The organism is Levilactobacillus hammesii DSM 16381 (assembly GCF_001434395.1).
GTDB classification, from domain to species: domain Bacteria; phylum Bacillota; class Bacilli; order Lactobacillales; family Lactobacillaceae; genus Levilactobacillus; species Levilactobacillus hammesii.
The window spans coordinates 1-176,903 of sequence record NZ_AZFS01000046.1; the positions used below are offsets into that span (position 1 = coordinate 1).

Here is a 176,903-nt window from a genome sequence, read left to right on the forward strand (position 1 = left end):
GGTAGAGCACCTGACTGTTAATCAGGTTGTCGACGGTTCGAGCCCGCCTGCCGGAGTCGGGTTAACCTGGTTAACCAGTTGATATGCCGGCTTAGCTCAGCTGGTAGAGCATCGGTATCGTAAACCGAGGGTCGGGGATTCGAATTCCTCAGCCGGCATCAGATAAGTTGTTAGTCTTCGGACTAGCAGCTTTTTTTGTGTCTCTGAAATGGTTTCCGTGTAGACGGCACGGGTGGTGGCTGAGAGCCAGAAATGGCGCATCATTCGCTCGGCGCCGGATAGTGGGGCAAGATTGTGAGGATGCAAATGATCAAGTCCAATTGGGGAAAAGAATTGACAAGATAGCAATGAAAGCGGTTACTAAAAGAGATACGATTGGTATAGCCTGGCCTAAAGAATTGGTATATATCATTGAGATGGCGTCGCACGGGCGTTTCAACGTTCAAAAAAATAAATGATTTTTTTGAAATTCTATTGTGGTATACCTAACATAGTGCTATTCTATAAGTATCAATTAAGCACAGGAGATGCCATCATGAAAAACGTATTGTTAGTATGTGGTCAGGGAGTTTCAAGTCACTTATTCTTAGGAGAAGCCAAGCGCGCTGCGGAAACACAACGGGTGCCACTACACTTCACCGCAACGAGTTTAATGGAAGTTACCCCTGAATTGTTAGCCGAACAGGATTTGGTTTTACTGGCCCCACAAGTGGCCTACCAAGCGAAGATGCGTGCCAAGATCGGTGATCAGGTTCGGACTGCCCCAATTCCTAACGATATCTATGGTTGGTTGAACAGTCAGGCATTGGTGAAGTATGCTTGTCACCAATTAGACTTTGCACCAGCCGCTGTCGCCGTCGCTTACTAGGATGACGCCAACAATTGAACAATTAGCGATGCAGGTCTTAGTGACCGCGGGAACCGCTAAGAATAGCCTGTATCGTGCCATCGCCGTCGCTCGTGAACAGCATCAATCACTAGACTTAACGGCATGTCATGACCAACTCTTGGCCGCCCATAAAGTTCAAACGCAAATGATGGCAAAAATGGCTGCTGAGGACCTTCCCGTAACGATCCTCATTAACCATGCAATGGATACTTTAATGGCCGTACAAGGGAATTACGAGCTGATTATGGCTCTGGGTCCCGATTGGCACTAATATTATAGAAGAACTTCTAAAGGGGTGGTCGCTGATCACGCCTTTTTTAATGCGCCGGTTAAGGACTCACTGCGGAAAAAAAGACTAAAGGAAGAATAGCCAGCGTAAGTTTATTCATTAAAGTAATAATATTGGCAGGCTATTGGAAATGAATAAAAAATAAGAGGATTGCATGAGACAGCTAATAATTTCATCATTGTTTTTTGCCCGTGGGGGCGGGAATGGAGACGCTTTTATTAGGAAAACCGTTGCGTAACGGGACTTCATGAAGTATAATTACAACTATGTTTTATTAGAGGTCTATGAGACCCTGCCACAATCGCATTTATTGATTCGGATTGTGAAATAAAAAAATATTCATTTTAACCAAGCAATGGAGGTATTATCGTTTTGAATAACAAACCAGATTCGACCACCCAAGATCGAACATTCTTCGGTCAACCGCGGGGGTTATCAACGCTGTTCTTCACAGAAATGTGGGAACGGTTCAGTTACTACGGGATGCGTGCCATCCTTATCTACTACATGTACTACTCAGTTACACAGGGTGGTCTGGGGTTCGATCAAGCAACTGCTGCCTCAGTGATGTCCATCTATGGTTCCATGGTTTACCTGTCATCCGTCCTCGGGGGTTACCTGAGTGACCGTGTCTGGGGGAGCCGGCGGACTGTCTTTATTGGTGGGGTTCTCATCATGTTTGGGCATATCGCCTTATCCGTGCCAGCTGGTCGGATTGCGTTGTTCATCTCGATCCTGCTGATTGTTTTAGGGACTGGGCTGTTGAAGCCAAACGTTTCCGAAATGGTTGGGGGCCTCTATGATGCCGGGGATACCCGTCGTGATTCTGGGTTCACCATCTTCGTCTTCGGGATTAACCTGGGTTCTTTGGTCGCACCGCTCTTAGTTGGGTGGTTAGGTCTGAACTACAACTTCCATTTAGGATTCTCCTTAGCCGCTATTGGGATGTTCTTAGGTTTAGTTCAATACTGGTACGGTGGGAAGAAGTACTTGAGTAAAGACAGTCTTTACCCAACCGATCCACTGGAACCTGGTGACATGAAGAAGCTGACCGTTCGTTCAACGGTTGGTTTGGTCGCCTTTGCACTGGTTATCCTGTTAATGTTCCTCCTGGGTTCATTAAACTTAAACAACTTCGTGCTGTTATTATCAGTTATCGCGATTGCCACACCAGTCGTTTACTTCGTGATCTTCTTAACCAGTAAGAAGGTTACGGCAACTGAACGGAAGCACGTTTGGGCTTACTTAGGTCTGTTCATCGCCGCTGCTATTTTCTGGGCAATTGAAGAACAGGGTTCCTCTGTGTTGGCACTGTTCGCTGCTAACCAGACGAACAACCACTTCTTGGGCATGCACATCTTACCTTCTTGGTACCAGATGTTAAACCCACTGTTCATCCTGATCTACACGCCATTCTTCGCTGCATTGTGGAACCGTTTGGGCAAGAACCAACCCAGTTCACCAGCTAAGTTTGCCACTGGGATGTTGTTTGCCGGAGCTTCTTACCTGATTATCGTGATCCCCGTGGTCATGTTCGGTTCAGGCGCTAAGGTCAGCCCACTCTGGTTGGTCGGAAGCTGGGCCGTGGTTGAAATTGCCGAATTGCTGATTTCGCCAATCGGATTGTCCGTGACGACGAAGCTGGCACCTAAGGCGTTCCAGTCTCAGATGATGAGTATGTGGTTCTTAGCCGATGCGGCTGGGCAAGCTGTGAACTCACAAATCGTTAAGTTATACACGCCAGAAAACGAAGTCGGTTACTTCATGGGGGTTGCCATCGTGGCGATCGTCGCTGGGTTAATCATGTTCGTTCTGGTCAAACCAATTAAGAATTTAATGGCCGGTATTAAATAGTCAATATTTGCTGGCAAAAGTGCTACTCTAAATGGAGTGGCACTTTTTATTTGCGATCAAAACAGCCGGTTTTGCTTATAAGGGCTACCGCTGCTAATAGTGGCCGGTGTCGCGTAGATTTGACAGACAAAAAAGGGGGACAACCACGTGGTAAAAGCAGCCTTAATCAGCGATCTTCATTTCGACGTCAATCATCAAGACGTGGACCAACTGCTTCCACAACAGGCGGGTTACCTCATGCAACAGGGTGTGGGCCTCTATTTAATTGCTGGTGACATCACCAATCACTTTGACCAGTCGCTGGCTTACGTCGAACGGTTGCAACGGTTAATTGCCCCCGCTCAGGTGCGTTTCATCGCCGGCAATCATGACATGTTACACGATGTGACGTATGCGGCCCTTGAGAGCCCCTTAGCGCCAACTTACCTCCATCGGGGACAATTAGACGTTGCCGGCACTAACTGGCGGATAATCGGTAATAACGGCTGGTACGACTATCAATTTGCAGATAACTTGGTTGGTCGGGACTTTTTAACCTGGAAACGGGCCTTTTGGGTCGATGGGACGATTGAACAACCCCAGTCCGATTTACAACGCATGAATCAGGTATTGGCGACCGTGACCGATCAGTTGGAACAGGCCCAGGCGGCGAATAAGCGGGTCTTGTTTATGACCCATTTTGTTCCCCGCCGGAATTATATTCGTTATACGGACGACAATCGATTTTGGAATATGGCTAATGCGATGTTGGGCAGTCCGCGGATGGGGGACTTGTTGGAACGCTATCACGTCGATGTGGTTCAGTTTGGCCACGTCCATCGGCATTTCGCGCCCCAACAGTTTGGCACCACGATGTATTACGATCAAGCGGTGGGCTATCATACGAAGCGCATCAATGAGTGGTCACAGACGGATTACTTCACGGAGTGGCGACAGCGTTTGCGGCTACTCGAATTAAAATAGAAATATTTTACGGAAAAGGCTTGACGATTTATGCAGAATTCTGTATGATAATAAACGTTGATTCGTTACGGCGATTCACATTTTGGTGGGGTAGCGAAGTCTGGCTAAACGCGGCGGACTGTAAATCCGCTCCTTCGGGTTCGGTGGTTCGAATCCACTCCCCACCATTTTATTATTGGGCTATAGCCAAGTGGTAAGGCAACGGGTTTTGATCCCGTGATGCGCTGGTTCGAACCCAGCTAGCCCAACTTAGACCAGTCACTGTGTGTGGCTGGTTTTTTTGTGTCCCAAATTCTCACAGACACGGGCTTGTCGGGCGATAACTGTCCGAAAACGATTGGCCCGGGTAGACCTAACTGATGTGGCGGCGGTTCACTCAATACATCACTATAGAAATCGTGATGCCCATATGCCATTAACTGCGACTGACTGTTGGGAAAAAGAGTGCTAGGATAAATTGTAAGGGGGACTGTACCGGACTCTACGGCCCCAACGAGTTGAGATAAGGGTGGCGAAAATGATGCGTAGAAGTGACTGGCAACATAAACATGAGTTTGATCGGGGAAGCAAATGGCTGTACGCCGGGGTAACGATGGTTAGTTTAGGTGCCGGCATGATTTTAGGCAATCAAACGGCCAATGCTGCGACCACTGCGGCGGACACCCCCGACACGACGACACAAACGGGCGAAAGTAGCGGTGAATCCTCGCTATCGACGACTCCCGGATATGTCGCCCCTACGACAACACCATCCTCAGCAACGTCGGGCCAGTCTGAGGGTGGCTCGACTACATCCGGTGGCGCTACCGGCAACGATTCTGAGCAAAACGATAACAAGACTGAGAAAACCGACAAGACCGGGGCTGTTGGTGAAACCGCGGGTGAACATCAAGATCGTGCCGGTGAGCCAGTGAACAAGGAAACGTCTGCAACGTCCCACCCTGAGCAGACTGGCCATGAGGCGCCTGCCAGTGAAGATCAGCACCAGTCTGATTACATACAGAACAAGCGACTCAGAATGCCACGGGTTGAAATGGACACGGTTACATCAACCACGCCCACGACGGTACCGACGCCCCCGAGTACGCCCGCTTCTGCTGCGGTGGCGACTGATCCGACTGATTTTAGCTATACGCTGAATGCTGGCGGCGACGGTTACCTGGTGACCGGTTATCCGGCTGCCCAGTCCCATAAGGACGGCTACGCCACTGATATTGTGATTCCCGATGATTACCAAGGGAAAATGGTCGTTGCCGTTGCGGCAAATGCCTTCAATGGGGATGGTTTGACCACGGTGACTTTGGGGAATAACCTTCAGTGGATCGAAGCCAATGCCTTTGCGAATAATAAGCTTAAGACGATTAAATTCACGAATGGTATCTGGTCTGTCGGTGACGGGGCCTTTGCCAACAACGCGTTAACCAGCGTTGACCTGAACAATCTCACCACGATTAATACCGGGGCTTTCAGTCACAATGCCCTGACGCACGTCACTATTTCCGATAAGGTGACGGCGATTGCGGCCAACGCCTTTGAAGACAACCAAATCAGCAGTTTGACCCTGGGCAAACAGGTGGGATCGATTGGAACGGCTGCTTTTGCAGACAATCACATTGCCGGAAACTTAGTCTTACCCGATACGCTAACGGCATTGGGAGACCATGCCTTTGCTAACAATCAGCTGACTGGCGTGACGTTGAACCCTGGGTTAACGGATATTAACACGGGAACTTTCGAGAATAATTTATTGACCGGCACCTTAACGCTCCCAACGACGATCACGAGTGTGGGAGATTCGGCCTTTACCCATAACCATTTAACGGGATTAACACTGAGTCCCAACCTGACGTCGATTGGAACGGCCGCCTTTGCCCATAATTGGATAAAAAGTTCACTTAGTTTACCAAATTTCCTGCAAAATTTGGGGGATGAGGCCTTTTATGATAACCAGCTAACCGGCGTTCAGCTCAATACGCAGATCACTGGGGTGGGGACGCGAACCTTTGCGGATAACCCGACCTTGACCGGCACCCTCAATCTGCCAGACAATATTAAATATATTGGGACGCAGGCTTTTTCCGGGGATGACTTAACCGGACTCACGGGTGGCAATCAGCTGAAGACCATTGAGCAGGAAGCCTTCTTAAATAATCAGTTAAGTGGCGCCTTTAACCTGTCCGATCGGTTAACGACGATCGGGGAGTCGGCCTTTAGCGGCAATCACCTCCGTCAGCTGACGGGGGGCAACAATCTGAGCACGATTGGTCAGTACGCCTTTTATCACAATAATCTGACGGGCAAGCTTAACCTTTCTGATCAGTTGACCACGATTGGCAGTTATGCCTTTTCCGGGGACCATTTGACGGGACTGACGGGTGGTACGGCATTGACCACGATTGGTGATGGTGCCTTTACCAGCAACGATCTCACGGGGCCACTGGTACTGTCGGATGTGCTGACGGATATTGGCCGTTACGCCTTTGCCAATAACTTTCTGTCGTCATTGACGGGTGGTCGTCAGCTGCAAACGATCAACGATGGGGCCTTTCAGAACAATGAGTTAACGGGAACCTTAACCCTCGCCGACACGTTACACGATGTTGGTCAATATGCCTTTGATCACAACCAACTCACCCGTCTACAATTGGGGGATGCTGTGAATAGCCTGGAGAATTATTCGTTCTCCTCTAATGATTTGCAGAAGATTAACGCAACGAAAGCCATTAAGACGATTGGGGATTATGCCTTTGCCAACCAATCAACTTTGGACAATGTGACGGTTAACGCGACCGTATCGAATGTTAATGGCATTGTGACGACCACGATCTACAATATTAAAGCTGCCATCAAGAAGCAGTTAGGGCTGACGAACCTCGACTTGGCGGGCCTGACCTTCGTGTTTACGAACACCCAGGAGAACCTAACCTATCGTGCGACTGCCGATGGCGATACGCTGACCTTACCAACGGGCTTTATTGGGGGACAGACCACACTAAGTCTGACGTCAATCAGCACGGATACGGGAACCTACGGCGTGCGCCTGATGACGCTGAACCTAACGCGGTGGGTGAAGACGACGATTACCGTTCCGGCGATTGAGACCACGACCAATACCTTTCTGTTCAACGTTTCGGTGCCAGCAGCGGGTCAAGTGGGACAGGTGATTCAGCTCCCCGTGACGTCGCCCAGCGCTTATCGTTATGGCTGGGGAGATTTGCCCAATGATTCCACCGTTACCATTATGGCGAACGTCAATGCTGATGGGACCATCACGACTTTGAATAATATTGGGTACCATCAGGACTTTATGAAATGGCCAGTGGATCCTGGTAAAACGCCAACTGAACCCGTGACCCCCAATGATCCTTCGGGTGGCCACAGTGATCCCGGAACACCCAGCGATCCTGTGACGCCAAGCGACCCTAGTACACCAGGTGATCCCGGAACACCCAGCGATCCTGCGACGCCAAGCGACCCTAGTACACCAGGTGATCCTAGTACACCCAGCGATCCAGTGACACCAAGTGATCCTACGACACCCAGTGATCCTGCAACGCCAAGTGACCCTGCGACACCAAGTACTCCCGTGACGCCCAGCGATCCAAGTACGCCGGCGACGGGGCAGACGGGGGATAACCCAACGGTACCGGCTGATATTGGCAACCAGCCTACGAAAGGCACGACGGTGGTCGACCCCCACCACGTTGTTCAAACGGTACCGGATGTGATCAGAGTTACCTGGCCACAATGGCAGTATCAACATGTGACGACGCCTGAACGGACTGTAGTGAAGCAGCGTGATGAAATGAGGGCGGTACCACGACAAACAGGACGTTCGACCCCCACCATGAGCGCTAAGTTGGCCAGTGGTTCCACTGATGCAGTGGCGGGACATCCTGCGACCAAACGACTGGTCGAGGCACCAAGCTCACGGAAACAGGGTATGATGACCCTACCACAAACGCGTGAGCAGTCACCGACCATTTGGCAAGGCGTAGGCGCAGCCTTACTGGCAGGCTTAAGCTGGTTAGGATTGGCTAACCGGCAACGGCGAGATAGGGACTAAAGTCAACGGACTGCGTAATGACTAGACAGTTAAACGGACAAGGACGACCCGATAAAAAGGGGAGCCCTTGTTTTTGTGTCATCCGGATGAACCGTAATTTTCCCCCTTACTTAGTACTAACGAAAAAAAGCCGAAAGTGGTCTCACTTTTTTTGAGGAGGGACTTGGCATCATGATGTGCCAGTCCGTTTAGGATAGGTGCGGTCGTTTTAGGGAAATGGCCCCTTAATTGACAATTCCGGTGAACTTCGCTAAAGTCAAATTAATAATTGCACCAGACCATTTGGAATTTTGATGGAGAAAGTGGGGTCTTGTGATGCCAGCAATTGTGCAACCGGAAGACCTGTTTGCCTTGCGACCACTGGCACAACCGGTGAGTGATGGCCAGCGGGTGTACTACTTGGAAAGTCAGCTAGACCGGCAACAAAATGCTAGCTTAGCCACTATTTATAGTGTCAATCTGGCGGATGGCCGTGATAAACGTCAGTGGAGTCCTGATGGGGTTGTGGTGAGCCAATTGGCAATGAGTCCCGATCGGCGGTACCTGGCGTTCAGTGGACGTGTTAAGACGCACAGTCAGCTGTTCCTGGTTGCTCTGAGCGGCGGTGCCCCCGAACAGATCACCCACGGCGACCGCGATGTCAGTAACCCCGTGTGGTCCACGCGGGGGGATGTCCTTTATTTCCAAACGACGGTTGGTGCCGATCAACCCGAAAAGTTTCCCCAAGTCAAGGTTGTGACGCGACTACTGTACAAGGCCAATGGGGCGGGCATCTTACCAGAACAGTTGACCTATCAGTGTCTTCGCTACGAGTGTGCCACCCGCGATCAGTCCGTGGTTCTGGAACAGACAACCGACTTCACAGTCACGGCGGCTAACGCCCAAGGCCTCGTGTATACGCGCGATCGCTTGCCGGCGGATGAACACGACTTCAGCACCGGTGTCTTTTGGCACGGCTTCGACGGGGGCGACGATGTTCTGTTAAATCAGGACGTGGCACAGGGCGACTTTGGCAAGGGCGTGTTGAGTCCCGATGGGCGCTACGTGGCGCTGTGGGGGCAGGACAATCACATCATGAACGTGTCTCAGTCCCACGCCTGGGTGGTCGATCGGGACACCACCCGGCTAACGGACGTGACCGCACCTCGCGACGTGGAGGTGGGGGACATGCTGGCGGTCGACAGTCAACAGGGCCAATCGGGTCACTGGCTAGCGTGGTTGGATGAGACCACCTTACTGACCGTGGAAAATGAACACGGCCGGTTGAACCTCGTGAGTCAATCCTTGACGACGGGGCAAGTGACGCCACTCTTGGCGGGTAACCGGGCTATCACGGACTTCTCGGTTGTTGACGCGCAGACCATCGTATTTACCGAATCAACGATGACCAGTGTGAGTCGGCTCAAGTCCCTAGATGTCACCACGGGGTTGGAAGTCGACCTAGTCAATCCCAATGCCACCTATGAGGCGAAGCACGCTTTGGTGGTCGGGCAACGGTTTACCTTTAAGGGTGCTCAGGGCTGGCCCATCGAGGGTTGGTACTTTCCACCCGTGGTCGCTAAATCGCAGCATCCCGCGGTACTCTACGTTCACGGGGGCCCGCAGGTGGATTTCGGTTACGGTTTCTATCACGAGTTGCAGTATCTGGCGGGTGCCGGCTACGGGGTGATTACGATTAATCCGCGAGGCGGCAATAGCTACGGTCAAGACTTTGAGGCCGCTGTGATTGCGCACTATGGCGAGGGTGACTTTGAGGACCTGATGTTAGGAACCGATGCGGCTGTGAAATTAGATCCGACGATTGACCCGAAGCAACTCTGCGTCACGGGTGGGTCTTACGGTGGGTTTATGACCAACTGGATTGAAACCCATACCGACCGATTTGCGGCGGCCGTGACCCAGCGATCGATTGCCAATTGGATTAGTTTTTATGGCACCAGTGATATTGGCTACTTCTTTACCCCGTGGGAGCTTCAGCAGGATATGCGGGATGTAGCGGCCCTGTGGCGGTTCTCGCCACTGGCATATGTCGCAAACGCCACAACACCGATTCTGGTGATGCATGGCGAGGACGATTTGCGCTGCCCGACGACCCAGGGTGAGGAGTTTTACGTTGGGCTAAAAGAAGCGGGTGTGGACACGCAACTGGTCTTGTTCCCAGAATCAACCCATGAGTTATCGCGCTCGGGATTGCCTAATTTAAGAATTGAACGGTTAAAACGGATTAATCAGTGGTTCCAGGATCATCTACCACATGAGGAGGAAGTTTAAATGAAGATTGGATTTATTGGTGTTGGCGGCATGGCACAAGCCATTATTGGCGGGTTGTTAAACGCCAAGACGTTTGCACCAGCTGAAATTACGGTACACAGTCACCGTGAGGAAAGTTATCTCCCTTACGCGCAAGCACACGATTTGGTTGCAGCGAATAGCAATCAAGCGGTCGCTCGGGATAGTGAGCTGGTTGTCCTAGCGGTAACGCCCAACGTTGCGCCAGCCGTCTTAGCGGAGATCAAGGACCAACTGACTCCGGATAAGACGCTGTTGTCCATCGTTGCAGGGCTCTCACTGGCCGACATGGCCGGTATTGTGAGCGAAGAGATTCCCACGTTACGGACGCTCCCCAACGTGAATGTTGAAGTCGGGGCCGGCATGACGGCAGTTGCAGCCAATGCAGCGTTGACGGGTGACCGGCTGACGGCGGCGTTACGGGTGTTCGACACGATTGGGTCGACGACAACGCTGGCAGAAGACCAATTTGGTGTATTCAGTGCCTTGGCTGGTAGTTCACCAGCCTACATCGATTTCTTCATCGACAGCCTGAGTCGTGCGGGGGTCAAACACGGTTTGACCAAGCAACAGGCGACGGCAATCGCCGCGCAGGCCACGCTGGGTTCGGCCAAGATGGTCCTGCAGAGTCACAAGATTCCGTTTGAACTGATTGACCAGGTTTCGTCACCGGGTGGTAGCACCGTTGCGGGATTATTGGCGATGGAAGAAGCCGGCCTCATGACGGCGGTAGTCAAGGGCATCGATGCCACCATCAAACGCGACGCCGGCGAGTCGGACTAGGCGCCGATAACCTGCCATACTGGCCGCCTTCCGTTCGCCTCCGGCTGCCAGGGATTCCACCTGCTGTGGGGACCGGAGAAAGCCTCAAAGCGGTCTTTCTCCTCGCCTTGAAGCCACGAAAATCACGTGTCTTCAAGCGCGTCCAGTGAAGTAACCTGGCCAAGGACGCCAGCTAACTTCACACTCACGGCTGGCTCCATCCCTGGCCTCCTGCGGCTACAGATAGTCACATGACGACTCATTTGTTTGGACTAAGTGGCAATGAGGGTGAACTCGCTTTAAGCGTATGCGATAGTTGATGCACCCTCGTAGCCGAGAGTGAAGCCAAATATGGGCTCAGCCGTGGGATGTGCTGAGCGGCGTGAGCCGGTGAGCACATGGCGCATTTGAAACGTGGGCTGGCGGTTCAAATGCGAGGCAGAAGACCGCACTGTGGCTTCTGCCGTCCGGCCCACAGCGTTCCAGTCCATATTTGGCGAACGGAAGGCGGCCAGTACATTACTGTATGAACCTAATCGGAATACACGACAATAAAATAACGCGTGCCAGTTGATTTTTTGGTCTATACCGATTACAATGAAAATGTATGAAATAGTTGTTGTCAGGTGATGAGGAGGAGACTCATGAGTATTGTCTTAAAGCACGCTAAGATTTATACCGGGGATGACGTAATCCCCGATGGTTACATCCGTTTTGACCAACAGATTGAAGCAGTCGGTCCAGTTGCTGATTTCCGGCCACTGCCCGCCGATGAGATTCACGTGGTCACTGGCCGGACAATTGTGCCCGGTTTTATCGATGTTCATAGCCATGGTGGTTATGGATATGATAGTATGGATGGGGACCCTGATCAGATTGATAAAATGGTCAATTTGATGGTCCACGAAGGAATTACGTCAATTTTTCCCACCACGATGACGCAGTCAAATGACGCCATCGATCACGCCATGCAGGGAATTGCGGAAGCTGCTAAGCGCAATCCGGTGATTCAAGGTGTACACTTAGAAGGACCCTTTATTGCGGCCATCTTTAAGGGTGCTCAGCCGGAGAAGTACATTAAGGACCCCGATGTTTCACTGCTAGACCGGTGGAACAAGTTGTCCGGTGGTCGGGTCAAACTGATCACGTACGCACCCGAAGATCCGGGCTCTAAGGCATTTGAAGCCTACTGTTTGGCGAATAAGATCGTCCCATCCGTGGGCCACTCCAATGCCACGCGGGAACAATTACTGGAGAGCCGGGCCACCCACGTCACGCATTTATACAATGCGCAACGCGGTTTGCGGCACCGTGAACCGGGTGTTACCGGGCACGCCATGCTGGAAGATAACCTGTACTGTGAATTGATCTGTGATGGGTTCCACATTGTGCCGGACATGATCAAGTTGGCTTACGAACAAAAAGGGCCACATCGCCTAGAATTAGTGACCGACTCCATGCGTGCCAAGGGGATGCCCGAGGGTGTCAGTGAACTTGGTGGGCAAAAAGTGATTGTGAAGGATCGGCAAGCGCGGTTGGAAAGTGGCAATTTAGCCGGTTCCGTTCTGCGTTTTGACGAGGCCTTCAGAAACATCATGGACTTTACCGGTTGTGATATGAATGACGCGGTGCAGATGAGTTCGGTTAACCAAGCCGAGGAATTTAAGCTGACCCAAAAGGGCAAGTTGGTTCCGGGGCGTGATGCTGACCTGAACCTGTTTACGCGTGACTTACAGCTGGAAACGACCTACAGTTTGGGTCGGAAGTTCAGTCAGGATTCCAAGTAAAAATTTAGTTGTATTTTCAGAAGGGACGTAGGTGCTGTGAGTTCACCGATTTATATTCAAATTCATAATGACATTAAGCGGGCTATTGAGGCTGGTAAATGGGCGGTTGGCGATCGGATTCCCTCCGAACGGGAGCTGTCTCGAGATTTTGATGTGAGTCGGATGACGCTCCGTCAGGCGATTCAGACCCTGGTTGATGAGGGGATTCTGGAACGACAGGTCGGGTCAGGAACCTATGTCGCCAATCAAAAAGTTCAAGAAAAGATGTCCGGGGTCACGAGTTTTACGGACCTCATGTTGGCACAGGGCAAGCAACCCGCCAGCAAGACGATTTCGTACCACGTGATGAGTCCATCCCTCAGTGAGGCTGAAAAGCTGAAATTACGTGAGGATGAACAGGTCTTACGAATGGAACGGATTCGGTTTGGGGATGATGTGCCCATCTGTTTTGAGGTGGCCACGGTGCCAGAACACCTGGTGGATGGTCTCAGCAAGCAGGAAGTGACCAGTTCGTTGTACCGGGCATTGGAAGATAAGAAGAACCTTAACCCGGGAAAAGCCCAACAGACGGTTTCGGCCATGTCGGCTTCCGAACGCATCTCCGAGTTCTTAAATATTAAGCGGGGGGATGCCATCTTACGGTTACGGCAGGTCACCTATCTACAGGATGGGACGCCGTTTGAATACGTGCGGACGCAGTATGTCGGCGAACGGTTTGAATTTTATCTTGAAAAATAAACATTGGGGAGCTGAACGGTGGTTCGGCTCCTTTTTGCAAAGTCTAGAAGGGAGGTTCTGGGAATGAAAATTCGTCCCGCACGGCGTGATGATGATTTTCAGGCGGTGGCCCAGCTCTATGACGACGTGTGGCAGGTTACCTATGCGGGGCTTTTACCCGCGACGTTCCTGTCGCAGTTGTCGCCCGCCACTTGGCACCCCGAACGGCGTTGGCAGTTGATGTGGCTGGCCTTTAGTGACACCAATCACTTGGTCGGGACATGTGCGGCAGGGCCGGCGCGTGCCCCGGACCACGCCGGGTGGGGTGAGATCTACTCGATTTACGTGCGTCCTAGCGCGCAGCACCAAGGCGTCGGTCGTCAGCTCATGGCGACGGCCCTGGCTAAGCTAGCCCCGTTGCACGCGCCAATCTACTTGGAGGTGCTGGCTACGAATCAGGCGGCTCAGACCTTCTATCGGCAATTGGGATTCCAGCAAAAAGGCACCGTCCAGACGCGGACGGTGCCTCAGGGGCAACTTTCAGTTGTGGAGATGGTGTGGCATCAGGACTAGCTAGCGTTGCTGCTTAGCCTGTTGGCGAACCAGGTGCAGGTAGTGGGGAATCACCGCGATGCGTTTGAGTCGCTTGGGTTCCTTCAAGGTTCGGTAGAGCCACTCGAGATGGTGCTTTTGCCACCACTGGGGGGCCCGAACGACCGCGCCGGCGAGAACGTCGAAGCTTCCACCGACGCCCATCCACAGACCCTTGGTGGTCTGGCGATGCTCGGCGATGAAGTTTTCCTGTTTGGGGAATCCCAGCGCGGCAAAGACCATATCGGGTTGTGTCCGCTGGATATCGGCTACGATGGCGCTGTCGTCCTTAAAGTAACCGTCGTGCAGGCCGGCAATCACGAGGCCGGGATAGTCCTGGGGCAGTTTGTGCTTCAACGCCGCAATGACCTCCGGCTTGGCACCCACGAAGTAGGCCGAGCGGTGGTGGTCGCTGGCCCATTGTAGAAGGTCAATCAGCGTATCGAAGCCCGTGATGCGTTCGGGCAGGGGCTGCTTGAGAATCTTGGCACCGTCTAAGATCCCAATGCCATCCGGCGTGACAAAGTCGGCGGCTTGCAGGAGTTGTTGGTAGTCGGGATGGTGGTGCGCGTACATCACGATTTCGGGATTGGCGGTCACCACGAAGGTATTTTGTTGCGTGAGAATGCGTTGCTGCAAGGTTTCTTGGAATTTAGCGGCGGTCGTCTTGATGAAGGGAATATCGAGGACCGTCACGGTTGAAAATGAAGGTTGCATGGGGTCTCCTTTCGAGATGGTCATGCCAACGAATAAAGCCGGAATGACCGTACCAAATAGTATGACGCTCTGGGCGTTTCATGCTAAAATAAGTCTATTAGATTAAAATATGTAACAGTCCAGCTTGAAAACTAGCTAAGGGAGTAGCTCATTATGACGAATTTGTATCCTGACGACAGTTTAACCCTGCACACGGATGCCTACCAGATTAATATGATTCAGACGTATTATCAACAAGGGATTGCCGACAGACACGCTGTTTTTGAAGTGTTTTTCCGTGACATGCCGTTCCATAACGGTTATGCCGTGTTTGCTGGTTTGGAGCACATCGTTAATTATATCCAAAATCTGCACTTTTCCCAAGCGGACATTGAATACTTACGAGAAGCTGAAGAATATCCAGAGGATTTCTTAGATTACCTCGCCAATTTTAAATTCAGAGGCTCGATCCGTTCCGCCGTTGAAGGGGAACTGGTCTACGCCCATGAACCGATCTTACAGGTGGAGGGTCCGCTGGCAGACTGCCAATTAGTGGAAACCGCCATTCTTAATATTGTGAATTATCAAACTTTAATTGCGACCAAGGCCGCTCGGATTCGTTCCGTGGCCGGGGATGACGCGCTCATGGAATTTGGGACGCGCCGGGCGCAGGAGTTTGACGCTGCTATCTGGGGGACCCGGGCCGCTTATATCGGGGGCTTTGATGCCACCTCTAACGTGCGGGCTGGTAAGATTTTTGGGATTCCTATCAGTGGGACCCACGCCCACGCGTTGGTTCAGACGTATGGCAACGACTACGATGCCTTTAAGGCCTATGCCCAAACGCACCACGACTGTGTTTTCTTAGTAGATACTTACGACACACTACGTAGCGGTGTGCCGAATGCCATCAAGGTGGCTAAGGAGCTGGGGGATCAGATCAACTTCCAAGGGGTCCGCATTGATTCCGGTGATATGGCGTACCTGTCCAAACGGGTGCGGCAAAAGTTGGACGAGGCGGGCTTCCCGAACGCTAAGATTTACGCCTCCAACGACCTCGATGAAAAAACCATCCAGAGTCTGAAGATGCAGGACGCTAAGATTGACGTCTGGGGAATTGGGACTAAACTAATCACGGCCTTTGATCAGCCAGCACTGGGGGCCGTCTACAAGATGGTCGCCATTGCCGATAACGCCGGCAAGATGAAGGGCACGATTAAGTTGTCCAACAACGCCGAAAAGGTGACGACGCCCGGTAAGAAGCAGGTTTGGCGGATTACCAAGCGCGCCGACGGTAAGACCGAGGGGGATTATGTCACCCTGGCCGATGAGGACCCTCGCCGTGAAGAGACAATTTTCATGTTCCACCCGAGCTTCACGTACATTAACAAGACGGTCAATGATTTTAACGCCCGGCCAATCTTACAATCGATCTTCGAATCTGGCGAGTTGGTCTACAAGTTGCCAACACTCTCGGCCATTCGGGATCGGTGTCGCGGGGCCTTGGCTAATCTCTGGCCGGAATACAAGCGGGACTTGAATCCGCAGAAGTATCCGGTTGACCTTTCCCAAGATTGCTGGGATCACAAGATGGCCATTATCAAGAAGATTCATACTTACGTTCAAAAAATGCCCGAATAACGACGAGCACGTCACGCGTGGCACGGGCTGGCATCGGCACTTCCATTCAAAATGGCGGGCGATGTACAGTCAAACGGTGCGACCGCGACTTAAATCTATTAGGGGGCAAGCAACATGCGCGCAATGCAAAAAGAAATTATCGCGGCCTTGAAGGTCCAACCTACAATCGATCCGGCCAAAGAAATTCGCCGGAGTGTCGACTTTTTAAAGGCTTATCTGAAACACTATGATTTTTTGAAGACGTTGGTTCTGGGCATCTCTGGGGGACAGGACTCCACTTTAGCCGGAATTCTGTGCGAACAGGCGGTCACGGAGTTGCGTCAGGAGACCAATGACAGTGCCTACCGGTTTATCGCGGTCCGGTTGCCCTATGGCGAACAGGCCGACGAGGATGACGCCATGATGGCGATTGACGTTATGGGTGCCGATGAAACCCAACAGGTGAACATCAAGGCTGCCGCTGATGCGATGGAAGCCGCCGTTAGTGCTAATGACGACACGGTCAGTGATTTCAATAAGGGCAATATCAAGGCCCGGCAACGGATGATCGCCCAGTATGCGATTGCTGGCGCACGGTCCGGGGCTGTTGTGGGAACTGACCACGCCGCGGAGGCCGTCACTGGATTCTACACGAAATTCGGGGATGGTGCCGCCGATATTTGCCCACTATGGCGGTTAGACAAGCGTCAGGGGGCCGCCATGCTGGCCTACCTGGGGGCACCTGAGCATCTGTACAAGAAGGTTCCCACGGCCGATCTGGAAGATGATCGCCCAGCGTTGCCTGATGAGGCGGCGTTAGGGGTCCGTTATGAAGATATTGATGACTACCTCGAGGGTCGCGAAGTCAGTGACCAGGCCGCAGAAAAGATTGAAAACTGGTACCGTAAGACCGCGCACAAGCGGCATTTACCGGTAAATATTTACGATACATTTTGGAAAGACTAGGTGAATGACGATGCGTAAAAGCAATATGAGTGGTTACGTTAATGTTTTAAGCAAAGTGCTACAAGGCACGGAAGATGAAGCTGGCGAAATGAACAGCGACTTTGAAAAAATGCGAACCGCAATCGACAACGATACGGTTGGGGAATTATCCCAAGCAGACTTACAAGCCATTGTGGACAATTTCCAACGGGGCACGGATGGCTATACGGATAAGCTGAACCAATTGGAACAAGCCAGTGCACCGGTCCGAATTCTAGGCAAGCACAAGTCGTTGGTTTCGGCATTTCGGATCTACACGGAAGCCTGCCAAGCCATGACGGACAGCATTGACGTTGAGCACCAAGCGGTTGACGTTGACGCGTTCAACCAATCTGAAAAGACTCAAGAAAATGCCATGGAAAAGGTTACCGCCGCAACGCAACGGATTATGACCAGTCCCATGTAAGGTTAAAGGATGTCACGCTCTTTTGAGCGGCATCCTTTTTGCTTACCCCCACCTATGATTTTGGCAACTTGGTGGAGGGCTGGCCGCCTACCGTTCGCCAAATATGGACTGGAACGCGGTGGGCCGGACGGCAGAAGCCACAGTGCGGTCTTCTGCCTCGCATTTGAACCGCCAACCCACGTTTCAAATGCGCCATGTGCTCACCGGCTCGCGCCGCTCAGCGCATCCCACGGCTGAGCCCATATTTGGCTTCACTCTCGGCTACGTGAGTTGCAGCCAATCACGGCGGCTCAGCCACGCCATGACAATGGTCACAATCAATTCTGTGGCGAGCATCAAACTTAGCCGGAGGAGGTCAGAGATGGAGGCAGCCGTGACGACGGTGTTAGCCGATGCATTTCGGCTTACAGCGTGGGACGTGTTTGGAGACCGGTGAACTTTGCCGGGCTTCAAACCGAGCCGGAGGACCGCTTCTCAGGCCGCAGGCGGTCCCCACAGCAGCCGGAATTTCTGACAGCCGCAGGCGGAACGGTAGGCGGACCAGTTCGCACAAAGGTTGCCGCTATGTAGAAAATCTGATTCTGTCACGAGGCAGAGGGGAATATTTGTAAACGCAGTGGGGTGGCCGGCGTGGCAACCATGGTATAATGCAGGTAGTGATAATGACAACGGAGGGTTTGCATGGCAAGAGAGAATGAAGAACAGCTTAGCGCCTTGGCACAACCGGTTCATCAACAACTGAGCCAGTATCGCGTCCAACAGATTCAGGCGGTCTTATCGTTGATGGATGAGGGCAATACGGTGCCGTTTATTTCCCGTTACCGAAAGGAACGCACGGGATCACTGGACGAAGTCGCTATTCGCGAGATTGAAGATGAAGCGACCCGGCTAGCGAAGCTCAATAAGCGCCGGCAGGACGTCTTGAAGGCCATTGCTGAACAGCAGGCCCTAACGCCCCAACTCAAGCAGAACTTGGAACGGGCCAGCACCTTGCAACAGGTCGAGGACCTTTACTTACCGTATAAAAAGAAGCGCCAAACTAAGGCGACTATTGCGGCTCAGCATGGTCTAAAACCCTTGGCACAGTGGCTGTTAACGTTTCCCAAGGATGGTTTGGATGCCCGAGCACGGCAGTATGTGAAGCCGGACCAGGATTTACCTGATGTGGCGGCTGTTTGGGCAGGGGTCCATGAAATCTTAGCGGAAACCTTTAGCGAGCAGGCCGCCTTTCGGGAGTGGATTCGCCACTACACCTGGCAGCACGGTGAGTTGACGAGCAAGCTGAAGCGGGGCGCCAAGGATAAGGATGAACAACAGGTCTACGCGACCTATTATGAATTTAATCAACGGCTCAACCAACTGCCGCCGTACCGGGTGTTGGCGATTAACCGGGGTGAACGTGAGAAAATCCTGTCCGTCGGCATCGCCATTGATCCGGCCTCGATCCTGCAGTACGGGCATTTTCGATTGGTGGGCCAACATCAAGGGCCGGCGGTAGCGAAGATTAAGGATGCCTTTGCCGATGCCTACAAGCGGTTCTTAGGCCCCGCCATTGAGCGGGAGTTGCGGCGTCAATTGACGGATAAGGCGGATGAACACGCCATTCAGGTCTTCGGCAATAACCTGTATCACCTGTTGATGCAGGCGCCGCTGAAGGGGAAAGTCGTCATGGGCTTTGACCCCGCGTATAGAACGGGGTGTAAATTGGCCATTATGGACGCTAACGGGCGTTTCTTGACGAAACAGGTCATCTACCCGCACAAGCCGGCAAGTGGCAAACAACGCGCCGCAGCGGGCCCAGAATTCAAGAAGCTTTTAGACCAGTATCACGTTGAAATGATTGCGATTGGAAATGGGACGGCGAGCCGGGAATCCGAGGAGTTTGTCAGTGACATTCTGAAAACGTTGGATCACCCCGTCTACTACGTGTTGGTCAACGAGGCCGGTGCATCCGTGTACTCGGCGAGTGCAAACGCGCGGGCCGAATTTGCGGATCTACACGTGGAGGAACGTTCGGCGATCAGTATCGGTCGGCGGTTACAGGACCCCTTGGCCGAACTGGTTAAGATCGATCCCAAGGCCGTGGGTGTCGGCCAGTATCAACACGACGTTCCCGAAAAGGCGCTGGATGAACAGCTGGATCGGGTGGTAGAAAGGGCGGTTAACCAAGTCGGGGTCAACGTCAACACGGCGAGTCCCGAGCTGTTGACCCACATCTCAGGGTTGACCGCAACCACGGCACAGAATATTGTGACCTATCGGAATACCAATGGGGCGTTTGCCAGTCGCAAGGAGCTCCAACAGGTGCCACGATTGGGCCCCAAGGCGTATCAGCAAGCGGTCGGGTTCTTACGGATTATTGGGGGCCAGGACGCCCTCGATAACACGGACATTCACCCGGAGAGTTATGGGGCTACTCGCCAGCTTCTGAAAGGCCTCGCAGCCGATCAAGCAGCGATTGGCACGCCCAAGTTGCAGCAAGAATTAGCCACGTTGAATCAAGACAAATGGGCCGACAAACTGGCGATTGGTCACGAGACCTTAGCGGATATCGTTTCCGGTTTGAGCAAACCGGGACGGGACTTGCGAGACACCATGCCGGCCCCACTGCTGCGTCAGGACGTCCTGACCATGGCGGATCTAAAACCCGGCATGGAATTGCAGGGAACCGTGCGGAACGTCGTCGACTTTGGTGCCTTTGTGGATATTGGTGTTAAGCAGGATGGCTTGGTACACATTTCCCAGTTGGCGGATCACTACGTCAGTGATCCCAGCGCGGAGGTGACCATCGGTGACGTGGTGACCGTGTGGGTTCTCAGTGTCGATGAAAATCGCCAGCGGATTCAACTCACGATGCGGACTGATGGTCATGACTGATCAGGAGCTACAGCGGTTGGTGGAGCAGATTTCGTTAGCGAGTTTTGGTAAACCTTTCCGGCATCGGGCGTGGTTCAACGCGCGACTACGGACGACGGGCGGTCGTTATCAGCTCAAGGATCACAGCATTGAGATTAATCCCAAGATGCTAACGGAACACGACGAGGCCACGTTAGAAGGCATCATTAAACATGAACTGTGTCATTACCATCTTCATCTGGCGGGACAATCCGGGCAGCACCGGACGCGGGCGTTTCGCGATTTACTCCAACAGGTCGGGGGGTTACGGTTTGCGCCGGCTCCGCCACGTCCGCAACCCAGGCCGCGTCGATGGCAACTGTATGTGTGTCAAAATTGTGGGCAGAAATACTACCGGGCGCGGCGCATTGATGTGACGAAGATGGTGTGTGGTCGGTGTCACGGCCATTTGGTCTGGCAGAAGACAGTGGTGGCTGTGCAGCGGCCACGTTAAACTTAGGAGGTCAGTGAATTATGGGAAAAACAATTATTCGGGTACCAGCAACTTCGGCTAATTTAGGTCCCGGTATTGATTCAATCGGTGCAGCCTTGCACTTGTATCTGACGGTGATTATTGAAGAAAAGACGGAAAAGTGGCGGGTTAATCACGCCTTGGGCACCAGTATTCCTCGCGATGAAAATAACTTGATGGTGCAGACGGCCCTGAAGGTTAATCCGAAGATTCAGGCGCATCAACTGACCGTCATGTCCGACATTCCCGTGTCACGGGGGTTGGGCAGTTCGACCAGTGCCGTGATTGCCGGCATTAAGATTGCCAATGAATTGGGTGAAATGGACCTCACGATTCCAGAACAATTGAACTGGGCGGTTAAGCTCGGTGGCGAATTGGATAATGTCGCCCCGGCCCTCATGGGACAAGCGGCCGTCGCCACGGTCAATGATGGGGTAGCCGATGCCATTAAATTGCCACTGCCTGATTTACAGGCGTTGGTCTTTATTCCAGGGCAAAAGTTATTGGCCCAGAAGAGTCGTAAGGCGTTGCCGAAACAAGTTTCCTTCGATACGGCGGTTCATGCCAGCAGTGTGGCGAATGTCCTAGTGGCAGCGCTACTGAAAGAAGACTGGGAGCTGGCGACTAAGCTGATTGAACGGGATGAATTCCACGAACAGGCTCGGTCACAGCTGGTACCGGAGCTGAATCAGATTCGCGATGCCGCCCATGAATTGGGGATTGTCGGGACGTATCTGAGTGGCGCCGGTCCGACCGTCGTGACCTTTGGGACTTCTTCGCAGTTGACGCTCTTGCGAACCAAGCTGGCGGATGCTGATTTACCGGGGAGTTTGCGGATTCTAGAACTCGATAAAGATGGGGCGACCGTCCTCACAGATGCATAATTTTGAATTTTTTTGAATTAACTTGCAAAAAAATATTGTCACTGCCCGAATCATTTGGTATACTATTTCTTGTGAGTTAATGCGGCCATGGCGGAATTGGCAGACGCGCAAGATTAAGGATCTTGTCCGGGTAATCCGGGTGGAAGTTCGAATCTTCTTGGCCGCATAACGAATCATCGAGGGTGATGCCTTGAGAGTTTTCTCAAAGCATCATCTTTTTTTGTGTCTCAAATCGGTACGCTTTTGAAACCTTCATAAAAATAGCTGGTTTTACGGAAATAATGAAAACTACCAAATCTCAAAGTCACCAGATTTAGCGGAACCTTTATTTTTTGCTAAATGCCTTCAGTTTTCAGTAAAGATTCTGTAAAGGGGCTTGCACACACGGGAAACCCGATTAAAATAGCCCAATGAAGCCGAAACCTTACCGAAATGAGACGGTTAAATGACAAACAGATAACATTTTCACTACGCAATCGTTTTCACCCGAAATGGGTCTTCAAAAATCCTTAAGAAGGGCGTAATATTGAAAATTAAATCGAGGATTATGAAAGTTTTCAAGCTAAAGAGCTGACAAAGTAACTTTCACGCGTTATAGTAGTAATCCTGTGTCAATGATTGACAAAATTTTAAAAGGAGGTCGGCGCATGAACGACTTAACTAAGGGTAACTCCCTCAAACTCATTTTCTTTTTCACGATTCCACTTTTAATTGGTAACTTATTCCAGCAATTATATAATGTTTCTGATACTGTGGTTGTGGGGCAAACCTTAGGGGTCAAAGCGCTGGCTGCAGTTGGTGCCACGGGTTCCATTAACTTCTTGATTATTGGATTTGCGCAAGGCTTGACGGCTGGCTTGGCCATCATTACGGCCACCCGGTACGGTGCCCGGGATTACAAGGGTGTGCGGAAGTCGTTTGCTGCGAGCATTGTCATTTCAATTCTGATGACGATTGTCCTCACGGTACTGGCTTTGACGTTCGTTGACCCCATCCTGCACTTGATGCAGACGCCGGCTTCCATTTTTGACAATGCCCGGATCTTCATCAGTACCATCTTTGCCGGGATCTTTGCATCCATGGCGTTTAACTTACTCTCTAACATTATTCGGGCCTTGGGAGACTCACGGACACCCCTCATCTTTTTGATGATTGGGACCGTGGTCAACGTGGTCTTGGAATTACTCTTTATCCTAGTCTTCCACATGGGTGTGGCCGGTGCCGGTTGGGCAACGGTCATCTCCCAAGTGATCGCCTCACTGCTTTGCGTGGTGTACATCGTGCGGTCCATTCCGCTTCTTCACATCTCTAAGGAAGACTTCAAAATTGATTTTCACGAATTATGGGATCACTTCTCCACGGGGATGCCAATGGGCTTTCAGTTGTCCATCATTGCCATCGGAACGATGGTTATGCAGGCAGCCTTGAACTCATTGGGAACCGACTCCGTTGCGGCATCTACGGCGGCTTCTAAGGTAGATCAGTTGTGCTCACTGCCAATGTCTTCCTTTGGGGTAACCATGGCCACCTTCGCAGCGCAAAACTTTGGTGCGTCCAAGTATGGTCGGATCATGGAAGGGGTGAAGAAGACCCTCTGGTTATCCGGGAGTTTTGCTGTATTTGCCGGGGGCTTGGTCATCTTCTTTGGCAAGCCAATCGTGACGTTGATTATCGGAACGGCCGATGAAAATGTCATTCACCTGTCTCAGACTTACTTCAACATTATCGGGAGTAGCTACCTGTTACTCAGCGTGCTCTTCATTATTCGGAATACCCTCCAAGGCCTAGGTCGGCGGGTATTGCCAACGTTGGCCGGAGTCGGTGAACTGACGATGCGGGTCTTTGCTGCTGTATTCATGGTCGGTGCCTTTGGCTACGCCGGTGCCGTTTCGGCGGAGCCACTGGCTTGGTTGGGTTCCTGCGCCATCCTCGTGCCTTCATGGATTCGGGCGGTTAAGCAATTACGGAACCTGCAACGGTCTGTGGATGTCGTTGAGGGGAAGACGGAAGCACAGTCTCATGAACAAAATGTGGTGAATGCGAATGCAACAAAATTAGCCACAACACAACCTAAATTAGAGTCCTAAACGGATGCGTGATACACTAGAGATGATCGTGAGTAGCGATCATCTTTTTTTTTGACTAAAATGCGCATTAATCACTAATCAAGGAGTGCATAAATCACGATGAAAAGCTTTATTTTTGATATTGATGGGACGCTACTGGATACCGAGGCCATGTATATCAAGTCGCTTCAGGCCATCCTGCATGAACGCGGCATGGATCGCCCCTACGCCGAATTGGCGACGACCTTTGGCATTCCTAGCCGAGACGCACTGATTCGCCTGAAGGTTCCTGATGTTGCCGAGGTATTAGCTCTGTGGGGACCCCGGACCCAGGAATATCGGGAGACGGTCGCCGTGTATCCCGGGGTAAAAGATGCCCTGCAACAGTTAAAGGATGCGGGTGCTAACCTAGCTGTGATGACGTCTAAGCAGCGCTTTGAGTATGAGCGAGATGTCGTTGGATTTGGACTTGCTGATTACTTTACGCAGCATGTCATTGCTGAGGATGTTGCGCAGGGCAAGCCGGCACCAGATGGCATCCTACTTGCCATGGAACGCCTGCATGCCGATCCAGCGACAACGGTTTACGTTGGGGATACGGATTATGACGTGCGGGCCTCACGGGCGGCACAGGTCACCTTTGGCTTTGCGGGATGGAATGGTAAGCACCCCAACGGTTTTACACCAGATGTGACGTTTAATCAGCCACAGGAGATGCTGCAGTTGCTGTAAAGTGGTTGGATGGCGTGTTTTGTGCTATATTTGAGTTGAGCGGTAACACCGCTAATAAGGTTACAACAAAAAGGGGTGGCAAAATGTTTGCCATAATCGTCACAGGTCACGGCGCGTTTGCCCGTGGCATTCTACAAAGTGCCGAGATGATCTTCGGTAAGGCGCAAAAGGTCGTGGCTGTCACATTGGCAGCAGACGAAGGCGTCGAAGATTTGGTCAATCATTATCGAGCTACGATACAAGAAATGCAGCCGGTGTCCGAGGTCCTATTTCTGGTGGATCTGTGGGGAGGCGCACCATTTAATGCGGCACAACAAGTGGTGGCCCAGGCACCTGGAAAGTACGGTCTGATTGCCGGGGTGAACTTGCCAATGCTGATTGAGGCCTTGGCCGTTCAAAAGCAGCCCTTAGCGACCGCAATTTCACACTTGGAACAGGCCGCCCAGGGCGGGATTCGTCATCTGGACTTAAATAGCACCGAATAATGAGCGCGTATAGTGAAAGGCTGGGACGACTGTCCTAGCCTTTTTTGATCATCAAGTGGGGATTACGATTGGATTTTGATGAAGGCCTCGGGCGGGTGTTTGCTGGGGAGATACCGGTTGTCACGTTCCTGGTGTTGGTGGCGGAGAAACTGACGAAGTCGTGTGATTACGGTCAGTGGCAACGCTTGAAGTTGGGAAACGGTATACATACGGATCACCCACCATTCACTTGATTTGGTAGCTTAACTCTAGCATACTGAGCACGATTGTTCACGCCATGAACCTTATAAATAATATTATGAACCGTCAGGGGAAATCTCGTTGCGTTGCAGGCATTTTAGTGGCTTAATCGTTATCTTGTTTGCTATAATCACCCTTTAAAAAGTTAAAGGGGATGATTTGAATGCTCACAGCGCTAAACACTAAAATGCGGTTAAACCTCTGGGGCCTCGCCGCGACGCCCATCCTACTCAGCTTGGGGGTCTTCGGCCGCATCCATGGCTGGGCGGTCAATTGGCTGTGGATGGCGGTTACCAGTGCCATCGCCTTAAGCTGGCAATTCGGTCTACCGGCTTTTCGTCAATTCTTTGGTAAACTCGCACGTCGTAGTTGGCTAACGATTCCGGGTGTGATGGTGATGAGTTTAGTCCTGACCTTTAGTGCGGCGGTTATTGGGAAGAGCTTTCACCTGCTACACCTCAATGCCAATCCAACCGGGGCCGTTTTACAGAACCACAGCCTATGGTCAAACCTAGGCGACCTGTTGCAAATAGCGGGGCAAATTTTGGGAGAAGAAATTTTTACCGCCGCCATTGCTTTGCCGATCTTTTACCTCGTTGTGCGGCGATTCTCAGAGCGCACGGGCTGGTGGATTAGTTGCCTGGTCAGTGCGGTGGTCTTTGGCGGCATTCACCTGACAACCTACAATTGGGACCTCTACCAATGTTTTATCGTCATCGGACTGACCCGTCTGCCGTTTAATGAGGCCTGGCGCAGAACGAACAGTTTGTGGGGTGGGGTAATCGCCCACGTTTTGTACGACTACTTATTATTAGCCAAGAATCTGTTTTAGCACGGTTTGCCAAAGGTTGCAGCGGATCTGAACACATCAGAAAAACCCAGGAATACAATTCTCCGATCGAGAATTGTATTCCTGGGTTTTAACAAGGTTGTCCGCTGATCGCTAGTTGATCGTAATTTGATCACGGCCATGACGCTTAGAATAGTAAAGATTTTGATCCGCACGACGGTAAAGATCGAGTTGATTTTCATCGGTCGTTGGAAACTGTGTGACACCGGCGGAAATACTAATATCAATGTCATTGCCGGCGTGATGGAACTGGGCGTCGTGAATGGCTTGGGCAATCGCGGCAACGTGAGCACTCGCTTGGGCAGTCGTGTAATTGTTGAAGATGATGGTGAATTCTTCACCACCCGTTCGATAGAGTTTTAAGTCCGGGTCAATCGTCTTCAACTGTTGTGTGATGAGGCGGGCAACGTTGGCGAGCACGTAATCACCCGCCAAATGGCCGTAGGTATCGTTGACGTGCTTGAAGTGATCAATATCAAAGAGCATTAAGGTTAACGGTTTTTGGTGAAGGCCTGCAGACTCAAAGTCTTGGCCAAACTCATTTTTAAAAGCATAGTAATTGCGAACGTGGGTCAATTCGTCAAAGTTGGTGGTGTAGGTGAGTTGGGCAATGGTATTCGCACCGGCCAAGACAGAGTTAATGTAGACGAACGTGATGGTCATGAAGAAGAAGCTAAAGAGAATTTCCCAGGCAACCGTGGCGAAGCTCAGTTCAAATCGGAATTTAAGGACTGACCACATCGCAGTTGCGAAGACGAGGTTGACCAGCGTATAATCGCTAAAATTGCGCCACTCGTTGGCATGCCGATGCTTTTTAATGAAGGTCATCGCGAAGTAAAGGCCAAAGTAAATCGGGGCAAAAACCCAAGCCAGGCCGATGTCTAAGGTTCCGTTGAACCCCATGTAGATCAGGATTAGCAGCCCCAATTGCCACGGTCGTATATTTAACTCTAAAAAATAACTCACGAAGATCACAGCGAAGACTTGGAAATTCACGAAGACCCACCCGTTTGATGTGCCTTCAACGGTGAGTTGCGTGCTGATAATGAGTAGCATCATGTAGATGACACCCAGGATGGTTTGAATCCGAGTGGTATTAACATGATCGTGCCGTTTTTCGAGGTATTTAATGAGTTTACTGGTCATGAACCAGTAAAGGGTGAGGACACCTAGTAGGAAGAACACACTGGTTAAGGCGGGTGTCACAAACCATTTAGACCAAGTCATTCATCGTCATCCATTCTTTTTAGATTTTTCCCGGGGAACCGGTGAGTTGGGGGGAAATAAAAGAGTCTGGGAATGATCCCAAACTCCGGGTGCAAGTTAAGCAATTGTGACGCGATCGCGCCCGTTTCGTTTCGAAAAATACAAGTTCTGATCCGCACGGCGGTATAGATCTAGTTGATTCTCATCGCCGGTCTGAAGTTGCGTGACACCAACAGAAATGCTAATGGCAATTTCCTGATTAGCGTGTTGAAAGTCACCGTTCTTCACGGCTTGTGCAATGGCATCAATGTGCGTGCGGGCCTGGTCGGTCGTGTAGTGGTTGAAGATGATGGTGAACTCTTCCCCACCGGTCCGATACAGTCGCAAGTCAGGATCAATCGTGGCCAGTTGTTTGGTAATCAGCTGGGCTACTGTATTGAGCACGTAATCGCCAGCCAGATGACCGTACGTATCATTGACGTGCTTGAAGTGATCGATATCAAAGAGCATCAGTGTCAGTGGCCCGTGTTCCTTTTGGGCGCCTGAGAAGCTACAGCTGAAGTCATTTTTAAAGGCGAAGTAGTTGCGAACGTGGGTGAGGTCATCGAAGTTGGTCGTGTAGGTCAATTTCGCCAGGGTTGACGCGCTATCAAATAAGGAATCCACGTAGAAATACATAATCGTTAACAGAACAAAACTAAACAGAATTTCCCAGCCCATCGTGGCCCAATGCAAATCAAAGCGGACCTTCGTGATGCCCCAAAGTATCACTGAAAAGATGAGGGTTGCGGAAGCGTAGTCAGCAAAATCGCGCCACGAGCCGTGCCGATGCAGCCTGATCTGTTTTAACGTGAAGTAGAAGCCAATGTAAACAACGGCAAAGGCCCAAGGCAACCACGACCCTAAGTTACCATTGACCAGCATAAAGAGCAAGGTTGCGGCGGCCAGTTGCCACAGTCGAATCTGCAACATCAAAAAGTAGCTGACAAAGACAATCGCGAAGATTTCAAAGTTGGTGAAGACCCAGCTGTTGACGGTGCCATTGACCGCTGCCTGTGTCAAAATCAACAGAAGGAGCATGTAAATGATCCCAACGGCCGTTCGAACTTTAGGCACATCAACGTGCTTACCGCGTCGTCCGAGATATTGAATTAATTTATTGGTCATAAACCAATAGAGGGTCAGGACGCCCAATAGAAAGAAAATACTAGTGAATGCGGGCGCCACGAACCATTTGGACCAAGTCATGTTAGTCATCCGTTCTTATAATGTATGTGTGCTAAAAATATACGCTGCTTATATATTAACTCACGAAACTTAACTACACTATATATATTGATGAGAATTTACTGAAAATAAGGAGCTGGTCCCAAACAATGCGTTCGAGCCAACTCCTTAAGCTAAACGAGACTGGGTTTGCCGTAAAGATAACCTTGGTGTAAAGAAATACCAAATTGTTTAGCCAAAGCCTGATCCTTAGCGTCTTCGACCCCTTCCAATACCATTTGTAACCGGTAGTGTTTGGCAATCTTAGACCAAAAGGCCAATGATTCTGGAATATCAGCTGCCCGATTTTCCATCCGTAAATTTTGCATAGCAAATTTAATCTCATCCACGTATGGCAGTAGGTGCTGGATATTATCGTAGGTATTCGAGCCAGTGCCAACATCATCTAACACTAATTTGATGTCATGTTGATGCAAGGCCAGACTAAAGAGCTGAACCTCGGGCAGCGTAGGCGCCTCGGTAAGTTCGATGGTCAGGGCCGCGGGGCTAATCCGTTTCTTTAGGGCAATCACGGTGCCCAAGGTAAAGGGATCACGCAATTGCTGGTTATTGAGATTAAACGCCAGGACTTGCTGATTAGTTGCGGTATGCAGAGCCGTTACCGTTTGCTCTAGCAAGGCCGCTTGATCGGAAACGGAAATATCCGTAAAGTGTTGTGGCAGCACCCAGGATTGATCTTGCTGCTTGCGCAGGAGGACTTCATAGCCAAATACTTTGTGATCATCCTGATTGATTTGTGGCTGGACAAAAAAACGATACATTTGAGTCGACTCCTTTAAATGGACGATTTAGTAGGTACCCTTATTTTAGTCCTTTTTAGTGAAAGTACAACGCCATATATGTTTTAGTGTTGCTAGTGATTTACATTTAGACTAAAAAAGGGCGTAGACCAGCGACCCGCTTGACGAGTTACCCGGCTTACTTTTAAATTTGGGCCGGATATTGGAGCCTGCGGAGATACCCAACAGGTTAAATTAAGCGTTGTAAAACTAAAAGATGCGGGCTAAGCCGACCGTACAGTGAAGCATGTATGCGCTTGGTCATACTGCTTAGCTAAGGGAAAGTACTGGTCATACCTATTCTAGCAACAACAATCAGCCAGAAACTGGACAACATGGTGGTCTTTTCGCCTTACCGGTCAGCAGATATGGTCTGGAACGGGGCGAACACAACTTGAAGCCTCGAAAGAGCCGAGTCTACAAGCTTGGTTTTCTACTAAGCCAGTAAGAAAATCACTTACTGACTAAGTAGAACGACGCGCCTGAGACCATATCTGCCGACCTCTCGGCTTACACAGTATTCTTAGTTGACTGTGATGATGATTGTAGCAGTCGTGATTAGTTGAACTCCGAAGTGTTAGGTAGTCGACACTTACAGCTATTTTCGTGATAAAACACAATCAGCGCCGGAGGAGGACAGGGATGGAGCCAGCCGTGAAGGTGTTGTTAACTGGCGTTTTTTTAGCCAGTTTACAACACGGGCGACTTGGGAGATACGTGATTTTCGTAGCTTCAAAGCGAGCGAGAAGACTGGTGGCCTTCCAGGCTGAAGCGTCCTCACAGCAGGCGGAATCCCTGGCAGCCGCAGTGCGCCCAATTTAGACTTAATTTAATGGTGCAAATACTTATCAATACTGGACGACGATAGATATTTCATCTTCCAATCCCTTACTGGTTAAAAATGAACCAAAAAAGACGCCATCGCAAGGATGACGTCATCTGTGAATCTGTGATTAATAACCGTAGTTGCCATTGTTGGCAGAAGAACCGTAGCCAGAATTAGTGGTGTCATAGCTGGTGTCCGTCCCGTAGGCCGTGGTATCAGCATCAGACGTGAAGTTCTTGGTCTCCGCTAACTCCAGTGTCTTACGGATGTGGTTGGAAACCTTCTTTAACTCAGCGTTAGTGGGGACTTGGTAAGAAAGACCATCAATCATGGCATCCTGTCCCTGTAACGTTTCGGACTTGATATGGTGAGAGGCGTCGCCGTACTTGGCCCGGATCTGCATGAGGTCATCGAAGGTCAAGTCGGTCTTCAAGTTCCCGTTAAGCGAGGTCAAAATTTGTTGGTAACGCGTCAACGAGGTTAACCCTGCAGCCTTAACGACCAGCTTTTGGAGAACCTGTCGTTGCCGCTTTTGCCGACCGTAGTCACCCAAGGGATCTTCATGTCGCATCCGGGAGTAAGCCAAGGCTTGTTTCCCATTCAGATGGACTTTCTTTCCCTTGGTGACGTTGGCTGACCCGTAGTGGAAGGTCAATGGCGGCGTCACATCAACACCGTTAACGGCATCGACCATCTTTTCCAAGCCACCCATGTTAACGATGGCATAGAAGTCAATGGGGATGTCGAGGAGGTTCTCAACCGTCTTAACAGCCGTCTTAGGGCCGCCAATCGTGTAGGCAGCGTTGATCTTCTGTACGGAAGCGTTGACGCCCGAGCCAACCGTTACCCGCGTGTCCCGTGGAATACTCGTCAGGTACGCGGTTTCCTTAGTTGGGTTAATGGTCGCGACCATCATGGTATCGGTCCGGCCCATGTCGGAACGGCCCAGTGCCCCGGTATCCGTTCCCATTAAGAGAATGGAGAAGGGCTTGTTTTTCTTTAAGACGGCCGAGACATTACGACTCTTAGCGGCCTTGGATGACTCATAGGTCTGACTGAAGGTCTTCTTGGCGGAGTTCCAGGCTTGATAGCCGTAAGCCAGACCACCAGTCAGCATGACCAGCAGGGCAATGACGATCGTCCACATGACGGGACGATGGGGGTGAACTTGCGGCGTTTTAAAGTGTGAATTGCGATCGGCGCGCCGGTCATAGACCTGTTCGAAATCCTCAGGTGACCGTTGCCGTCTACTTCCATTGTTATCGTTTGGCATAGTTATTTCCTCATCCTCATTAAGATCTTTGTATACACGCTACTGGCGCTCACGACAGCTGAACATCGGCGCTAGCCAGTTCAATCAGATTTTAGCAGTTCCCCTGGAAATCTGATTTGCGGACTCAATTAATTTATTAGACCACAAAAAAGGCCATTCGTAAACGCTTGGTCACCTTAAAACGGGGTGGAATTCCGGTCAATATAGAAGATAAATGCGGATTCCTGAAGCTTGTCAAGGTGAGCTTAGACTTGGTATACAGCCATTTGTAACCGGTTACGAATTCGAGGGAAGCGAGACCCGTGCTATAATGGGCCAAGTTAGTTAAGAAACGTTAATATTTTATGATGATTGGCGGGAGGAAGTCTCATGGCCGTCTTTGTGCGTAGCGTCTCAGGTGTCTTAATTATCCTGGTGATGATTGGTTTAGGTTATATTCTTTCCCGTCGTGGCTGGTTCGATGAACAGTCTCGACGGCTAATTGCCCGCCTGGTGACGCAGATTGCGTTGCCGGCTTATATGATCAGTACAATTACGACCCAGTTTTCGGCGGCGACGTTAAAGTCAACACTGCCGGATCTGCGGTTTCCAATTGTGTCTATGCTGATCATGTTTGGCCTGTCGGTGATTGCCTTTCATGGCTTTAAAGTTCATCCCGCACGACGGGGGCTCTTTGAGGCGATGTTTGCCAATTCCAACACGGTCTTTGTGGGCTTGCCCGTCAATGAGGCGTTGTTTGGACCCAAGAGTATGCCGTTCGTCCTGGTCTATTACATGGCGAATACGACGTTCTTTTGGACGCTAGGGGCCTACCTGATTCAACGTGATGGTCAGGGCTCGGCAAAGTTTAATCTGGTGACGACGTTAAAGAAGATTTTCTCGCCACCGCTGCTGGGCTTTATGCTCGGTGTGGTACTGGTGCTGCTGGACATTCAGCTGCCGACTTGGATCATGAAGGACTTTAGTTACGTCGGGGGATTAACCGTGCCGTTGTCGATGATTTTCATTGGAACGGCGATTGCCGGGGCGGGGGTACAAAATATCCGCCTCAACCGTGACAGTCTCGGGATTCTTTTCGGCCGATTTTTAGTCGCGCCCACGTTAATGGCCTGTTTAGTCATTCCAACGCCAATGCCATTATTAATGAAGCAAGTCTTTATTTTACAAGCGGCGATGCCCGTCATGACCAACGCCCCGGTAGTGGCTAAGCTCTACCACGCGGATACGGATTATGCGGCCATCATGGTAACCGAAACGACCCTCCTAAGTTTAGTGGTGATTCCGATTCTGATGGTTATCGTCCAACAGATTCACTAGTCGATGCAGGTTTTACATAGGGAGGAACTAGGTTCGTTTTGAGAAAAACGTTGTTGTATATCGCATTTTCAACTTTGATGTTTAGTTCGATGGAAATCGCTTTGAAGGCGGCTGGTGGAGCATTTAATCCCATCCAGCTTAACCTGATTCGTTTCTTCATCGGGGGTGTTGTTCTGTTGCCTATCGCGCTACGGGCGCTGAGCAAGCAGCAACACCATCTGACGCGCTCCGATTGGGGACTCTTCTTCCTGACCGGATTCGTCTGCGTGATTGTGTCCATGACGCTGTATCAACTGGCTATTTCAGTCGATGAGGCATCAACGGTCGCTGTTCTGTTTAGCTGCAACCCCGTCTTTGCTTTGATCTTCTCCTACCTCATTTTGCATGAGCGGATGGGGCGAGCTAACTTAATTGCCGTTGTGATTTCGATTATTGGCTTAATCGTGATCGTGAACCCCGCACATTTGACCAATGCGGTTGGGCTTAGCCTGGCTATTGGGTCTGCGTTGACCTTTGGGTTATACAGCATTGTGTCCCGGTGGGGCTCTGTTCGGCACCACTTTAATGGGATTATCATGACGTGCTTTACGTTCTTTGCCGGTTCATTTGAACTCTTATTACTGATGTTGGCGAGTCACATTCCCGCAGTTGCTGGGGGAATGCGGCAGGTGTCATGGCTCAGTCAGTTCGCTGCGATGCCAATTCTGAAGAACGTTAGCTTAAATTACTTCTGGCTCCTGTTCTTCATTGGTGTTTGTGTCACCGGTGGTGGTTTTGCCTTTTACTTCTTAGCCATGGAACGTTCCGATGTCTCCACGGCTTCCCTGGTCTTCTTCATCAAGCCAGGATTGGCACCTATCTTGGCCGCATTGCTGATTCACGAACGGATTTTGACCAATACCATTGTTGGGATTGTCATTATCTTATTGGGGTCCGTCGTCACCTTTATGGGGAACCGGGTCAAGTCTCGGGAATCTCAATTGGCGGATCAGGAAGCCACCGTTCCAGCCAGCGATTTCCAAGAAGCGACGCCACAAACAGCCGCAGCCAAATTGCGTGAACGTGCTGAGGCTCACGTGAAGTCTTCTTCAACGGAATCTACGGATTAAATTTAAATTGAATGTTAAACGAAGAACTGCGCTGAGGCGTGGTTCTTTTTGGTTAGCAGGGGTTTTATCGCCAACGGCGGACGGGTCAAACCGGCCTTCCGTGATTTCTTGCACAAATTAAGCGAAACCGTGCGCCGCCTATGTTATGATTGTCGTGGTAATTCACAGAGAGAAAGGGAGCGTGACGAATGGCAACGCTGGTTATTTTACGGCATGGGGAGAGTGTCGCTAACCGTGATAACATTTTTACGGGGTGGAATGATGTCCCGTTGACGGCCAAGGGACGCCAACAGGCGCAGGCGGCCGGTAAATTAGTAGCACAGACTGGGCTGCAATTTGGGGCACTCCACACCTCCATGCTCCAACGGGCAATTGTCACGTCCAATCTCGTGCTTGAGGCCATCGACCAGCTTTATATTCCAGAGTATAAGTCCTGGCGGTTGAATGAACGTCATTATGGGGCCTTGCGAGGAAAAAATAAGGACAAAGTGCGTGAAGAGGTTGGCGAGAAGCAGATCAAGATTTGGCGGCGGAGTTTCAAGACGGTACCGCCACTGCTGGATCACATCACGCAGGACCGCCGTTACGATCGCTTTGGTCCCCACATTGAGCCGCTGGGTGAAAGCCTCGAGATGGCCTATCACCGGTTGATGCCTTATTGGGTGGATCAGATTGCCCCCCGCCTGTTGGACGGGCACAATCAGCTTGTCGTGGCCCACGGGAGCACGTTACGCGCCCTGATTAAGTACTTAGATGGCGTGGCCGATGCCGACATCAGTCAGGTGGAAGTCGCGAATGGAGAACCCATTCAATACGACTTTGACGATCGGCTGAACGTCCTTCGTAAATTAATATTGTAATATTTAGTTAACAAATTACTAAGATATTTAGGTTGGCCGACACAATTGGCAGAATTGATTGTGTTTGGTCAGCCTTTTCGTATAATCAGAAGCAGGGGACTTTTCCTTGAATCTCATTTGGAAGGTGGCTGGGGGTTAGTCATCCCAATTCAGAGGGCTAGGGCGTTGTTTGGTGGAGACGACGTGCTGGCTGGTGGCTAATCAACAGCCGATATTTCAAAGTTAAAGGTGTAAGGAAGTCTGACTTTAAGGGGGATTGAGGATTTTGAATAAGCGCAATTTGGGGCATTGGGGCATCTTATTTGTCGTGGTCTTGGGGATCAGCGGCGTGGTCTTTGGGATGCACGTCTTAGATACCAATGATCAGCAGACCATGCGGACCACGAATAAGTTACACGCTAAGCAGACGCGGCAGGAGATTGCCTACGATGCCTTGCGTAGTGCCCAACAACGGACTAATAAGAAGAAAAGCGCACTGGATAAAAAGAACCTGGGCAAGAAGACACCCAAGTTTTCGGCTAAGTTCACCAAGGATTTGAAGGCCAAAAAGTTTGTAGGCACGGCTTTAGTGGTGAAGAATAATAAGGTCGTTTATCAACGGTCCTTCGGCAAGGCCAACGCTAAAAAGCACAAGGCCAACCAAGCCACCTCACAATTCCTGATTAATTCCATTCAGAAATCGATGACGGGGATTTTGGTGATGCGGGCTGCTCAAGCGGGGCAATTACATTTAACCGACAAACTCAGTAAGTATTACCCGCAGATTAAGGGCAGTAACAAAGTAACGCTACGGCAAATGTTGGACATGGAAGCGGGGATTACGGGCGAATTGAAACCCGAAACAACGCTGACCGAACCGGCCGTCTATAAATACGCGAGTCAGCAGGCCAAGATCAATCCGGCCAAGATTAATCAATTTAACTACCAACCCATTAGCTACACGTTGTTAGCTGGCATCTTGCGGAAAGTGACGCATGAATCCTACTATCAACTGTTCTACGAACATGTGGTCACGCCGTTGAGCTTGAACCATACCAGCTTTGCTCAGTTAAAGCATACGGGCACCACGATTGGCTATAGTGGCACGGTTCCTGGCAACTACTCACAACCGCACGTGCCGTCCGCAAAGGACATGGCCGTGCAGATTGCCACCGGAAATGCCACGATGTCGGCCGGTGATGTCTTCCGAACCGAACGGGCGATTATTCAAGGGACGCTGCTAAAGAAGGCCGGTGGGGCGAATACGCTGCATCGCAGTGCGAGCATGACGGCCCACTATGCTGGTGGCCTCTATCACCTCGACCGCATTGGCTACTATGGTCATGGTGTGGGTGATGACTATGAAGGCACCTTCGTCCTGAGTCGCAATGGTAAGACGGGGGTCATCCTGCTGTCGAATAACTACTATAAGCGGGGGATGTATCCAACCTGGTCGACGGAAGACTTGGCCATGAATACGTTCCGCAATGTGGTTGCCGTTAATAAGTTGTCTTAATTCTAGTTGAAACAACGTTTAATGAAAGAGATTAGTTTAGCCTGAGAGAAGTTCTCGGGCTATTTTTGTGCAGGTCGTGCGGCATTGATCGTTAATAATTGAGCAATGTCGAAAACGATTTCATTTCACCACGATCATCATGAACGGCCACCAGAAATAGTCCATTAATCAGTGTCCTGACGGCGTTTTTGACTGGAATGAGGATTAACCAGTCGTTGTTAAATTCAGTAACTCTTCCTATCTTATTAACCAGGTAAAATACATTTAACGCTTTCATTGTGAAATAGGTTGTTGTATAATTCTACGAGTTCGAAAAGTTAGTTACACAATTCACTTATTGGCATAAGGAGAGTGGGAGAAATGACCGTTTCTGTAAGTTGGATCGGGGCTTTAATTGGGTTAGCCCTAGCCATTATTCTAATTTTAAAGAAGTTAAACCCCGTGTATTCACTGTTATTGGGGACAATTGTCGGTGCCTTGATTGGTGGCGCCAATTTAACACAAACAGTGAACATCGTTGTGACAGGTTCACAAAGTGTGATGGGGACCGTGGTTCGGGTGCTCGCTGCCGGCGTATTTGCCGGGGTGATGATGGAATCCGGCGCGGCCAATGCCATTGCCCGCGGCATTGTGAACAAATTTGGAGAGAGCCTGGCGATCCTGTCGTTAGCGCTGGCCACCATGATTATTACGGCGGTGGGGGTCTTTATCCCAGTGGCCGTCCTGATTGTGGCCCCAATTGCCCTAGAAGTGGGGAGTCGGATGAAGATTTCTAAGCTAGCATTGCTGGTCGCACTGTCCGGTGGGGGAAAGGCGGGGAATATCATCTCGCCCAATCCCAACACCATTGCGGCGGCCCACGGATTCCATTTGGAACTCAGTCAGCTGATGGTGGCCGACTTTATTCCCGCCGTGTTTGGGTTAGTGGCGACGGTCTTGATTGCCACGTTACTACGGCATCACGGAACCCTCGCGACTATGGCCGATGTACAGGCCAATCAAGCGCAGGGGGACGCTCAGGAAGCCACCGCGTTGCCTTCCTTGGGCACGGCGATCGTGGCGCCCCTGTTGGCCGTGATTTTATTGTTACTGAATCCAGTTGGCAACGTGCTTCACATTGGTTTACTGGAAAAGTTCAATGTGGATGCGATGTACATTTTGCCACTGGCTGGATTGATCGGCATGTTGGCGATGCACCAGGGCAAACAGGTGCTGGCCTACACCAAGGCTGGTATGGCGCGTATGACGGACGTGGTCTTGATCTTGATTGGTGCCGGGGCCATTGGCGGTCTTATCACGACCTCGACATTGCCAGCGGTCATCGTTCATCTGATTAAGGTTTCCGGCATCTCGGGCACCTTCCTGGCCCCGATTGCCGGGATCTTGATGGCGGCTGCGACGGCCTCGACCTCGACCGGGGTTATCCTGGCCACTGGGTCGTTTGGCAAAGCCATCCTGGCCTTTGGTACGGCACCGCTAGCTGCGGCTGTCATGGTGCATACGGGGGCCACGGTGATCGATCACCTGCCACAAGGAAACTACTTCCACGTGACGGCGAACGCCATGAACATGACGCTGAAGGAACGGATGCAGTCAGTACCTTACGAAACGGCCGTTGGGTTAACCATGACGGTCGTGGGTGTCGTGATGTTTACGCTGTTCTAGCGAACGAGAGGAAAGGATGAGCGGACGATGAAATTTGTAATTGCACCAGATTCTTTTAAGGGCAGTCTCACGGCGAAGCAGGCCGCGGATGCCATCTATACGGGGTTAAAACGAGTCTTTCCCACCGCCGATTATGAGATTGTCCCCATGGCGGATGGGGGCGAAGGCACGGTTCAGTCGCTGGTGGATGCAACGCAAGGCAGCTTCCGGCATGCCGAGGTGTTGAATCCCTTAGGGCAGACCGTTTCTGCCGAGTATGGACTCCTGGGGGATCACCAGACCGCCGTCATCGAAATGGCGGCGGCCAGTGGGATTCAGTTCGTGGATGAGACCACTAAGAATCCGCTCGTGACCACCACTTACGGCACGGGGCAATTAATGTTAGATGCCATGCACCACGGGGCCAAGGAGATCATCATTGGTATTGGCGGCAGTGCCACAACCGATGGAGGTCAGGGGATGGCCGAAGCGTTAGGAGTCAAATTCTGTGATGCCGCTGGTCAGCCAATTTCACGTGGCGGGGGTGGCCTGGCCGACCTGGCTACGATTGACCTGAGTGGCATTGATCCGTTGGTTGCGCAAACGAAGATCCGGATTGCCTCCGACGTGACCAATCCGCTCGTGGGACCCAAGGGCTCGGCCGCGGTATTTGGGCCACAGAAGGGCGCGACACCGGCAATGGTTAAGACGCTAGATGCCAATCTTGCCCACTACGCAGCTGTGATTAAGACGACGCTGGGCCGGGACTTGGCGGACTTTCCAGGTGCCGGGGCCGCTGGTGGCCTGGGTGCGGGACTGCTTGCGTTTACCGATTCCAGTATGGAAAAGGGCGTTGAAATTGTGGTTCGTGAAACCCATCTCAAGGATCGGGCCGTGGGCGCTGACTACGTCTTCACGGGTGAAGGCGCCATTGATTTTCAGACGCAGTACGGCAAGACCCCGATGGGAACGGCTCAGGCGGTGAAGGCCGTGAGTCCCCACGCTAAGGTAATCGGCGTGGCCGGCAACGTTGGAGAAGGCATCGACCAGCTCTATGATTTAGGAATTGATGCGATCTTTGGCATCTTACCGGGTATCGTCGATTTACCGACCGCCATCAAAACCGGTCAGGAAAACCTGGCCCGGACGGCGGAGAATATTGCCCGGGTTATTAAATAAACGAAAAACATGTCCGATGCGTCATGCTTCGGCACCCTCATAGTCAAAACAAAATCGGCTTTTTCAGGTTATTTCTGAAAAAACCGATTTTTGAGTGGCGTCGCGATTCCATTTGTACCAGATAGGCCAGCCTTGGAGCTTAACTTTTTTAATTTAAAGACCAAATTAATCGTCTATGGGGGAGATTTATGACGTTACCGTATGAAAAATGGTAACATTTTAAATGGAGAAGCTATTTAAAGATTGATACCGAGTCAAAGCTGATTAGCCAGGGGAAGACTGACCAGATGATTTGAGGGGGGGAGTCTTATGATTAAGTTACGCGTGTCCGTTATGGGGCGTATCGTCCTATTAAGTGTGGCGTTGTGTCTGGGGGCCATTGCGGGGACTGGACAGTCTGCGCAGGCGGACAGTCAGGTTCGAACCAAGTTTGCCTTGGCCGATTATCAGGAAAGCAAGGTCAAAGTTGTTCGGAATCGGAATCAGTATTTACGGCGACCAGATAACTATGCTCTGTCCAGCACTTACGAGCAACAGGGGACGTTTCAGACACGGCCCGAGACTTACACGACGGCTAGGGGCAATGCGCCAGCTACGTTAACGACGGCCCTGTATCTGCCGGTGACCGTGCATCGTTCTGGGGATTGGGCCAACCCACAGAGCCTTGTGGTCACGAAGAATGGAAAGACCGCCTATGTGGCTTACTTGGAGACGGGAACGGTCGGCACGGGGTGGCTAGTGAGATATGATTTAGCTAAGTTGCGGCAGAAATTTGGGGCAACAACCACGAACATGGCCCTGATTCGCCGGGCAACGAATGCTGCCTCTAAGGGGAAGTCGTCGCCACGTCAACGGGCCGTTCTTAAAGCCATGACACAGGGACCTAAGTTCGATATCGGTCACGGACAATCGCTGGCTCTGAATCCTAAGAATGGCCAGCTGTGGTTGACACGTTCTGATGGTATTGCAGGCAACTACGGCAGTGCCGTTCGTGTCTCACCGAAAACACTGCGACCAGTGCGGATCGTTGATTATCGCTTGGCAAATAGGAACGGCGTTAGACTAGCCGTGAATAGCACGTTAACGTTTGATAAGCGGGGTTACGCTTATTTTAGCAGTTATAGTGGCCGGCACGGGTTACGCGTCTATCGGGGGATTATGAATGGTCGGGGCGTTCACTTCCGCCTCATCATGCAGAGCTTGGCTTATCGTCCCGGTCAGACACACCAATCAATTGCTTACAATGCCAAGAGTGATCGCCTGTATTTTGTCAGTGACGACGCGATCTCGTCAGTTCCTTTAGCCAAGCTGATTAAGCGCCAGGTTAAGCCACGAGACGTGCAGGCAACGGTCTTTAACAGTCAACGGGAGTTTGAGGCATTGGCCTTCACGGGGAGTGGCCAGAGCTATGTGTTGCTCAACCGGGGACCGGAATTGCTCCAGCTTAAATTTTGAGGTTTAGTCAGCCATCGATGATGCTCTAAATGAGAATAAAAAAATTCCGAGACCTAGGCCTCGGAATTTTTTGGTTCATCATTTTAAAGTTAAGCCAAAGCACCCATTGGATCCCAAGGTGCTAAGACCGTTGGTTCTTCAGTTTCCTGAGTCTTCTTTAAGTCGTCAGGCAGGAATTGTTTGTTCACAACGACTTGGTAGCAGTATTCGTCCATCCAAGCGTCACTCATGACGAAGTAACCCTTAGTACCGACCTTTTCACCCCAAGAGTTTTCAACCTTCCACTTGGTTGGTTGGCCATCGACTAAGTCGACACCAGTCAAGACCATGGCGTGGGTCATCATGCTTTCGCCGTAATCGAGGCGTTCTGCCTTGGTTGTGGAGAAGTCGATGTTGAAGAGGGCATCCTTGTCGTAGAACTTGGTGTCCATGATCCCCTTTTGCCGTTCTGAGGATTGACCAACATCACAACCGAACCAAACGGATTGACCCGCTTGCAGTTGCTTGATGGCTAAGGCCTTGAAGTCCTTCATCGTCACGTTTAAGTGTTTAACTTGACGGCCATTGACCACGTTACCCAGCATTTCAACCGTGTAGGTGTGGTTGTAAGGCTTGTCAGCGGTTGGTGCGTTGATGATGGAGACGTAATCGGACAGGTCCCAGTTGACGTACTTGTCAAAGAAGGACTTCGGCGTTAAGCCCTTGTCGATGTGGTAGTTCTTGTCATCGTCGCGGTATTCAAAATCAAATTCGCTGACGGGTTCGCCCAGTGAGAAGCTCAGTAAACGGTAAACTTCGCCGAGCATCTTGTCCTTGGCTGCGGCGATGTCATCGTCACTAGCCTTGTCGGCAACCAATTTCCGTAAGGTCACAGCGTCCTTACGCAACTTTAAGTTCAGAGTGCTGTTAAGTTCGCTAGACTTGGAACTGTTGTAGGTTTCGGGCATAACGGACTTAGGCACGATCCCGTACTTTTCAATGATGGCACACAACATGTCCCATTGACCCCCGTCTTGTTGTGGGGTCGCCATTAAGAAGGCGACCTTCCGGCTAGACGTTGGTTGGTCAGCAGTGGCCAAGACGTTTTCGTAGAAGTAGTTGGCTTTTTCAAATTTGTCCCAGAAGTTGGTGTAGTTTTGAGATAATTCAAAGTCACTTAAGTTAAATAGGTCGGCTAAATGATGACGCATGGTGTTCAATGCGGCAAACATCCAGCAACGGCCACTTTGCTTTTGGTTGGCAACTTTCCCGGTGTCCAAATCAATGGAGAAGACGGGAGTCATGTCGGTTTCGGAAGCATAATCGGCAGACGTTGCTAAGATCCCTTGGTGGCTGACGGCGCGTTCCAAGACCTTTGCGGTGGGGTCGGCAGCTAAAGTTTGTTGATAACGGGCGGTTTGATCCGCCGTGATTTCTTTACTCAATGACGTCACTCTCCTAACTTATTTCTCTCATTGTACTCCAATATTCTCATTTTTTGTATAGATACCCAAAAAGTTGCTTAAAAAATGAAGGGTATGAATTTACTTCATGGCCTTGATATTTAGGCGGCAAACTAAAGGAGCGCCGCGATACGAAAGGTATCGTGGCGTCCTCATTTAGAAGTTAATGAGCTTTAGCCAGCCAATCCAGCTGACCAAAAGTTAACCCGTTTAGTCGTAATTAAGGTGCTTGTCCTGATCGAGGGCGTTGATTTCAGCAATTTCTTCGGTCGTCAAATGGAAGCCGGAGATTTCGAAGTTTTCCCGAACTCGAGCTGGCTTTGAGGACTTAGGAAAGACCACGAAGCCCGTATCAACTTGCCACCGTAAGACAATTTGGGCGGGTGACTTGCCGTATTTGTCGGCTAATTTTGCAATGACCGGGTCTTCGAGAATCAAGTGGCCGTGACCGATTGGGGAGTAACCTTCATTGACCAGACCGTTGTCCGTGTCGAATTTGCCTAAATCGGCTTGTACCTTGTAAGGGTGCCGTTCGATTTGGTTGACCATGGGCTTAACCTTAGCCATGGCAAAGACTTTTTCGAGTTGTTCCTTAGAGAAGTTGGAGACACCAATGGCCCGAACCTTCTTTTGTTGGTAGAGGGTTTCTAAGGCGCGCCAAGTATCCAAGGTCAGGTCGAAGTCTTCTTCATTAGGCCAGTGGATCAGGTAAAGATCCAAGTAATCTAACTGTAAGTCAGCCAACGTCTTGTCAAAAGCAGCCAGGGTCTTGTCGTACCCCTGATCAGCGTTCCACACCTTGGACGTAATGAATAGGTCGGACCGGTCGATACCGGAAGCCTTAATCGCTGCACCCACGGCTGGTTCGTTGCCGTAAATGTGTGCGCAGTCGAGATGCCGGTAACCAGCATCCAAGGCCGTCTTGATTGATGCGGGGACGTCCTTACTATCAATTAAGTAAGTTCCAAATCCTAACATTGGGATGGTAACGCCGTTGCTTAATTGTGTCGTTTCCATGTAATTACCTCGCTCTTCAAATATTTAGAATCTTAACGCATATAACCATGATACACTACTGGGCAGTCAGTTTCATGGATGGAAACTTGCGAGCTGTGAATGAATTGACTGGGAGGTGTCGTGAAACGGTGAAGCCTTGCTCGGTCTCGCTATTTTAGCCCGGGTAGGCTAGTTTTTCTAATATAAAGTCACAAGCCGGGAGAAATTAGCATGCTGAATCTGAGAGATTCCATCGTCCACTTGATTGATTTTGCCATCTTGATTGCCATTGGGGTAGGGATTATTTGGCGGTTGTTGACGCCTAAATAAGCAAATGAAAAGGGTCACCCGTGATTTCCATGTGGAAGTCGCGGGTGACCCCTTAAACTTTAATGATATCTAGAATTAGTCGCGTGCGTTCAAGACTTCTGGTCCGTCTTGGCGACCCACGATTACCGTGTTGACCGTGTCTAAGAACAGACCGTGTTCAACGACACCCACGATGCCGTTCAACGTGTTGGCAAGTTCGTGGGGATGGTCAATCCGACCTAAGTGAAGGTCGATGATGTAGTTTTTGGAGTCAGTTAGGACGTGGGTCCCGTCTTCCTTCATCCGGAAGGTTGGGTGCAAGTCCATCTTGTCTAATTTTTCCAAGACGTGGCTGGAGCCAAATGGAATCACTTCTAGTGGCAATGGGAACTTGCCCAAGTGGTGAACCATCTTGCTTTCATCTACGATCCACATGTTTTTCGTGGAGTTGATGGCTACAATCTTTTCCCAGAGGTGAGCGGCACCGCCACCCTTGATACCTTGGAAGTTGTCATCGATTTCATCGGCACCGTCGATGGTTAAATCAAGGTGGTCGACTTCGTCAAGTTGCTTGATGGTGATCCCCAGAGATTCGGCTTGTTCAGCGGAACGGTCTGACGTGGCTACCCCAACAATGCTGAGGCCTTCTTCTTTGACGCGCTTCCCTAAGGCGTCAATCATGTAACGAACGGTTGAGCCGGTCCCGATTCCTAAAATCATGCCATCTTCAACGTACTTAACGGCTTCTTGGCCAACAAGGGCTTTTAATGCGTTTTGATCCATCTTAACTACTCCTCTTCTGTATGTTCTAAGTGTAAGGCAACTGGTCGAATGGCATCCGCACCGTCAACTGGAAGCTGATGGGCTGCCAATTGGTCGGTGGGATGGGTGGCAAAGTAACGTTTGGCGTATGGATCCAATAACTTAATGCGGACGTCGGCGGCAGTTGCCAATTGGGTAAAACGTTTTATCAACTGCTCAGCTAACGTGGCCGCGGGCTGTGCGGGGCGTACAAAGATCTGTTCGAGAACCCAGGTGGATTCATCTAGGGACAGGTAGTGTAGACTCGCTAGTAACCGGTCATCTTCGCTGATGGCAAGTTCGCCCGGATGTTCCGTCATCGTCATGGTTATTTGCTCCCTTCATGACCAATTTTACTCCTTAATTTTGGTCTATCCGCAGGGTCTTGTCAACTAATTTTCGCTGACAGATATTTTTGCTGGCTTTCTGGAGGAAAGGTCGGTACGCTAATAGCAGGTTGATGCAAAAATAGCACCTATTGTAATCTGCCCGTTGGATGTTAAAATTAGCTTTTGCGGGAAAAAAGCAGAAGATGCAGGTACGCCCACAACCGACTATTTTGAAAGTGTGAAGGTTGTGATGGCGCAGATCAAAGAAGTTCGAGACGGCTCTCTAATGGCCGCACAATAATGATAATAAAAGGAGTGTCACGATGCATCGCGGATTTGAGATTGTTAGTAAATATGAGGACCAGAATATTAAAGTTCCTTACCGGACCACACAACAGGCAGCCGGTTATGATTTTGAGTGTGCCGAAGATTTTACCTTGCCTTCTATCTGGCGGCATGACCTGCTTCACGCGTTCAAACGGTTGTGGCAACGGAATCCTTTAACTACCGAAGAGTTGGTTGCGGGTCAACACAATCTGAAACCCTGGTTGGTGCCCACGGGGGTGAAGGCTTACATGGAACCGGGCGAAGTCTTACTACTGGCGAACCGGTCCAGTAACCCGCTGAAACACAATCTGATTTTGCCTAACGGGGTCGGCGTGATTGACGCGGACTACTACAACAATGCCAAGAACGAGGGGGAAATCTTCGTTCAGCTGGTCAATGTGGGGCTGAAAGACGTTGTGATCAAGAAGGGGCAACGGATCGCTCAGGGGATCTTTATGCCGTTCTTACTGGCTGATGGTGAGCGGATTCCCAGTCAACAACGAACCGGTGGATTTGGGTCGTCGGATCGCAACTAAATCTTTACGTTTCAACTGATAGACTAGTGGGGAATTACCCCCTAACTATGCTAAAATAAAAGTGCTGAAAACAAACGGATCAGGGGGATGAACGTGGCTAAAACGAAAACGAAATTTGTCTGTCAAAATTGTGATTATAGTTCTCCCCGTTACCTGGGTCGCTGCCCCAATTGTGGGGAGTGGAACACGATGGTGGAAGAAGTGGTGACGCCGGCCGCCGCCAAGCCGCAGTCAACGCGGACCACCATGACGGGGGAACACTCTAAGCCCCAGCTAATGAATGAAATCAAGCACACCACCGAGATGCGGGTTAAGACGCAGATGAACGAACTCAACCGCGTGTTGGGTGGTGGGATCGTGCCAGGGTCATTGATCCTGATTGGTGGGGATCCCGGCATCGGGAAATCCACGCTACTCTTGCAGGTGTCTGGTCAGCTCAGTGCGACCGGTGGCAAGGTGCTTTACGTGTCCGGGGAAGAAAGTGCTTCGCAGATCAAGATGCGAGCGGATCGTTTGGTGGTCAATAGCGATCACCTGTACCTCTATCCGGAGACGGATATGGCCAGCATTCGGGCGAATATCGAAGAGATGCAGCCAGATTACGTCGTGATTGATTCCGTTCAAACGATGCAAGCACCCGGGATTGAGTCCGCGATTGGTTCCGTTTCTCAGATTCGGGCGGTCACGGGTGAACTCATGCAGATTGCCAAGACCAATGGCATTACCATCTTCGTGGTGGGGCATGTCACCAAAGGCGGCGCAATCGCTGGGCCTAAGATTCTGGAACATATGGTGGATACGGTGCTCTACTTCGAAGGGGATCTCCACCATACGTACCGGATCTTGCGTGCAGTTAAAAACCGGTTTGGCTCAACCAACGAATTGGGAATCTTCGAAATGCGGGAGGGCGGCCTCTATGAGGTGGCCAATCCGTCGGAGATCTTCCTGGAAGAACGGCTGAAGGACGCAACGGGTTCCGCTATCGTGGTGTCAATGGAAGGGACGCGGCCGATCCTGGTTGAAGTTCAAGCCTTGATTTCGCCGTCCGTCTTTGGGAATGCCCAGCGGACGTCCAGTGGCCTGGATCGCAACCGGGTGGCCTTACTCATGGCCGTACTGGAGAAACGGGCGAACCTGATGTTACAAAACCAGGATGCCTTCCTCAAGGCGGCCGGTGGGGTTAAGCTAGACGAACCCGCCATTGATTTGGCCATTGCCATGAGCATTGCGTCCAGCTACCGGGACACGGCAACCAATCCCAGCGACTGTTTTGTCGGTGAAGTTGGGTTGACCGGTGAGATTCGGCGCGTGAGTCGGATTGAATCACGGGTTGCTGAGGCCAAGAAGCTCGGCTTTAAGCGAATCTTTGTGCCGAAGAACAACATGCAAGGCTGGACAGCACCGGCTGGCATCGAGGTGGTCGGGGTCTCGACACTCCGCCAGGCACTCAAATTGGCTCTAGATATTTAAGCAGTTAACGATTTAAGTGGTGAGCGTTAGACTTAGCTAGGAGACTTAAAATCAAGGCAACAACGCGAAGGGAGGTGAACGTATGCGTAAGAAAACAGTTATTCTCGTGATCTTTGCCATCTTGGGTGGCGTCATGGGGGTCGCTTATCTTTCCCGCTTCTGGCACGTGATCGGTGTCACCAGTCCGCTGGTCAACAATGCCTTAGTCAACATTTTAATTGGTGCAATTATTTTCCTTATTCTGGGTGTGCTGTTCGCGGGACTGATTATGCGCGTGGTGGGTAAGTTAGAAGCTTACTTGAACCGGCAAAACCCGATGACGATTCTTTTCGGTAGCTTGGGCGCTATTATCAGTTTAGCCCTCGCCTTGCTGATTTCATCGTTTCTATTCCGGGTGCCATCGTTCTTTATTGGGACGGTGATTCCTTGGATTTTGATGCTACTTTTTGGTTATTTAGGCTTCCGGATTGGGACCCGACTCAGTAAGATTCGGGTCGAAGAATGGCGCAAGTTGTTCCAGTCGCGGAGCAAGAAGGCCAGTGAAGAAGAATCTAAGAAGGTCATTGACAAGCCGGCAGAGCCGAACTTCCATCATTACAAGATCTTGGATACCAACATCCTTATTGACGGTCGGATCTACGACTTAGCGAAGACGGGCTTCCTTGAAGGAACGCTGTTAGTGCCCAACTTTGTGTTGTATGAATTGCAGTATATCGCGGATTCCAGCGATTCCATCAAGCGAGTTCGGGGTCGCCGGGGTTTGGATATTTTAAACAAGTTACAAAATGAAAACATCATGCCCATCGAAATGTACGAGGGCGACTTCGAGGATATTCCGGAGGTTGATAGCAAATTAATCCGATTGGCCAAGGAAAACGGTGGGGTCATTGTCACCAATGACTACAACCTGAATAAGGTGATTCAGTTCCAAAATGTTCAGGTCTTGAACATCAATTCCTTAGCGAATGCTTTAAAGCCACGCGTGATTCCGGGTGAAAACCTCCACGTGATGGTGGTGAAGAACGGGACGGAACGGCAACAAGGGGTGGCTTACCTCGACGATGGCACGATGGTGGTTGTTGAAGATGGAAAATACTTTATCAACAAACAACTGGATGTCGTGGTAACGAGTGCCATTCAGACTGACGCAGGTCGGATGATCTTCGCCAAGCCCGTCCACTCGAGTCGTAACATTGAAGAAGATGCTAAAAAATCGACGAATAAGTCGAAACGGTCACGTTAACCGTGGGTGATTTCGCGAATTTCAGAAAGATTAAGGGACATACCTTTATTTTTCCGGATGAGCATTGTACACTTAGAGCAATGTGTCATGTAACAGTTAACACCTAAAATACGTAAATAATGGAGAAAGAGGCGCAAACGTTTTGGCGAAAAATTCAATTCGGGTTCGGTACGCACCGAGTCCTACCGGTCATTTGCACATTGGTAATGCCCGGACAGCGATCTTTAATTACTTATTTGCCCGGCACAACAAGGGTAAGTTCATCATCAGAATCGAAGATACCGATACGAAACGGAACATCGCGGATGGTGAAAGAAGCCAATTAGAAAACTTGAAGTGGTTGGGTTTGGACTGGGATGAAGGTCCCGATGTTGGTGGTGACTACGGTCCTTACCGGCAATCCGAACGGCGTGACATTTACACGCCACTCATCCAACAATTGTTAGATGAAGGCAAGGCTTACGAATCTTACCGGACGGAAGAAGAATTACAAGCCGACCGGGAAGCCCAAAAAGCACGCAAGGAAATGCCACACTACGAATATGAATACGCTGGGATGGACGAAGACGAAAAGCAAGCCGCTATCGACGCCGCTAAGGCTAAGGGCTTGAAGCCAGTTATTCGTTTCCGCGTGCCTAAGGATGAAATCTTTGCTTGGGACGACATGGTTAAGGGCAACGTTTCCTTTAACTCCGATACCATCGGTGGTGACTTCGTCATTGCTAAGCGTGATGGAATGCCAACGTACAACTTTGCCGTTGTCGTTGACGACCACAAGATGGCCATCAGCCACGTTTTCCGTGGCGACGACCACGTGGCCAACACGCCTAAGCAATTGATGATCTACCAAGCCTTTGGTTGGGAAGCCCCTAAGTTTGGGCACATGAGCCTGATCATCAGCAAGGATACCGGTAAGAAGTTATCCAAGCGTGACGAATCCGTGCTTCAATTCATCGAACAATACCGTGACCTGGGTTACTTACCAGAAGCCATGTTCAACTTCATTCTGTTGTTGGGCTGGTCACCAGTGGGTGAAGATGAAATCTTTAACCGGAAGCAATTCATCAAGATGTATGATGAAACCCGCTTGAGTTCATCACCTGCCACGTTTGACAGTGACAAGCTGGAATGGTTGAACAACCGTTACGTCAAGGATGCTGATGACAGCACCGTCATGGACTTGGCCTTGAAGCAATTAATCAAGGCGGGGAACATCCCAGCTAACCCAGATACCAACACGATCGAATGGTCGCGTCAGTTGATCAACCTGTACAAGCGTCAAATGAGTTACATGGCACAGATCAACGATATGGCCTCCGTCTTCTTCGAAGAACCAGAACAAGTGACTGGCGACGCCTTAGAAGAAATCAGCAATGACACGGCCCCTGTTGTTTTGAAGGCCTTTGCTGCAGAGATCGAAAAGCTGGACCTGTTCGATTCCGTTGAAATCTTCCACGTAATCAAGCGTGTTCAAGCACAGACTGGGATCAAGGGTCGTCAATTATGGATGCCAATCCGAATTGCCGTTACCCACGAAATGCACGGTCCAGAATTACCTGAATCAATTGAATTAGTCGGTCGCGAGACTGCATTACAACACATTCACCAAACTTTAGCACAGCTCGAAGGCTAATGTTTTGGTAAAGAAGCCGGATGAGGGGCCATTAGCCGCTCATTCGGCTTTTTGCTAACCGCTCGGATATGCTACAATGGAGCTAACTCATTCGATGGGTGGGGTGACGCTCGGCCGTGCTGGTTTAGGTGTTGGCATTTAGCATTGTGGCCCCAGATGATTGCCTAGGGGCACCCCCGTCGAAACAAAGCAAAATATAAATAAGTTACGCGAAAGGAGCCTCGCGATGCTCAAAGTCTTTAATACCATGACCCGCCAGAAAGAAACGTTCGAACCAATCACTCCCGGAGTGGTTAACATGTACGTCTGTGGCCCAACCGTTTATAACTATATTCATATTGGCAACGCGCGGAGTGCCATTGCCTTTGATACAATCCGGCGGTATTTCGAATACCGCGGCTATCAGGTGAAGTATATTTCTAACTTTACCGATGTCGATGACAAGATGATTAAGCAAGCCAAAAAGTTAGGGATCACCGTTCCTGAATTGGGTGATCGCTTTATCAAAGCCTTCAAGGAGGACACGGCAGCCTTAAACATTGAACCCGCGACCGCTAATCCCCGGGCCACGGAGCATATTCCAGAAATTATTACGTTTGTGCAGGACCTGATTGATAAGGGCTACGCCTATCCAGTTGATGGGGATGTCTATTACCGGGCACACAAGTTTGCCCACTACGGTGAACTGTCCCACCAGAACCTGAACGAGTTGGAAGAAGGGGCTTCCCAGCACACGAATGATGAGGAAACGGCCCGCAAGGAAGATCCCGTTGACTTCGCGCTCTGGAAGGGTGCCAAGCCGGGAGAAATCTCCTGGCCGTCGCCGTGGGGCGCTGGTCGTCCGGGCTGGCACATCGAATGCTCGGTTATGTCGACGCATTATTTGGGCGATACCTTTGATATTCACGGTGGCGGCGAGGATTTGACCTTCCCCCATCATGAAAATGAAATTGCCCAAAGTGAAGCCAAGACCGGCAAAACCTTCGTGCATTACTGGTTACACAACGGTTTCGTCACGGTTGGCGATGAGAACGAAAAGATGAGCAAGTCACTCGGCAACTTTGTCACGGTGCACGACATCTTGAAGACCGTCGACCCACAGACGTTGCGGTTCTTTATGGCCACGACCCAGTATCGTCGGCCAATCCAGTACAGTCAGCGGAATCTGGACACGGCTGAACGGAACTTGGAGCGCCTGCAAACGGCCTACAACAACATGGGGTACCGCTTAAAAGATGCTGAAGCGGGGAATGATCCCAAGGTTGAGCAGGAGACCCGGCAGATCATCGCCGATTATAATGACGCCATGGACGATGATTTTAACGTGCAAAACGGGGTGGCTAAGGTTCATGACTTGGCACGACTCGGCAACGTTTACGCAGAACGGCCGGTGGTCTTCAGTGGGACGCTGGACTTCATTCGGCAAACCTTGGCCGATCTACTGAGCGTCTTCGGCGTAAAGTTAGCCGAGGCCGCAACGTTAGATGATGATCGCATCCAGGCCCTCATCGATGAACGCCTAGCCGCACGGCAGAACCGCAACTTTGAACGCAGTGACGAGATTCGCGAACAATTGAAGAACCAAGGGATTATCTTGGAAGATACGCCCCAAGGGACGCGTTGGAGAAAGGGAAATTAATGACTGAACACACAGAACAAGTCGATTTTCGACAATTAAACGGGGTCGCATTGGCCTACATGGGCGATGCCGCCTACGAAGTAATTATTCGGCAACACTTGATTGCGGAGGGCCTGGCTAAGCCTAACCATCTGCAGAAGAAGGCGACCCATTACGTCTCAGCCAAGGCCCAGGCCGCACTGATTGACTTGATGGAAACCGATGGTATTTTGAGCGACGAGGAATGGACGATGTTTAAGCGCGGACGTAATGCCAAAAGCTATACGCACGCCAAGAACACGGACGTGGTGACCTACCGGATTTCGACCGGATTTGAAGCGCTGATGGGTTACTTAGCCCTCAGTGGCCGTCAAGACCGGGTCAACGCGTTGGGTAAATGGTGCATTGAACAAGTAGAAGCGGGGCGGACTGAAAAATGAGACCAGAACAAGACAATGACGCAGCAAATGACTTTGTGATTGGCCGGCATCCAGCCGTTGCGGCCTTACGGAGTCAGCAAACCATCAACAAGGTATTTCTGCAGAGTGGCCTCAAGGCCGAAGCCATTGATGAAATTCGGCAATTGGCGCAAAAGCGGCACTTGGTGATTTCAGAGGTACCTAAGCAAAAATTAGATCAATTGACGGATCATCAGAATCATCAAGGGGTTGTCCTGGGCGTAGCCGCCTTTGAATATGCCAGTGTCGATGACTTATTTGCCAAGGCCGAGGCTGCCGGCGAAGCCCCATTCTTCCTGATTCTGGATGGCGTTGAAGATCCCCACAACCTGGGGTCGATTCTGCGGACGGCTGATGCAAGTGGCGTTCACGGGATTATCATTCCCAAGCGCCGAGCAGTGGGCTTGACCTCCACGGTTGCCAAAACGTCAACGGGGGCCATTGAAACGGTACCCGTCGCGCGAGTGACAAACCTGGTGAACACGGTTCGTGATTTGAAGGAACGCGGCATGTGGATCTTTGGTACCGACATGGAAGGCACCGACTACCGTGACTGGAACGCGAAGGGCGCCGTTGGTCTGATCATCGGGAATGAAGGCAAGGGTATTTCACGCTTGCTGAAGGAGACCGTTGACGAAATGCTGACGATTCCGATGGTGGGTTCCGTTCAAAGCCTGAACGCCAGTGTGGCCGCCGGACTCTTGATGTACCAAGGCTTCAGCTCACGGCACCCGGTCCAACACTGAACGAAGGGATGAGCGCGGGAAAATGAAAGAAGACATTCTGATTGTCGACGCCTATAACATGATCGGCAACTGGCCCAAGCTCAACCGGCTAAAGCTTAACGATCGGTTACCAGAGGCCAGGGACTTGCTCTTGACCATGTTGGCAAATTATAAAAAGTTGCGTGATGCGTCCATTACGGTGGTCTTTGATGCGATGTACGTGCCCGGTATCTCTAAGAGTTACAAGCAATTTGATCTAGAAGTTGTTTGGACGAACCGTGATGAGACGGCCGACAGTTACATTGAACGGATTGCCAAGGAACGCCAAACACGCTTCACACAGGTGACCGTTGCCACCAGCGACCAAGCGGAACAGTGGACGATCTTTTCCGAAGGAGCGTTGCGGATTCCGGCGGGCGAGTTACTCCGTGATATTGAACGGGCCCAAAACGAGGTCAAACAAACGGCTCGCGAGTTTGCGGACAAGGGCTTAGTGCGCAAATCACCGTGGAATGACCAGCAGTTATTTAAGCTAGAAAAGTTGCGGGACCAAATGATGGCACAACCTAACCGTCAGAAGAAACCGAAACGGTAGGTCACCAAGGTCTTACTATTACTAACGAAAAAATAAGCGGATGAGTCTCACTTTTTTGAAAGATGTGGGCTTAATCAGCGATGAATACCTGAGAGTCAGCTGTCGGTCTGAACGTGGACTGGGAGCTGGCTTTTTTGAGCTATCTCCAAGATCGTTGTCATGCCTAGTGGTTGCAACGATTGGGTTAGCTGGCCGCCTCCCGTTCGCCGAATTTGGTCCGGAACGGAAAATAGTGTGGAAGACGGCGATTAGCTACCTGATGGAACACGTTTCGACTATGTTGTCTGAAGTCGTCCAAGATAGACCGCTTGGAAAATCCCACGGCTGAGCCCAAATTCAGCTTCACTCATGGCTGCGATGATCGTCAGACATCAATGAGCAAGTGTGAAGGTTCGATTAGGGTGATGCCAATATTGCAGTAAGTCCACACCGTTAACCGGAGGCGGCCAGAGATGGAGGCAGCCGTGACGACGGTGTTAGCCGATGATTTTCGGCTTACAGCGTGGGACGTGTTTGGAGACCGGTGAACTTTGCCGGGCTTCAAATCGAGCCGGAGGACCGCTTCTCAGTCCGCAGGCGGTCCCCACAGCAGCCGGAATCTCTGGCAGTCGCAGGTGGCATCGCATCGGTAAGCCACGTAGGACCAACGCCGTAAAGGGGAGCAAACCGTCCAGCTTGCAGATATTTAAAAATAAATCAAATTTAAACGTTCGTTCGCTCGGTTAGCCAGGCAACCTTCCGTAGACTAGAGGTATGCTAAAGGAGGGATTCTCATTGACTAACCTGACAGATGAACAACTGCTCGCCCTGATCCGTGAGTCGCTGGATTCACCGGCGCTACTGGTCTTGTTTGAACGCTACCGTCCTGTTTTATGTAAGATTCAGAGCCGTTACTTCATTCCAGACTTTGATTTGGATGATTGGCGCCAGGAAGCACTACTGGTGTTTTGTCGGGTGGCCCAGCGGTTTGAGGTCGAACGGTCGAAGAGCTTTGGGTCCTTTTACCGCCAAGCCTTGCGTTTTCGGGTGTATGATCTGATTCGACAGGGGCAAACGAAGAAGCGGCTGGCCGGTCAGCAGGCGGTTTCACTGGAAGCTAACCGGACGTTTGTGAGTGAAACGGTTCAAGATATGCGATGGGTCTTACGGGAGAACTTGGAAGTCCAAGACGCAGTCTCCCAGTTGCCCACGCGCCTGTCCAAGATTGAGCATACCGTCTTTGGTGACCTATTGCGTGGCCAGTCATTACAGATGATTAGTCGGGGACGGCGATTGTCCCTGCCGCAAGTGACCAGCGCGGCGTATCGTAGCCAAACAAAGCTACGAGATCTCCTAGCCGAGTGATTGACTGACAGGGAAGACAATGGTAAACTACATCAGTATGAGTTGAACTTGGTTTGATTAAAGGTGGTGGCAAGATGGCTCAAAGGAAAATTGCTCTGGCCTGTTCAGTATGCGGGTCGCGGAACTACACCATCACAGCGAGTGCGACCCGCACCAAGCGACTAGAGGTTATGAAGTTTTGTAAGTTCTGCGGCAAGCACACGTTACATCGTGAGACCCGTTAATTTAAAATGACAAACACACTACAATTTAGGAGGCAACACCATGCGTTTATTCCGTTTCTTTAAGGCGGTCGGACAGGAAATGAAGCAAGTTTCTTGGCCTGGTCCTAAGCAAACGCGGCACGATACTGGTACCGTTATTGGCATTTCCGTTCTCTTCGCAATCTTCTTTGCTGTCGTTGACTGGGTCGTCCAGTACGGCTTAAAGTTCATTGCCTAGGTGAATTGTCAGTGGTCAAACACGGCTAAATATGGTATATTGTTAAGCAACAGGAACTTCGTGTATTGCGAAGTTTTTTTATTTTGGACGAAAAAGACAATTAACTAAAGGAGTGCAACACATGGTTGAGTCAGCTGAAAAGCAATGGTACGTGCTTCATACGTACGCCGGTTACGAAAACAAGGTTATGGCAAACTTGGAATCCCGTGCCGAATCAATGGGGATGCAGGATAACATTTTTAGAGTCGTTGTTCCTGAAGAAGAGGAACACGAAGTCAAGAATGGTAAAGACAAGGTCACGATGGAAAAGACCTTCCCTGGTTACGTTCTGGTTGAAATGGTCATGAGTGACCAAGCTTGGTACATTGTCCGGAACACACCTGGGGTTACCGGGTTCTTGGGTTCCCATGGGCAAGGTAGTAAGCCAACGCCACTGTTGCCTGATGAAGTGGAACGGATCTTGCGTCGTGTTGGGATTTCTGCGCGTCACGCTGATCTGGACGTTGCGGTTGGTGATTCTGTAACCATCGTAGACGGCGCCTTCAGCGGCTTAGTTGGTAAGATTACGGAAGTTGACAATGAAAAGATGAAGTTGAAGGTTAATATCGACATGTTCGGTCGTGAAACCAGTACTGAACTTAACTTCGACCAAGTCGACCCGATCTTAGGCTAAGCACTTCTGGGTGATTTCCAGAAAAGAACTTGTTGCAGTTAGTAAAGTGTGGTATGATTCTCTGGTATGCGTGATGCATATTTTTCAAAGTGGGAGGGGCAAACTAACAGCCCCACTTACCACACACGGACTCAAGGAGGTATTGTCTCGTGGCTAAAAAAGTAGCTAATGTCGTTAAATTACAAATTCCTGCGGGTAAAGCAACCCCAGCTCCCCCAGTTGGACCAGCTTTAGGTCAAGCAGGTATCAACATCATGGGCTTCACTAAGGAATTCAACGCTCGTACCGCTGACCAAGCTGGTATGATCATTCCTGTTGTGATCAGTGTCTATGAAGATCGTTCCTTTGATTTCATCACCAAGACCCCTCCAGCAGCTGTACTGTTGAAGAAGGCTGCTGGTGTTGAAAGTGGTTCCGGCGAACCTAACACGAAGAAGGTTGCTACTGTAACCAAAGATCAAGTTAAGCAAATCGCTGAAACTAAAATGCAAGATCTAAACGCAGCTGATGTTGAAGCAGCTATGCGCATGATTGAAGGTACTGCCCGGAGCATGGGCTTCACGGTCGAAGGTTAAGCTCAGTTTTCGGATAGTCGGACACTTCACGAAAATGAAATGTGTCAAGTGGGAGGTTTATCCGTTACAACCACATTTGCAAGGAGGAATACACAAAATGGCTCACAAACGAGGTAAAAAGTATCAAGACGCTGCCAAAATGGTCGAGGCTGACAAGGTCTACACTATGGGTGACGCTGTTGATTTAGTTAAGAAGATGGATTTCGCTAAGTTCGATGCAACTGTTGAAGTTGCCTTCAAGCTTAACGTTGATACGAAGCAAGCGGACCAACAACTCCGTGGTGCATTAGTATTACCAAATGGTACCGGTAAGGAAACCACGGTAATCGTATTCGCCAAGGGTGACCAAGCTAAGGCTGCTGAAGCAGCTGGTGCTGACGTTGTTGGGGAACAAGACTTAGTAGAACGTATCCAAGACGGCTGGTTAGACTTTGACGTTGCAATCGCAACGCCAGACATGATGGCCCAAGTTGGTCGTTTAGGTCGGGTCTTAGGTCCTAAGGGCTTAATGCCTAACCCTAAGACGGGTACGGTTACGATGAACGTCGAAAAAGCCGTTTCCGATGCTAAGAACGGGCAAGTTACTTACCGGACTGACCGGGATGGTAACGTTGCTGTTCCATTTGGTAAGGTTTCCTTTGATGCTGACAAGCTTGCCGGCAACTTGAAGACCATTGCTGAAACGATTGTTCGCATTCGTCCAGCTGCTGTACGTGGTACTTACGTACAACACGTTTCAATTTCTTCAACGTTCGGCCCTAGCGTCGACGTTGACTTGGCTTCATTATTAGCCTAAGTTAAAACGTGAATTAAAAAAATCCCTAGCAGTGCATTGACAGTGATGTCAAAGTATTGTATGCTATTGAAGTTGTATTTAATAGATCTACCTAAGACTCAGGTGGCCTAATGGTCTTAATTTCCTGCCGAGGCAGAAGTTTACTTAAACTTTTGACTCCTTATGTCTTGGTGGCATAGGGATTTTTTTATCCCACCAAACTTTTCCGGGAGGTGAATTAATTTGAGTGAACAAGCTATTGCTGTTAAAGCAAAAAAGGTTGATGAGGTTGTTGAAAAATTCAACAACGCCGTCAGTGCAATCGTCGTTGACTACCGTGGTTTAACTGTTGAAGAAGCAACTGAATTACGGAAGCAATTGCGTGAAGCCGGCGTTCAAATGAGCGTTATCAAAAACAAGATCTTGGTTCGGGCTGCTGAAAAAGCTGGCTATTCAGATTTAAACGATCTGTTTGCTGGTCCTACTGCCGTTGCTTTCTCTAACGAGGATGCAATTGCCCCAGCTAAGGTTTTGAAGAAATTTGCTGACAGTGTTGACGACCTTGAAATCAAGGGTGGCTTCATCGAAGACAAGATTGTCTCCGTTGACGAAATCAACACTTACGCAACCTTACCTAGTCGTGAAGATCTTCTTTCTATGCTGGCTAATGTCTTACAGGCACCAGTACGGAACGTGGCTTACGCTGTTAAGGCTATTGCTGAAAAGGGTGACGAAGGCGACGCAGCCTAAGTTCCTGATTCAATTTGAAACATAAAAAAATTAAACCCAATTATTGGAGGAAAATAACATGGCTTTTGATAAAGATGCTATCATCGCTTCTCTTAAAGAAGCATCAATTACTGACCTTAACGACTTAGTTAAGGGTATCGAAGACGAATTCGGCGTTTCTGCTGCTGCCCCAGTTGCTGCAGCCGGTGCTGCTGGTGGCGACGCTGCTGCCAAGGATTCATTCGACGTTGAATTAACTGAATCTGGTGACGCTAAGGTTAAGGCTATCAAGGCTGTCCGTGAAATCACTGGTTTAGGTTTGAAGGACGCTAAGGGTCTTGTTGACAACGTACCATCTGTCATCAAGGAAGGCCTTTCTGAAGACGAAGCCAACGAAATCAAGGAAAAGCTTGAAGCCGTTGGTGGTGTGGTTACTCTTAAGTAGTCATCTTCACTTACAAAATGAGAATCGCTGCCTTCGGGTGGCGATTTTTTGTTTACCTGCATACGGGGTTATCGGGAAACTTTTAGGATGGCATTAACCTTCAATGGTATAATGATGCTTAGACTCTCAGCTATGTGGGCTGACAACTTTTCGGGGAGAAGGGGAAATGTTTATGCATAAGGGGATTGTACGCCAGATCTGGTTCTGGGGTGGCTTCATCTTAGGCCTATACATGTTATTGGTGATTTCAAGTATTCCCATGTTGGGCTTGGTTCAGTGGTCGGGGGTCCACGGACTAGCCAATAACGTTGGGATTCGAGTATTGGGCACGCTGGTCATGATTGTACTGAGTGCGCTAGTCGTGTGGTGGATTTATCGGTACCGGACGGATCTGTGGTTGCGGCAGATTGTCACGAAGCAACACGTTGTGTGGTCCGTCGGTGCTGCGGCACTTGGGGCTGTCGGCCTGGTGATCGTGACCGCAACGCTAGGGTTGTCAGATGCCCAGGATCTGCCACCGTTGATTCCGGGAACGTTGGTTAAATTCACGGTTGGTGCATTCACGGTCTTTGTTTTCTCCCTGCTATCCGTGTGGGTCTTGCAGGGGATGCTTCAGGAACGACTCAACCGCTTGCCGGATTTTCCCAAATGGGCGGCGGTGTTGTTACCCATCATCTGCTACATTCTGGTCGCTTGGGGTTCGCTCAGTGATAATCTCTCTTCATTGATTATCGGAGTAGTTGTGGCAGGGATTTACCAGTTAACGCGTGATTGGCAATGCTCCTGGATTGCGATGGCGATCTTAACAGCCGTCAGTTTGGGGCTGCCAGTGATGGGATTAAGTTAATATGTTATCGAGAGGGCGCAAGACGTTACCCTCAAAACGGCTGTTTCAGAATCTTAAAAATTCTGAAACAACCGTTTTTTGCTAGCAGGGTCCACACTTTTTCTGGCATTCCTTAAGGTTTCGGGTTAACTTTGGTAAAAATTGTAGCTTTTACCGCCTAAATTGCGTAAGCTAGGGAAGAATGAACGTGAACGGAGGGAAAACATGGCGGGAACGGTATTGATTGTCGAGGATGACGAGGCCTTGCTGGCGTCATTGACCACGGAATTACAGTTTGAAGATTATACGGTACTGAACGCGACGGATGGTAAGCTGGCTTTGGCGACTTATGAGAGTAACCGGGGGCATTTGGATCTAATCATTTTGGATTGGATGTTGCCGGAGCTGGATGGGCTGGGGGTCCTGCGGCGTATTCGGAAACATGATGATATTCCAGTTATTATGATGACTGCCCGCGACTATGTGGGGGATAAAGTTGCCGGACTGGATACCGGGGCCGATGACTATATCACCAAGCCGTTTGAGATTGAGGAATTACTGGCCCGAATCCGCGTGATTTTGCGGCATCAACATCGGCAGTCGACGGCTGATAGCCAGTTGCATGTGGGCGATATTACCCTGAATACGCGCTCGCGACAGGTCCAGCGGAATGGGAATCTGGTCCAGCTGACGCAGCGGGAATATGAGCTGCTGCTCGTCTTGATGAAAAATGCCGGCCAGACCATGACGCGAGATGAACTGCTGGATGCCGTTTGGGGTGTCGATTTCGAGGGACAACCGAACGTGGTCGACGTTTACGTGCGCTATCTGCGGCATAAATTAGACGAGGACCACGCAGCGGTGCCTTTGATTCACACTGTTCGTAGCGTGGGTTACGTGTTATCCGCAGATTATCGGGGGTAGACCGATGACGAAACGTAAAAAAGTCATGACGACCGCCCAAGACATTCGGCAACGCTTTGTCCGGATGCTGCTGGTGTTAACGGTGGTCATGGGCATCGCGATCGTCGGCACGGTGGGGTACCAACTGGTTAAGCAAAGCGAGCAGTCTTCCGTGGAGCTCTTGGCCAGCCTGAATCGGTCAATTATTGATGACCGTCCCGACTGGAATAGTTGGCGAAAGCACAGTTCAATTAATACTAAAAATACTTACGTCCGGGTGTACAACCGAAAGATTGGTGAAGCGCCGGCCACCTTTTATTCGCCGAACACGCGCCAGTTTTTAAAAGCCAAGCACTATCAAATGCCCATTTTTCAGGCCTTAATGTATACACCGGGCTATGGTTTTACGTATTATCGAAGTGGGACTCGACTGGGTATCGACTCTGAAATTTGGCTTAACCTGTCACCCATTACCACCATTCTGTTGTCGGTGATTGGGGTGGTGGTCGCGATCATGCTCCTGACCATTGCCTTTGGGTGGACCTACATTCGCTTGACGGCTAAACGGATCACGCAGCCCCTGGCCAGCCTGAACGTGGCGGCTCAGGAGCAGGCACAGACCCGTACCATTAAGGCAACTTTGCCGGTGCCAACGCAACCCAGTGAAGTTCATCAATTGGCACGGAGTTTCAATGACCTGTTGACGGCAATTAACGACCATGCCCAGCAGGAACGCGAGTTTATTTCAAATGCGGCTCACGAGTTACGAACGCCGATTGCGGCCATTCGAGGTCACGTTCGGTTGATTCAGCGGCGGGGGCGGGAACATCCTGAGATTATTCCCCGGTCGATTAACTTCATTGACGATGAGTCCACGCGAATGCAAAAGTTGGTTAATAGCCTGCTGACATTGTCGCGTGCCGACCGTGGAGTGCTGGCGCTGGACTACTTTGACGTGGTGGCGGTGGCCAATGAAACCATTGAGGAAGAGCGTGCCGTGCTTAAACAGCCACTGACGCTAGTGGGCGATACGGCCGCGGTGATTCACGGCAATTCCGAAAGTGTGCAGCAGATCTTGACCGCGCTGTTGGACAATGCCGGCAAGTATTCACCTGCCGATCAGCCGATTACCATTCGGATTCAACAGACGACCACGGCCGTCCACATCAGCGTGGCGGATCACGGTTTGGGCATTGCGGATGTCGATAAGGCCCATATCTTCGAGCGTTTTTATCGCGTGGACACGGCCCGGACCCGCCAGATTGGGGGGACTGGTCTGGGGCTGGCCATCGTGGCGCAACTAGTCGCGCTGAACCAGGCCACCATTCACGTCGCGGATAATCAACCGCAGGGCAGTCGGTTTATTTTAACCTTCCCGCAGCCGACTACGGATTCTGATAAACTCTCAGATTAATCACTTTTAGGCACCATTTTAAGAAAAACAACACTTAACTATCATGGGGTTATGCCATTGCCATGATCGTTAAGTGTTTTTTTGTGGTTGTAAGGAGGAAGTCCCATGCAAATCATTTCAATTGTTGTGCCCTGCTATAACGAGCAGGAGAGTATCCCGTTATTTTTTAAACGCGTCGATCAGATCATGACAGACTTTGATCGCCATCGCGAACAGTACCAGTGGGAGTACTGGTTCGTCAATGATGGGTCGACTGATGATTCTTTAAAGCAAATACAGATTCTGCACGCCCAGCATCCCGATAAGGTCCACTACGTGAATTTTTCCCGTAACTTTGGGAAGGAAGCCGCGTTATTGGCGGGGTTAAAGTCGGCGAAGGGGGATGACGTGGCGGTAATGGACGTTGATCTTCAGGATCCACCGGAACTGTTGCCGACGATGATCGAGACCTTGGCGGAGACGGATTATGACGTCATCGGGACGCAACGGTCCGATCGGCAGGGGGAACCGTGGTTACGGTCAAAGCTCTCCTCGGCGTTTTACCACGTGATTAATCACATCTCGCAGGTGCAGATTGTCCCGGGAGCCAGAGACTACCGCTTGATGCGGCGGTCCGTGGTCGATGCGGTGATCGCGATGCCGGAATACAACCGGTTTTCCAAGGGAATCTTCAGCTGGGTGGGCTTTAAAACCAAGTACCTCACCTTTCGTCATCAAGACCGGGTTGCCGGTCACACCCATTGGTCCTTAAAACAGCTACTTTCCTATTCCTTAGAAGGCATCATGGACTACTCGGAGGTGCCACTGTCGATCGCGTCTTGGTTGGGTGGTACGGCGTTTGTCGCAGCAATCATCGGGATGATTTGGATTGTGATTCGGGCATTACTCTTTGGCAATCCAACGGCCGGGTGGCCCTCATTGGTGGCCATTATTCTGATGCTGGGTGGCTTACAGCTACTCTGCCTGGGAATCTTGGGGAAATACATTGGCCGGATCTACCTGGAGACCAAGCATCGGCCGCAATATTTAATTAAAGATAAGAGATAAGGGGATTTTGAGAATGGACACTAGCCAACGGCATCAACAGTTAGCGTTAGGATTTTTAGGACTTTTTGTGGTTTTAGCGATTTTAGTCAAAATACGATTCAGCTCCTTAATGAGCTTAGACCAGCAGTGGTTGGCTGGCTTTCATGCCAGCTCACTGGGGCAGCACGTTCGCGTTTGGGAATGGTTGACCTTATTGGGCAGTCCGCTGGTTACCGGTGGCTTTGCGGTGGTCTTGGCGCTGTTTCTCTGGCGGATTCGACAGCTGGGGTGGGCGGCAACGGTATTCGCCGCGTTGATCAGTGGGGATGGCCTTCTTTTGGTCATCAAAGCCATCGTTGCACGGACACGGCCAGCACAAATGGTCGTGGCCGATACGGGATACAGCTTTCCCAGTGGACACGTCTTTAGCACCGTGTTAGTGGCCTGCATGGTCGCCACACTGCTGCTACGGTTCCTGAAGGCCAACTGGCTTAGCTGGACCTTATTGGCAGTGATCGGTTTGGTGGTCCTGGGCGTAGTTCTGGCGCGGTTAGGGCTGCGCAACCACTATCCCAGCGACGTTGCCGGGAGTCTCTTACTGGCGAGCGGCTGGTGGTTCCAGGTTCTCAGTATCGGCGAACGTTTCCGTGCGCGGCGGACGCTTAGCCTCTCGAAGTGAGGGGGACAGTTATGGAAAAAATTTCACGGCAACGACTGTGGCAAAATACGGGGCTTGCGTGGGGGATCGGCTTGATGGTGGTCTCGGCGGTCTTCATGTATTGGCACGTGACGCCATTTGGGAACCACAGCTTGATGATGAGTGACATGGGGACCCAGTATATTCCGTTATTAACCGCACTACGTCACGCGCTGCGGTATCAGGTCTTTCATTTCTATACGTTCTCTGCGTCCTTAGGGAGCGGTCTGGTGCCCATGGTGGCCTATTATCTGTTGAGTCCCTTTAATCTACTCGTTGTGTTCTTTGGTGCCTCACAGATTCCAATCGCGGCGAGCGTGATTATCATGGTAAAGATTGCGACGATTGCGGCGACCATGACCTGGTACCTGCAAAAGCATTTTCACACCACGCGGCGCATGACCGTGGTCTTCGCTCTGGCGTTTAGCTTCTGTGGTTTCGTGGCGGTGAACGACTTTGACTTGATGTGGCTGGATTCGCTCGTGTTATTGCCCTTGGTAGCGGCTGGCCTAGATAGCCTAGTGACTGATGGCCGACCGGTGCTCTTTTTCGGTAGCTTATTAGCCAGTATTTTGACAAATTATTATTTGGGCTACATGACCTGCCTGTTCAGCGTCCTGTATTTTGCCTATGTCTTATACAATTGGTCGGGGCGCACCGGTGGCATTCGGCACTGGGGGAATCGCGTCGTGCGGTTTGGCATAACCGGGGTTCTCAGTGGTCTGAGCGCGGCCGTTATTTTGATTCCGACGGGGTTAGGGATGTTACTGACCGCCAAGAGCACCACGGACAGCTTGAACTTTCGCTTGGTTCCCGAGTTTGGTGCCGAATTTTTCACGCAGTTTGGGGTAGGCGCCACGAACTATTCGCAGCGCTTAATGCACGCGCCCACGGTCTTCGTTACCAGTGCGGTGGCGCTCCTGACCTTGGCTTACTTCGTGCATCCCCAATTTACCCGTCGACAAAAGTGGTCGGCCTTCGCTTTAATGCTCGCGCTCTTCTTGAGCATGTGGCTACGGCTGTTCAATACGATCTGGCACCTGATGCAGGCACCGGCCGGATTCCCATTCAGAAATGTTTTCTTCTTTAGTTTCGTCATGGTCATGCTGGGTTTTGCCACCTGGCAGGCCGAACCCCGCAGGCTTGCGCGGCGCTGGCAACTGATACTGCCGAGCTTCCAGGTCATCACGCTGGTGGGGGGCGCGGCTTCCGTTCATGTCATGCTGAAATTGGTGACGGGGCGGTCCGCTAAATTAACGCGCTATTTCGCCGGAATTCAGCAGGTTCACTGGCAGAGCGTGTGGCTCTCGGTCGTCTATCTGCTGTTGACCGCCGCCGTGATTTTTGGAACGCAACGGTTGTGGCGGCGCTGGGGCCTCAGCCTACTGGTGGTCACGGAGGTGGCGGGGAACTTTATTCTCGCCATGGGGACCAGTCAGTTTGGTGATCAGCGGGCCTATGCGCAGGCTTATCAGGCCGAGAATCGACAAATGGCGACCGTGAATGATCCCGATGGTCAACTCTACCGGGTGCAAAACGACAATACGCTGATCAATCGTGCCTTTCAGGGAAAGTACAATAACTATAATGATAGCCTGGCCTTCAACTTTCACGGTGTGGCGGGTTACAGCTCAACCCTCAATGAGAACACGCGGGCGACGTTGGAACAGCTGGGGTTGTTTAGCGATAATGTGCGGCGGATTGGCGATGTTGGTCTGACACCACTGACGGAATTACTGTTGGGGGTTAAGGATACGGTCCACTTGACGGCCGGCAGCGGTCGTACGACGCCATCACCGAGCTATAGCGGGATGGGGTTTGCGGTCTCGTCGGCTCTGAGCACGGTGCAACTGACCAGCGATGCGCTGGAGAACCAAGAGAGTATCATGCAGGCGCTTCGACCACAGCGCCAGGCCTACTTTGCCCAGACTAAGCAGTTACGGGATCAGGTCAAAGTCGTGCAGACGGTCAAAGGGGTTAAGACCAAGTATCATGATCACCACGTCCTGAAGCTGCGGATCACGGCGAATGGCCCCACCTATCTTTGGGCGCCAACCGGGAAGACCAAGTATTCAACGATGGCGGTTAACGGAACGAGCGTTAAGCCGCTGACAAATGCCAATGGTAAGACGGCTTTGCTGAGGCTGGGTGATTTTCACGCCGGTCAGATCATCACGGTGACCTTCGCGGCGAAGTACCCGCTGGCCCTGTACCATACGGAAGTGAAGACCTTGCGGCAGACTCAATTTGATCAGCTGCTCCAAACGGTTCGGCAGCAACAATTTAAGGTGCATACGGTGGCGAGCCACTTCAAGACACAATTGCAGGGGCAGGTCACCGGAACGCCGAGTCACCATGAGCTTTACCTGAGTATTCCGTACGATACGGGCTGGCAGGCAACGGTTAATGGCAATCGCGTTCAACCGCGAAAATTGTTGAACGGTTTGATGGGGGTTCCTTTACAAAATGGTAAGAACCACGTGACCTTAATCTATCACGTTCCCGGTGGTCGGCTAGGTGCCGTGGTGTCCCTGGTGAGTCTGGTTAGCTTTGGGGGACTGGCTTACTGGTGGCGTGCGGGCGAGGCCGGAAAACGGCGGCGGTCCCATGCACCGAAGGAGAAGGCTTGATCACAGCCGGCGTCAACAATGCTCTGCGGCTGCCGGAGATTTCGGCTGCTATGGTCCCTTTGCCTTACCGGTCGACAGATATGGACTGAAAACGTTGCGAGCACAACTTGAAGCCTCGAAAACCACGAGTCTACAAGCTTGGTTTTCTACTAAGCCAGCAAGCAGTTCGTTTACTGACTAAGTAGACCGATGTGCCTGAGCCCGTACCTGCTGACCTCTCGGCTTACACGGTGTTCTTTTAACTGACTGGAGATAATGATTGTCACAGTCGTTATCAATCGGAAGGGAATGCTAATTAAACATGATTGCCAAGTGTTTTTGTGGTAAAACACAATCAGAGCCGGAGGAGGCCGGGGATGGCCCCATCCGTGATTGTGGTGTTAATGGCGATTTTTTCCAGCCAGCTTACAGCACGGGCGACTTTGGAGACACGTGTTCTTCGTGGCTCCAAATCGAGCGAGAAGACTGGTGTTCTTCCAGTCTGAAGCGTCCCCACAGCAGGTGGAATCCCCGGCAGCCGTAGTGCGTCCAAGTTAGACTAATTTGCCTACAATTTAAAAGCACTGAACAGAGAAGTCGCTCGAACTGAGCGGCTTTTTTGCGCGCAATTATTTTGCGGAAAGCTGAAGATTTGCTCAGGGGGATAGGCAATGGGGATGCACTTGCGGTAAGCTGAAGATAAAGCCAGTTGCAGTCGAGGGAGGTTTCATGATGAGTGGGATGATTTTAGTCGTGGAAGACGATGCCGCGTTGTTGGCGTCGGTCACCATGGAGTTGCAATTTGAAGGGTACACGGTGCTCAACGCCAAGGATGGGCGCGCCGCGTTAGAAATTTACGAAAATAATCGGGGGCAGTTGGACCTGATTATTTTGGATTGGATGTTACCAGAGCTGGATGGCTTGGGGGTTCTACGGCGGATTCGCCGGAGCGACGATCTGCCCGTTATCATGATGACGGCCCGTGATTATGTGAGTGATAAAGTGACCGGACTGGATACGGGAGCCGATGACTACATCACCAAGCCATTCGATCTGGAGGAGTTGTTGGCACGGATTCGCGTGGTCCTCCGCCACCGGCAACAGCGGAAACCAGCGACCGAGCAGTTGCAGGTCGGCCACTTGATGGTCGATACGCACAGCCGCCAGGTTAGAAATGACGGTGACCTAATCCAGTTGACCCAGCGGGAATATGAGCTCCTACTGTGCCTCATGAAGAATGCGGGGCAGACCTTGTCACGAGACGAGTTGCTGGATCAGGTCTGGGGCGTGGACTTTGAGGGACAACCCAATATTGTCGACGTTTATATTCGCTATTTGCGCCATAAGCTTGAGGCAGCTCACGTGGCCGATCTCATTCACACGGTGCGTGGGGTGGGCTACGTACTCTCCGCGGAATATGTGGGGTGAGACCATGACTAAGCCACAGACCACCGCACATGAGATTCGCAAACGATTCATCGGCATGCTGGTTCTGGCCACGCTGATAATGGGCACGGCCATCATTACTGTGGTCGGGTATCGGCAGGTCCGTCAGACGCAGCAAACAGCGACGCGGCTGATGCGAGGACTGAAGCATTCGGTAATTGACGATCAGCCGGATTGGCATTGGTGGCGGCGTTATAGCGCCATTAACACCATTGATACCTATGTGCGGGTGACCAATCAGGAAAAGCAGCCGGTCAAACGCTACTATTCACCGTTTACCCGGTACTTTTTGACGTTAGACCATCATCGTATCCCCGGGACGCAGGCGGTCACCTATACGCCAGAATTTGGGTTTACCTATTATCGCCAGAGTAATTATCACGGCAATCGATTGGAAATTTGGCTCAACCTAACGCCCATTCTCGACACCCTGGCCTCGGTGATTGTGGTGGTGCTACTGGTGATGACGGCCACCATTGTCTTGGGGAGTGCCTACGTGCGGGTCATGGCGCGCAAGATTACCCAGCCACTGGCCAGCCTAAATGTGGCGGCACAGGTGCAGACCCGGCAGCATGAGAAAAAGATGGCGCTGCCGGTGCCGGCACAACCCGTGGAGGTCCAGGAGCTCGCGACCAGCTTTAATGAGCTTCTACAAACCGTGAACGACCACGCCGTTCAGGAGCGACAGTTCACGTCCAATGCGGCTCACGAGCTGCGGACCCCAATTGCGGCCATTCTGACCCACGTGCAGTTGCTGAAACGGCGTGCGGCAGAGCACCCAGAGATTGTGTCACAGTCAATCGACTACATTGGCGAGGAATCGGTACGGATGAAGAAGTTGGTTGATAGCCTGCTAACCCTGTCGCGGGCCGATCGGGCCGTCTTAAAGTTGGAGCCGACCGACCTGGTGGCTGCGGCCCAAGCGGTGGTTACTAGAGAGGCGGCGCTGATTAAACAGCCTCTGACACTTCACGGTGATCCCACGGTTCTGGCGCTCGGTGATATCGAAAGTATTGAACAGATTTTGACGGCCTTAATCGACAACGCCGCCAAGTATTCGTCGGCGACGGCCCCCATCACCGTTGACGTTCGGTCGACTCCCGCGGGGCAACGGATTACCGTTCGGGACCAAGGGCTGGGGATTAGTGACGACCAGAAAGCTCATGTCTTTGAGCGGTTTTACCGGGTGGATACTGCCCGGACGCCCGAAATCGCCGGAACGGGATTGGGCCTGGCCATCGTTGCCCAACTCGTGAACTTGAATCGCGGCACCATCAGCATCAAGGACAATCAGCCACGCGGGAGTCAGTTCGTCCTGACCCTGCCACGAGTGCCACAGTCTGAGAAAATCTCAGAATAAACTCTTTTTAGTGCTGTTTTTCTGAGAATAACGTTCGACTATGATTAAGACATTCAGTTGCCAGTAGTCGAACGTTTTTTGAGGAGGCGTCACGATGACGGAACGGCAGTACCAGCAGCAAATTGTCTGGGGGAGTTGGGGATTGTTTGCCATTCTCACGATTCTCGTCAAATATCACTTTGCGGCGTTGACCCGCTTGGATCGGTTGATGCGGGATTGGTTGACGGCTCACATGGTGGGCAGTCAGTGGGAATGGGATACCCTGAACCAAGGCTTGTATGGGCTATTACCAGTTGCAATGGGGGGACTGGTGATCTATTGGTGGCAGCAAGACCACCAATGGGCCATGTACGGGTTGATCGGTTTGGTACTCGCGACCCCGTTGCAATTGGGCGTGAAGTTCCTGGTTGCGCAGGTTCCGCCGACAGCTGAAAGTGTGATTTGGGGAAATGAGAATCCGGTGGTTAGTACGCTTTTCTTCTACTGGACCTGGCTGGCCTGCTTGATGGTCGCCGATGTCTGGCGGAGAAAGACGAAACATCAACAAGGAATAGTTATTGGCATCATCAGTCTGACGAGTTTACTAATCGTGATTGCGCAAGTTTTGGGGAACACGGCATCACTCAGTGCTATCGCGAGAAGCTTCTTTTTAAGTGGTGGCTGTTGGTTAGAATCATTGGTGATTTTTGAGACGTTTTGCGGGGGCAAGACGGCCGAATTAAAGGGGTAGATGAGCACCGTCAAAGATGGTGATGAACACCATCTAGGAACAATGGTCAACGGAGTAAGAGAATCCAGTAGAATAGAGCGTGAGTGTTCTAGGGGAACACTCACGCGTCAGGCCGTGCGTGGGGACGCCGGCCTTTTTTGGTAAGTCAGTTGACCTAACGACCGACTGGCCCTTTGCCTTGATTGTGTTTCAGCCTGGCCATTGCGATAATAGAGAACTACGGGGGGATTGCTTATGGGGAAAAGACTATGGGTGCGCATTCAAAAACACATGACCTTGATCAAAGGGCTCTTCATGTTTTCCGTGCTACTCTTTATCATTCGTGAGGTCGGTCGTGTGGCACACGAGGTTAGTGGCCAGCAGGTGCGGACCGTGCTCGCTTCTCTTAGCTGGGGCACACTGGGAATGCTGTTGGTGGGCGGTTTTGTGGCCGTTTTGCCGATGATGATCTATGACTTTACCATCGTTGAATTTTTGCCGGGCAAATTTTCACGGGGCTATATCATGCGTAGTGGCTGGGTCACCAACACCTTTACCAACCTGATGGGGATGGGTGGTTTACTGGGGGCCAGTCTACGGGCTAACTTTTACGCCCGGTCGGCCACGAAAAAACAGGTGGTTTACGCCATCTCTAAGATTGCGCTCTTTCTCCTAGCCGGATTGTCGTTATCCTGTTGGGTCGCTTTGCTTTTGCTCTTTGGCTTTGACATTGGCCAACCCTATCAGGGCTACTGGGTGTGGCTATTGGGTGGGGGCCTGTACTTTCCCGGGCTTTTCCTCTTTACGCGATTGAACGACAGCGCCTTCTTTAAGGATCTCACCTGGAAACGTGAAGCTCGGTTGATTGTGGGTTCCAGCCTGGAGTGGGGTGGGTGTGCCCTGTTCTTCCTACTGATTGGCTGGGCCCTGCGGCTTCCACTCAATTTAGCCGCAGTCTTTCCAATGTTTGTCGTCGCCTCTGTGGCGGGAGTGGTCTCCATGATCCCCGGTGGCCTGGGCAGTTTTGATGTCTTCATGATTTTGGGCCTGGGCATGTTGGGGGTCAGCCGCGCGGATGCGGCCGGTTGGTTGTTGCTGTACCGGTTGTTTTACTATCTGTTTCCCTTCGGCGTGGGCGTGGGGTTGTTCTGCCACGATGCCGGTCGGCGACTCAATCATTTCTTAAATGGCCTACCAGTGGCGGCCCTGCGCCGGGGTGCCCACCTCTTCGTCACGACCTTTATGTACTTTTCTGGTGTGATGATGCTCCTGTACGCCACGATTCCCGACGTGGTCTTAACCAATCATCTCTATATTCGCTTGGTGCCTTACATGTTTTACTTTCTCGATCAAGTCTCTAACATCATTGTGGCTTTCTTACTGATCGGTCTGGCACGGGGAATTGGGGCGCGGGTCAAACGGGCCTTTTGGCCGACACTGGTGGTCTTGGCCATTGCCATTGGCAATACGCTCTGGCGCGAGAACTTTCCGGGAGGCTTGGCGGTGTTATTAGGCGTGGTCTTGGCCTGTCTGCTCTTCGCTCGTCCCGAACTTTATCGGGAAGGCTTCCATTACTCCTGGGGTGGTCTGTTGATTGACGGCAGCATTTATGTGGGGACCTTCCTACTTTACACGGTTTTAGGGTTATCGACGTTTGGCGGTCACCATCGCCCGTGGCTGCCGCAAAGCTGGTTGTTGCCATCGACTCAGGTCTGGCTCAATGGTCTGGGGGGACTGCTGGTGGCGCTGCTGATTTTGGTGGGGATCTACCGGTACCTAGCACATCCCCACCAGGACTGGCTGCAACAGCCCTTCGATGCGGAGCGGGTCCGGGCGCTGATTCGGACGTTTGGCGGCAATGAGGTCAGTCATCTGGCCTTCTTGCGGGATAAACGGTTGTACTTTTATCAGGAAGCGGGCGCGGATCAACTACTCCTGCTTTTCCAGCAGCGAGCGGATAAGCTCCTGGTGATGGGGGAACCCATCGGCAATCAGGAAAAATTAGCGCCAGCGCTCAAACAGTTCATGCAAGACGCTGATTTAGCGGGGTTACGTCCCGTCTTCTACGAGATTAGCGAGGCGTTAACGCTTCGGCTCCATGAAATGGGATTTGATTTCATCAAAGTCGGGGAAGAGGGCCACGTCAATCTCACGCAGTTCAATCTGGCGGGGCGCGCCCACAAGGGAGAACGGGCGTTGATCAATAAGTTTCGCCGTGAGGGCTACACCTGCGAGATTCAACAACCGCCGCTGAGTGATCAAGACTTTGCGGCATTGCAGGCGATTTCCGACTCATGGTTGGGGGATCAGACGGAAAAAGGGTTCTCAATGGGGTTCTTTGACCGGCACTATCTGGACGAGGCCCCCATCGCGGTCATGAAGGATGCCGCCGGTCGAGTGGTGGCGTTTGCCAATCTGATGCCCACCGGTGACCGCAAGATGACGTCGATTGACCTGATGCGTGAGGACCACGCGGCCCCCTCCGGCATCATGGACGGCCTGTTCGTTTATCTCTTTGAGTTGTGTCGTGATCAAGGGTATACCGGCTTTAATCTGGGGATGGCACCGCTGGCCAATGTGGGGGTCTCGCACTTTAGCTTTATCGAGGAACGGGCGGCGCATCTGATCTACCAGTATGGGTCCAGCGTCTATAGCTTCCAGGGCTTGCGAGCGTATAAGGAAAAATACGTCACGACCTGGCAGCCCAAGTATCTGGCCTACCGTCGGCGCGCGTCCTTAATCTTTACCATGCTCCAATTGATGTTGGTCATTAATCGGCCGGCCAAGGGACCCAAGACACGGCTGGTACCGCGTTGGCTCGATCGCTGGTTGGCGGATGAGATCAATTGGCAGAATCATCACTGAGCGGGATGTTGGTGCTAATTACGGAAATAAAAAAGGAACGAGTGGTTGGACTCGTTCCGGATAGCTCAGTTTAGTTGGTGTATTTGTAAGGTAATTGATGATGGAAGTTCGCAAAGCCCGTGAAGATCTCGTCGATCGAAGCGGCGTCAATGAACAGGTCCATATTTTCCTGAGGCGCAAAGCCCTGGTCGCAGCATTTCTGCATCATCGCCACGAGTTCATCGAAGTAGTGGTTGATGTTGAACAGCGCAATTGGCTTTTGGTGAACGTTAATTTGGCTCCAGGAGAGCATGGTTGTGAATTCTTCAAAGGTGCCAAAACCACCGGGCAGGACGATGAAGGCATCGGATTGCCGTAACATTTCGTCCTTACGTTCATCCATGGTGCTGGTTTCTAAGAGCGTGGTTACGTGGGTTTCGGCCAGTCCCATTTCGCTTAGGAAGGTGGGAATAATCCCAATGACTTCGCCCCCGGCTGCCATGGTGGATTCGGCAATGGCGCCCATCAGGCCCTCCTTGCCACCGCCGTAGACCACGGGATGGTGGTTGGCTGCGAGGTATTGACCCAGCGCATTGGTTTGTGTGAGAAAGTCTGGATCGTACCCGTGGTTAGATCCGCAGAAGACACAGACATTTTTGATTTTTGGCATAAGAACTGACCCCCTGAATTTAGACAGCCATGTGATGTGGTGCCATCAGGCATGACTTATGTCTCATTATACCGCAAAATTTGGCTAGTCTTGGGGCGAGTTTTTAGCCAGGTGATCAGTGACTATCTCTGGGGAGAGAACGCCGTGTTACTGATCAGTGTAGACACATGAGAAAGGGTGAGGGGTAATGGCAATCGAAAAAATCGTCATCGCTGGTGGCGGGACCATGGGGAGTCAGATTGCATTTCAAATCGCATTCAGTGGTCTGTATGTGACCGTCTATGATGTGAGTCCGGCAGCCAGTGCGGCAGCGAAACGCCGGGTGGCCACTTGGGATCAAACCTATATGCGTGAACGTAAAGCAACGCCGGCTGTGATTAAGACGACCAATGATCATCTCCGCTATGCCACGGATTTGGAGACGGCAGTGGAGGGGGCCGATCTCGTGATTGAGACCACCCCCGAAGTCGTTGGCGTTAAAAACGAATTTTACGCGTTATTAGCCAAGGTGGCGCCCAGTGACACTATCTTTGCGACCAGTACGTCAACGATGGTTCCCAGCCAATTTGCGGCGATTACGGGGCGGCCGGGAAAGTTTCTGGCCCTGCACTTTACCAATCACGTGTGGGCCAACCATCTGGCGGAGGTAATGGGCCATCCGGGAACGGACCCGGCCGTTTATCAGGAAGTGGTCGCCTTCGTTCGGCGGATCGGTCTGATTCCGATCCAGCTGAAAAAGGAGCATCCGGCCTATATCTTAAATGCCATGCTAGATTCCTTCTTGAGCACGGCGCTGATGCTGTGGGTCGAGGGGGTAGCGGATTTCGAGACGATCGATCGGACCTGGATGATGGCCACCGATGCGGTCAGAGGGCCGTTTGCCGTCCTGGACGAGATTGGCTTAAATACGGCCTATAAATTGATGCTAGCGGCCAGTGCTGAACCCGGGAGAGAGGGCCTGGTGATGGTGGCTCATCGCATCAAGGTCGACTTGATCGACAATCACCGGCTGGGTCAAGAGACGGGAGCGGGGTTTTATCAATATCCCAATCCCGCGTATCAACGCAAGGGGTTCGTGCAGGGAGAATAGGGAGTTAAACAGATTGAACCGGCATATCGCAAACGCCCATAGCCAGATAAAAAAGGTATCAGTGAGAAATCAATTTGTGATTTCTCGCTGATACCTTTTCGGTTGTAAGCTTAATTATTTGCTCGGATCTTCTGGATCATTCGGTTCACCGATGTTGTAGTCACTGTCATTCATGGCTTCAACGTTACCTAAGAGGTAGCCGTTCCCCACTTGAGAGAAGAAGTCATGGTTGGCGGTTGAGGTGGAAATCCCATTCATGACAACGGGGTTCACGTCTTCGGCCGTATCGGGGAAGAGGGGATCTTGACCCAGGTTCATCAGGGCCTTGTTGGCATTGTAGCGGATAAAGGTTAAGACCTGCTCCGTCCAGCCAACTTGGTCGTAGAGGGTGTGGGTGTATTTTTCTTCGTTGTCATACAGCTTGTAAAGGAAGTCATACATCCAGTCCTTCATTTGCTGCTGTTCGTTGTCGGTCAGTTCCTTCATACCGAGTTGGAACTTGTAGCCAATGTAGGTGCCGTGGACGGATTCGTCCCGGAGAATCAACTTGATGATTTCGGCAACGTTGGCTAACTTGTTGTGGCCCAAGTAGTACAGCGGGGTAAAGAACCCGGAGTAGAACAGGAACGTTTCCAAGAAGACACTGGAAATCTTTTTCTTCAACGGATGCTCGTCATCGTGGTAGAGATCAAAGATCCGCTTGGTCTTGTTCTGCAGAAATTCTTCGGAATCGCTCCATTGGAAAATTTCATCGATTTCTTCGGGCGTATTCAGCGTGGAGAAGATCGTGGAATAACTCTTGGCGTGAACGGATTCCATGAACTGGATGTTGTTCAAAACCGCCGTTTCGTGAGGGGTACGCACGTCTTTACGTAAGGCGGCCATCCCATCTTGTGATTGCAGCGTATCCAGTAAGGTCAGGCCACCGAAGACGTGCCCGACAACCCATTGGTGATCGGTGTCCAGCGTCCGCCAGTCATCCAAGTCATTGGAGACGGGAATCCGGGTATCCAACCAGAATTGTTCCGTTAACTTTTCCCAAGTTGCCTTGTCGATTTCATCGGAAACCGCGTTCCAGTTAATCGCATTATAATTTTCAGTTCTTGCCATTGCAGCCACTCCTTTGTCTTTTGCCAGTGCCCAACCGTCACGTTGGGTTAAGCTTACCACATTTCCGTGGGGAAAGCGTCCATCAAAAAGCGGTGCGCTACCGCCGGGGGGCATCCATAATCGGAGACGCCGCCGAGCCGTACCGGACTCACCGCTTTTGAGGAAGTTTTAGTTAAACGTCGTGCCGTGAAACGCTAAATGACACAGCTTTCACATTGGTTGGCACCGACTTCGTTATTGTCATCGGTGAAGGTCCGAACGTAGTAGATGGACTTGATCCCCTTACGGTAAGCGTAGTTCCGTAAGATGCTGAGATCACGCGTGGTCATCTTATCCGTCCGACCATTCTTCCATTCGTACAGGCCAGCTGGAATGGTTGACCGCATGAACAGCGTCAAACTCATCCCTTGGTCCACGTGCTTTTGCGCCGCGGCGTAAACGTCGATGACCCGGCGCATATCCGTATCGTAAGCGGACTTGTAGTAAGGCATGGTGTCGTTGTCCAGGTATGGTGCTGGGTAGTAGATCTTCCCAATCTTCTTTTCCTGGCGTTCTTCGATCCGGTTGATGATCGGGTGAAGACTGGCCGTGGTGTCGTTGATGTAGGAGATCGACCCGTTTGGTGCAACGGCCATCCGGTTTTGGTGGTAGAGACCGTCTTGCATAACGGCGGTCTTCAGGGCTGCCCAGTCTTCAGGAGAAGGTAACCAAACGTCCTTGAACAAGTCTTGGACTTTCTTAGCGCTAGGGCGCCAGTCTTTTTCCGTATAGCGGTCAAAGTAGCTGCCATCGGCGTAGGTACTCTTGTCGAAATTGTGGAAGGTCTCGTGCCGTTCCTTAGCAATTTCGTTGGAGGCCTTTAACGTCCAATAGTTTAACAGCATGAAGTAAACGCTGGTAAAGTCGATACTGTCCTTGGAACCGTACATCATGTGGTTCTTGGCAAAGTAGCTGTGCAGACCCATGGCACCCAGACCGATCGTGTGGGCGAGGTTGTTCCCCTTCTGGATGGAAGGGACGACGTCGATGTCGGAGTGGTCGGTGACAAACGTCAGGGCCCGCACCATGGTTTCAACGGAGTGACCGAAGTCAGGGGAAGTCATCAGGTTAACGATGTTCGTTGATCCCAGGTTGCAGGAAATATCGGTGCCCTTTTGGATGTATTCTTGCTTGTTGTTGACCGTGGAGGGCGTCTGAACCTGCATGATTTCGGAACACAGGTTGCTCATCACGATACGACCGTCGATGGGACTCTCCCGGTTGGCGGTGTCAATGTTGACGATGTAAGGGTAGCCGGATTCCTGCTGGAGTTTGCCGATTTCGGTTTCTAGTTCGCGGGCCTTCAGCTTCTTCTTACGAATGTCGGGATTGGCAACCATGTTGTCGTATTCCGTGGTGATGTCCACGTAGGCAAACGGCTTGCCGTAGATGCGTTCTACGTCATAAGGACTGAAGAGGTACATATCGGCATCTTGCTCACAGAGTTCATAGAACTTGTCGGGCACCGTGACCCCCAGCGAAAGGGTCTTCAACCGAATCTTTTCATCGGCGTTTTCCTTCTTGGCACTCAAAAAGGCCACAATGTCGGGATGGAAGACACTCAGGTAGACCACACCGGCCCCCTGACGTTGTCCCAGTTGGTTTGAATAGGAGAAGCTGTCTTCGAGGAGCTTCATGACGGGAACGACACCGGAAGCGGCACCATCGATGTGCTTGATGGGATCGCCGGCCCCCCGGAGGTTTGACAGACTGATTCCGACCCCACCACCGATTCGTGATAATTGGAGAGCGGAGTTAATCGTCCGGCCGATGGTATTCATATCATCGGTCGATTGGATCAGGAAGCAAGAAACCAGTTCGCCACGACGCGAACGGCCAGCGTTTAAGAAGCTCGGCGTTGCGGGTTGGTAGCGTTGGTGGATGATCTCATCGGCGAGGTCGTGGGCCAGTTGTTGGTCACCGTCCCCAAAGTCCAGGGCGTTCATCGCCACCCGGTCGATAAAGTTTTCCAGGTAGAAGTCATTGTCATCGGTCTTCAAGGCATATTGGGCGTAGAACTTATAAGCTGCCATGAAGGACTTGAAGTGGAAATTCTGTGCCTTGAGGTAACGGTAGAGGTCTTCGATGAAGTCAAATGGGTATTGGTCAATGACCTTCTTTTCCACGTAGTTACCGGCGATGAGGTAGTCAAACCGGTCGCGTAAGGACGCAAATTTCTTGGTGTTAGGAATCACGTTTTCCTTTAAGAAGGCCTGCAAGGCTTCCTGATCCTTATGCAACGGAATCTGACCATCTACGGGGATGTTGATTTCGTTGTTTAAATCGTAGTACGTGACGTCGCCTAAATTCTTTAAACTCATACTAGTCATCTCTTCCTTCTTATTTTGGCGTGTTTTCATGAATTAAAGTGTGCCAACCACAGCCCTGAGGCCATTTGGATAACCCGGCAGTGGGCGTGTACACACAACTTACAATCAAATAAAAATGGCGGCACCGTGAACAAACACGACGTCGCCAAGACGGGTTTGTGCTTACTTTAATTAGCCCGCGATCTTGGTCAATTGGTCTGGCCGGAAACCATAAAAAGCAGGCAAACCGGACGCTTCAACAACGGGAACGGCCTGGAAGCCGTGGTCCCGAAGGTAAGACACATATTCTGGATTTTGATTGATATTGCGTTCCTCGAATTCCACGTTGTGTTCGCTGAGAAAACGCTTTGTCATCTTGCATTGCATGCAATTATTCTTTGAGTAGACTGTTACTTTCATTGTTGCCACATCCCTTAAATTTCAATTTCTAATGAGTTAAGTGTACACCAGATATGGAAAATAGCAATCAAAAAAAGCACCATATTTGGTAGTTGGGCCATACAATAACCACCAAATATAGTGCTTCACGCTTTAAATTTATTTTTCTTGTTTTCCACCAAAAATCTAAGGTAAAATAGACCTAAAAGGTGGCGGAGAATTTGACTAATCACTATTATACACAAAATCCAGACGTTTTACACGAAGAACACCATTGGCCGTTTACCCTCTTAGGCAACGAATTGTTGTTTACCACCGACAACGGGGTTTTTTCCAAGAACCGGGTCGACTATGGGTCACGAGCACTCTTAGAGGCATTTAACGCCGATAAGACGCCGGCAGGTCCTTGGTTGGACTTGGGGACGGGGTATGGTCCAATCGGGCTAGCACTCGCAAAGAAGTGGCCAGAACGACAGATCACAATGGTTGACGTGAATGAACTCGCCTTGGATTTAGCCCGGCAAAATGCCGTGGCCAATCAGATCGAAAACGTTGAAATCAAGACGTCAGATATTTACGAACACGTCACACAGCGTTACGCTGCTATCTTAACGAACCCACCCGTTCGTGCGGGTAAGCAGGTGGTGACGGCCATGCTGACGGGTGCTAAGGAACACCTCTTACCCGGTGGGACACTTACGGTTGTTCTACAAAAGAAACAGGGGGCACCGTCGGCTGAGAAAAATATGAAGGCCACGTTTGGCAACTGTGAAATTATCAAGAAAGATAAGGGCTATTATATTCTAGAAAGTACGTTACGTTAACCTAACGTTTGAGAAGGGAGGGGTTCGATGCGTGATATTGACTATTCACCCTTGCAACGTCATTATATGGAAGAAGCCATGTTTGAGGCTGATCAGGCCGGTCTGATCGGTGAGGTACCGATTGGCGCGGTGATCGTGCACGACGGCACCATCGTGGGGCGGGGCCACAACCTCCGGGAACACGCCAATGATGCCACGCTTCATGCGGAAGTTCGTGCGATTGAGGAGGCCTGTGCCACGCTGAAAAGTTGGCGTTTGGAAGACTGTCAGCTCTACGTGACCATCGAGCCCTGCCTGATGTGTAGCGGGGCCATTATCAATGCGCGAATCCCCGAAGTCTTTTACGGGGCACGTGATCCCAAGGCTGGGGCCGTGGACAGCCTGTATCAGACCTTAACGGATGAACGACTGAACCACACCGTGACGGTTCACGAAGGACTCATGGCCAAGGATGCTGGCGAACGGATGGTGGCCTTCTTTAAGGCAGCCCGCAAACGTCAGAAGGCGGCGAAAAAGGCGCGACAGGCGAAAAAAGCGGCGCAAAGTTAAGCAACCGCTAGACAGGCCAATTGAATCATGATACACTAGTTATTGCCGTTAAGGCCTTGAAGCAAGGGCGGATTTACGAATTGTGTCAGGTCCGGAAGGAAGCAGCACTAAGTTTACTTCGCTTTGTGCTTCAAGTTTATGAGCAATTAACCAACTCCTAGTCAGCTGTGACTGGGAGTTTTTTCGTTCTATCAGGCGGCGGTTTGAAAAATGGCGTTCCCGTCCGTAATCCAGAGCCGCCATCCAAATGCCGTCAAAATGAAATTAATTTCCTGTAAAACTGACTCGACAATCCGTGACAGACGGTAGGGAAAAAGGCTATAATTATGAACAGCGAATTTACTAGGAATTATTGAAGAAAGGAACCGATTGCATGGCTTATCAAGCACTCTACCGGGTCTGGCGCCCGCAGCGTTTCGATGACATGATTGGGCAAGAAGTGATTACCCGAACGCTGAAGAATGCCATCACGACGAATCAAATCAGTCACGCGTACCTCTTTGCAGGGCCGCGGGGAACTGGAAAGACCTCGGCCGCTAAGATTTTTGCCAAGGCAATCAACTGTCACCATCAGGTCGATGGCGAGCCCTGCAATGAATGTGAGACCTGCAAGGCCATTACGAACGGGACCCTAAACGATGTGATCGAAATCGATGCGGCTTCCAACAACGGGGTTGAGGAGATTCGCGACATTCGGGATAAGGTGAAGTATGCGCCTACGATTGCCGATTACAAGGTCTACATCATCGATGAAGTTCATATGTTATCGACGGGGGCGTTTAACGCCTTACTGAAGACCCTGGAAGAACCACCGGCCAACGTCATCTTTATTCTCGCGACTACGGAACCGCACAAGATTCCCGCAACGATCATCTCCCGGACACAGCGCTTTGATTTCAAGCGCATCGCCGCCAATGATAGCTACGACCGGATGATCTATATCCTGAAGCAAAAAGACGTTACCTACGACGACCAGGCCGTCAAGGTGATTGCCAAGGCTGCCGAAGGGGGCATGCGGGATGCGTTGAGCATTTTGGACCAAGCCCTGTCCTTTGGGGATAATGAGATTACACTCGATAATGCCTTGCTAGTGACCGGGAGTGTGACTCATGAGCTGTTAGCAACCTACATTTCGCAGGTCCTGGCTGGTGACACCAAATCGGCGTTGGCGAGCTTACAGTCCGTCTTAGAGGCCGGTAAGGATGCGGAACGGTTTACGGAAGACATCATCGGCTATGCACGTGATCTGTTGCTCTATCAGCAGGCCCCCCAGATGGTGGAGGAAGCCGAGATGGGCAGCGTCAGCGAGGATTTCCAAGCGTTGGCTAAAAAGACGCCAGCGCAGACCATGTACGCCATGATTAATGAACTCAACGCCATTCAACAACAGATGCGCTTTACCACCCATCCGGATGTCTATTTGGAAATTTTGACCATCAAGTTGGCCGAAATTGGCCGCCAGACGGGGGCAACGCCCGTGGCGACACCGCGTGAGACGGCGCCTAATGCGGCGGCCGCAGCACCGGCACAGCCGGCTGGAAGCGCAGAAGTTAGCGAGCTGCAACATGAGATTGATCAGCTACGTTCGGCGGTCAAGGAACTGAAGGCGGCACCGGCGCCCACAGCGGCCGCGCCCGCTAAGGCCAAGCCACGAGTCGCGAAGGCGGTGGCCAAGGAAGTTAACCTCGCCAAGATTTACCCCGTTCTGGGATCGGCCACGCGTGAAAAGCTGAATCAATTGCAGGAGGTCTGGCCGGACTTGCTCAATAGCCTGACCGTGACTCAACGCGCCGTGATGAAGGTGTCGCAACCCGTTGCGGCCGCCAACTCCGGTGTGATTGTGGCGTTTGATTATTCATTCCTGTATCAGCGGGCCACAACCGATCACGAGTTGACGGATGCTTTGGAAAATGGTCTCGATCGCATGATCGGTTCGGCACTTCCCGTGGTCTTTGTACCGAAGGAAGAGTGGCCGGTGATTCGGAAGAATTACCTGGCCGCCCACAAGGATGAACTGCAGGCGAACGGTGAGGGCGCAAATGAGCCAGCCAAACCGGCTGCCAATCCAGTGGTGACTAAGGCCGAGGAACTCTTTGGCAAAAACATTGTGGATGTTAAACAAGATTAAACCTTGAAAGGATGATAGAGATGCGGAACATGGGAAATATGGGGAACATGATGAAACAGATGCGCCAAATGCAAAAGAAGATGGAAGAGGATCAAAACAATTTAAACGCCCAGGCCTTTACTGGCACATCACCAGACAACATGGTCCAAGCGACTTTCACGGGTGACCGGAAGATGACGGATTTAACCATCAAGCCAGAAGCCATCGATCCCGATGATCCTGACATGTTGGCTGACTTAGTCTTGGCCGCTGTGAACGATGCCTTGACCAAGGTTGATGAGACCACGAAGCAGACGTTAGGAAAGTACACCCAAGGTATGAATATCCCTGGGATGTAAGGTTAGAAAGGACGTTGAGCCATGCAGTATCCAGAACCCATTGCGCAGCTGATTGACAGTTACATGAAGCTGCCCGGCATTGGCCAAAAGTCGGCAACTCGGCTGGCATTTTTCACGATTGATATGGCCGACGATGACGTGACGGCCTTTTCTAAGGCGCTGGTCTCGGCCAAACGAGATCTGCACTATTGCTCGATCTGTGGCAATATTACGGAGAGTGATCCCTGCGCCATCTGTGCGGATAAGACGCGTGACCAGAGTCATGTCCTGGTGGTTGAACAGGCCAAGGACATCATGGTCATGGAAAAGATGAAGGAATATCATGGCTTATACCACGTCCTTCACGGGGTGATGTCGCCGATTGAGGGCAAGGGGCCGGAAGACCTGAACATTACCAGCCTCATCAATCGGTTGCAAAAGAATCCCGATATGAAGGAAGTTATCATTGCGACCAATGCCACGCCCGAGGGTGAAGCCACGGCGATGTATCTCTCACGCCTGATTAAGCCGGCGGGGATTAAAGTCACTCGGTTGGCTCACGGGTTATCGGTCGGTAGTGACATTGAGTACGCTGACGAGATGACCCTGTTCAAGGCCGTTGAAGGCCGAACGGAAATGTAGGAGGCTCTTATGTTTGGAAGAAAGAAACGCCAATTTCCCCGGTTGAAGGCGGCCTATGACGAACAGCTGCTGATGACCATTGACGATGCCAAGGATCGTTGGGATCATGCCAAGCAAACGGAAGAAGCCATTGCCGACGCCGACAACGAAATGACGGCGAACACCGCGTTAGCCCGCCAGACGTACCTGTTCCTCTATCGCGAGGCACGGCGGCGTCAGGTGAAGGGCAAGCACATTTCGGCGGCCATCTTTAGGGATTAGGCCGTTTGGTCTTCCCGGTCTTTGATGCAACTGAAGGATAAATTTTGGCTCTACACTATTGGGTGTTGATGGAATTCCATCAACACCCAATAGTGTAGAGCCTTTTTTAATGGTTGCTTTCGACTTAGTTTAGTCCAGCTTGCCGCTGCTGGCTGCCCATAATTGCACCGCCGTAGCGACTGGTTCATCATTTTTCATTGCGAATGGGTGAAACGGTTCTAACCCTTTTACCCGTTAGTTAACCACTTATTAGCCTTCGCAATTTTAATGGCTTCTAAGCGGTTATGAACACCTAGTTTACTGAAAATAGCTGACAAGTAGTTGCGAACCGTTCCCGCGGAGAGGTATAAGTTAGCCGCAATCATCTTCGTGGATAATCCCTTATTGGCTTCTGCTAAAACGGCCAGTTCGCGACTGGTCAGCGGATTGGTGGCGGCTGAAAACATGTTAACCACCAACTCAGGCGCATAGACCGTCTTGCCCTGCATGACCTGCCGAATCGTGTCAATTAAGTCGTCACTCGGACTATCCTTTAACAAGTAGCCGGCCACTTGCGCGTTGACGGCCCGCTCAAAATAAGCCTGCTGGGCAAAGGTCGTTAGGATCACCACCTTGGTTTCCCAGTCCGCGGCCCGTAGCCGATCCGCAACGTCCAGTCCCGACATCCCCGGAATTTCAATGTCTAAAATCGCCACTTGCGGCCGTAACCGTTGTAAATCGGCCCACGCCGTCTTGCCATCATGCGCACTGCCGACCACGTGCAAATCATCTTCTAGTTCTAAGAGTTGGGTCAATGCGGAGTTCAACATACTTTGGTCTTCGGCTAGATATAGCGTAATCACTTCACATTTTCCTCCTTTGGCAAACTCAGGGTCACACGAGTTCCGTGGGCTTGGGCTTCAATCGCAAACGTCCCGTGCGCGTTCAACATCCGGGTGCGCATCCCCTGAATTCCATTTGCATTCGGCCGACTGAGCGTCCCACCTTTACCGTCATCTTGTAATTGAACATGGTAACCTAGGTCAGTTAGCTGAAAGGTCACGAACACATTACGGGCCTGCGCGTGGCGAATGACGTTGGTAATGGCTTCAACGAGGGCTTCCGCAAAAACACCCTGCACCTGCGTTGGCCACTGGGTGGCAGTTGCTTCACCAGTGGTCGTTAGCCAAACGTTGGCCGCCACTAGGTTACGACTTTGATTAAGCAACATCTCACTTAACGACTGCTGGTGCAGATCGTTGACGATCGACCGAACCAGCTGTAAATTTTGCCGGCTAGTTTGCTCAATATCGGTCAACTCGGCGGCGACCCGTTCGGGGGCTTTGACCAATAACTTCTTGGCCAGCTCTGTTTTGAGTGTGATCATCGAAAAGCTCTGCCCCAGGGTATCATGCAGGTCCCGTGCGATTCGTTCCCGTTCGTCCCGTTGAATAATGGCTTGCAGTCGCCGGTTGGTTTGCTGCAACTGCCGCTGCCGCCAAATTGACCGCGTGAACGTGTAAGCCATGATTGGGGACAGTAGCGGAAAGATTAAGCCCACGACTGCGCCATTTTGCCAACTAAACAACTGGTGATCTAGGACCACATCATGCATAAGACCCATTAAAATCATCGCGTAGTAACCGGTGATGAATTGATAAAAATATTTTTTAGGTCTGCGTCCTAAGATAAACGCGACTTGCCACCCCGGGAAAATAATCATGTAGTTATTGGCGCCCCAGATGGCAAAGAGGCCCGTCACAACTAACTCTAACGGTATCGTGATTCGGCGCCACACTGGCTTTTCAATCACGAGAATATAGAGAATTAAAAAGCATCCCAGCAAGCTTAACCACACTATATTTTGCCATCCGGTCACTGGCAAGTACATCGCAACTGAATACGGCAAGTAGCCCAGCCAAATATAGCTGGACCACGTTAAATTTTTGAATTTTTGTCGCCATTTATGCCCGAACAACCCCATCACTCCGTTTTAATAATAACCGGACGCTAACGATGACCACAACTAGCAGGCCTATCATCCACGCACCGGTCCCCAAGATATCTGATGTCAACAGTGTACCATGAGTGGCGACCCGTCCCAACCAATCGTTAATCAAATAAGTCGGCATGAGCTTACCGATTGGTTGCAGCCAGTTCGGTAACAGTCCTAACGGCCACCACAAGCCACTAATAATCGCCATTGGAAAGGTAATTAAGTTGCTTAAGACGCTGAGCGTTTCGGCACGTTCAACAAACGATATCAAAACGCCGAGTAACATTGTGGACAGTTGCCCTAAAATGGCAATCCCCGCAATTGCTCCCCATTGCGCAACTGATAGCGACACGTGGTTGACCCCCATGGCAATCCCACCCAGGACGACAACGGATGACGTGTTCATTAATAGACTCCAACACCCAATTGACAAGTAGTAAGGTCGAATACCGGTCGGCGATAGCCAGCACCACTGCAAGACGCCCGCTTCACGATCCCGTTGTAAAAATGCAGCGATGCCAAACAGGGCGTTGATCGTGCCACTGTAAACGATCATGCTGCCCATGTATGTCACATTGAAACTAGCGGGAACGTTGCCGGTGACCATTACCTTCGTAAATAACAAGTAAAAACCGGCGGGCATGACCAGGGAAAAGAATTGAAATGAAAAATTCCGTAAGATTAGTCGGCGACCGTCAAATTTAAAGCGTTCAAACCAAGCACTCATGCGATGACCCCCTTAGTCAAATGGACAAAGATATCCGTCAATGATTCGCGTTTAATCGTGACTTGTCGTAAGTCAGCTAAAACTGGTACCAGGGCCTGAAGCGTGGTGTCGCCCGCTTCACTACTAATGTTCAGTCGTGGACCCGTTTTAGTAACTGCAGTGACCCCCGGTAAGTTTTCAAAGGCCGCCACTGGCAACGCCGTCTGACAAGTGATTTCAACTTGCTGGTACTGCTCTTGAAGTGCTTGGAACGTACCTTGAAAGGCAATCTCGCCGTTGCGCAATAAGCAAATTCGGTCGGCGACAGCCTGAATTTCAGGTAAATAATGGCTGGTAATCACGATTGTTTTACCGGCGGCTTTTAATTGCTGAATCCGGCGCCAGAAAGCTTGTTGCGCGTTGGTATCCATTCCGACCGTCGGCTCATCTAAAAATAATAGGTCCGGATTACCAACTAATGCGAGGGCAAACGTCACCCGGCGGAGTTGACCACCGGATAGTGCGGTCAAGCGTTGCTTGGCGATGGCGGTCAAATCCAAGTTTTTCAGCAGGGTCGTCACGTTTAAGGCTTCGGGATACTGCGCCGCTGCTAAGCGTAAAACTTCTTGTACGGTCACACCGCGAATCACCAGGTCCTTTTGCCGCATGGTCCCAATTCTTTGTTTTGCAATTGGTGCTCCCGGTTGCTGACCAAACAGGTGTAACTGCCCGCGGTGAGCAGAAAACAGACCGAGCATTAAATTAAGCAAGGTGGTCTTACCGGCGCCATTTTCACCGATCAGCCCAATAATTTCTCCGGGATCAATCGACAACGTCACGTCTTTTAGGACGGCGTGGGCACCGTAACTGAACTGTAACTGCGTTGCTTGAATAATTGGTTTCATTGTACTTGCCCCCTCATGGAATAACCTCAGTGTAGCAAGTTACCGGTTAGGCTAGTAGGCGCGTTTGTCATGACTTCGATGTGACAAATGTCATGATTGGCCGATCAACGATGACCTTTCAGCGAATTTCAGCAATAGGGTGGGTTAACAACTTTCGTAACCGGAATCTCTGGCAGCCATAGGTGAGGGAAATGGCTAATTGAATATTTGGAATCCGAATTAGCTGTGTTTTCACACAGTCTTTTTTATAGTTAATAGTTAAACGTAGATAACATGTACGAGCTATCTGTTTTTTTCTGCTGTTAAACGAATCCGATATCGATAAGCGGTGGTGATGGCGTGTGGTGATTAGGAAACAAAGTAACCCAATTTTCACAGAATTAGTGACACCCAAGAATGGGTGGTGTGAACGATGGCCTTTTTGTTATGCTAGGATAACTAAAATAATGCCTCTTTTTTGCTGTATAAAGGTATATTTTTCCTGAAAGAACATGGTAAGATGAAGGCAAGTTCGACGATCGAAAATATGAACTTGGAGAAGAGATTGGGTATGAAAATCAGGCAGTGGCAGCTCGTGAGTGTGGTCGTTGGATGCCTGCTACTATTGGGTGGGTGCCGTGCGAAAACGGCCACGGGGACACCCCCGAAAACGGCACCGACCACCTTCACACGGACGGTCACATGGCATACCAAAACGGATCGGCAGAACCAAGAAAAGCTGGCCCATTTTATTCAAAAAAAGATGCTGACGAAGCAGGGAATTTATACCAACTTTGTGGACACTAAGAATCGGCAAACGGGGGTCGCAACTGGGCATGAATTATTAAGCGAATCGGCCGGAATGTGGTTACAGTATCTGGCTGAGAGTCATCAGTATCGCGCCTTTCGTCAGTTCTACCGGGCCACGGTGACCACGTTTGACGACAGCGGTCAATTTAGCTATCGCTATGACCCTCGTAATAAGAAGCGGTTCGCCGTGAACGCCACGCTGGATGATCTCCGCATTATTCGGGCGCTGAACCTGTACGACGCCCAGACGAAGACCAACCACTACCGGCAAGCCGCGGCGAACCACTTTGCGGCGTTGAAGGTGGGGTCCCTGAAGGCTGGCAAGCTGTATGACTATTACGACCCGCAAACCAAACAGGCGGCTAAGACCACCAGCTTGGCCTACTTTGACTTTAAGACGCTCAAATACTATGAGCAGGGAACCCGAGCCGGGCGACGAGCTTATGATGAGCAGCTCAAAGTCGTTCACGGGGGCTATTTGGGCAATGTCTTCCCCTTGTATGCCTCTAGCTTTAGTTGGGGCGATCTGACCTATGCGACGAAGAATTTGAATACGTCGGAAGCCTTGGAAGTGCTTTTACATCTGGCCGAGATCGGGCAGTTGAAGGCAACCAGTCGCACGTGGTTGGCCCAGCAGGTACGGGCGCACAAACTCTACAATGGGTATTCCACCGCGGGCAGTGTCACCAATAGTGGCCAATCCACGGCCAACTACGCTTTAGCCGCCATGGTGTTTGCCACCGCCAATGATCAGGCCAATTACCGTGCAGCGATGCGCTTGGTCTGGGAAGGGCAGGTCACGGGGAATTCGCCCATTCAAGGGGGCATTGGGGATGCTAAAACGCAACAAAGCTATTCCTACAGCAACCTGACGGCCCTGAATGCGGCGGGCATGTAAGCTGATAAGCGTTAACTCAGGTAACAACGAGACACAGAGAGAAGGGGAACCGTGACCGTAGATGGGATCAAAGTAAAATGGCTGAATTTTTGGCGGTGGTGCGCCCGGCACTGTTCCCCGGCACTACTGGCGACCGTCTTAGCCGCGATTATTGCGGGTTACCTGCTGTTCGTGCCACCGTTTCACGGCTTGGCCGACAACGGGGACTTCTACCGCGCACAGTTTGTCAACGGGCTCTATCGCCTCAAGGGGTATAGCATGTTGGACTACGTGACACCCAAGCTGGGGATCATGCAGTATTACAACGATACGACGGCGGCAGTCTTCTCTTCGCAACCCTTATTTGTCAAAATGGCCGTGCTGTTAAATAAGCTGTTTTACAGTAAGACGGTCTTTGATTTGCGGTTCATGGGCCTGATCTATTACCTTCCCTATCTGGGCAGTATGTACTTGTTAACCACAGCTATGACGGCCCCTTACCGCAAGCTGCGCAGTTACGTTATTGCGTTATTGATCGTCTTTGTTTTTGCGGATTCATCGTTTACGTTGTACTTTAACTCATTCTTCGCCGAGCCCGGCATGCTGATTCTGATGCTCTACGCTTTTTCAGCTCTGATGTTGGTGGCGCGGCGGCCGGATTGGCATCCCCGGTTACTGACGGTGGTGTATTTCGTCAGTATCATGTTGCTAATCGCTAATAAGCAGCAGAATGCGCCACTCGCGCTGAGTTATACGGTGACGAGCATCGGTCTCTTCTTTATCTTCAAGAAACGGGCGCAGTGGCTGTGGATTGTCGGCGGAATCGTAGGCATTCTGACGACTGGGGTTCTGACGTATACCTTGATTACCAAGCAATTTAACGACATCAATCAGTACCAGGCCTTTACCCACGGTGTGCTGCTACATACGGACGATCCCAGCAAGAAGATTGCGAAGCGTGGTGTGGACGAGCAGTATGCCTTAATGCGCAACCAGGACTATTACCCCAAGAGTTTTGCGGCCATCAATCCGAGTGATCGTTCGGTCAAGAAGGGGTTGAATGATAAGACCAGTTTTGGCTGGATCGTGATGTATTATGCCCATCATTATCCGCAGTTTCACACCCTATTGGACGTCGCAGCCGGGGACATGATGATCACGCAGGTTAAGGCGGTGGGGGATTATCAGAAGGCTAGCGGGAAGCCCGCTGGCGCTCAGGTGACCTACTTTACGGGGTTCAGCAGCGTGGCCGGGGCCTTCTTCCCGCAGAAGTTTTCCTTCGATATCTTACTCACACTGGCACTACTGATTGTCTTCTTGGTTGGGGCGTATAACGACCTGGTTCATCGGCGCGTGGTCAACGTGGTCCGCTTCTTTCTGGTGGCGGGGCTACTGACCGTGTTCATTTTTGTCCCGATTATTTCGATTATCGGGGATGGGGACGCCGATTTGGCCAAGCACCTGTTCATGGTGCCGGTTAGCCTGGATTTGATTCTGATCACGTTTGTGGCCGACCTGTTGAATCATCGGCTGTGGCATTCGGACGGAAACATTGAGGAGGATAACCAGTGAAAAAACGATTAATCCTAGTCTTGGCAGTGCTCATGGGCTTCGTGAGCCTGGGCGGCACGACCGTGACCGCCCAGGCTGCCGGCCGGCGGGTGTTGATCGTCTATGATGCCCTTAATCCGACCGCTAACGGCCAAAAGAAGTTGGCCGGGTTGCAGCAGGTATTGACCAGTGTCGGCGTCACGACCCAAACGGAAAAGTTAAGCGACTACTACGCCGGTCAGCTCACGACCAAGAAGTATGCCGGGGTGGTGACGTTGGTAAATTGGCCGCAGGGGGACTTGCGGAATGCCGCCTTTACCCGCGACCGTCAGACGTTTACGGGGAAGAAGCTGCACGTGGGCCAGGACTTGAGTGCAGCGGAAGCCCGCGGACTTCACGCCACGCGGCGCAACGTTTATCATCAACAGCTCATCCTCAGTGCGGACAAACAGTCTCAGCTCTTGCCCTTTAGCGAAGATATCACGCTACTTAAGCCAGCGAGGCGGGCGCAGAATTTTGGGACGTTACGTCCGCAGAACCAGGGGATTGGCCGCTACCCATATGGGACGGTGGTTGGTCAGGCGGGGTACCTGCCTTACTTTGAGCCTAGTGGGTTCAGCCAGGTACTCGCCGCCCAAACGATTGCGCAACTGTTTGGGCGCCAACGCCAGTCACCACCACTGCTCACCATTACCGGAGTCACGCCGTATAGCGATTTGACGCGACTGACCAAGTTGGCGGCTAAGCTGAATGCGGCCGGCATTCCCTTTGCGGTCAGTACGACCTCGGTGGCGGACAACACCTCGCTGGCGGCCTTCTCCCGGTTTGCCAAAGCCTTGCGCATGGTTGAAAACGATCAGGGGATCATCTTCCTGCAAGCACCAGTCGTGGGCGCGGCCGACCGGCAGAGTGGGGCGCTCTTGGAACAGACCATGGTGGAAGAGCTGAACCAACTGGGGCAACGCCAAGTGATGCCGGTGGGGATCAGTGCCCCGGTCTACTGGAATCAGGATAAGATTTTTCGCAAGTATGGTTTGGCGCGGTCCAGTAACGTCTTGCTACTGCCCAATCCAACGACCACGGTCTTTGCTCAGCAGGATAATCTGGGCGGGGCTTATACCCAGACCTGGATGGGCCTGAGCTTGAATTCCCTGTTAACCGTCAAAAATGGGCAACAAGTCGCGGTCGATCGTTTACGTTTTCCCGTGCCAACGGCGCTCACGGTGCCCTTTCCGACCAGTGAAAAGCAGCTGACGGCGACGCTTAAGCAGGTCACCCAGCTTGGGGTCACCTGGTATCAGCCCCAGGACGCCCTGAAGGCCAAGATCACCAGTGCCTCGGCAACCTTTGGCTATCGTCAGGGAACGTATTACCTCAACGGGAGTCCGGTGACGGTGGGGACCGAGGCCACGGGCATTCCCAAGTATCATTTTGCGCAGAAGCGTCACGTCGCGCTAGATCGTTACTTCAAGGTCCAGGGAAATATTCTCTTCGTCTTCTTTACCGTCACGACGGTTGTCCTGGTGATCTTCCTCTTCTTGGGACGGCGGATTTATCGGCAGATGTTTCGCCGCAAGTAACGATGCTGGTGTCGAGCACGATGGTTGCGCCCCGTGATGATTTGCTGCTTAAAGTGAAAAGTGAGACTGATTTGACCGAAAAAACGTTAGTAATAAGTAGAGTGGTCTCGTCAGCTGACGACGCCTTGTGCGGGCCAATGCCAATAGGCGGCCGGCATAGGGCGAATTTGAAAAAGGGGGTCATGGTGTGAGTGTGTTGGATTATTTTGTCTTTGTCGCGATTCTGGTTATCTGGGGCATCCTGGTGGTTAACCTAATTTTGACCATGGCCGGATATACCCAGTATCTCAAGGATGCCCGGACGCCCGCGCCGGAATTGCCGGCAGAGGTGCCCTTCGTATCCGTGATGGTTCCCGCGCACAATGAGGGAATCGTGATTGTGAAGACGGTACTGTCCCTCCTGAACTTCGATTATCCCCATGACCGTTACGAGATTATCGTGATCAATGATAATTCCAGTGATAATTCCGCGGACCTGTTGAAACAGATTCAGGATACCTATCCGCAGCGAAATCTAGAGGTGATCAATACGGACAAGGTGACGGGGGGCAAGGGCAAATCCAACGCCCTGAACATTGCCCTCAAGCAGGCCAAGGGGAGCATTATCTCCGTCTACGATGCGGACAACACGCCAGAACGACCGGCCCTGCGCTACTTGGTCGCCGAACTGATGCAAAACGATGAATTCGGTGCGGTGATTGGTAAGTTCCGAACACGGAACAAGAATGCCTCGCTCCTGACGCGGTTCATTAACGTCGAGACGCTGTCCTTTCAGTGGATGGCACAGGCGGGGCAGTTACGCCTCTTCAAGCTCTGCACGATTCCCGGCACCAATTACGTGATTCGCCGCTCTCTGCTCGACAAGATTGGCGGGTGGGACACCAAGGCACTCGCCGAGGACACCGAAATCAGCTTTCGCGTGTACCGGTTGGGCTATCGCATCAATTTTCAACCGAAGGCGGTCACCTGGGAGCAGGAACCCCAAACCCTGGACGTGTGGTTTCACCAACGCACGCGCTGGGTTAAGGGCAACATCTATGTGATTCTCAAGAATCTGCCGTTGATTTTTCGAAAGACCGGGCGGCGCATTCGGTTTGATCTGTTGTATTTTCTTTCGGTCTACTTCCTCCTCATGACGTCGCTGATTCTCTCCGATACCGTGTTTGTCTTGTCGGTCGCGGGAGTCGCCCACTCGAACCTGTTGGGGTTCAACAACGCGTTGTGGATCTTTGCCATTCTCCTGTTCGTGATCAGTACCTACGTGACGATCACCACGGAGAAGGGGGAGATGACGTTTAGCAATCTCTTAGTGATTATTTTTATGTACGTGGTCTATAGTCAAATGTGGCTGGCAGTTGCCGCTTACGGAATGGTGGGGTATATTCGTGAACAAGTCTTTCATCAACAAGCAAAATGGTATAAAACCAAACGCTATCAATAAAGTGGTGCGGATCATGATTCTTTTTGGTGTGGTGCTGTGGTGTGCCCTCCTGGGGGGAATCTCAGCTCAGGCGAAGACCGCGTTGAAAACCTACACGCAGCCGTTTCAAAACAATACCACGAGTCTGTCCGGGCAGTCTGTTGAGATGAGCACCTACTTCATTAAAATGGATTATTGGGATGTGAAGCAGGCCACGTTGAACCTGAACTACCAGGTCTCTCAGCTCTCCGATCGTCAGCTCTCAGACATCACGGTGTCGCTAGGGGGCGTGAAGTTTGCGTCCTTCCGACCTAAGAAACAGACCGGACTTCAATCCAAGACGATTAAGATTCCGCTGCGGTTATTGGGCGGCCAAAACAAACTGAAAATAAGCGGACAAATTCTCAATCAGGCCGGTAAACGCGATTATCGCTTGACCCAGACACCGGCCAACTGGCTGACGGTTGATAACCGATCCGCGGTTAATTTTCAGTATGCCCTCAAGGCACCAACGCCCAACATCGATTCCTTCTACGATCACTTCTCTGGTCCAGACACCATTGTGAACCGGAATTCGGCCATTGTGGTGCCTAAACAGGCGACCAACGCGGAGCTCACAGCTAGCATGTACGCTCTGACCGGGGAGTCCCGAGTCATCACGACGGAAAATCAGCAGATTCCGGTGGTTCAAACGGATAATCCGACGGGGCAACAAGCCGACTACCAGCTGGTGATCGCGACCTATCAGCATTTACCAGCCCGGCTACAGAAGCTGTTTAAGCCGGCCGAGCTTAAAAACGCGGCCCAGATCAAGCGTTACGACGCCAAGGGCAAACATACCCTGGTGGTAACCGCCACGACCGGGACACTGTTAGAGAAGGCCGCACGCTTCGTGGCCAATTCCGAACTGATGAAGGAGTCTAAACACCCGACCGAAACCATCACGCCGGCGACGCAAACCTTTACGTCAACGCTGAACTACGATGGTAAGTATCAGTTGACCACGAGTGCTGACCGTATTACCGGTGCGAACCATCAGGAACGCAGCTACTTTGTGAGCCTGCCCGTCGATCGCAACAATGCGGATGGCTCGACGATTAGCATTGATTTGCGGTATGCCCGCAATCTGGACTTTAAGAATTCACTCGCCACGGTTTACGTCAATGACACCGCAGTCGGGAGTAAACGGCTGAGTTCAGCACGGGCTGATAATGATACATTGACGGTCACCTTGCCCAAGGGGATGGCCCTGGGGAACAGCTTTACCGTTCGGGTGGCCTTAGACCTGCCGCTGAGCGGTTCGGCGGCCACTCAGGACAATAACCATACCCCGTGGGCCAGCATTGAGCCGACCTCGGTGGCAAGAATCAAGTCGGCGCCCGGCAATGATCTGCTCTTCAGCAATTACCCCAACCTCTTTCTGAAAAATTCGACCTACAGCAATATTGCGGTGGTTCGGCCGAAGACGATGACGGCGACGGATTACCAGACGCTGACCAACATTTTTAATCTCATCGGTAATTATGCGGAGAACAACCGTGGGACGATCACCTTCTATGATCATCAGCCAAGCAAGACGGTCATGGCGGATGCCAACGTGATTGCCTTTGGGACGCCCAAACAAAATAGCCTGATTAGGGGATTAAATTCGCATCTGTACTTCAAGTACAACGCCGCCGATACCGGCTTCCTATCGAATGAAAAGCTGAGCATTGAGCAACAGTATGGGCAAACGATTGGGAGCGCCCAGCTTCTGCGCTCACCATATAATGCGCAAAAAGGCTTGCTCGTGGTGACTGGGGCGCGTCCCAACGGGGCATACTTGGCCTCAACGCAGATCAACTACCAACGCAACATCTCCCAGTACCAGGGGGATGCCATCGTCGTTGATCCGGACAATAACCACTATGACTACCGGTTCAAGAAGAACAAGCTTATTAATACCGCGGTCAACACCAAGCAAGAACTCAGTCGCCACTCGCAACAGCTCTTGTATCTGGCGGTTGCCTTAATGATGATTGTCGTGGTGACGATTGCCTTACTACTCCTGTTGTGGAAGCATGGCAGTTTGCGGCGGCGAAAGGGGGGCCATCATGAATAACCGAGCGAAGAATTCCAATCGCGAGACGTGGATTACCGATATTTACCTGATTGCGTTTTTGATGATGGTCAGCGGCCTCGCCCTCGGGATGGCCGCAACGCAGACCCACTACCTGATGATCAACGTGAGCTTTTTGGCCGTGACGATCTGTCTGATTCTGTTCACCTACTTTTGGGGGATTATCACCGGCTTGCTGCTGAATCTGGCATTCATGTTTGCCCAAGCCCTGATTGTGATTTACGTGAGTCAAACGCATGCGGACACGATGGCCTGGGGACTCATGTTTTGGATGTTTCTGCCGTTACTGTTGTCGGTGACGTTCTATGGCATGACGACGCATCTGCGTAAGTTGCAGGCGGACAACGTGAAATTGCGTAGTGATTTGATTGAACGGGGGGCCTTTGATGAATCGACCAACCTGCGAACGACGGTTTCCTTCATTGAAGATACGGCAGTTTTTACGGAAACCAATCGGCGGTTTGATCTCCCGGTGACGGCCATGATTATTCGGATTCGCTACTTTCAAGAAATGCGCAGTATGATCAGCGATGCGCAGCTCAGTGCCCTCCTACAATTGGTTTCGGAAACCATCAAGGATGCCATGCGCACGAACGACATTACCTACCTGCTCGATCGGTCCAATCCGACCTGGGGAGTGCTGCTATTCACCAATCCGGACGGCGCCAACATCGCCGGGCAACGCATTAAGGAAAAGTTCGACAAGGCCTTAGCTGGTTCCAGCGATCTGTCCACGCTAGAAGTGCGCCTGGTCGTTGGGGTGGCGAGCTGGGATCCCGAGAAGATGAAGAACCCTTACGATTTAATGAACGCCGGAATCAAGGAAACGGAGTATGATGTGTAAGACCCAAAGAGTCTGTGAGGCCACTCCAGGCTCTTTCGTTGTTGGTTCGGATAGTGTCACCGCCTCACCGCCTCACCGCCTAGCCGTCTCGCCTCCGGCTGCCAAAGATTCCGCCTGCTGTGGGGACCGGTGAAAGCCAAAGCGCGGTCTTTCACCTCGACTTGAAACCGCGCAAAAATCGCGGTTCCCAAGCTCGTCCCACGCTGTAAATTGGCACAAGACGCCAATTAACACCGTCGTCACAGCTGGCTCCATCTTTGGCCTCCTGCGGCTATTGGCAGTCGGTCATGCCGGCACAATCGTAAATCTAGTTTGATCCGTTGGCTGCGCTTCATTGCTGACATGAACCACATTGAGCCGTGAGGTCGGCAGATATGGGCTCAGGCGCGTCGTTCTGCTTAGTCGGCGGTGCTTTTCCGCTGGCTTAGCGGAAGGCCAAGCTTGTAGACTCGTGGTTTTCGAGGCTTCAAGTTGTGCCCGCACCGTTCCAGTCCATATCTGGCGACCGGTAAGGCGGAGGCATGGACAATCAGCAGGCGGAATTCCTGGCAGCCGGAGGCGAAAATCCAGATGGTTTCAAGTTGGTGCAATTGCAAAATTGAACGATGCAAATAGACATCAAATCTTAATTCAAGTACAATGTATGTATTCAATCAAAAATGGGGTCGAGTATGTTGTCAGGAACGTTTATCAGTTTTGAAGGACCCGATGGCGCCGGTAAAACCAGTGCTCTCGCGGCCATTACCGCTAAGATTCAACCCGAGTTAGGCGATCGGTTGACCATTACGCGGGAACCAGGGGGCAACCCGATTTCCGAGAGTATTCGGACCATCATTTTAGACCGGGCAAATACCGCAATGGATTACCGGACGGAAGCGTTGCTCTATGCGGCGGCGCGGCGGCAACACATGGCCGAGACCGTCTTGCCAGCGTTGGCGAACGATCAATTGGTCTTGTGTGACCGGTACGTCGACAGTTCGATTGCCTACCAGGGGGCTGGACGGCAGATCGGTGAGGATGCGGTTGCGCAAATGAATACCTTTGCAACGGACGGGCTCTTACCGGACCTAACCGTGTATTTTGACGTTCCTGCCGAGGTGGGGCTACGCCGGATTCAGGCGCACCGCCAAGCGGATCAGGTCGATCGTCTCGATGTTGAGCAGGAAGCCTTCCATGACCGCGTGCGGGCGGCCTACCTGCGCTTACAGCGGGCCAATCCAGAGCGGATCAAGCTAATCGACGCCACGCAGTCACCGGACCAAGTGGTGGCTGAAGCATTGGCATTAATCAAACAAACAGCAAAACGTTATTTTTAAACCGGCATTTGAGGGAGGAACAGCAATGAAATTACTAATCGCTATCGTCCAGGATAAGGACGCGAACCGCCTCAGCAATGAATTTATCGATCAGAACATTCGGGCAACACGGCTATCGACCACCGGTGGCTTCTTGAAGTCCGGAAACACCACGTTTATGATTGGGGTGGAAGAAGAACGGGTTGACGAGGTCTTGGAAATGATCAAGAAGGCCAGTCACACCCGGCAACAGTTCATGACGCCACCCGTTAATCTGGATGCGCAGTTGGACAATACCTCGTCGTATCCGGTTGAGGTGCAGGTTGGTGGGGCCACGGTGTTCGTGTTACCCGTTGACCAGTTCCATCAATTTTAGGAGGACCGCATGACCGAAGAATCCCTAGTGGCAACGGCACAACGGCTGCAACCACAACTGTTAAGTCATTTTATGACGCTCATCACGGAGCAGCGTTTGGCCCACGCCTATCTCTTCAATGGTGCTGACGGAACGGGACGGCAACAATTAGCGCAGGTGATTGCCATGCGGCTATTCTGTCAAAACGTTACGGCGGACGGCCTGCCGTGCGAGCAGTGCTCGGAGTGCAAACGAATCATGGCTGGGGATCATCCCGACGTGGTGACGGTGATTCCGGATGGGCAACGGATCAAGGTTGACCAGGTCCGGTATCTGAAATCCGAGTTTACGAAGAGTGCCGTTGAGGGTAATCAGAAGATCTTCATCGTTGATCAGGTTGACCGCATGACGACCGGTGCCGCTAACAGCTTGCTGAAGTTCATCGAGGAACCCGTGGGCAATACGGTGGCCTTGCTCCTGACGGCCAATAAAAATCTGATTCTACCGACCATTCTGTCGCGGACGCAAATCGTTGATTTCTTGCGGGTTGCGCCGAGCGCCTTAGGTGACGCGTTGGCGACGGCGGGCATTGCTCCTAGTCAGCGCTACCTGTTGGCGACGTTGACGGAAAGTGTGCAAGCGGCTAAGGCGTTGACGGCCGAAGACTGGCTCAAGAATGCCCAGACCAGTGTGGGCCAATGGTTCACGGCGGCCTGTGCCGGTGATGAGCGAGCCTTTGTGCGGGTACAAACCGAGTTGTTGCCGTTGGGGAGTAACCGGGATCTGCAGGGAACGCTCTTGGACATGGTGGTTCAGGTTTGGCACGATGTGTTGCGTCAGCAGAATGCCCACGTCGCCGAGGATCAGCTGGCTTTCCCGCAGGTGGCCAAAGTGAGTGGTCAGATGGCCCAAAAACTAAGTATCGACCGGTTGGTGGCCATTATGACGCTCACGTTAGAGACGCGGAGCCAGTTAGCCGGTAATATGAATTTTCAAGGCATCTTAGAAGCCTTAACGTTACAGATTCTAGCGCAGATTCCGCGCTGATCAGTCAGCATTGGAGGGGTGGCAACTTGGAAAAACAGGAAGTATACGATCAATTTAAGAACCTTGAGAGCCAATTACAAGACGTGCTCGCCCAATTCACTGACTTACAAGGCGAGATGACCCAAGTATTTGAACAAAATGCCGAATTGGAAATCGAAAATCAACATCTGCGTGATCTGTTACGGGAGTTGCAACGTAATTTACCGGAGGACCCAGAGACGCCACAGGGGTTGTCTAAGTCGCGGCAGATCTTGGAAAAGTTGTATGAAGAAGGCTTTCACGTTTGCCGCGAGTTCTATGGAACCCGGCGCAAGCAGGATGAGGAATGTGCCTTTTGTCTAGAAGTTATCTATCGTGATCAGTAGGAGGTCCGCACCACACATGGAACGTCAACGTAGTTTTCAAGCCGCAGAGAGCGGCCATTTATACTTGGTGCCCACACCGATTGGCAACCTTGACGACATGACCTTTCGCGCCGTAAAGACGTTGAAGGATGCCGACCTGATTGCGGCTGAGGATACCCGTAATACACAAAAGCTCTTAAATCACTTTGAAATTGAGACCAAACAAATTAGTTTTCACGAACATAACACGCAGGAACGGATTCCCCAGTTGGTCGCCAAACTCCAGCAGGGGATGCAGATTGCCCAGGTGAGTGACGCGGGGATGCCCTCCATTTCGGATCCCGGTCACGAGTTGGTCAACGCGTGCATTGACGCCCACATTCCGGTAGTGCCATTGCCCGGTGCTAATGCCGGGTTAACGGCATTGATTGCCTCGGGGTTAGCGCCACAACCCTTCTATTTTTACGGGTTCTTGGATCGAAAGCCGAAGGATCAGCGTTCAGAAATTGATGAATTGTCACAACGGCCAGAAACCTTAATCTTTTACGAGGCGCCACATCGCTTGAAGAAGACCTTAAAGAACCTTGCCGATGGTATGGGGGCCGATCGACCGGCCGTCCTGTGCCGTGAGCTGACCAAGCGTTATGAGGAATTTTTACGCGGTAGTTTAAGCGACCTGGCAGAGTGGGCGGCTACTGACACCGTCCGCGGTGAGTTTGTCGTGTTAGTTGGGGGCAATCCGCATCCAACAACCACGGCAACGACCGCCGTTGACTTGAGCGAACCGATTGCCGTGCAAGTGGATCGTTTGATTGCGGCGGGGGACAAGCCTAACGCGGCGATTAAAGAGGTCGCCAATCTGCGTGGCCTGAAGAAACAAGACGTTTATCGAACGTATCACCATTTAGACGAGGAGTGACCCGCGTGCCCAAAAATGAATTTAGCGAACCTCATCGGGTCGTTTACTATGAAGCAGACGACACCGGCCACCTGACCCTGGCTATGTTAATCAACCTGTTCGTTCTGGTCTCTGAAGATCAGAACACGGCGTTGGAATTGAGCCCGGAATATATTCACAGTCTGGGGGTCGGCTGGGTGGTTACCCAGTATCACCTGCAGATCAACCGGTTGCCCCGAATTGGCGACCACGTCACTTTGAAGACGCGCGCCACGGCGTTCAATAAGTATTTTGCCTACCGTGAGTATTGGCTGTTGGCCGAAGACGGCGAGCAATTGGCCTATGGCGAAGGCATCTGGGTTACCATGAGTTACGCGACTCGTAAGATTGCGACGATTCCAGCCGCCGTTATGGCACCCTATGAGACGGCGCCGGTTAAACGCTTGCCTCGTTTGCCACGGCCCGAACGGCTTGATCTCGCTGCAACCAGCGTCGCCAAACCGTACACGGTGCGCTACTTTGACATTGATGAGAACGGGCACGTGAATAACGCCCACTATTTTGACTGGATGTTAGATGCTTTACCGGCCGAATGGTTGCGGACCCATCAGGCGACTGAGGTACGCATTCGATTTGAAAATGAAGTGAAGTATGGTCATCAGGTGACCAGTGAGGTGGCCCACAGTGCGGCCACCACGACGCAACATACCGTCAAAATTGGGGACACAACCGCGGTGCTGGCAACGATTGATTGGCAGCACGAGGCCTAGTTTGACGAGTTACGGATAAGTGTCAATGATTAATTTTGATAAAGACAGGCAGAGAAGATGTTGCCAGCCGGTCTTTGTGGTAATATAGGACACTGATATGAACAGTACACGAAGAAAAGTAAGTAACCGAGTCACGGCAAAAGCGGTGGGCCATGAACCAGCCGCCGCTTTTGCCGTCTCCCGGTGCTGGCTGTGGTCACCAGACACATGAAGGGGAACTCAAGCAAATATGAAGATTTTAGCAATTGATACATCGAATCGTCCGCTCAGTGTTGCCGTTTTGGATGATGCCACGGTGTTGGCAGCCATCACGGTCACGGTTCATCAGAAACATGCAGAGTACCTGTTGCCAGAGATTGAACGGCTCTTGGCAATGGCCGAATTGAAACCTACCGACTTGGATCGGGTGGTCGTAGCGGCTGGTCCGGGTTCCTATACGGGAATTCGGATTGCGGTGACGACGGCCAAAACCTTGGCCGCAACCTTAGGTATTGACCTGGTTGCCGTCTCCAGTCTGGCAACCCTGGCCGCCAATGTGCCGGTTGAAGGGGCATTGGTGGCACCGATCTTTGATGCCCGTAACCAGAACGTTTTTGCCGGTTTGTACCGGATTAAGAACGGGGCCCCTACCGTGGAAATTGCGGATGCTCATACCAGTATTACGGCTTTTCTAACGGCAGTCGGTGAATACGGGGAGCCCGTCTGGTTCCTGGGCGATGCCGCGCACTTCAATGATCTGATTGGGACGACGATCTCTGCAGCGACGCCGGCCATTAGTGCTTGGTTAAACCTGCCACAGGTGGCCACGATTGGTTTATTGGGCCGGCAGATGGAACCCGTAAGTGATGTTGATCGGTTCGTGCCGAACTATTTACGTTTGACGCAAGCTGAAGCCGAATGGCGTGCCAAGAACCCAGAAGAGGATACCGGATCGTATGTTGAAAAAATTTAAAAATTGGTATAAAAATGTATTTGGTAGTCGGCGAGAAGTTGTGCGCGAGGAGACCATGGACGTTAAAAATCATCGGGTCGACATTCACGGGGTCACCTATTTTGTGGCCAAGGCCCTATTTACCGACATTCCGGAAATGATCGAAATCGAACGAGCCGTCTATTCCGGCCAAGCACCGTGGGATTCAACGGCCTTTGCTAATGAATTGCGGCGAGAAAAGGATCGGCTTTATTTGGTTATTCGGAAGAATGATAAGTTGTTGGCCTTTATTGGCAGCACTTTTGATGAGCGCAATCGTGATGCGCACATCACCAACATTGCCGTTCTACCGGAGTATCAGAGCAAGGGCCTGGGACGGTTCCTGCTGGGCATTATGATTCGTAAGGCCCGTAAGCTGAACTATAAGACGGTTAGCTTAGAAGTGCGGGTGTCCAACCAGAATGCCCAACGTCTGTACCGGGATCTGCAATTTGAGCAGACTGGCATCAAGCGGGGCTACTACTTTGGTGATCACGAAGATGCCGCCGATATGGTGTTGTTCCTCAATGAAAATGAGGACGAGGCTGAGAAGGGTGTGGCACCGGAGACGCGCGAGCAGAATTAATCACCGTACATTGGCGGGCTGGCAATGGCCACCCGCTTTTTGCGTGACTGGTGAGGGGAAAGTCCGCTTTACCGGTCGACAGATATGGCCTCTTGGCTTACGTGGCGTTCCTAACTGACTGAGATGCTGACTGTCGCAGTCGTTATTAACTGAACCAAATATGCAGGGTAGTCACGTTTTCGAACGATTTGTTGTGATAAAACACAATCAGAGCCGGAGGAGGCCAGGGACGGAGCCGGCCGTAAAAGTGGTGTTAACTGGCGTTTTTTCAGCCAGTTTACAGCACGGGCGACTTTGGAGACACGTGTTCTTCGTGGCTTCAAATCGAGCGAGAAGACTGGTGTTTCTTCGGTCTGAAGCGTCCCCACAGCAGGCGGAATCCCTGGCAGCCGTAGTGCGCCCACGTTAGATTAGTTTAGTGGCGCGAATGCTTATCAATACTGGGACGCTGCAGGTATTTTGTTTTTCAACCCTTAATCGATAAGTAAGAATATTGAAAAGTATGTTAACCAGGCATGAAGAAGAGGAGTGAGTCCAACGGAAAAGCGAAATTTGATTTTAGCGTTTGAATCGAGTTGTGACGAGACCAGTGTGGCCGTCATTGAGGATGGCAGTAAGATCCTGTCCAACATCGTGGCGACCCAGATTAAGAGTCACCAACGGTTCGGCGGAGTGGTTCCCGAAGTAGCGAGTCGGCACCACATTGAAGAAGTGACGTTGTGCATCAAGGACGCTTTGGCCGAGGCCGAGGTTGGCTACGATGATCTCGATGCCGTGGCCGTCACGTATGGTCCGGGACTCGTCGGGGCGTTACTCATTGGCGTTACGGCGGCGAAAACGGTGGCGTTTGCCCACAACCTGCCGCTGATTCCGGTGAACCACATGGCGGGGCATATCTACGCGGCACGTTACGTGGAACCCATCGAATTTCCAGCGTTGGCGCTGTTGGTTTCAGGAGGACATACGGAGTTGGTTTACATGCCCGCCGAGAACCAATTTGAAATCATTGGCGAGACGCGTGATGACGCCGCCGGTGAGGCCTACGATAAGGTCGGCCGGGTCATGGGCGTGAACTATCCTGCCGGTAAGACCGTTGATGAGTGGGCGCACCAGGGGAAAGATACGTTCAAGTTCCCCCGCGCCATGGAGAAGGACAACAACTTTGACTTTAGCTTCAGTGGGTTGAAGAGTGCCTTTATCAATACGACGCACCATGCCGATCAGATTGGCGAAACGCTGAGCAAACAGGACCTCGCGGCGAGTTTCCAACAAGCCGTCGTTGATGTTCTGGCTGAAAAGACGCAACGCGCATTAGCCGATTACCCGGTTCACCAGCTGATTTTGGCCGGTGGTGTGGCGGCTAACCAAGGCCTGCGGGAACGCTTGGAACGCGACCTCACGAGTAATCCAACGACGCACTTGGTGAAGGCGCCGTTGAAGTTGTGTGGCGATAACGCGGCGATGATCGGGGCCTTTGCATATGTGGCCTACCAACACGGCGTTTTTGCGGACGCGACACTGAATGCTGATCCTAGTCTGGAATTCGACTGGGCCGCCAATTCTGCTAAATAAATTGAAAAGCTTAAGAGGAGGGCGTGCCATGAATCAAGCCGAACTGTTTGCCTACCGCCTGTACCAACAGGGGTTGCTGACAACGAGTGCTGAGTTGGCGGCGCCCTTTACTAATATCGTGGGCTTACAGGCCCAAAATCAACGCGAAGCCGAGCTCAACGTCGCCCTGCAGACGGGGGTTACCCGGGAGCAGCTCTACCAATTTTATCGGGAACAGGGAATTGTGCGCACCTGGGCCCAGCGGTGGACGATTCACCTGCTGACACCGGCGGATTGGCGGTTAGTGATTTCTGCGCGGCAAAACGAGCGACTACCGAAGGCTTATTTTCAGGGATTTGCACCGCAAGTCATGGCTGCCGTGTCGAAGGTCGCCCAAGTCCTTCAGGAGACGGGGCAGTTGACGCGCGCAGATTATGCGGCGTACTTGCAGGAGAATTTTGACTGGTATGCGAGCCGACCACATTATCTGGATTATGCCATTTTACAGGTACTGACGGCTCGGGGGCAGGTCTGGCTGAAACCGACCACCGATGAGGCGCCGGGAACCTTATTTGCTCCGGTTGAGGGGCACTTGTTGGCGCAGCAACTAGCGACTGAAGAGTTGATTCGACGTTACTTACAGGGATTTGGGCCAGCCACCATTCAGGATTTCGTGAAATGGTCGGGCATTAAAATCACTAACGTTCGTCCCGCTTGGCAGCAGGTTGCTCCAGAAATGGTGCCCGTCACGGTTGATGGGACGCAGTTGTGGCTTCTCGAAGAGGTACCTGCGGGTAAGTTGGCGGCAATCGTCGATCAGGTGGCACACTTAACCCTGATTACGGCGGGCTTTAGTTCGTTGATGACGGGGTATCGGGACAAGGCATGGTTTGCGCCAGAAAAGGTTCGCCAGCAGTTGTGGACCAAGAATGGCTTATTGCGTGCGCCGATTATGGCGAACGGGACGGTCGTTGGTCGCTGGTCATGTCAGGTTGTGCGGCAACAGGTGCAATTCCAGGTGACGTGTTGGGGTGCCTACGATCACAATCAATTGGATGAAGATTTTGACCGGGTTGCCCGGTTCTTACAGGTCGATTACGGTGGCTATACGTTGACGGACGCTGCAAAGCTGAAGTCGTTGACGTGATTTGTCGGTATACTTATTAATTTCGTTAGAAAAAGATGGCCTCATCCCAAATGTTGGGATGAAGCCATCTTTATTGTGCGTGCAAATGATGTCCCCTTAAACGGAATCACTGATTACTTTTCAAGTAGCTAACACCGTGAATGATCGATTCTACCAGAAACAGGCTAAACACGATGATCATATAGGCGAGGCCTAGAAATTCAAACACAATCGTTAGCAAGGATTCTGGAAAGAAAATTAAAACCAGTTGCAGGGTTATGATGGCCCCCGACCAAAAAGATAGCACTCTAAAACATTTGGAATAATTTTTAAACAGATCATTCGTTTTGGCATAGCTTTTTTGATAATAATGCTTAACTCGTTTAAACATAAAGTGACGTCTCCCCAAGAAATTATTTGTGAAATGGCATCAACCACCTATAGCCCCCAAGCTCCCCGAGGTTGCCCCTTAAGTCGGTTGATGATAACGACCATGATCTAATCCGCAAAGTCTTCTAATTCAAGACTCTTCTCCGTCCACGAATCCTCGGTCTCACTGAGCTCAGAGGTGACGGCGGTGAGTTGCTCTTGTAGATCGGCGAGCTTACCGGCATCGTTGAAGTTTTCTTCCTTGCTCATTTCGGTTTCAACGGCGGTCTTTTGCTGCTCCAACTTGCCCATCTGTTCCTCAAGGGCGTTCACCTGGCGGCTGAGCTTTCGTTTGGCCTTGGCCTGATCCTTTTGTGCCTGGTAGTCGACCTGCGTCTGCTTGGGTGCCACAACGGTGGGGTGGGCCTCCTCAGCTTCGGCGGCTTCCTTGGCGGCGTAGGCATCCTGTTCGGCCTTCTTGGAGACATAATAATCGTAGTTTCCTAGGTAGCGCGTGGTGCCTTCGGGGCTGAGTTCGACGACTTGCGTGGCCACTTGGTTGATGAAGTACCGGTCATGGGAAACGAACAGGATGGTCCCGTCGAATTCATTGAGCGCGGTTTCCAGCACCTCACGGCTATCAATGTCCAGGTGGTTAGTGGGTTCGTCCAGCATTAGGAAGTTGTCGTGTTGCATGGCCAGCTTGGTTAACAGTAGCCGGGCGCGTTCACCACCACTCAGGCTGTGCACACTCTTGTCGACGTCGGCACCGGTAAAGAGAAAGCTGCCAAGAATCGAGCGGATGTCGCCCTCTGGCGTGGTAGGATGGTCGTCCCACAATTCATGTAAGACGGACTTCTTATCGTGGAGTGTCGCCTGATCTTGGTCGTAGTACCCGGTGTCCACGCCTGTACCGAAGATGATCTGCCCCTGAATGGCGGGAATTCGTCCCAAGATCGTCTTCAGGAGAGTCGACTTTCCAATACCGTTCGGGCCAACGATGGCAACGGCCTGATGCTTTTTGATGTCTAAGGTGACAGGGGCCGCTAGAATCTGGCCATCGTAGCCCACGGCGCCATTGACGACGTCGAGGACCACGTTACCACTCTGACGCTTGGGCTGGAAGCTGAACCGTGCCGCCTTTTCGTCACCCTCGGGTCGATCCATCTTGTCCATTTTTTCTAACAGTTTACGACGTGCCTGTGCGCGTTTGGTCGTCGAAGCCCGGACGATGTTCTTGTTTACAAAATCTTCGAGCTTACTAATCTCGGCCTGTTGCTTATCGTATTCCTTCCAGGCTAAACGCAGACGTTCGGCCTTGGCTGCGATGTAGTGGGAATAGTTTCCGGGATAGTGGTCGAGCCCGCCGTGAGCCATATCGTAGACGTCGTTGACCACGTGATCGAGGAAGTACCGGTCATGGGAGACGACTAGAATGGCGCCGGGATAACCCTGCAGATAGCCTTCCAACCAGGTCAACGTTTCCACGTCCAAGTGGTTGGTCGGTTCGTCCAGGATCAACAGATCGGGGCGTTCCAGCAAAAGCTTAGCCAGAGCCAACTGAGTTCGTTGCCCACCAGACAGCTCGTTAATGGGCTTGTCATAGTAGCTCTCGTCAAATTCGAACCCGTGAAGAACGCCACGAATCTCGGCCTGGTAGCCGTAGCCGTTTTGATCACTGAAGTCTTGTTGGAGCTGATCATAACTCGAACTGATCTGCGCAAATTGTTCCGAGTTGGCGGTGACGTTGGGGTCGCTCATTTGTTGTTCAAGGGCATGCATGCGATCTTCCATGGCGATAAGCTTGGCAAAGACGCTGAGCATTTCGTTCCAGACCGTTTTAGTTGAAGCGAGGCCGGCATTTTGCGCTTGGTAGCCCATCGTCAGGCCGCGCTTTGTGGTGATTTGACCGACATCGGGCATGGTTTCGCCAGCGATCATTTTCAATAGGGTAGATTTGCCCGCGCCGTTTCGGCCAACGAGGGCCACCCGGCCGTGTTCGGGCACGTCCATGCTGACGTTTTCGAATAGAACGGTTGCGCCGAAACGTCGGGTGACTTGTTGCACTTGTAAGAGAATCACGGTAAACCAACCTCCTTTAGGGTGTTTTAGGGTATACGTTTTAAATATTTTGATTAAGGGTCACATTTCGTTGTGGATCGCACGGTTTTTGTGCACGATTTCGCCAGTCAAGGTGAGCCGTTGTGCTGACCCCCAGACGGCCGCAATCGGCACCTGGAACCGTACGTGGCCTCGCTATTGAGAGAAAACGATGACCAGTATACGTATAGTCACTATTTTAGCATATTCTACACGGAGACCGAAATTAGCAAAGAAATTGTGAAAAAAACTTGCAAATTCTTTCACAAGATGAACGGTTATGCTATAATCTATAAGAAAGTTGATTTCACAATCCAGACAATTATTTAAATATGAGGCTATCGCTTGTGAACGGTAGCCAGTTTCTTTGATTAGGAGGTCTCGTTTTTGACAGAACAAAAAATTCCCCGGGCGACAGCTAAACGCTTGCCCATCTACTATCGCTATCTCAATATTTTGCTAGACGCCGATAAAACCCGGGTGTCTTCGACTGAATTGTCCGAAGCCGTTAAGGTCGATTCCGCAACAATTCGTCGAGACTTCTCGTACTTTGGTGCCCTCGGCAAACGGGGCTATGGTTATGACGTTGAAAGTTTAATCAAGTTCTTTAAGAAAATTCTGAATCAGGATCGCTTAACCAGCGTTGCCTTGATTGGGGTGGGAAATTTAGGCCACGCCCTGTTAAACTTTAATTTCCATCAGGACAGTAATGTTCGGATCAGTGCGGCGTTTGACGTTAAGCAAGAGATTGCTAACACAATCCAAAGTGGGGTGCCCATCTACCCAATGACGGATCTACGAACCCAACTGGAAGAACAACAGATTGAAGTGGCCATTTTAACCGTGCCATCTCAAGTTGCGCAAGAGGTTACCGATGAGGCCGTGTCTGGCGGTGTCAAAGGTATCCTGAACTTCACACCACTGCGGATTACCGTGCCTAAGGGTGTGCGGGTGCAAAATGTGGATCTGACCAACGAATTACAGACGTTGATCTACTTCCTGGAGCATTACAACAATTTAAGTTAAACCGTGAGAGCTTGGCAGTCATGCCGGGCTCTTTTTTTATGCGCCTGTTTATAGATACAAACGAAAAAAACACGAAATCAGTCTCACTTTTTTTGATAAGACGGCTGAAAAGGTAGGGGGTAAACACTAGGTAATTAGGTGGTGTCCATCGCCTTACCGGTGGGAAGACAGAGTGTTCCCAGACAATTATGAGCATGATTATAATACCTGTCAGTAATTGGATTTAAAATATCAGGTAGTCGTCACTTACAGCTATTTTCGGGGGTTCAAAGCGAGCGAGAAGACTGTTGTTCTTCCAGTCTGAAGCGTCCCCACGGCAGGTGGAATCCCTGGCAGCTGCAGTGCGCCCATCGTGGTCAGACAAATGGGACTTCTTGATAACTGCCAACTGAAAGTATGATGTGAGACGCAGTAACCCCACAGCCGCACCGACTGTGGCAAGCGGGCCCCGCTGAATCCCGGAAATTGTTTGTCAAATTCCTTGATTTTTATATGGAAAAACCATATATTAGATATTGTTGATTAGCACTTATGTTAGTCAAGTGCTAATAGTGCTAAAAAGTAAGTTCATTGGAGGGATTCAAGTGTTAAAACCATTAGGAGACCGCGTCATTTTGGATCAACCAGAAGAAGAAGAAACCACGGTTGGCGGCATTGTGCTCGCAAGTAACGCTCAAGAAAAGCCACAAACGGCAAACGTCGTAGCTGTCGGTGATGGCCGTGTGTTAGACAATGGCGAAAAGGTAGCCCCAACTGTTAAGGTTGGCGACAAGGTATTGTTTGACAAGTATGCTGGTACTGAAGTGAAGTACCAAGACGCCACTTACCTTGTTTTACATGAAAAGGATTTAGTCGCTGTCGTTGACTAATCTTTTTCCAATTAAGAAGACTATCCAAATCATTCAAAAATTTTAGTATGAGGTGAATTTATAAAATGGCTAAAGAATTGAAATTTTCTGAAGATGCCCGCAGCAAGATGCTTGCCGGTGTTGATAAGTTAGCTGACACAGTTAAGACCACCCTTGGACCTAAAGGGCGTAACGTGGTTTTGGAACAAAGTTACGGCAACCCAACCATCACGAATGATGGGGTCACGATTGCTAAGTCCATCGAACTCGAAGATCACTTCGAAAACATGGGTGCCAAGTTGGTTTCCGAAGTTGCTTCTAAGACCAACGACATCGCTGGTGATGGGACGACCACTGCCACTGTTTTAACGCAAGCTATCGTTAACGAAGGTATGAAGAACGTGACTGCCGGTGCTAACCCTGTTGGTATCCGTCGCGGGATCGAAAAGGCAACGAAGGCCGCCGTTGATGGGTTACACAAGATGTCCCATGACGTTAAGACCAAGGACGATATCGCCCAAATCGCCTCAATTTCTTCAGCTAGCCAAGAAACCGGTAAGTTGATTGCCGATGCCATGGAAAAGGTTGGTAACGATGGGGTTATCACTATTGAAGAATCCCGTGGTGTTGATACCAGCTTGGACGTTGTTGAAGGGATGCAATTTGACCGTGGTTACATGTCACAATACATGGTTACCGACAACGACAAGATGGAAGCAAACTTGGACAATCCTTACATCTTAATTACGGATAAGAAGATTGCCAACATTCAAGACATCTTACCCTTATTACAATCCGTTGTTGAACAAAGCCGTTCACTTCTGATCATTGCCGATGACATCACCGGTGAAGCTTTACCAACGTTGGTTCTGAACAAGATGCGTGGGACCTTCAACGTGGTTGCTGTTAAGGCACCTGGCTTTGGTGACCGTCGTAAGGCTACCTTGCAAGACATCGCCGTTCTGACGGGTGGGACGGTCATCACTGATGACTTAGGTCTTAACTTGAAGGACACCACGATCGATCAATTAGGTCAAGCACAAAAGGTTAACGTTACCAAGGACAACACCACGGTTGTTGAAGGTGCTGGTGCCAAGGATCAAATCGCTAACCGGGTTGCTGAAATCAAGGGCCAAATCGAAGAAACAACCTCTGACTTCGACCGTGACAAGCTGAAGGAACGTCTGGCTAAGTTAGCCGGCGGGGTTGCCGTTGTTCGTGTCGGTGCCGCAACTGAAACCGAATTAAAGGAACGTAAATACCGCATTGAAGATGCTTTGAACGCAACGCGTGCCGCTGTTGAAGAAGGCTTCGTTGCTGGTGGTGGGACTGCTTTGATCAACGTGATCAAGGACGTTGCTGCCGTTAAGGCCGAAGGCGACGAACAGACCGGGGTTAACATTGTGCTCCGTGCTCTGGAAGAACCTGTCCGTCAGATCGCTGAAAACGCGGGTGTCGAAGGTTCCGTTGTCGTTGAACACCTGAAGGGTGAAAAGGAAGGCGTTGGTTACAACGCTGCTGACAACCAATACGAAGACATGGTTAAGGCCGGGATCACCGACCCAACCAAGGTTACCCGTTCTGCTCTGCAAAACGCCGCATCCGTTTCCGCATTGTTGTTGACGACTGAAGCCGTTGTGGCTGACAAGCCAGAAGACAACCCAGCACCTGCTGCACCTGCTAACCCAGGTATGGGCGGCATGATGTAAAAAATTAAACGCTAGCTTGCTAGTGTGAATGAAAGAAGCCAACCGAGTTTTCGGTTGGCTTCTTTGCGTCCTGAATTAGTTGGCGGGGACGGTGGCCAACAAGTCAGCCAGCGAGGTGCTGGGTGGCGTGAATGGCTGTAAATCACCCGCCGCAATCTGTCGCTCCAGTTTGTCAATAAAGGTGGTAATGGGTTCATCGCCCGTGATGTCGCGAAAATCACCAAAACCGTATTGCCACCATTGTAAGTCTAGCAACCGGGCGATGACGGGGGCCGGGAAACGGTATTTGAGGATGTGCGCGGGGACGCCACCGACCACGGCATAGGCAGGCACGTCCTTGGTGACTAGGGCGCCACCCGCAATCACGGCGCCGTCGCCCACGGTCACCCCAGTGGGGGCAAAACGAACGTCCTGGCCAATCCAGACGTCATTGCCAATGATGAGCGGGCCACCATTGACTACGGGGTTAGGTACGTGTTGAAAGTGATTCTCGGTGTCCGCCAAGTAGTCATTGAAGGCATCCACCCAGTAGCCATAAGTCAGCATGGAGGTGGTGAATCGGTCTAACGGGTGGCTCCCCTGCATGCGGCTGACGTTGTGCGCAATGGACGTGTAACGGCCAACGATGGAATTGACGGGCAACGCGCTGTTGGATGAGCTGAAGGCCCCCATACTGAAGAGTTGGTGGCCGGTCAGAAAGATGCTGTAAGCTTCGGCCTGAAAAGTCAGGGGAACCTGTAGCGACTCTCCTACGTGGAGCCGAGAGCCGTTACGCTTGCGGGGCGTCAGATAGAGGTGACGCGCTGCCAAACAAGCGAGCAGTTCTTGAGTGACCGGCAGGCATCGTCGGTGATGTGAGTGGGTCACAACGAGATTGTCTTGATAGAAGGTAACGCCATTAATGGTGGTCGACATAGCTGCCACGTCCTTTTACTGAGATTAAGACTAGTGTACGTTAAGGCGCCATAAAATGGGGATAGGGGCATCCGCAGATCTTGCGGGTAAGTTTATTCAATAAGGGGGAAGCACCGTGCTGCCGGTATTGCGTGAAGTTGCGCCTAGAAGGTTAAGTGATTGACCTAACCCCGCCAAAGGCTGACGATGCGTGTTGGCCGGGGAAAAGCGTTGTAAATTTGAACGGAAGCCTCACGAACACGTAACCGCTTTCTTTTGTACCATGACAGGTATGGGTTAGCCCCAACTAGATAAGGTGATCACACCATTTGCCGTTTTCTTAGTTGCTAAGCTGAACAAGAGTGGTATTGTGGAGCTAGTTGTAGTAGAATTACGTTTGCGTTTGAATTTGGAACGAGTTAATTAAGACTTTTTTGACGGGTGCGAGCCCGTTTTCATTATTTATGGAGATAAGGAGTAAGTAGTCATGTGGCGTTATTTAAAGCGGGTTTTAATTGGTAAACCCCTAAAGACCATGGATGAAGGCGGTCAGGCGTTGACCAAGTTTAAGGCATTAGCCTTACTGTCATCTGACGCATTGTCCTCCGTGGCTTATGGTACTGAGCAAATTACGACCGTTCTGATCACCTTATCTGCGGCAGCCTTGATGTATCAATTATGGATTGCTGCACTGGTCTTAGTTCTGTTGTTTGCGATCACGCTTTCTTACCAACAGATTATCCATGCCTATCCATCCGGTGGTGGTGCCTATGTGGTGGCCAGTACCAATTGGGGAAAATCAGCGGGATTAGTCGCTGGTGGATCACTCTTGGTTGATTATATGTTGACCGTGGCCGTTTCAACGACTTCTGGAACGGAAGCTATTACCGCCGCAATTCCGGCGTTATCCCCATATTCAGTGCTGATTTCGGTGCTCATTGTGATTGGGATTATGTTATTGAATCTGCGGGGGATGCGGGAGTCCGCTTCATTCCTGACCGGACCAGTCTATTTCTTCATTTTGATGATCGTGGTCATGATTGGGGTCGGCCTCTATAACATCTTAACGGGAAACATTACGTACCATGCATCGGCACATCTGGGGGGATCGGTTCAAGGCATGACCCTGTTACTGTTCTTCCGGGCATTCTCCTCTGGGTCTTCTTCCTTGACCGGGGTTGAAGCCATCAGTAATGCCGTGCCAAACTTTAAGAAGCCGAAGAGTCATAATGCCGCGGCGACGTTGGCGATTATGGCGACGATCCTGGCGATCTTCTTCGGTGGCATCACGTTCCTCAGTTATTACATGGGGATTCGTCCCGAAGCCGGGCAGACGGTGCTTTCCCAGATTGGGATCGGCGTCTTCGGCCATGGGGTTATCTACTACCTGTTACAATTATCAACGGCTTTGATTTTAGCGGTTGCGGCGAACACTGGGTTCTCAGCGTTTCCTATTCTGGCCTACAACTTGGCGAAGGATAAATTCCTGCCCCATGCTTACCTGGACCGAGGGGATCGACTGGGGTACTCCAACGGGATCATTTCCCTAGCCGTCGGTGCCATTGTGCTGATCTTTATCTTCCATGGGCAAACGACGCTCTTGATTCCACTGTATGCCATCGGGGTTTTCGTGCCATTTACGTTATCGCAATCCGGCATGATCATCCACTGGTTCCGCGTCCGAGAGGGCTTCTGGTTAGGAAAAGCGTTCATTAACTTAGTGGGGGCTTTGATATCGGTCGGCTTGGTTGCCATTCTATTATTCATGCGGTTTGCCAACGTCTGGCCATACCTGATCATCATGCCATTGCTGTTGCTGCTGTTTTATCGCATTAATCAACACTACAAAAAGGTTGCGCGACAATTACGGGTGGCAGCAAAGACGAAGGCTGACATGCACGAATACGACGGGGCTACCGTCATTGTCTTGGTCAGCAACATTACCCGGGTGACGGCCGGCGCGATTAACTACGCGCGGTCCATTGGGGACTACGTCATCGCGATGCACGTGTCCTTCGATGAGAATCCCGAGAAGGAACACAAGACGGCGCAGGAGTTCAAGGAGGAATTCCCAGACATTCGGTTTGTGGACATTCATTCTTCCTACCGGTCGATTGCGACACCGACGTTGCGGTTCTGTGATGTGATTGCCAAACGCGCGGCCGAGCGGAACTTTACCACCACGGTGTTGGTGCCACAGTTCGTGCCACGGCATCCTTGGCAAAATGTTTTGCATAACCAAACGGCGCTTCGTCTGCGGACGACCCTGAATTCACGGGAAAATATTATTGTTTCAACTTACAATTATCATTTAAAAGAGTAGTTACGAAGTTCTTCGAAGCCATTATTGTGGCTACGGAGAACTTTTTTGGTGCAACTTGAAGTGCTGGATCATTAGCGGACAACCCCCTTTTGGGTAATAGTCTGGTTTTGGCGTGAAACTAAAGATATTGACACTTGGGTATTTCATCAACACTAGTAGAAGCGTTGTGGCAGCTGTGGTTACGTTGGCATCGACGGGGGAAGAAAGCAAACATCCCGTAAAGCCACATTGGACCTTACGGGACGCAAATTAAAAGTTATGGGGTACTTATCGGAGGCCCACCAATGAAGCAAACGGTGGTACCAGGAGATCGACGACAATCGAGATGATAACCACGGCGATCGAGGCCATGGAACCTTGAATCGAGCCCAGTTGGACGGCCTTGGCCGAACCCACCGTGTGGCCGGCGGTTCCCAGCCCTAAACCGGCACCAATGGGATCCTTGTCGATCCGGAAGAATTTGACCAGCCAATCGCCAAGTGCGTAGATGATGACGGAATTCAGGATGCAGGCGGTCGCAGTCACGGCACCGACGCCACCGATGGCGTTGGAGATCGGCATAGCAATGGCCGTTGTCGCCGCTTGGGGCAGCATGGAGGCAATTCCTACGGTGTCCAGACCAATGAGCTTAGCGGCCTCGTAAATCACCAATAATGAGAGGCTCAGGCCAATGATGAGGGACAAAATGATTTCGAGCCAGAAACGTTTGACAATGTCGTTCCGGCGATAGAGGGGAACGGCGAAGGCGATCGTCGCTGGATTGAGGAACCAGAAGATGATATCCCCCCCGGGCTTGTAGGCCGAGCGGTAGAACGTGGCGGTCGAGGTGCCAAAGGCCTTGGCCAGGAGGAATAGGACCAAAATCCCCAGAACCATCCCGACAAAGAGCGGTTGAAACAGGAAGAAACCTTTACTAATTTTGAAGAGCCATTGGCCGATTAGGTAGACGACCAGTGACAAGAAGATACCAAAGATGGCGTTACCAGCGGTGGAGCCGTCGGCGTTGTTTCCCAATCCGTCGCCGAGCCATTTGCCCCACAACGCTAAATTGGGGTTTTCCGCTAAAATTATCATGTTATAACCTTCTTAATTTAGGCGCTAAAGAGTCGTTTCTTGTTCCACCGCGGATTTGCGATGGAAGAGGTGTTGTCGCAGCCAGATCAAGCCCACCGCGGTGTAGCTGACGAGCACCAGCATGACGATGGTAGCGATGAGCACCACGGCCGTAATCTGCAAGCCCTGGGCCTTTAAGATGTCCAGACTGGCTGCGAGTTGAACACCAGCGGGAACGAAGAGAAAGGCAATCAGACTGATCATAAAATCGGCAAACTTTTCAACGTTACGTAATTTTAGGATGTGGGTGGCCAGCAGGGTGTAGAGAATCACAATCCCAATGACTGGCGTTGGAACGGGAAGTGACGCGGGGAATAGGGGAGAGATTAGGCTTGCCACAAAGAGAATTGCGGCGAAAATACTCATTTGACCCAAAATCGGTGTGGGCTGCTCCCCGGCAGTCTCTGGCTGGGTCGTTGGATGTTGTTGAGCCAAGATAAAATCTCCTTTCAAACGCAAAGCTTGGTTCGGCGATGCGGGAGAGGTCACAAAGGAAAACCTTGGCAGAGGCAACATGAAACTCGTTGTGAAACCGCTCTCAATCGCTCATAATCATTATATGGGATTTTGACGGTTTGCACAAGGGTAATCTGCGGTATGACGCGGTTTGTGGGATGGCTTGTGCAGTGATATTGTGCTGCAAGCAGTCGAACTAGGTTTCAAAAAGCTTTTCAACGTGACTAATTTTTCACAAGCGTCTTAAAACGAACTGAATTCGAAAAAAACGTCGAAAAAAAGTGTGAGCGTTTTGCCTGAGTGGGCTATTTTAGACCCATCAAGGCGGCGAATGGGGGAACCACGATGTCGACCACGATGGAAATAATGACGACCGCGATCGAGGCCATGGAGCCCTGAATCGAGCCCAGTTGCAGGGCTTTGGCGGAGCCCACGGTATGGCCAGCCGTCCCTAGTCCCAGGCCAGCGCCAATGGGATCGTGGTTAATCCGAAAGAATTTAACCAGCCAATCCCCCAGCGCGTAGATAATCACAGCGTTTAAGATGCAGGCCATGGCGGTAACGGCAGCGTTACCACCGATGGCACTGGCAATCGGCATGGCAATCGCAGTGGTTGCCGCCTGTGGTAGCATGGAGGCGATCCCCACGTGATCGAGTCCCAGTAACTTGGCCGCACCGTAAATGAAGAACAGTGAGGCTATGAGACCAATGATGAGGGACAGGAGAATCTCCAACCAGAAGCGTTTCACGATGTCGTTACGCCGGTATAGGGGGATGGCAAAGGCAATAGTTGCAGGGTTCAGGAACCAAAAAATAATGTCACCACCGGGTTTGTAAGCGGATTTATAAAAGGTTGCGGTGGTTGTGCCAAACACTTTAGCTAGTAAGAATAGAATGAAGATGCCAAGGACCATGCCGACAAAGAGCGGTTGGAAGAGAAAGAACCCCTTGCCAAGCTTAAATAGCCATTGACCGATTAAATAGACCAGTAAGGACAGAAAAATTCCAAAAGCAGCATTTCCAGCCGAGACACCAGCGGCATTGGTTCCGAGTGCGTCACCCAGCCACTTGCCCCAGACCGCCATGTGCGGTGTGGTTGTCAAAATAATCATAGATACTCATCTCTCTTATGCAATTTTCTATTGATCCTAAAATGATGAAGTCGCTGACACAGTCTGCCAGCCAATGATTACGATTTGATGTCGACGCTGCGATGGAAGATGTGCTTACGAATCCAGATCATCCCAGCAGTGGTGTAGGCCACAACGACTAACATGACGATGGTGGCAATCAGGACAACGCCTACAATCTGCAGTCCCTGTGTCTTTAAAATGTTCAGGCTTGCGGCTAATTGAATACCAGAAGGGACGAAGAGAAAGGCAATCAGACTAATCATAAAATCGCCGAATTTTTCGACATTACGTAGCTTGACGATGTGCGTTGCAAGCAAAACGTAGAGCAGGATTAGACCGATAACGGGTGTGGGAACCGGAAAAGATGGCGGAAAGAGCGGGGAAATCAGACTGGAGACAAACAGAATTGCGGCAAAGATGGCCATTTGCACGATAATTGGTGACGGTTTTTCTTCCGTCGTCGGTTCTGTTTGGGGAACTTTATCTGGACGAGCCATAGAAAAATCTCCTTTCGATAAAACACCGAATCCAACCAGCAATCACCAGAATTTCACAAGGAAATCAGGCGGCTATTATAAGAATATCAATAAGCACTTAAGTACGCTCAAACTAACCTCATTATATGGGGACGCTTATCATTACACAAGCCAAATGTCCGCTAAATCAGCGATTGACGGATATTTATTTATTGATATTGAGGGGAATCCATTGGGCATTTGTTTTCATTGGTTTTTCGTTGAACTAACTAAGCTGTGATTAAAATAGTTATGTTTGTGAAAAGTGATGGGATCAATTGAAAAACTTAACTTTTCCGAACAATCTTAAAATGGCGGTTGTGTTTAATTTGGGAGATTTGTATAATTAGCAAAAGATATGTAGAAAAGAAAGAGGACACTTTATGAGATTTGAGATTATTGTTAGCTTATTTGCTACCATGATTATCTCCGCAGTCCTAACGCCGTTTGTACGCCGCTTCGCGTTTCAAATTGGTGCGGTGGATAAACCGAATCAACGACGGGTCAATAAGGTCCCGATGCCAACATTGGGTGGCCTGGCGATTTTTATAGCGTTTACCTTTTCAACCATGTTTCTCTTACGCGACCAGATGCCAACGCAACAGTTGTGGGGCCTGTTCGGTGGGGAGTGTATTATCATCGCGGGAGGCATGATCGATGACGTCTTCGAACTGAAGCCCCGTCAGAAAGTGATGTTTCAATTAGCGGCGGCACTCGAGGTCTACTTCGTTGCCGGCGTTCGCATGCGTTATCTGACACTGCCTTTTATTGGGGCGTGGCATTTTGGTTGGCTTGCGCTGCCCATTACGCTGTTATGGATTGTCGCGATTGTCAACGCCATCAACCTGATTGATGGATTGGATGGATTGGCAACGGGTGTTTCGATTATTGCATTGACCACGACCGGGATTACGGGGTTATTCTTCCTTAACGTGGCGAACACCTGGGTGGCCATTATGATCTTTGCCTTGGTGGCCGCAATGGTTGGTTTCTTGCCTTACAACTTTTTCCCAGCGCGGATTTATTTAGGGGATACGGGGGCCCAGTTCATTGGCTTCATGATTGCCTGTTTCTCGCTGTATGGCTTGAAGAACGTGACCTTTATTTCCGTGATCATCCCCGTGATCATTTTGGGCGTGCCGATTACGGATACCGTGTATGCGATGATTCGCCGGATTCTGAACAAGCAGCCAATCTCACACGCTGACAAGCACCATTTGCACCATCGCTTGATGCAGCTGGGATTGACGCACCGGCAGACGGTGTTGGTCATTTATGGGATCGCGCTGATCTTTTCGTTCATTTCACTGTTATACCCGTTGTCCACGATTTGGGGCTCCGTCCTGTTGACCATTGCCATTCTGATCGGCTTGGAACTCTTCGTGGAAGCCATCGGTTTGGTCGGTTCGGATCGGCAGCCGTTATTGCATTGGATCAAACGGATCGTGAAGCAACTCACCTCTAAAAATTCAGATTAGATTAAAATGATGTCCGGGATATGACGCAAAAATCAGCATTTTCAGAAGGATAGCCTTCTGTAAATGCTGATTTTTTTGCTGTGCTTACGTTAACGCTCGTAAATAATATTTCTAATTTTATATAGTCGAAACGTGGGCCAGAAGACAGCTCCTAAGCACCTTCTGGCCCACGCTTTAATCTGATTCGTGGCTGCTGGCATGAATCTCAACGGGAACTTCGTGATAGTCAATCTCACCAAGCGTCAGTGTGAGCCGATCACTCAGAAGGTCGGTAATGGCCTGCTGCGTTTCCGCCACGGCATCTAAATCAACGGCAATTGTGACCGCGACTTTGTCGGTGTACGTCGTATCGAGCGTGGTGATCTTTTCCTCGGTTAAGTAGTGACTGAGGCGATCATAGTTGGCGTAATCCACGGCTAGGGTCATGGCGCGTTGTCGGACACGCTTGACCACACCCACGGCTTCGATGGCGGTGGACGTCGCGTTGCTGTAAGCGCGAATCAGGCCGCCAGCACCGAGTTTGATGCCCCCGAAGTAACGGGTGACGACGGCAATGACGTTGTGGAGTTGGTTGCGTTGCAGCACAGTGAGAATGGGGACACCAGCGGTCCCAGAGGGTTCACCGTTGTCACTCTCGCGTTGAATCTCATCGTGTTCACCGAGGACGTAGGCCCAACAGTGGTGGTTGGCTTTGGGTTCACGGCTGCTGACCTCAGCCAGAAAGGCCTTGGCTTCTTCTTCGCTGGTGATTCGGGCGATGTCCGTGATAAATCGCGATTTTTTAATCTCAAGGGCGTGTTGACCGGTTGTTTGAATGGTTAAGTAGTCAGTTTCCATAAAAAAACACCTTTCTCAAAAATATTTAGCCGCTTTTTACGGAGTTAGTTCCTGTACCATCAGATGGGAGGAACGTCATGAATGAGCTATCAGAATTTTTTGGTCGCCGTATGCCGGCTGATCGGGTGATCCCAGAATTGGGAGACGGGCAGGTTGCCGTCCAACGCATTGGTCAACGATACCAGTGTCAGCGGTGCCAACAATGGCTTGCTGAGACGGATCGCTTGCCCAATGGGGCCTGGTACTGTCGACAGTGTCTGCAGATGGGACGACTGACCTCGCAGACTAAATTATACACTATTCCCGAGCCGAATCGTTTCCCGATCCCGGCAGCGTCTCGGTTAACCTGGGCGGGCAAGCTCAGTGCCGATCAACAACGAGCGGCCGAGGCCATTTATCGCCAGGTGCAGCAGGGGAAAGATCAGTTGCTGTGGGCCGTGACGGGGGCAGGAAAAACGGAGATTGTCTACCCAGCGTTAGACTGGGCGCTGACGCGAGGGTGGCGCGTTGCCTGGGTTTCCCCGCGCGTTGACGTGTGCTTGGAGTTGGCGCCCCGCATTCACGCGGCCTTTCGAGACGTAAGCCAGTGCTTGTTGTACGGGGAACAGACCGTCCCCTACGCCTATAGTCAGCTGACGATCTGTACCACGCACCAGTTGCTAAGGTTCGAACGGGCCTTTGATTGGATCGTTGTGGACGAGGTCGATGCTTTTCCATTGGCTACCAGTCCACTGCTGCAGGGGGCCATCACCCGCGCCGAGAAAGAAACGGGCCAGCACCTATACCTGACGGCAACCCCGGGTGAAGCGTTGCAACGGGAGATTCGCCGGCAGACCCTTGCCGTGACCTATCTTCCCTTACGTTATCACGGGTTCCTCCTACCACGCCTTCAGGTGAGACTGGCTTGGCGTTGGCGGCAGATGTTGGCCAAGCAACGCCTGCCCAAGGGGCTCGTTCGCCAATTACAGCGCTATGGTCGTCAAGGCCAGCGCTTCTTACTCTTTGTACCGCACGTACGGGATCTCCCGCTCGTGATGGCAGCGTTGGACTTGGCTGGAATTCGTGGGGGCGCTAGTGTTCATGCGGCTGACCATGACCGGACGGCGAAGGTGCAGGCGATGCGCGACCAACGGGTGTCCTTCCTAGTGACGACAACGATTCTAGAACGTGGGGTAACGTTTCCCAATATCGCCGTGGTTATTTTGGGTGGGGATGATGCGGTCTTCTCGACTGCAGCTCTGGTTCAGATTGCGGGCCGAGCGGGGCGGAGCGCTGATTTTCCTAAGGGAGAGGTGACCTGCTATGTCCAGAGTCAAACCCGAACCATTCGCCGCGCCCAGGTGATGATTGACCGGCTGAATCGGCAGGGCAAGCAGCGGGGTGGGCACACATGACGACTTGCGTTTGGTGCCAGCGGGCGTTTCCAGTTTCCCTGACGCTTCCTGAGATCCTAGCGTGGCGGCCCTTACCCCAGCCACCCCTGTGTCCCAGCTGTCAGGACCGCTTGACCCCCATTACGGGGAATCGGTGCCCAGACTGTGGCCGACAGCAGGCGACCCGAACGGTCTGTCACGATTGCGAACGTTGGCAGGCGGTCCCACTGAAGAATCACGCGTTGTTTCGTTATGATGCGGGGATGAAAGCTTACATGCAACAGTATAAATTTCAGGGGGACTATGCGCTCCGCAAGGCCTTACAGGCGCCGCTTTCCCGTGCATTATCGCGGCAGACGTACGATATACTCGTGCCCATTCCCATTGACCAGCAAACGTGGCGAACCCGGGGGTTTAATCAGGTGACGGGGTGGCTACGGGATCAGCCCTATTATCAGGCGTTGGCGGTCAAGGACGACCATAAGAAACGGCCACAGTCGGCCAAGACACGGGCAGAGCGATTACTGACACCACAACCCTTTCAATTAGTGGAACAGGTGGCGCCCATTTTGATTGGCCAACGGGTACTTTTACTGGATGACGTCTACACGACGGGCCGGACTTTGCGCCACGCAGCTGACCAAATTTATTTAGGAGGCGCGAAAGCGGTTACTAGCTTGACTTTAGCGCGTTGAGGCGGATTAAATTTCGTGAGAATAATTGTTTCTGATAGGGCTTTCTATTATAATAATAGTAAGCAAAGCATATTAGAAGAGTGGTCCTTCTAATGCTGAGCAAACCAGGTGTTATCTTGGTTGAAGGGAGAGAAGTTTTATGCTCACATTTAATATTCGTGGTGAAAACATCGAAGTTACTGACGCAATACGGGATTACGTTGAAAAGCGTATCAGCAAGTTGGAGAAATATTTCGACAACAAAGTTGAGGCAATTGCGCATGTCAACCTGAAGGTCTACCAAAACAAGACAGCGAAGGTTGAAGTAACAATCCCACTCCCATACTTGACATTACGGGCAGAGGAAACTTCTCCGGACTTATATGCAAGTGTTGATTTGGTTACCGATAAGCTGGAACGGCAAATTCGCAAGTACAAGACCAAAGTTAACCGTAAGTCCCGGGAGAAGGGCTACAAGAACCTTGACTTCGCACCGGAAGCTACGGAACCAGATCCAGCTGACGGTCAAAAGTTAGAGGTTGTTCGGACCAAGCGCGTTTCGTTAAAGCCAATGGATAATGAAGAAGCTGTTTTACAGATGGACATGTTAGGTCATGACTTCTTTATCTACGAAGATGCTGAAACGAACGGCATTAGCATTGTGTACCGTCGTAACGACGGTCGCTATGGTTTGATTGAAGCCGACGACCAATAAACCAATAATGTTAAAACTAACGAAGCACTGCCTTGCGCGGTGCTTTTTTAGTTTGCAGTAGAAAGTTCAGTGTTGGACCAGATTGAACGTCGTTAGACTAGGCGGCTCCCGCGGCTGCCAGAGATGCCGGTTGCTCTAGTGGTTAACCCATGACGAGACGGTTTGTTTGCTCACCCTACCAAAACAAATAGGTAAAAGGGTGAGGGTGGCAGGCGGGTTAACAGCGTTGCCCAACTTGCCAGTATTTAAGAAAATACTGGCATTCATGCTTTTGCCGGTATCGCTGAATCGTTAAGGGGGCCAACTCATTAGGGGCTCTGTCATGGGATTGTTAAGCAACTGTTATGCAAAAAGCGATACTTTCAGTAGTGAATCTGGTAAAATTAATAAGATTACTCGTAGGCCTGTGAAGACCTAGCGCGCTGGAAATTTGCCCGATTTGGGTGAAGAAAATACAGTGCGGATGTTGGGGATGATCGGCAGAAGCTATTTTAGTCAGTTGTCATGCGAAAGAAAGCGGTTTTACGGCATTTACATGATTAGAAAAGTTTCATATTAGCCGGGTTAGTGTTAAAATGTAGATTGATTTATTGTCAAAATAAATGAGTTGAATCCTGTCCCTCGCGCAACGCAGCCACCGTGGTTGACGCGAGGAATCTTCTTGTAATGGGATTAGTGATTTTATCAATTACACAGATGTCCGCTCCGCAACCTGCGGACAGTAACGACTCGGCTTATCATGAGTAGTGACTCGTGCCGAGTAAATTGCGAAAGTGACATTAATCGTGTCATGGCTGCAAGCTTCCGATGTTAATTGGAAGTGGTTGACGGAGACTTATTAAAATGTACTGAAGGGAATTCTCACATGGCAAATATTTTGAAACGATGGGTCGAAAGTGATCGACGGACTTTACGACGCCTCAGTAAATTAGCGGATGAGGTCGGCGCCTACGCTGATGAATACGCAAAGCTTTCGGATGCAGATCTGCAAGCAAAAACGCCTGAATTGAAGAAACGCTATCAGGATGGCGAAACCTTGGACGATTTATTGCCTGAGGCCTTTGCAGCTGTTCGTGAAGGTGCTAAGCGGGTCCTTGGCCTCTACCCATTCCACGTGCAAATTATGGGGGGAATTGTGCTTCATGAAGGTAACATTGCCGAAATGAAGACCGGTGAAGGGAAGACCTTGACCGCCACGATGCCCGTTTACCTGAACGCCTTAGCTGGCGAAGGGGTTCACGTGGTTACGGTTAACGAATACTTATCCGCACGTGATGCCACTGAAATGGGTGAGTTGTACAACTGGATGGGGTTGACCGTTGGGTTGAACTCCGCCGAAAAATCACCAGAAGAAAAACGTGAAGCTTACCGGGCTGATATCACGTACTCAACCAACGGGGAAATCGGGTTCGATTACCTGCGTGATAACATGGTGGTCTACAAAGAAGATATGGTACAGCGGCCATTGAACTTTGCTATTGTCGATGAAGTTGACTCCATCTTAATTGATGAAGCGCGGACGCCATTGATCATTTCTGGTCAGTCTGAAGGAACGAGTGCCCTGTACCAACGGGTGGACCGTTTCGCCAAGACGTTGCACGAAAAAGAAGACTTTAAGATCGACCTTGAATCCAAGACGGTGGCTTTGACCGACGTTGGGATTGAAAAGGCTGAAAAATACTTTAACCTGAAGAACCTCTACGATACCGATAACACGGCCTTAACCCACCATATGGACCAAGCCTTACGGGCGAACTTCATCATGCTGCGAGACAAGGACTACGTGGTTCAAGATGGTGAAGTCTTAATCGTTGATTCCTTTACTGGGCGGGTTATGGAAGGACGTCGTTACTCAGACGGCCTGCACCAAGCCATTGAAGCCAAGGAAGGCGTCGAGATTCAAGAAGAAACCAAGACGATGGCCAACATCACGTACCAAAACTTGTTCCGGATGTACAAGAAGCTTGCCGGGATGACGGGTACTGCGAAGACCGAAGTTGAAGAGTTCCGGGAAATTTACAACATGGATGTTATCTCCGTGCCAACCAACAAACCGGTTGTCCGGGTCGATGAACCTGACCTGTTGTACCCAACCTTGGAATCCAAGTTCGATGCCGTAGTTAAGGAAATCAAGATGTTGCACGAAAAGGGTCAACCGATGTTAATCGGGACCGTTGCCGTTGAAACGTCAGAATACATTTCCCAACGTCTGGATGATGAAAACATTCCGCACGTGGTCTTGAACGCGAAGAACCATGCTAAGGAAGCCGATATCATCCAAAATGCCGGTCAACGTGGTGCCGTTACGATTGCCACCAACATGGCTGGGCGGGGAACCGATATTAAATTGGGACCCGGTGTTGTTGAAATCGGTGGTTTAGCCGTTATTGGGACTGAACGACACGAGTCACGACGGATTGATAATCAGCTTCGTGGCCGTTCCGGTCGTCAAGGTGACCCTGGTATGACGCAGTTCTACCTGTCCCTTGAAGATGATCTGATGCGCCGGTTCGGTTCCGAACGGGTTAAGAACTTCCTGGAACGGATGAACGTTGACGGTGAAGACGCCGTTATTCGGAGTCGGATGATCACCAAGCAGGTTGAATCCGCCCAGAAGCGGGTTGAAGGGAACAACTACGATTCCCGGAAGAACGTGCTGCAATACGATGACGTGATGCGTCAACAACGTGACGTGATCTATGGCGAACGGAACCAGGTTATCAACCAGGACAAGTCCCTGAAGTGGGTCTTGATGCCAATGATCCAACGGACGGTCGACCGCGTGGTTAACTTACACACGCAGGGTGATCAGTCCGATTGGGACTTGGACACGTTGCTTGACTTTGGGATTTCCGCAATGGTCTCACCCGAAAAGATTAGTCTGGATCAATTGAAGGACAAATCTGCCGATGAGATCAAGGCTTATTTCATGGGCTTAGCAGAAGAAGTCTACGACGAAAAGCAAAAGCAACTTTACGATCCAGCACAGATGTTGGAATTCGAAAAGGTTGTCTTGCTACGTTGCGTGGATTCCCACTGGACCGACCACATCGACACCATGGACCAATTGCGTCAATCAATTGGGCTGCGGGGTTATGGTCAGTTGAACCCATTAGTTGAATACCAACAAGAAGGATTCCGGATGTTCGGTGAAATGATCTCTGACATCGATTACGATGCCACCCGATTATTCATGAAGTCAGAAATTCGACAAAATATTACCCGGTAGTTCGGGAGATGACGAGGCGGGAAGCAATTCCGGCCTCGTTTTGTTAAATCACATGGTATGACCGCGAGTGACCAGACGGCCTGAGATTGGTGTCGGGTAACAGCAGCAAAAAAATCGATTCAAAAAAGGAGCTAAATCAAGATGGAATTAAGTGATGCCAAACGTAACATTGCAACCATGAAAGACCAACTTGCCGGCTTTAGGGGGTCGCTTTGACTTTGATGCCCTGAGTGAGAGCATCAGTGTCAATGAGGGTCAGATGGCCCAACCGGACTTTTGGAATGACGCGCAAGCAGCCCAAAAGTTGATTGATGAAACCAATGAGATGAAGAAGAAGGTTGAGGAATTTCAGAGCCTAAACGACCAGATAGATGATCTGGAAGTTGCTGTGGAATTGCTGCAAGAAGAGCCCGATCCGGATATGCAGGCGGACTTTGAGCAGAACTTTAAGGCGGCACAAGATGCTTTGCACCAGTACAGCCTCAATCAATTACTCAATCAGAAATATGATCGGAACAACGCCATCTTGGAAATTCACCCGGGTGCGGGCGGAACGGAATCCCAAGACTGGGGTGAAATGCTGATGCGGATGTACACGCGTTGGGCAGACCAGCATGATTTCAAAGTGACCGTGTTGGATTACCAACCGGGAGAAGTTGCCGGACTGAGTAGCACAACTCTGCTGATTGCCGGGCACAATGCGTATGGTTACTTGCGCTCCGAAAAGGGCGTTCATCGGTTGGTTCGAATTTCACCATTTGATTCTGCCGGACGACGGCACACCTCGTTTGTTTCCGTGGATGTATTGCCGGAGCTGGACGACACCGTGGATATTGACATTAATCCTGCTGACTTGAAGATTGACGTTTACCGGGCATCTGGAGCCGGGGGACAACACGTGAACAAAACCTCCTCGGCCGTGCGGATTACGCATATTCCAACGGGAATTGTCACACAGAGTCAAGCGCAACGTTCGCAACTGCAAAACCGGCAGACGGCTTTGGGGATGTTACGAGCCAAACTGTACGAACGTGAGGAAGAAAAGAAGGCGCAGGAAAAGGCCGCCATTGAGGGTGAACAGATGGATATCGGTTGGGGCTCGCAGATTCGCTCCTACGTCTTCCACCCCTACACGATGGTTAAGGATCACCGGACGGATTATGAAACGGGGAATGGTCAAGCTGTGATGGATGGCGATCTCGATCCGTTCATTGATGCTTATCTGCAATGGCAACTCAGTCAAAAGAATCCCGATTAAGCGGGACTTCCGTCGATTGATCCTGAGTTAGGTCGCAACTTAACCCAACCGCCACATTTTAAAATAGTCTTTTCAAGGAATCATTGGGCGGGTAACACGAATGTCGTGTGACCCGCTTTTCTTTCATGCTATACTGGGGACAGTTATTTTTTTCAAAGAAAGGTGTCGATGACATGCGGATATTTTTAGCGTGCGGCAGTTATCTACTCCAACTGATGGTGTGGGTGGCCGTACTGCGGTTGTGGGTGACGAGTCGCTCACGCATCAAACGCGAACGACGGAGCTTTGGGAGCGCCGTGTACAGTGACCATTACGAATTGCGTCACTTTTTGACCCAGGGAATTGTTTTGGGCCTGGGATTATCGGTAGTAAACGTGCTGGTTGGGTTCAGCTTACCGTTATTATGGATTGCGATTTATGAAATCTTGGCGGTCATCACGCTTGTGATTTTGCCAACGACGGTCTTACCCCTAACTCTGATTGTCGTGAGTTCCTTGGCGACGTACTTCGGTGGGCCTTACATAAAGAATCTTCCCAGTCTCGCCCCAACGGGACTGAGCTGGGCAAATGGCTGGTCCAGTCAGATTCCCCCGCAAAATTACTTGTGGTTGGCTGCCTTTTTCTTCCTCATACTGGGTCACTGGTTATCGCGGTATGGCGGTCGTTTTACGGCACCACGGATTTACGCAAAGCAGCGGGGCAAGCGCATCGCCGGTTATCCATGGCGGGAGTTTCTCGTTTTGCCCATGGTGACGTTGGTTCCTGGTGACTGGATTTCCAGTCATTGGGCCTTCTGGCCACTCCTGACCGTTCATGGTCATTCATTTGCCATTTTAGTGGTGCCATTGCTAGTAGGCTTGCGGTTTACGGTCTTTCGCCAAGTGCCACGAGACGTCTATCAAAGGTTGGCTAAGAAGATGATTTGGTTAGCCGCCGCAGGACTCATTTTCTTCGGCTGGAGCATTCACCGTGGCCAAGATCTGCCTCTACTATTGGTCGTCTTATTAGTTGGTTACGCCATCATCCTATGGCGAGCCAAACGTTATGATGCGCAACAACAATTCTGGTATTCTCAGGTGGATGACGGTGTGCGGGTCCTCGCCATCCGGCCACAGACGCCAGCAGTGAAACTTGATCTGGCTGCCGGTGACATCATTTTAGAGTGTAATCATCAAGCGATTGATAGCGAAACGTCCTTTTATGAAGCCCTGCTGCGTAATCCCACGTATTGTCATTTAAAAGTGCGGAATATGGCGGGAGAGCTGAAAGTGACGGAGACCGCGATTTATTCTGGTGCACCCCATGAAATTGGCATTGTTCTATTCAGAGATCAGGAGGGATAACCCATGAGCAGAGTCCTAGTCGTCGATGACGAGCCAGCAATCGTCACGTTACTGCAGTACAACCTGGAGCAAGCGGATTATCAGGTGGTTACAGCAATTGACGGTGAGCAGGCCTTAAATTTGGCATTGCATGAAAAGTTTGATGTGATTTTATTGGATTTAATGCTACCAAAGTTAGATGGTGTTGAGGTGACCAAACGGTTGCGGCAAGAAAAAATCAGCACACCCATCATCATGATTACGGCTAAGACCAGTGAGTTCGATACCGTCTTTGGCCTTGAACTCGGCGCGGATGACTATATTACCAAACCCTTTAGTCCACGCGAGGTGATTGCCCGGATGAAGGCCGTTATGCGGCGCTATCATGAAGATGAACCGGAGGAAAAGCCCGTTGCGCCAGCCACTAACCTGTTGCAGGTGGCGGACTTGACGATTGATCAGGATAAGTTTCAGGTCAAACGGGGCGACCAGTCGATTGACTTAACACCTAAGGAATTTGAACTCTTACTATTCTTTGCCAAGCGTCCAGGCAAGGTGTGGAGTCGTGAGCAATTGCTCGAGGGGGTCTGGGGCTTTGACTACAGTGGTCAGACCCGAATGGTAGATATCCATGTTTCCCATTTGCGAGAAAAAATTGAGATTGATCCCAAACATCCCGTGTTACTCAAGACGGTACGGGGGTTCGGGTATACCTTTGAGGCCCAATCATGAAGCGGCTTCTTGCCGTGTGGGTGACGCTAGGAATTGCGAATAGCCTGTTAGTGTGGTTGGTGCGGCCATCGCAACTGGGCGTGAGCATCTTGATCGCGTGGTCGCTGGCGCTAATTGAGACCGCGGGGGTGCGTTATTTCCTGCATTGGGGCGATCAACGAATTAGCATTCTGACGAAAAAGGTCGAGGGTATCCGCCACGAAGAGACGCCGGCCCACGTCCTCTTGTCGCCGCACGATCCCTTCTATCAACTGGCTTTGCAGATTAATTATCTGCAGACTCACCAGCGGAAGGTGCAACGACAGATTGCCGGGCAAAATCAGGAGTTTGCGACCTTACTGGATTATTTGCCGATTGGGGTTATGGTGATTGACCGGTATCGCAAGGTCGAGTTGGCCAATCCAGCTATGGAACAATTCCTCCAACAGCAGATTTCGCCGCGGCGGCACCCGTTTATACAGGATGTCCACCAGTTTGAGTTGGCTAGCCTGATTAACTCCGCGCTAAGTGAGGGGACAACGCAGCATCGGGTGCTAAAGTTACCCGGAACGCCCAATGAGCGGACGGTCGATGCACAGGCGATCTACACGGAGACGTCGCAAGACTATTTTCAGGTGTTGGTGTTGCTGTATGACGTGACGGAGGTCTATGCGGTCGAGCAGATGCAGGTGGATTTCGTCTCCAATGCCTCGCACGAGTTGAAGACGCCGGTGACGGCGATTTCGGGATTTGCGAAGACCCTGCTAGCTGGGGCCAAGGATGATCCCGAAAAGCTCACGGAGTTCCTGGAAATCATCGATCAACAGAGTGAACGCTTGGTTGAATTGATTAACGATGTCTTGACCATTTCACACCTGGAATCGGGGAATGCGGTCGACTTGGCTGAGGTGCCCATCGGTCAACAGATTGAGATGCAGGTTTCCTTGCTAAAACCCTTAGCTGCCGTCAATCAGGTGACACTGATCAATCGTGTACCAACTGAGATGGTTGCGGCTACCGATCAACATAAGTTCGATCAGATTTTGAAAAATGTGTTGGGTAACGCGATTAAATACAACCGTCCCCAGGGTGAGGTCACTTTGACCACTGTGGTAACCGGTAAGACCTGGTCATTACAAATTGCCGATACCGGTGTGGGCATTTCACCACAGGATCAGCTCCGAGTCTTTGAGCGATTCTACCGGGCAGAGGTCTCCCACTCCAATCAACGGGTCAGTGGCAGTGGCTTGGGCCTGGCCATTGTGCGTGAACTGGTTGAGTCGCTAAATGGCAAGATCGATTTGCAAAGTAAGTTGGGTGAAGGGACTACGGTTACCCTGACTTTTCCGGTGAATGCGCCGAGCTAGGGTGAGCGGGACACGAGTTATCCGGTGCGATATGCGTTCTCGCGCAATCCTCGTGACGGTTGAGGCGGTTGCCTTGCCACAAGGTTGCGTCTGGTTTAGGCGCGTATCTCCGTAAGATCCGGGGGCTTTCAACCGATTATTCCTAAATAGATAAAGTATAGCGGCAGTCATCGAGCGGATGACTGCCGCTTTTTTGATCCGTTGGTTGTGACAACGTTGTGCCGAACCGCTGATAGGTCCATGTGGTTGTGATTGTCCCGACCGTGCATTTATTTTGGCAAAAATTCGTCAATACTGGGTAATATTTACATAACCTTTACAATACGCCTACAAGACATTTACATTGGTTCGGTATACTTATTTTCGAAAAGGTCGCGCAGTAGCGCTTGGCCGATAGGAGGTTAGCGGTATGTCAAAGAAACGCTGGTGGCAAGGGCTGGGCTTACTACTCGTGGTAGGTCTGGGCCTCTTTGCTTATCAAACGCGCGAGGTCAGCCACGCGGGTGAATCCATCACGGCGGTGGGGTCAACGGCCCTGCAACCCCTGGTGGAAGCAGCCGGTGAGCAGTATACGGGTGAACACCTGGGAACGTTTGTGAACGTTCAGGGTGGGGGGACCGGAACGGGATTGAGCCAGATTCAAGAGGGCGCCGTTCAGATTGGTAACTCAGATCTTTTCGCTGGTGAGCAAAAGGGAATTAACGCCAGCGCACTGGTTGATCACCGCGTGGCCGTAGTTGGTATTACACCGATTGTGAACAAGAAGGCCGGCGTGGACCAGTTGACGACCGCACAATTAATTAAAGTCTTTACGGGCAAGGTGACGAATTGGCGCGAAGTGGGCGGGGAAAACCGACCGATCGTGTTGGTTAACCGGGCGCAAGGGAGTGGCACGCGGGCCACGTTCGAGCAGTTCGGGTTAGCGGGTCATCAGTCTAAGACCGCACAAGAACAAGATTCATCGGGGATGGTTCGCCAAATTGTGGCAACCACACCAGGCGCCATTAGTTATGTCGCGTTTTCTTACGTGAATAAGACCGTACAGGCGATTTCTTTAGATCACGTGGACCCAACCGAAGCCAATGTGATCACGAACAAGTGGCGCATCTGGTCGTACGAGCATCTCTACACCAAGGGCCAACCGACGGGCTTAACCAAGAAGTTTGTGCATTACATTCAATCACCAGCTATTCAGAAGACCTTGGTGCGCCAACTGGGTTACTTGTCGCCGGATCAGATGCAGGTTGAACGTGATGCAAATGGTCAGATTACGAAATTGGAGGGCGCTAAGTGATGAAAACCACAGAACAATTGGAACACCAGCTTAAGCGTCATTCCAAGGCAGCAAAACTAGAAATTTGGGGGAAGTTTATCAGTTTCTCCGCACTGCTCCTGATTGTGGCAGTAGTCGTTGCCATCATTGGGTTTGTGGCTTCCAAAGGACTAGCTACGTTCTTCAGCAACCACGTGAGTCTCTGGGACTTTCTTTCCGGGAAGAGTTGGAATCCTGGCGTGACGGATGCCCACGGTAAGCCGGAAGTGGGCGCCCTGCCGATGATTGTGGGTTCGTTCCTGATAACCGTATTGTCGGCGATTGTGGCCACACCGTTTGCCATTGGAACGGCCGTCTTTATGAATGAAATCTCGCCTAACAAGGGGGCAAAGATTCTTCAACCGGTCACCGAGTTGTTGGTTGGGATTCCCTCCGTTGTGTACGGGTTCATTGGACTGTCCGTTGTGGTGCCCGTCACGCGTGCTATCTTTGGTGGCAGTGGGTTTGGGATCCTTTCGGGAACCTGCGTGCTCTTCGTCATGATTCTACCCACGGTTACGTCGATGAGTGTGGACGCCTTGCGAGCCGTACCACGGTACTATCGGGAGGCCTCGCTGGCACTGGGCGCCACCCAATGGCAGACCATCTACAAGGTGGTCCTGCGGGCGGCGACACCGGGCATGATGACGGCTGTGGTCTTTGGGATGGCCCGGGCGTTCGGTGAAGCCTTGGCCGTTCAAATGGTGATTGGAAATGCCGCGTTGATGCCAGGCAGCTTAGTTGACCCGGCTTCGACGCTGACCTCCGTACTGACTACGGGGATTGGAAACACCGTCATGGGGTCACTTCAGAACAATGCACTTTGGTCACTGGCACTGGTTCTGCTCCTCATGTCGTTAGTCTTTAACCTGATCATTCGCTTGATCGGTCGAAAGGGGCGTCTCCAGTAGTGATGAATCCAAAAACGCAAAATAAAGTGGCAATTGGGACGTTGTACGGAATTGCTGGGTTAGTTGTCTTGATTTTAATGGCGCTTCTCGGCTATATTCTGGTCAGCGGCCTGCCACAACTGAGTTGGCATTTCTTAACGGCACCCGCCAAGGCCTTCCTTAAGGGTGGGGGTGTGGGCATTCAGCTGTACAACTCATTTTACCTGCTGATTTTGGCCATGTTGATTTCCTTTCCCATTGCATTGGGAGCGGCGATTTACCTCTATGAATATGCGAAAGACAATTGGGTGACGACCACCATTCGAACGGCCATCGAAATTCTCAGTTCGTTGCCGTCCGTGGTCGTGGGACTCTTTGGTTTTCTGTTCTTCGTGGTGAAGTTGAACCTGGGCTTCTCGATTCTTTCGGGGGCGTTTGCCCTGACGTTCTTCAATCTCCCCTTGCTAACACGGAGCATTGAAGATTCCTTGCGAACGATTGATACGACGCAGCGTGAAGGGGGACTGGCCCTGGGGCTGTCCCGGTGGGAGACGGTCACACGGGTAATCCTTCCCGCGGCCGTGCCCAGCATTTTAACCGGGGTGATTCTGAGTGCTGGCCGGGTGTTCGGTGAAGCTGCCGCCCTGATTTACACGGCCGGTCAGAGTGCGCCTGCGCTAGACTTTACCGACTGGAATCCCTTCAACATCTCCAGTCCGCTGAACCCCATGCGGCCCGCCGAAACGTTAGCGGTACACATCTGGAAGATTAACTCTGAGGGGATCATGCCGGACGCAAAAGCTATTTCATCCGGTTCCTCGGCCGTCTTAGTTCTCGCCATTCTGTTGTTCAACTTTGCCGCCCGGTATCTCGGTAAGCGGCTGTACAAACGCTTAACGTCAGCGTAAAGGAGGTTGGCCCATGTTCTTGAGTAATGACCTTACACAAAATACGGAAATGTTGGAGCGCCACGTGGTTCAGCCGACTGATCCGCAACACCCAACTATTTTATCCACGGAAGATCTGCACGTCTACTATGGTAAAAAGGAAGCCATTTCCGAGGGAGACTTGCGGTTCGCTAGTAATCAGATTACCGCGTTGATTGGGCCATCCGGGTCGGGGAAGTCCACCTTTCTGCGGTCGCTGAACCGGATGAACGATCGAATTGCCACGGTGACGGGGAAAATTATGTACCGCGGCGTGGATATTAATCAGCCCGATATTGACGTCTACGAGATGCGCCGGCGGGTCGGCATGGTTTTCCAACGGCCCAACCCGTTTGCCAAATCGATCTACGATAACATTGCCTTTGCACTGCGACTACGGGGCGTGACCGATAAACACGTGTTAGATGAAATCGTAGAAACCTCTCTTAAGCAGGCGGCGCTGTGGAATCAGGTCAAAGATGATCTGAACAAGAGTGCCTTAGCGCTTTCGGGGGGGCAGGCCCAGCGTCTGTGTATTGCCCGGGCCATTGCCGTTAAGCCGGATATCCTCCTACTGGATGAACCGGCAAGCGCTTTGGACCCCGTCTCAACCAGTCAGTTAGAAGATACGTTGTTGGACCTTAAGCAGCACTACAGCATCATTATTGTGACGCATAACATGCAACAAGCCGGTCGGATCAGTGAATATACGGCATTTTTCAATCAGGGGCGCGTGTTGGAATACGACACGACGAGCCATATTTTCACCAATCCACAGGTTCAGATCACCAGTGATTATGTTTCGGGGAACTTCGGCTAACGAGGAGGAAGATTGATAATGAGTAAGGAAATTTTAACGACGCAGGACCTGCATTTGTACTATGGGGAAAAAGAAGCTTTAAAGGGGATCAACCTGAACTTTGAGGCCAAGGGGATTACGGCCTTGATTGGACCATCCGGTTGTGGAAAATCCACGTACTTGCGGACGCTGAATCGAATGAATGACTTGATTCCTAACGTGACGATTACGGGGACCATCAAGTTTAAGGGACAGAATCTTTACGCACCGAGTGCTGACACCGTTCAGATTCGTAAGGAGATCGGCATGGTGTTTCAGCAACCCAATCCGTTTCCGTTCTCGATTTACGACAACGTCATCTATGGTCTCCGCATCGCGGGCGAGAAGAATAAGGAAAAGTTAGATGCCGTGGTCGAAAAATCCCTGCGCCAAGCCGCCGTTTGGGACGAGGTCAAAGATCATTTGCATGAGAGTGCATTGGCCCTGTCCGGGGGGCAACAACAACGGGTCTGCATTGCGCGGGTCCTAGCCGTTTCTCCGGAAATCATTCTGTTGGATGAGCCAACTAGTGCCCTTGATCCCGTTTCAAGTAGTCAAATTGAAACAACCCTCTTGAATTTACGCCACGATTATACGATCATTACAGTAACCCATAATCTCCAACAAGCCTCACGAATTGCGGATCGGACCGCTTTCTTTATGAACGGTGAGTTGGTGGAAGTGGACCAAACTAAGAATATTTTCATGAATCCCGCTGAAAAGCAGACGGAAGATTATATTAGCGGTCGATTCGGTTAAGGAGGCAAGTTATGCGTAGATTATTTGATGATGAGTTAGCGGAGCTAGACGCAGACTTTACGGAAATGGGGATGCTGGTCAGCGAAGTGGTTCAGCAGGCGGTAGATGCATTCATGAACCGTGACGCGGTAGCCGCTCAGAAACTGATTGACCATGACCATGAGATCAACCAACGTGAAATCGCTCTAGAGCAGAAGACCTTCGAAATGATTGCGTTGTACCAACCTGTGACAACGGATCTACGGGAAATTGTGACCATCTTAAAGGCAGTGTCGGAACTGGAACGTGCGGCGGACCATGCCCGCAATGTGGCCCATTCGGCCATTAAGTTTGGGAGTAAACAGAAGATCCCCGTGTTAGAGCAATTGATCGGGGAGATGAGTCAGATTACGACGCAGATGATTCGCGAAGTTCTGGCGGCATACGTGAATAAGGACGATCACGCTGCTCGTGAATTAGCGGAAGTGGACCGTAAGCTGGATCAGCTGAACCACCAAATCCGGGCGGACAGCTATCAACAGATGCGGATGGACCCAGCGTTTGAGACGGGGGCGTCCATCTACCTCAATGTGGCGCAAGACCTCAGCCGAATTGGCGATTACGTCACGAACGTCTGTGAGTGGATTGTTTATCGCAAGTCCGGTCAGATCGTTGAACTGAACCCAGCTAATTCGGATAGTCCCAACTAGAATGGCGTTTGTCATACACCTCTAAAATTTAATCTAACCTGAAGATTTACCGAAACGGCCACTGGAAACTTGCTTTCAGTGGCCGCTTTCGTTATTCTTGCCATAATAGGAATCATGACTAAAGAAAAGGAGTGTCCGCCGATGGCAGCTAAAAAACGTTTTGTCCGTTCTCGCACCAACCGCTTAGTGGGAGGTGTTCTGGGCGGAATCGCCGATCATTTTGGCTGGAATGCCAATCTTTTACGGGTTATCTATGTTTTGGTGACCCTATTTACCCCCTTCGTGCACGTGATCTTGGGGCTGGCCGTTTATGTGATCTTATACACGTTTATGCCCTTAGAGGATCGGGCAGAGGGCAGTGGCCCCAGCTTTAGTGATCTCTTCCGTGGGGCTAGTCCGGCGCCTAAGGATAGTGGGCGTAAGGTCATTCACGATGTGACGGAGCAGGATGTTAAGGATTCACACAAGGACGGTGAATAACATGGGTTTTTGGACTCGAATTCTAGTCAACGCCGTGATTTTCCTGGCGTTGGCTGGTTTTTTTCAAAGCTCGATGGCGGGAGGTTTGCAGAACGCCTTTTACGTCTCAAGCATTGGCATTGCTTTGCTGGCGAGTTTTGTGTTGGCATTACTCAATGCGGTGGTTAAGCCGATTTTGTTCGTGCTGTCGCTGCCCATAACCGTGTTGACGCTGGGCTTGTTTAGCGTTGTCATCAATGCGATTATGCTGGAATTGACGTCCTGGTTTGTGGGCAGCAACTTTGCCTTTTCGTCGTTTTGGATCACGATGATGGTGGCCGTCATCATGTCAATCTTTAATGCCATCATCAGCGACCATTTCGCCCACAATTAAGTTACCCGATACGGGTGAATTTGGTAGGAGTAACCCCAGTAAAGTGCTAAAATTAAAGTAGTTCACTATGCAATAAGGAGGAACTCCTATGCCAGAAAGTGTTACAGTGGCTGATCTTGTGAAAGCCAACCGGTTAGATGTCTATTCCGGCGAGGATCACTTGGATCGGCTGATTACAACCAGTGATATTTCACGTCCCGGTTTGGAATTGACCGGGTACTTTAACTATTATCCAGCTAAACGAATTCAACTGTTAGGGATTACGGAAACATCCTTCGCTAAGGGGATGACCCACGAAAAGATCCTCGACGTGATGCGGAAGATGTGTCAACCGGAGACGCCGGCGTTCGTGATTTCCACACAACTCGATCCACCAGAAGAACTGAAACAGTCCGCTGAGGAGGCTGAGATCCCAATCTTGGGAACCAAGCTGACCACCTCACGGGTGTTAAGTAACATGACCAACTTTCTTGAAGGCAAGCTCGCCGAACGGCAGTCCGTTCACGGAGTGCTGGTCGATATCTATGGGGTTGGGGTCATGATTACCGGGGATTCCGGGGTAGGTAAAAGTGAAACCGCTTTGGAATTGGTTAAGCGTGGTCACCGGCTAATTGCTGACGACCGGGTTGAAGTCTATCAACAAGACGAACAGACCCTGGTTGGGGCAGCACCTGCAATCTTAAGCCACCTGCTAGAAATCCGGGGAATTGGGATTATCGATGTCATGAATCTGTTTGGTGCCGGTGCTGTTCGTGCCGAAACCGATATCGATTTAATTGTGCATCTACAAGCCTGGAAGGACGATAATCACTTCGATCGACTCGGCAATAACAGTGAATCACAGAAGTTCTTTGATGTGGTGGTGCCTAAGATTACGATTCCAGTTAGAACTGGGCGTAACTTGGCCATTATCGTTGAAGCGGCGGCGATGAACTTCCGGGCCCGTTCTATGGGTTACGATGCCACCAAAGTCTTTGATGAGAACTTGAATCGTTTGATTAAGCAAAACTCACAAAACAAATAGGGGAGATGGGCGTTATTTTTTCACCAATCATGGCGGCGCTTAATCCCATCGCCATTCATTTAGGCCCTATTGCGGTGCACTGGTATGGCGTCATCATTGCCACTGGTGTGGTCATTGCGGTGATTCTAGCCGTGCGCGAGGGCCGTCGTCGGGGGATCAATCCCGATGACATTTACGATATGATTCTGTGGGCGTTACCGGCGGCGTTGATTGCGGCACGGGCCTATTACGTTATTTTTCAATGGCCGTATTATGCCAAACATCCCGGCGAGATTATTGCCATTTGGGATGGGGGGATCGCCATCTATGGCTCGTTGATTGGGGCTGGACTGGTGGTGTTCTTCTTCTGCCGGTCGCGGTTCATCCCGGTTTGGTTAATGTTGGATGTTGCAGCACCAACCGTTATCCTGGGACAGGCCATTGGACGGTGGGGGAACTTCATGAATCAGGAAGCGTTTGGGCGGATTACCAGTCTTGCCTTTCTGCAGGGCCTTCATCTGCCGAACTTTATCGTTAATCAAATGCTGATTAATGGCGCTTACCGCCAGCCGACATTTCTGTATGAATCGACTTGGGATCTGCTCGGCTTCATCGTGCTCATGAGTTTACGGCATACGCCTGAGCTCTTTAAGCAGGGTGAAGTCTTCCTGAGCTATGTTTTGTGGTATTCATTTGGGCGTTTCTTCATCGAAGGCATGCGGACTGACAGTCTCATGTTGTTCGGTGGCTTACGTGTGTCACAGTTGCTTTCGGTGGTCCTGTTCGTGGGGGCCCTGATAATCTGGATTTACCGGCGGCGCCAACAGGTTGCGCCGATGGCCTATCTGGATGGCAATCCGTTCCGTGAACAATCTAAACTTTCTAAATAAGGAGAATCCATTACTATGTCAGAGAAAATTGCAGTACTCGGTGCCGGTTCGTGGGGGTCAATCCTAGCGAGTGTCCTGGATGAAAATGGGAATGACGTCCGCCTATGGTCGTACAATCCCAAGCAAGTTGAGGAACTGAACACGGCCCACACGAACTCGCATTATATTAAAGACTTTAAGTTTTCTCCTTCGTTAGTAGCCTACTCCGACTTGGCCAGTGCGTTAGCTGATGTGCAAACGATTCTGTTTGTCGTTCCCACGAAGGCCGTGCGCTCTGTCGCAGGTCAAGTGGCCACTATCTTGCAAAAGACGGGCATTCAGCCAGCCTTGATCCACGCCAGCAAGGGGATCGAGCAGAAGACCTACAAGCGGATTTCGCAGGTCTTGGCTGAGGAAATTCCAGCGGCTAACCGCAAGTCGATTACAGTCTTGTCTGGCCCAAGTCATGCCGAAGATGTGGCACGGCATGATTTGACGCTGGTGACGGCTGCTAGTGAGAGTTTAGATGCGGCGAAGCACACACAAAAGTTGTTCATGACCAACTACTTCCGGGTCTACACCAACCCCGATATTATTGGGGTTGAAATTGGCGCGGCACTGAAAAACATCATTGCTTTAGGTGCCGGCGCTCTGCATGGCTTGGGTTATGGGGATAACGCCAAGGCCGCTCTGATGACCCGGGGGTTAGCCGAAATTTCACGGTTAGGAACATCCTTTGGGGCCGACCCGATGACCTTTATCGGTTTGTCCGGTGTGGGTGACATCATTGTCACGGCAACGAGTGCCAATTCACGGAACTGGCGGGCTGGTGACGAGTTAGGGCGTGGCGAAGCGCTTGACGATGTCATCAACCATATGGGGATGGTGATCGAAGGGGTGGCAACGACCAAGGCTGCTTACGAATTATCTAAGCAACGGGGCGTTTCAATGCCTATCACCGAAGCCATCTACCAGGTTCTTTATGAGGGTAAAGATATTCGCACGGCCATCTCAGATCTGATGCAACGTGAAGGCCGTTCAGAATTTTAGTTTTTTAGTGGGGATACAGGAGGATACGAATTATGAGAAAAGTTAGAAAAGCAGTCATTCCAGCCGCAGGTCTTGGGACCCGATTCTTACCTGCAACGAAAGCCTTAGCCAAGGAAATGCTCCCGATTGTGGACAAGCCAACGATTCAATTCATCGTTGAGGAAGCTCGCAAGTCAGGGATCGAAGACATCGTCATCGTTGACGGTAAATCCAAGCGGTCAATTGAAGACCACTTTGATTCTAACCCTGAATTGGAAGCCAACTTGGCGGCCAAGCACAAGGACGAAATGCTTCGGCAAGTTCAAGAGACGACTGGCATGAACCTGTACTTTATCCGGCAACCTTACCCACGTGGTTTGGGAGATGCCGTCTTAACGGCGAAGGCCTTCATCGGTGATGAACCCTTTATCGTGATGTTGGGTGATGACATGACCGACAGTAAAGTGCCTTTGACCAAGCAGCTGATCGACCGTTATAACGAGACGGGGGCTTCCACGTTAGCCGTTATGCGGGTTCCACACAAGGATACGGCGAAGTATGGGGTCATCAATCCTTCTGAAGAAACGGCACCGGGTCTTTACAACGTGACGAACTTTGTGGAAAAGCCACAACCGGATGAAGCACCAAGTGACTTGGCTATTATTGGCCGGTATCTCTTTACCCCAGAAATTTTTGAAGCTCTGGAAAATACACCGGTTGGTTTGGGTAATGAACTGCAACTGACTGATGCCATTGATAACTTAAACAAGACCCAGCGCGTCTTTGCCCACGAATATACCGGCAAGCGGTACGATGTTGGGAACAAGTTCGGCTGGATTCAAACGAACATCGAATATGGACTGCAACATCCAGAAACCAAGGATGCTTTGCGGAAGTACATTGAAGAAATGGGTGCCAAATTATCCGCTGAGGATGAAAAAGCAACCAAGTCAAAATAGGTGACAAACTTCCTTTTTGATAGTAAAGTACACTAAAGGCTAAGAGCAGAAGGGAGCGTTAAAAATTTGAAAAATTATGATGTGATTGTCATTGGTGCAGGTCCCGGCGGTATGACGGGGGCGCTCTACGCTTCACGGGCGAACCTTTCCGTCTTGATGTTGGACCGGGGAATCTATGGTGGCCAGATGAACAACACGGCAGCTATTGAGAACTATCCTGGTTTCAAGTCCGTTCTCGGACCGGACCTGGCTAAGGACATGTACGATGGGTCCACACAATTTGGTGCTGACTTTGCGTATGGCAATGTTGAAAGCATTGAAGATCACGGTGATCACAAGATCGTCAAAACCGACGATGGTGATTACAGTGCCGGTGCCGTTCTGATTGCTTCCGGCTCTGAATATAAGAAGCTAGGTGTGCCTGGCGAAAATGAATTTGGTGGCCGTGGTGTCTCTTACTGCGCGGTCTGCGACGGTGCTTTCTTTAAGAACCGTGAAGTTGTCGTTGTTGGTGGTGGCGATTCTGCTATTGAAGAAAGCCTCTACCTGGCAGGGATTACGTCTAAGGTAACCGTTGTGGTTCGGCGTGACCAACTGCGGGCCCAAAAGATTATTCAAGACCGGGCTTTTGCTAACGACAAGATTGAATTTGTATGGAACACGAACGTCACTGAAGTCTTAGGTGACGACATGAAAGTAACAGGTGTGGCAACGAAGAACAATCAAACTGGCGAGACCGGTGAGATTGCTGCCAGCGGTGTCTTCATTTACGTGGGGAACTTACCAATGACCGATGCGTTCACCAGCTTGAAGATTACGGATGACAAGGGTTGGATCAAGACCGATGACCGGATGGCCACGGCCGTTCCTGGAATCTTTGCGATCGGTGATGTTCGGCAAAAGACCTTGCGGCAGATTACGACGGCCGTTGGTGACGGTGGGATTGCGGGCCAAGAAGCGTTCAGTTATCTGGAAGCTTTAAAGGCTAAGGCAACCTCCGCGCAATAAGGTGTCAATCAGCGGAAACGACCCACTGGGGGTGGTTTCCGCTTTTTGTAAAGTCACAAGTCCACCACCTGCGCGCCTTCATAGCAATGGTTGGCGCCGGTGGTTACATAGAGACTGATCAGTTTGCCGAGGTTGGTCACCTGCAGCTGCCAGAAATTCCGGCTGCTGTGGGGACCGCCTGCGGCCTGAGAAGCGGTCCTCCGGCTCGGTTTGAAGCCTGGCAAAGGTCCGCCAGTCTCCAAACGCGTCCCACGCTGTAAGCCGATTCTCGGCTAACACCGTTGTCACGGCTGCCTCCATCTCTGGCCGCCTCCGGTTGATACTGGTTGGTCACCATTCAAACGGTTATCGTGATGTTGAGTAGTCACAGATTGGTAACCGACGATGTAGCCGTGAGTGAGTCAAATTTGGGCTCAGCCGTGGGATTTCCCAAGTAGGTTACTTGGGAAATGGCGACTTTGAAACGTGGGCTATCGGTTCAAAGCGAGGTCAGAGACCGCCCCTTCAGGCTCTGACCGTCCTGCCCACAGCGTTCCAGTCCAAATTTGGCGAACGGTAAGGCGACGGCCTTGGTCGATGTAGCAGACAGCGAGGATGGCATGAATTTTAGAAATTTGTATCAAACAAAATAGGGTAGAGGAGTGTCAAAGCATGGGAATGAATCAGTTTTTACAGAGTTTAAGTGATCTGGAAACCATCGATCGTGCACCGGGGTACTTTAAGTTTGAGCAACATTCTGTGGCCGCCCATTCATTTAAGGTGGCTGAAGTGGCCCAATTCTTGGGTGACGTTGAAGAGGGCGCCGGCAACCAGGTCAATTGGCGCTTGCTGTATGAGAAATCGTTGAATCACGACTATACGGAACGGTTTATCGGGGATATTAAGACGCCGGTCAAGTATGCCACACCGCAGTTACGGCAGATGCTGGCAGACGTTGAGTCTTCTCTCACGGCTAACTTTATTGAAAATGAAATTCCCAAGCAGTTCCAAGCCGCCTATACGCGTCGCCTGGGCGAGGGAAAGGATGACACCCTAGAAGGTCAGATCCTGTCCGTTGCCGACAAGGTGGATCTGCTCTACGAATCCTTTGGTGAGATCCAGAAGGGCAATCCAGAACCGGTCTTTACCGAAATCTATCGCGAAAGCTTGACCACTATCTTGAAGTTTAAGCAGATGGCCTGCGTGCACTACTTCTTGACGGAGGTCCTACCAGAAATGCTGGCTGCCGACTTTAGTGATCGGCAAAAGCTCGCGACCTTAACGGATAATCTATTGAAACAGGGAGATTAAGCATGAAATTAGCTGAAGTTTGGAATCAAATGATCACGGGCGCAACGGTGCGACCGCTCACGCACGATGATGACGATTTAATTTACACCTTTCAGGCGGCCCATCCCGCTTACTTTAATCACTTTCAGGATCACCCGGTGACGCGCAACGAAGCGGTACAGGATGTCACGGATGTTCCCATGAATGCCATGCCTGATCAAAAGGCTTACCTGGGAATCTTTCAGGGAGATCAGCTGGTGGTTTTAGTCGATTTGATTATTGATTATCCGCTACCTATCCTGGTTTGGCTGGGTATGTGGATGACGGATAAGCAGCTATCCGACGAGCAGGCTGCAGATTATTATCACAGCCTCGTGGCGACGCTGCGGGCAGCTGGGGCCGTGCAATTGCAACTCAGTGTATTTATGGGTGATCGTCAAATGAAGCAGTTCTGGGAAGGTCAGCAGTTGCAGGCGATTCAAACGACGACGGTGGTTCGGGGTGACCGAACGGCTAACGTCACAATCTATCAGGATAAGTTCTGAGCATAAGGCGCGAGACTGGCGAAAGTATGTTCGGTATGGTAAAATATTTGGGCATGATGGGAAGCGGATTGTTTCCCATTTTTTCTAGTGAATAAGAAGTTTTAGGGACTGCCGGTTAGGGTTGCAAGACCACGTGGCAGTTCACGGCCAGGACGCGGTAAGACCGTGTCGGGCTAAGATGTAGCAGATAATTTGGTAGGGAGGTTATGCCATGATTGATCGACAATCGGACCGGAAGTTTGATTTGGTTTCAAAATACCAACCCACGGGGGACCAGCCAGAGGCGATTGCGCAGCTGACTAAGGGACTTAATGAACACGAGAAGGCACAGATTCTCTTGGGGGCAACCGGGACGGGGAAGACGTTTACGATTTCCAACGTCATTAAAAACGTGAATAAACCGACGCTGGTGTTGTCCCACAACAAGACCTTGGCGGGCCAGCTCTATGGGGAATTCAAGGAGTTTTTCCCCAACAACGCGGTGGAGTATTTCGTGAGTTATTATGATTACTATCAACCGGAAGCTTACGTCCCTTCGAGTGATACCTATATTGAAAAGGATTCCTCGATTAACGATGAGATTGATAAATTGCGGCATTCAGCAACGAGTTCGTTGTTAGAGCGGAACGATGTCATTGTGGTGGCCTCCGTGTCCTCTATCTTTGGGTTAGGGGATCCTACCGAATATAAGAATCACGTGGTTTCGCTACGCGTTGGTCAGGAGATTGAGCGTGACGCGCTACTGCGTAAATTAGTGAATATTCAATTTGAACGCAACGATTATGACTTTCAACGGGGCCGGTTCCGGGTTCACGGGGATGTGGTTGAAATCTTCCCCGCTTCACGTGACGACCGGGCCCTACGCATTGAATTCTTTGGTGACGAGATCGATCGCATTCGTGAGGTTGACTCCTTGACGGGTGAAATTGTAGGCGACCGTGAACACGTCGCCATTTTCCCGGCGACCCACTTTATGACGAACGATGACATCATGGCGAAGGCCACGGCGGGCATCGAGGGCGAAATGAAGGATCGGGTTGCTGAACTCGAGGGACAGAGTAAGTTACTAGAGGCCCAACGACTCAAGCAACGGACAACCTATGATTTGGAAATGATGCGTGAGATGGGTTACACGAGTGGCATTGAAAACTACTCGCGGTGGATGGATGGCCGTAAAGCCGGTGAACCGCCTTACACGCTACTCGATTTCTTCCCGAAGGACTTCCTACTGGTTGTCGATGAGTCTCACGTGACGATGCCGCAGGTTCGCGGAATGTATAACGGGGACCAAGCGCGGAAACAACAGCTGGTGGATTACGGTTTCCGTCTCCCCAGTGCACTGGACAACCGGCCCCTGAAGTTATCTGAATTTGAACAACACGTGAATCAAGTGATTTACATGTCGGCGACCCCTGGGCCGTATGAACATGAGCAAACGAATCACGTGGTTCAGCAAATTATCCGGCCAACTGGATTACTTGATCCCACGATCGAGGTTCGGCCAATCATGGGCCAGATGGATGACTTGGTGGGCGAGATCAATCAGCGTGTCGAAGCCAATGAACGGACGTTTGTGACGACATTGACGAAGAAGATGTCGGAGGATTTGACCGACTACCTGAAGGATTTGGGCATCAAGGTGGCGTATCTGCATTCCGATATCAAGACCCTGGAACGGACGCAAATTATGCGTGACCTGCGATTAGGAAAATACGATGTCTTGGTCGGGATCAACCTGTTACGTGAAGGGATTGATATTCCTGAAGTCTCACTGGTTGCGATTTTGGATGCCGATAAGGAAGGTTTTCTGCGTAACGAACGTTCCCTGATTCAGACGATTGGTCGGGCCGCCCGGAACTCCCACGGGGCAGTGGTGATGTACGCGGATTCCGTAACGGATTCCATGCAGGCGGCGATTGACGAAACGGCGCGGCGGCGGAAGGTTCAGATTGCTTACAATAAGAAGCATGGCATTACGCCAACCACGATTATTAAGCCAATCCGTGACCTCATTGCCGTGACGAAGAAGAATGATCACGAAGGTGAGAAGGATGACTTCGTTTCGAGTGACTTTGAGGATATGTCCAAGGATGACCAACGGAAGTTAATCTCGCGGTTAGAAGAAGAGATGCGGTCTGCCGCCAAGAAGTTGGACTTTGAACAAGCCGCTTCGCTGCGGGATACCATCATGGATATGAAGACCGAGATCGGCGATTAGGTCGAGTAAGGAGAAGATTAAGTGTTAAACGATAAAATCGTGATTCATGGTGCCAGAGCGCACAACTTAAAAGATATTGACGTGACTATTCCCAAGAATAAGCTGGTGGTGATCAGTGGTTTATCTGGTTCCGGGAAGAGTTCGCTGGCATTTGATACGCTTTATGCGGAAGGCCAGCGTCGTTACGTGGAAAGTCTGTCCTCCTATGCGCGGCAATTTTTGGGGCAAATGGACAAGCCAGACGTCGATTCCATTGATGGGTTAAGCCCAGCTATTTCGATTGACCAGAAGACCACGTCTAAGAACCCTCGGTCAACGGTGGGAACGGTCACTGAGATTAACGACTATCTCCGGTTACTGTGGGCCCGGGTAGGAACGCCGATCTGTCCAAATGATGGAACCAAGATTACCAGCCAAAGTGTCGAACAGATGGTCAATCAGGTCTTGGACCTGCCTGAACGGACCAAGCTCCAAGTCTTGTCGCCGATTGTGCGGGGTAAGAAGGGGCAACACAAGAAGGTCTTTGACAAGATCCGGCGCGAAGGCTTTGTTCGGGTGCGGGTCGACGGGGACATCATGGATATTGATGATGTGCCAGAACTCAATAAGAACCAAAACCATGATATCGCCATCGTGATTGACCGGATCGTGGTCAAGGACGGGATTCGGTCTCGGCTCTTTGATTCATTTGAAGCGGCCCTCCGCTTGAGTGGGGGCTACGCCATTGCCGACTTAATCGATGGTGAACCCATGGTATTTTCAGAACATTACGCTTGCCCCGTCTGTGGGTTTACCGTGGGTGAGTTGGAACCGCGGCTCTTCTCCTTTAACGCGCCATTTGGTGCCTGCCCAGACTGTGATGGGTTAGGGGTTAAGCTGGAGGTTGACTTGGATCTCGTGGTGCCAGATAAGACGAAGACACTGCGTGAAGGGGCCTTAGCGCCTTGGAACCCAATCAGTTCACAATATTACCCAGCCTTGTTGGAACAGGCCGCAGCTGCCTTTAACGTGGACATGGACGTGCCTTTCAAGGACTTGTCACAGGCCGACCAGGATTTGGTTCTGTACGGGTCGCAGGGCAAGGAATTCCATTTCCACTATGAAAATGACTTCGGTGGTGTTCGGGACGTTGACGTGGCCTTTGAAGGGGTTGTGCCCAACGTTGAACGCCGCTATAAGGAAACGAATAGCGACTTCACGCGGGACGTCATGCGTAAGTACATGGCCGAATTAACCTGCCAGACGTGTCACGGCTACCGGTTGAACCGGCAGGCCCTGAGTGTTCAGATCAACCACCAGCACATTGGCGCGGTTTCTGATTTGCCCGTTGATAAGGAATTGGCCTTCTTTAAGGACTTGAGCTTCGGCGAACAGAACCAGGTCATTGCGCAACCGATCTTGAAAGAAATTCGCGATCGCCTGACCTTCTTACGCAACGTGGGGTTAGATTACCTGACGCTGAGTCGTTCTGCACGAACCCTTTCCGGTGGGGAAGCCCAACGGATTCGCTTGGCCACTCAGATTGGCTCAAACCTGTCCGGTGTGTTGTATATCTTGGATGAACCGTCAATTGGGTTGCACCAACGGGACAACGATCGGCTAATTGCTTCCCTGAAACAGATGCGGGACTTAGGAAATACTTTGATCGTGGTGGAACACGATGAGGATACCATGCGGGCCGCGGATTACATTGTGGATATTGGTCCGGGTGCGGGTGAAAACGGGGGTCATGTCATGGCCGCCGGCACGCCTAAGCAAGTCATGCGGTCGCGGAAGTCTCTAACCGGCCAATACTTGTCTGGCAAACGCTACATTCCCGTGCCATTAACGCGTCGTGCTGGCAACGGCAAGACGATTCGTGTGACGGGGGCTGCCGAGAATAACCTGAAGGACATTACGGTAGATTTTCCGTTAGGTGAGTTTGTGGTGGTCACCGGGGTATCTGGTTCCGGGAAGTCGACGCTGGTGAATACCATCTTAAAACGGGCATTGGCGCAGAAGCTGAACCGAAACTCTGAAAAACCCGGGAAATATAAGAGTATCGCTGGCGTTAAAAATATTGAACGATTAGTCGATATCGATCAAAGTCCGATTGGCCGAACCCCACGGAGTAACCCGGCGACCTACACCGGCGTTTTTGATGACGTCCGGACTTTATTTGCCCAGACCAATGATGCGAAGCTGCGGGGCTACCAAAAGGGCCGCTTTAGCTTCAACACGAAGGGTGGCCGTTGTGAGGCCTGCCATGGGGATGGGATTTTAAAGATCGAAATGAACTTTCTTCCTGACGTCTACGTGCCATGTGAGGTTTGCCACGGGACGCGTTACAATTCCGAAACGTTGGAAGTTGAATACAAGGGCAAGAATATTGCTGACGTGTTGGACATGACCGTCAGTGAGGCCTTGAAGTTCTTCGAAGCCATTCCTAAGATTACCCGGAAGCTCCAAACCATTCAGGATGTGGGGCTGGGTTACGTCAAGCTGGGGCAACCCGCCACCACGCTGTCCGGTGGGGAAGCCCAACGGATGAAGCTGGCTTCCGAACTGCACAAGCAGCAAAATGGAAAAAACTTCTATATCCTGGACGAACCAACCACGGGGTTGCATACCGATGACATCAAACGGTTGCTGACGGTGCTCCACCGCCTGGTTGATAAGGGCAATACGGTGCTGGTCATTGAGCACAACCTCGACGTGATTAAGACGGCCGATCACCTGATTGACTTGGGTCCTGAGGGCGGTGAAGCCGGCGGTAACGTGGTTGCGACCGGTACACCCGAAGAGTTGGCTGAGGTTAAAAATAGTTATACTGGGCAATACTTAAAGCCCGTCTTGGAACGGGATAAGGCCCGAACCGAAGAGGACGCTTAGGTATCGTCATAAAATTGTAAATTAGGGCGTCAAGACCGTTGAATAGCGGTTTTGACGCCCTCTTTGGTTAGCTGAACTTGTTTACCTTGCTGAAAACCAGTACAATAGTTGAAAACCGGTCAACACTTGGCCGGAGTTGTGAGGAGATACAGACAATGTTTAATATGAATCGAACCCGGTGGGGCTTTGACTGGAGCGAATTTATTCTCGGTATTCTGTTTTTAGTTGCCGCGTACGGTCTTTTCCGCTCACCTAAGATTGGTTTAACGGGATTAGCGATTATTTTTGCCATCATGGCGCTGCTGAGTGGGTTAACCACGATTGCTGGGTATCGTAAGCTTCATGAAGCCACGGGCGTCCGGGCCAACTTTGCTTTGGTTTTAGGCGTCTTAGATATCTTGATTGCTATCGTCTTTTTCTTTGATATGAATAGTGCCATCGTGACCCTAGGATACTTATTCGCAATCTGGTTTATCGTTGATTCGTTAGAACGTTTACTGGTTGCGAGTCACCTGCGAAGCTTCGGCGGATTTTACTTCTGGCTGTCGATTGTCTTTGACGTTGTGGCATTGGTCGGCGGCATCATGCTGTTTGTCCACCCCGTGGTCGCAGCGCTGTCATTGAACGGCTTGATCGCCATCTTCTTCGCCATCTTTGGCGTCAACGCCATTTGGATTTCGATTGCGCGTAGTCGGTAGGGTCGTGTCGTCTATCTAGCATACAATGAGCTAACTCAAATCACGTGGTTTGGGTTAGCTTTTTTGCTAGGGTGCAAGTTTTCCCGCATAATTTGTGAACGGAAATCCCAGTATTTTAGGAATTTAAGGGAATTGTTAGGAAAAGACACGCCCGGTGTGTTATACTGCTTAAAGACGTTTTTAAAAGAAGCTGGAGGAGAATCATGACAAATGAAATCCATTTAGTCATCATAACTGGGATGAGTGGTGCCGGGAAGACCGTCGCCATGCAGAGCTTTGAAGATCTGGGGTATTTCTGTATTGATAATATGCCGCCTTCGTTGCTCCCTAAGTTTTGGGATTTGGTCCGTGAATCGGGTAAACTATCGAAGATTGCCCTAGTTATCGATTTGCGGTCTCGGGCATTTTATGATGAAATCGTCAGGATGCTGAATGATGTGGCCGTTCACGGTACCATGAACGCGCAGGTTCTGTTTCTGGACGCATCCGATGAAGAACTGGTTTCGCGGTACAAAGAGACGCGGCGTTCCCATCCACTTGCCAGAAATGGCCGGGTTATGGAGGGCATTCAACGGGAACGGCGGCTTCTATCACCGATCCGGCAAGCGGCGCAGTTGGTGATTGACACCACAACGCTCAGTCCACGGAAGTTGCGAGAAGAGATCTTCCACAACTACGAGACGGAATCAGCGCAGGTCTTTCACATTGAGGTCATGTCATTTGGGTTCAAGTATGGCTTACCCATTGACGCCGACATCGTCATGGATGTTCGCTTCTTACCCAATCCTTACTACATTCCGGCGTTACGGAATCAAACGGGGAAGGATCAAGAGGTTTACGATTACGTCATGGCGCAGCCGCAAACCGAAGAATTTTATGAACAGTTTATCAAGCTCCTCACGACTATCGTGCCGGGCTATAAAAAAGAGGGTAAGGCTAATCTTACCATCGCTATCGGCTGTACGGGCGGGCAGCACCGTTCCGTGGCCCTAGCTACGCGCATCGGTCAAGCACTAGGCAATACCTACCCAGTCCACGTGACCCATCGCGACATTGAGAAGCGAAAGGAGTCCGCTAACCGATCATGAGAGATCCACTGCGTACTCGCCGGCCCAAAATTGTGGTCATTGGCGGGGGGACTGGTTTGCCGGTCATCTTAGGTAATCTGCGCGATCGCGATGTTGATATCACCGCGGTGGTTACGGTTGCCGATGACGGCGGTTCTTCAGGTATCATTCGACACTACGTCAATGTGGTGCCGCCTGGAGATATCCGTAATGTCATGGTGGCACTGGCTGAGGTCCCGTCTATTTATAAGGATTTATTTCAATACCGATTCGAAACGACTGATGATTTCTTTGCTGGCCACGCCATTGGAAACCTAATCATTGCCGCCTTATCGGAAATGAAGGGCGGTATTTTTGATGCCGTTCAGGAGCTATCCCAACTCATGCGCGTTAATGGCCATATCTATCCGGCCGCTAACGAGCCGCTGGAATTGCACGCCCAATTTGCCGATGGCAGTACGCTGAGCGGGGAGTCTGAGATTACGGCTGCCCACAAGCTGATTAAGCGGGTGTGGGTGGAGACCAGTAATCACCACGATCAGCCGCATGCGGTGCAACAGGTGATTGATGCCATCATGGATGCCGATCAGATTGTGTTGGGGCCAGGGAGTTTGTTTACCAGCATCCTCCCCAACCTGATGATTGACAGCGTGGGGAAGGCCGTTAAGGAGAGCCCCGCTGAGGTGGTTTACATCTGCAATATCATGACGCAAAAGGGTGAAACTGAAAACTTTACCGATGCCGATCATGTGCGGGTGTTAAATCAACACTTAAACGAAAACTTTATTGATACGGTACTGGTCAACTCACGCACTGTGCCTGACCAGTATATTGATTACCAGCGTTGGGACGAAATGTCTCAACCCGTACGTCACGATTTCCAGGGACTCCGCGATCAGGGGTGCCGGGTGATTTCGACGGACTTTCTTGAACTACGCGATAACGGGGCCTTTCACAACGGTCAGGAGGTTGTTAATGAACTCCTGAACCTGATTGGCCAGCCACGATATCGCATGAAACGGAGGCTTTAACGAATGTCGTATGCCAGTGAAGTGAAGAAAGAATTAACGACCTTAGAGGTCCATCGAGACAACGCCAAAGCCGAGCTGGTAGCGTTGATTCGGATGAACGGAGCCTTGGGGTTAGCGAACCATCATTTTGTGCTGAACGTCCAGACGGAAAATCCGGCGATTGCACGACGGATGTACCAATTATTGAAGCAATTCTATGATTTGGAAAGTGAATTGCTGGTTCGGCGCAAAATGAAGTTGAAGAAAAATAACTTGTACATCGTGCGGGTGAAGACGGGGGCTGCGGAGGTTCTCTCTGATTTGGGCATCTTCGATGGGATGCAGCTGTTGGAGTCCGTGCCGGATGAGATTCTAAACTCGGATATGTCCGTGCGTTCCTACCTGCGCGGGGCATTCTTGGCGGGAGGTTCCGTCAACAATCCCGAGACCAGTCGGTACCATCTGGAGATTTACTCTCTATATGAAGAGCACAACCAGATGATTGCGGAGATGATGAACCGCTATAACCTCAACGCGCGAACGATCGTGCGGCGGAGTGGCTACATCACATACCTGAAGAGTGCCGAAGAAATCGCGGACTTCCTGTCGCTGATTGGGGCAACCACGTCCATGCTGAAATTCGAAGATATTCGGATCATGCGGGACATGCGGAACTCCGTGAATCGACTGGTGAATTGCGAAAATGCCAACTTGGATAAGGTGGCCAACGCGTCGACACGCCAGATTGATAATATTCAATTCATCGATGCAACGGTCGGTTTAGGCCAGTTACCCGTTAAGTTGCGAGAAGTGGCCGAGACGCGGCTGGCACATAAGGAAGTTAGTCTGAAGGAATTGGGCGACCTAGTTCCTGGGGGACCGATTTCCAAGTCGGGGATTAATCACCGACTGCGCAAAATTAATGATTATGCCAAGCAATTACGTGAAGCGGCGACCGCCTGATTCCTCACGTTTTAGCACCATCATGGCAAAAAATAAATCAGTTTTTTCGGAAGGTTTCTTCTGAAAAAACTGATTTTTGAGTTGGGTCTCGATCCCGGTGGTGCCGCTGAACTTTTCTGTTAAAAGTAACAACAAATTTGACGCTGGCTAAGGTTATCTGCTAAGGTAATTGGTAAATTGTCCGGTTAAACGGCCGACTGATTAGCCGGTAACTGGACATCGATATCTAAGGACAGATGATGAAGCTAGGAGGCTGATTGACATGCAAATCCGACAGGCTCAACCGCAAGATAGTGCACAGATAGCGCCGTTGATTGCGATGATCTATCGTGATATGGAGATGCCCGTACTGCAAAATGTCTCGGAGTCTGCGTTAATTTCGATGCTGACGACGCTATACGCGATGCCCGAAAACCTGAACGGCATTGCCCAGACGTTAGTTGCTGATGAGGAGAATCAGGTGCTAGGTGTGGCTTTTGGTCATCCGGCAGAGAATGAAGTTGCGGTTAATCAAATTTTAAAGCGCGTCTCTGCAAAACATGAGGGGTTCTCAGCACCCCTGGAATTGGGGGGCGAGAGTCGACCAGGAGAGTGGTATCTGAGTATGTTAGCGGTCGCACCGCAAGCTCAGGGACAAGGGATTGGGAGTCATCTGCTAAAAGCTTTACCCCAGTTTGTTGAAAGCTTTGGCAAAGCTAAGATTAGCTTGAATGTCGATGACGGCAATCCAGGTGCAGCCAAGCTCTATCGGCGACAGGGATTTAAGGCGGATGGTCGGTTAATGATCGGCATCCATCCGTATCAACACATGGGATTGTCACTGCAAGAATAGGTTAAAAAGGAACTTTAGTCGCCATATTGGCAAAAAAAGCATCGACCGGCTGGTCGATGCTTTTTTATATAAAATTACTTGCTTTGTTCGCTACTGTTGGTCATGATGTGGTCGATTAACCCGTAATCGACGGCTTCTTGAGCACTCAAGTAGTTATCCCGTTCAGTATCTTGGTTCAGACGTTCAACGGGTTGACCGGAATTGTCAGCCAAGATTTGGTTGATCAATTGCCGAGTCTTTAAGATTTCGCGAGCGGCGATTTCAATTTCAGTTTGTTGACCTTGTGCACCACCAGATGGTTGGTGAATCATCACTTGGGCGTGAGGCAAGGCAAAACGCTTGCCCTTAGTCCCGGATGAAGCCAAGACACTGGCCATGGAAGCGGCCATCCCCAACGTAATGGTTTGCACGTCGGATTGGATGAAGTTCATGGTATCGTAGATGGCTAAGCCGGAAGAAACCACACCACCGGGTGAGTTGATGTAAAGTGAAATGTCCTTGGTGGAGTCTTGGGCATCCAAGAAGAGCAATTGTGCAATGATGGCGTTGGCCATATCATCTTCAATTGGGCCGGAAAGCATAATGATCCGGTCTTTTAATAGTCGTGAATAGATATCATAGGCCCGTTCGCCACGGGATGATTGTTCAATAACTGTAGGTACTAAATTCATGACAAGATAGCCTCCCTTATTTATTTAACGTAGAAATGGCTAGCGTTCTGCTAACATGTTGCTAGTGTACCGCTATGGTCAAAGTAGGTCAAACAATATGACTTCCTTCTGTTGGATTGCTCTGAGATCGGCCATAAGTCAGGCGAATCGCCGGTTAATGCCAGCAGTATTATCGACCATTGACAACCATTTGACTAGAACTATCATACCAGAAATTGACTAAACGTCACGTATTCTATCACCGAAATTGACCAGTTACGCGCTTAAATTGACCGCTTACGGGCTGGCTATTTATTTTTAGTTTTCCCTATGGTTAACTTAATAAAGACGAAAGGGGGTGGCAACTTGAAGATTCACATTGAGGTCGACCCGACCTTAGATGAGCCCGCGGTGACGCTGCACGTTCCCGCAAAGACACCGGCAGTTGATGAGTTGGTGGCAGCGATTCAAGCAGCAGACAGGGTGCAGCAACGGCTAACCTTTAGCTGGCATGGTGAAAACTACCAGGTGAGTTTGGCAGACGTGTTATTTTTTGAGGCACGGGATCACCAAGTGACGGTTCACACAGCGACGGCGATGTATACAACTGGCCAACGACTCTACGAATTGGCTGAACGTCTGCCCAATCAGTTTATACAGGTTTCCAGGTCAGCCATCCTCAATCGCACGCAGGTTTTCTCGCTGACACGGTCAGTGACGGGCAACCTGGTAAAATTTCAAAATTCACACAAGCAACTCTACGTTTCACGCCGATACTATCAGGCGTTAAAACACGCACTAGAGGAAAAGGGGTAAGGATATGCGTAAACAAGCAAATTGGTTTTGGGGCGTCTTCTTGGTATTGGGCGCCGTTGTTTTAGTCACGAGCCAGATGGGGATCTTCAGTTACCATGTGGGGGTTTGGCCACTGCTACTAGCCGTCTTTCTGGTGGCCGCCTTCGTTGAAAGCCTCATGCATCTCGCTGTCTGGGGGATGGTTTTCTCATTAGCGTTTCTAGCCATTATCTTTGCGCAACCCCTGGGGATTACAGCATTGGCACCATGGACCATTCTGATTGCCGCGGTATTATTGTCGTTGGGGCTGTCACTGATCATTCGGCCTAAGCGTTGGTATCATTATAATTGGCAGTCGCAAGGAAATGGAGCCCATCACCATCACCGCGGGTGGTCCGAACATGGTGAAGATGTTGAAACGTTGCATGACCCCGATATGACGGTTAACGTGAACATGAGTAATAGTATCCGGTATCTCCAGTCCACGGATTTTCGGCGGGCGGACGTCCAGGTCTCAATGGGCAATGCCAAATTGTACTTTGACGACGTGACCTTAAGCGAGCAGGGGGCAGTCATCAACGTGGACGCACACCTGGGAGCCGTACAGTTGTATTTGCCCACGACCTGGAACGTCAAGACGGATGTGGATGCCAACCTCGGCGGTATCGAGACGACGGGTGAACCAACGGCAACGACTGGGCCAGTGGTGATGGTGACCGGTCGGGTGTCACTGGGGGGATTGAGTCTTATCTATATTTAGAGAATGGGGTGTGCGGGCAGAACGTTGTCGGTACACCCCTTTTGCGAGGCGTTTGTTCTGGACTAAAAAAGGCCCCATCCATAAGGGATGAGACCTGACCGCTTTGCTTGTAATGCGCCCGGAGGGAATCGAACCCCCATTTCAAGAACCGGAATCTTACGTGCGATCCATTACACTACGGGCGCATAGTGGTTAACAACACCTTAACTACTATAACTGATTTTGGATAAAAATACAAGTTAGTTTATGGTGAGAAAATCGAGCAGCTATCACTGCCGATGGGACTTGCGGTGAACGCATTGGAGCTAACGGGGAAAACGTTGATCGGTTTCCCACTGCCAGAAAATCATGCTATAATATCGGCATTAACTTTTCAGTGGAGGAAAAAATGACGCGACATAAAACATTCCGCCTCGTGGTGGATGCGTTATTAATGGCAATTGTCTTGCTGCAAAATATTTTACCGTTTCTCGGGTACATTCCGTTGGGACCATTTAGCATGACCTTAATTGGGTTGACCGTGATTGTGGCCGGAACGGCTATGGGCCCCAAGGATGGGATGCTCATCGGGGGCTTTTGGGGGTTGATTACCTTCGTTCGGGCCTTTACCTGGCCATCGAGTCCAGTCGCTCCGTTAGTCTTTACAAACCCGTTAGTTTCAGTGGTCCCCCGCTTATTGATGGGGTTGGGCGCTGGCCTGGTCTATCTATGGGGCCGCAATCGTCAGTGGTCAATGCGCCGTTCGATGAGCGTTGCAGCGGGGGTGGCCGCATTAATCAATACGATTTTGGTGCTGGGTTTGGTCTTTTTCTTCTATCAAACACCAGCTGTGGCGACCGCCTTTGGTGCAAAGGGAAATCAGACATTAGGGTATGTCCTCATGATTTCGTTGGTGACGAATGCCGTGCCTGAATTACTCTTAGATATTTTAGTCGCACCACTGATTGCAATTCCCTTGCGAAAACGCTGGGATCGGATCAATCATGTTGTGAGATAGGATGAGGATGCTGCGGGTAACCGTTGCATCTTTTTTTGTCGGAAGGTTTTTCAAACAAAAAAGGTCTCATCCACAAGGGATGAGACCTAACCGCTTTGGTTGTAATGCGCCCGGAGGGAATCGAACCCCCATTTCAAGAACCGGAATCTTACGTGCGATCCATTACACTACGGGCGCATAACACGCTGTGCTTTTTTGAGCACCTAACTACTATAACTGATGCTGAATATAAATTCAAGGGGTCGTTTAAATATTTTTATTTTAGTGGGCAATCTCTCCCAAATCTCCGGGAGTGTTGGCTTGCAATGTGCTAGTTAGGGCCTTATACTAATAAACGTAAAGGTTAGCTCTGGTTGGCCTGAATTTTTTTGACCGGGGTGGGCGCTTATCTGCCACCGCTGGTCGTTAATCGTCCCACTAGGAGGTAGTTGGCATGCGTGAAGATTGGCAGTGGGTAGAAGCAATTATGCCCCAGATGGTTACGAAATTAACCAGCCGGTTTCGCGTCCTACAGGGGATTGCGAACACGCAACCAGTTGGTCGCCGGACATTGGCGACTAATCTCGACTGTTCCGAGCGGACGATTCGCACAACGACGGATGCTTTGGCGGAGCTAGGCTTTGTCCGGATGTCGGTTAAGGGGATGCAGGTGACCAGTGCTGGCCAGCAACTTTTGCGGGGCCTGGCGCCGGTGATGAACGATTTATCCGGTTGGCAGGAGCGTGAACAGGCGTTGGCAGCCAAGCTGCACATTGCACATTGTACGATTGTACCGGGAGACAGTACCGCACCAACAGGGTCCTTACTGGCTATGGCACAGGCCGCTCGGCAGGTCTTAACGGATCAGTTACCGCTGGGAAAAAGTACGATTGCCGTGATGGGTGGTCATACTCTAGCTACTGTGGCTTCTGTCTTGACGCCGGCACTGTCGGTTAATCGAGAGCTTTTGTTTGTGCCAGCACGGGGTGGCGTTGGCGAATCGCCAGCCATCCAGGCGAATGCCGTGAGTGCCCAGATGGCGCAACAGACGAATGGCAGTTTCCGCTCATTGTTTGTTCCTGAGCAATTAACAACGGCGACCTACAAACCGTTGTTTGCGGAGCCGGCCATTCACGAAGTCCTCCAGCTCATTGCCCAGAGTAACGTTGTGATTCACGGCATTGGCCAGGCTTTCGTCATGGCCAAACGCCGTAAGATCTCACCTCATGTGATCGCCGATTTAACGGCGGCCCATGCTGTGGGAGAAGCCTTTGGCCATTTCTTTGATGCCGAGGGCCACGTGGTCAGTAAATTCCCCCGCATTGGGGTGGAAATTGCTGACTTAGCCGCTAAAGAATTAGTAGTTGCCGTTGCCGGTGGTGCCGAAAAAGGGGCTGCCATTGCGGCCTACATGCATTTAGCGCCAGCTTCGACTTGGTTAATAACCGATGAAGGAGCTGCTGACTTTGTTTTAAAAAAGTGATACACTTAACACGTACTGCTTTTTAAAAAAATTATTCTTTATTTGCTTCCTGAAGGAGGAAATCACAGTATGACTGTAAAGATTGGTATTAATGGTTTCGGACGTATCGGCCGTTTGGCTTTCAAGCGGATTCACGAACTCCACTCAAGTGACATCGAAGTTGTTGCCATCAACGATTTGACGACACCTTCAATGTTAGCTTACTTGTTGAAGTATGACTCAACTCATGGCCGTTTCCCTGGTGAAGTTTCATCAACGGACAAAGGTATCGTGGTTGACGGTAAGGAATACCCTGTATACGCTGAACCAAAGGCTCAAGACATTCCTTGGGTTAAGAACGACGGTGTTGACTTCGTCCTCGAATGTACCGGTTTCTACACTTCCGAAGAAAAGTCACAAGCTCACCTTGACGCTGGTGTTAAGCGTGTTCTGATCTCTGCTCCAGCCGGTGCTGTTACGACTGTTGTTCCTGGTGTTAACTTGGACGTATTGAGCAAAGACGACGTTATCGTTTCTGCTGGTTCTTGCACGACCAACTGCTTGGCCCCAATGGCATACTTCTTAAACGAAGAATTTGGCATCAAGGCCGGGACTATGACGACTATCCACGCCTTCACTTCTACTCAAATGATCTTGGATGGCCCTCGTGGCAAGAAGATGCGTAACAACCGTACCGCAAGCATCAACACCATTCCTCACTCAACTGGTGCTGCTAAGGCTATCGGTTTAGTAATCCCTGACTTAAAGGGTAAGTTACAAGGCCATGCACAACGTGTTGGTGTTGTTGATGGTTCTTTGACTGAATTAGTAACTGTTCTGGACAAGAAGGTTACTGCTGACGAAATCAACGAAGCAATCAAGAAGCACACTGAAGGCAACGATGCTTTCGGTTACAACGCTGATGAAATTGTTTCAACTGATATCATCGACGACGATCATGGTTCCGTATTTGACCCAACTCAAACGGAAGTTACGACTGCCGGTGACACCCAATTAGTTAAGACCGTTGCTTGGTACGATAACGAATGGGGCTTCACTTGCAACATGGTTCGTACCTTATTGCACTTCGCTACGCTTTAATCAGCTAGCGGCGCAAGTCGGTTAAATTTAAATATTTAATGAATCAAACGCGGCGGAGGAGGGAATTCTCCGACGCGTTTTTCATTAGTCTTAAAAAAATGCACAAGTCCTTTGAAATATGAAGGTAAGTGCTGTATATTGTGAAAGTAATCTTTTATTTTGATAAGCAATCAAGGAGGGTTTTCTAAATTGGCTAAATTAACAGTTTCTGATTTAGACTTAAAGGGCAAAAAAGTCCTAATGCGTGTCGACTTCAACGTCCCAATTAAAGACGGTGTTATTGGTAACGATAACCGGATCGTCGCAGCTTTACCAACGATCAAGTATGTCAGTGAACACGGTGGCAAGGCCATCCTCTTATCCCACTTAGGTCGGATCAAGAAGGAAGATGACAAGCCAGGTTTGTCCATGCGTCCAGTTGCAGAACGCCTGTCAAACTTGTTAAACAAGCCAGTTACCTTCGTCCCAACGACTGAAGGTTCACAACTTGAAGATGCCATTGATGGTTTGAGCGACGGTGATGTTTTAGTTATGGAAAACACCCGTTACGAAGACGTTAAGAACGGCGAATACGTTAAGCGCGAATCCGGTAACGACCCTGAATTGGGCAAGTACTGGGCTTCATTAGGTGACGTTTTCGTCAACGATGCATTCGGTACGGCTCACCGTTCCCATGCTTCTAACGTTGGTATTGCTTCTAACATGGGTCAAACCGCTGCTGGTTTCTTGATGGAAAAGGAAATCAAGTTCATCGGTGGTGCCGTTGATAACCCAGAACACCCATTTGTTGCCATCTTGGGTGGTGCTAAGGTTTCCGACAAGATCGGTGTGATCGACAACTTGTTGGCTAAGGCTGACAAGATTCTTATCGGTGGTGGGATGACTTACACGTTCTACGCTGCTAAGGGTATGAAGATCGGGAACTCCTTAGTTGAAAAGGATAAGATCGACTTAGCTAAGGAAATCTTAGACAAGGCCGGCGACAAGTTGGTTCTGCCTACGGATTCCGTAGTTGCTGAAAAGTTTGATAACGATGCCGCTCATAAGACGGTTGACGGCGATATTCCTGATGGCTACATGGCCTTGGATATCGGACCTAAGTCCGTTGCTGAATTCGAAGATGTTTTGAAGTCAGCTAAGACGGTTGTTTGGAACGGCCCAATGGGTGTCTTCGAAATGAGTAATTATGCAGAAGGTACCTTGGAAATCGGTAAGTTCTTAGGGACTTTGACTGAAGCCAAGACCATCGTTGGTGGTGGGGATTCCACTGCTGCCGTTCAACAACTCGGTGTTGCTGACAAGTTGTCCCACATCTCCACTGGTGGTGGCGCTTCTCTGGAATACCTTGAAGGTAAGACGTTACCAGGAATTGCTGCAATTTCTGACAAGTAAATTTATAAAGAGCTGTGGTGCCAGTCATCATGGCTTTTTATTGTGACGGTCGCTGATCATGGAGACGCTTCACTGGCTAATTGTCGGTGAGTTCGGTAAGATGATGGGCGTAGTCAATTTATTTTGAGAAAGGGTGGATTAGGTTGCGGATACCCCTGATTGCAGGTAACTGGAAAATGAATAAGTCGGTCGCAGAAGCGCGCAGTTTCATTGAAGCTGTTCAGGGTAAGCTACCGGCTGCTGATACCGTGGAAACGGCAATTGCCGCCCCAGCATTGTTCTTACAGACGATGTTGGATGCGAACCAAGATAATATCTTGCGGATTGCTGCGGAAACGTGTTACTACGAAGACGAGGGGGCCTATACGGGTGAAACCAGCCCCAAGGCCTTACATGAGATGGGCATCCCCTACACCATCGTGGGGCATTCTGAACGGCGTCGGTACTTTAACGAAACGGATGATGTGATTAACCGCAAAGTACTCGCTGTTCTACGCAACGGCATGACCCCCATCGTGTGTTGTGACGAAACCATGGGTCGTCGGGAGTCCGGCGAAAAAATCCATTGGGTCGTTAACCAAGTCTCCGCTGCTCTGAAAGGAGTCAGCATTGAAGATGCCGCTAAGATTGTCATTGCCTATGAGCCTAGTTGGGCCATCGGAAGTGGGAACTCGGCATCATCGGACCAGGCGGAAGAGGGTTGTTACCTGATTCGCCAAACCTTGGCCGACATCTATTCGGATGAAATGGCCAACGGGGTTCGCGTTTTATATGGTGGGAGTGTCAAACCAGATAACATTGCTGGTTTAATGCAGCGAGACAACGTAGATGGTGTGTTAGCCGGGGGTTCGAGCCTCGACGAACAGTCATTTATTCAACTCGCAAACTACCAAAATTTGTAAAACGGTAAAATTGTGATTGAAAGTTCAAAGTTAAACTTATAGAATAATACATGGGATGGTTGTCTTGTTCCCGTGAAGCCAAACTTTCATAAGGAGAGAATACAAAAAATGTCTATTATTTCTGATATTTACGCACGCGAAGTCTTAGATTCTCGTGGTAACCCAACTGTTGAAGTTGAACTCTACACCGAAGCCGGTGCTATGGGCCGGGGGATCGTTCCTTCTGGTGCCTCAACTGGTGAACACGAAGCCGTTGAACTTCGTGATGGCGACAAGAGTCGTTTCATGGGTAAGGGTGTTACCAAGGCTGTTGACAACGTTAACAACCTGATCGCCAAGGAAATCGTTGGTTACGATGTTACCGACCAACGTGCTATCGACCAAGCAATGATCGACTTGGATGGTACGCCAAACAAGGGTAAGTTAGGTGCTAACGCCATTTTAGGTGTTTCCTTAGCTGCTGCCCGTGCTGCTGCTGACGAATTAGGCCAACCTCTGTACAACTACTTAGGCGGCTTCAATGGTCACGTATTGCCTACGCCAATGATGAACGTTATCAACGGTGGGAAGCATGCCAACAACAAGGTTGATTTCCAAGAATTCATGATCATGCCTGTTGGTGCCAAGAGTGTCAAGGAAGCTATCCGGATGGGTTCCGAAACGTTCCACAACTTGAAGAACTTGTTGAACGAAAAGGGCTACTCTACTGCCGTTGGTGACGAAGGTGGATTTGCACCTGACTTGAAGAACAACGAAGAACCATTCGAAATCTTAGTTGAAGCTATCAAGAACGCCGGCTACGTACCTGGTAAGGACGTTGCTATCGCCTTTGACTGTGCCTCATCAGAATTCTACAATGCTGACACCAAGAAGTACGAACTTAAGGGTGACGGCAAGGAATACACTGCTGAAGAATTCGTTACCTTACTTGAAGGTATCGTTGACAAGTACCCAGTTGTTTCCATCGAAGATCCTTTGGATGAAAACGAATGGGAAGACTGGCAAATGGCTACGAAGCGCTTAGGCAAGAAGGTCCAAATCGTGGGTGACGACTTGTTCGTTACGAACACGGACTACTTGGCTAAGGGTATCAAGATGGGTGTTGGTAACTCTATCCTGATCAAGCTGAACCAAATCGGGACTTTGACTGAAACTGTTGAAGCCGTTGAAATGGCTAAGCAAGCTGGTTACACGGCCGTTATCTCTCACCGTTCTGGTGAAACTGAAGACACGACTATCGCCGACTTAGTTGTTGCTTTGAACGCTGGTCAAATCAAGACTGGTTCTATGAGCCGTGGCGAACGGATCGCTAAGTACAACCAATTAATGCGGATCGAAGACCAATTAGGTAAGACTTCCGAATACAAGGGGATTCACTCCTTCTACAACTTGGATGAAGATGCGCGTTTGGCCATCATCAACAAGTAATTCAAAAAGTTAAATCAGAAAGTGGTATTTACTCATTTAGTGGGTAGATACCACTTTTTTTGATTTCCGCCAAATATTCGGCGACTTTTTACGGAGTTAAAGAGTATAAGGGGGCATTTGATGATGAAGACTAAATGGCAACACGGTGCTATGCTGAGTTTGTTTGTGAGTGGCTTATTGCTTGGTAGTGGCGGGATTGTGGGACTGGCAGATGATAAGTCGTCGCCCTATGATTTGAAGATTCAATACTATATTGAGGCAGTAGATGAAGGGACGATGCGTCAAGTTGAACGTCCTTATAAACTAGAGACCCGCAGAGTTATCCCTGGTGAATCTCTGCCAGGAAATGCTGAGTTGGGAGCTTTCTTATCCAGTAAGAGGTTCAATGTGAAGGCACCAGCAGCATCGTCAGAAATTTTAAGGTGGACCTATACTGGTGCCAGACGGCCTGCGAATATTAGTTTGAAATACATCAACAAACAAAATAAGGAAGTCGTCGCTAGTCGAATGACAGGTGAAACTGTCACGGTTGGTGGCAGACTAAATATTAATGCGCCCACAGGGTATAAATTGACGAATGCCGATGATGTGAACCGAATTGTGAAATTAGAAAATGAGAAGTGGGAAATATTGGTGGAGTCGTTGTCGGAACAAACAACTGAGGTACCTACGTCTGAAGAAGCGGGGAAGCCGCAGGGACAACCCAAGCCAAGTGAAAAGCCCGACTCTGATAAAAATCCGCAGTTGCCGACAGATCCTAATTTAGGACAATCGGTGATCCCGTCTAAGCCGGTGCTCCCAGTTCCCCCCGTCGTGCCAACTTCCCCAGTCTCCAAGCCGACCTTTCCCATCACGCATCCCGAGTTGGTGGTGCCTGTGGCGCCAGACCCGATTGACGTGTATCCTCCCGTCACGGTGCCGAAACCCCAGGTCATCTACACGCCTGAAGGTCCAATTAATAGCACGGATTTGGCACACGTCTCAGAAATGGCTGAGCATCCGGTGACGGCCATCGATGGGGGCTCAGCGTCTACGGTACTAAAAGAACCAACGAAGACGTCTAAGGAGCATTCAGCGCCCGTGAAAGGGCAAAGCGTTAGCGTCCACACCCCGCGGTTATTAACGACAGGCGCACAGCGACAATTACCCCAAACAAGTGAACAAACGACAAACAGGGGTCTATTAGGATTGGCAGCGCTCGCAGGATTGGGGATTATTTCGTTCCGTCGTTTTCGTCACTAATCACGGTTAAAACTGTGATAGACTAGTGTCTGGACGAAAAAAAGACGGAGGAATCAACTGATGAAAGACAAACGACAAGTGCAACCAGATCTGACACGACTAAGGGCCATCTTCTTTGGGGCCCTAGTGGGGCTATTTGCTGGAGCCGTTGTCAGTGTCTTTCGCCTCTTAATTGAGCACCTGTTAATCTTGGTGCAGGGTGTTTACGGCTGGCTAGGACAGCATCCCTGGTGGTTGGTTCCGTGGGCTTTACTGATGGTTGGTATTGCCATTCTCATTGGACACTGGGTCAAGCAGACCCCCATGATTAAGGGGTCTGGAATCCCGCAAATCGAAGGGCAACTGGCTGGTGAGCTGGATTATGCCTGGTGGCCGGTCCTTTGGAAGAAGTTTGTCAGTGGTGTTTTAGGTATTGGTTCGGGACTCTTTTTAGGGCGGGAAGGACCCTCTATTCAGTTGGGCGGAACCGTTGCTCAAGGGATTGCCTACCGTTTAGGTTTTACGGGAACACAACGCCGGTTAGTGATTGCCGGTGGTGCGGCGGCAGGGCTGTCAGCGGCCTTCAACGCGCCCATCGCATCAACGCTGTTTATTTTGGAAGAGGTTTATCACAGTTTCTCAACGTTAGTTTGGCTAACGGCCTTGACTAGCGCGGTCGTCGCCAATTTTGTTTCCAATGGCATCTTTGGCTTGACGCCCGTGTTACATATTAATTATCACCAGGCCCTGCCCTTGAAGTATTACGGCTTGTTACTCATCTTGGGCGTTGGCCTGGGACTGCTGGGGTATGGCTACCAATGGGTGACGCTACACGTTGGCGGCTGGTACGCCCAGTTAAAATGGTTGCCGCAACATCTCAATGGCATCGTGCCTTTCTTGGTCGTCATTCCAATTGGCTTGTTATGGCCACTTACGCTGGGCGGTGGTAACCAGATGATCGTGACCTTTGCTAAGGATACCCCGCTACTATTACCGTTGATTGGATATTTTATTCTACGCTTCTGCTTCTCAACGGTGAGCTATGGTTCGGGCTTACCCGGGGGGATCTTTTTACCCATTCTAACGTTAGGAGCGTTACTGGGGGCGATTGTGGCGCGGGCCTTTGTGTTAGTAGGGTGGTTACCCACCATCTTTGTGGCCAACTTTATCATCTACGCGATGGCGGGGTATTTCGCGGGCATCTCGAAGGCCCCCTTCACCGCGATTCTGCTGATTACGGAAATGGTCGGGACGCTGCATCACCTGATGCCTTTGGCCGTGGTTGCCATCGTGGCTTATATTACGGTGGACATTCTGGGCGGGGCGCCAATCTACGAGGCCATGTTACGCCAGCTGGTGAAGCCGGCTGAGGCTAATCGTGATGGCGTGGCCGATCGCGTGGAGTATGCGGTCGGTGAGAACTCCGGTTTTGACAGTCAACAGGTGCGTGACCTGACCTGGCCGGATGGTTCACTGTTGGTTGCTGTTCGACGGGGCGAACGGGAAGTCATTCCGAATGGTGATACGATTATTAAATCGGGCGATACCTTAATTCTTTTCACCTATCGGCACAACCGGGCTTACGTCCGTCAGCAGTTGGCGCAATTGAATAATTCTCCCCATCGCTTGCTGGATTAAGTGAGCGCGGGACTGGTAAAACCGGCCCGACTATGATAAATTAGGAAGAGTATAGTTAGACCTATTAGACCTATTCGATAGGTAGGAGGCAAATTTGTGTATAATTTTTTAATGACTTGTATTTTAATTGTCAGTGTGTTGATCATTATTGCGGTAATGATGCAACCTGCTAAGACCAATGATGCGTTGTCCGCTTTATCCGGTGGTGCTGATGACTTATTCGCTAAGTCTAAGCCACGTGGTTTTGAAGCTTTCATGCAAAAGGTCACGGTCGTCTTAGGGGCCCTCTTCTTTGGACTGGCACTGGCTTTAGTTTATCTATCTTCACACTAGAGATTTGAGCCGCCTGTTTGTGTCTTGCTACAGGGGGCTTTTTTACAGCTAGTGATGGGCTGAGAACCAGCCTAGGGGGAGTTCCCCCCAAATCGTGAGGACTCACGAAGTTCACGGAGACTATCTCAGCAATAGCGGAAAGTGGTGGTTTTACATGATTCGAAAACCAACCCAGCTCTTCTTTGAGCAGGGACCTCACGCAGTTATTCTGCTGCACGCCTATTCGGGTAGTTCTAACGATATGCGCTTGCTAGCTCGCCGGCTAGAAAGCGAAAATTACACGGTGCTTGCGCCCATTTTTACGGGGCATGCAACGGGTGATCCCGCCGATATTTTACGCGAGGGATCACCACAGAAATGGTGGCAAGACACACGTGATGCCATTGCGTCGTTACGGCGACGCGGGTATCAACAGATTGCCATCTTTGGTTTGTCGCTCGGTGGGCTATTTGCCACCCGAGCGTTGCAGGCAGATCCCCGGCTGGTGGGGGGCGGAACGATCGCGTCACCCGTGGTTTTTCGCGGGCAGACCCACGTTCCGGAGGCATTTATTCAAATGGCGCGGACGACTTACCAGCAGCAAAAGCTAGATGCGCCGGAAGTGGCTAATCGCATGGCTTGGATTCAGGAACACCTGCCAGCACAGCTGACGGCGATTCAGGCTTTTACGGATACCACAGCAACCCATTTGGATCAGGTTAAGCAACCCGTCTTCATCGCCCAGGGGGATGCCGATCAGATGATCGACCCCCGCTCAGGTCAATGGTTGGCGGATGCTTATCCCAGCAAACAAGTAGATTTTCATGAGTACGCCGGAGCTGGTCACGTGTTAACGGTCAACTCGGCGCACCATGCCTTAGAGACGGATATATTGACGTATTTACACACAATCTTTTAAAAATAACGAGGAATCGATAGTGCAAGATAATTTAAAGAGTGATTTAACAGCGTTCTTCCGGGCACACTCGGACCAGAACTACACAGTAGAAGATATTTCAGATGCCCTGCATTACCACGGCTCAGCAGCTTTTAAGCTGATCGTGCAAGAGCTGGCGCAACTGGAACGGGACGGCCTCGTTCAAGTGACTGAACACGGCCATTTTCAGCTTGATCCAAGCCAACGGACATTGACCGGGATTTTTCACGGCAATGACAAGGGCTTTGGGTTCGTGGCTTACGACGAAAACAAGATTGAACCAGATGCCTACATTGCACCTAACAACACGTTACGTGCGTTGAATGGTGACACGGTCAAGATTGAAATCGTTCGTGCCGGCGACCCCCGGAGCGGTAAAGGTCCCGAAGGTAAAGTCACGGAAATTGTGGAACATCACTACGAACAAGTCGTGGGTGAATTCATGCAGACCGATGACGATGCTGGCTATTTAGGCCAAGTTCGTCTGACGGATAAGAAGGTCATGAAGTACAAGTTCTACGTTACCAACGTTGGCTTAAACCCAACGCCAGGTGAAGTGGTAACCGCCGAAATTACGGAATACCCTAACGATGCGCATCCAGATGCCATGGTGGGGATTGCCAAGCAAGTCATCGGGAGTGTGGATGATCCAGGAATTGACATCTTACAGATTGTCTACCAACACAACATCCCATCCGAGTTCCCTGAAGAAGTGATGCAGGCTGCCGATGAGATTCCAGATCACGTGCTTCCTGAAGAAACTAAGGGCCGTGAAGATATTACGGATCAAGATTTGGTGACCATTGATGGCGAGTCTTCCAAAGACTTGGATGATGCCGTAACGGTTTGGAAACTAGACAATGGGAACTACCATTTAGGGGTGCACATTGCTGACGTTTCCCACTACGTTCAAGAAGATTCTATCTTGGACAAGGAAGCCTACAAGCGGGGAACCAGTGTTTACTTGACCGATCGGGTTATTCCAATGTTGCCACGGCGTTTGTCCAACGGGATTTGTTCTCTAAACGAGGGCGAATTACGGTTGTGCATGAGCTGTGACATGGAAATTGATCCAGATGGTCACGTGGTTAAGCACCGAATTCACCCATCCGTGATGCGTTCTAAGGCCCGGATGACTTACACGGCCGTTAACCAAATTCTGGAAGCACACGATCCCGTAACCATGGACCGTTACAAGGAACTCGTCCCAATGTTTGAACAAATGGGCGAATTGCACAAGATTTTGGTTAAGCAACGCAAGCGTCGTGGTGCCATTGATTTTGATGACCGCGAAGCAGAAATCATTGTGGATGACAAGGGCCATGCCATTGACGTTAAGTTACGGACACGGGGGATGGCTGAACGGATGATCGAATCCTTCATGCTGGCTGCCAACGAAACGGTTGCGGAACACTACTTCCGTGCGAAGGCACCATTCCTGTACCGGGTCCACGAAACGCCAGATGGCGATCGGGTTCGGAGTTTCTTCGAATTCTTAACGGCCTTTGGGATCAACGTTAAGGGTGATCCGAACCACTTACGGCCAAAGATGTTGCAAGGTATTCTGAAGCAAGTAGCTGGTAAGCCTGAAGAAGCGATGGTTTCCGTGATGATGTTACGGAGCTTGAAGCAAGCCCGTTACGCCGATCAGTCCCTGGGTCACTTTGGGTTGGGTGCGGAATTCTACACCCACTTCACGTCCCCAATTCGGCGGTACCCAGATACCATGGTTCACCGGATGATCCACTATTACGAGGACCATGGGATCAATGATGCCAGCAAGGAAAAATTTGCCCCAATCTTGGAAGAGATCGGTGTGCACACGTCCGAAGCAGAACGGCGGGCCATTGATGCTGAACGTGATACCAACGACATGAAGATGGCTGAATACATGGCTGATCATGTTGGCGAAGAATTCGATGCCGTGGTTAGCTCCGTCATGAAGTTTGGGATGTTCGTGGAACTGCCAAACACCATCGAAGGGTTAATTCACATCAGTCGGATGCAAGATGACTACTACGAATACGTCGAGAAGTACCTGGCCTTAGTTGGTCGGAACACGCGGCGGACGTACAAGATTGGCCAAGCCATTCGGGTCAAGGTCATCCACGTTGACAAGGAACAAAGTGAAATCGACTTCGAGTTACTGAACCCAGAAGATGCCCCCGTCAGTGATCTCTTGCCAAAGAGAGAGCACCGTTCTCGTGGTAGCCGTAATGGTAGCAGCAACTTCCATGGTCGCAACAACAATCATAATAACAACAGTAATGGGAACCAGCATGGTGGTAACCGCAATGGTAATCACCGTAATGGTAACCAACGATCAACCAATCAACACGGTAACGGCAACAATCACCGGAGTAATAACAATGGTGGTCAACACCGTAATTCACAGGGTGATCGGCACTAAGCGAGGTGACAGCACTTGGCTAAACAAAAGTCGAAGAAGACGCCGGATAACGTGCTTGCGCAAAACCGCAAAGCCCGTCACGATTATTTTGTGACGGAAACGGTGGAAGCGGGGCTCGTGCTTACCGGAACCGAGATTAAATCGATCCGGGAACGGCGCATCAATTTGCAAGATGGTTTTGCCCAGATTCGGAACAGTGAAGCTTGGCTGATGAACGTGCACATCAATGAGTACGTTCAGGGGAATCGCTTCAACCACGATCCACTGCGAAATCGGAAACTGTTATTGCATAAAAAGCAGATTCACCGGCTCGGACTGGCAGCACAGGACAAAGGGGTTACCCTAGTGCCACTCAAGGTCTACCTGAAGCATGGTTTTGCGAAGGTTCTCATTGGGGTTGCCCACGGGAAACGGGAATTTGATAAGCGAGAAACCATTAAACGACGCGAACAGGACCGGCAGATTGCCCGGGTCATGAAGCGGTATTAATGTGAAGGGGGTCACCTGAACGGGTAACGGTTCGGGTGACCTTTTTCTGTGTTGACGGACAGGTCGGTTTCCTCAGAGCGAAATCCTCAAAATCCGAAAGATTGTAAAGGGCGCTGAACTAACGGCAGGCGTGAGCTAGTTCGCCGAAAAAGCGGTCTTATGAATTTGCCGATAAAGGCTTCAGAACACGGTTCTGGAGCTTTTTTAGTGTCATATTTTTGAAAAATGCGTGACACGAGCAAAATCGTTGGTGAAACTAGTTGTGGATGCTATCCTGTAATAGCTGAAACTAGATCCGACAATCGGGGCGATTCTTGAGAAAAAATGACCAAGGAGGAGAAACTATGAAACGACTGGCAATTGGGCTGTTGACGGTATTTTTAGTTGGGGTCGGTCAGCCCTTGTTCACCATGACGGGGGTGGTGGCAAAAGCCCAAGTTACGGCAACGGCCAGTAACACAAAAAGGGCGGTTAGTAATGAAAACGATGCCATTATCACGAAGGGAAAATTTGGTACCGTTGATTTTTATCTCACGGCTGCGGGGGACTTGCACCTGGGGCCAGGTCGCTTTCCTGATCACGTGAGCACACCAGATGATTTGGGACGCGGTCAGCTGATTAGTGCCGTTACCAAGGCTTATTTTAATCGGCCTAATATTACATTGAATAATTTGCAGACGGTTACAAAATTGGTTACCCGTGTTATTTTGGATGGTCCCATTCAAGCGGCAGTTAACGCGAGTCATACTTTTTCGCGACTAAATGCGGTTACGACGTACGTGAATCTGGATCAGCTGGATACCAGTCAGACGGAAAATATGGCTGCCATGTTTTCCGAAAACGCATACGTGACGCAGCTAGATGTTTCTCATTTTGATACGCGTCGCGTGACAGACATGAATATCATGTTTTCCTCGATGAAGCGGGTACTGGAACTGGACGTCTCGCACTTTAACATGGACAACGTGAAGAATGTAAATAGTATGTTTTCCGGAACAGCGGCGTTAAAACAAATCGATTTTTCAAGAGGGACTTTTGCGGTCACGGAACAGGCGAGTCAGATGATTGCTAAATCAGGGGTCGAGCGACTAAATCTGCCACTTTTTGAGGCACCAGGGAAAAGCAACAATATGCTCTATGCAGCTGACAGCCTGTCGCAGTTGACGTTAGGGCCCAAGGCACAACAGGAAAAAGTTTATAGTCTGAAAAACGCACCCAAAAATGCACAATACACGGGGGTGTGGCAAATTGTGGGGACGGGAACCGTGGACAATCCCTTAGGGGAAAAATTTAGCACAGGATCTGAAATCGGAAAGATTGATCCCGACCGAGAGATTACCCAAGCAGAAACCTATGTCTGGGAGCCCGTCAATCGGATCATTCCCCCGGTAACCCCACCACCCGTGACGACTGCGCAGCCCGTGACGGTGCGTTATTTGGATGAGCGGTCACAACCATTGGCACCAGCTCATCGGCTAACTGGCGAGTTAGGTACGGCCTATCGTGCGTCCGCCATGGCATTTTCTGGTTATCGCTTAGCTAAGACCAGTGGACAGGTCGCGGGAACCTTCACGACCGAAGCGCAACAGGTGACCTTCCACTACGAACCGGATCTGGTCACTGGGGGAGATGGTGATGGGATTGCACCAATCTCAACCGTCGTTTATGCGACGAAAAAGGTCGGTTTATATCGGCATAAAGATTTTTCCGCCAAGACCCGTCAGCATTGGTATGCCAAACAAAAGCGGACGAACCGTCCCATGTTTGTAGTCACAGGCTTCGCCACCTCCAAGAACGGACACCTGCGCTACCGCGTGCGCGATGTCAATCATCGGTCCAAAACGGCCGGCAAGGTGGGGTATTTGACGGCTAACCGAAGCTATGTGCAGTCGGTCTATTACGCGACCAAACAGTCGCGTATTCGCGTCCTCAATCCCAAGGGAGTTAATAGTTACCGGCAAGTAGCCCTTAAAGGAAAACAACGGCACTATCGACAAGGCACCACTTTACGAATTAAAAAAATTGTTAAGTATCGTAAGACCACGCGCTTCGTCCTCACTACGGGTGACTATGTAACAGCTAATAAAAAGCTCGTGATTATTGCACAATAATTTTGATTTGGGGCTGCCAGTGATGGCAGCTTTTTTTATGGAATGCCACTATTCGGGATAAGAACGGCAAAGACGGTGATGCGTCTGAAACGCGGCCCAATGCCATCTAATGAATTTTCTTCACAAACAAAAATAGCAAGAGCTAATCATTTAAATAACATGGTTATCGTGTTATCATATGATTGATAGAATGGTTGAAACAATAAACGATTCACTATCAACTCAGAAGAAATAGGCTTCCCTATTTAGCAGAGAGGAGGAACTGTCATGAAAAAGTCAGTGAGTTTATTATTAGTTGTTCTAACGTTAGGTGCCGCACAGCCATTAAGTGGACTGGTCGGTGCTACTGGGATACAGCCACAGTCAGTCGCCCATGCGGCTACGGTAAAGGCGACGCCGGCTACCGGTCAGTATGGGAGTGTGACGTGGCAGTTGACTGCCGATGGCACCCTCCACTTGGGCGCAGGTCAGCTTGGTGAGCCAGATAACCTGCTTGCCAATACGGGACAACTGGCCACTCAAATTGTCCTGGCACAGGGTGGAACGCCAACTTCCGCAACGACCCAAGCTGCGGCTGATCAGGTGACGAGTGTTGTTTTGGATGGTTCCGTGACGGCGCCGCAAAACGCAACGGGGTTGTTTGCCCAGTTGCGCAATGTGACGAGTTACAAGAACCTTTCCCAACTTGATACCAGTCAAACGACCAACATGAGTGGCATGTTCATGACCAACAATTTTGATAGTCAAATTACGTCGCTCGATGTCAGTCATTTTAACACGGCCAAGGTGACCAAGATGGACTGGATGTTCTATGGTCTGCCAACCCTTAGCCAGTTGGACGTGAGTCACTTTGACACGGGAAACGTCACGAGCATGATGTCACTGTTCAACGGTGATAAGGCCTTGAAAACGGTTGACTTCGCGTCAGGAACGTTTGCTAGTCTTTCGAATGTGATGTTTGCCTTTACGAATTCTGGCATTCAAACGATCCGTTTGCCTAAGTTTGCACCGTCAGCGACTTTTTCTGGAGGGTCAATGTTTTCCGGCAATTCCAAAATATCGTCGTTAACGTTGGGACCAGCAGCCTTCTTCAAGTCATCGGCTGGTTTAACCACACCAACCGCCAATGAGACGTATACCGGAGAATGGCAGGCTGTTGGCACGGGGACCGCTGAGAATCCGTTGGGTGCTAAATTCGCCACTGGTGACGCCGTGACTGGCCAGTACAATCACACCGATAATCCAACATCGGTCGAAACCTACGTTTGGGAGCCAGTCAACCGGGTTATTGTTCCACCGGTGACGCCGCCAGATAATACGGCAGCTCCGGTTACTGTGCGTTATTGGGATGATAAACAGCAAGCACTAGCAGGTGAACGGACGTTAACGGGTCAACTAGGCGCGGCATACACGGCAGAGCAACTTAAGTTTGATGGTTATCAACTCGTCAAGACTGAGGGTGCCGCAACCGGTGTCTTCTCCAAGACCGCGCAAACGGTGACCTTCCACTACAAACCGGATCTGGCTACCGGTGGGGATGGTGCCAATGTTGTGCCGGTGAGCGGCGTTGTTTATGCCACTAAGAAAATTGGCCTGTACCGGACGAAAAACTTCTCCGATCAATCGCGGCAGTTCTACTATGCCAAGGCATCTCGGACACAGCGGCCTATGTTTGTGGTGACGGGGTATGCCACTTCGAAGAATGGTCACAAACGTTACCGCGTGCGTGATGTCAATCATCACAGCAAGACGGCCGGCAAGACGGGCTACATTACGGCCAATAAAGCCTACGTGAGTTCCGCTTATTATGCGAAGCGCCAAGCAAAGGTTAAAGTCATCAATGCACAGGGAATCAATAGTTATCGTAAGGTTGCACTGACGCATAAAGTTAAGCATTACCGTAAGGGGCAAGTTCTTAAGGTGAAGAAGATTGTGGCGTACCGTAAGACGACCCGATTTGTCCTGACTAATGGACAATATGTAACCGCCAATAAAAAATTGGTTATTGCAGAATAGACGAAAGCGAGGCCGGGACAATTGTCCCGGCCTCGTTTGGTGATTAAGGTTAATGTCGTTTTAATTGGTTTTTTTAGCGATCGGGGTGACGCTGCCAGATGGCAGTGCGTGGGGTGACCAGACCGGACGCACCGGCAAAGCAGCTCCCTGAGATTTTTTACCCCAGCGATCTAAGATTGAGGCGAGGCAAATGACGAGCGCCTCGTGGTCCGGTTGGTCAACCGTCAATTCAATGGTCCCACCGCCGGATTGGCTGACACGATCGATACTGGCAATGCTTTCGCGACCATGCGTAATGCTAAAGTGACCACTGCTAATGTTCCCCATAATGACCCAATTGAGACCACGGACGAAGAGAACTTCGCGGATCACGCCCAGAGTCTTACTGACGCGACCGACCGTTTGCCGATGATAGATCAGGCGAAACTTAGGTAAGAGCCCCAATGTTTCTTGCTTAACCTCGGCCTCTAGAGCCCCACTAATCGTGTAGACAGAGAGTACATCGGCTCTCAGTCCCCATTTACCCACGAGGAGGTAGCGCGAGTCGTTGTCGGCATCGTGAATGACTGTGGTCGCCTTAGCCGATAGGGCGGCCTGATTGAGATACAGTTTACGCATGGGAACCTCCTTTGTTTAACCGTGATAGTGAGTTGAACATGTGGTCATAAATGTAGGGTAACACCAAGTTCGGGTAGTGTTAATTAATTCGCTATCTTTGACGGCATTTAAGGCGTCAACTTGATGATTAATTTCATTCTAACATGTTTTACGGTTCACGTTCGACAATATCATTTACGGCTTGGTTATGATAGAATAAAAGCGTGAGGTGTTGGGAATGAAACCGTTTATTCATAATGATTGGTGGCCGGTTCTGGAGCCCGAGTTTGAGCAACCGTATTATCAACAATTGCGGCAATTCTTGGTCTCGGAGTATCAGAATTATGAGATCTATCCGGACATGTACCATATTTTTACCGCGTTCGAGTGGACGCCGTTTAGCCAGGTCAAAGTGGTTATCTTGGGGCAAGACCCTTATCATAATCCTGGTCAGGCCCATGGTTGTAGCTTCTCGGTTTTGCCGGGAACGCCACTGCCGCCGTCGTTACAGAATATTTATAAGGAACTTCAGGATGACCTGGGGATTCAGCCGGTGAGTCACGGCTATCTTGAGAAGTGGGCCAAACAAGGCGTCCTGCTCTTGAACTCCGTGCTGACGGTTCGTTATGGCAAGGCTTTTTCACACCAGGGCCATGGCTGGGAACGGTTGACAGATGTGGCGATTGCCAAATTATCGGAGCGACCAGAACCGGTTGTCTTCATTCTTTGGGGTGGTGCGGCGCGTTCCAAGATCAAGTTGATCGATACCAAGACCAACATTGTCTTGCAGGCGCCACATCCGAGCCCGCTGTCGGCGTACCGGGGGTTCTTTGGTTCCAAACCGTTTTCAAAGACCAACATCGCATTAACATCATTGGGTGAGACACCCATCGATTGGCAGCTGCCGGAACATGTGACCGCCGATGATGGGCCTAACACCACAACCAACCAACAAGCATAGGCACAGAATTGATTCGTGGGATATTTTATGGAGGTCATCATCTATGGAACTTTTTGATAGTCTTAAACAAAAGATCAACGGACAAAATAAAACCATTGTATTTCCAGAAGGCGCCGACGTTCGGGTCCTAGGGGCTGCCAGTCGACTAGCCGCTGATGGGCTGATTCACGCGGTTGTTTTGGGTAAACAAAGTGATATTCAGAATACCGCAACGAACAACGCGATTGACCTGGAACCCTTAACCATCTTGGACCCAACGGCGATTCCAGCCGATCAACATCAAGCCATGTTGGATGCTTTAGTTGAACGGCGGAAGGGTAAGAATACCCCAGAACAAGCCGCTAAAATGCTGGAAGATCCGAACTACATCGGAACCATGATGGTTTACATGGGTCAAGCCGATGGGATGGTTTCCGGTGCGATTCACGCCACCGGGGACACGGTGCGGCCAGCCTTACAAATTATTAAGACGAAGCCGGGTGTTCGCCGGATCAGTGGCGCCTTCATCATGCAAAAGGGCGCAGAACGCTACGTCTTTGCCGACTGTGCGATTAACATTGAATTGGATGCTGCTGGTATGGCAGAAGTGGCGGTTGAAAGTGCCCACACGGCTAAGGTCTTTGACATTGATCCTAAGGTGGCACTGCTCAGCTTCTCCACTAAAGGGTCTGCCAAGGGTGACATGGTCACTAAGGTTCAGGAGGCCACGAAGATCGCTCATGAAACGGCACCAGATTTAGCCGTCGATGGGGAACTCCAATTCGACGCTTCCTTTGTGCCGAGTGTGGCTGCACAGAAGGCACCGGACTCTACGGTTGCGGGTCATGCTAACGTCTTTGTCTTCCCAGAACTACAGTCCGGGAACATTGGTTACAAGATTGCCCAGCGCTTTGGTGGCTTCGAAGCCATCGGCCCAATCCTGCAAGGGTTGAACAAGCCAGTTTCCGACCTTTCACGGGGTTGCAATGAAGAGGACGTTTACAAGGTAGCCATTATCACGGCGGCCCAATCACTGGATTAAACAAATTGATTTTGTGCTGAATAATCACAACATAAAACTATCAAGTGCCCGGATTGCTATTTTTTAGCAGTCCGGGTATTATTTGTAATGGCGATCCTTCATCAATTTGAATGGCATCAAGAAATAAAACCTGACATTAATTTGGTTATAAAGGGGCAAGCGATAATGTTTGAAGTAACGGTCACAAGTCCAGAAGCGACGATGGCGTTAGGTCAGCGATTGGCACCGAATCTCCAACCACGAGACCTGATTTTACTCGACGGGGATCTGGGTGCTGGTAAGACCACATTTACCAAGGGATTAGCTCTTGGTCTAGGGATTACGCGCAACGTAAAAAGTCCAACCTTTACCATTATTCGAGAGTATCAGGGGGGCCGACTCCCGCTGTATCACATGGATGTTTACCGCTTGGAAGAGGGCGGCGGGGATGAACTGGGCCTTGACGAATACTTCAATGGTGATGGGGTGAATGTCGTGGAATGGTCCAAGTTTATTGCTGACGAATTGCCTCAGGATTACTTGCGGATTGTGTTCAAACGCGATGATGCGGCTGGTGAAAATCAACGGACGCTGCAATTTGAGCCACGGGGCACCCATTTTGAAAAATTAGTTCAGCAATTGGAGGACGCTTCCCATGAGTGATGACGTAGCCATTCGCCTGCCGAATGCGGCCGATGCCTCAGCTTTGTTGGCATTGCTAGAACGTTTGCAACAAGAGAGTGACACTTTTAGCTTAGCGGATGCCGACGATCCGATTAGCGCGGCACAAGAGGCAGATCAACTGGAACAAATCAAGGAAAGCCCCGCTCACCTGTTATTGGTGGCGAGTTTGGGTGACCAACTCTTGGGCGTGCTGTCGGTGGCACCCACACCACAAGGCAACGTCGGTGAACTGGGAATTGCAGTTGAAAAGAAATACTGGCACTTGGGCATCGGAACCGCGTTGGTTGATGAAGCCTTGTATTGGGCAGACACAGCCAGCAATTTACAAGCGCTGGGACTGATTGTTCAGACGCGTAATGTTCCGGCAGTCCGTCTTTATGAGAAAATGGGCTTTGTCCGGACACAGACGCCACCTGAGATGGTGACGGATGACGATGGCGAACACGTTAAAGCCGTGGAAATGGTTTATCACTTGAATTGAACGTCAAAAAGGTCCCGCTGTGCAAGCGATTCGCTGCACGGCGGGACCTTTTGGTTAATCATTGTTGTCAATCACTGAAACCCCTGATAGAACAGGGGAGAATTACTGAAATACGGGCAACATTGTGTAGAAATGCCGCCTTACCGTTCGCCAAATTTGGGCTGGAACGCGGTGGGCAGGACGGCCCGAG

General features: G+C 50.8%; 157 protein-coding genes, 6 tRNA genes, 1 other RNA gene and 1 other annotated feature. Of the genes, 136 read left to right on the forward strand and 28 right to left on the reverse strand.

What is annotated here, in order from left to right; translation table 11 throughout:
• Positions 1 to 85 precede the first annotated feature (85 nt).
• The 13 genes from FD28_RS03945 (at position 86) to FD28_RS04010 (ending at position 14,189) form a co-directional block, all read left to right on the forward strand.
• Positions 86 to 158: transfer RNA gene (locus FD28_RS03945), tRNA-Thr, on the forward strand.
• A gap of 377 nt (positions 159 to 535) precedes the next feature.
• Positions 536 to 868, forward strand: coding sequence for a PTS sugar transporter subunit IIB (locus tag FD28_RS03955; protein ID WP_057732818.1), 333 nt, complete (start codon positions 536 to 538; stop codon positions 866 to 868).
• A gap of 1 nt (position 869) precedes the next feature.
• Positions 870 to 1,160, forward strand: a complete 291-nt coding sequence (locus FD28_RS03960) for a PTS lactose/cellobiose transporter subunit IIA (protein ID WP_083478111.1) — start codon at positions 870 to 872, stop codon at positions 1,158 to 1,160.
• A 390-nt stretch (positions 1,161 to 1,550) separates the two neighbouring features.
• Entirely contained in the window at positions 1,551 to 3,032 is a 1,482-nt protein-coding gene (locus FD28_RS03965) for a peptide MFS transporter (protein ID WP_057732822.1), read from the forward strand.
• 147 nt (positions 3,033 to 3,179) lie between these two features.
• Positions 3,180 to 3,995, forward strand: coding sequence for a metallophosphoesterase (locus tag FD28_RS03970; protein ID WP_057732824.1), 816 nt, complete (start codon positions 3,180 to 3,182; stop codon positions 3,993 to 3,995).
• Positions 3,996 to 4,079: 84 nt separating this feature from the next.
• Positions 4,080 to 4,162 (forward strand) — tRNA-Tyr (locus FD28_RS03975).
• Positions 4,163 to 4,171: 9 nt separating this feature from the next.
• Positions 4,172 to 4,243 (forward strand) — tRNA-Gln (locus FD28_RS03980).
• Between the two features lie 272 nt (positions 4,244 to 4,515).
• Positions 4,516 to 8,061, forward strand: coding sequence for a leucine-rich repeat domain-containing protein (locus FD28_RS03985; protein WP_162255547.1), 3,546 nt, complete (start codon positions 4,516 to 4,518; stop codon positions 8,059 to 8,061).
• Between the two features lie 315 nt (positions 8,062 to 8,376).
• Positions 8,377 to 10,332, forward strand: coding sequence for a S9 family peptidase (locus FD28_RS03990; protein WP_057732828.1), 1,956 nt, complete (start codon positions 8,377 to 8,379; stop codon positions 10,330 to 10,332).
• On the forward strand, positions 10,333 to 11,133 hold the full coding sequence (gene proC / locus FD28_RS03995) for a pyrroline-5-carboxylate reductase (RefSeq protein ID WP_057732831.1): 801 nt from the start codon (positions 10,333 to 10,335) through the stop codon (positions 11,131 to 11,133).
• Positions 11,134 to 11,756: 623 nt separating this feature from the next.
• Complete coding sequence (nagA, locus tag FD28_RS04000) at positions 11,757 to 12,899, forward strand: N-acetylglucosamine-6-phosphate deacetylase (protein WP_057732833.1); 1,143 nt, start codon at positions 11,757 to 11,759, stop codon at positions 12,897 to 12,899.
• 36 nt (positions 12,900 to 12,935) lie between these two features.
• A complete protein-coding gene (locus tag FD28_RS04005) occupies positions 12,936 to 13,637 on the forward strand; it encodes a GntR family transcriptional regulator (RefSeq protein WP_057732834.1) in 702 nt (233 codons plus the stop codon).
• 63 nt (positions 13,638 to 13,700) lie between these two features.
• On the forward strand, positions 13,701 to 14,189 hold the full coding sequence (locus tag FD28_RS04010; protein WP_057732836.1) for a GNAT family N-acetyltransferase: 489 nt from the start codon (positions 13,701 to 13,703) through the stop codon (positions 14,187 to 14,189).
• On the opposite strand, the gene FD28_RS04015 is transcribed toward FD28_RS04010, so the two are convergent.
• A complete protein-coding gene (locus FD28_RS04015) occupies positions 14,190 to 14,924 on the reverse strand; it encodes a WecB/TagA/CpsF family glycosyltransferase (RefSeq protein WP_057732838.1) in 735 nt (244 codons plus the stop codon).
• Positions 14,925 to 15,077: 153 nt separating this feature from the next.
• On the opposite strand from FD28_RS04015, the gene FD28_RS04020 reads away from it, so the two are divergent.
• The 11 genes from FD28_RS04020 (at position 15,078) to FD28_RS04070 (ending at position 26,540) form a co-directional block, all read left to right on the forward strand.
• Positions 15,078 to 16,544 carry a nicotinate phosphoribosyltransferase gene (locus tag FD28_RS04020; RefSeq protein ID WP_057732840.1) on the forward strand — a complete coding sequence of 489 codons (1,467 nt, stop codon included), beginning with the start codon at positions 15,078 to 15,080 and terminating at the stop codon, positions 16,542 to 16,544.
• Positions 16,545 to 16,658: 114 nt separating this feature from the next.
• Positions 16,659 to 17,489 (forward strand): ammonia-dependent NAD(+) synthetase, encoded by an 831-nt coding sequence (gene nadE, locus FD28_RS04025; RefSeq protein WP_057732842.1) that lies wholly within the window; start codon positions 16,659 to 16,661, stop codon positions 17,487 to 17,489.
• A 4-nt stretch (positions 17,490 to 17,493) separates the two neighbouring features.
• Positions 17,494 to 17,934: a hypothetical protein gene (locus FD28_RS04030; RefSeq protein WP_235806845.1), complete on the forward strand. Its 441-nt coding sequence runs from the start codon at positions 17,494 to 17,496 to the stop codon at positions 17,932 to 17,934.
• A gap of 681 nt (positions 17,935 to 18,615) precedes the next feature.
• On the forward strand, positions 18,616 to 20,811 hold the full coding sequence (locus tag FD28_RS04035; protein ID WP_057732844.1) for a Tex family protein: 2,196 nt from the start codon (positions 18,616 to 18,618) through the stop codon (positions 20,809 to 20,811).
• Positions 20,804 to 21,283, forward strand: coding sequence for a SprT family protein (locus FD28_RS04040; protein WP_057732846.1), 480 nt, complete (start codon positions 20,804 to 20,806; stop codon positions 21,281 to 21,283). The genes FD28_RS04035 and FD28_RS04040 overlap by 8 nt, the downstream gene beginning before the upstream one ends.
• Positions 21,284 to 21,303: 20 nt before the next feature.
• Positions 21,304 to 22,185, forward strand: coding sequence for a homoserine kinase (thrB, locus tag FD28_RS04045; RefSeq protein WP_057732848.1), 882 nt, complete (start codon positions 21,304 to 21,306; stop codon positions 22,183 to 22,185).
• 81 nt (positions 22,186 to 22,266) lie between these two features.
• Positions 22,267 to 22,351: transfer RNA gene (locus FD28_RS04050), tRNA-Leu, on the forward strand.
• Positions 22,352 to 22,832: 481 nt separating this feature from the next.
• Entirely contained in the window at positions 22,833 to 24,272 is a 1,440-nt protein-coding gene (locus FD28_RS04055; protein ID WP_057732851.1) for an MATE family efflux transporter, read from the forward strand.
• Positions 24,273 to 24,371: 99 nt separating this feature from the next.
• Positions 24,372 to 24,983, forward strand: coding sequence for an HAD family hydrolase (locus tag FD28_RS04060; protein WP_057732853.1), 612 nt, complete (start codon positions 24,372 to 24,374; stop codon positions 24,981 to 24,983).
• 83 nt (positions 24,984 to 25,066) lie between these two features.
• On the forward strand, positions 25,067 to 25,468 hold the full coding sequence (locus FD28_RS04065) for a PTS sugar transporter subunit IIA (RefSeq protein ID WP_057732855.1): 402 nt from the start codon (positions 25,067 to 25,069) through the stop codon (positions 25,466 to 25,468).
• Positions 25,469 to 25,871: 403 nt separating this feature from the next.
• Positions 25,872 to 26,540, forward strand: a complete 669-nt coding sequence (locus FD28_RS04070) for a CPBP family intramembrane glutamic endopeptidase (RefSeq protein WP_057732857.1) — start codon at positions 25,872 to 25,874, stop codon at positions 26,538 to 26,540.
• 111 nt (positions 26,541 to 26,651) lie between these two features.
• Here FD28_RS04070 and FD28_RS04075 read toward each other — a convergent pair whose 3' ends face one another.
• The 4 genes from FD28_RS04075 to FD28_RS04095 all read right to left on the reverse strand — a co-directional run bounded on the left by FD28_RS04075 (position 26,652) and on the right by FD28_RS04095 (position 31,929).
• A complete protein-coding gene (locus FD28_RS04075; RefSeq protein WP_057732859.1) occupies positions 26,652 to 27,785 on the reverse strand; it encodes a GGDEF domain-containing protein in 1,134 nt (377 codons plus the stop codon).
• 96 nt (positions 27,786 to 27,881) lie between these two features.
• Positions 27,882 to 29,021 carry a GGDEF domain-containing protein gene (locus tag FD28_RS04080; RefSeq protein ID WP_235806846.1) on the reverse strand — a complete coding sequence of 380 codons (1,140 nt, stop codon included), beginning with the start codon at positions 29,019 to 29,021 and terminating at the stop codon, positions 27,882 to 27,884.
• Positions 29,022 to 29,164: 143 nt separating this feature from the next.
• Positions 29,165 to 29,812 carry an EAL domain-containing protein gene (locus FD28_RS04085; protein ID WP_057732863.1) on the reverse strand — a complete coding sequence of 216 codons (648 nt, stop codon included), beginning with the start codon at positions 29,810 to 29,812 and terminating at the stop codon, positions 29,165 to 29,167.
• 971 nt (positions 29,813 to 30,783) lie between these two features.
• Positions 30,784 to 31,929, reverse strand: a complete 1,146-nt coding sequence (locus FD28_RS04095) for an LCP family glycopolymer transferase (RefSeq protein WP_057732867.1) — start codon at positions 31,927 to 31,929, stop codon at positions 30,784 to 30,786.
• A 369-nt stretch (positions 31,930 to 32,298) separates the two neighbouring features.
• On the opposite strand from FD28_RS04095, the gene FD28_RS04100 reads away from it, so the two are divergent.
• The 7 genes from FD28_RS04100 to FD28_RS04130 all read left to right on the forward strand — a co-directional run bounded on the left by FD28_RS04100 (position 32,299) and on the right by FD28_RS04130 (position 40,988).
• Positions 32,299 to 33,246 (forward strand): AEC family transporter, encoded by a 948-nt coding sequence (locus tag FD28_RS04100; RefSeq protein WP_057732868.1) that lies wholly within the window; start codon positions 32,299 to 32,301, stop codon positions 33,244 to 33,246.
• Between the two features lie 38 nt (positions 33,247 to 33,284).
• The gene (locus FD28_RS04105; protein WP_057732870.1) at positions 33,285 to 34,355 is read left to right on the forward strand and encodes a DMT family transporter; all 1,071 of its coding nucleotides are present in this window, start codon (positions 33,285 to 33,287) and stop codon (positions 34,353 to 34,355) included.
• Positions 34,356 to 34,543: 188 nt separating this feature from the next.
• Positions 34,544 to 35,215, forward strand: coding sequence for a 2,3-bisphosphoglycerate-dependent phosphoglycerate mutase (locus FD28_RS04110; RefSeq protein ID WP_057732872.1), 672 nt, complete (start codon positions 34,544 to 34,546; stop codon positions 35,213 to 35,215).
• A 265-nt stretch (positions 35,216 to 35,480) separates the two neighbouring features.
• Positions 35,481 to 36,710, forward strand: a complete 1,230-nt coding sequence (locus tag FD28_RS04115) for a serine hydrolase domain-containing protein (protein WP_057732874.1) — start codon at positions 35,481 to 35,483, stop codon at positions 36,708 to 36,710.
• A 360-nt stretch (positions 36,711 to 37,070) separates the two neighbouring features.
• Entirely contained in the window at positions 37,071 to 38,375 is a 1,305-nt protein-coding gene (locus FD28_RS04120; RefSeq protein WP_057732876.1) for a GntP family permease, read from the forward strand.
• Positions 38,376 to 38,402: 27 nt separating this feature from the next.
• Positions 38,403 to 39,533 (forward strand): glycerate kinase family protein, encoded by a 1,131-nt coding sequence (locus tag FD28_RS04125; protein WP_057732878.1) that lies wholly within the window; start codon positions 38,403 to 38,405, stop codon positions 39,531 to 39,533.
• Between the two features lie 309 nt (positions 39,534 to 39,842).
• Complete coding sequence (locus FD28_RS04130) at positions 39,843 to 40,988, forward strand: hypothetical protein (protein WP_057732879.1); 1,146 nt, start codon at positions 39,843 to 39,845, stop codon at positions 40,986 to 40,988.
• An 89-nt stretch (positions 40,989 to 41,077) separates the two neighbouring features.
• On the opposite strand, the gene FD28_RS04135 is transcribed toward FD28_RS04130, so the two are convergent.
• The 4 genes from FD28_RS04135 to FD28_RS04150 form a co-directional block, all read right to left on the reverse strand.
• On the reverse strand, positions 41,078 to 42,412 hold the full coding sequence (locus tag FD28_RS04135; RefSeq protein WP_057732881.1) for a C1 family peptidase: 1,335 nt from the start codon (positions 42,410 to 42,412) through the stop codon (positions 41,078 to 41,080).
• Positions 42,413 to 42,640: 228 nt separating this feature from the next.
• On the reverse strand, positions 42,641 to 43,447 hold the full coding sequence (locus FD28_RS04140) for an aldo/keto reductase (RefSeq protein ID WP_057732883.1): 807 nt from the start codon (positions 43,445 to 43,447) through the stop codon (positions 42,641 to 42,643).
• A gap of 384 nt (positions 43,448 to 43,831) precedes the next feature.
• A complete protein-coding gene (gene rpiA, locus FD28_RS04145) occupies positions 43,832 to 44,518 on the reverse strand; it encodes a ribose-5-phosphate isomerase RpiA (protein WP_057732885.1) in 687 nt (228 codons plus the stop codon).
• Positions 44,519 to 44,523: 5 nt separating this feature from the next.
• A complete protein-coding gene (locus FD28_RS04150) occupies positions 44,524 to 44,862 on the reverse strand; it encodes an N-acetyltransferase (RefSeq protein ID WP_057732887.1) in 339 nt (112 codons plus the stop codon).
• A gap of 326 nt (positions 44,863 to 45,188) precedes the next feature.
• Here FD28_RS04150 and FD28_RS04155 point away from each other — a divergent pair, with 326 nt between their 5' ends.
• The 26 genes from FD28_RS04155 (at position 45,189) to mprF (ending at position 72,307) form a co-directional block, all read left to right on the forward strand.
• Entirely contained in the window at positions 45,189 to 45,728 is a 540-nt protein-coding gene (locus FD28_RS04155) for a dCTP deaminase/dUTPase family protein (RefSeq protein ID WP_057732889.1), read from the forward strand.
• 93 nt (positions 45,729 to 45,821) lie between these two features.
• Entirely contained in the window at positions 45,822 to 47,198 is a 1,377-nt protein-coding gene (gene radA, locus FD28_RS04160; protein ID WP_057732891.1) for a DNA repair protein RadA, read from the forward strand.
• A gap of 82 nt (positions 47,199 to 47,280) precedes the next feature.
• Positions 47,281 to 48,441, forward strand: a complete 1,161-nt coding sequence (locus tag FD28_RS04165; protein ID WP_057732894.1) for a PIN/TRAM domain-containing protein — start codon at positions 47,281 to 47,283, stop codon at positions 48,439 to 48,441.
• A gap of 142 nt (positions 48,442 to 48,583) precedes the next feature.
• A complete protein-coding gene (gltX, locus tag FD28_RS04170) occupies positions 48,584 to 50,074 on the forward strand; it encodes a glutamate--tRNA ligase (protein ID WP_057732897.1) in 1,491 nt (496 codons plus the stop codon).
• A gap of 226 nt (positions 50,075 to 50,300) precedes the next feature.
• Positions 50,301 to 51,713, forward strand: a complete 1,413-nt coding sequence (gene cysS, locus FD28_RS04175) for a cysteine--tRNA ligase (RefSeq protein ID WP_057732899.1) — start codon at positions 50,301 to 50,303, stop codon at positions 51,711 to 51,713.
• Positions 51,713 to 52,132 carry a Mini-ribonuclease 3 gene (locus FD28_RS04180; protein WP_057732901.1) on the forward strand — a complete coding sequence of 140 codons (420 nt, stop codon included), beginning with the start codon at positions 51,713 to 51,715 and terminating at the stop codon, positions 52,130 to 52,132. The genes cysS and FD28_RS04180 overlap by 1 nt, the downstream gene beginning before the upstream one ends.
• Positions 52,129 to 52,896 (forward strand): 23S rRNA (guanosine(2251)-2'-O)-methyltransferase RlmB, encoded by a 768-nt coding sequence (gene rlmB / locus FD28_RS04185; protein WP_057732904.1) that lies wholly within the window; start codon positions 52,129 to 52,131, stop codon positions 52,894 to 52,896. Before FD28_RS04180 ends, rlmB begins: the two co-directional genes overlap by 4 nt.
• A 22-nt stretch (positions 52,897 to 52,918) precedes the next feature.
• On the forward strand, positions 52,919 to 53,470 hold the full coding sequence (locus tag FD28_RS04190; RefSeq protein WP_057732906.1) for an NYN domain-containing protein: 552 nt from the start codon (positions 52,919 to 52,921) through the stop codon (positions 53,468 to 53,470).
• Between the two features lie 774 nt (positions 53,471 to 54,244).
• Complete coding sequence (locus FD28_RS04195) at positions 54,245 to 54,814, forward strand: sigma-70 family RNA polymerase sigma factor (protein ID WP_057732907.1); 570 nt, start codon at positions 54,245 to 54,247, stop codon at positions 54,812 to 54,814.
• 74 nt (positions 54,815 to 54,888) lie between these two features.
• Entirely contained in the window at positions 54,889 to 55,038 is a 150-nt protein-coding gene (gene rpmG, locus FD28_RS13045) for a 50S ribosomal protein L33 (RefSeq protein WP_011667355.1), read from the forward strand.
• A 40-nt stretch (positions 55,039 to 55,078) separates the two neighbouring features.
• On the forward strand, positions 55,079 to 55,255 hold the full coding sequence (gene secE, locus FD28_RS04200) for a preprotein translocase subunit SecE (protein ID WP_057732909.1): 177 nt from the start codon (positions 55,079 to 55,081) through the stop codon (positions 55,253 to 55,255).
• A 121-nt stretch (positions 55,256 to 55,376) separates the two neighbouring features.
• Complete coding sequence (gene nusG, locus FD28_RS04205) at positions 55,377 to 55,928, forward strand: transcription termination/antitermination protein NusG (RefSeq protein WP_057732911.1); 552 nt, start codon at positions 55,377 to 55,379, stop codon at positions 55,926 to 55,928.
• A gap of 149 nt (positions 55,929 to 56,077) precedes the next feature.
• Entirely contained in the window at positions 56,078 to 56,503 is a 426-nt protein-coding gene (gene rplK / locus FD28_RS04210) for a 50S ribosomal protein L11 (RefSeq protein WP_057732912.1), read from the forward strand.
• Between the two features lie 97 nt (positions 56,504 to 56,600).
• On the forward strand, positions 56,601 to 57,299 hold the full coding sequence (gene rplA / locus FD28_RS04215; protein WP_057732914.1) for a 50S ribosomal protein L1: 699 nt from the start codon (positions 56,601 to 56,603) through the stop codon (positions 57,297 to 57,299).
• A 72-nt stretch (positions 57,300 to 57,371) separates the two neighbouring features.
• Positions 57,372 to 57,496 (forward strand) — a sequence feature (ribosomal protein L10 leader region).
• 25 nt (positions 57,497 to 57,521) lie between these two features.
• On the forward strand, positions 57,522 to 58,028 hold the full coding sequence (rplJ, locus tag FD28_RS04220; protein ID WP_057732916.1) for a 50S ribosomal protein L10: 507 nt from the start codon (positions 57,522 to 57,524) through the stop codon (positions 58,026 to 58,028).
• A 58-nt stretch (positions 58,029 to 58,086) separates the two neighbouring features.
• On the forward strand, positions 58,087 to 58,452 hold the full coding sequence (gene rplL, locus FD28_RS04225) for a 50S ribosomal protein L7/L12 (RefSeq protein ID WP_057732918.1): 366 nt from the start codon (positions 58,087 to 58,089) through the stop codon (positions 58,450 to 58,452).
• 166 nt (positions 58,453 to 58,618) lie between these two features.
• Complete coding sequence (locus FD28_RS04230; protein ID WP_157059836.1) at positions 58,619 to 59,299, forward strand: hypothetical protein; 681 nt, start codon at positions 58,619 to 58,621, stop codon at positions 59,297 to 59,299.
• 204 nt (positions 59,300 to 59,503) lie between these two features.
• Complete coding sequence (locus FD28_RS04235) at positions 59,504 to 60,202, forward strand: response regulator transcription factor (RefSeq protein ID WP_057732922.1); 699 nt, start codon at positions 59,504 to 59,506, stop codon at positions 60,200 to 60,202.
• Between the two features lie 4 nt (positions 60,203 to 60,206).
• Positions 60,207 to 61,595, forward strand: a complete 1,389-nt coding sequence (locus FD28_RS04240) for a sensor histidine kinase (RefSeq protein WP_057732924.1) — start codon at positions 60,207 to 60,209, stop codon at positions 61,593 to 61,595.
• Between the two features lie 105 nt (positions 61,596 to 61,700).
• On the forward strand, positions 61,701 to 62,642 hold the full coding sequence (locus FD28_RS04245; protein WP_057732926.1) for a glycosyltransferase family 2 protein: 942 nt from the start codon (positions 61,701 to 61,703) through the stop codon (positions 62,640 to 62,642).
• A gap of 13 nt (positions 62,643 to 62,655) precedes the next feature.
• A complete protein-coding gene (locus tag FD28_RS04250; RefSeq protein WP_057732928.1) occupies positions 62,656 to 63,300 on the forward strand; it encodes a phosphatase PAP2 family protein in 645 nt (214 codons plus the stop codon).
• 11 nt (positions 63,301 to 63,311) lie between these two features.
• Positions 63,312 to 65,948: a YfhO family protein gene (locus FD28_RS04255; protein WP_057732930.1), complete on the forward strand. Its 2,637-nt coding sequence runs from the start codon at positions 63,312 to 63,314 to the stop codon at positions 65,946 to 65,948.
• A gap of 711 nt (positions 65,949 to 66,659) precedes the next feature.
• On the forward strand, positions 66,660 to 67,355 hold the full coding sequence (locus FD28_RS04260; protein WP_057732932.1) for a response regulator transcription factor: 696 nt from the start codon (positions 66,660 to 66,662) through the stop codon (positions 67,353 to 67,355).
• Between the two features lie 4 nt (positions 67,356 to 67,359).
• Positions 67,360 to 68,733 (forward strand): sensor histidine kinase, encoded by a 1,374-nt coding sequence (locus tag FD28_RS04265; protein ID WP_057732934.1) that lies wholly within the window; start codon positions 67,360 to 67,362, stop codon positions 68,731 to 68,733.
• 94 nt (positions 68,734 to 68,827) lie between these two features.
• Positions 68,828 to 69,463: a hypothetical protein gene (locus tag FD28_RS04270; protein ID WP_057732936.1), complete on the forward strand. Its 636-nt coding sequence runs from the start codon at positions 68,828 to 68,830 to the stop codon at positions 69,461 to 69,463.
• 234 nt (positions 69,464 to 69,697) lie between these two features.
• Entirely contained in the window at positions 69,698 to 72,307 is a 2,610-nt protein-coding gene (gene mprF / locus FD28_RS04275) for a bifunctional lysylphosphatidylglycerol flippase/synthetase MprF (RefSeq protein WP_057732938.1), read from the forward strand.
• Between the two features lie 70 nt (positions 72,308 to 72,377).
• Here the strand turns inward: mprF and FD28_RS04280 are convergent, their stop codons facing one another.
• Positions 72,378 to 72,956, reverse strand: a complete 579-nt coding sequence (locus FD28_RS04280; RefSeq protein WP_057732940.1) for an LOG family protein — start codon at positions 72,954 to 72,956, stop codon at positions 72,378 to 72,380.
• 187 nt (positions 72,957 to 73,143) lie between these two features.
• Between FD28_RS04280 and FD28_RS04285 the strand changes: the two genes are divergently transcribed.
• Positions 73,144 to 74,046 carry a 3-hydroxyacyl-CoA dehydrogenase gene (locus FD28_RS04285; protein ID WP_057732942.1) on the forward strand — a complete coding sequence of 301 codons (903 nt, stop codon included), beginning with the start codon at positions 73,144 to 73,146 and terminating at the stop codon, positions 74,044 to 74,046.
• Between the two features lie 114 nt (positions 74,047 to 74,160).
• On the opposite strand, the gene nrdF is transcribed toward FD28_RS04285, so the two are convergent.
• The 3 genes from nrdF to nrdH all read right to left on the reverse strand — a co-directional run bounded on the left by nrdF (position 74,161) and on the right by nrdH (position 77,924).
• Positions 74,161 to 75,156: a class 1b ribonucleoside-diphosphate reductase subunit beta gene (gene nrdF, locus FD28_RS04290; RefSeq protein ID WP_057732944.1), complete on the reverse strand. Its 996-nt coding sequence runs from the start codon at positions 75,154 to 75,156 to the stop codon at positions 74,161 to 74,163.
• A gap of 194 nt (positions 75,157 to 75,350) precedes the next feature.
• On the reverse strand, positions 75,351 to 77,516 hold the full coding sequence (gene nrdE / locus FD28_RS04295) for a class 1b ribonucleoside-diphosphate reductase subunit alpha (RefSeq protein WP_057732946.1): 2,166 nt from the start codon (positions 77,514 to 77,516) through the stop codon (positions 75,351 to 75,353).
• 180 nt (positions 77,517 to 77,696) lie between these two features.
• Entirely contained in the window at positions 77,697 to 77,924 is a 228-nt protein-coding gene (gene nrdH / locus FD28_RS04300; protein ID WP_057732948.1) for a glutaredoxin-like protein NrdH, read from the reverse strand.
• Positions 77,925 to 78,124: 200 nt separating this feature from the next.
• Between nrdH and FD28_RS04305 the strand changes: the two genes are divergently transcribed.
• The 7 genes from FD28_RS04305 (at position 78,125) to FD28_RS04330 (ending at position 82,624) form a co-directional block, all read left to right on the forward strand.
• Positions 78,125 to 78,727: a class I SAM-dependent methyltransferase gene (locus FD28_RS04305; protein ID WP_057732950.1), complete on the forward strand. Its 603-nt coding sequence runs from the start codon at positions 78,125 to 78,127 to the stop codon at positions 78,725 to 78,727.
• Between the two features lie 27 nt (positions 78,728 to 78,754).
• Positions 78,755 to 79,276, forward strand: coding sequence for a nucleoside deaminase (locus FD28_RS04310; RefSeq protein ID WP_057732952.1), 522 nt, complete (start codon positions 78,755 to 78,757; stop codon positions 79,274 to 79,276).
• Between the two features lie 53 nt (positions 79,277 to 79,329).
• Positions 79,330 to 79,416: signal recognition particle sRNA small type (ffs, locus tag FD28_RS13050), an RNA gene on the forward strand.
• 233 nt (positions 79,417 to 79,649) lie between these two features.
• Entirely contained in the window at positions 79,650 to 81,404 is a 1,755-nt protein-coding gene (gene dnaX / locus FD28_RS04315) for a DNA polymerase III subunit gamma/tau (protein WP_057732954.1), read from the forward strand.
• A gap of 20 nt (positions 81,405 to 81,424) precedes the next feature.
• Positions 81,425 to 81,742: a YbaB/EbfC family nucleoid-associated protein gene (locus tag FD28_RS04320; RefSeq protein ID WP_057732956.1), complete on the forward strand. Its 318-nt coding sequence runs from the start codon at positions 81,425 to 81,427 to the stop codon at positions 81,740 to 81,742.
• 21 nt (positions 81,743 to 81,763) lie between these two features.
• A complete protein-coding gene (gene recR, locus FD28_RS04325; protein ID WP_057732958.1) occupies positions 81,764 to 82,363 on the forward strand; it encodes a recombination mediator RecR in 600 nt (199 codons plus the stop codon).
• Positions 82,364 to 82,372: 9 nt separating this feature from the next.
• On the forward strand, positions 82,373 to 82,624 hold the full coding sequence (locus FD28_RS04330; protein WP_057732960.1) for a YaaL family protein: 252 nt from the start codon (positions 82,373 to 82,375) through the stop codon (positions 82,622 to 82,624).
• Between the two features lie 227 nt (positions 82,625 to 82,851).
• On the opposite strand, the gene FD28_RS04335 is transcribed toward FD28_RS04330, so the two are convergent.
• From FD28_RS04335 to FD28_RS04350, 4 genes are read right to left on the reverse strand one after another with little or no spacing between them, the layout of a single operon-like run.
• Complete coding sequence (locus FD28_RS04335) at positions 82,852 to 83,466, reverse strand: response regulator transcription factor (RefSeq protein WP_057732962.1); 615 nt, start codon at positions 83,464 to 83,466, stop codon at positions 82,852 to 82,854.
• Positions 83,463 to 84,587, reverse strand: a complete 1,125-nt coding sequence (locus FD28_RS04340; protein WP_057732965.1) for a sensor histidine kinase — start codon at positions 84,585 to 84,587, stop codon at positions 83,463 to 83,465. Before FD28_RS04340 ends, FD28_RS04335 begins: the two co-directional genes overlap by 4 nt.
• Positions 84,568 to 85,326: an ABC transporter permease gene (locus FD28_RS04345; protein WP_057732967.1), complete on the reverse strand. Its 759-nt coding sequence runs from the start codon at positions 85,324 to 85,326 to the stop codon at positions 84,568 to 84,570. The genes FD28_RS04340 and FD28_RS04345 overlap by 20 nt, the downstream gene beginning before the upstream one ends.
• The gene (locus tag FD28_RS04350) at positions 85,323 to 86,210 is read right to left on the reverse strand and encodes an ABC transporter ATP-binding protein (RefSeq protein ID WP_057732969.1); all 888 of its coding nucleotides are present in this window, start codon (positions 86,208 to 86,210) and stop codon (positions 85,323 to 85,325) included. Before FD28_RS04350 ends, FD28_RS04345 begins: the two co-directional genes overlap by 4 nt.
• Before the next feature lie 550 nt (positions 86,211 to 86,760).
• On the opposite strand from FD28_RS04350, the gene FD28_RS04355 reads away from it, so the two are divergent.
• From FD28_RS04355 to FD28_RS04435, 16 genes are all read left to right on the forward strand, one after another.
• Positions 86,761 to 87,897, forward strand: a complete 1,137-nt coding sequence (locus tag FD28_RS04355; protein WP_235806847.1) for a glycosyl hydrolase family 8 — start codon at positions 86,761 to 86,763, stop codon at positions 87,895 to 87,897.
• Positions 87,898 to 87,948: 51 nt separating this feature from the next.
• A complete protein-coding gene (wsfD, locus tag FD28_RS04360; protein WP_083478114.1) occupies positions 87,949 to 89,448 on the forward strand; it encodes a glycan biosynthesis hexose transferase WsfD in 1,500 nt (499 codons plus the stop codon).
• Positions 89,445 to 91,007 carry a hypothetical protein gene (locus FD28_RS04365; RefSeq protein WP_057732971.1) on the forward strand — a complete coding sequence of 521 codons (1,563 nt, stop codon included), beginning with the start codon at positions 89,445 to 89,447 and terminating at the stop codon, positions 91,005 to 91,007. The genes wsfD and FD28_RS04365 overlap by 4 nt, the downstream gene beginning before the upstream one ends.
• Before the next feature lie 187 nt (positions 91,008 to 91,194).
• Entirely contained in the window at positions 91,195 to 92,448 is a 1,254-nt protein-coding gene (locus tag FD28_RS04370; protein ID WP_057732973.1) for a glycosyltransferase family 2 protein, read from the forward strand.
• A 13-nt stretch (positions 92,449 to 92,461) separates the two neighbouring features.
• Positions 92,462 to 94,528 carry a cellulose biosynthesis cyclic di-GMP-binding regulatory protein BcsB gene (locus FD28_RS04375; protein ID WP_057732975.1) on the forward strand — a complete coding sequence of 689 codons (2,067 nt, stop codon included), beginning with the start codon at positions 92,462 to 92,464 and terminating at the stop codon, positions 94,526 to 94,528.
• Positions 94,521 to 95,390 (forward strand): diguanylate cyclase domain-containing protein, encoded by an 870-nt coding sequence (locus FD28_RS04380; protein WP_057732977.1) that lies wholly within the window; start codon positions 94,521 to 94,523, stop codon positions 95,388 to 95,390. Before FD28_RS04375 ends, FD28_RS04380 begins: the two co-directional genes overlap by 8 nt.
• A 671-nt stretch (positions 95,391 to 96,061) precedes the next feature.
• Entirely contained in the window at positions 96,062 to 96,706 is a 645-nt protein-coding gene (gene tmk / locus FD28_RS04390; protein WP_057732981.1) for a dTMP kinase, read from the forward strand.
• Between the two features lie 25 nt (positions 96,707 to 96,731).
• The gene (locus FD28_RS04395) at positions 96,732 to 97,061 is read left to right on the forward strand and encodes a cyclic-di-AMP receptor (RefSeq protein WP_057732983.1); all 330 of its coding nucleotides are present in this window, start codon (positions 96,732 to 96,734) and stop codon (positions 97,059 to 97,061) included.
• A 9-nt stretch (positions 97,062 to 97,070) separates the two neighbouring features.
• Positions 97,071 to 98,087 carry a DNA polymerase III subunit delta' gene (holB, locus tag FD28_RS04400; protein ID WP_057732985.1) on the forward strand — a complete coding sequence of 339 codons (1,017 nt, stop codon included), beginning with the start codon at positions 97,071 to 97,073 and terminating at the stop codon, positions 98,085 to 98,087.
• Positions 98,088 to 98,113: 26 nt separating this feature from the next.
• Positions 98,114 to 98,452, forward strand: coding sequence for a DNA replication initiation control protein YabA (locus FD28_RS04405; protein ID WP_057732987.1), 339 nt, complete (start codon positions 98,114 to 98,116; stop codon positions 98,450 to 98,452).
• A 16-nt stretch (positions 98,453 to 98,468) separates the two neighbouring features.
• Positions 98,469 to 99,350, forward strand: coding sequence for a 16S rRNA (cytidine(1402)-2'-O)-methyltransferase (gene rsmI / locus FD28_RS04410; protein WP_057732989.1), 882 nt, complete (start codon positions 98,469 to 98,471; stop codon positions 99,348 to 99,350).
• Positions 99,351 to 99,355: 5 nt separating this feature from the next.
• On the forward strand, positions 99,356 to 100,099 hold the full coding sequence (locus tag FD28_RS04415; RefSeq protein WP_057732991.1) for an acyl-[acyl-carrier-protein] thioesterase: 744 nt from the start codon (positions 99,356 to 99,358) through the stop codon (positions 100,097 to 100,099).
• Between the two features lie 229 nt (positions 100,100 to 100,328).
• On the forward strand, positions 100,329 to 101,051 hold the full coding sequence (gene tsaB, locus FD28_RS04420) for a tRNA (adenosine(37)-N6)-threonylcarbamoyltransferase complex dimerization subunit type 1 TsaB (protein ID WP_057732993.1): 723 nt from the start codon (positions 100,329 to 100,331) through the stop codon (positions 101,049 to 101,051).
• Positions 101,035 to 101,655: a ribosomal protein S18-alanine N-acetyltransferase gene (gene rimI, locus FD28_RS04425; protein WP_057732996.1), complete on the forward strand. Its 621-nt coding sequence runs from the start codon at positions 101,035 to 101,037 to the stop codon at positions 101,653 to 101,655. The genes tsaB and rimI overlap by 17 nt, the downstream gene beginning before the upstream one ends.
• Before the next feature lie 528 nt (positions 101,656 to 102,183).
• Positions 102,184 to 103,227: a tRNA (adenosine(37)-N6)-threonylcarbamoyltransferase complex transferase subunit TsaD gene (gene tsaD / locus FD28_RS04430; protein ID WP_057732998.1), complete on the forward strand. Its 1,044-nt coding sequence runs from the start codon at positions 102,184 to 102,186 to the stop codon at positions 103,225 to 103,227.
• A 28-nt stretch (positions 103,228 to 103,255) separates the two neighbouring features.
• Complete coding sequence (locus FD28_RS04435) at positions 103,256 to 104,353, forward strand: winged helix DNA-binding domain-containing protein (protein ID WP_057733000.1); 1,098 nt, start codon at positions 103,256 to 103,258, stop codon at positions 104,351 to 104,353.
• Positions 104,354 to 104,830: 477 nt separating this feature from the next.
• Here FD28_RS04435 and FD28_RS04445 read toward each other — a convergent pair whose 3' ends face one another.
• Positions 104,831 to 106,783 (reverse strand): ABC-F family ATP-binding cassette domain-containing protein, encoded by a 1,953-nt coding sequence (locus FD28_RS04445; protein WP_057733004.1) that lies wholly within the window; start codon positions 106,781 to 106,783, stop codon positions 104,831 to 104,833.
• Between the two features lie 405 nt (positions 106,784 to 107,188).
• Between FD28_RS04445 and FD28_RS04450 the strand changes: the two genes are divergently transcribed.
• From FD28_RS04450 to groL, 3 genes are all read left to right on the forward strand, one after another.
• Entirely contained in the window at positions 107,189 to 107,827 is a 639-nt protein-coding gene (locus FD28_RS04450; RefSeq protein ID WP_020088177.1) for a redox-sensing transcriptional repressor Rex, read from the forward strand.
• A gap of 584 nt (positions 107,828 to 108,411) precedes the next feature.
• Positions 108,412 to 108,696, forward strand: coding sequence for a co-chaperone GroES (gene groES / locus FD28_RS04455; protein WP_057733005.1), 285 nt, complete (start codon positions 108,412 to 108,414; stop codon positions 108,694 to 108,696).
• A 65-nt stretch (positions 108,697 to 108,761) separates the two neighbouring features.
• On the forward strand, positions 108,762 to 110,384 hold the full coding sequence (groL, locus tag FD28_RS04460; RefSeq protein WP_057733007.1) for a chaperonin GroEL: 1,623 nt from the start codon (positions 108,762 to 108,764) through the stop codon (positions 110,382 to 110,384).
• 75 nt (positions 110,385 to 110,459) lie between these two features.
• On the opposite strand, the gene FD28_RS04465 is transcribed toward groL, so the two are convergent.
• A complete protein-coding gene (locus tag FD28_RS04465) occupies positions 110,460 to 111,299 on the reverse strand; it encodes a CatB-related O-acetyltransferase (RefSeq protein WP_057733009.1) in 840 nt (279 codons plus the stop codon).
• A gap of 466 nt (positions 111,300 to 111,765) precedes the next feature.
• On the opposite strand from FD28_RS04465, the gene FD28_RS04470 reads away from it, so the two are divergent.
• Positions 111,766 to 113,601 (forward strand): APC family permease, encoded by a 1,836-nt coding sequence (locus FD28_RS04470; protein WP_057733011.1) that lies wholly within the window; start codon positions 111,766 to 111,768, stop codon positions 113,599 to 113,601.
• Between the two features lie 267 nt (positions 113,602 to 113,868).
• Here FD28_RS04470 and lrgB (FD28_RS04475) read toward each other — a convergent pair whose 3' ends face one another.
• The 4 genes from lrgB (FD28_RS04475) to FD28_RS04490 all read right to left on the reverse strand — a co-directional run bounded on the left by lrgB (FD28_RS04475) (position 113,869) and on the right by FD28_RS04490 (position 116,800).
• Positions 113,869 to 114,675, reverse strand: a complete 807-nt coding sequence (gene lrgB, locus FD28_RS04475) for an antiholin-like protein LrgB (protein WP_057733013.1) — start codon at positions 114,673 to 114,675, stop codon at positions 113,869 to 113,871.
• A gap of 24 nt (positions 114,676 to 114,699) precedes the next feature.
• Positions 114,700 to 115,149, reverse strand: a complete 450-nt coding sequence (locus tag FD28_RS04480; RefSeq protein WP_057733015.1) for a CidA/LrgA family protein — start codon at positions 115,147 to 115,149, stop codon at positions 114,700 to 114,702.
• A gap of 326 nt (positions 115,150 to 115,475) precedes the next feature.
• Positions 115,476 to 116,282 (reverse strand): antiholin-like protein LrgB, encoded by an 807-nt coding sequence (lrgB, locus tag FD28_RS04485; RefSeq protein WP_057733017.1) that lies wholly within the window; start codon positions 116,280 to 116,282, stop codon positions 115,476 to 115,478.
• A 77-nt stretch (positions 116,283 to 116,359) separates the two neighbouring features.
• Positions 116,360 to 116,800: a CidA/LrgA family protein gene (locus FD28_RS04490; RefSeq protein WP_057733019.1), complete on the reverse strand. Its 441-nt coding sequence runs from the start codon at positions 116,798 to 116,800 to the stop codon at positions 116,360 to 116,362.
• A 401-nt stretch (positions 116,801 to 117,201) separates the two neighbouring features.
• On the opposite strand from FD28_RS04490, the gene FD28_RS04495 reads away from it, so the two are divergent.
• Positions 117,202 to 118,296: a glycosyltransferase family 4 protein gene (locus tag FD28_RS04495; protein WP_057733021.1), complete on the forward strand. Its 1,095-nt coding sequence runs from the start codon at positions 117,202 to 117,204 to the stop codon at positions 118,294 to 118,296.
• A gap of 174 nt (positions 118,297 to 118,470) precedes the next feature.
• Here FD28_RS04495 and FD28_RS04500 read toward each other — a convergent pair whose 3' ends face one another.
• A complete protein-coding gene (locus FD28_RS04500) occupies positions 118,471 to 119,133 on the reverse strand; it encodes a YigZ family protein (protein WP_057733023.1) in 663 nt (220 codons plus the stop codon).
• A 77-nt stretch (positions 119,134 to 119,210) separates the two neighbouring features.
• Between FD28_RS04500 and FD28_RS04505 the strand changes: the two genes are divergently transcribed.
• The 30 genes from FD28_RS04505 to FD28_RS04655 all read left to right on the forward strand — a co-directional run bounded on the left by FD28_RS04505 (position 119,211) and on the right by FD28_RS04655 (position 152,390).
• On the forward strand, positions 119,211 to 120,527 hold the full coding sequence (locus FD28_RS04505) for a DNA/RNA helicase (protein ID WP_057733025.1): 1,317 nt from the start codon (positions 119,211 to 119,213) through the stop codon (positions 120,525 to 120,527).
• Positions 120,524 to 121,201 carry a ComF family protein gene (locus FD28_RS04510; RefSeq protein ID WP_057733027.1) on the forward strand — a complete coding sequence of 226 codons (678 nt, stop codon included), beginning with the start codon at positions 120,524 to 120,526 and terminating at the stop codon, positions 121,199 to 121,201. Before FD28_RS04505 ends, FD28_RS04510 begins: the two co-directional genes overlap by 4 nt.
• A gap of 139 nt (positions 121,202 to 121,340) precedes the next feature.
• Positions 121,341 to 121,895 (forward strand): ribosome hibernation-promoting factor, HPF/YfiA family, encoded by a 555-nt coding sequence (hpf, locus tag FD28_RS04515; RefSeq protein ID WP_057733029.1) that lies wholly within the window; start codon positions 121,341 to 121,343, stop codon positions 121,893 to 121,895.
• Between the two features lie 865 nt (positions 121,896 to 122,760).
• The gene (gene secA / locus FD28_RS04520) at positions 122,761 to 125,124 is read left to right on the forward strand and encodes a preprotein translocase subunit SecA (protein WP_057733031.1); all 2,364 of its coding nucleotides are present in this window, start codon (positions 122,761 to 122,763) and stop codon (positions 125,122 to 125,124) included.
• A 141-nt stretch (positions 125,125 to 125,265) separates the two neighbouring features.
• A protein-coding gene (gene prfB, locus FD28_RS04525) for a peptide chain release factor 2 (protein WP_157059838.1) occupies positions 125,266 to 126,382 on the forward strand; the annotation gives its coding sequence in 2 pieces (ribosomal slippage) (positions 125,266 to 125,337 and positions 125,339 to 126,382; 1,116 coding nt in all).
• A gap of 173 nt (positions 126,383 to 126,555) precedes the next feature.
• Positions 126,556 to 127,725: a PDZ domain-containing protein gene (locus FD28_RS04530; RefSeq protein ID WP_057733034.1), complete on the forward strand. Its 1,170-nt coding sequence runs from the start codon at positions 126,556 to 126,558 to the stop codon at positions 127,723 to 127,725.
• A gap of 3 nt (positions 127,726 to 127,728) precedes the next feature.
• The gene (locus FD28_RS04535; RefSeq protein ID WP_057733036.1) at positions 127,729 to 128,436 is read left to right on the forward strand and encodes a response regulator transcription factor; all 708 of its coding nucleotides are present in this window, start codon (positions 127,729 to 127,731) and stop codon (positions 128,434 to 128,436) included.
• Entirely contained in the window at positions 128,433 to 129,782 is a 1,350-nt protein-coding gene (locus FD28_RS04540; protein WP_235806848.1) for a sensor histidine kinase, read from the forward strand. Before FD28_RS04535 ends, FD28_RS04540 begins: the two co-directional genes overlap by 4 nt.
• A 409-nt stretch (positions 129,783 to 130,191) precedes the next feature.
• Positions 130,192 to 131,076 (forward strand): phosphate ABC transporter substrate-binding protein, encoded by an 885-nt coding sequence (locus tag FD28_RS04545; RefSeq protein ID WP_057733040.1) that lies wholly within the window; start codon positions 130,192 to 130,194, stop codon positions 131,074 to 131,076.
• On the forward strand, positions 131,076 to 132,005 hold the full coding sequence (pstC, locus tag FD28_RS04550; protein ID WP_057733042.1) for a phosphate ABC transporter permease subunit PstC: 930 nt from the start codon (positions 131,076 to 131,078) through the stop codon (positions 132,003 to 132,005). The genes FD28_RS04545 and pstC overlap by 1 nt, the downstream gene beginning before the upstream one ends.
• A gap of 2 nt (positions 132,006 to 132,007) precedes the next feature.
• On the forward strand, positions 132,008 to 132,892 hold the full coding sequence (pstA, locus tag FD28_RS04555; RefSeq protein ID WP_057733044.1) for a phosphate ABC transporter permease PstA: 885 nt from the start codon (positions 132,008 to 132,010) through the stop codon (positions 132,890 to 132,892).
• 49 nt (positions 132,893 to 132,941) lie between these two features.
• Entirely contained in the window at positions 132,942 to 133,730 is a 789-nt protein-coding gene (gene pstB / locus FD28_RS04560) for a phosphate ABC transporter ATP-binding protein PstB (protein ID WP_235806854.1), read from the forward strand.
• An 18-nt stretch (positions 133,731 to 133,748) separates the two neighbouring features.
• Complete coding sequence (gene pstB, locus FD28_RS04565) at positions 133,749 to 134,507, forward strand: phosphate ABC transporter ATP-binding protein PstB (protein WP_057733048.1); 759 nt, start codon at positions 133,749 to 133,751, stop codon at positions 134,505 to 134,507.
• Between the two features lie 11 nt (positions 134,508 to 134,518).
• Positions 134,519 to 135,196 (forward strand): phosphate signaling complex protein PhoU, encoded by a 678-nt coding sequence (phoU, locus tag FD28_RS04570; protein ID WP_057733050.1) that lies wholly within the window; start codon positions 134,519 to 134,521, stop codon positions 135,194 to 135,196.
• A 141-nt stretch (positions 135,197 to 135,337) separates the two neighbouring features.
• Positions 135,338 to 135,676, forward strand: coding sequence for a PspC domain-containing protein (locus FD28_RS04575; RefSeq protein ID WP_057733052.1), 339 nt, complete (start codon positions 135,338 to 135,340; stop codon positions 135,674 to 135,676).
• A 1-nt stretch (position 135,677) separates the two neighbouring features.
• Positions 135,678 to 136,049 (forward strand): phage holin family protein, encoded by a 372-nt coding sequence (locus tag FD28_RS04580; RefSeq protein WP_057733054.1) that lies wholly within the window; start codon positions 135,678 to 135,680, stop codon positions 136,047 to 136,049.
• A gap of 88 nt (positions 136,050 to 136,137) precedes the next feature.
• The gene (gene hprK / locus FD28_RS04585; RefSeq protein WP_057733056.1) at positions 136,138 to 137,073 is read left to right on the forward strand and encodes an HPr(Ser) kinase/phosphatase; all 936 of its coding nucleotides are present in this window, start codon (positions 136,138 to 136,140) and stop codon (positions 137,071 to 137,073) included.
• Positions 137,074 to 137,078: 5 nt separating this feature from the next.
• The gene (gene lgt, locus FD28_RS04590) at positions 137,079 to 137,942 is read left to right on the forward strand and encodes a prolipoprotein diacylglyceryl transferase (protein WP_057733058.1); all 864 of its coding nucleotides are present in this window, start codon (positions 137,079 to 137,081) and stop codon (positions 137,940 to 137,942) included.
• Between the two features lie 15 nt (positions 137,943 to 137,957).
• Positions 137,958 to 138,971, forward strand: a complete 1,014-nt coding sequence (locus FD28_RS04595; RefSeq protein ID WP_057733061.1) for an NAD(P)H-dependent glycerol-3-phosphate dehydrogenase — start codon at positions 137,958 to 137,960, stop codon at positions 138,969 to 138,971.
• A gap of 32 nt (positions 138,972 to 139,003) precedes the next feature.
• Positions 139,004 to 139,909 (forward strand): UTP--glucose-1-phosphate uridylyltransferase GalU, encoded by a 906-nt coding sequence (gene galU, locus FD28_RS04600; protein ID WP_057733063.1) that lies wholly within the window; start codon positions 139,004 to 139,006, stop codon positions 139,907 to 139,909.
• Positions 139,910 to 139,975: 66 nt separating this feature from the next.
• A complete protein-coding gene (trxB, locus tag FD28_RS04605) occupies positions 139,976 to 140,917 on the forward strand; it encodes a thioredoxin-disulfide reductase (RefSeq protein ID WP_083478117.1) in 942 nt (313 codons plus the stop codon).
• A 651-nt stretch (positions 140,918 to 141,568) separates the two neighbouring features.
• Positions 141,569 to 142,207 carry a YfbR-like 5'-deoxynucleotidase gene (locus FD28_RS04615; RefSeq protein WP_057733067.1) on the forward strand — a complete coding sequence of 213 codons (639 nt, stop codon included), beginning with the start codon at positions 141,569 to 141,571 and terminating at the stop codon, positions 142,205 to 142,207.
• A 2-nt stretch (positions 142,208 to 142,209) separates the two neighbouring features.
• Entirely contained in the window at positions 142,210 to 142,731 is a 522-nt protein-coding gene (locus tag FD28_RS04620) for a hypothetical protein (protein ID WP_057733068.1), read from the forward strand.
• A 211-nt stretch (positions 142,732 to 142,942) separates the two neighbouring features.
• Entirely contained in the window at positions 142,943 to 144,949 is a 2,007-nt protein-coding gene (uvrB, locus tag FD28_RS04625; protein ID WP_057733070.1) for an excinuclease ABC subunit UvrB, read from the forward strand.
• A 21-nt stretch (positions 144,950 to 144,970) separates the two neighbouring features.
• A complete protein-coding gene (gene uvrA / locus FD28_RS04630; protein WP_057733073.1) occupies positions 144,971 to 147,820 on the forward strand; it encodes an excinuclease ABC subunit UvrA in 2,850 nt (949 codons plus the stop codon).
• Between the two features lie 155 nt (positions 147,821 to 147,975).
• Positions 147,976 to 148,518, forward strand: a complete 543-nt coding sequence (locus FD28_RS04635; RefSeq protein ID WP_057733075.1) for an HdeD family acid-resistance protein — start codon at positions 147,976 to 147,978, stop codon at positions 148,516 to 148,518.
• Positions 148,519 to 148,721: 203 nt separating this feature from the next.
• Positions 148,722 to 149,606, forward strand: coding sequence for an RNase adapter RapZ (gene rapZ / locus FD28_RS04640; protein ID WP_057733077.1), 885 nt, complete (start codon positions 148,722 to 148,724; stop codon positions 149,604 to 149,606).
• Complete coding sequence (locus tag FD28_RS04645) at positions 149,603 to 150,616, forward strand: gluconeogenesis factor YvcK family protein (RefSeq protein WP_057733079.1); 1,014 nt, start codon at positions 149,603 to 149,605, stop codon at positions 150,614 to 150,616. The genes rapZ and FD28_RS04645 overlap by 4 nt, the downstream gene beginning before the upstream one ends.
• Before the next feature lie 3 nt (positions 150,617 to 150,619).
• Positions 150,620 to 151,558: a DNA-binding protein WhiA gene (whiA, locus tag FD28_RS04650; RefSeq protein WP_057733082.1), complete on the forward strand. Its 939-nt coding sequence runs from the start codon at positions 150,620 to 150,622 to the stop codon at positions 151,556 to 151,558.
• Between the two features lie 262 nt (positions 151,559 to 151,820).
• Positions 151,821 to 152,390, forward strand: coding sequence for a GNAT family N-acetyltransferase (locus tag FD28_RS04655; protein WP_057733084.1), 570 nt, complete (start codon positions 151,821 to 151,823; stop codon positions 152,388 to 152,390).
• A gap of 74 nt (positions 152,391 to 152,464) precedes the next feature.
• Here the strand turns inward: FD28_RS04655 and clpP are convergent, their stop codons facing one another.
• Entirely contained in the window at positions 152,465 to 153,061 is a 597-nt protein-coding gene (gene clpP / locus FD28_RS04660; protein ID WP_057733086.1) for an ATP-dependent Clp endopeptidase proteolytic subunit ClpP, read from the reverse strand.
• 345 nt (positions 153,062 to 153,406) lie between these two features.
• Here clpP and FD28_RS04665 point away from each other — a divergent pair, with 345 nt between their 5' ends.
• Together FD28_RS04665 and FD28_RS04670 are read left to right on the forward strand one after the other, a co-directional pair.
• Positions 153,407 to 153,856: a LytTR family DNA-binding domain-containing protein gene (locus FD28_RS04665; RefSeq protein WP_057733087.1), complete on the forward strand. Its 450-nt coding sequence runs from the start codon at positions 153,407 to 153,409 to the stop codon at positions 153,854 to 153,856.
• Between the two features lie 4 nt (positions 153,857 to 153,860).
• Positions 153,861 to 154,595: a LiaF transmembrane domain-containing protein gene (locus tag FD28_RS04670; protein ID WP_057733089.1), complete on the forward strand. Its 735-nt coding sequence runs from the start codon at positions 153,861 to 153,863 to the stop codon at positions 154,593 to 154,595.
• Positions 154,596 to 154,708: 113 nt separating this feature from the next.
• Here the strand turns inward: FD28_RS04670 and FD28_RS04675 are convergent.
• A tRNA-Arg gene (locus FD28_RS04675) sits at positions 154,709 to 154,780 on the reverse strand.
• 203 nt (positions 154,781 to 154,983) lie between these two features.
• Between FD28_RS04675 and FD28_RS04680 the strand changes: the two genes are divergently transcribed.
• Complete coding sequence (locus FD28_RS04680; protein WP_057733091.1) at positions 154,984 to 155,592, forward strand: ECF transporter S component; 609 nt, start codon at positions 154,984 to 154,986, stop codon at positions 155,590 to 155,592.
• A 105-nt stretch (positions 155,593 to 155,697) separates the two neighbouring features.
• Here the strand turns inward: FD28_RS04680 and FD28_RS04685 are convergent.
• Positions 155,698 to 155,769, reverse strand: a tRNA-Arg gene (locus FD28_RS04685).
• A 256-nt stretch (positions 155,770 to 156,025) separates the two neighbouring features.
• On the opposite strand from FD28_RS04685, the gene FD28_RS04690 reads away from it, so the two are divergent.
• The 13 genes from FD28_RS04690 to FD28_RS04750 all read left to right on the forward strand — a co-directional run bounded on the left by FD28_RS04690 (position 156,026) and on the right by FD28_RS04750 (position 172,990).
• The gene (locus FD28_RS04690; protein WP_057733094.1) at positions 156,026 to 157,054 is read left to right on the forward strand and encodes a sugar-binding transcriptional regulator; all 1,029 of its coding nucleotides are present in this window, start codon (positions 156,026 to 156,028) and stop codon (positions 157,052 to 157,054) included.
• A gap of 69 nt (positions 157,055 to 157,123) precedes the next feature.
• Positions 157,124 to 158,134, forward strand: coding sequence for a type I glyceraldehyde-3-phosphate dehydrogenase (gap, locus tag FD28_RS04695; protein WP_057733096.1), 1,011 nt, complete (start codon positions 157,124 to 157,126; stop codon positions 158,132 to 158,134).
• 189 nt (positions 158,135 to 158,323) lie between these two features.
• Positions 158,324 to 159,526 (forward strand): phosphoglycerate kinase, encoded by a 1,203-nt coding sequence (locus FD28_RS04700; protein ID WP_057733098.1) that lies wholly within the window; start codon positions 158,324 to 158,326, stop codon positions 159,524 to 159,526.
• 143 nt (positions 159,527 to 159,669) lie between these two features.
• On the forward strand, positions 159,670 to 160,428 hold the full coding sequence (tpiA, locus tag FD28_RS04705) for a triose-phosphate isomerase (RefSeq protein WP_057733100.1): 759 nt from the start codon (positions 159,670 to 159,672) through the stop codon (positions 160,426 to 160,428).
• A gap of 108 nt (positions 160,429 to 160,536) precedes the next feature.
• Positions 160,537 to 161,856, forward strand: a complete 1,320-nt coding sequence (gene eno, locus FD28_RS04710; protein WP_057733102.1) for a phosphopyruvate hydratase — start codon at positions 160,537 to 160,539, stop codon at positions 161,854 to 161,856.
• A 120-nt stretch (positions 161,857 to 161,976) separates the two neighbouring features.
• Positions 161,977 to 163,098, forward strand: a complete 1,122-nt coding sequence (locus FD28_RS04715; protein ID WP_057733104.1) for an LPXTG cell wall anchor domain-containing protein — start codon at positions 161,977 to 161,979, stop codon at positions 163,096 to 163,098.
• 60 nt (positions 163,099 to 163,158) lie between these two features.
• Complete coding sequence (locus FD28_RS04720; RefSeq protein WP_057733106.1) at positions 163,159 to 164,715, forward strand: ClC family H(+)/Cl(-) exchange transporter; 1,557 nt, start codon at positions 163,159 to 163,161, stop codon at positions 164,713 to 164,715.
• A gap of 96 nt (positions 164,716 to 164,811) precedes the next feature.
• Entirely contained in the window at positions 164,812 to 165,048 is a 237-nt protein-coding gene (secG, locus tag FD28_RS04725) for a preprotein translocase subunit SecG (RefSeq protein ID WP_057733108.1), read from the forward strand.
• Positions 165,049 to 165,202: 154 nt separating this feature from the next.
• On the forward strand, positions 165,203 to 165,946 hold the full coding sequence (locus FD28_RS04730) for an alpha/beta hydrolase (RefSeq protein ID WP_057733111.1): 744 nt from the start codon (positions 165,203 to 165,205) through the stop codon (positions 165,944 to 165,946).
• Positions 165,947 to 165,965: 19 nt separating this feature from the next.
• Complete coding sequence (gene rnr, locus FD28_RS04735) at positions 165,966 to 168,374, forward strand: ribonuclease R (protein ID WP_057733113.1); 2,409 nt, start codon at positions 165,966 to 165,968, stop codon at positions 168,372 to 168,374.
• A 15-nt stretch (positions 168,375 to 168,389) separates the two neighbouring features.
• Positions 168,390 to 168,863 (forward strand): SsrA-binding protein SmpB, encoded by a 474-nt coding sequence (smpB, locus tag FD28_RS04740; RefSeq protein ID WP_057733115.1) that lies wholly within the window; start codon positions 168,390 to 168,392, stop codon positions 168,861 to 168,863.
• A gap of 344 nt (positions 168,864 to 169,207) precedes the next feature.
• A complete protein-coding gene (locus tag FD28_RS04745; protein WP_057733117.1) occupies positions 169,208 to 170,974 on the forward strand; it encodes a DUF5776 domain-containing protein in 1,767 nt (588 codons plus the stop codon).
• A gap of 267 nt (positions 170,975 to 171,241) precedes the next feature.
• Positions 171,242 to 172,990: a DUF5776 domain-containing protein gene (locus FD28_RS04750; protein ID WP_057733119.1), complete on the forward strand. Its 1,749-nt coding sequence runs from the start codon at positions 171,242 to 171,244 to the stop codon at positions 172,988 to 172,990.
• A 60-nt stretch (positions 172,991 to 173,050) separates the two neighbouring features.
• On the opposite strand, the gene FD28_RS04755 is transcribed toward FD28_RS04750, so the two are convergent.
• Positions 173,051 to 173,608, reverse strand: coding sequence for an LURP-one-related/scramblase family protein (locus FD28_RS04755; RefSeq protein WP_057733121.1), 558 nt, complete (start codon positions 173,606 to 173,608; stop codon positions 173,051 to 173,053).
• Between the two features lie 217 nt (positions 173,609 to 173,825).
• On the opposite strand from FD28_RS04755, the gene FD28_RS04760 reads away from it, so the two are divergent.
• The 4 genes from FD28_RS04760 (at position 173,826) to FD28_RS04775 (ending at position 176,713) form a co-directional block, all read left to right on the forward strand.
• Positions 173,826 to 174,548, forward strand: coding sequence for a uracil-DNA glycosylase (locus tag FD28_RS04760; protein WP_057733124.1), 723 nt, complete (start codon positions 173,826 to 173,828; stop codon positions 174,546 to 174,548).
• Between the two features lie 43 nt (positions 174,549 to 174,591).
• Positions 174,592 to 175,569: a phosphate acetyltransferase gene (gene pta, locus FD28_RS04765; RefSeq protein ID WP_057733126.1), complete on the forward strand. Its 978-nt coding sequence runs from the start codon at positions 174,592 to 174,594 to the stop codon at positions 175,567 to 175,569.
• Positions 175,570 to 175,734: 165 nt separating this feature from the next.
• Positions 175,735 to 176,211, forward strand: a complete 477-nt coding sequence (tsaE, locus tag FD28_RS04770) for a tRNA (adenosine(37)-N6)-threonylcarbamoyltransferase complex ATPase subunit type 1 TsaE (RefSeq protein ID WP_057733128.1) — start codon at positions 175,735 to 175,737, stop codon at positions 176,209 to 176,211.
• Positions 176,204 to 176,713 carry a GNAT family N-acetyltransferase gene (locus tag FD28_RS04775; RefSeq protein WP_057733130.1) on the forward strand — a complete coding sequence of 170 codons (510 nt, stop codon included), beginning with the start codon at positions 176,204 to 176,206 and terminating at the stop codon, positions 176,711 to 176,713. The genes tsaE and FD28_RS04775 overlap by 8 nt, the downstream gene beginning before the upstream one ends.
• The last annotated feature ends 190 nt before the right edge of the window (positions 176,714 to 176,903 follow it).

Coding starts and splice junctions, on each gene's coding strand:
- FD28_RS04535 (WP_057733036.1), top strand. CDS start 127,729: ATGAGCAGAGTCCTAGTCGTCGATGACGAGCCAGCAATCGTCACGTTA.
- hpf (WP_057733029.1), top strand. CDS start 121,341: ATGCTCACATTTAATATTCGTGGTGAAAACATCGAAGTTACTGACGCA.
- FD28_RS04235 (WP_057732922.1), top strand. CDS start 59,504: ATGGCGGGAACGGTATTGATTGTCGAGGATGACGAGGCCTTGCTGGCG.
- FD28_RS04010 (WP_057732836.1), top strand. CDS start 13,701: ATGAAAATTCGTCCCGCACGGCGTGATGATGATTTTCAGGCGGTGGCC.
- thrB (WP_057732848.1), top strand. CDS start 21,304: ATGGGAAAAACAATTATTCGGGTACCAGCAACTTCGGCTAATTTAGGT.
- FD28_RS04345 (WP_057732967.1), bottom strand. CDS start 85,326: ATGAGTGCTTGGTTTGAACGCTTTAAATTTGACGGTCGCCGACTAATC.
- FD28_RS04250 (WP_057732928.1), top strand. CDS start 62,656: ATGGACACTAGCCAACGGCATCAACAGTTAGCGTTAGGATTTTTAGGA.
- secE (WP_057732909.1), top strand. CDS start 55,079: ATGCGTTTATTCCGTTTCTTTAAGGCGGTCGGACAGGAAATGAAGCAA.
- FD28_RS04260 (WP_057732932.1), top strand. CDS start 66,660: ATGAGTGGGATGATTTTAGTCGTGGAAGACGATGCCGCGTTGTTGGCG.
- nrdH (WP_057732948.1), bottom strand. CDS start 77,924: ATGAAAGTAACAGTCTACTCAAAGAATAATTGCATGCAATGCAAGATG.
- tsaB (WP_057732993.1), top strand. CDS start 100,329: ATGAAGATTTTAGCAATTGATACATCGAATCGTCCGCTCAGTGTTGCC.
- holB (WP_057732985.1), top strand. CDS start 97,071: ATGACCGAAGAATCCCTAGTGGCAACGGCACAACGGCTGCAACCACAA.
- cysS (WP_057732899.1), top strand. CDS start 50,301: ATGCTCAAAGTCTTTAATACCATGACCCGCCAGAAAGAAACGTTCGAA.
- FD28_RS03955 (WP_057732818.1), top strand. CDS start 536: ATGAAAAACGTATTGTTAGTATGTGGTCAGGGAGTTTCAAGTCACTTA.
- FD28_RS04645 (WP_057733079.1), top strand. CDS start 149,603: ATGAGAGATCCACTGCGTACTCGCCGGCCCAAAATTGTGGTCATTGGC.
- FD28_RS03990 (WP_057732828.1), top strand. CDS start 8,377: ATGCCAGCAATTGTGCAACCGGAAGACCTGTTTGCCTTGCGACCACTG.
- phoU (WP_057733050.1), top strand. CDS start 134,519: ATGCGTAGATTATTTGATGATGAGTTAGCGGAGCTAGACGCAGACTTT.
- FD28_RS04465 (WP_057733009.1), bottom strand. CDS start 111,299: ATGTCGACCACCATTAATGGCGTTACCTTCTATCAAGACAATCTCGTT.
- lgt (WP_057733058.1), top strand. CDS start 137,079: ATGGGCGTTATTTTTTCACCAATCATGGCGGCGCTTAATCCCATCGCC.
- FD28_RS04355 (WP_235806847.1), top strand. CDS start 86,761: ATGAAAATCAGGCAGTGGCAGCTCGTGAGTGTGGTCGTTGGATGCCTG.
- secA (WP_057733031.1), top strand. CDS start 122,761: ATGGCAAATATTTTGAAACGATGGGTCGAAAGTGATCGACGGACTTTA.
- FD28_RS03960 (WP_083478111.1), top strand. CDS start 870: ATGACGCCAACAATTGAACAATTAGCGATGCAGGTCTTAGTGACCGCG.
- FD28_RS04375 (WP_057732975.1), top strand. CDS start 92,462: ATGATTCTTTTTGGTGTGGTGCTGTGGTGTGCCCTCCTGGGGGGAATC.
- groL (WP_057733007.1), top strand. CDS start 108,762: ATGGCTAAAGAATTGAAATTTTCTGAAGATGCCCGCAGCAAGATGCTT.
- FD28_RS04635 (WP_057733075.1), top strand. CDS start 147,976: ATGTTTAATATGAATCGAACCCGGTGGGGCTTTGACTGGAGCGAATTT.
- FD28_RS04655 (WP_057733084.1), top strand. CDS start 151,821: ATGCAAATCCGACAGGCTCAACCGCAAGATAGTGCACAGATAGCGCCG.
- tsaE (WP_057733128.1), top strand. CDS start 175,735: ATGTTTGAAGTAACGGTCACAAGTCCAGAAGCGACGATGGCGTTAGGT.
- FD28_RS04080 (WP_235806846.1), bottom strand. CDS start 29,021: ATGACTAACATGACTTGGTCCAAATGGTTCGTGGCGCCCGCATTCACT.
- FD28_RS04620 (WP_057733068.1), top strand. CDS start 142,210: ATGAAATTAGCTGAAGTTTGGAATCAAATGATCACGGGCGCAACGGTG.
- FD28_RS04495 (WP_057733021.1), top strand. CDS start 117,202: ATGAGATTTGAGATTATTGTTAGCTTATTTGCTACCATGATTATCTCC.
- rimI (WP_057732996.1), top strand. CDS start 101,035: ATGTTGAAAAAATTTAAAAATTGGTATAAAAATGTATTTGGTAGTCGG.
- FD28_RS04265 (WP_057732934.1), top strand. CDS start 67,360: ATGACTAAGCCACAGACCACCGCACATGAGATTCGCAAACGATTCATC.
- FD28_RS04055 (WP_057732851.1), top strand. CDS start 22,833: ATGAACGACTTAACTAAGGGTAACTCCCTCAAACTCATTTTCTTTTTC.
- FD28_RS04755 (WP_057733121.1), bottom strand. CDS start 173,608: ATGCGTAAACTGTATCTCAATCAGGCCGCCCTATCGGCTAAGGCGACC.
- FD28_RS04040 (WP_057732846.1), top strand. CDS start 20,804: ATGACTGATCAGGAGCTACAGCGGTTGGTGGAGCAGATTTCGTTAGCG.
- FD28_RS04130 (WP_057732879.1), top strand. CDS start 39,843: ATGATTAAGTTACGCGTGTCCGTTATGGGGCGTATCGTCCTATTAAGT.
- FD28_RS04280 (WP_057732940.1), bottom strand. CDS start 72,956: ATGCCAAAAATCAAAAATGTCTGTGTCTTCTGCGGATCTAACCACGGG.
- FD28_RS04395 (WP_057732983.1), top strand. CDS start 96,732: ATGAAATTACTAATCGCTATCGTCCAGGATAAGGACGCGAACCGCCTC.
- dnaX (WP_057732954.1), top strand. CDS start 79,650: ATGGCTTATCAAGCACTCTACCGGGTCTGGCGCCCGCAGCGTTTCGAT.
- galU (WP_057733063.1), top strand. CDS start 139,004: ATGAGAAAAGTTAGAAAAGCAGTCATTCCAGCCGCAGGTCTTGGGACC.
- FD28_RS04035 (WP_057732844.1), top strand. CDS start 18,616: ATGGCAAGAGAGAATGAAGAACAGCTTAGCGCCTTGGCACAACCGGTT.
- FD28_RS04155 (WP_057732889.1), top strand. CDS start 45,189: ATGCATCGCGGATTTGAGATTGTTAGTAAATATGAGGACCAGAATATT.
- pstA (WP_057733044.1), top strand. CDS start 132,008: ATGAATCCAAAAACGCAAAATAAAGTGGCAATTGGGACGTTGTACGGA.
- FD28_RS04190 (WP_057732906.1), top strand. CDS start 52,919: ATGAAAGAAGACATTCTGATTGTCGACGCCTATAACATGATCGGCAAC.
- nrdF (WP_057732944.1), bottom strand. CDS start 75,156: ATGGCAAGAACTGAAAATTATAATGCGATTAACTGGAACGCGGTTTCC.
- FD28_RS04595 (WP_057733061.1), top strand. CDS start 137,958: ATGTCAGAGAAAATTGCAGTACTCGGTGCCGGTTCGTGGGGGTCAATC.
- FD28_RS04060 (WP_057732853.1), top strand. CDS start 24,372: ATGAAAAGCTTTATTTTTGATATTGATGGGACGCTACTGGATACCGAG.
- FD28_RS04715 (WP_057733104.1), top strand. CDS start 161,977: ATGATGAAGACTAAATGGCAACACGGTGCTATGCTGAGTTTGTTTGTG.
- FD28_RS04760 (WP_057733124.1), top strand. CDS start 173,826: ATGAAACCGTTTATTCATAATGATTGGTGGCCGGTTCTGGAGCCCGAG.
- FD28_RS04530 (WP_057733034.1), top strand. CDS start 126,556: ATGCGGATATTTTTAGCGTGCGGCAGTTATCTACTCCAACTGATGGTG.
- FD28_RS04500 (WP_057733023.1), bottom strand. CDS start 119,133: ATGGAAACTGACTACTTAACCATTCAAACAACCGGTCAACACGCCCTT.
- lrgB (WP_057733013.1), bottom strand. CDS start 114,675: ATGATAATTTTAGCGGAAAACCCCAATTTAGCGTTGTGGGGCAAATGG.
- FD28_RS04150 (WP_057732887.1), bottom strand. CDS start 44,862: ATGACGATGACGGAACATCCGGGCGAACTTGCCATCAGCGAAGATGAC.
- FD28_RS04165 (WP_057732894.1), top strand. CDS start 47,281: ATGCGTAAGAAAACAGTTATTCTCGTGATCTTTGCCATCTTGGGTGGC.
- nadE (WP_057732842.1), top strand. CDS start 16,659: ATGCGCGCAATGCAAAAAGAAATTATCGCGGCCTTGAAGGTCCAACCT.
- hprK (WP_057733056.1), top strand. CDS start 136,138: ATGCCAGAAAGTGTTACAGTGGCTGATCTTGTGAAAGCCAACCGGTTA.
- FD28_RS04140 (WP_057732883.1), bottom strand. CDS start 43,447: ATGGAAACGACACAATTAAGCAACGGCGTTACCATCCCAATGTTAGGA.
- FD28_RS04540 (WP_235806848.1), top strand. CDS start 128,433: ATGAAGCGGCTTCTTGCCGTGTGGGTGACGCTAGGAATTGCGAATAGC.
- nrdE (WP_057732946.1), bottom strand. CDS start 77,516: ATGAGTTTAAAGAATTTAGGCGACGTCACGTACTACGATTTAAACAAC.
- rapZ (WP_057733077.1), top strand. CDS start 148,722: ATGACAAATGAAATCCATTTAGTCATCATAACTGGGATGAGTGGTGCC.
- uvrB (WP_057733070.1), top strand. CDS start 142,943: ATGATTGATCGACAATCGGACCGGAAGTTTGATTTGGTTTCAAAATAC.
- FD28_RS04615 (WP_057733067.1), top strand. CDS start 141,569: ATGGGAATGAATCAGTTTTTACAGAGTTTAAGTGATCTGGAAACCATC.
- FD28_RS04330 (WP_057732960.1), top strand. CDS start 82,373: ATGTTTGGAAGAAAGAAACGCCAATTTCCCCGGTTGAAGGCGGCCTAT.
- rsmI (WP_057732989.1), top strand. CDS start 98,469: ATGGAACGTCAACGTAGTTTTCAAGCCGCAGAGAGCGGCCATTTATAC.
- gap (WP_057733096.1), top strand. CDS start 157,124: ATGACTGTAAAGATTGGTATTAATGGTTTCGGACGTATCGGCCGTTTG.
- FD28_RS04690 (WP_057733094.1), top strand. CDS start 156,026: ATGCGTGAAGATTGGCAGTGGGTAGAAGCAATTATGCCCCAGATGGTT.
- FD28_RS04380 (WP_057732977.1), top strand. CDS start 94,521: ATGAATAACCGAGCGAAGAATTCCAATCGCGAGACGTGGATTACCGAT.
- proC (WP_057732831.1), top strand. CDS start 10,333: ATGAAGATTGGATTTATTGGTGTTGGCGGCATGGCACAAGCCATTATT.
- FD28_RS04285 (WP_057732942.1), top strand. CDS start 73,144: ATGGCAATCGAAAAAATCGTCATCGCTGGTGGCGGGACCATGGGGAGT.
- FD28_RS04255 (WP_057732930.1), top strand. CDS start 63,312: ATGGAAAAAATTTCACGGCAACGACTGTGGCAAAATACGGGGCTTGCG.
- FD28_RS04580 (WP_057733054.1), top strand. CDS start 135,678: ATGGGTTTTTGGACTCGAATTCTAGTCAACGCCGTGATTTTCCTGGCG.
- FD28_RS04245 (WP_057732926.1), top strand. CDS start 61,701: ATGCAAATCATTTCAATTGTTGTGCCCTGCTATAACGAGCAGGAGAGT.
- tmk (WP_057732981.1), top strand. CDS start 96,062: ATGTTGTCAGGAACGTTTATCAGTTTTGAAGGACCCGATGGCGCCGGT.
- FD28_RS04085 (WP_057732863.1), bottom strand. CDS start 29,812: ATGTATCGTTTTTTTGTCCAGCCACAAATCAATCAGGATGATCACAAA.
- FD28_RS04720 (WP_057733106.1), top strand. CDS start 163,159: ATGAAAGACAAACGACAAGTGCAACCAGATCTGACACGACTAAGGGCC.
- FD28_RS04670 (WP_057733089.1), top strand. CDS start 153,861: ATGCGTAAACAAGCAAATTGGTTTTGGGGCGTCTTCTTGGTATTGGGC.
- rpiA (WP_057732885.1), bottom strand. CDS start 44,518: ATGGATCAAAACGCATTAAAAGCCCTTGTTGGCCAAGAAGCCGTTAAG.
- FD28_RS04310 (WP_057732952.1), top strand. CDS start 78,755: ATGCGTGATATTGACTATTCACCCTTGCAACGTCATTATATGGAAGAA.
- FD28_RS04745 (WP_057733117.1), top strand. CDS start 169,208: ATGAAACGACTGGCAATTGGGCTGTTGACGGTATTTTTAGTTGGGGTC.
- FD28_RS04435 (WP_057733000.1), top strand. CDS start 103,256: ATGAATCAAGCCGAACTGTTTGCCTACCGCCTGTACCAACAGGGGTTG.
- FD28_RS04100 (WP_057732868.1), top strand. CDS start 32,299: ATGGCCGTCTTTGTGCGTAGCGTCTCAGGTGTCTTAATTATCCTGGTG.
- FD28_RS04120 (WP_057732876.1), top strand. CDS start 37,071: ATGACCGTTTCTGTAAGTTGGATCGGGGCTTTAATTGGGTTAGCCCTA.
- FD28_RS04730 (WP_057733111.1), top strand. CDS start 165,203: ATGATTCGAAAACCAACCCAGCTCTTCTTTGAGCAGGGACCTCACGCA.
- FD28_RS04125 (WP_057732878.1), top strand. CDS start 38,403: ATGAAATTTGTAATTGCACCAGATTCTTTTAAGGGCAGTCTCACGGCG.
- rlmB (WP_057732904.1), top strand. CDS start 52,129: ATGAGACCAGAACAAGACAATGACGCAGCAAATGACTTTGTGATTGGC.
- eno (WP_057733102.1), top strand. CDS start 160,537: ATGTCTATTATTTCTGATATTTACGCACGCGAAGTCTTAGATTCTCGT.
- whiA (WP_057733082.1), top strand. CDS start 150,620: ATGTCGTATGCCAGTGAAGTGAAGAAAGAATTAACGACCTTAGAGGTC.
- rplL (WP_057732918.1), top strand. CDS start 58,087: ATGGCTTTTGATAAAGATGCTATCATCGCTTCTCTTAAAGAAGCATCA.
- recR (WP_057732958.1), top strand. CDS start 81,764: ATGCAGTATCCAGAACCCATTGCGCAGCTGATTGACAGTTACATGAAG.
- FD28_RS04350 (WP_057732969.1), bottom strand. CDS start 86,210: ATGAAACCAATTATTCAAGCAACGCAGTTACAGTTCAGTTACGGTGCC.
- pstC (WP_057733042.1), top strand. CDS start 131,076: ATGAAAACCACAGAACAATTGGAACACCAGCTTAAGCGTCATTCCAAG.
- nagA (WP_057732833.1), top strand. CDS start 11,757: ATGAGTATTGTCTTAAAGCACGCTAAGATTTATACCGGGGATGACGTA.
- FD28_RS04180 (WP_057732901.1), top strand. CDS start 51,713: ATGACTGAACACACAGAACAAGTCGATTTTCGACAATTAAACGGGGTC.
- FD28_RS04075 (WP_057732859.1), bottom strand. CDS start 27,785: ATGACTTGGTCTAAATGGTTTGTGACACCCGCCTTAACCAGTGTGTTC.
- lrgB (WP_057733017.1), bottom strand. CDS start 116,282: ATGATTATTTTGACAACCACACCGCACATGGCGGTCTGGGGCAAGTGG.
- FD28_RS04340 (WP_057732965.1), bottom strand. CDS start 84,587: ATGGGGTTGTTCGGGCATAAATGGCGACAAAAATTCAAAAATTTAACG.
- nusG (WP_057732911.1), top strand. CDS start 55,377: ATGGTTGAGTCAGCTGAAAAGCAATGGTACGTGCTTCATACGTACGCC.
- FD28_RS04750 (WP_057733119.1), top strand. CDS start 171,242: ATGAAAAAGTCAGTGAGTTTATTATTAGTTGTTCTAACGTTAGGTGCC.
- FD28_RS04240 (WP_057732924.1), top strand. CDS start 60,207: ATGACGAAACGTAAAAAAGTCATGACGACCGCCCAAGACATTCGGCAA.
- rplA (WP_057732914.1), top strand. CDS start 56,601: ATGGCTCACAAACGAGGTAAAAAGTATCAAGACGCTGCCAAAATGGTC.
- FD28_RS04070 (WP_057732857.1), top strand. CDS start 25,872: ATGCTCACAGCGCTAAACACTAAAATGCGGTTAAACCTCTGGGGCCTC.
- FD28_RS04505 (WP_057733025.1), top strand. CDS start 119,211: ATGAATGAGCTATCAGAATTTTTTGGTCGCCGTATGCCGGCTGATCGG.
- FD28_RS04545 (WP_057733040.1), top strand. CDS start 130,192: ATGTCAAAGAAACGCTGGTGGCAAGGGCTGGGCTTACTACTCGTGGTA.
- FD28_RS04320 (WP_057732956.1), top strand. CDS start 81,425: ATGCGGAACATGGGAAATATGGGGAACATGATGAAACAGATGCGCCAA.
- mprF (WP_057732938.1), top strand. CDS start 69,698: ATGGGGAAAAGACTATGGGTGCGCATTCAAAAACACATGACCTTGATC.
- FD28_RS04470 (WP_057733011.1), top strand. CDS start 111,766: ATGTGGCGTTATTTAAAGCGGGTTTTAATTGGTAAACCCCTAAAGACC.
- FD28_RS04510 (WP_057733027.1), top strand. CDS start 120,524: ATGACGACTTGCGTTTGGTGCCAGCGGGCGTTTCCAGTTTCCCTGACG.
- FD28_RS03985 (WP_162255547.1), top strand. CDS start 4,516: ATGCGTAGAAGTGACTGGCAACATAAACATGAGTTTGATCGGGGAAGC.
- pstB (WP_235806854.1), top strand. CDS start 132,942: ATGTTGGAGCGCCACGTGGTTCAGCCGACTGATCCGCAACACCCAACT.
- FD28_RS04030 (WP_235806845.1), top strand. CDS start 17,494: ATGACGATGCGTAAAAGCAATATGAGTGGTTACGTTAATGTTTTAAGC.
- FD28_RS04490 (WP_057733019.1), bottom strand. CDS start 116,800: ATGGCTCGTCCAGATAAAGTTCCCCAAACAGAACCGACGACGGAAGAA.
- FD28_RS04230 (WP_157059836.1), top strand. CDS start 58,619: ATGTTTATGCATAAGGGGATTGTACGCCAGATCTGGTTCTGGGGTGGC.
- FD28_RS04065 (WP_057732855.1), top strand. CDS start 25,067: ATGTTTGCCATAATCGTCACAGGTCACGGCGCGTTTGCCCGTGGCATT.
- FD28_RS04575 (WP_057733052.1), top strand. CDS start 135,338: ATGGCAGCTAAAAAACGTTTTGTCCGTTCTCGCACCAACCGCTTAGTG.
- rpmG (WP_011667355.1), top strand. CDS start 54,889: ATGGCTCAAAGGAAAATTGCTCTGGCCTGTTCAGTATGCGGGTCGCGG.
- FD28_RS04270 (WP_057732936.1), top strand. CDS start 68,828: ATGACGGAACGGCAGTACCAGCAGCAAATTGTCTGGGGGAGTTGGGGA.
- FD28_RS04680 (WP_057733091.1), top strand. CDS start 154,984: ATGACGCGACATAAAACATTCCGCCTCGTGGTGGATGCGTTATTAATG.
- FD28_RS04110 (WP_057732872.1), top strand. CDS start 34,544: ATGGCAACGCTGGTTATTTTACGGCATGGGGAGAGTGTCGCTAACCGT.
- pstB (WP_057733048.1), top strand. CDS start 133,749: ATGAGTAAGGAAATTTTAACGACGCAGGACCTGCATTTGTACTATGGG.
- FD28_RS04775 (WP_057733130.1), top strand. CDS start 176,204: ATGAGTGATGACGTAGCCATTCGCCTGCCGAATGCGGCCGATGCCTCA.
- clpP (WP_057733086.1), bottom strand. CDS start 153,061: ATGAATTTAGTACCTACAGTTATTGAACAATCATCCCGTGGCGAACGG.
- FD28_RS04015 (WP_057732838.1), bottom strand. CDS start 14,924: ATGCAACCTTCATTTTCAACCGTGACGGTCCTCGATATTCCCTTCATC.
- FD28_RS04095 (WP_057732867.1), bottom strand. CDS start 31,929: ATGCCAAACGATAACAATGGAAGTAGACGGCAACGGTCACCTGAGGAT.
- FD28_RS04020 (WP_057732840.1), top strand. CDS start 15,078: ATGACGAATTTGTATCCTGACGACAGTTTAACCCTGCACACGGATGCC.
- pta (WP_057733126.1), top strand. CDS start 174,592: ATGGAACTTTTTGATAGTCTTAAACAAAAGATCAACGGACAAAATAAA.